The organism is Pseudomonas pharyngis, assembly GCF_021602345.1.
GTDB classification, from domain to species: domain Bacteria; phylum Pseudomonadota; class Gammaproteobacteria; order Pseudomonadales; family Pseudomonadaceae; genus Aquipseudomonas; species Aquipseudomonas pharyngis.
Map to the genome: position 1 here is coordinate 172,602 of NZ_BQID01000007.1, position 177,116 is coordinate 349,717.

165 protein-coding genes, 3 tRNA genes, 1 other RNA gene and 2 pseudogenes (1 of these 171 only partly in view) are annotated in these 177,116 nt (G+C 60.2%); 75 read left to right on the forward strand and 96 right to left on the reverse strand.

What is annotated here, in order from left to right; translation table 11 throughout:
- Positions 1-1,657, reverse strand: the 5' portion of a protein-coding gene (locus tag L6D74_RS16230) for a DUF1302 domain-containing protein (protein WP_221398734.1). 137 nt of this gene lie to the left of the window's left edge; 1,657 of the gene's 1,794 nt are visible here — the first part of the coding sequence; its start codon is at positions 1,655-1,657; its stop codon lies beyond the left edge, outside the window.
- Positions 1,658-2,376: 719 nt separating this feature from the next.
- Here L6D74_RS16230 and L6D74_RS16235 point away from each other — a divergent pair.
- Positions 2,377-4,437: an S-type pyocin domain-containing protein gene (locus L6D74_RS16235; RefSeq protein WP_236189793.1), complete on the forward strand. Its 2,061-nt coding sequence runs from the start codon at positions 2,377-2,379 to the stop codon at positions 4,435-4,437.
- Positions 4,434-4,691: a hypothetical protein gene (locus L6D74_RS16240; protein ID WP_064593445.1), complete on the forward strand. Its 258-nt coding sequence runs from the start codon at positions 4,434-4,436 to the stop codon at positions 4,689-4,691. Before L6D74_RS16235 ends, L6D74_RS16240 begins: the two co-directional genes overlap by 4 nt.
- A gap of 44 nt (positions 4,692-4,735) precedes the next feature.
- Here the strand turns inward: L6D74_RS16240 and L6D74_RS16245 are convergent, their stop codons facing one another.
- The 5 genes from L6D74_RS16245 to L6D74_RS16265 all read right to left on the reverse strand — a co-directional run bounded on the left by L6D74_RS16245 (position 4,736) and on the right by L6D74_RS16265 (position 8,678).
- On the reverse strand, positions 4,736-5,647 hold the full coding sequence (locus L6D74_RS16245; protein WP_011332507.1) for an SDR family oxidoreductase: 912 nt from the start codon (positions 5,645-5,647) through the stop codon (positions 4,736-4,738).
- Positions 5,648-5,798: 151 nt separating this feature from the next.
- Positions 5,799-6,701, reverse strand: coding sequence for an alpha/beta fold hydrolase (locus tag L6D74_RS16250; protein WP_236189794.1), 903 nt, complete (start codon positions 6,699-6,701; stop codon positions 5,799-5,801).
- Entirely contained in the window at positions 6,701-7,483 is a 783-nt protein-coding gene (locus tag L6D74_RS16255) for a class II aldolase/adducin family protein (RefSeq protein ID WP_039769359.1), read from the reverse strand. The genes L6D74_RS16250 and L6D74_RS16255 overlap by 1 nt, the downstream gene beginning before the upstream one ends.
- A gap of 132 nt (positions 7,484-7,615) precedes the next feature.
- On the reverse strand, positions 7,616-8,302 hold the full coding sequence (locus L6D74_RS16260; RefSeq protein ID WP_064593437.1) for an LrgB family protein: 687 nt from the start codon (positions 8,300-8,302) through the stop codon (positions 7,616-7,618).
- Positions 8,292-8,678, reverse strand: a complete 387-nt coding sequence (locus L6D74_RS16265) for a CidA/LrgA family protein (RefSeq protein WP_236189795.1) — start codon at positions 8,676-8,678, stop codon at positions 8,292-8,294. The genes L6D74_RS16260 and L6D74_RS16265 overlap by 11 nt, the downstream gene beginning before the upstream one ends.
- A 95-nt stretch (positions 8,679-8,773) precedes the next feature.
- On the opposite strand from L6D74_RS16265, the gene L6D74_RS16270 reads away from it, so the two are divergent.
- On the forward strand, positions 8,774-9,661 hold the full coding sequence (locus L6D74_RS16270) for a LysR family transcriptional regulator (protein WP_064593432.1): 888 nt from the start codon (positions 8,774-8,776) through the stop codon (positions 9,659-9,661).
- Here the strand turns inward: L6D74_RS16270 and L6D74_RS16275 are convergent.
- Positions 9,651-10,106: a flavodoxin gene (locus L6D74_RS16275; protein WP_064593430.1), complete on the reverse strand. Its 456-nt coding sequence runs from the start codon at positions 10,104-10,106 to the stop codon at positions 9,651-9,653. The two genes, L6D74_RS16270 and L6D74_RS16275, sit on opposite strands and share 11 nt — an antisense overlap.
- 153 nt (positions 10,107-10,259) lie before the next feature.
- On the opposite strand from L6D74_RS16275, the gene L6D74_RS16280 reads away from it, so the two are divergent.
- Positions 10,260-10,736, forward strand: coding sequence for a PAS domain-containing protein (locus L6D74_RS16280; protein ID WP_236189796.1), 477 nt, complete (start codon positions 10,260-10,262; stop codon positions 10,734-10,736).
- Positions 10,737-10,790: 54 nt separating this feature from the next.
- On the forward strand, positions 10,791-11,396 hold the full coding sequence (locus L6D74_RS16285) for a hypothetical protein (protein ID WP_039769347.1): 606 nt from the start codon (positions 10,791-10,793) through the stop codon (positions 11,394-11,396).
- Positions 11,397-11,399: 3 nt separating this feature from the next.
- On the opposite strand, the gene L6D74_RS16290 is transcribed toward L6D74_RS16285, so the two are convergent.
- Positions 11,400-12,359, reverse strand: a complete 960-nt coding sequence (locus L6D74_RS16290) for a MerR family transcriptional regulator (RefSeq protein ID WP_064593425.1) — start codon at positions 12,357-12,359, stop codon at positions 11,400-11,402.
- A gap of 224 nt (positions 12,360-12,583) precedes the next feature.
- On the opposite strand from L6D74_RS16290, the gene L6D74_RS16295 reads away from it, so the two are divergent.
- The 6 genes from L6D74_RS16295 (at position 12,584) to L6D74_RS16320 (ending at position 15,571) form a co-directional block, all read left to right on the forward strand.
- Complete coding sequence (locus L6D74_RS16295; RefSeq protein ID WP_064593423.1) at positions 12,584-13,153, forward strand: antibiotic biosynthesis monooxygenase; 570 nt, start codon at positions 12,584-12,586, stop codon at positions 13,151-13,153.
- 56 nt (positions 13,154-13,209) lie between these two features.
- On the forward strand, positions 13,210-13,920 hold the full coding sequence (gene folM, locus L6D74_RS16300) for a dihydromonapterin reductase (RefSeq protein WP_236189797.1): 711 nt from the start codon (positions 13,210-13,212) through the stop codon (positions 13,918-13,920).
- Positions 13,921-13,942: 22 nt separating this feature from the next.
- Entirely contained in the window at positions 13,943-14,503 is a 561-nt protein-coding gene (gene folE / locus L6D74_RS16305; protein ID WP_236189798.1) for a GTP cyclohydrolase I FolE, read from the forward strand.
- Positions 14,504-14,875, forward strand: a complete 372-nt coding sequence (gene folX, locus L6D74_RS16310; RefSeq protein ID WP_007957207.1) for a dihydroneopterin triphosphate 2'-epimerase — start codon at positions 14,504-14,506, stop codon at positions 14,873-14,875.
- A 68-nt stretch (positions 14,876-14,943) separates the two neighbouring features.
- The gene (locus tag L6D74_RS16315) at positions 14,944-15,240 is read left to right on the forward strand and encodes a DUF1244 domain-containing protein (RefSeq protein ID WP_236189799.1); all 297 of its coding nucleotides are present in this window, start codon (positions 14,944-14,946) and stop codon (positions 15,238-15,240) included.
- Entirely contained in the window at positions 15,233-15,571 is a 339-nt protein-coding gene (locus L6D74_RS16320; RefSeq protein ID WP_011332495.1) for a HopJ type III effector protein, read from the forward strand. The genes L6D74_RS16315 and L6D74_RS16320 overlap by 8 nt, the downstream gene beginning before the upstream one ends.
- Before the next feature lie 64 nt (positions 15,572-15,635).
- Here the strand turns inward: L6D74_RS16320 and trxB are convergent, their stop codons facing one another.
- Entirely contained in the window at positions 15,636-16,598 is a 963-nt protein-coding gene (gene trxB / locus L6D74_RS16325; RefSeq protein ID WP_039769336.1) for a thioredoxin-disulfide reductase, read from the reverse strand.
- A gap of 310 nt (positions 16,599-16,908) precedes the next feature.
- Between trxB and cysZ the strand changes: the two genes are divergently transcribed.
- Together cysZ and L6D74_RS16335 are read left to right on the forward strand one after the other, a co-directional pair.
- On the forward strand, positions 16,909-17,661 hold the full coding sequence (gene cysZ / locus L6D74_RS16330) for a sulfate transporter CysZ (protein ID WP_236189800.1): 753 nt from the start codon (positions 16,909-16,911) through the stop codon (positions 17,659-17,661).
- A 42-nt stretch (positions 17,662-17,703) separates the two neighbouring features.
- Positions 17,704-18,924, forward strand: a complete 1,221-nt coding sequence (locus L6D74_RS16335) for a glycosyltransferase family 4 protein (protein ID WP_236189801.1) — start codon at positions 17,704-17,706, stop codon at positions 18,922-18,924.
- On the opposite strand, the gene L6D74_RS16340 is transcribed toward L6D74_RS16335, so the two are convergent.
- The 3 genes from L6D74_RS16340 to L6D74_RS16350 all read right to left on the reverse strand — a co-directional run bounded on the left by L6D74_RS16340 (position 18,893) and on the right by L6D74_RS16350 (position 21,245).
- Entirely contained in the window at positions 18,893-19,996 is a 1,104-nt protein-coding gene (locus L6D74_RS16340; RefSeq protein ID WP_064600676.1) for an NADH:flavin oxidoreductase, read from the reverse strand. The genes L6D74_RS16335 and L6D74_RS16340 overlap by 32 nt on opposite strands.
- Before the next feature lie 157 nt (positions 19,997-20,153).
- Positions 20,154-20,636: a glutathione peroxidase gene (locus L6D74_RS16345; RefSeq protein WP_007959082.1), complete on the reverse strand. Its 483-nt coding sequence runs from the start codon at positions 20,634-20,636 to the stop codon at positions 20,154-20,156.
- 123 nt (positions 20,637-20,759) lie between these two features.
- Positions 20,760-21,245, reverse strand: coding sequence for an FKBP-type peptidyl-prolyl cis-trans isomerase (locus tag L6D74_RS16350; RefSeq protein WP_007959084.1), 486 nt, complete (start codon positions 21,243-21,245; stop codon positions 20,760-20,762).
- Here L6D74_RS16350 and L6D74_RS16355 point away from each other — a divergent pair.
- Genes L6D74_RS16355 through L6D74_RS16365 form a run of 3 tightly spaced genes read left to right on the forward strand, consistent with a single transcriptional unit; the run spans position 21,214 to position 24,622 of the window.
- On the forward strand, positions 21,214-21,552 hold the full coding sequence (locus L6D74_RS16355; protein ID WP_039769326.1) for a DUF3565 domain-containing protein: 339 nt from the start codon (positions 21,214-21,216) through the stop codon (positions 21,550-21,552). The genes L6D74_RS16350 and L6D74_RS16355 overlap by 32 nt on opposite strands.
- Positions 21,553-21,612: 60 nt before the next feature.
- Positions 21,613-23,712, forward strand: a complete 2,100-nt coding sequence (gene pta, locus L6D74_RS16360; protein ID WP_236189802.1) for a phosphate acetyltransferase — start codon at positions 21,613-21,615, stop codon at positions 23,710-23,712.
- Positions 23,713-23,716: 4 nt separating this feature from the next.
- Positions 23,717-24,622, forward strand: coding sequence for an acyltransferase (locus L6D74_RS16365; RefSeq protein ID WP_236189803.1), 906 nt, complete (start codon positions 23,717-23,719; stop codon positions 24,620-24,622).
- Between the two features lie 113 nt (positions 24,623-24,735).
- On the opposite strand, the gene cysN is transcribed toward L6D74_RS16365, so the two are convergent.
- The 3 genes from cysN to L6D74_RS16380 form a co-directional block, all read right to left on the reverse strand.
- Positions 24,736-26,634 carry a sulfate adenylyltransferase subunit CysN gene (cysN, locus tag L6D74_RS16370; protein WP_236189804.1) on the reverse strand — a complete coding sequence of 633 codons (1,899 nt, stop codon included), beginning with the start codon at positions 26,632-26,634 and terminating at the stop codon, positions 24,736-24,738.
- A gap of 9 nt (positions 26,635-26,643) precedes the next feature.
- Positions 26,644-27,561: a sulfate adenylyltransferase subunit CysD gene (gene cysD, locus L6D74_RS16375; protein WP_007912374.1), complete on the reverse strand. Its 918-nt coding sequence runs from the start codon at positions 27,559-27,561 to the stop codon at positions 26,644-26,646.
- Positions 27,562-27,696: 135 nt separating this feature from the next.
- Positions 27,697-28,455, reverse strand: coding sequence for a Nif3-like dinuclear metal center hexameric protein (locus L6D74_RS16380; protein ID WP_011332485.1), 759 nt, complete (start codon positions 28,453-28,455; stop codon positions 27,697-27,699).
- A gap of 103 nt (positions 28,456-28,558) precedes the next feature.
- On the opposite strand from L6D74_RS16380, the gene algW reads away from it, so the two are divergent.
- On the forward strand, positions 28,559-29,719 hold the full coding sequence (gene algW, locus L6D74_RS16385) for a Do family serine endopeptidase AlgW (RefSeq protein ID WP_236189806.1): 1,161 nt from the start codon (positions 28,559-28,561) through the stop codon (positions 29,717-29,719).
- 47 nt (positions 29,720-29,766) lie between these two features.
- On the opposite strand, the gene hisC is transcribed toward algW, so the two are convergent.
- The 10 genes from hisC to L6D74_RS16435 form a co-directional block, all read right to left on the reverse strand.
- Positions 29,767-30,819, reverse strand: coding sequence for a histidinol-phosphate transaminase (hisC, locus tag L6D74_RS16390; RefSeq protein ID WP_236189808.1), 1,053 nt, complete (start codon positions 30,817-30,819; stop codon positions 29,767-29,769).
- Positions 30,820-30,821: 2 nt separating this feature from the next.
- Positions 30,822-32,147, reverse strand: a complete 1,326-nt coding sequence (gene hisD / locus L6D74_RS16395; protein WP_064593403.1) for a histidinol dehydrogenase — start codon at positions 32,145-32,147, stop codon at positions 30,822-30,824.
- A 125-nt stretch (positions 32,148-32,272) separates the two neighbouring features.
- Positions 32,273-32,908: an ATP phosphoribosyltransferase gene (gene hisG, locus L6D74_RS16400; RefSeq protein WP_007953554.1), complete on the reverse strand. Its 636-nt coding sequence runs from the start codon at positions 32,906-32,908 to the stop codon at positions 32,273-32,275.
- 127 nt (positions 32,909-33,035) lie between these two features.
- Positions 33,036-34,301, reverse strand: a complete 1,266-nt coding sequence (murA, locus tag L6D74_RS16405) for a UDP-N-acetylglucosamine 1-carboxyvinyltransferase (protein WP_236189810.1) — start codon at positions 34,299-34,301, stop codon at positions 33,036-33,038.
- A gap of 22 nt (positions 34,302-34,323) precedes the next feature.
- Positions 34,324-34,563, reverse strand: a complete 240-nt coding sequence (locus L6D74_RS16410; RefSeq protein WP_039769303.1) for a BolA family protein — start codon at positions 34,561-34,563, stop codon at positions 34,324-34,326.
- Between the two features lie 115 nt (positions 34,564-34,678).
- Positions 34,679-34,984, reverse strand: a complete 306-nt coding sequence (locus tag L6D74_RS16415) for an STAS domain-containing protein (protein ID WP_039769302.1) — start codon at positions 34,982-34,984, stop codon at positions 34,679-34,681.
- Complete coding sequence (locus L6D74_RS16420) at positions 34,981-35,631, reverse strand: MlaC/ttg2D family ABC transporter substrate-binding protein (RefSeq protein ID WP_039769300.1); 651 nt, start codon at positions 35,629-35,631, stop codon at positions 34,981-34,983. Before L6D74_RS16420 ends, L6D74_RS16415 begins: the two co-directional genes overlap by 4 nt.
- Positions 35,632-35,642: 11 nt before the next feature.
- On the reverse strand, positions 35,643-36,110 hold the full coding sequence (mlaD, locus tag L6D74_RS16425; RefSeq protein ID WP_007953559.1) for an outer membrane lipid asymmetry maintenance protein MlaD: 468 nt from the start codon (positions 36,108-36,110) through the stop codon (positions 35,643-35,645).
- Positions 36,110-36,907: a lipid asymmetry maintenance ABC transporter permease subunit MlaE gene (gene mlaE, locus L6D74_RS16430; protein ID WP_007953561.1), complete on the reverse strand. Its 798-nt coding sequence runs from the start codon at positions 36,905-36,907 to the stop codon at positions 36,110-36,112. The genes mlaD and mlaE overlap by 1 nt, the downstream gene beginning before the upstream one ends.
- On the reverse strand, positions 36,907-37,719 hold the full coding sequence (locus tag L6D74_RS16435; RefSeq protein ID WP_064593401.1) for an ATP-binding cassette domain-containing protein: 813 nt from the start codon (positions 37,717-37,719) through the stop codon (positions 36,907-36,909). Before L6D74_RS16435 ends, mlaE begins: the two co-directional genes overlap by 1 nt.
- 274 nt (positions 37,720-37,993) lie before the next feature.
- Here L6D74_RS16435 and L6D74_RS16440 point away from each other — a divergent pair, with 274 nt between their 5' ends.
- The 10 genes from L6D74_RS16440 (at position 37,994) to L6D74_RS16485 (ending at position 45,020) form a co-directional block, all read left to right on the forward strand.
- The gene (locus L6D74_RS16440; protein WP_236189812.1) at positions 37,994-38,968 is read left to right on the forward strand and encodes a KpsF/GutQ family sugar-phosphate isomerase; all 975 of its coding nucleotides are present in this window, start codon (positions 37,994-37,996) and stop codon (positions 38,966-38,968) included.
- Positions 38,969-39,493 (forward strand): KdsC family phosphatase, encoded by a 525-nt coding sequence (locus tag L6D74_RS16445; RefSeq protein WP_236189814.1) that lies wholly within the window; start codon positions 38,969-38,971, stop codon positions 39,491-39,493.
- 8 nt (positions 39,494-39,501) lie between these two features.
- A complete protein-coding gene (gene lptC / locus L6D74_RS16450; RefSeq protein ID WP_007953568.1) occupies positions 39,502-40,074 on the forward strand; it encodes an LPS export ABC transporter periplasmic protein LptC in 573 nt (190 codons plus the stop codon).
- Positions 40,061-40,606, forward strand: a complete 546-nt coding sequence (lptA, locus tag L6D74_RS16455; RefSeq protein WP_085647693.1) for a lipopolysaccharide transport periplasmic protein LptA — start codon at positions 40,061-40,063, stop codon at positions 40,604-40,606. The genes lptC and lptA overlap by 14 nt, the downstream gene beginning before the upstream one ends.
- Positions 40,606-41,331, forward strand: coding sequence for an LPS export ABC transporter ATP-binding protein (lptB, locus tag L6D74_RS16460; RefSeq protein ID WP_007953572.1), 726 nt, complete (start codon positions 40,606-40,608; stop codon positions 41,329-41,331). The genes lptA and lptB overlap by 1 nt, the downstream gene beginning before the upstream one ends.
- Positions 41,332-41,517: 186 nt before the next feature.
- Positions 41,518-43,011, forward strand: a complete 1,494-nt coding sequence (locus tag L6D74_RS16465; RefSeq protein WP_011332472.1) for an RNA polymerase factor sigma-54 — start codon at positions 41,518-41,520, stop codon at positions 43,009-43,011.
- A 73-nt stretch (positions 43,012-43,084) separates the two neighbouring features.
- Positions 43,085-43,393, forward strand: a complete 309-nt coding sequence (hpf, locus tag L6D74_RS16470) for a ribosome hibernation-promoting factor, HPF/YfiA family (RefSeq protein ID WP_011332471.1) — start codon at positions 43,085-43,087, stop codon at positions 43,391-43,393.
- An 11-nt stretch (positions 43,394-43,404) separates the two neighbouring features.
- Positions 43,405-43,869, forward strand: a complete 465-nt coding sequence (ptsN, locus tag L6D74_RS16475; protein ID WP_007953580.1) for a PTS IIA-like nitrogen regulatory protein PtsN — start codon at positions 43,405-43,407, stop codon at positions 43,867-43,869.
- Between the two features lie 2 nt (positions 43,870-43,871).
- Complete coding sequence (gene rapZ, locus L6D74_RS16480) at positions 43,872-44,729, forward strand: RNase adapter RapZ (RefSeq protein WP_064593397.1); 858 nt, start codon at positions 43,872-43,874, stop codon at positions 44,727-44,729.
- 15 nt (positions 44,730-44,744) lie between these two features.
- Entirely contained in the window at positions 44,745-45,020 is a 276-nt protein-coding gene (locus L6D74_RS16485) for an HPr family phosphocarrier protein (RefSeq protein ID WP_039769289.1), read from the forward strand.
- Positions 45,021-45,059: 39 nt separating this feature from the next.
- Here the strand turns inward: L6D74_RS16485 and L6D74_RS16490 are convergent, their stop codons facing one another.
- From L6D74_RS16490 to pmbA, 6 genes are all read right to left on the reverse strand, one after another.
- Positions 45,060-45,953, reverse strand: a complete 894-nt coding sequence (locus L6D74_RS16490) for a ZIP family metal transporter (RefSeq protein WP_236189816.1) — start codon at positions 45,951-45,953, stop codon at positions 45,060-45,062.
- A gap of 31 nt (positions 45,954-45,984) precedes the next feature.
- Entirely contained in the window at positions 45,985-46,596 is a 612-nt protein-coding gene (locus tag L6D74_RS16495; RefSeq protein WP_236189817.1) for a superoxide dismutase, read from the reverse strand.
- A 1-nt stretch (position 46,597) separates the two neighbouring features.
- Positions 46,598-47,038, reverse strand: a complete 441-nt coding sequence (locus L6D74_RS16500) for a hypothetical protein (protein WP_236189818.1) — start codon at positions 47,036-47,038, stop codon at positions 46,598-46,600.
- 27 nt (positions 47,039-47,065) lie between these two features.
- Positions 47,066-48,442, reverse strand: a complete 1,377-nt coding sequence (locus L6D74_RS16505; protein ID WP_064593391.1) for a class II fumarate hydratase — start codon at positions 48,440-48,442, stop codon at positions 47,066-47,068.
- Positions 48,423-48,830, reverse strand: coding sequence for a FagA protein (locus L6D74_RS16510; protein WP_085647688.1), 408 nt, complete (start codon positions 48,828-48,830; stop codon positions 48,423-48,425). The genes L6D74_RS16505 and L6D74_RS16510 overlap by 20 nt, the downstream gene beginning before the upstream one ends.
- 162 nt (positions 48,831-48,992) lie before the next feature.
- Complete coding sequence (pmbA, locus tag L6D74_RS16515; RefSeq protein ID WP_373874475.1) at positions 48,993-50,339, reverse strand: metalloprotease PmbA; 1,347 nt, start codon at positions 50,337-50,339, stop codon at positions 48,993-48,995.
- A 108-nt stretch (positions 50,340-50,447) separates the two neighbouring features.
- Here pmbA and yjgA point away from each other — a divergent pair, with 108 nt between their 5' ends.
- Complete coding sequence (gene yjgA / locus L6D74_RS16520; protein WP_007953598.1) at positions 50,448-50,972, forward strand: ribosome biogenesis factor YjgA; 525 nt, start codon at positions 50,448-50,450, stop codon at positions 50,970-50,972.
- A gap of 51 nt (positions 50,973-51,023) precedes the next feature.
- Here yjgA and tldD read toward each other — a convergent pair whose 3' ends face one another.
- The 8 genes from tldD to mreB all read right to left on the reverse strand — a co-directional run bounded on the left by tldD (position 51,024) and on the right by mreB (position 62,386).
- Positions 51,024-52,466, reverse strand: a complete 1,443-nt coding sequence (gene tldD, locus L6D74_RS16525) for a metalloprotease TldD (protein ID WP_007953601.1) — start codon at positions 52,464-52,466, stop codon at positions 51,024-51,026.
- A 5-nt stretch (positions 52,467-52,471) separates the two neighbouring features.
- Positions 52,472-53,332, reverse strand: a complete 861-nt coding sequence (locus L6D74_RS16530; protein WP_236189820.1) for a carbon-nitrogen hydrolase family protein — start codon at positions 53,330-53,332, stop codon at positions 52,472-52,474.
- Between the two features lie 58 nt (positions 53,333-53,390).
- On the reverse strand, positions 53,391-57,194 hold the full coding sequence (locus L6D74_RS16535; RefSeq protein WP_236189821.1) for a YhdP family protein: 3,804 nt from the start codon (positions 57,192-57,194) through the stop codon (positions 53,391-53,393).
- 75 nt (positions 57,195-57,269) lie between these two features.
- Positions 57,270-58,727 (reverse strand): ribonuclease G, encoded by a 1,458-nt coding sequence (gene rng / locus L6D74_RS16540; protein ID WP_007953605.1) that lies wholly within the window; start codon positions 58,725-58,727, stop codon positions 57,270-57,272.
- A 57-nt stretch (positions 58,728-58,784) separates the two neighbouring features.
- Positions 58,785-59,381: a Maf family protein gene (locus L6D74_RS16545; RefSeq protein ID WP_236189822.1), complete on the reverse strand. Its 597-nt coding sequence runs from the start codon at positions 59,379-59,381 to the stop codon at positions 58,785-58,787.
- 202 nt (positions 59,382-59,583) lie between these two features.
- Positions 59,584-60,075 (reverse strand): rod shape-determining protein MreD, encoded by a 492-nt coding sequence (gene mreD, locus L6D74_RS16550; RefSeq protein ID WP_064593386.1) that lies wholly within the window; start codon positions 60,073-60,075, stop codon positions 59,584-59,586.
- On the reverse strand, positions 60,075-61,208 hold the full coding sequence (mreC, locus tag L6D74_RS16555; protein WP_276574951.1) for a rod shape-determining protein MreC: 1,134 nt from the start codon (positions 61,206-61,208) through the stop codon (positions 60,075-60,077). Before mreC ends, mreD begins: the two co-directional genes overlap by 1 nt.
- Positions 61,209-61,348: 140 nt before the next feature.
- Positions 61,349-62,386: a rod shape-determining protein MreB gene (mreB, locus tag L6D74_RS16560; protein WP_002555108.1), complete on the reverse strand. Its 1,038-nt coding sequence runs from the start codon at positions 62,384-62,386 to the stop codon at positions 61,349-61,351.
- A gap of 211 nt (positions 62,387-62,597) precedes the next feature.
- Here mreB and gatC point away from each other — a divergent pair, with 211 nt between their 5' ends.
- The 6 genes from gatC (at position 62,598) to L6D74_RS16590 (ending at position 67,817) form a co-directional block, all read left to right on the forward strand.
- Positions 62,598-62,885 carry an Asp-tRNA(Asn)/Glu-tRNA(Gln) amidotransferase subunit GatC gene (gene gatC / locus L6D74_RS16565; protein WP_085698446.1) on the forward strand — a complete coding sequence of 96 codons (288 nt, stop codon included), beginning with the start codon at positions 62,598-62,600 and terminating at the stop codon, positions 62,883-62,885.
- A 16-nt stretch (positions 62,886-62,901) separates the two neighbouring features.
- Entirely contained in the window at positions 62,902-64,353 is a 1,452-nt protein-coding gene (gatA, locus tag L6D74_RS16570) for an Asp-tRNA(Asn)/Glu-tRNA(Gln) amidotransferase subunit GatA (protein ID WP_236189825.1), read from the forward strand.
- 10 nt (positions 64,354-64,363) lie between these two features.
- Complete coding sequence (gene gatB / locus L6D74_RS16575; RefSeq protein ID WP_039769265.1) at positions 64,364-65,809, forward strand: Asp-tRNA(Asn)/Glu-tRNA(Gln) amidotransferase subunit GatB; 1,446 nt, start codon at positions 64,364-64,366, stop codon at positions 65,807-65,809.
- A 148-nt stretch (positions 65,810-65,957) separates the two neighbouring features.
- Positions 65,958-66,332: a septal ring lytic transglycosylase RlpA family protein gene (locus tag L6D74_RS16580; RefSeq protein WP_236189827.1), complete on the forward strand. Its 375-nt coding sequence runs from the start codon at positions 65,958-65,960 to the stop codon at positions 66,330-66,332.
- 46 nt (positions 66,333-66,378) lie between these two features.
- The gene (locus tag L6D74_RS16585; RefSeq protein ID WP_236189873.1) at positions 66,379-67,440 is read left to right on the forward strand and encodes a calcium/sodium antiporter; all 1,062 of its coding nucleotides are present in this window, start codon (positions 66,379-66,381) and stop codon (positions 67,438-67,440) included.
- Positions 67,437-67,817 carry a carboxymuconolactone decarboxylase family protein gene (locus L6D74_RS16590; protein ID WP_011332452.1) on the forward strand — a complete coding sequence of 127 codons (381 nt, stop codon included), beginning with the start codon at positions 67,437-67,439 and terminating at the stop codon, positions 67,815-67,817. The genes L6D74_RS16585 and L6D74_RS16590 overlap by 4 nt, the downstream gene beginning before the upstream one ends.
- Before the next feature lie 9 nt (positions 67,818-67,826).
- Here the strand turns inward: L6D74_RS16590 and L6D74_RS16595 are convergent, their stop codons facing one another.
- The 5 genes from L6D74_RS16595 to kdgD all read right to left on the reverse strand — a co-directional run bounded on the left by L6D74_RS16595 (position 67,827) and on the right by kdgD (position 74,498).
- On the reverse strand, positions 67,827-68,768 hold the full coding sequence (locus tag L6D74_RS16595; RefSeq protein ID WP_236189830.1) for an AEC family transporter: 942 nt from the start codon (positions 68,766-68,768) through the stop codon (positions 67,827-67,829).
- A 288-nt stretch (positions 68,769-69,056) separates the two neighbouring features.
- On the reverse strand, positions 69,057-70,610 hold the full coding sequence (gene garD / locus L6D74_RS16600) for a galactarate dehydratase (RefSeq protein ID WP_236189832.1): 1,554 nt from the start codon (positions 70,608-70,610) through the stop codon (positions 69,057-69,059).
- A gap of 11 nt (positions 70,611-70,621) precedes the next feature.
- Positions 70,622-71,986 carry an MFS transporter gene (locus L6D74_RS16605; RefSeq protein ID WP_039769701.1) on the reverse strand — a complete coding sequence of 455 codons (1,365 nt, stop codon included), beginning with the start codon at positions 71,984-71,986 and terminating at the stop codon, positions 70,622-70,624.
- A gap of 99 nt (positions 71,987-72,085) precedes the next feature.
- Positions 72,086-73,525: an aldehyde dehydrogenase family protein gene (locus tag L6D74_RS16610; protein WP_011332449.1), complete on the reverse strand. Its 1,440-nt coding sequence runs from the start codon at positions 73,523-73,525 to the stop codon at positions 72,086-72,088.
- A gap of 61 nt (positions 73,526-73,586) precedes the next feature.
- Positions 73,587-74,498 (reverse strand): 5-dehydro-4-deoxyglucarate dehydratase, encoded by a 912-nt coding sequence (gene kdgD, locus L6D74_RS16615; RefSeq protein WP_011332448.1) that lies wholly within the window; start codon positions 74,496-74,498, stop codon positions 73,587-73,589.
- A gap of 235 nt (positions 74,499-74,733) precedes the next feature.
- Here kdgD and L6D74_RS16620 point away from each other — a divergent pair, with 235 nt between their 5' ends.
- The 4 genes from L6D74_RS16620 (at position 74,734) to L6D74_RS16635 (ending at position 77,263) form a co-directional block, all read left to right on the forward strand.
- The gene (locus tag L6D74_RS16620; RefSeq protein WP_236189834.1) at positions 74,734-76,032 is read left to right on the forward strand and encodes a phospholipase; all 1,299 of its coding nucleotides are present in this window, start codon (positions 74,734-74,736) and stop codon (positions 76,030-76,032) included.
- 11 nt (positions 76,033-76,043) lie between these two features.
- Entirely contained in the window at positions 76,044-76,235 is a 192-nt protein-coding gene (locus tag L6D74_RS16625; protein WP_236189836.1) for a hypothetical protein, read from the forward strand.
- 102 nt (positions 76,236-76,337) lie between these two features.
- Positions 76,338-76,712 carry a hypothetical protein gene (locus tag L6D74_RS16630; protein WP_064593375.1) on the forward strand — a complete coding sequence of 125 codons (375 nt, stop codon included), beginning with the start codon at positions 76,338-76,340 and terminating at the stop codon, positions 76,710-76,712.
- A gap of 197 nt (positions 76,713-76,909) precedes the next feature.
- The gene (locus L6D74_RS16635; protein ID WP_064593374.1) at positions 76,910-77,263 is read left to right on the forward strand and encodes a hypothetical protein; all 354 of its coding nucleotides are present in this window, start codon (positions 76,910-76,912) and stop codon (positions 77,261-77,263) included.
- Positions 77,264-77,270: 7 nt separating this feature from the next.
- Here the strand turns inward: L6D74_RS16635 and L6D74_RS16640 are convergent.
- Positions 77,271-77,458, reverse strand: a pseudogene (locus L6D74_RS16640) (FCD domain-containing protein); the annotation flags it as partial.
- Between L6D74_RS16640 and L6D74_RS16645 the strand changes: the two are divergent.
- Positions 77,423-77,686: a hypothetical protein gene (locus L6D74_RS16645; RefSeq protein ID WP_236189876.1), complete on the forward strand. Its 264-nt coding sequence runs from the start codon at positions 77,423-77,425 to the stop codon at positions 77,684-77,686. The pseudogene L6D74_RS16640 and the gene L6D74_RS16645 overlap by 36 nt on opposite strands.
- A gap of 103 nt (positions 77,687-77,789) precedes the next feature.
- Positions 77,790-77,993, forward strand: a complete 204-nt coding sequence (locus L6D74_RS16650; protein WP_064593370.1) for a hypothetical protein — start codon at positions 77,790-77,792, stop codon at positions 77,991-77,993.
- Between the two features lie 31 nt (positions 77,994-78,024).
- Here L6D74_RS16650 and L6D74_RS16655 read toward each other — a convergent pair whose 3' ends face one another.
- The 5 genes from L6D74_RS16655 to L6D74_RS16675 all read right to left on the reverse strand — a co-directional run bounded on the left by L6D74_RS16655 (position 78,025) and on the right by L6D74_RS16675 (position 83,009).
- Positions 78,025-78,771: a FadR/GntR family transcriptional regulator gene (locus tag L6D74_RS16655; RefSeq protein ID WP_178076455.1), complete on the reverse strand. Its 747-nt coding sequence runs from the start codon at positions 78,769-78,771 to the stop codon at positions 78,025-78,027.
- 191 nt (positions 78,772-78,962) lie between these two features.
- The gene (locus tag L6D74_RS16660) at positions 78,963-80,690 is read right to left on the reverse strand and encodes an ABC transporter ATP-binding protein/permease (RefSeq protein WP_236189837.1); all 1,728 of its coding nucleotides are present in this window, start codon (positions 80,688-80,690) and stop codon (positions 78,963-78,965) included.
- Positions 80,691-80,786: 96 nt separating this feature from the next.
- On the reverse strand, positions 80,787-81,347 hold the full coding sequence (locus L6D74_RS16665; protein WP_003221630.1) for a response regulator transcription factor: 561 nt from the start codon (positions 81,345-81,347) through the stop codon (positions 80,787-80,789).
- Positions 81,340-82,602, reverse strand: a complete 1,263-nt coding sequence (locus L6D74_RS16670; RefSeq protein WP_011332442.1) for an ATP-binding protein — start codon at positions 82,600-82,602, stop codon at positions 81,340-81,342. Before L6D74_RS16670 ends, L6D74_RS16665 begins: the two co-directional genes overlap by 8 nt.
- 218 nt (positions 82,603-82,820) lie before the next feature.
- Complete coding sequence (locus L6D74_RS16675; RefSeq protein ID WP_236189839.1) at positions 82,821-83,009, reverse strand: hypothetical protein; 189 nt, start codon at positions 83,007-83,009, stop codon at positions 82,821-82,823.
- A 248-nt stretch (positions 83,010-83,257) separates the two neighbouring features.
- On the opposite strand from L6D74_RS16675, the gene L6D74_RS16680 reads away from it, so the two are divergent.
- Positions 83,258-83,974, forward strand: coding sequence for an SIMPL domain-containing protein (locus L6D74_RS16680; protein WP_039769238.1), 717 nt, complete (start codon positions 83,258-83,260; stop codon positions 83,972-83,974).
- A 186-nt stretch (positions 83,975-84,160) separates the two neighbouring features.
- Here L6D74_RS16680 and L6D74_RS16685 read toward each other — a convergent pair whose 3' ends face one another.
- A complete protein-coding gene (locus L6D74_RS16685) occupies positions 84,161-84,520 on the reverse strand; it encodes a DUF6124 family protein (RefSeq protein ID WP_064593360.1) in 360 nt (119 codons plus the stop codon).
- 935 nt (positions 84,521-85,455) lie between these two features.
- On the opposite strand from L6D74_RS16685, the gene L6D74_RS16690 reads away from it, so the two are divergent.
- The 9 genes from L6D74_RS16690 (at position 85,456) to L6D74_RS16730 (ending at position 98,092) form a co-directional block, all read left to right on the forward strand.
- Positions 85,456-87,057, forward strand: coding sequence for an ABC transporter substrate-binding protein (locus L6D74_RS16690; RefSeq protein WP_236189841.1), 1,602 nt, complete (start codon positions 85,456-85,458; stop codon positions 87,055-87,057).
- Between the two features lie 260 nt (positions 87,058-87,317).
- Entirely contained in the window at positions 87,318-88,943 is a 1,626-nt protein-coding gene (locus L6D74_RS16695) for an ABC transporter substrate-binding protein (RefSeq protein ID WP_064593358.1), read from the forward strand.
- Positions 88,944-89,244: 301 nt separating this feature from the next.
- Positions 89,245-90,843, forward strand: coding sequence for an ABC transporter substrate-binding protein (locus L6D74_RS16700; protein WP_064593357.1), 1,599 nt, complete (start codon positions 89,245-89,247; stop codon positions 90,841-90,843).
- A 177-nt stretch (positions 90,844-91,020) separates the two neighbouring features.
- Complete coding sequence (locus L6D74_RS16705) at positions 91,021-92,436, forward strand: OprD family porin (protein WP_064593356.1); 1,416 nt, start codon at positions 91,021-91,023, stop codon at positions 92,434-92,436.
- Between the two features lie 78 nt (positions 92,437-92,514).
- Positions 92,515-94,110, forward strand: coding sequence for an ABC transporter substrate-binding protein (locus L6D74_RS16710; RefSeq protein ID WP_236189843.1), 1,596 nt, complete (start codon positions 92,515-92,517; stop codon positions 94,108-94,110).
- Positions 94,111-94,184: 74 nt separating this feature from the next.
- Positions 94,185-95,195 carry an ABC transporter permease subunit gene (locus tag L6D74_RS16715; RefSeq protein ID WP_047597886.1) on the forward strand — a complete coding sequence of 337 codons (1,011 nt, stop codon included), beginning with the start codon at positions 94,185-94,187 and terminating at the stop codon, positions 95,193-95,195.
- 11 nt (positions 95,196-95,206) lie between these two features.
- Entirely contained in the window at positions 95,207-96,133 is a 927-nt protein-coding gene (locus L6D74_RS16720; RefSeq protein WP_039769224.1) for an ABC transporter permease subunit, read from the forward strand.
- Between the two features lie 10 nt (positions 96,134-96,143).
- Positions 96,144-97,112: an ABC transporter ATP-binding protein gene (locus tag L6D74_RS16725; protein ID WP_011332433.1), complete on the forward strand. Its 969-nt coding sequence runs from the start codon at positions 96,144-96,146 to the stop codon at positions 97,110-97,112.
- Positions 97,112-98,092, forward strand: a complete 981-nt coding sequence (locus L6D74_RS16730) for a peptide ABC transporter ATP-binding protein (RefSeq protein ID WP_007953682.1) — start codon at positions 97,112-97,114, stop codon at positions 98,090-98,092. Before L6D74_RS16725 ends, L6D74_RS16730 begins: the two co-directional genes overlap by 1 nt.
- Before the next feature lie 107 nt (positions 98,093-98,199).
- Here the strand turns inward: L6D74_RS16730 and L6D74_RS16735 are convergent, their stop codons facing one another.
- From L6D74_RS16735 to L6D74_RS16745, 3 genes are all read right to left on the reverse strand, one after another.
- Positions 98,200-98,460, reverse strand: a complete 261-nt coding sequence (locus L6D74_RS16735) for a hypothetical protein (protein ID WP_236189845.1) — start codon at positions 98,458-98,460, stop codon at positions 98,200-98,202.
- A 160-nt stretch (positions 98,461-98,620) separates the two neighbouring features.
- The gene (locus L6D74_RS16740) at positions 98,621-99,829 is read right to left on the reverse strand and encodes an MFS transporter (RefSeq protein ID WP_236189847.1); all 1,209 of its coding nucleotides are present in this window, start codon (positions 99,827-99,829) and stop codon (positions 98,621-98,623) included.
- Between the two features lie 127 nt (positions 99,830-99,956).
- A complete protein-coding gene (locus tag L6D74_RS16745) occupies positions 99,957-101,540 on the reverse strand; it encodes a peptide chain release factor 3 (RefSeq protein WP_011332431.1) in 1,584 nt (527 codons plus the stop codon).
- A 516-nt stretch (positions 101,541-102,056) separates the two neighbouring features.
- On the opposite strand from L6D74_RS16745, the gene L6D74_RS16750 reads away from it, so the two are divergent.
- From L6D74_RS16750 to L6D74_RS16770, 5 genes are all read left to right on the forward strand, one after another.
- Positions 102,057-102,746, forward strand: coding sequence for an ABC transporter permease (locus tag L6D74_RS16750; protein ID WP_172829515.1), 690 nt, complete (start codon positions 102,057-102,059; stop codon positions 102,744-102,746).
- A 20-nt stretch (positions 102,747-102,766) separates the two neighbouring features.
- Positions 102,767-103,660, forward strand: coding sequence for a glycine betaine ABC transporter substrate-binding protein (locus L6D74_RS16755; protein ID WP_064593352.1), 894 nt, complete (start codon positions 102,767-102,769; stop codon positions 103,658-103,660).
- 13 nt (positions 103,661-103,673) lie between these two features.
- Positions 103,674-104,327 (forward strand): ABC transporter permease, encoded by a 654-nt coding sequence (locus L6D74_RS16760; RefSeq protein WP_007953690.1) that lies wholly within the window; start codon positions 103,674-103,676, stop codon positions 104,325-104,327.
- Complete coding sequence (locus L6D74_RS16765; protein ID WP_039769215.1) at positions 104,324-105,478, forward strand: osmoprotectant ABC transporter ATP-binding protein OsmV; 1,155 nt, start codon at positions 104,324-104,326, stop codon at positions 105,476-105,478. Before L6D74_RS16760 ends, L6D74_RS16765 begins: the two co-directional genes overlap by 4 nt.
- A gap of 857 nt (positions 105,479-106,335) precedes the next feature.
- Positions 106,336-107,499: a type III PLP-dependent enzyme gene (locus L6D74_RS16770; protein WP_039769212.1), complete on the forward strand. Its 1,164-nt coding sequence runs from the start codon at positions 106,336-106,338 to the stop codon at positions 107,497-107,499.
- A 58-nt stretch (positions 107,500-107,557) separates the two neighbouring features.
- On the opposite strand, the gene L6D74_RS16775 is transcribed toward L6D74_RS16770, so the two are convergent.
- Together L6D74_RS16775 and L6D74_RS16780 are read right to left on the reverse strand one after the other, a co-directional pair.
- Positions 107,558-108,316, reverse strand: coding sequence for a tetratricopeptide repeat protein (locus L6D74_RS16775; RefSeq protein ID WP_236189848.1), 759 nt, complete (start codon positions 108,314-108,316; stop codon positions 107,558-107,560).
- Positions 108,317-108,997 (reverse strand): Fe2+-dependent dioxygenase, encoded by a 681-nt coding sequence (locus L6D74_RS16780; RefSeq protein ID WP_039769208.1) that lies wholly within the window; start codon positions 108,995-108,997, stop codon positions 108,317-108,319.
- A 207-nt stretch (positions 108,998-109,204) separates the two neighbouring features.
- Here L6D74_RS16780 and L6D74_RS16785 point away from each other — a divergent pair, with 207 nt between their 5' ends.
- A complete protein-coding gene (locus tag L6D74_RS16785) occupies positions 109,205-111,526 on the forward strand; it encodes a TonB-dependent receptor (RefSeq protein ID WP_236189849.1) in 2,322 nt (773 codons plus the stop codon).
- Positions 111,527-111,658: 132 nt separating this feature from the next.
- Positions 111,659-114,187: a PepSY domain-containing protein gene (locus tag L6D74_RS16790; protein WP_236189850.1), complete on the forward strand. Its 2,529-nt coding sequence runs from the start codon at positions 111,659-111,661 to the stop codon at positions 114,185-114,187.
- Positions 114,188-114,241: 54 nt separating this feature from the next.
- Here the strand turns inward: L6D74_RS16790 and L6D74_RS16795 are convergent, their stop codons facing one another.
- Genes L6D74_RS16795 through ptsP form a run of 4 tightly spaced genes read right to left on the reverse strand, consistent with a single transcriptional unit; the run spans position 114,242 to position 121,390 of the window.
- Complete coding sequence (locus tag L6D74_RS16795; protein WP_236189851.1) at positions 114,242-115,783, reverse strand: alkaline phosphatase D family protein; 1,542 nt, start codon at positions 115,781-115,783, stop codon at positions 114,242-114,244.
- 59 nt (positions 115,784-115,842) lie between these two features.
- On the reverse strand, positions 115,843-117,576 hold the full coding sequence (locus tag L6D74_RS16800; protein ID WP_085647665.1) for a PTS fructose-like transporter subunit IIB: 1,734 nt from the start codon (positions 117,574-117,576) through the stop codon (positions 115,843-115,845).
- 11 nt (positions 117,577-117,587) lie between these two features.
- A complete protein-coding gene (gene pfkB, locus L6D74_RS16805; protein ID WP_236189852.1) occupies positions 117,588-118,529 on the reverse strand; it encodes a 1-phosphofructokinase in 942 nt (313 codons plus the stop codon).
- Positions 118,529-121,390, reverse strand: coding sequence for a phosphoenolpyruvate--protein phosphotransferase (gene ptsP, locus L6D74_RS16810; protein WP_236189853.1), 2,862 nt, complete (start codon positions 121,388-121,390; stop codon positions 118,529-118,531). Before ptsP ends, pfkB begins: the two co-directional genes overlap by 1 nt.
- Positions 121,391-121,696: 306 nt before the next feature.
- On the opposite strand from ptsP, the gene cra reads away from it, so the two are divergent.
- Both cra and L6D74_RS16820 read left to right on the forward strand, forming a co-directional pair.
- Entirely contained in the window at positions 121,697-122,692 is a 996-nt protein-coding gene (cra, locus tag L6D74_RS16815; protein WP_236189854.1) for a catabolite repressor/activator, read from the forward strand.
- 3 nt (positions 122,693-122,695) lie between these two features.
- Positions 122,696-123,472, forward strand: a complete 777-nt coding sequence (locus L6D74_RS16820; RefSeq protein WP_236189855.1) for a TatD family hydrolase — start codon at positions 122,696-122,698, stop codon at positions 123,470-123,472.
- Here the strand turns inward: L6D74_RS16820 and L6D74_RS16825 are convergent, their stop codons facing one another.
- The 6 genes and pseudogenes from L6D74_RS16825 to L6D74_RS16845 form a co-directional block, all read right to left on the reverse strand.
- Positions 123,473-123,862: a hypothetical protein gene (locus tag L6D74_RS16825; protein WP_236189856.1), complete on the reverse strand. Its 390-nt coding sequence runs from the start codon at positions 123,860-123,862 to the stop codon at positions 123,473-123,475.
- Between the two features lie 154 nt (positions 123,863-124,016).
- Positions 124,017-124,730 carry a methyl-accepting chemotaxis protein gene (locus tag L6D74_RS30125; protein WP_371916405.1) on the reverse strand — a complete coding sequence of 238 codons (714 nt, stop codon included), beginning with the start codon at positions 124,728-124,730 and terminating at the stop codon, positions 124,017-124,019.
- A gap of 144 nt (positions 124,731-124,874) precedes the next feature.
- A pseudogene (locus L6D74_RS30130) lies at positions 124,875-126,014 on the reverse strand (HAMP domain-containing protein); the annotation flags it as partial.
- Between the two features lie 190 nt (positions 126,015-126,204).
- Complete coding sequence (gene ampE, locus L6D74_RS16835) at positions 126,205-127,038, reverse strand: regulatory signaling modulator protein AmpE (protein ID WP_039769185.1); 834 nt, start codon at positions 127,036-127,038, stop codon at positions 126,205-126,207.
- Complete coding sequence (gene ampD, locus L6D74_RS16840) at positions 127,035-127,595, reverse strand: 1,6-anhydro-N-acetylmuramyl-L-alanine amidase AmpD (RefSeq protein WP_011332414.1); 561 nt, start codon at positions 127,593-127,595, stop codon at positions 127,035-127,037. The genes ampE and ampD overlap by 4 nt, the downstream gene beginning before the upstream one ends.
- Positions 127,596-127,659: 64 nt before the next feature.
- Positions 127,660-129,849: a DUF1631 domain-containing protein gene (locus L6D74_RS16845; protein ID WP_236189858.1), complete on the reverse strand. Its 2,190-nt coding sequence runs from the start codon at positions 129,847-129,849 to the stop codon at positions 127,660-127,662.
- Between the two features lie 255 nt (positions 129,850-130,104).
- On the opposite strand from L6D74_RS16845, the gene nadC reads away from it, so the two are divergent.
- Entirely contained in the window at positions 130,105-130,953 is an 849-nt protein-coding gene (nadC, locus tag L6D74_RS16850) for a carboxylating nicotinate-nucleotide diphosphorylase (protein WP_007953729.1), read from the forward strand.
- 51 nt (positions 130,954-131,004) lie between these two features.
- Here the strand turns inward: nadC and L6D74_RS16855 are convergent, their stop codons facing one another.
- The 17 genes from L6D74_RS16855 to rlmE form a co-directional block, all read right to left on the reverse strand.
- Positions 131,005-131,304 carry a DUF6388 family protein gene (locus L6D74_RS16855; protein WP_039769697.1) on the reverse strand — a complete coding sequence of 100 codons (300 nt, stop codon included), beginning with the start codon at positions 131,302-131,304 and terminating at the stop codon, positions 131,005-131,007.
- Positions 131,305-131,538: 234 nt separating this feature from the next.
- Positions 131,539-131,614 (reverse strand) — tRNA-Thr (locus L6D74_RS16860).
- Positions 131,615-131,743: 129 nt separating this feature from the next.
- Positions 131,744-133,849, reverse strand: a complete 2,106-nt coding sequence (pnp, locus tag L6D74_RS16865) for a polyribonucleotide nucleotidyltransferase (protein ID WP_011332410.1) — start codon at positions 133,847-133,849, stop codon at positions 131,744-131,746.
- Between the two features lie 194 nt (positions 133,850-134,043).
- Positions 134,044-134,313: a 30S ribosomal protein S15 gene (gene rpsO / locus L6D74_RS16870; RefSeq protein ID WP_011332409.1), complete on the reverse strand. Its 270-nt coding sequence runs from the start codon at positions 134,311-134,313 to the stop codon at positions 134,044-134,046.
- 141 nt (positions 134,314-134,454) lie between these two features.
- Positions 134,455-135,372: a tRNA pseudouridine(55) synthase TruB gene (truB, locus tag L6D74_RS16875; protein ID WP_007953739.1), complete on the reverse strand. Its 918-nt coding sequence runs from the start codon at positions 135,370-135,372 to the stop codon at positions 134,455-134,457.
- A gap of 4 nt (positions 135,373-135,376) precedes the next feature.
- On the reverse strand, positions 135,377-135,778 hold the full coding sequence (rbfA, locus tag L6D74_RS16880) for a 30S ribosome-binding factor RbfA (protein ID WP_007953741.1): 402 nt from the start codon (positions 135,776-135,778) through the stop codon (positions 135,377-135,379).
- Positions 135,779-135,937: 159 nt separating this feature from the next.
- On the reverse strand, positions 135,938-138,454 hold the full coding sequence (infB, locus tag L6D74_RS16885) for a translation initiation factor IF-2 (RefSeq protein WP_064593340.1): 2,517 nt from the start codon (positions 138,452-138,454) through the stop codon (positions 135,938-135,940).
- A 27-nt stretch (positions 138,455-138,481) separates the two neighbouring features.
- On the reverse strand, positions 138,482-139,963 hold the full coding sequence (gene nusA / locus L6D74_RS16890; protein ID WP_003221546.1) for a transcription termination factor NusA: 1,482 nt from the start codon (positions 139,961-139,963) through the stop codon (positions 138,482-138,484).
- A 47-nt stretch (positions 139,964-140,010) separates the two neighbouring features.
- Positions 140,011-140,469, reverse strand: coding sequence for a ribosome maturation factor RimP (gene rimP / locus L6D74_RS16895; protein WP_039769696.1), 459 nt, complete (start codon positions 140,467-140,469; stop codon positions 140,011-140,013).
- Positions 140,470-140,607: 138 nt separating this feature from the next.
- A tRNA-Met gene (locus L6D74_RS16900) sits at positions 140,608-140,684 on the reverse strand.
- Positions 140,685-140,781: 97 nt separating this feature from the next.
- Positions 140,782-140,867 (reverse strand) — tRNA-Leu (locus tag L6D74_RS16905).
- A 22-nt stretch (positions 140,868-140,889) separates the two neighbouring features.
- Positions 140,890-141,273, reverse strand: coding sequence for a preprotein translocase subunit SecG (gene secG / locus L6D74_RS16910; RefSeq protein ID WP_011332406.1), 384 nt, complete (start codon positions 141,271-141,273; stop codon positions 140,890-140,892).
- A 4-nt stretch (positions 141,274-141,277) separates the two neighbouring features.
- Entirely contained in the window at positions 141,278-142,033 is a 756-nt protein-coding gene (gene tpiA / locus L6D74_RS16915; RefSeq protein WP_007953744.1) for a triose-phosphate isomerase, read from the reverse strand.
- Between the two features lie 65 nt (positions 142,034-142,098).
- Entirely contained in the window at positions 142,099-143,436 is a 1,338-nt protein-coding gene (glmM, locus tag L6D74_RS16920; RefSeq protein ID WP_236189859.1) for a phosphoglucosamine mutase, read from the reverse strand.
- Positions 143,437-143,452: 16 nt separating this feature from the next.
- Positions 143,453-144,304 (reverse strand): dihydropteroate synthase, encoded by an 852-nt coding sequence (folP, locus tag L6D74_RS16925; RefSeq protein WP_236189860.1) that lies wholly within the window; start codon positions 144,302-144,304, stop codon positions 143,453-143,455.
- 8 nt (positions 144,305-144,312) lie between these two features.
- On the reverse strand, positions 144,313-146,220 hold the full coding sequence (gene ftsH / locus L6D74_RS16930; RefSeq protein WP_011332403.1) for an ATP-dependent zinc metalloprotease FtsH: 1,908 nt from the start codon (positions 146,218-146,220) through the stop codon (positions 144,313-144,315).
- Positions 146,221-146,422: 202 nt separating this feature from the next.
- Positions 146,423-147,052 (reverse strand): 23S rRNA (uridine(2552)-2'-O)-methyltransferase RlmE, encoded by a 630-nt coding sequence (rlmE, locus tag L6D74_RS16935; protein ID WP_007953751.1) that lies wholly within the window; start codon positions 147,050-147,052, stop codon positions 146,423-146,425.
- A gap of 101 nt (positions 147,053-147,153) precedes the next feature.
- On the opposite strand from rlmE, the gene L6D74_RS16940 reads away from it, so the two are divergent.
- Complete coding sequence (locus L6D74_RS16940; RefSeq protein ID WP_007953753.1) at positions 147,154-147,462, forward strand: YhbY family RNA-binding protein; 309 nt, start codon at positions 147,154-147,156, stop codon at positions 147,460-147,462.
- A gap of 9 nt (positions 147,463-147,471) precedes the next feature.
- On the opposite strand, the gene L6D74_RS16945 is transcribed toward L6D74_RS16940, so the two are convergent.
- From L6D74_RS16945 to grpE, 8 genes are all read right to left on the reverse strand, one after another.
- On the reverse strand, positions 147,472-147,876 hold the full coding sequence (locus tag L6D74_RS16945; protein WP_236189874.1) for an MFS transporter: 405 nt from the start codon (positions 147,874-147,876) through the stop codon (positions 147,472-147,474).
- Between the two features lie 28 nt (positions 147,877-147,904).
- A complete protein-coding gene (greA, locus tag L6D74_RS16950; RefSeq protein WP_007953757.1) occupies positions 147,905-148,381 on the reverse strand; it encodes a transcription elongation factor GreA in 477 nt (158 codons plus the stop codon).
- A complete protein-coding gene (gene carB / locus L6D74_RS16955; RefSeq protein WP_039769162.1) occupies positions 148,378-151,599 on the reverse strand; it encodes a carbamoyl-phosphate synthase large subunit in 3,222 nt (1,073 codons plus the stop codon). Before carB ends, greA begins: the two co-directional genes overlap by 4 nt.
- Before the next feature lie 126 nt (positions 151,600-151,725).
- The gene (gene carA / locus L6D74_RS16960; protein WP_236189861.1) at positions 151,726-152,862 is read right to left on the reverse strand and encodes a glutamine-hydrolyzing carbamoyl-phosphate synthase small subunit; all 1,137 of its coding nucleotides are present in this window, start codon (positions 152,860-152,862) and stop codon (positions 151,726-151,728) included.
- A gap of 256 nt (positions 152,863-153,118) precedes the next feature.
- Positions 153,119-153,925, reverse strand: coding sequence for a 4-hydroxy-tetrahydrodipicolinate reductase (gene dapB / locus L6D74_RS16965; RefSeq protein WP_007953764.1), 807 nt, complete (start codon positions 153,923-153,925; stop codon positions 153,119-153,121).
- Positions 153,926-153,934: 9 nt separating this feature from the next.
- Entirely contained in the window at positions 153,935-155,059 is a 1,125-nt protein-coding gene (gene dnaJ, locus L6D74_RS16970) for a molecular chaperone DnaJ (RefSeq protein WP_039769159.1), read from the reverse strand.
- Between the two features lie 455 nt (positions 155,060-155,514).
- Entirely contained in the window at positions 155,515-157,428 is a 1,914-nt protein-coding gene (gene dnaK, locus L6D74_RS16975; RefSeq protein WP_064593336.1) for a molecular chaperone DnaK, read from the reverse strand.
- Positions 157,429-157,530: 102 nt separating this feature from the next.
- Positions 157,531-158,100, reverse strand: coding sequence for a nucleotide exchange factor GrpE (gene grpE, locus L6D74_RS16980; protein WP_039769154.1), 570 nt, complete (start codon positions 158,098-158,100; stop codon positions 157,531-157,533).
- 240 nt (positions 158,101-158,340) lie between these two features.
- Between grpE and recN the strand changes: the two genes are divergently transcribed.
- A complete protein-coding gene (gene recN, locus L6D74_RS16985; protein WP_236189862.1) occupies positions 158,341-160,014 on the forward strand; it encodes a DNA repair protein RecN in 1,674 nt (557 codons plus the stop codon).
- 75 nt (positions 160,015-160,089) lie between these two features.
- On the opposite strand, the gene fur is transcribed toward recN, so the two are convergent.
- The gene (gene fur, locus L6D74_RS16990; RefSeq protein WP_039769149.1) at positions 160,090-160,494 is read right to left on the reverse strand and encodes a ferric iron uptake transcriptional regulator; all 405 of its coding nucleotides are present in this window, start codon (positions 160,492-160,494) and stop codon (positions 160,090-160,092) included.
- A gap of 97 nt (positions 160,495-160,591) precedes the next feature.
- Between fur and L6D74_RS16995 the strand changes: the two genes are divergently transcribed.
- Positions 160,592-161,119 (forward strand): outer membrane protein assembly factor BamE, encoded by a 528-nt coding sequence (locus tag L6D74_RS16995; protein WP_011332391.1) that lies wholly within the window; start codon positions 160,592-160,594, stop codon positions 161,117-161,119.
- Between the two features lie 61 nt (positions 161,120-161,180).
- Here the strand turns inward: L6D74_RS16995 and L6D74_RS17000 are convergent, their stop codons facing one another.
- From L6D74_RS17000 to L6D74_RS17010, 3 genes are read right to left on the reverse strand one after another with little or no spacing between them, the layout of a single operon-like run.
- Positions 161,181-161,495 (reverse strand): RnfH family protein, encoded by a 315-nt coding sequence (locus tag L6D74_RS17000; protein WP_064593334.1) that lies wholly within the window; start codon positions 161,493-161,495, stop codon positions 161,181-161,183.
- Positions 161,488-161,922: a type II toxin-antitoxin system RatA family toxin gene (locus L6D74_RS17005; RefSeq protein ID WP_003221509.1), complete on the reverse strand. Its 435-nt coding sequence runs from the start codon at positions 161,920-161,922 to the stop codon at positions 161,488-161,490. Before L6D74_RS17005 ends, L6D74_RS17000 begins: the two co-directional genes overlap by 8 nt.
- 7 nt (positions 161,923-161,929) lie before the next feature.
- Positions 161,930-163,333: a sodium-dependent transporter gene (locus L6D74_RS17010; RefSeq protein WP_039769144.1), complete on the reverse strand. Its 1,404-nt coding sequence runs from the start codon at positions 163,331-163,333 to the stop codon at positions 161,930-161,932.
- A gap of 119 nt (positions 163,334-163,452) precedes the next feature.
- On the opposite strand from L6D74_RS17010, the gene smpB reads away from it, so the two are divergent.
- The gene (gene smpB, locus L6D74_RS17015; protein ID WP_007953781.1) at positions 163,453-163,935 is read left to right on the forward strand and encodes an SsrA-binding protein SmpB; all 483 of its coding nucleotides are present in this window, start codon (positions 163,453-163,455) and stop codon (positions 163,933-163,935) included.
- Between the two features lie 50 nt (positions 163,936-163,985).
- Here the strand turns inward: smpB and L6D74_RS17020 are convergent, their stop codons facing one another.
- Positions 163,986-164,753 (reverse strand): FCD domain-containing protein, encoded by a 768-nt coding sequence (locus L6D74_RS17020; RefSeq protein WP_039769141.1) that lies wholly within the window; start codon positions 164,751-164,753, stop codon positions 163,986-163,988.
- Between the two features lie 262 nt (positions 164,754-165,015).
- Here L6D74_RS17020 and L6D74_RS17025 point away from each other — a divergent pair, with 262 nt between their 5' ends.
- From L6D74_RS17025 to L6D74_RS17075, 11 genes are all read left to right on the forward strand, one after another.
- Positions 165,016-166,710 (forward strand): lactate permease LctP family transporter, encoded by a 1,695-nt coding sequence (locus L6D74_RS17025; RefSeq protein WP_236189864.1) that lies wholly within the window; start codon positions 165,016-165,018, stop codon positions 166,708-166,710.
- Positions 166,711-166,860: 150 nt separating this feature from the next.
- The gene (locus L6D74_RS17030; protein WP_064593332.1) at positions 166,861-167,685 is read left to right on the forward strand and encodes a (Fe-S)-binding protein; all 825 of its coding nucleotides are present in this window, start codon (positions 166,861-166,863) and stop codon (positions 167,683-167,685) included.
- On the forward strand, positions 167,682-169,136 hold the full coding sequence (locus tag L6D74_RS17035; protein WP_236189866.1) for a LutB/LldF family L-lactate oxidation iron-sulfur protein: 1,455 nt from the start codon (positions 167,682-167,684) through the stop codon (positions 169,134-169,136). Before L6D74_RS17030 ends, L6D74_RS17035 begins: the two co-directional genes overlap by 4 nt.
- The gene (locus L6D74_RS17040) at positions 169,136-169,807 is read left to right on the forward strand and encodes a LutC/YkgG family protein (RefSeq protein WP_236189867.1); all 672 of its coding nucleotides are present in this window, start codon (positions 169,136-169,138) and stop codon (positions 169,805-169,807) included. Before L6D74_RS17035 ends, L6D74_RS17040 begins: the two co-directional genes overlap by 1 nt.
- Entirely contained in the window at positions 169,804-172,626 is a 2,823-nt protein-coding gene (locus tag L6D74_RS17045) for an FAD-binding and (Fe-S)-binding domain-containing protein (RefSeq protein WP_236189868.1), read from the forward strand. Before L6D74_RS17040 ends, L6D74_RS17045 begins: the two co-directional genes overlap by 4 nt.
- A 130-nt stretch (positions 172,627-172,756) precedes the next feature.
- A complete protein-coding gene (locus L6D74_RS17050; protein ID WP_236189869.1) occupies positions 172,757-173,035 on the forward strand; it encodes a hypothetical protein in 279 nt (92 codons plus the stop codon).
- Positions 173,036-173,130: 95 nt separating this feature from the next.
- Positions 173,131-173,520, forward strand: a transfer-messenger RNA (tmRNA) gene (gene ssrA / locus L6D74_RS17055).
- 67 nt (positions 173,521-173,587) lie between these two features.
- Positions 173,588-174,070, forward strand: a complete 483-nt coding sequence (locus L6D74_RS17060; protein WP_236189870.1) for an isochorismatase family protein — start codon at positions 173,588-173,590, stop codon at positions 174,068-174,070.
- Positions 174,071-174,457: 387 nt separating this feature from the next.
- On the forward strand, positions 174,458-174,733 hold the full coding sequence (locus tag L6D74_RS30035) for a site-specific integrase (RefSeq protein WP_309295710.1): 276 nt from the start codon (positions 174,458-174,460) through the stop codon (positions 174,731-174,733).
- A gap of 341 nt (positions 174,734-175,074) precedes the next feature.
- On the forward strand, positions 175,075-176,142 hold the full coding sequence (locus L6D74_RS17070; protein WP_236189871.1) for a hypothetical protein: 1,068 nt from the start codon (positions 175,075-175,077) through the stop codon (positions 176,140-176,142).
- Positions 176,135-176,647: a hypothetical protein gene (locus tag L6D74_RS17075; RefSeq protein WP_236189872.1), complete on the forward strand. Its 513-nt coding sequence runs from the start codon at positions 176,135-176,137 to the stop codon at positions 176,645-176,647. Before L6D74_RS17070 ends, L6D74_RS17075 begins: the two co-directional genes overlap by 8 nt.
- The last annotated feature ends 469 nt before the right edge of the window (positions 176,648-177,116 follow it).

Below are 177,116 nucleotides of genomic sequence, written 5' to 3' on the forward strand. Positions count from 1 at the left end.
CCTTGGCGCCTTCGTTGAACAGGCCGTTAGGGCCATAACCGGCGACGTCGTGGGACCAGGACAGGTTGGGCTTGAGGTTGATCCCGCCGATCACGTTGGCGTAATCGAGGATCGCCCGGGCGCGATAGCCCCAGGAGGTGGAGGTGACGAAACCGTCGGTGTCGCCGCCGAAACCATACTGGCCGTACACCGAGTCGCGGCCGTAACGCAGCTTGCTGCGCGACTCCAGTCCGCCGACCCGCACCACGGCGGCCTCGCCCACCAGGGTCAGGCGCTCAGCGCCCCAGACCTGATCGAAAAAGTGCGTCAGCGTGCTCTGGATCTGCGTCACTTCCTTGCGTCGGTAGCCCTTGTTGTCGGCCCCCGGCGAGGTAACCAGCGGCGACGCCGTACCGCCGGCAATCGGATTGACCAGCGCCAGGGTCAGGTCGTTGGTGTTGACCTGCACCGGCGCATTGGGCCGATAGCTGATCTCGCCGGTCCAGGCGGTGCCGGTCGGCAACGTGGTGGAGAAACTCGCGCCGTACAGGCGAATGTCTTCCGGGTATTCGAGGTAGTACTGGCCGCGCCCGAGCATCACGCTTTGCGCCAGTCCCGAACCGCTGCCGGGGGCCAGGCGGTTGGCGATCCCGACCATGCCCGGCAGCGCCGCGAGGGTCGACAGACCGGCGGTACTGGTGCCGACGGTCGGCGTGCGGCTGTGGTAGTTCATGAAGTAAAGGCCGTACTCGGTGTCGTCGCCGAGCCAGCGCAACGCCGTGCCCCATTGCCCGGAATCCCGCGCATCGCGATCGCCGCCACGGGGCACGATCACGCCTTCGCGGGTCACCTGAATCGGCTGGCCGAAGGCTGCCGCCAGCGGTGCCAACGGGGCGATCGCCGGGCTGCCGACGGTGTAGCCGTTGTTGCAACCGTCCGCCGCCACGTCGACACCGAAGAAGGTGCCGCAGTTGTCGAGGACGGTCTGATCCCATTCCAGTTGATAGAAGCCCTCGACCGTCAGTTGGTCGGTGAGCCCCTGAGAGGCGAACAGCATGTTCACCGGAATCAGCCCCTCCTTGATCTCCGCACCCGGCCGGCGGAACGCCGAGACGTCGATCGGGTTGATGCTGTTGATCGAGTTGCCGATGAAAGTACTTTCGCCCCAGCTCACCACCTGTTTGCCGGCGCGCACGGTGCCCGGCAGGTCGGCGATGGAATAGTTGTGATAGACGAAGGCGTCGAGGATCTGCGCGCCGGAAGACTTCGCGCCTTCCTTGCGTCCCTTGTCGCTGATCGGTTTGAACTCGCGGTCTTCGTCCTTGAGTTCGAAGTCGTACCAGTACTTGCCGCGCACGAACACACCGGTGTCGCCGTACTTCAGTTCGAGGTCATGGATGCCCTTGAAGATCTTGGAAAAGGTCTCGCCTTTCTTGAAGTTCAAACGCCCGTCATCACCGGTGGAAGACTGGCCGGTTCCGCCGTTGACCGTACCGACCAGCGACTTGTCGGCATCGCGCATGCCCCAGCTCGCACCGACCGACAGCGACGAATCGAAGGTGCCTTCGATTTCCCCGATATTGAAAGCGACCGCGTGCGCCTGGGCACAGCAACCCAAGGCCACCGCAGCGGCAAGCGCCTGCGGCGTGAAGATGGCGCGCATTGTTGTTTTTGTCATGCGTCTTCCCCGGTGAGTGACAGAAGGCCCCACCCTACTGCCGCGCCACGGCGAGGATAAGCGCACCAAGGAGGTATTCGCGCTGTCGCTCGAAAGGATGAATCCCAGCCTGCGACAAGGCTTTGCGCCCGCCATGAACAGGCTGGATGGACCACTATCAATGCAACGGATAATGACCAGGCCAGTGCGCGCCACTGTTACATGCCCCGTAACAGTGCATGTCCGGAATCGCTATTTTTCCCTGAAGCGCCAGCCCTTATTCTGTGCGGGCTTTCACGGCAGACCGCCAGCAAGCACAAAGTCCGCGACCGAGTCGTCGGCAATCGATTTCTGATGGACCGAAGCGTTTTTCGATCCCTCGCCCCGGTGTTCACTGACGTTGATTTGTAGCTCCTTGATCCAACGTCTTACCTTGGCCGCTGCGTTTGCAGCGGCCTTTTTTATGGGCGCTTTTTGACCCCGATAAATGATTGCGTGGCGCTCGCGCTGCTCTGAAGTGCCGTTTCCCTTTTCAGCGCAGGAAAGTTCTTTTAATACGTAAGAAGTTTCCTGAGTCTTTGTATAAGCAATGAAAGTTCACGCTTAAACGCAAGTTACAACCTACACCCTTCTCAGATACCTCTGCGCAAACTCTCCTGTAACTTCAATGGGCAAATACCCATTAGTGATTCGTACGTTTATGTTCTGAAAAACCAACGCACATTCAAAAGGATATGAATATGCAAAGACCACCTCCATTTGAATTGACAGAGCCTGTGTGGACAACCGCTGAAGCACCGTCGCATTTCAACCCCGGCATTTCCACTGTTGATCACAATCGTTATAACGGTCCGTTCGGCACGCCGCGCAGCCCTGCCCGTTATCAGCAGGTGTTGCAGAACTTCATTACCCCGCTGACTCAGGAATACCAGGCGAAGGCTGCACAAATCCCGCAAGCCATTGAAGTCGATCTGGCCGCGACCCGCCTGGAAGAGTCGACCCAGCCGCTGCCGCCCGCTGCCGCGATCAGCCGAGAGCTGGGCGTGCGCAACCGGCTGATCCAGCGCAAGAACGCGCAACTGCAACAGCAGGCACAACTGTCCCACGGCTTCTACGGCAGCGATCCCACCGACAAGACGGTCTACCAGTTCCTGTCCCGGGCCTACGCCGTGGACAAGGTGCTGAGTCCCAACGGACCGGGGATGAACCTGTGGAAGCAATCCTATCGCGCGGCAATGGAAGTCAGATTGCTGACCCAGACGCTGGCGACGCTGCATCAACAACACGTCAACGTGCACAACTGGCTGGCGGCGGTACAGGCCAATGACGCCGCGCAGGCCCAGGCCGCAGAAACTGCACGCCGCGCCGCCGAACAGGCGCGGATCGCCGCAGAACAGCAACGCCAGAAAGCCTTGGCGGAGACGGCGCGGCGCCAACAGGAACAGCAAGAAGTCCAGGCCCGCGAGCAAGCGCGGTTGGCGGCGCTGGCCGAGGCACAACGCAAAGCCGCGGAACAGGCGCGGATTGCCGCCGAAGCCGCTGCGCGCCAGCTGGCTGCTGAACAGGCGCACTTGGAAGCCCTCGCCAAGCAGCAGCGCCATACAGAGGCTGCACGCCAGGCCCGTGACCAGGCACGAGCGGATGCGGGCCAGCGGGTTTATCCAGCGTCTGCCGCGGCGGCCAGCGCCGGGCCGGTGATCGCATTCGCCTCGAACGCAGCGCGCCTGACCCCGTCGACAGCCACAGCGATCCTCACGGTCCTGCGCTCGGCGGTTGTCGGCATCAACGCCTTGGGCGCCTCGCTGCTGGCACCGGTTGCGGTCGGGTTCGCGGCTTTGCTGGCGCCTTCACGTCTGGGCAACGGTGAGCGTTTCAGCGTCAGCGTGCCGCTGGTCGAGTTGTCTTCTGCCACGCCGCAGGCATTACGCGAGATCGCGCAGCGCCAGGGCACATTGCAGATACCGATCGGACTGGGGACAAGAAGGATGGGCGCCGGCGCCGAAGTCTTCGTGGTCAGCGCTGACGACTTTCAGGTACGCAGCGATGTTCCGGTGCTGCGTGCGACCTTCGATTCGCTCAACGGGGTTTACGAGACCGTCCTGCCCGATTTGCCCAACGACATTCTGACCTGGACCCCGGTCATCAGCCCGGGCGACAGCTCCACGCTGCTCCCGAGTGCCGATACCGATCCGCCGACATACAGCGGCGCGCCGATCATGCCGATCGAGGGAAGGCTCGACCTCCACCCGAGCCTGGAGGAGGAATGGGAGCGCTTCGTCATTATCTTTCCGGAGGACTCGGGGGTTGCGCCGCTGTATGTGGTGATCAGCAGTCCGTATGAGGGGGCTTCTGTTAGAGGAATATATAGCGGGCGACTTTTCAATCCAGCTCAAGCAGGTGGACCGATACTTCATCTTGACTGGCGTCAGGCAGTCATCACGGGCACCGGCATTTCCTCGGTTAAACTACACATCGCACGATTTGATCAATCAGATGCGAACAACATCATGATTCATCGACTTGAAAAAATACTGAACGGTCAAATGGCAGCCACCGACACTGATTTACGCTATTACACTCATGAGATTAGGGAACTAGAGAGATTTCGAGCGCTAGGATTGAGTGATGACTTCAAGCCAGACAAAGAATCCCCGATGTGGAACAACGCGCACAGCGCAACATTGGAGGATTTCCAACTGGCGGATCATGAGTCTTTGCTTTACACGGAAGATGCCATAGCGGCAGCAGACAAACAGGACGAAGTGTTTTTCAAAAACCTTTTAAAAGGAGGGCAGCAATGAGCATCGTTGAACAAATTGTCAAAAATGAGCCAGTAGAAGATGTTTTGACTGTGTTCGGCCTCGGCTCAGCTATTCCCTCCCTGGACAGAATGTTTGGCCGATATCGACGTGAAGTCATAGAAAGCGGAGAGTTGCTGGAAACCTACACAAGGCTTTTTGAACTCGGGGTGTTGGCAGTCGGCGAAGGGTCTGTCGCGATTAAAGGCCCCAACTGGTCCCCTCCAAAATTCATGATCGAAAACAGATACACCTGATCGGCAAATCGGCCACCAGGCTCTCACCTGGTGGCCTCTTCGGGTTACAACGAATACTTCTGCAGATTCCCCATCATTTCCTTCAGCGCCTCGATGTTGTCCTTCGGATGTGCCGCGCCTTCGAAATCACAGATCTGCTGCCAGTGCGCCGCGACATCTTCCGGGGAAAACCCGACGCGAGGATCGAACCCGGCACCAAGGCTGCGTTCCCAGCGCACCTTGCCCATCCAGCCGCCGCCGACTTCGAACAGGCCGGAAGTTTCCTGGCACTGTTCGCTGGCCAGGTACACCACCAGCGGGCTGACCAGTTCCGGTTTGAGTTGTTCGAACACTTGCGGCGGGATCAGGCCTTCAGTCATGCGCGTACCGCCGGTGGGGGCGATGGCGTTGACCAGGATGTTGTTCTTGCGGCCTTCGATTGCCAGGGTGCGGGTCAGGCCGTAGAGACCGAGTTTGGCCATGCCGTAGTTGGACTGGCCGAAGTTGCCGTAGATGCCCGAGGTCGACGCGGTAAAGATCACCCGGCCGTAGTTTTGCTCGCGCAGGTGCGGCCACGCGGCGCGAGTCACCTTGTAGGCGCCTTCGACGTGGACGCGGTAGACCAGATCCCAGTCGGCGTCTTCCATTTTGTGGAAGGTCTTGTCGCGCAGGATCCCGGCGTTGTTGACCACCACATCGACTCGGCCGAACACATCGAGCGCGTTCTGCACCAGTTTGTCGCCGTCGGTGACCGAGTCATGGTTGGCTTCGGCGATACCGCCGGCCTCGCGGATTTCCGCTACCACGCGGTCGGCGGCCGAAGCGTTGGCGCCTTCGCCCTGGGTCGAACCGCCGAGGTCGTTGACCAGCACTTTGGCGCCCTGTTTGGCGAACAGCAAAGCGTGAGCGCGTCCCAGGCCGCCACCGGCTCCGGTGACGATCACGACTTTATCTTCGAAACGCACAGACTCATTCATCGGGGCAACTCCAGCAGACCTGAGGGACAGTGTCCCTGAGTGTCAGGCACAGGGCGTGCGGTCACAACGAATACGGCAGGGGCTGAATGGTGCGCGATAAGGCTGGGGGATGATGAAACGTGCCGAGGCGTCAGGCGCCTCGCGCACTAAATCAGGAGCACGCCACCTTGCGCGGCGGCAACACGAAGTGATCGCGAAATTCGAGGTAGTGTTTGAGCACCTGCACCGGCGCTTCGCTTTGCGGGTAATGGCCGATGCCCGGCAACAGCACGGTGTCGGCGTCGGGGATCAGCTCGCGATAACGCTCGACCATGTGCGCCCCGGAAATCGGATCGACTTCGCCATCGATCACCCGCAGCGGTACCTCGCCGCGCTGCATCGCCGCGACCCAGCGATCACGCTGAACCCGGCGCTCGGGAATGTAGTGAATCAGCTTGTGCATGACGCGTTGCCCGCGATTGCATTCGATCAGGCTCCAGAAATCATCCATTTCGCTTTCGCTGGGCCGGGTGTCCGGGCCGAAAATCTGCTGGAAGCTCTTCACCAGCGCATCGCGGGTGAATGCCCGACCGATCATCCAGCCCAGAGGGCTGAGCAGCAGTTTTTGCGCCAGCAGCGGTCGATGGGTTTCCGGGAACAGACCTCCGTTGAGGAACACGCAACTGGCGACCTCGATCAGATCTTCGTAATGCCGGGCCAGCAACTCCTGGGCAACACTGTCACCGTAGTCGTGGGCCAGAATGTGCACCGGTTGTTCGACCGACAGATGCGCCAGCAAGGCCTGTTGCAGATCGGCCTGCTCCAGCAGGCTGTAAATGTGATTCAGCGGCTTTGCCGAGTCGCCGAAGCCGAGCATGTCGCAGGCAATCACCCGGTAGCGCTGGGACAGCGGCTGCCACAGGTAATGCCAGTCCCAACTGGCCGTCGGAAAGCCATGGATCAACAGCAGCGGTTCGCCCTGCCCGGCTGTCCAGTAGCGGATCGGCTGACCACGGAAGACAAACGACTGGCTGCGCTTGCGCCAGGCACTCAGCGGAATCTCGGCGAGAGGCATTAGAGTCTATACCCCGGGTCTTGTTTATCGAGTTTGCGCAGCAGCGCCGGCCAAGCCAGCGCGCCACCCATGCCTTGAGCACTTTTGGTGACGCCGGCGATCATCGCCTTGGCGCCAGCCAGAATCTGCGGTTCGATGGCGATCAGTTCGGCACCGCCGGTCTGCGCCATGACCTGGATGTCGCAGGCGCGCTGGAAGGTGAACATCATCAGGAACGTGTCGGCGATGGTGCCGCCACAGGTCAGCAGACCGTGGTTGTGCAGCATCAGGAAATTGTTGTCGCCCAGATCCGCCTGCAACCGCGCTTTCTCTTCATGGTTGAGCGCCACACCTTCATAGGCGTGAAAGGCCAGGCTCGACAGCACGAACAGCGATTGCTGGCTGATCGGCAACACGCCCTGCTTCTGCGCCGACACCGCGACACCGGAAGCGGTGTGGGTGTGCAGCACGCAAGCCACATCGTGCCGCACTTCGTGCACGGCGCTGTGAATCGTGTAGCCGGCGGGATTAATTTCGTAGGGGCTGTCCATGAGCTTGTTACCGGCCTGGTCGACCTTCACCAGACTGGACGCGGTGATCTCATGGAACATCAGACCGAACGGGTTGATCAGGAAATCTTCGGTGCCGGGCACCTTGGCGGAAATGTGAGTGAAGATCAGATCGTCCCAGCCATGCAGCGCGACCAGACGATAACAGGCGGCCAGATCGACCCGGGTCTGCCATTCCGCGGCACTGACCTGATCTTTGACGTTCACGGACGAAGGGACGGGGGCTACGCTCACTGTATGCACCTCTGCGTTCTTATTGTTTTTGCGTGTGTCAGCAGTCTAGTCAGCCCCGGACGGTCGCGTAGTTGCATTGGCAGCCAGCTTGATGACTGAACGAGTCAGCGACGCAATCTGCTTGGATCCATGTCAAAGCAACGACGCCAACAAAGGCGCGGCGAACAGATTGAGCAGTCCCGTCAGCACCATCACCAGCCCCGCGACCGAGCCCTCTTCGCCGCCCACTTCATGGGCGCGGCTGACGCCCGCACCATGAGCACCCACGCCGAACAATGCACCGCGCGCCAATGGGCTGCGCAGTGGCAGCCACTTGAGCAGCACACCGCCGAGCATGGCGCCGAACACCCCGGTGAACATCACGAACACCGCTGTCAGCTCAGGCACGCCACCGAGGTCCTGCGCCAGCGGCATGGCGAACGGCGTGGTGATCGAGCGCGGCACCAGCGACAGCGTCACCGAACTGTCCAGCGCCAGCGCTTTCGCGAGGCCGAACGACGTGGCAATCGATGCCGCACTGCCGGCCAGCATGCCCAGCAGCAACGCCGACCAATGCCGCACCAGCAATCGCCGCTGTTGCCAGATCGGCACCGCAAACGCCACGGTGACCGGCCCGAGTACCAGCATCAGCCAATGGGTGTTGCTCGAATACTCGGCGTAAGCGGTGTGCAACGGCACGGCAAGCGCGAGCAGCAACGCGGGAACCAGAATCAGTGGCGACAGCACGTAACGTCCGGTCCGCCGATACAGCCAGCGACTGAACAAATAGGCCAGCAAGGTGAACGCCAGCCAAAACATCGGCATCAGCTCAAGCTTCATGGGACCGCCTCAGGCGCACGGCCAGCTCCACGGTGAACGCGGTCACCAGCATCACCATCAGCGTACTGGCTGCGATCACCAACAAGATCCGCCAGCCGTCATCGCGCAGCAACGCGCCGTAATCCAGCAGGCTCATCAGCGCCGGAATGAAGAACAGCAGCATCTCGGCCATCAACAGGCCGGCGCCCATTTGCAGCGCCGCCGGTTTAATCCAGCCGAACGCAAAGCCCAGCAGCAATAACGCCATGCCGATCACGCCGCCGGGAATCGGCCAGGCCAGCCACGCTGCGATCTGGCAGCCGAGCAGGTAAAGAGCGAGCAGCACGGCCAGTTCGGCCAGCAGGCGAGAGAGGTATTTGAGGGTCGAGGCTTTCATCGATGGGCTCCTTTCAGGTGGCTATCTTACGAACCCGGCTACCATCTCCGAAGCGAATTGTTAGACTCAAAGCCATTCCAATCTGGAATCAGGCCATGGAATTCAAACAACTCAGAAGTTTCGTCGAAGTCATGCATCAGGGCGGTTTCACTCAAGCTGCAAAAAACCTGCACATCAGTCAGTCCGCCGTGAGCAAGCAGATCGCCCAGCTCGAACAGAGCCTCGGCACACCGTTGCTCGAACGACTGGGTTCACAGATACGCCTGACTGCCGCCGGCAGCGTGGTGCTGCACCGGGCCGAAGGCATGCTGCGGTTGCGCAATGAATTGCTCAGCGAACTGGATGACCTCAGCCAATTGGCACGCGGCGAGTTACGTCTCGGGTTGCCCTTGCTGGGCAGCGATGCATTGTTTGCCGGGCTGTTTGCCGAATACCGACGGCGCTATCCGAACATCAGCGTGCAGTTGCTTGAGGGTGGCAGCCGCAATATCGAACAGGCGGTGCTCAGCGGCGAGCTGGAGTTGGGTGGCAGTCTGCTGCCGAAGGATCCGCAATTCGACTTTCAGCCATTCTGCGATGAACCGCTGGATGCGCTGTTACCGGTGGATCACCCACTGGCGGCAAAAGGTGAAATCGGTCTGGAGGAGTTGGCCGATACGCCGTTCCTTTTGTATCAGCGCAGTTTCGTGCTCAACGATCGCTTGCTCCAGGCGTGCCAGCAGATGGGCTTCACCCCGAGGGAAGGCGGACGCAGTGGGCAGGCGGATTTTCTTGCGGCGCTGGTCGCCGCCGGACAAGGCGTGGTGCTGCTGCCCAGCGTGGTGGCACGCGGTCTGGTGCGGCCAGGCGTGGTGCGCCTGACCCTGAATGCGCCGGACTACTTGCGCTGGGACATCGCTTTCATCTGGCGCCGGGGCGCCTATCTGTCGAAGGCTGCGCAGGCCTGGCTGGCGCTGTTGCGTGAACGCGGGATCAGCCCTTGAGCGTGGCGATCAACTGTTCCAGCCAAGGCTCGGCGTCGGTTTCCGGGGTGACGCTTTCGCTGGCGTCGATGCGCAGCATGTCCTGCACTTCGCGCACGCCCAGCTCGCCGAACAATTCGCGCAGTTGCTCGCCGCCGCCGCAGAAGGTGTCGCCGTAGCTGGCGTCACCCAGTGCGATCACCCCGCCGGGCAAACCACGCCAGGCTGCCGGCAGTTGATCACGAATGGCCGAATACAACGGTTGCAGGTTGTCCGGCAGTTCGCCCATGCCGGTGGTCGAGGTCACGCCGAGCAAGGCTTCAGGGCCAAACGCCTGGAGATCGGCGAGGCTGGCGCGCGAGTTGTAGAAGGTTTCAAAACCGGCGGCGTTCAACAGGCTCTGAGCGTGGCGAGCGACTTCTTCGGCCGTGCCGTACACCGAGCCGGAGAGGATGGCGACTTTCATCAATCTGATCCTGAAACTGAAAAAAAGAGCGGCGATAGTAACAGCCAGCGGCGCTCTGTTGCGATTGGCTCTCGATAAGGGCTGGTGGCCAGTAGACAGCGCCGGTCGATCTTCTAGAATGCCTGCCATCGAACTCCTTGTAAGGCTTCATAGATGATCAATGCCAGTCTCCTGCAAATGGTGATCAACGCGTCGAACGATGGAATCGTGGTGGCAGAAAAAGAAGGTGATCAGGACAACATCCTGATCTACGTGAATCCGGCTTTCGAAAAACTGACCGGCTACACCAGCGAAGAAATTCTCTATCAGGACTGCCGTTTTCTGCAGGCCGGGGATCGCGACCAGGCCGGTTTAGGGGTGATTCGCGAGGCGCTGAAGAACGGTGGTTCCTGCCGCGAAATCCTGCGCAACTACCGCAAGGACGGCACGCCGTTCTGGAACGAACTGTCTCTTTCGACGGTAAAAAATGCCGACGACGGGCAGACCTACTTCGTAGGTGTGCAAAAGGACGTTACGGTTCAGGTCAAGGCGCAGCAGCGGGTGGCGCAACTGGAAGCCCAGGTTGCGGCACTGGAAGCAGAAATTGCTGCCTTGAAAGCGACGAACGGCGAAAACAAAACAACGAACTAATTGTCATTAACTACAATCACCAATGACTTTGTAATTATTCATTTCGAGTTAGCCATGCAGCGTGACGCCCTCCTGACCCAGGATGAGCTGGATTTCATCCAGACCATGCAACACAACCCGCAACTCAATGTACGGGATGCGACGTCGAGCCTGCTGGTCAATGGTGGTTCACAGATCCGTGATTTGCTCACGCGTCTGGCGGCCCATGAGCAAGTCACCATCCAGGCTAACTTCGAAAATCAGCAGATGACTTTCCCGCTGCATCTGGTGGAAGACGAATTCCACGCCCTGCATCTGCGTCTTGGGGTGCCGAGCATTTATGAAGACGGGCCGATGGTGCGTCCATGGCGCCTGACCCTGGAAGAGCCGGTGGCACTGGAAAACGCCAAGGGCCAGCCAGGTACGCTGTGGGTTCACGAGGTTTCGCACAAGGGTGTGCTGCTGGAAGTGCGCAACAAGACCAAGCCGCCGAAGCACTTTGCCTTGTGGTTCAGCCCGTCGGGCTATGAGCGGATTGCCCTGCGCGGGACGTTCGAACGGGAAACCGAAAGCGGCTTTTATGCTTACGAGCTAAGCCAGAGCGATGCCGATGAAACCGAGCGTCTGCGCCAGTTCATCCTGCAACAGCATCGCCTGACCCACCCTGCCCTGCACACCTGATTCTCAGGTATCCAGCGTCCCTGCGAGGAACTGATTCATGCGCTGGCGCATGGTCGAACCTTCATTGCCCAGACAGCCGACCGATGATCCCGCCAGGCTGTCCTGTGCCAGATCGGCCGCATCCCCCGCCAGCATCAACTGACAATCAAGACTCAGCGCCAGACGATTCAGCCGACGCGGCAGCTCGGGTGCCGGGGCGTGATTGGAAAACAGCACCAGCGCCTCGGGCTTGATCTTCTCGCACACCAGCGTCAGCTCATCGAACGGTTGACCGGTGGTGAGCACACGAACCCCCGCGTCATTGCCGCTGAGAAACAGCGCTGCCACCAACAACTCAAGCTCGCGACACTGACCGGCCAGCGCGCTGACGATCACCTTGCGCGGTTGCGAGCCCCGCAGCACGACGATGCGCTGCAGCACTTTCGCTCGCAAAAAACCATCGAAGAACAGCCACTCGCTGGTTTGTCCGAACGCATCCTGACGCTGGAGCATTTGCAGCCACAGCGGCATCAGAATGTCTTGAAACACGACAGGCAAGGCATAGGTGGAGAAAATCTGACCGTAGACCCGATCAAGCAACTGATCGTCAAACGAACTGACTGCCTGCCGAACCTGTTCCTGCCACTGGAGATAGTCCGCCTGCACCAGATCATCGGGAATGAAGTGGGCCAGCACTTTCATTGGCTCGGTCTTGGCCAGGATCTTGCCGACCTTGCTCACCGAAACGCCCCGATCAATCCAGTCGACGATGCTGCGAACGCGCTCGATATCGGTCATCGAGTACAGGCGATGCCCACTCTCGGTGCGCGTTGGCTGGATCAATCCGTATCGTCGCTCCCATGCGCGCAACGTCACCGGGTTCACGCCGGTCAGGCGCGCCACTTCACGTATAGGAAAAAGCTCCTCGCGATCCAGCGCTACGGATGCCTGCGAAGCAGGACGAACGTCTGTAATGACAGGCATTTGTGCGGACACGTCCTTGTTGGAAGAGTTTGTGGGCGAAGTTGGATCCATTCTACTCCTGATGCCCCCGAACGGTTCAAGCGATCAAATGGAACGAAAGTATCGGGTTCGTCACGAAAATAAGGAATAATCCTTGCTTGTCAAAGAACGCAGCCCTCTACCCCGGCGCTGCGTCAGGCGAAACTCCTACCCGGAGCGACGCACCTGCAATACGGAGATACACAATGTCTACTTCCCCCGTCACGCTGATGGTCGCGCGTCGTGTCGCCAATGGTCGTTATCAGGACCTGATCGCCTGGTTGCGAGAAGGCGAACAACTGGCCACCGACTTCCCCGGTTATCTCGGCTCCGGCGTACTGGCCCCGCCTCCCGGCGACGATGAATTCCAGATCATTTTCCGCTTCGTCGACGAACAGACCCTGCACGCTTGGGAACATTCGGCTTCGCGCACCGCATGGCTGGCCCGTGGCAGCGATCTGTTTGCCCACCCGACGGAACATCGGGTCAGCGGGATCGAAGGCTGGTTCGGTGCTGCCGGTCATCGCCCGCCGCGCTGGAAACAGGCCGTGGCGATCTGGCTGGCGTTCTTCCCGGTGTCGCTGCTGTTCAACTTCGTGCTGGGTCCGCTGCTCGCTGAAATGAGCCTGTTGCCGAGGGTCTTCATCAGCACGCTGTGCCTGACCCCGTTGATGGTTTACTTTTTCATTCCGCTGTCGACCCGCCTGCTGGCCGGCTGGCTCAACCCGGCGCCTGCTCGCCCATTGCCTGCCACGCCGTCCACACAAAATCGCTGAAGCCGTCGCTCGCGTCGCTGTTATAGTTTTTGCTCTGACTTCGACGCGAGCCGTACATGACTTCCTCCACAGCTCCCTTCCTCATCACCGGCGCCGGCCAGCGGGTCGGCCTGCATTGTGCGCAGCGTCTGCTGGAAGATGGCCATCGGGTGATCTTCACCTACCGCAGCGAACGCCCGGGGGTGAAGACGTTGCGGGATCTGGGCGCCCTCGGGTTGCATGCGGATTTTTCCAGCGAAGCCTCGATCCTCGCGTTCATCACCGAACTGAAGTCCCGCACCGACAGCCTGCGCGCCATCGTGCACAACGCCTCGGAATGGCTGGCGGAAACCGACGACGGCGAAGCCGAAGCCTTCAGCCGGATGTTCAACATTCATATGCTGGCGCCCTACCTGATCAACCTGCATTGCGCCGAACTGCTGCAACGTTCGAGCCCTGCCGACATCATCCACATCAGCGATGACGTCACGCGCAAGGGCAGCAGCAAACACATCGGCTATTGCGCCAGCAAGGCCGGGCTCGACAGTCTCACGTTGTCCTTCGCTGCGCGCTACGCGCCGACAATCAAGGTCAACGGCATCGCGCCAGCCCTGCTATTGTTCAATCCCGACGACGACGCGGCGTACCGCGCCAAGGCGCTGGCAAAGTCCGCGCTGGGCATCGAACCCGGCAGCGAAGTGATCTATCAGAGCCTGCGTTACCTGCTCGACAACCCGTATGTCACCGGCACGACCCTGACCGTCAACGGCGGGCGGCACGTCAAGTAATACGCCCCCGCGAGGATGCTCCATGACCCGTTCCCTGCCCGAGCATTACCGCGAGATCCTGATCGGTCTCGGTGAAAACCCTGACCGCGAAGGACTGCTAGACACACCGGCGCGGGCGGCCAAGGCCATGCAGTATCTGTGTCACGGCTACGAACAGAGCGTTGAAGAGATCGTCAATGGCGCGCTGTTTGCCTCCGACACCGACGAGATGATCATCGTCGCCGACATCGAGCTCTATTCGTTGTGCGAACATCACCTGCTGCCCTTCATCGGCAAGGCCCATGTGGCTTATATTCCGACGGGCAGGGTGCTGGGGCTGTCGAAGATCGCGCGACTGGTGGACATGTTCGCCCGCCGCCTGCAGATCCAGGAAAACCTCACCCGCCAGATCGCCGAGGTGGTCCAGCAAGTCACCGATGCCGCCGGTGTCGCGGTGGTCATCGAAGCCCGGCACATGTGCATGATGATGCGCGGTGTCGAGAAACAGAATTCGACCATGAACACCTCGGTCATGCTCGGCGCCTTCCGCGAGTCGAGCAACACCCGCCAGGAGTTCCTGCAATTGATTGGACGGAGCAAATAAATGCCACAACTTCAACCGGGAATGGCGCGCATCCGGGTCAAGGATCTGCGCCTGCGCACCTTTATCGGGATCAACGAGGACGAAATCCTCAACAAGCAGGATGTGCTGATCAACCTGACCATCCTGTACGCCGCGCAGGAAGCGGTGCGTGACAACGACATCGACCACGCGCTGAACTACCGCACCATCACCAAGGCGATCATCGCCCACGTGGAAGGCAACCGCTTCGCGCTGCTCGAACGCCTGACTCAGGAGCTGCTGGATCTGGTGATGGCCAACGAATCGGTGCTGTACGCGGAAGTCGAAGTCGACAAACCGCATGCCTTGCGTTTTGCCGAGTCGGTGTCGATCACCCTCGCCGCCAGCCGCTGAACGTGTCTGGCGCTCCGGGCGTCAGACTTTTATCATCCGCGCCACGATTTGACTGCACAGAGCCCATCATGACCGAGCAACAACGCCTCGAACTCGAAGCCGCCGCCTTCCGCCGGCTGGTCGCCCACCTGGACAGCCGCAAGGACGTGCAGAACATCGACCTGATGAACCTCGCCGGGTTCTGCCGCAACTGCCTGTCCAAGTGGTACAAGGCCGAAGCCGACCAACGCCAGATCGAGATCAGCCTCGACGATGCCCGTGAAGTGGTTTACGGCATGCCGTACGCCGAGTGGAAAGCCCAATATCAGCAAGAAGCCAGCGCCGAACAGCAAGCGGCGTTCGCCAAAGGAAAACCCCATGAGTGATCTGAACACCCTGCGCGCCAGCCTCAAGAGCGGCGAACACGTTTTTGCCGACACCCTGTCGTTCATCGCCGCCGGTTACGACTACCAGCCGCAGGCGTTCAACAACGGCGGCGTGGAGAACGCCGCCGGGCAGAACGAAGGTTCGTGCAAGACCCTGGGTCTGGCGTTGCTGGAAGGCTTGAGCGATGAAGAAGCACTGCTGGCGTTCGGCGAACACTACCGTTCGGTCGTGGCAACGCCTGAAGGCAGCGATCACGGCAATATCCGTGCGCTGATCCAGCACGGTCTGGCGGGCGTGAAATTCGAAGCGCAACCGCTGACCCGCCGCTGATTCCCGAGCGAATCGCAGGCATGAAAAAACCGGCCAATTGGCCGGTTTTTTCGTTTCTGCGATCTTAGAACGAAGCGTTCTGCAGACCGTCCAGGTAACGCTCGGTGTCCAGTGCCGCCATGCAACCGGCGCCGGCCGAGGTGATGGCCTGACGGTAAACGTGGTCGGCCACGTCGCCGGCAGCGAAGATGCCTTCGACGCTGGTCGCGGTGGCGTTGCCTTCACGGCCGCCCTGAACGACGAGGTAACCGTCCTTCAGCTCCAGCTGACCTTCGAACAGCGAGGTGTTCGGGGTGTGGCCGATCGCGATGAACACGCCGTCGACCTTGATTTCGTCGAAGCTGCCGTCGTTGTTCTTCAGACGCGCACCGGTCACGCCCATGTTGTCACCCAGCACTTCGTCCAGGGTCGCGTTCAGCTTTAGCTCGATCTTGCCTTCGGCCACACGGGCGTTGAGCTTGTCGATCAGGATCTTCTCGGCGCGGAAGGTTTCGCGACGGTGAATCAGGGTGACCTTGCTGGCGATGTTCGCCAGGTAAAGCGCTTCTTCCACAGCAGTGTTGCCGCCACCGACCACGGCCACCGGCTTGTTGCGATAGAAGAAACCGTCGCAGGTCGCGCAGGCCGAAACGCCTTTACCCATGAACGCTTCTTCCGAAGGCAGGCCCAGGTAACGAGCGCTGGCGCCGGTGGCGATGATCAGTGCATCGCAGGTGTAGGTGCCGCTGTCGCCGGTCAGGCTGTATGGCTTGGAAGCGAAGTCCACAGCATTGATGTGATCGAAGACGATCTCGGTTTCAAAACGCTCGGCGTGCTCACGCATGCGCTCCATCAGCACCGGGCCGGTCAGACCATGGACGTCGCCCGGCCAGTTGTCGACTTCGGTGGTGGTGGTCAGTTGACCGCCGGCCTGCATGCCGGTGATCAGCAGCGGCTTGAGGTTGGCGCGGGCAGCGTAGACGGCAGCGCTGTAACCGGCAGGGCCGGAACCGAGGATGATCACTCGCGAATGACGGACTTCAGACATGAACCTGCTCCTGTTGACCGGCCAAGACACCTGGCCGGACGCCGGACTGCCGGCGGGAATAAAAAAGGACTGTGGATAACCTTGGGGAAGGCATGAGCTCGACAGTCCTGTAAAAAGTTGGGTGCAGCGTATCGAGGGGGGCAAGATTAAGGAAATACGGTTTAACAATCCAGCTCATAGGTGGTCTCTATGCCGACACACTGACGAGATGGACGTCTTTGTTACAGTGAATGTCGATCCCCCTGCCGCGCTTTCACAGGTTATGCAAAGTCGGTAAGGTCGGCGCGTTTTCCCTTGCTCGGAGCACCTTATGCCCGCCCCTGTTCTGTCCGGCCCGCAATACCTGCGTGAGGGCCTCAAACTGGTCTTGAGCCCGGGCCTGCGCCTGTTCGTGCTGCTGCCGCTGGCCATCAATCTGGTGCTGTTCGTCGGATTGATCTATCTGGCCGGTCACCAGTTCAGCCTGTGGGTCGACACGCTGATGCCGTCGCTGCCCGAATGGCTGAGTTTCCTCAGCTACATCCTGTGGCCGCTGTTCGTGGTGCTGGTGGCGCTGATGGTGTTCTTCACCTTCACCATGCTGGCCAACGTGATCGCCGCCCCATTCAACGGTTTCCTCGCGGAAAAGGTTGAAGTGGTGGTGCGCGGCACCGACGACTTCCCGGCCTTCAGTTGGGGCGAACTGATCGCCATGATCCCGCGCACCCTCGCCCGGGAAATGCGCAAACTCGGTTACTTCCTGCCCCGCGCCATCGGCCTGTTCATTCTCTCGTTCATCCCGGTGGTGAACATCGTCGCCGCGCCGCTGTGGCTGCTGTTCGGGGTGTGGATGATGGCAATCCAGTACATCGACTACCCGGCGGACAACCACAAACTCGGCTGGAACGAGATGCTCGCCTGGCTGCGCCAGAAGCGCTGGCAGAGCATGAGCTTCGGCGGGATCGTCTATCTGGTGCTGCTGATTCCGATGGTCAACATCCTGATGATGCCGGCGGCTGTGGCTGGCGCGACACTGTTCTGGGTGCGTGAGCGCGGGGCCGAGAATCTGGTGACGCAACGCTGAGGCCGCGTCACAAATCCATCATCCGAACGTCACAACCACGACATGGCCTCAGCCGACACTGAGGCCATGACGACAGCTCTACATATCACCCTCATCAGCGAAACTTTCCCACCGGAAATCAACGGCGTGGCCAATACCCTTGGCCGCTTGTGCGACGGTTTGCGCGCACGCGGGCATCGGGTGGAACTGGTGCGACCGCGTCAGGCTGACGATCCGCAGCGAAGTGAAGATGACTCGCTGCTGCTGTGCCGAGGCTGGCCGTTGCCGGGTTATCCGGGGCTGCAATGGGGGCAGTCGTCGATGCACAAACTGCTGCGACGCTGGACGCGCCAGCGCCCGGACGTACTCTATATCGCAACCGAAGGCCCGCTCGGGCTGTCGGCACTGCGCGCGGCACGCCGACTCGGTATTGCCGTGGTCAGCGGCTTTCACACCAATTTCCAGCAATACACCCACCAGTACGGGCTGGGTTTGCTGACCCGCGTGCTCACCCACTATCTGCGCTGGTTTCACAATCGTTCGGCCCTGACCCTGGTGCCGAGCGTCAGCCAGCGCCTGGAGCTGGAGCGTCGCCACTTCGAACGCCTCGCGCTACTGTCCCGGGGTGTCGACAGTCAGTTGTTTCACCCGGCCAAGCGCCTGAATACCTTGCGTGAGCAATGGGGTCTTGGCGAGCAGGACATTGCGGTCATTCACGTAGGACGCCTGGCGCCGGAGAAGAACCTCGGTCTGCTCAAGCGCAGTTTCGAAAAGCTCGCCGGCACTTACCCACAACGTAATCTGAAGCTGATCGTGATCGGCGACGGGCCGCAACGAATGGCATTGGAAAAGGAACTGCCCGAGGCGATTTTCTGCGGCTCGCAACGTGGCGAAGCACTGGCGGCGCACTACGCATCGGGGGATGTGTTTCTGTTTCCGAGCCTGACCGAAACCTTTGGCAACGTCGTGCTGGAAGCGCTGGCCTCAGGCCTGGGGGTGGTGGCTTACGACCAGGCCGCGGCGGCCCAGCATATTCGCCATGGCTACAACGGTGTGCTGGCGATGCCCGGGGATGAAGAGGCGTTCTGCGAGGCAGCAGCGTGGCTGCTGGAAGAAGACGAAAGGTTGCGCTGCGTGCGCCTGAATGCACGCCAACACGCCAGCCGCCAGGGTTGGGCGGCCATCGTCGAACAGTTTGAAAACCATTTGCTGGGGGCTTGCCGCGACCTGCGCGACAAGCCTCCCACAACGATCAAACCAGCGTCATCAACGCCTCACGGCTGAACGGCAGAATGTCCTGCTCGCGGCCTTCGCGCACTTTCTGCGCCCAGTCCGGATCCACCAGCAGCGCACGCCCCACCGCCACCAGATCGAACTCGTCGTTGTTCAGACGCTCCAGCAGTTTTTCCAGACTGGCCGGTTGCGCGACCTTGTCGGTGTTGACCATGAACTGGAGGAACTCGCCGTCGAGGCCGACGCTGCCGACGGTGATGGTTGGTTTGCCGGTCAGCTTGCGTGTCCAGCCGGCCAGGTTCAGGTCGGAACCGTCGAATTCCGGCTCCCAGAAACGGCGCGTCGAGCAGTGGAAAATGTCCACGCCAGCGTCGGACAACGGCTTGAGGAACTCGCCCAGCGCTTCGGCTGTTTGCACCAGACGCGCGGTGTAGTCCTGCTGTTTCCACTGCGAGAAACGGAAGATGATCGGGAAGCCTTCACCCACCGCCGCGCGTACGGCCTGGATCAGCTCGATGGCGAAACGCGAACGGTTGGCCAGGCTGCCACCGTATTCGTCAGTGCGCTGGTTGCTGCCTTCCCAGAAGAACTGGTCGATCAGGTAACCGTGGGCGCCGTGGATTTCCACGCCGTCCATGCCAATGCTCTGGGCATCTTTCGCCGCTTGGGCGAAGGCTGCGATCACGTCCTGAATGTCCTGCTTGGTCATGCCGTGCACCACGACCTGACCGTCCTTGAGTTTTTCCGACGGGCCGTAACCCGGCACGCTCGCGTCCGGTTCGGTACCCAGACGGCGCACATTGCCGACGTGCCACAGTTGCGGAACGATCTTGCCGCCTTCGGCGTGAACCGCGTCCACGACTTTTTTCCAACCGGCCAGCGCGGCTTCACCGTAGAAGTGCGGCACGTTCGGGTAACCGTTGGAAGCCTGATGGCCGACGGTGGTGCCTTCGGTGATGATCAGGCCGACACCGGCCGCCGCACGACGACGGTAGTACTCGATCACTTTGGAATTGGGCACACCGCCAGGAGAAAACGAGCGGGTCATGGGCGCCATGACCACGCGGGTCGGCAGTTCGAGGGCACCGAGCTGGAACGGTTTGAACAGGGCTTGCACGGGCATGGGAGGCTCCACGAAAAATTGATCGACGGTCATGCGAATCATATGACGGCGATAATATGCGCAGTTCCAACCAGCCGATAGCACTATTGATCTGAATGATTAAGGGTCAAAAGGCAGGCGAAAAAAATCGCAGCTCGATGGCTGCGATTTTTGTGTTTCAGCTCAGGGCTTTTTCAATCGCCGTGATCACCGAAGGATCATCCGGCGCCGTGCGCGGCGAGAACCGGGCCAGTACCCGGCCGTCCTTTCCAAGCAGGAATTTCTCGAAATTCCAGGTGATGTCACCGGGAAACTCCGCGCCCTCGCCCGCCAGCAGACGGTAGAGCTGATGGCGGTCGTGACCGTTGACTTCGAGCTTTTTCGACAATGGAAAACTCACGCCATAGTTGAGGCTGCAGAATTCCTGGATCTCCTGCTCACTGCCCGGTTCCTGGCCGGCAAACTGGTTGCACGGCAGGCCCAGCACACTGAAGCCTTTGCCTTTGTATTGCTGATAAAGGTTTTCCAGCGCCGCGTACTGTGGGGTCAAGCCGCATTTGGAGGCGACGTTGACCACCAGCACGACTTGGCCCTTGAAGGGTGCCAGCGGTAGCTCCTGGCCATCCAGGGCTGTCAACTTAAGGTCGTGAAAAGCACTCATGACGAACTCCAGATTCCCGTTTTCTACTCGAAACAGCCACTTGGCGAGACCACCAAGGACAGCCGCGGACTAAAAAGGCGCCCTCGGGCGCCTCTCCAGTACTCGAAAGCTTAGCGCAGAAAATCAGTGGTGATGGCCACCTTCGCCATGGACGTGACCATGAGCGATTTCTTCCTGGCTGGCGTCACGGATGGCAACGACCTTCACCTTGAAGTTCAGGCGCTGACCGGCCAGCGGGTGGTTGCCGTCGACAGTGACGTCGTCGCCGTCCAGGTCACGAATGGTGACGATCTGCATCTGGCCGTCCGGCGCCGAAGCGTGGAACTGCATGCCGACTTCCAGCTCGTCAACGCCTTCGAACATGCTGCGGCTCAGGGTGCTGACCAGTTCAGCGGCGTATTCGCCGTAGGCATCTTCCGGCTCGACGGAAACGTCCAGCTCGTTGCCGACTTCTTTACCTTCCAGGGCTTTTTCCAGGCCCGGGATGATGTTGCCTGCGCCATGCAGGTAGACCAGCGGAGCGCCGCCGGCGGAGCTGTCGATGACCTCACCAGCGTCGTTGGTCAGGGTATAGTCGATGGAGACAGCCTTATTGGCGGCGATCAGCATGGGGCGAGACCTTTTGCATAAGAATGAAGAACGGACAAGTCTAAACAAGGATTTGCCCGAAAGCGAACAGAACCCGGACAGACGGGACGGATTGGCGCCCGTGACCGTCAGCGGATTCCATCAGGACGAGGACGGCCACTGGGTCGCCGAGCTGTCCTGCGGCCACACCCAGCACCTGCGCCACCTCCCGCCCTGGCAGTCCCGGGCGTGGGTGCTGGACGCCGCGCAACGTATTGAAAAAATAGGCCAACCCTTTGCTTGCGGTTGGTGCGCACAAGGCTCGGTTAGCGATAACCTTGGCGACTGAATTGCGGCAGATCGGCACACAGAGACGATCGCCATTGCCATGCACCCTTAGAGAATCCGCATGCAAACTTTTTTTATCGCGCCCACCGACTTTGGTGTGGGTCTGACCTCCATCAGCCTCGGGCTGGTGCGTACGCTGGAGCGTGCCGGGCTGAAAGTCGGCTTCTTCAAACCGATTGCCCAGCCGCATCCGGGCGACACCGGCCCTGAGCGTTCGACTGAACTGGTAGCGCGCACCCACGGCCTGAAACCGCCGCAGCCACTGGGCCTGGCCCACGTCGAGCGGATGCTCGGCGACGGTCAGCTCGACGAGTTGCTCGAAGAAATCATCACCCTCTACCAGCAGGCCGCCATCGGCAAAGACGTGCTGGTCGTCGAAGGCATGGTGCCAACCCGCAGCGCCAGCTACGCCGCGCGGGTCAACCTGCACTTGGCCAAGAGCCTGGATGCCGAGGTGATTCTGGTCTCGGCCCCGGAAAACGAAGTGCTGACCGAGCTGTCAGGCCGCGTCGAGTTGCAGGCGCAGTTGTTCGGCGGGCCGAAAGACCCGAAAGTCCTCGGCGTGATCCTCAACAAGGTCAAGACCGACGAGAGCATGGACGCCTTCGCCGCGCGTCTGAAAGAGCACTCGCCGTTGCTGCGCACAGGTGATTTCCGTCTGCTCGGCTGCATTCCGTTCCAGCCGGAACTCAACGCCCCGCGCACCCGCGACGTCGCCGACCTGATGGGCGCCCAGGTGCTCAACGCCGGCGACTACGAAACCCGGCGCATGACCAAGACCATCATTTGCGCGCGCACCATGCGCAACACCGTTGATCTGCTCAAGCCCGGCGTGCTGGTGGTGACCCCCGGCGATCGCGACGACATCATCCTCGCCGTCAGCCTCGCGGCTATCAACGGCGTACCGCTGGCCGGCCTGCTGCTGACCAGCGACACCCTGCCCGACCCGCGCATCATGGACCTGTGCCGTGGCGCGTTGCAGGCTGGCTTGCCGGTGCTGTCGGTGAGCACCGGGTCCTACGACACCGCCAACCTGCTGAACGGCCTGAACAAGGAAATCCCCGTCGATGACCGCGAACGCGCAGAGATCATCACCGATTTCGTCGCCAGTCACCTCGATGCCAACTGGCTGCACCAGCGCTGTGGCACGCCACGGGAAATGCGCCTGTCGCCGGCGGTGTTCCGTTATCAATTGATTCAACGCGCGCAGGCCGCCAACAAACGTATCGTCCTGCCCGAAGGCAGCGAGCCGCTCACCGTACAGGCAGCGGCAATCTGTCAGGAACGCGGGATTGCCCGTTGCGTGCTGCTGGCCAAACCGGCTGACGTCGAAGCCGTGGCCCGGGCCCAGGGCATCGCGCTGCCGCCAGGGCTGGAAATCCTCGATCCGGACCTGATCCGCGAGCGCTACGTCGAGCCGATGGTCGCCCTGCGCAAGAGCAAAAGCCTCAACGCGCCGATGGCCGAGCAGCAACTGGAAGACACCGTGGTGATCGGCACCATGATGCTGGCACTGGATGAAGTCGACGGCCTGGTCTCCGGCATCATCAACACCACGGCCAACACCATCCGCCCGGCGCTGCAACTGATCAAGACCGCTCCGGGCTGCACACTGGTGTCGTCGGTGTTCTTCATGCTGTTCCCGGAAGAGGTGCTGGTCTACGGCGACTGCGTGATGAACCCGCATCCGAGCGCCAGCGAACTGGCGGAGATCGCCCTGCAAAGCGCCGACTCGGCCGCCGCATTCGGTATCACGCCACGAGTGGCGATGATCAGCTACTCCAGCGGCGAATCGGCCACTGGCGAGGAAGTCGAGAAAGTCCGCGAAGCCACCCTGCTCGCCCACGAACAACAGCACTCGCTGCTGATCGACGGGCCGTTGCAGTACGACGCCGCCGCCAACGAAACCGTGGCCCGGCAACTGGCGCCGAACAGCCAGGTGGCCGGTCGCGCCACGGTGTTCGTATTCCCCGACCTGAACACCGGCAACACCACCCACAAGGCCGTTCAACGCAGTGCCGATTGCGTGAGCCTCGGCCCGATGCTGCAAGGCCTGCGCAAACCGGTGAACGATCTGCCGCGCGGCGCGCAGGTCGACGACATCGTCTACACCATCGCCCTGACCGCGATTCAGGCTGCCAACCGACCTCTGGATATCTGACCCGATGCTGGCTTTTCTCCCTGCCCCCCTGCGCGGCGTGATCGCCGCGCTGCTGCTGGCGCTGAACACGATCCTGTTGTGCTCGTTCCTGTTTCTTGTGGCGCTGATCAAAGTGCTGCCGTTCGGCCTCGCACGCCGCGCTTCGCGTTGGCTGATGAGCCACACCCACGAGGCCTGGATCAGCAACAACAAGGGCTGGATGAACCTGGTCCGCCGCACCCGCTGGCACCTCAGCGGCCTGCAAGGCCTGGACTATCAACACTCGTACCTGATCACCAGCAACCACCAGAGCTGGGTCGACATCCTGGTGCTGCAATACGTGCTCAACCGGCGCATCCAGCCGCTGAAGTTCTTCCTCAAGCAGGAACTGATCTGGGTCCCGGTCATCGGTCTGGCGTGGTGGACACTGGGCTTCCCGTTCATGAAACGCTATTCGAAAGCCTATCTGGAAAAACACCCGGAAAAGAAAGGCAAAGACCTCGAAACCACCCGCAAGACCTGCGCGAAATTCCGCGACAACCCGGTAGGCATCTTCAACTTCGTCGAGGGCACACGCTTTACCGAAGGCAAGCATGCGCAGCAGCAATCACCGTTCAAATACCTGCTCAAGCCCAAGGCCGGCGGCATCGCGTTCGTGCTGGATGCGATGGGCGAACAACTGGAATCGATCGTCAACGTCACCATCCACTACCCGGGCGGACGCCCTGGCTTCTGGGATCTGCTGTGCGGCAACGTCCGAGACGTAGTGGTGCACTTCGAAGAACTGAAAATCCCACCGCAGTTCATCGGCAGGAACTACGACCAGGACGGCGAATACCGCCTGCAATTCCAGGGCTGGATCAACCAGCTGTGGCAAGACAAGGATGCACTGCTTGCGCAGATGCACCGCGAGTATCCGGATCGCCGCTAATCGATCGTTCGCACCTCGAGGCACTGATCGTTCCCACGCTCTGCGTGGGAACGATCTATAAAAAAACCCGCAGACAATCACTTGTCTGCGGGTTTTCTTTTTGCAGCGAACGCTTAAATCGCGCCACGCTTGCGCAACAGATCCAGCACCAGCTTGACGCTTTCATCCAGCGACAGCGACTGGGTGTCGATCACCAGATCAGCATCCAGCGGCACGTCATACGGGAAGGATTCACCCGGAATGTTGTCGCCACCGGCAGCATACAGACCTTGCGGATCACGTTCGGCGCACACAGTCGGCGAAGCCTGAACATAAACCGTCAGCAGACGCTCCTTGCCGATTAGATCCTTCGCCTGTTCACGACCTTCGGCACTCGGCGCCACAAACGCCGCAAGCGTCAGCAGACCCGCTTCGTTGAACTGACGCGCCACATGCGCGGCACGACGCCAGTTCTCGGTGCGTCCGGCGCGATCCTGCGGCAGACCCTTGTTGAGGTCATGACGCAGGTTCTGGCCATCCAGCACAAACACCGCACGACCCAGATCAAACAGCTTGCGCTCGACCGCGTATGCCAAGGTGCTCTTGCCAGCGCCGGACAGGCCGCTGAACAGCACGGTAGCCGGTTGCTGACCGAAACGCTGAGCGCGTTCTTCGGTCGCAACATGGGCCAGTTTGCCGTGATTCGTAGCCGTACCGTGGGTCACCGGCTGAGCGACGATCATGCCGGCGCCGACGGTGCCGTTGGTCAAACGGTCGATGACGATGAACGCGCCGGTGGTGCGGTTGCTGTCGTAACCATCGAGGGCGATCGGCGCGTCGAGCGCGATCTTCACCTTGCCGATTTCGTTGAGCTGCAACGCGCTCGCCGGGCCTTCTTCGAGGGTGTTGACGTCGACCTTGTTGACGATGCTGGCGATGGAGCCCGGCACGTAACTGGTGGCGCGCTTGATGTCGTATTTCTTGCCCGGCAGCATCGGCTCTTCAGCCATCCACACCAGCATCGCTTCGAAGCTGTCGGTGACCGGCGGAACGTTGTCGGCGTGAACCAGCAGGTCGCCACGGGAGATGTCGATTTCGTCTTCCATGGTCAGCGTTACCGCCTGGCCAGGACCTGCGTGTTCCAGCTCACCTTCGAAAGTGACGATGGATTTCACGCGGCTGCTCTTGCCCGACGGCAGGACCACGACTTCGTCGCCCTTCTTGACGATGCCGCTGGCCAGGGTGCCGGCGAAACCGCGGAAGTTCAGGTTCGGACGGTTGACGTACTGCACCGGGAAACGCAGATCGGTGAAGTTGCGATCGCCCGCCACTTCCACGGTCTCGAGGATTTCCATCAGCGACTGGCCGGTGTACCACGGTGAGCGCTCGGACTTGTTCACCACGTTGTCGCCCTTCAGAGCGGACATCGGCACGAAGTGCATGCTGGTCGGCTTCATCTTCAAGCCTTCGGCGAACTTCAGGTAGTCGGCCTTGATCGACTCGAACACGCCCTGATCGAAGCCCTTGAGGTCCATCTTGTTGATGGCGACAACGATGTGCTTGATGCCCAGCAACGAGGCGATGAAGCTGTGGCGGCGGGTCTGGGTCTGCACGCCGTAACGGGCATCGACCAGGATGATCGCCAGGTCACAGGTGGATGCACCGGTGGCCATGTTGCGGGTGTACTGCTCATGGCCGGGGGTGTCGGCGATGATGAATTTGCGCTTGGCGGTGGAGAAATAGCGGTAGGCGACATCAATGGTGATGCCCTGCTCGCGCTCGGCCTGCAGGCCGTCGACCAGCAACGCCAGGTCGATGTCGTCACCGGTGGTGCCGACTTTCTTCGAGTCGCGGGTGATGGCTTCGAGGTGATCCTCGTAGATCATCTTCGAGTCGTGCAGCAGGCGCCCGATCAGGGTGCTCTTGCCGTCATCGACGTTACCGCAGGTCAAAAAGCGCAGCAGCTCTTTACGTTCGTGCTGGCCCAGGTAGGCGAGGATGTCCTCGCTGATCAAATCAGAAACATGCGACATGACAGCCCCTTAGAAATAGCCTTGACGTTTTTTGTCTTCCATCGAGCCTGCGCCATCGTGGTCGATGACCCGGCCCTGGCGCTCGGAAGTTCGCGTCAGGAGCATTTCCTGAATGATGTCCGTCAGGCTTTCGGCCTCGGACTCCACCGCGCCCGTCAACGGGTAGCAGCCAAGGGTACGGAAACGCACTTTCTTTTTGACGATGCGCGCCTTGTCCTCGTCGGACAGGTGCTCGAGGATGCGCTCGTCGTCGATCATGATCAGCGTGCCGTTCTTCTCGATCACTTCGCGTTCGGCGGCGAAGTACAGCGGTACGATCGGGATGCCTTCGAGGTAGATGTACTGCCAGATGTCCAGTTCGGTCCAGTTCGACAGCGGGAACACACGAATGGATTCGCCCTTGTTGACCTTGCCGTTGTAGACGTTCCACAGCTCGGGACGCTGGTTCTTCGGGTCCCAGCGATGTTTGCTGTCACGGAACGAGTAGACGCGCTCCTTGGCGCGGGACTTCTCTTCATCGCGACGGGCACCGCCGAAGGCGGCGTCGAAACCATGCTTGTCGAGTGCCTGCTTCAGGCCCTCGGTCTTCATGATGTCGGTGTGCTTGGCGCTGCCGTGGGTGAACGGGTTGATGTTCTGCGCCACGCCATCGGGGTTGATATGAGTGATGAGGTCCAGGCCAAGCTCTTCGACCATCTTGTCGCGGAACTTGTACATTTCCTGGAATTTCCAGCGGGTGTCGACGTGCATCACCGGAAACGGCAGTTTGCCCGGGAAGAACGCCTTGCGTGCCAGATGCAGCATCACGGCGGAGTCTTTACCGATGGAGTACAGCATCACCGGGTTGTCGAACTCGGCGGCCACCTCGCGGATGATGTGGATGCTTTCCGCCTCCAGCTGTTTCAGATGCGTCAGTTTGTCGACCATGGCTACTCACGAAAGCTTTCTTATGAACGGCCAGCGGGCCGTGTTCGAGCGGGGAATCCTAGCACAGCGCCCCCTTCTAATCAGGACGCCAACTAGATCGAAAGGGTATATGAATATGCCTGCCCGTTCGGGCGCTCAGATCGGATTCGGGCAGTCGATAAAGATGTGCTCCAAGGCAAAACGCTTCGCCAGATAGTCGCCCAGCGCCTGCACGCCGTAGCGCTCGGTGGCGTGGTGGCCGGCGGCGATGAAGCTGATGTCGTTTTCCCGGGCGCTGTGGAACGTCTGCTCGGAGGCTTCGCCGCTGAGGAACAGATCGACGCCGGCAGCGATGGCGTTGTCGATGTAGCCCTGACCGCCGCCGGTGCACCAGCCAACACGGCGGATCATCGCACTGCCTTCGACCAGCAGCGGTTCGCGGCCCATGACTTCCTGCACTTTGCGAGCGAAGTCACGCGGGGTCATCGGCTCGCTCAGTGAACCGACCAGACCGACGATTTTCAGATTGTCCGGATCCAGTGGCCCTTCGACGGTGATGTCCAGCTGACGGGCCAGTTGCACGTTATTGCCGACGTCCGGGTGCAGATCCAGCGGCAGGTGATAACCGAGCAGGCTGATGTCGTGCTTGAGCAGCGTCTTCAAACGGCGCTGCTTCATGCCGGTGATGCACGGGTTCTCGCCCTTCCAGAAATAACCGTGATGCACCAGCACCAGGTCGGCTTCGGCTTCGACGGCGGCATCGAGCAACGCCTGGCTGGCAGTGACGCCGCTGACAATACGCATCACTTGCGGGCGGCCCTCGACCTGCAGGCCATTGGGGCAATAATCGGCAATTTTCGCACTGCCAAGGTAACGGTCGGCTTCTTCGACCAGGGTGCTCAGGGCGACGGCCATGAAAGACTCCTAAATATCCCGTTCAGAGGCGCGCGCGGCCTCGTATAATGCGCGACATTATGGGCGGTCTGACCCCGCCTGCAACTTTTCCAGGACGTGCTTAATGCTCAAGGCGCTGCGTTTTTTCGGCTGGCCGCTGTTGGCCGGCGTGCTTATCGCTCTGTTGATTATTCAGCGTTACCCGCAGTGGGTCGGGCTTCCGAGCCTCGACGTCAACCTGCAACAGGCCCCGCAGACCACCAGCGTGCAGCAGGGGCCGGTGTCCTATGCGGACGCGGTGACCATCGCCGCGCCTTCGGTGGTCAACCTCTACACCACCAAAGTCATCAACAAGCCGAGCCATCCGCTGTTCGAGGATCCGCAGTTCCGCCGCTTCTTCGGTGACAATTCGCCGAAGCAGAAGCGCATGGAATCAAGCCTCGGCTCCGGCGTGATCATGAGCCCGGAAGGCTACATCCTGACCAACAACCACGTCACCAGCGGCGCCGACCAGATCGTCGTGGCGCTCAAGGACGGTCGCGAAACCCTGGCCCGAGTGATCGGCAGCGACCCGGAAACCGATCTTGCAGTGCTGAAAATCGACCTGAAAACCCTGCCGTCGATCACCGTCGGCCGCTCCGACAACATCCGCATCGGCGACGTCGCACTGGCCATCGGCAACCCGTTCGGCGTAGGCCAGACCGTGACCATGGGCATCATCAGCGCCACCGGCCGTAATCAGTTGGGCCTGAACAACTACGAAGACTTCATTCAGACCGACGCGGCGATCAACCCCGGCAACTCCGGCGGCGCGTTGGTCGACGCCAACGGCAACCTGACTGGCATCAACACCGCGATCTTCTCCAAGTCCGGCGGCTCGCAAGGCATCGGTTTTGCGATCCCGGTGAAACTGGCGATGGAAGTGATGAAGTCGATCATCGAGCACGGTCAGGTGATTCGCGGCTGGCTGGGCATTGAAGTGCAACCGCTGACCCAGGAACTGGCCGAGTCGTTCGGCCTGTCCGGGCGTCCGGGGATCGTGGTGGCGGGGATTTTCCGCGACGGCCCGGCACAGAAGGCCGGCCTGCAACTGGGTGATGTGATCCTCAGCATCGACGGAGAACCGGCCGGCGATGGCCGCAAGTCGATGAACCAGGTGGCGCGGATCAAACCGACCGACAAGGTCACGATTCAGGTGATGCGCAATGGCAAGGAGTTGAAGCTGACCGCCGAGATCGGTCTGCGTCCGCCGCCTGCTCCGGTCAAGGAAAAGGAAGAAAACTGAAGCACAAAAAAAGGGAGCGAATTCGCTCCCTTTTTTACGGCGGCTGATCAGAGTTCGCCAAGACCGTCGATCAACGCCTGATTCTGCTCCGGCGTGCCGATCGAGATCCGCAGGAACTGGGCAATCCGCTCCTGCTTGAAGTGGCGCACGATCACGCCCTGCTCACGCAGTTTGGCCGCCAGCCCCGCCGCATCGTGTTGCGGATGCCGGGCGAAGATGAAGTTCGCCGCTGACGGCAGCACTTCAAAGCCCTTGGCCTGCAACTGCGCAACCACCCACTCGCGACTCTCGATGACTAATGCGCAGGTCTTGTCGAAGTACTCGCGATCTTCGAACGCTGCCGCCGCACCGACATTCGCCATGCGATCGATCGGGTAAGAGTTGAAGCTGTTCTTGATCCGCTCCAGCGCCTCGATCAGGTCTGGATGCCCGACCGCCAGACCGACCCGCAGGCCCGCCAGCGAACGGGACTTGGACAGGGTCTGGGTCACCAGCAGGTTCGAGTAACGGTCGACCAGACTGATCGCGGTTTCACCGCCAAAGTCGATGTAGGCCTCGTCGACCACCACCACGGAATCCGGGTTGGCCTTGAGAATCTGCTCGACCGCTTCCAGTGCCAGCAGGCAACCGGTTGGTGCGTTCGGATTGGGGAAGATGATCCCGCCGTTCGGCTTGGCGTAGTCCGCCGGGTTGATCTGGAACTGCGCATCCAGCGGCACCGCGTCGAACGTGATGCCGTAAAGGCCGCAGTAAACCGGATAGAAGCTGTAGCTGATGTCCGGGAACAGGATCGGCTGATCGTGTTGCAGCAGACCGTGGAAGATGTGCGCCAGCACTTCGTCCGAACCGTTGCCGAGGAACACTTGATTGCTTTGTACGCCGTAGTAGTTGGCGACGGCGTTTTTCAGCAGATCGCTGTTCGGGTCCGGGTACAGGCGCAGGTTGTCGTTGAGTTCGGTCTGCATCGCCGCCAGGGCTTTTGGTGACGGGCCGTACGGGTTTTCGTTGGTGTTGAGCTTGACCAGACGGGTCAGCTTCGGCTGCTCGCCCGGCACGTAAGGCACCAGATTCTTGACGAACGGGCTCCAGAATTTACTCATGTTCAGTTCCCCTTCACTTCGTCTTTGATGCGGTATTCGGCGCTGCGCGCGTGGGCGCTCAGCGATTCGCCGCGGGCCAGGATCGATGCAGTCTTGCCAAGCTCGGAAGCGCCGGCCTCGGAGCAGAAGATGATCGACGAGCGTTTCTGAAAGTCGTACACGCCCAGCGGCGAGGAAAAACGCGCAGTGCCGGAGGTCGGCAGCACGTGATTCGGACCCGCGCAGTAGTCGCCCAGCGCTTCGGAGGTGTGACGGCCCATGAAGATCGCGCCGGCGTGGCGAATCTGCGGCAGCCAGGCCTGCGGGTCGGCGACCGACAGCTCAAGGTGTTCCGGGGCGATGCGGTTGGCGACTTCGATGGCCTGGGTCATGTCACGCACGTGGATCAGGGCACCACGGCCGTTGATCGAGGTTTCGATGATGGTCGCGCGATCCATGGTCGGCAGCAGTTTGTCGATGCTCGCGGCGACCTTGTCGAGGAACTCGGCGTCCGGGCTGACCAGAATCGCCTGAGCATCTTCGTCGTGCTCGGCTTGGGAGAACAGGTCCATGGCGATCCAGTCCGGATCTGTCTGGCCGTCGCACACCACGAGGATTTCCGACGGGCCGGCGATCATGTCGATGCCGACCTGACCGAACACGTGACGCTTGGCGGTCGCCACGTAGATGTTGCCCGGACCGACAACCTTGTCCACCTGCGGCACGCTTTCAGTGCCATAGGCCAACGCGGCAACGGCTTGTGCGCCACCGATGGTGAACACCCGGTCGACACCGGCGATGCACGCGGCCGCCAGCACCAGTTCGTTGACTTCGCCGCGCGGGGTCGGCACCACCATGACCACTTCGGTCACGCCGGCGACCTTGGCCGGAATCGCGTTCATCAACACCGACGACGGGTATGACGCCTTGCCGCCCGGCACGTACAGACCGGCGCGATCCAGTGGCGTGACCTTCTGACCCAGCACGGTGCCGTCGGCTTCGGTGTAGCTCCAGGAGTCCTGCTTCTGTTTTTCGTGATAGCTGCGCACGCGGGCGGCGGCTTTTTCCAGCGCTTCGCGTTGCGGCACGGTGATGCGGGTCAGGGCCAGTTCCAGACGCTCGCGCGGCAGGATCAAGTCCGCCATCGAGGCGACTTCGAGGCCGTCGAATTTCTGGGTGAACTCGACCAGCGCCGCGTCACCGCGCTCGCGCACAGCCTTGATGATGTCCAGCACCCGCTGATTGACCGAGTCGTCAGACACACTTTCCCAGCTCAGCAGATGATCCAGATGATGCGCGAAATCCGGGTCAGCAGCGTTGAGTCGGCGAATTGCAGTCGGTGCGGTCATAGCGAGAGCCTCATAGGAATGGCAAAAAACTCAGGCGCCCGAAATTACCATTCGATCCGCTTGGGCACCTGAGATTCTGGCTATGAGGCGGATAGACGGGCGCGACTTAACGTCGCGCAGGTACATCAGCCGCGGTGTCGAGACTCCACTGCCTTGCGCAGGGTGTCGATCAACGCCTGGATTCGGGCGTGTTGCATTTTCATCGAAGCTTTATTGACGACCAGACGCGAGCTGATCGTGGCGATCAGTTCCTGGGGTTCCAGGCCGTTGGCGCGCAGGGTGTTGCCGGTGTCGACCACGTCGATGATCTTGTCGGCCAGACCGATCAGCGGTGCCAGCTCCATCGAGCCGTACAGCTTGATGATGTCGACCTGACGGCCCTGCTCGGCGTAGTAACGCTTGGCGACGTTGACGAATTTGGTGGCGACGCGCAGGCGGCCCTTGGGCTCGACCGCGCCGACCTTGCCGGCGGTCATCAGCTTGCACTGGGCAATCTGCAGATCCAGCGGCTCGTACAGGCCCTGGCCGGTGTATTCCATCAGCACGTCTTTACCGGCAACGCCGAGGTCGGCCGCGCCATGCTCGACATAGGTCGGCACGTCGGTGGCCCGCACGATCAACAGGCGAACGTCTTCCTGGGTCGTGGGGATGATCAGCTTGCGGCTCTTGTCCGGATTCTCGGTCGGCACGATGCCCGCTTCGGCCAGAAGCGGCAGGGTGTCGTCAAGGATGCGGCCCTTGGACAGTGCGATGGTCAACATGGGAAACGTCAGTCCTTATCAAGGTACTCATGTCCGGTCGCAATCGGCGCCGGACATACATCGAGGGCGTTGCCACCCCCGATCAAAAAGAATTCAACGGACACTTCCCTGTGTCCAGATGCAGCGACTAGCCCGGAACGCGACGGATCCTGGCGCCCAGCATCTGCAGTTTTTCCTCGATGCACTCGTAACCACGGTCGATGTGGTAGATGCGGTCGATCAGGGTATCGCCTTCAGCCATCAGGGCCGAGATCACGAGGCTGGCCGAAGCCCGCAGGTCGGTAGCCATGACTGGCGCGCCCTTGAGGATTTCAGTACCGGTCACGATGGCCGTGTTGCCCTCGACCTGGATCTTGGCGCCCATGCGATGCAGTTCGTAGACGTGCATGAAGCGGTTTTCGAAGATCGTCTCGATCACGGCACCGGTGCCTTCGGCAATGGCGTTGAGCGAGATGAACTGCGCCTGCATGTCGGTCGGGAACGCCGGGTACGGCGCGGTGCGCACGTTGACCGCTTTCGGGCGTTTGCCATGCATGTTCAGCTCGATCCAGTCTTCACCACAGGTGATTTCTGCGCCGGCTTCACGGAGTTTTTCCAGAACGGCTTCGAGGATGGTCGGATCAGTGTCCTTGACCTTCACACGGCCACCGGTAACCGCAGCGGCCACCAGGTAGGTGCCGGTTTCGATACGGTCAGGCATGACCTTGTAGAAAGCCGAACCCAGACGCTCGACGCCGTCGATGGTGATGGTGTCGGTGCCGGCACCGGACACCTTGGCGCCCATGGCGTTGAGGAAGTTCGCCAGGTCGACCACTTCCGGCTCACGGGCGGCGTTCTGCAACACGCTACGGCCCTTGGCCAGAGCGGCGGCCATCATGATGTTCTCGGTACCGGTCACGCTGACGGTATCAAAGAAGAAGTGAGCGCCACGCAGGCCGCCTTCAGGCGCCTTGGCCTTGATGTAGCCGCCTTCGACGTCGATGATCGCGCCCATGGCTTCCAGGCCACGGATGTGCAGGTCGACCGGACGCGAACCGATGGCGCAACCGCCAGGCAGTGCGACTTCGGCTTCACCGAAACGCGCAACCATCGGGCCCAGCACCAGGATCGACGCGCGCATGGTTTTCACCAGCTCGTACGGGGCGATCAGGGTCTTGATGGTGCGCGGGTCGATTTCGACGCTGAGCTTCTCGTCGATCACAGGCTCGATGCCCATGCGACCGAACAGCTCGATCATGGTGGTGATGTCGTGCAGGTGCGGCAGGTTGCCAACGGTAACCGGGCCATCGCACAGCAGGGTGGCGGCCAGGATCGGCAGGGCGGAGTTCTTCGCCCCGGAGATGCGGATCTCGCCATCAAGACGAGCGCCACCGGTAATAATCAATTTATCCATAAGAATCTCGACGCCCTAGGGCTCAGGTGCGCTCGGCCCAGGCCGCGCTGCTGAAAAATTTCATAGTGACCGCGTGGATGCTGCCATCGGCGATCCAAGGGTTCAAATGGGCATAGATGCTTTGCTGACGCTTGACCGGGCTCAACGCCGCCAGTTCATCACTAATCACGTTCAGCTGAAAGTTGCAGCCTTCGCCTTCAACTTCCACCAGCGTTCCTGGCAGCTTTCCTTCAAGGAAGCTCTTCACTTCTACGGCCTGCATGCTCAACCTCAATCGGCGCCCTGTGCGCACGGGTCGGACATCATACAAAAAAGCCCCGCGCCTGCGAACCCCGCTGCGCAGGACTCTGACGGGGGGCTTCTCTATTGATGCGGGTTCAGGGTTGCGCCAACAGCTCGGTCAGTTCGCTGACCTGAGCAATTTCGCGCATGTCTTCGGGCATCCCGCGGATGCTGACCGCCTTGCCGGCGGCCTTTGCATCGCGAATGAAGCACAGCAGCAGCGACAGACCGACGCTGCTGGACTTCTCCACCGCCGAGCAATCGATCACCAATGCCGGGGCGGTGCACGACTTGATCAGCGCCCGGCCCTGTTCCCGAAGATCCGGGCCGGTGCGGTAATCCAGCACGCCGCTGAGCTGCAGCTCACTGGCTTCGTCCAGACGAATGGCCGACTCGGTCATTGGGCTGGCTTCTCGTTCTGCTCGGCCGACTGCTTGGCCTTGGCGACTTCACCGGCCCAGCCGTTGATGGTCTTGTCCAGATCATTGCCATTGCGTTGCATCGCGTCGGCGAACTGGTCACGGAACAGCTTGCCGATGTTGATGCCGTTGATGATCACATTGCGCAGCTTCCACTCGCCGTTGATCTTCTCCAGGGTGTACTGCACAGGGTAGATCGCGCCATTGTTGCCTTTGACGGTCATGCCGACACTGGTGCGGTCGCCCGATTCATCCTTGGGCGCATCGACAGTGATGCCCTGGTTGTTGTACTCGAGCAAGGCGTTGCCGTAGAACTGGAACAGACCGCGCTTGAAGTTTTCCTCGAAGGTCTTCATCTGCGCCGGGGTTGCCTTGCGCGAATACTTGACCGTCATGATGCTCTTGGAAATACCTTCGGCATCGACCACAGGGCCGACGATGGTGTTCAGCGCCGTATAGAAATCCTGCGGATCCTGCTTGTACTTCTCTTTATTGGCCGCCAGGTCGGCGAGCATCCGGTTCGTGGTGTCCTGAACCAGATCGTGCGCCGATTGTGCCGCCACGGCGTTAGCCACCAGCGGCAGCGCCGCAAGCAACACCAACAGGCCACGTCGCAAGGTAGAGATCATTCAAAAGCTCCTCATTTGGCGTCTTTGCTAACGGTATTGAGCAGGAATTTACCGATCAGGTCTTCCAGTACCAGAGACGACTGCGTGTCGTGGATGGTTCCACCATCCTTGAGGCGGGTGTCTTCGCCGCCCACGCTGATACCGATGTATTTCTCGCCCAGCAAACCCGCTGTCAGGATAGATGCTGTGGAGTCGGTCGGCAGATTGTCGACGCTTTTGTCCACTTGCAGGGTTACCCGACCGGTGAAGCTGTCGCGATCCAGATCGATTGCGGTGACCTTGCCGATGGTCACGCCCGCCATGGTCACTTTGGCTCTGACCGTCAAACCGGCGATATTGTCGAAATACGCGTAAAGCTTGTAGGTATCGGTGGTCGAAGTCGGAGACAGGCCACTGACCCGCAGGGCCAGCAGCAACAAAGCCAGGATCCCTGCCAGCAGGAACAGGCCGACACCGATTTCCAGGGTGCGGTTTTGCATCAGAAATCTCCAAACATCAAAGCGGTCAGAATAAAGTCCAGGCCGAGTACTGCCAGCGAGGCGTAAACCACGGTCTTGGTGGTGGCACGGCTGATCCCCTCGGAAGTGGGTTCGCAGTCATAGCCTTGAAATACGGCGATCCAGGTGACGACAAAAGCGAACACTGCACTTTTGATGATGCCGTTGAGCACATCGTCACCGAAGCTCACGCTGTTCTGCATGTTCGACCAGTAGGAACCTTCGTAGACACCCAGCCAGTCGACGGCGACCCATGAACCGCCCCAGATGCCGACCACGCTGAAGATCATCGCCAGCACCGGCAGGGAAATGAAGCCTGCCCACAGACGCGGGGCAATGATGTACTTGAGCGGGTCGACCCCGATCATTTCCAGACTGGACAACTGTTCGGTGGATTTCATGTTGCCGATTTCCGCCGTCAGCGCCGAGCCGGCACGACCGGCAAACAACAGCGCGGTCACCACCGGTCCCAGCTCACGCAGCAGGGTCAGCGCCACCATCTGGCCGACGGCCTGTTCCGAGCCGTAACTGGACAGGATATTGAAGCCCTGCAGCGCCAGCACCATGCCGATGAAAATCCCGGACACCACGATGATCACCAGCGACATCACGCCGACGGAGTGCAGCTGCTTGACCAGCAGGCCAAACCCGCCACCGATGCCGCCTCGCCCGAGCAGGGCATGAAACAGGAACAGGGTCGAACGCCCGAACACTGCGACGCTGTCGATTCCGGCGAGGCCGAAACGACGCACACGCTCCATTAATGTAATTCTGCGCATCAGCGGCGCTTCCCCAGAAGATCTGCGCGGTAATCCGGCGCTGGAAAGTGATACGGCACCGGGCCGTCGGGTTCACCGGTCATGAACTGGCGGATACGCGGATCGTCCGAGCCCATCAGTTCGTCCGGCGTGCCCTGCCCCAATACCTGGCCATCACCGACCACATAGATGTAGTCAGCAATGCTCGCGGTTTCGGCGAGGTCGTGGGACACCACGATGCTGGTGATGCCCAAGGCATCGTTGAGCAGACGGATCAGGCGAACCAGCACACCCATGGCGATCGGATCCTGGCCGACGAACGGTTCGTCGTACATGAGGATCTGCGGATCGAGGGCAATGGCCCGGGCCAGGGCGACCCGGCGCTTCATGCCGCCGGACAGCTCGTCAGGCATCAGCTCGATCGCACCGCGCAACCCCACTGCCTGCAATTTGAGCAGGACGATGTCACGGATCATCTCCTCCGGCAGGTCGGTATGAACACGCAGCGGGAAGGCGACGTTCTCGAACACGTCGAGATCGGTGAACAGCGCACCGCTCTGAAACAGCACGCCCATGTGCTTGCGCGCATCGAACAGATCGCTGCGCGACAGCTTCGGCAGGTTCTGGCCGTTGACCCAGACCTCGCCCTTGGATGGCCGCAACTGGGCGCCCATCAGGCGCAACAGTGTGGTCTTGCCGCACCCGGAAGGCCCCATGATGCCGGTGACCTTGCCGCGCGGGATGCGGATATCGACGTTATTGAAAATGCTCCGCGCACCGCGCTTGAAGGAGACTCCCTTCAGCTCGACCGCGTAGGCGTTATCGGCACTCATCTAAACTCCTTGCGATGCAGCCTCTCACTCGGACGCCTGGCTTTCTGAGGAAAGCCCCTACATCCCGGGCAGGCCGAACTGGCGGCGAACTATATCACTGCAAAGGGCAAGCGCCCAAGGCCTGCACCGGCCCGGATCTGCGAGCTGAGGGGCTTGAAGGTATATTTGGAGCGTTTTGGTAACGAGGAATGACAAAGCACGACGAACTTGCGTGAGGCTTTTCAACATAACCGCTATAATCGCCGCCTTTTCATCGGGCTATACGATTTCTGACATGAGCCAAACCAGCGACCTGATTCAATCGGCACAACGCACCATTCGCCTCGAAGTGGAAGCCGTACAAGGCTTGTTGCCCCATATCGACGCCGATTTCGTACGCGCTTGCGAGATGATTCTGGCCAGCAAGGGCCGTGTTGTCGTGGTCGGCATGGGCAAGTCCGGGCACGTCGGCAACAAGATTGCCGCGACCCTGGCCAGCACCGGCACCCCGGCGTTTTTCGTGCACCCGGCCGAGGCCAGCCACGGCGACATGGGCATGATCACTCGCGATGACGTCATTCTGGCCCTGTCGAACTCCGGTTCCACCAACGAAATCGTCACTCTGCTGCCACTGATCAAGCGCCTGGGCATTCAGCTGATCAGCGTCACCGGCAACCCGCAATCGCCGCTGGCCAAGGCCGCCGAGGTCAACCTCAACGTTCACGTCGAGCACGAAGCCTGCCCGCTGAACCTGGCGCCGACCTCCTCGACCACCGCCGCACTGGTCATGGGCGACGCCCTGGCCGTGGCGCTGCTGGAAGCGCGCGGCTTCACTGCCGAAGACTTCGCCTTTTCCCACCCCGGCGGCGCACTGGGCCGACGCCTGCTGCTGAAAGTGGAAAACGTCATGCACGCCGGCCAGGAACTGCCGCAGGTACAGCGCGGCACCCTGCTCAAGGACGCGTTGATGGAAATGACCCGCAAGGGCCTGGGCATGACCGTCATCCTGGAAACCGACGGCAAGCTGGCCGGGATCTTCACTGACGGCGACCTGCGTCGCACCCTGGATCGCAGCATTGATATCCACAGCGCCACCATCGACCAGGTGATGACCGTGCACGGCAAGACCGCCCGCGCCGAGATGCTTGCCGCCGAAGCCCTGAAAATCATGGAAGACCACCGAATCAACGCGCTGGTTGTCGTGGATGAAGAGGATCGCCCGATCGGCGCCTTCAACCTCTCCGACCTGCTGCGCGCAGGAGTGATGTAAATGAGCACCGATCTGCTGCAACGCGGCAAGGCCATCAAACTGGCGGTTTTCGACGTCGACGGTGTCCTCACCGACGGGCGCCTGTACTTCCTTGAAGACGGCAGCGAGTTCAAGACTTTCAATACACTGGATGGCCAGGGCATCAAGATGCTGATGAACGCCGGCGTACAGACCGCCATCATCAGCGGTCGCAAGACTCCGGTGGTCGAGCGTCGGGCGAAGAACCTGGGGATCCCGCACCTGTTTCAGGGCCGTGAAGACAAACTGGTCGTTCTCGACAGTCTTCTGGAGCAACTGGGCCTAAGCTATGAACAAGTGGCTTACCTCGGCGACGACCTGCCGGATCTGCCGGTGATCCGCCGTGTAGGCCTGGGCATGGCCGTGGCCAACGCCGCACCTTTTGTTCGCGAACACGCTCATGGCGTCACCCAGGCTCGTGGCGGCGAAGGTGCCGCCCGCGAATTCTGCGAACTGATCCTGCGCGCCCAAGGCAGCCTCGACGCCGCCAACAATGCGTATCTGTGAGTCCAACCATGTTTAGCAAAAAGTTTCGCAACATCCTGCTGTTCGGTTGCATCGCGGCGATTTTCGGTGCGGTCGGCTACTGGAACATCAGCCCGGAACGCTTCCTCGACAAACCGCCGGTTTCGGCAGAGGAAAGCCCGATCGACTGGTACGCGACCAATACGCACACGATCCAGTACCTCGAAGACGGCAAAGTGCAGTACGAAATGACGTCCGACAAGGCCGAGCACGTCAAGGCGACCGACATTACACTGGTCACCAAGCCTGATCTGAACATGTTCCGTGGCACCGACTTCCCCTGGCACGTGACCAGCGAACGCGGTGAAGTGAATTCCGGTGGCACCGAGGTCGAGCTGATCGACTCGGTACGCGTCAAGCGCACCGACGAAAAGAACCGCGACACCCTGATTACCAGCACACGCATGACCGTGTTCCCTCAGCAGCAATATGCGCAGACCCAGCAACCCGTTAGAATCGACGGCGCTGGCGGTGTATCGACTGGCGTAGGAATGAAAGCGTATTTGAAGGAAAGCAGGATACACCTGCTATCGAACGTAAGAGGACAGTATGAGGCTCGTTAAAACCCTCCCTATTTTGCTCAGTCTGGGCGCAGCACTGGGAAGCGTGAGCGCCTGGGCTCTGCCGAACGATCAAGAGCAGCCAATCCGCATTCAGGCCGACGATGCCCAACTGGACGACAAGAACGGCGTTGCCACCTACAAAGGCGACGTGATCATCACCCAGGGTTCGATGATCGTCAAAGGCAACACCGTGACCATGACCCGTGCGCCTAACGGCGACATCGACGTCGTGACCTCGGTCGGCAACCTCGCCTACTTCGAACAGTTGCAGACTGCCGGTGATGCCAAACCCGTCCAGGGTTGGGGTGTGACCATTCAGTACCACGCCGCGCAGAATCGCGTCGTGCTGATCGACAAGGCAAAAGTCGTCGACAAGGACAACAACACCACTCAGGGCGAGAAAATCGTCTATGACACGGTGAAGAAACTGGCCAGCGCCGGTCGAGCCACTGGCAGCAAGGTCACCGAAGCGCGTCCGCGCATCGACATGGTGATCCAGCCGAAGAAGAAAACCGACGAGAAAACCCAGTAATGGCAACTCTGAAAGCTCAGCACCTGGCCAAGGCCTATAAAAGCCGCCAGGTCGTGCGCGACGTCAGCCTGTCGATCGACAGCGGCCAGATCGTCGGCCTGCTCGGCCCGAACGGCGCCGGCAAGACCACGTGCTTCTACATGATCGTCGGCCTGGTTCAGGCCGATCAGGGTCGCGTACTGATCGACGACCTGGACGTCAGCCACCAGCCGATGCATGGCCGTGCGAAGGCCGGTATCGGCTATCTGCCGCAAGAAGCGTCGATCTTCCGCAAACTGTCGGTGGCCGACAACATCATGGCCATCCTCGAGACCCGTCAGGAGCTCGACAAGGCAGGTCGTCGCAAGGAGCTGGAAAGCCTGCTGCAGGAATTCCACATCAGCCACATCCGCGACAACCTCGGCATGAGCCTGTCCGGTGGTGAGCGCCGCCGGGTAGAAATCGCCCGCGCACTGGCCACGGCACCGAAATTCATCCTGCTCGACGAACCGTTCGCCGGTGTCGACCCGATCTCGGTCGGCGACATCAAGCAGATCATCCATCACCTCAAGGCCAAGGGGATCGGCGTACTGATCACCGACCACAACGTCCGTGAGACGCTGGATATCTGCGAAACCGCCTATATCGTCAACGACGGCCAGTTGATCGCCGAAGGCGACTCCGCGACCATCCTCGCCAACGATCTGGTGAAGGAAGTCTATCTGGGTCACGAGTTCCGCCTGTAAGCGCGACAGCATCCGACCAGCCGTCCGGGTGCTGTAACGTTGAAACGCCTTTTTATACGCTTTTATTGTTACAGCGCTCTAGGCAAACACGACAGTTTCAGGCATATAATTTGCTTAAGTTTGGCGCTCCGGCGCCCTGTAGTGGATGGCGCATAGCGCCGGCGAATAAGGTGTTAAGCCCCTGCCATGAAACCATCGCTAGTCTTGAGAATGGGCCAGCAGCTGACGATGACACCGCAGCTGCAACAGGCCATCCGCCTGCTCCAATTGTCGACCCTGGATCTGCAACAGGAAATCCAGGAGGCTCTGGAATCCAATCCGATGCTCGAACGCCAGGAGGACGGAGACGACTTCGACAACTCCGACCCCATGGCCGACAACGCCGAACAGAAGCCCAACACCGAGATCCAGGAACCCTCCTATCAGGAGACCGCGCCGACAGTCGACAACCTCGAAGACGGCGAATGGAACGAGCGAATCCCCAACGAATTGCCGGTAGACACCGCCTGGGAAGACGTCTACCAGACCAGCGCCAGCAGCTTGCCGAGCAGCGACGATGACGAGTGGGACTTCACCACCCGCACCTCCGCCGGCGAGAGCCTGCAAAGCCACCTGCTGTGGCAGTTGAACCTGGCACCGATGTCCGACACCGATCGCCTGATCGCCGTCACCCTGATCGATTGCATCAACAATCAGGGCTACCTGGACGAAACCCTCGAAGAAATCCTCGACGCCTTTGATCCGGAACTCGACATCGAGCTGGACGAGATCGAAGCCGTCCTGCACCGCATCCAGCAGTTCGAACCGGCCGGCATCGGCGCACGTAACCTGGGCGAATGCCTGCTGCTGCAATTGCGCCAGCTGTCGGCCAAGACCCCTTGGCTGGCCGAAGCCAAGCGCCTGGTCACCGATTACATCGACTTGCTCGGCAGCCGCGACTACAGCCAGTTGATGCGGCGCATGAAGCTCAAGGAAGACGAGCTGCGGCAGGTCATCGAACTGGTGCAGAGCCTGAACCCGCGCCCCGGTTCGCAGATCGAATCCACCGAAGCCGAATACGTGGTGCCTGACGTCATCGTGCGCAAGGACAACGAGCGCTGGCTGGTCGAGCTGAATCAGGAATCGGTGCCACGCCTGCGGGTCAACGCCCAATACGCCGGTTTCGTGCGCCGCGCCGACACCAGCGCCGACAACACCTTCATGCGCAATCAGTTGCAGGAAGCCCGCTGGTTCATCAAGAGCCTGCAGAGCCGCAACGAAACTCTGATGAAAGTGGCCACCCAGATCGTCGAACACCAGCGCGGGTTTCTGGAGTACGGCGACGAAGCCATGAAGCCGCTGGTCCTGCACGACATTGCAGAAGCGGTTGGCATGCACGAGTCGACGATTTCCCGCGTAACCACGCAAAAATTCATGCATACCCCACGGGGCATATATGAACTGAAATACTTTTTCTCCAGTCACGTCAGTACCTCCGAAGGCGGCGAATGCTCGTCCACGGCGATCCGCGCGATCATCAAAAAACTGGTTGCCGCGGAAAATCAGAAAAAGCCGTTGAGTGACAGCAAGATCGCTGGTTTACTGGAGGCACAAGGCATTCAGGTGGCTCGCCGCACCGTCGCCAAGTACCGCGAATCCCTCGGAATCGCGCCTTCGAGCGAACGCAAGCGGTTGATGTAAGCCACGTTACAGCGTTCCAGTGGCAGGCTCTTCGGCCTGCCGCTTTATGCACTGGCAACGAAGGAGAAGCTGTATGCAAGTCAACATCAGTGGACACCAACTGGAAGTTACCCAGCCTCTGCGCGAGTACATCGAGCTCAAGCTCAAGAAGCTCGAAGGGCATTTCGACAAGATCACCAACGTGCAAGTTACGATGTGCGTCGAAAAACTGAAGCAGAAAATCGAAGCCACGCTGCATATTCCCGGCAATGAGGTCGTCGCAAACGCGGAACATACCGATATGTACGCTGCGATCGACGCGCTGACCGACAAGCTTGATAAACAACTCAAAAAGCATAAGGAAAAGACCCAGAGCCTGCTTCAGGGCGCTACCGGTCGATAACCCCCACCCCCATGATCCGACTTGAAAGTATCCTGACCCCCGGCCGTTCCCTGGTGAACGTGCCGGGCGGCAGTAAAAAGAAAGCCCTCGAACAAATTGCCAACCTGATCGCCCGGGAAGTCCCGGATCTGGAGATGCAAGATGTCTTCGAGGCATTGATTGCCCGTGAAAAACTGGGTTCCACCGGTTTTGGCAACGGCATCGCCATTCCCCACTGCCGCCTCAAGGGCTGCGAAGCGCCGATCAGTGCGCTGATGCACCTTGATGCCCCTATCGATTTCGACGCTATCGACGGCGCGCCCGTGGACTTGCTCTTCGTCCTGCTGGTGCCGGAAGCCGCCACCGATGCGCACCTGGAGCTGTTACGCCAGATCGCCAGCATGCTCGACCGCAAGGACGTGCGCGACAGACTGCGCAGCGCGCCAAGCAACGAAGCCTTGTACCAGGTTGTACTGGAAGAACAGAACAGGCCGTAACCATGCGCTTGATCATTGTCAGTGGCCGTTCCGGCTCGGGTAAAAGTACTGCCCTGGATGTCCTTGAGGACAACGGCTACTACTGCATCGATAACCTGCCGGCCGGTCTACTGCCGGAACTGGCCGAACGCGCCCTGATTCACACCGAGCTGGCGCAGCCACTGGTGGCGGTATCGATCGATGCACGCAATTTGCCGAGCCATCTGACCCGATTTCCGGAATTGCTCGAGGACGTACGCGCCAAGCACATTCAATGCGATGTCCTGTATCTGGATGCCGACGAAGAAACCCTGCTCAAGCGCTTCTCCGAAACTCGCCGCCGTCACCCGCTGAGCAACGCCAATCGTTCGCTGGCAGAAGCCATTCAGGATGAAAGCGCCCTGCTCGGCCCGATTGCCGATCTCGCCGACCTGAAAATCAACACCACCAACCTCAATCTCTACCAACTGCGCGACACCATCAAGCTGCGCCTGTTGAACCAGCCGGAGCCGGGTACCGCGTTTCTGGTGGAGTCGTTCGGTTTCAAACGCGGCATGCCGGTGGATGCGGATCTGGTGTTCGATGTACGCTGCCTGCCGAACCCGTACTGGAAACCGGAACTGCGCGCGCAATCCGGTCTCGATCAGCCGGTCGCCGAGTATCTGGCGGCGCAGCCTGAGGTCGAGGAGATGTACCAGGATATTTACACGTACCTGCACAAATGGTTGCCGCGCTTTGCCGCGAGTAACCGCGCTTACGTCACCATTGCCATCGGCTGCACCGGCGGGCATCACCGTTCCGTTTACCTGACCGAACGTCTTGGCCAGGCGCTGCAGAAGACCCTGAAGAACGTCCAGGTTCGCCACCGCGACCTCAGCTAAAGGATTCACACCGCGATGCCTGCTCGGGAAATCGAAATCATCAACAAGCTGGGCCTGCACGCCCGCGCATCGGCAAAATTCGTCGGAGTGGCGGGCCAGTTTCCCGATTGCACGATCAGAGTGGGCCGCACCCCGGACACCACGGTTGACGGTAAGAGCATCATGGCGATGATGATGCTCGCTGCGGGCAAGGGCACCAAAATCCACCTGAGTACCGAAGGCCACCAGGAACAGGAAGCCATGGACGCGCTGGTGACCCTGATCAACAACTACTTCGACGAAGGCGGTTGAAACGCCTGAGGCGAAAGTAGCCCGCTCCCTCCTCCCGGTTCAGCCCAACGCGGTATCCATCACCATCATCAGACAGAAGCCGATCAGCAATCCCAGACTGGCCAGCTTCTCGTGACCATTGCGTCGCGACTCGGGGATGACCTCGTGCGTCACCACCAGCAGCATGGCGCCAGCCGCCAGCGCCAACCCCAAGGGCAGCAACAGTTCGGCAAGACTCACCAGCCACGCACAGAGCAGCGCAAATACCGGTTCGACCAGACCTGATGATGCGCCAATCAAAAACGCCTTGACCCGCGACATCCCGGCGCCTGCCAGTACCAGTGCAATCACCAGCCCTTCCGGCACATCCTGTAAGGCGATGCCCATCGCCAGACTGTCTGCGTCCGGCATTCCACCGCCCGCCGAGACACCGACCGCCATGCCTTCCGGGATGTTATGGGCAATGATGGCGAACACGAACAACCAGATCCGTGGCGGAATCACCGGATGTTCGACGGTGCCGATGAGCATTTCCGGCGAGACCCCCGACACACGGCGATCAACCAGATACAGACCGAACGCCCCGAGCATGATGCCGAAGCAAATCAGGCCGCTGGCGCCCCATGGGCTCAGTCCCAGACTTTCGGCGGCGGCGATTCCCGGTACGATCAACGAAAACGCGGTTGCCGCCAGCATCACGCCAGCGCCAAAACCCAACAGCGTATCGCCCAGCGCCTGGGGCATGTTGCGGATCACCAGCACCGGAACTGCCCCGAGTGCGGTGCCGAGGGCGCAAATCGCGCCGCCTTGCAACGCCCGCAACAACCTCGGCTCCAGATTCAGCCATTCGAGTCCGTGGGCGACCAGCAAGGTCATGCCCGCCAACAGCAGCAGCGATCCGATTGCGTAACGAAACATGCGCCCACTTCCGATCGCCAGTGTCTCAGTGCCCATACTCCGCCTTGGAATTGTTTTTATAGAAGACTTAAACCAGCGCCGCCTGATAGCGTGCAGCGACTTCCGGCCAGTTGATCACGTTATAGAACGCGCTGATGTATTCCGGCCGACGGTTCTGATAACGCAGGTAGTAAGCGTGCTCCCACACGTCGAGCCCGAGAATCGGCGTGTTGCCGTTCATCAGCGGGCTGTCCTGGTTGCCGCTGCTTTCCACCACCAGTTTCTTTTCGGGCGTGACGCTGAGCCACGCCCAGCCACTGCCGAAACGGGTCAACGCGGCTTTGGTGAAGGCTTCCTTGAAGCTGTCGAGGCCACCCAGTTGCTCATCGATCGCCCTGGCCAGCGCACCGTCCGGTTTGCCACCGCCGTTAGGCACCATGACTTCCCAGAACAGCGAATGGTTGGCATGACCGCCCCCCTGGTTGATCACCGCCGCGCGCAGTTTTTCCGGCAGTAGCTGGACGCTGGCGACCAGTTTTTCCACCGGCCATTCCGCGAATTCGGTGCCCTCGACCGCAGCGTTCAGGTTGTTGATGTAGGTCTGATGATGCTTGGTGTAGTGGATCTCCATGGTTTGCGCATCGATGTGCGGCTCCAGTGCGTCGTAGGCGTAAGGCAAGGCTGGCAGGGTAAAAGCCATTTCAATGGACTCCATGGTGATGTGGGGCAGGCGCGCGGCGCGCGTTGCCGGTATCCGGGTGCAGCAAACGCTGTGTGCGCGGGTATTCGCCGTGTTCGCTGATGAAATTGAGCAGCTCGATATAGGTCTTGCTGCTCTGGCGCAGCGCCGCTTCACGCAGGGCCGGGCGCAGGCGCTCGTCCTGCATGGTCTGCAACAGCCGTTGATGAATCGCGCACAGGTACTCGGCGCTCTCCTCCGGCTGATTCAGGCGCAGATGCAGATCCGCCAGGTTGTGGTGGGAGATGACGCAGGCCGCCACCGCTTCGTCGGCATCGGCCCAGCGCTCGAACAACACCTGCGCCAAAGCCAGGGCTTGCAGGTAGGCCTCTCGGGCATCGATCAGCTCGCCCAGCATGAAGCAGCGATTGGCCCGTTCGATCGTGCGTTTCCAGTGCTCCATGGTGAACCTCCAAAGCGGTTGCGGTGCTTACACGCCGCCGGCGGTGAGTTTCTCGGGATTGAGCAACTCTTCCAGCTGGCTGCGCGACAGGTCGGTGTGCTCCAGCGCAACGTCGATCACCGGGCGACCCTGCTTGTAGGCCTGCTTGGCGATCTCGGCAGCTTTCTGGTAACCGATGATCGGGTTGAGCGCGGTCACCAGAATCGGGTTGCGCGACAGCGCTTCCTTGAGGCGCGACTCGTTGACCTTGAAGGTGGCGATGGCCTTGTCACCCAGCAAACGGCTGGAGTTGGTCAGCAACTCAATGCTGCTCAGCAGATTCTGGGCAATGATCGGCAGCATCACGTTCAGCTCGAAATTGCCTGATTGACCGGCGATGGTGATCACCGAGTCATTGCCGATCACTTGCGCAGCTACCATGGCGGTGGCTTCCGGGATCACCGGGTTGACCTTGCCTGGCATGATCGATGAGCCCGGCTGCAGGCCCTCAAGCTCGATTTCACCGAGCCCGGCGAGCGGGCCGGAGTTCATCCAGCGCAGGTCGTTGGCAATTTTCATCAGTGAAACGGCGGTGGCCTTGAGCTGGCCCGATACGGCCACAGCGGTGTCTTGCGAGCCGATCAGGGCGAACAGATCCTTGCCCGGCGTGAACTGGACGTTGGTCAACTGGCTCAATTGGCGGCTGAAACGCGCAGCAAATTCCGGATGCGCGTTGATTCCGGTGCCGACCGCCGTGCCGCCCTGGGCCAGGGATTGCAGGCTTGGGAGCAAATCCTGCAGGTGACCGATATTGGCCTTGAGCTGCTGCGCCCAGCCGTTGAGCACTTGGCTCAGGCGTACCGGCATGGCGTCCATCAAGTGGGTGCGACCGGTCTTGACGTGATGATGGACCTGTTCGGCCTTTCGCTCGATCACCTGCACCAGGTGCAGCAGCGCCGGCAGCAGTTGTTCGTGCAGGGCCAATGCGGCGCTGACGTGGATAGTGGTCGGAATGATGTCGTTGCTGCTCTGCCCACAGTTGACGTGGTCGTTGGCGTTCACCGGTTCGTCGAGCAAGCGGCTGGCCAGGGTGGCGATCACTTCATTGGCGTTCATGTTGGAGCTGGTGCCGGAACCGGTCTGGAAGATGTCCACCGGGAAATGCCGCATGAAGTCGCCTTCCAACAACCCTTGGGCGGCATCGCTGATGGCTTTGCCTTGCGCTGCGCTGAGCTGGTTGAGTTCAACGTTGGCGCGCGCGGCGGCCGCTTTGGCCAGAATCAGGGCGCGGATGAACTGGGTCGGCATCGGCTTGCCGCTGATCGGGAAGTTATCCACTGCGCGCTGGGTCTGCGCGCCGTAGAGAGCGTCCACTGGCACCTGCAGTTCGCCCATGCTGTCGCGCTCAATACGTGTCTTGGTCATCGGTAAATCCTTGGACTAATTCAATGAGAGGAATCGAGGGTTGCAACTCGCAGGTGGCGAGCTGCCAGGTGTAGCTTTGCCAGCGTTTGAGCCGGCACTTGCATAGCGACAGGCGCTCCATTTCACGCAAGGGGCGCCAGGCTTGATCGAGACACAGGCTGCGCCAGTGCCACGGCAACGCGATATCGGTGGCCGTGTCGAGCAGCAGACGGAAGGAGGTTTCAGCGATCATCCAGGGCGAGGTCGCCGTGCAGCAGGCCAGATACCGGCCTTCGGCCAGGTAATGTTCGATCAGTCGTGGTTCGTCGGGATCCATCGCGCAACGGATCTGGCGACTCATCCAGCGCCAACTTTCGAGGTACGGCTGCTCGTGCAAGGCAGAACTCATGATCCTGGGCTCATCCGATAATGAGATTTATTATTAGATGATAATGAGAACCAAAACAAGGGTGGCTTTTCAGCTGCCCTGAGCAGCCCAAAAAATTTGCAGACATGAAAAAGGCGCGCCACCCAATCGGGTGACGCGCCTTTTTGTGTACCGTGTCTGGGCTTAGCTGCCAGCGACAGTCATCTTTTCGATCAACACCGAACCGGTGCGAATGTTGCTGCGCAGTTCCAGATCGTTACCCACCGCGACGATCTGCTTGAACATGTCGCGCATGTTGCCGGCGATGGTCACTTCCTGCACTGCGAACTGGATTTCACCGTTCTCGACCCAGAAACCTGCCGCACCACGCGAGTAATCCCCGGTCACCATGTTCAGACCATGACCCATCAATTCGGTGACCAACAGGCCACGACCCATGCGTCGCAGCAAGGCGGCCTGGTCTTCATCGCCATGGGTGACGAACAGGTTATGCACACCGCCCGCGTTGGCGGTGCTCGGCATGCCGAGTTTGCGACCGGAATAGGTGCCGAGGATGTACGAGACCAGCTCGCCTTTCTCGACGAACGGTTTGGCATAGGTCGCCAGGCCGTCGCCGTCATACGACGCACTGCCCATGGCGCGCATCAGATGCGGACGCTCGTCGATGGTCAGCCATTCCGGGAACAGCCTCTGCCCCAAAGTGCCTTCGAGGAACGACGATTTGCGGTACAGGCTGCCGCCGGATATCGCCGACAGGAAGCTGCCGAACAACCCGCCCGCCAGTTCCGCCGAAAACAATACAGGCACTTCGCAGGTCGGCACCGGACGCGCGCCCAGACGGCTCGCCGCGCGCTGTGCCGCACGCTGGCCAATGCTCACCGGATCCGCCAGCAAACTGCCCTGGCGGTTCACGTCATACCAGTAGTCGCGTTGCATCTGGCCATCAGCCTCGGCGATCATCACGCAGCTCAGGCTGTGCCGGGTCGAGGCGTAACCGCCGATGAAACCATGGCTGTTGCCATACACGCGGCAGCCCTGATGAGTGCTCAACGTGGTGCCATCGGCATTCTTGATGCGCGCATCGGCGTCGAACGCGGCAGCTTCACAGAGCAATGCCTTCTCGATGGCCTGCTCCGGCGTGATGTCCCATTCGTGGAACAGGTCGAAATCCTGAATATCCCTGGCCATCAGCGCGGCATCGGCCAGCCCCGAGGCTTCGTCTTCCGAAGTGTGCTTGGCAATCGCCAGCGCGGCGGCGACTGTCTCACGAATCGCATCCGGTCCGGTGGCGGACGTGCTGGCCGAGCCCTTGCGCTGGCCGACATACAAGGTAATGCCAAAGCCCTGATCGCGGTTGAACTCGACCGTTTCGACCTCACGCTGACGCACCGACGTCGACAGGCCCTGCTCCAGCGACACCGCGACTTCGCAGGCACTGGCACCCTGACGCTTGGCTTCGGCGATGATCTGCTCGACCTGTTCCTGCAGTGCCGGCAATGCCTGTGGGCCGACGCTTTCAACTGCACTCATGCTCATCTCCACTCAAATTCTGCTTTCGGCTGGGGCCTTCGAGCGACCGGGCCGGACAAGCGGCCCCCGACTGGTTATCATGGCGGCGTTTCTTTGCGGACTGCCACCATGGTTGATTCTTACGACGACTCCCTCGATACGGGAGAAAAAAGCAAATCCCAGGTCAAACGCGAGCTGCATGCTCTGGTTGACCTTGGCGAGCGCCTTACAACGCTCAAGCCCGACTTGCAGGCAAAACTGCCATTGACCGACGCTTTGCGCCGGGCCCTGGCCGATGCGCCCAAGCACACCGCGAACATCGCGCGTAAACGGCACTTGCAGTTCATCGGCAAACTGATGCGCGATCAGGACACTGACGCGATTCTCACCCTGCTCGATCAACTCGATGCCTCTACCCGTCAGTACAACGAGCGTTTCCACAATCTCGAACGCTGGCGTGACCGCCTGATCGCCGGTGACGATGCCGTACTGGAGAAATTCGTCGTCGATTACCCGGACGCCGACCGCCAGCAACTGCGTTCCCTGATCCGTCAGGCCCAGCACGAGGTTGCGCAAAACAAACCTCCTGCGTCGAGCCGCAAGATCTTCAAGTACATCCGTGAGCTGGACGAGACTCAACGCGGTCTGCGCTGATATTCGCCACCGGGTGGCCGCACCGCGCGCCACCCGAAGCTCCATCCCTTCTTATGCGCCCGTGCCACCCACGGTGATCGCATCAATTTTCAGGGTCGGCTGACCCACACCCACCGGCACCGACTGCCCGTCCTTGCCACACGTGCCCACACCGCTGTCCAGCGCCAGATCGTTACCGACCATCGACACCCGGCTCATCGCTTCCGGACCGTTGCCGATCAACGTTGCGCCTTTGACCGGTGCGGTGATCTTGCCGTCCTCGATCAGATAAGCCTCGCTGGTGGAGAACACGAATTTGCCGCTGGTGATGTCGACCTGACCGCCGCCGAGGTTGGCGCAGTAGATGCCCTTTTTCACCGAGGCGATGATTTCCGCCGGATCGCTCTGGCCGCCGAGCATGTAAGTGTTGGTCATCCTTGGCATCGGCAGGTGCGCATAGGATTCGCGCCGACCGTTGCCGGTGCGGGCCACGCCCATCAGCCGCGCGTTGAGCTTGTCCTGCATGTAGCCTTTGAGCACGCCGTTTTCGATCAGCGTGGTGCACTCGGTCGGGGTGCCTTCGTCGTCGACGCTCAGGGAGCCGCGACGACCGCTCAGAGTGCCGTCATCGACGATGGTGCAAAGTTTCGAGGCAACCATTTCGCCCATGCGTCCGCTGTAGGCTGAACTGCCCTTGCGGTTGAAATCGCCTTCCAGGCCGTGGCCGACCGCTTCGTGCAGCAGCACGCCGGACCATCCCGAGCCCAGAACCACCGGCAAGGTCCCGGCCGGTGCCGGAATCGCTTCCAGATTCACCAGCGCCTGACGCAACGCCTCACGGGCATAACCCATGGCACGGTCTTCGGCGAGGAAATAACGGTAGTCGGTACGCCCGCCGCCGCCATGTCCGCCGCGCTCGCGACGGCCGTTCTGCTCGACGATCACACTGACATTGAAACGCACCAGCGGACGCACATCGGCCGCCAGGCCGCCGTCGGTCGAGGCCACCAGAATCCGCTCCCAGACCCCGGCCATGCTCACGCTGACCTGCTGGATTCGCGGATCGAGGGCGCGGGTCGCCACGTCGATACGCTTGAGCAGTTCGACTTTTTCAGCGCGGCTCAAGACTTCCAGCGGGTTATCCGGCGCGTACAACTGGGCGACGTCCTGGGTGCTGAACGCCTGCACCGTGCCGTTCTGCCCGGCGCGGGAAATCGAACGGGCCGCACGGGCTGCCGCGCCGAGGGCTTCGAGGGTGATCGCGTTGCTGTAGGCGAAACCGGTTTTCTCACCGGACTGCGCGCGCACGCCAACACCCTGGTCGAGGTTGAAACTGCCTTCCTTGACGATGCCGTCTTCCAGCGACCAGGACTCGGAAATCTGCCCCTGGAAATACAGGTCGGCCGCATCGATGCCTGGACCCGCCAGATCACCGAGCACGCCTTGCAGGCTCTCGATCGTCACGCCGCCGGGCGCCAACAGGTGATCACTGACTGAGGACAACAACTCGCTCATAGGTTTTACGCCTTAAATTCGTGTTCTGAAGCAGGTCGCTGTGCGCCCTGCGAAAAAAACCGCCGATGACCGGTCACCGGCATTCGCGCCCGGATGGACGCTTGTTCATTGCTGTCGCGCTCGGCCAGCAACACGGCTTCGCCTTGTTCCTGCTGCGCCAGCACGCGGCCCCACGGGTCGACAATCGCCCCGTGGCCAAAGGTTTCCCGCGGCCCCGGATGCGTTCCGCCCTGGGCTGCCGCCAGCACGTAGCACTGGGTTTCAATGGCCCGCGCGCGGATCAGTACATCCCAGTGCGCCGCCCCTGTCACTGCGGTGAAGGCCGACGGTGCGGTAATCAGTTCAGCCCCGGCAGCGCGCAGTTCGCTGTACAGCTCCGGGAAGCGCAGGTCGTAGCACACCGTCAGGCCCAATCGCCCGACCGGCGTGTCCGCGACCACCACGCCACTGCCATAAGCATAGTCATCGGATTCGCGGTAACGGCCGCGATTGTCCGCTACGTCGACATCGAACAGGTGCAACTTGTCATAGCGTGCAACGATTTCGCCCTGATCGTTCACCAGCAGCGAGCAGGCATGGGACTTGGCCTCAGGCTGACCCACCGGCGGCAACGGCAAGGTGCCGGCCACAATCCATAACCTGAGGTCGCGGGCGGTCTGTTTCAACCACGGCAGGATCGGGCCTTCGCCGATCGCTTCGGCGCGGCCGATGTCGGCGATGTCGCGACGGCCCATGGCCGCGAAGTTTTCCGGCAACACCGCCAGCTTCGCGCCGGCGCTGGCTGCCTGTTCGAGCAAACGTCGGGCATCGCGCAGATTGGCCAGCACATCGCTCTGGCTGACCATTTGAATCACCGCTAAAGACATGGCGCACTCCGCAAGAGGTATGCGGCCATGCTACTCCATCGGTTCAGGGGCTGGCTGTTCAAAAAGGCTTGTCGAAGGTGATTTTCGGCTCTTTCCACGGGCCTTTGACGGTGTATTTGACGCTGGCGAACCGCGCCACGCGATCGCCGATCAGCTTGTCGATCAGGAACAACGCACCGCCGACGGCCGGCGCGCCGACAATCAGCGCGGCAATCGGCAGGTTGTTGGTCACCGGCAAAGTCACCAGCAATTTGGCATCCACCTTGTCGCCCACCAGATCCAGCGTGCCGTCCAGTTCCAGGTTGCTCGAGGGGCCGGTCAACTTGATTGGCTCTTTCGTCACATAAACGCCATTGGTCGCCACCAGCAAACCCTTGACCCGGTCATAGCTCAAGCCTTTGCCGAACAGGTCGGAGAAGTCGAGACGCAAACGCCGGCCAATCGAGTTGAAGTTGAGCAGGCCGAACACCCGCAACGCCTGAGCGCCGCCCTCGACTTCGACGAACTGGCCTTTGTTAAGGGACGCGTCGAGTGTGCCGGAGAAGCGCTTGGTCGCCAGCCACGCCGGCGAGCCCGGCCAGCGGCCATCGACATCCATGTGGAATTCTTCGCTGGTCACGCTCGGCGCAAAACCCCAGCCCTTGAGCACATCGGCGAGGTTCTTGCCGCCGATCCGCCCCTTGTACCAACTGGTCGTGGCACCGGGCGCTCCCTCCCAGCCACCGCTGCCCTGCAAGAGGATGCCCTTGAGGCCCAGATCGAGGTTGTTCAGGGCAATGCCCTTGCCGGTCGGTCGAACCTTGAGCGACCAGCCACCGACCAGATCCTGGCCCTGGAACAATTGATTGATGGTGATATCCAGCGCCGGAATCTTGCTGGGATCGACCGAGGCCAGTGGATCCGGCGCGTTCTCGTCGGCCTGCACCGTCGGGTCCGGCGCTGGCAATCGCACGTATTGCAGGTTCACCGCAATCGGCGCGCCCTTGGCGTCAGGAATGCCCGCCGTGCCTTTGGCCTGCTGGCTGTCGAGGGCCAGCGCCCAGGCACCGGGCTTGCGATTCACCTGCACGGCTGCCTGATCCAGCGTGGTGCCGAAGGCCGTGAGTTTGCCGATCTTGAAGTCCGCGCTGCTGAGCAACTGCTTGGCGTTGCCGCCTGGATCCTGGCCGGCGTATTTGTCCAGCAGATCCTGCCACGGCTTTACGTCCAGCTCCGACAACACGCCACGCACCCGCAGGCCTTTGTTGCCCGGCAACACCGCTTCGCCAGCGCCGAGGAACAACTCGCCACGACCATCGGCGAAACTGCTCGGTGGCGCTGCGAAAGTGAAATTGGCCAGTTGATCGTAATTGACCCAGTAACGCCGTTCCTGCCCCTGCAATGTCATCCGGAACACCGTGTCACGCCCGACATCGGCGGCCATGCCGAACGGCGCCGGCAGATCCACCGCCACACCCTTCATGCTGGAACTGACCATGAATTGGCTGTCGGCGCCGGCCAGATTCACTTGTAACTGGTAAGGAATCGTCCCGGACACCGGCAACGGTTGAGTCACGCCCAGCCAGTCAGTGAGTTTCTTGACCTCGACCTGCCCTGACGCCGCGACCCGGGTCTTGAGCTGGCCGGGAGCACCGTCGGCGAAGATCTGCGCCGAGACCGGTTTATCGAAGGCCCTGGCGCTGATGTTCTGACCGCTCAGGCCCTTGTCGCTGTCGAAGCGGAAATCACCCTTGAGCTGGCTCAGTTCCAGCTTCGGCTCGGCCAGCTTCAATCGCGCATTGGCGGTTTTGAAGTCGACGAGGATTTTCGGCTGATCGCCCTTGGCCAACGGCACATCGAGCTTGAGCTTGCCCTGCAGATCACCCTCGCCTTCCCAGCCGGCAAAAGTATCGGCGGTGCCGATCGGCGCCTCCTGAAGAATCTTCAGGCCATCGCCCAGCCCGCCGGCAAAGCTGCCGTCGAGGAACATATGGCTGTGCTCGCCGCTCGGCACGTGGGGAATATTGACGAAGACATCGCTGACCTGGGTGTCGAGCAACTGGCCCTTGCTGGCCAGAATCCGCACGCCGCTGTCTTCGATGAACACATCACCGTTGACCTTGCTCACGTGCGGCCAGCCTGGCTGGAACGCCAGTTCGGCGTCGTGCACCTTGAAGAACAGACTGATGCTGCGATCCGCTTCCCCGGCGTTCTTGTTCAGCGAACCCTGATACTGGAAGAAACCCTGATCCACCGCGCCCTTGAGAATCGCCGTACGCAGCCATTCATCGAGGGCCGGGCTCAGGACTTGCGGCAGGTACTTGGCGGTGTAGCGACCGTCACCATCCACCAGACCGACCCGCAGATCCATGTAGTCTTCCTGGCTGTGGTCGAAGTGCAGGCGGATCAGGAAGTCGCCGGCGATCTTGCCTTCCTCGCCGAGCACCTTCAGGTACGGCGCGATCAGGGTGAAACCTTCTTTATCGAGCTTCCAGGTCAACCGGGCGTTGGCCTGAATGTATTGCCATGGCTTGGCGAAGATCGGATCGAGGTGCAGGACGAAGTCCTTGCTGTCCATGCGCAGCTCGCCGCCACCGAGATTGCCGGTAAGACTGCCGCTGACATTCCGTGCCGCCGGCGCGCCGTGGTAGGCGTCGAAGCCGACTTGATCGAGGTTGGCGGCGAAGCTGAATTTGCTGTCGTCGGTGGCGTTCGGCCGGAAATCCAGCAGCACGTTACGCAGACCGCCGGTTACTTTCAGGCGCTCGACCACGGTGGCGACGCCTTGGGGCAAAGGTCCGAGGGCATTGAGCAAAGGTGTGATCGGCGTCAGGTCGAGCCGGTCAGCCTGCAGATGCCAGAGTTCTTCGTTCTTGTCGGTGGCGGCAGTCTGTTTGATCTGGACATGGGATTCCCAACGGGTTTCGCCGAAATTCATCGCCAGCGAATCAAGTGTGACAATGGCTCCCTCGGAACCGCGCTGGAAATAGCCATTGAGCGCCAGATTGTTGATCTGGATCGGCTTGCGTTCAGCGTAGGCGCCGGTCAGTTGCGGCGCATTGAGACGGATCGCCGCGCTCTGCAAAGCCCCCTCTCGCCAGTTGACCCACAGCTCGCCACCGGCCTTGATCTCGGAGAAATTCCATTGTTGGGTCAGGCGCTCAGGCAGCCACTTCGACCAGTCGCTCTGCGGCAGGCTGGCATAACCGTCCACTTCGCTGTTCTGCCACTGATTCGGACGAAGTCGTGTGCGCAGGCTCAGCGCCACAGGCTGACCGTCGGGCAGGGTCAGGCGCGCATCGAGGCGTTGGCGGCTGGACCCGGTTTTCAGATTGAGACCGACATAAGTGAGGGTCAGCGGCGCCTGCTCCAGCGGCTGCAACGTCACCTGACTGTCGAGCACCGACAGTTGCTGAATCATTTGCATGCGGTTGAACAGTTGCTCGGGATCCATGGGCTGGTCCTGCTGCACCGGCAAGCCTTCCAGCGCCCACTTTCCGTCTTCGCCTTCCTTGAGGCTGATCTTCAGACCATTGAGTTCCAAATGGGCGATGCGCACTTCGCGGGCCAGCAGACTGGCCCAAAGATCCGGCACCGCACGCACCCGATCCAGGCGCAGGGCATTGGCGCCGCTGCCGACCATCACGTCGTGGGCCAGCAGGATCGGCGCGAATCCACTCCAGTTGCCTTCCAGCTCGCCGATCTGCAGCGGCATGCCCAGGGCGGCACTGGCCTTGTCTTCGATATCGGTGCGGTATTCGGCCACCAGTGGCGTGAGTTCCCGGCCGAGACTGACGTACAACGCCATCAATACCAGAACCAACGCGCACAGGCCCAGACCCCAGCGGGTCAGTGCGGCCAAAATGCGTGTCAGACGTTCCATGTCAGTTGGCTCCCATGGCAAAAATACTGCAAAAAGCTGAGGCCAGCCGTTTCAGGAAAAAGGTGATGCAGGGGTTCAGAGCAGCACCACGTCATATTGTTCCTGGGAATACATGGTTTCGACCTGGAAGCGTATGGTGCGCCCGATGAAACCTTCAAGTTCGGCCACGTTACCGGACTCTTCATCGAGCAGCCGGTCGACGACTTTCTGGTTCGCCAGCACCCGATAACCCTCGGCCTGATAGGCCCGGGCTTCGCGCAGGATCTCGCGGAAAATCTCGTAGCAAATGGTTTCCGGAGTTTTCAGCTTGCCCCGGCCCTGACAGCTGCTGCACGGTTCGCACAACACTTGCTCAAGGCTTTCACGGGTGCGCTTGCGCGTCATCTGCACCAGGCCCAACTCGGTAATGCCGATGATGTTGGTCTTGGCGTGATCGCGCTCCAGCTGTTTCTCCAGGGTACGCAGCACCTGACGTTGGTGTTCTTCGTCTTCCATGTCGATGAAGTCGATGATGATGATCCCGCCCAGGTTGCGCAGACGCATCTGCCGGGCAATCGCGGTCGCGGCTTCGAGGTTGGTCTTGAAAATGGTTTCTTCAAGATTGCGATGACCGACGAACGCCCCGGTGTTCACGTCAATGGTGGTCATCGCTTCCGCCGGATCGATCACCAGATAACCGCCGGACTTCAGCGGCACCTTCCGTTCCAGGGCTTTCTGGATTTCGTCTTCGACGCCGTACAGGTCGAAGATCGGCCGCTCACCCGGGTAGTGCTCCAGACGATCGGCGATTTCCGGCATCAGTTCGGCGACGAACTGCGTGGTTTTCTGAAAGGTTTCCCGGGAGTCGATGCGGATCTTCTCGATCTTCGGGCTGACCAGGTCGCGCAGGGTGCGCAGCGCCAGGCCGAGATCTTCGTAGATCACGCTCGGTGCGCCGATGGTCTTGATCTGCTCGTTGATCTGATCCCACAGGCGGCGCAGGTAGCGGATGTCCATCAGGATCTCATCGGCCCCGGCACCTTCGGCGGCGGTACGCAAAATGAAGCCGCCGGCCTCTTTGATGCCTTCTTTGGCCACGCAATCGCTGACCACCTGCTTGAGGCGTTCGCGCTCGGCTTCGTCTTCGATCTTCAGGGAAATGCCGACGTGGGCCGTGCGCGGCATGTACACCAGATAACGCGACGGGATCGACAGTTGCGTGGTCAGCCGCGCACCTTTGGAACCGATCGGATCCTTGGTGACTTGCACCACCAGGCTCTGGCCTTCGTGTACAAGCGCACTGATGCTTTCCACCGCAGGACCTTCGCGCAGGGAGATTTCCGAGGCGTGAATGAAGGCCGCGCGATCCAGGCCGATGTCGACGAAAGCCGCCTGCATGCCCGGCAGAACCCGCACCACCTTGCCTTTATAGATGTTGCCGACGATCCCGCGCTTTTGCGTACGCTCGACGTGCACTTCTTGCAGCACACCGTTTTCGACCACCGCCACGCGCGATTCCATCGGCGTGATGTTGATCAGAATCTCTTCACTCATGGCAGGGTCTCGTTCAGGCATGTTCACGATAATGGCCGCATCTGGTCCGTTCGACGCTTATTGCGCGTTCAGGGTTTGCCAACAGGGTATGCCGAAATGGCCAAGCAGTTCTGCGCTTTCGCACACCGGCAAGCCGACGACCGCCGAGTAACTGCCATTGAGGCCGGCGACGAACACCGCGCCAAGCCCCTGAATGCCGTAGCCACCCGCCTTGTCCCGGGGTTCGCCACTGGCCCAGTAGGCGGCGGCTTCTTCGCGACTGATCGAACGGAACCGCACCCGACTGCGCACCACCCGCGACTCGCAGTGCTCGCCATCGAGCACGGCAATTGCCGTCAGCACTTCATGCTCCTTGCCGGACAACATCATCAGCATGGCGCATGCGTCGGCTTCGTCCACCGGTTTGCCAAGAATTTTGCCGTCCAGCACCACGGCGGTGTCGGCGCCCAGTACGCAAAATGGTCCAGCGCAGACGACGGTGCGCCGTCCGGCCTCGGCCTTGCCGCGCGCCAGGCGCTCGACGTAGGCCGATGGGGATTCATTGGCGAGAGGGGTTTCATCGATGTCCGCGCTGATGGCGGTAAACGGGATGCCGATCTGCGTGAGCAACTCACGCCGACGCGGCGATCCTGAGGCGAGGTAAAGCTTTTTCATCAAGACATCTCCCTGTTTGGTGCCCTGCCTCACAAATGCTGTTCCCTTTGGTCGGCGTCTGTTGTTGCCATACTGCGTTGCCGTTCCTCGCCATAGCACGCTATGACTCGTCACGGCGCCTTGTCTGGCAACAACAGCCGCTCGCCCAAAAAGAACTTCATTTGCGAGGCAAGGCACTGGTACGGGCAAATGCCTGACCGAATCAGTTGATTTTGTAGCGCCGGCGCAATCCACGCAAAGCGAAGCTGACCCATGGCCAGAGCAAGGCACTGACCAGTGCCGGCAGGACCAGCGCAAGGGTCGGCTGACGGTTGCCGGTCAAGGCACTGAGCCAAAGCTGTACGAGCTGGGCGAGGCCGAAGATCACCAGGATCACCAGACTCTGCTGCCACATCGGGAACATCCGCAGGCGTTGCTGCAACGACAGCACCAGGAACGTGATCAGGGTCAGGATCAATGCATTCTGACCGAGCAGATCGCCTTGCAGCACGTCTTCGGCCAGCCCCAGGCAGAACGCCGTGACCATGCCGACCGTATGCGGCAGGTACAAAGCCCAGAAAGTCAGGAGCAAGGCCAGCCACAGCGGGCGCAGGATTTCCATGAAAATCGGCAATGGCGACACGCTGAGCAGTATGCCGACGATAAACGTAAGCCAGACGATCCAGCCGTTACGCGATGCGGTAGCTCCGACCATTATTCTTGCCTCCCGGTGGTCGCCGGCGCAGTGACAGGCGGCTTGGCCGCTGGTCGAGCAGCGGGCTGATTGGCCGGTGGCTTGCTGGCCGCTGGTGTGGCTGCAGGCGGTTTGCTTGCAGCGGGTTTGGCCGGCGCGGAGCTGGCGGCAGGCGCGGCAGGCGCAGCCGGCGCTGTCGTCGTGGCAGGAGTTGCTGCTGCGGCAGGCGGAGTGACGATTTTCGGCACCGTGGCCGGAATCACCGGACCGCCACCAAAGGCATCGAGGTTTTCCTGAGCCTGCGCGGCATCGTTGGCACGTTCTTCGGCGGTGCGGTTGTCACTGAATACCAGCAGCAGGTAGCGGCTGCGGTTCAATGCGGCGGTCGGCACGGCGCGAACAATGGCGAATGGCTGGCCGGAATCGTGGATCACTTCCTTGACCGTCGCCACCGGATAACCGGCCGGGAAACGCTGACCGAGGCCCGAACTGACCAGCAGATCACCTTCCTTGATATCGGCGGTGTCCGCCACGTGGCGCAACTCCAGACGCTCAGGGTTACCGGTGCCGCTGGCAATCGCCCGCAGACCGTTACGGTTCACTTGCACAGGAATGCTGTGGGTCGAGTCGGTCAGCAGCAGCACACGGGAGGTGTACGGCATCAGTTCGACCACCTGCCCCATCAGGCCGCGAGCATCGAGCACCGGCTGGCCAAGCACCACGCCATCACGCTCACCTTTGTTGATGATGATGCGATGGGTGAAGGGGTTGGGGTCCATGCCGATCAGCTCGGCCACTTCGACCTTCTCGTTGACCAGCGCGGAGGAATTTAGCAACTCGCGCAAACGGACGTTCTGCTCGGTGAGGGCGGCAAGCTTCTGCATGCGACCCTGCAACAGCAGGTTCTCCGACTTGAGTTTTTCATTTTCGGCGACGAGCTCGGTGCGACTGCCGAACTGGCTGGCGATACCTTCCCACAACCGTCCGGGCAGGTCAGTAATCCAGTAGGCGTCCATCAGCACCAGCGAGGCCTGGCTGCGTACGGGTTTAAGCAGACTGAAGCGCGCATCAACGACCATCAGCGCGACCGACAGTACGGCCAGCACCAACAAGCGCACGCCCAGTGAGGGGCCCTTGGCGAAAAGCGGTTTAATAAGCCGCTCCTCCCAGGCAAATGTTCTGTTTATTCATACGGCATCAAACCGGCCTGGATGAAGACTGACAGAAGATAAACGCCAACAGGCAGCACTGCAAAGTGCTGCCTGTGCGCTCACCCACGTATTGCACCCGGCGATTATTCGCTGGAGAGCAGGTCCATGGTGTGCTTGTCCATCATTTCCAGTGCACGGCCACCACCGCGAGCGACGCAGGTCAGTGGATCTTCGGCAACGATCACCGGCAGACCGGTTTCCTGGGCCAGCAGCTTGTCGAGGTCACGCAGCAGCGCGCCACCACCGGTCAGCACCAGGCCTCGCTCGGCGATGTCGGAAGCCAGTTCCGGCGGCGATTGCTCCAGGGCACTTTTCACGGCCTGAACGATGGTTGCCAGGGACTCTTGCAGAGCTTCCAGCACTTCGTTGGAGTTCAGGGTGAATGCGCGTGGAACGCCTTCGGCCAGGTTGCGACCGCGAACGTCGACTTCGCGAACTTCGCCGCCCGGGTAGGCCGTACCGATTTCCTGCTTGATGCGCTCGGCGGTGGATTCGCCGATCAGGCTGCCGTAGTTGCGGCGCACGTAGGTGATGATCGCTTCGTCGAAGCGGTCGCCGCCAACGCGTACGGATTCGGCATAGACCACACCGTTCAGGGAGATCAGCGCGATTTCGGTAGTACCACCACCGATATCCACGACCATCGAACCGCGAGCTTCTTCAACCGGCAGGCCGGCACCGATCGCAGCGGCCATCGGCTCTTCGATCAGGAACACTTCACGGGCACCGGCACCAAGGGCCGATTCACGGATGGCACGACGCTCAACCTGGGTGGACTTGCATGGAACGCAGATCAGCACACGAGGGCTGGGCTGCAGAAAGCTGTTTTCGTGAACCTTGTTGATAAAGTATTGCAGCATCTTTTCGCAGACGCTGAAGTCGGCGATCACGCCGTCCTTCATCGGACGAATGGCAGCAATATTGCCCGGCGTACGGCCGAGCATGCGCTTGGCCTCGGTGCCGACAGCGACGACACTTTTCTGGTTACCGTGTGTCCGAATGGCCACAACCGATGGCTCATTCAGGACGATACCGCGCTCGCGCACGTAAATAAGGGTGTTGGCAGTGCCCAGGTCAATGGAAAGATCGCTGGAAAACATGCCACGCAGTTTCTTGAACATGGGAAAGGGACCCTAGGCAACGCGTGGGTAAAAAAGTGCGGCAAACTCTAACAACGACAGGGATTTTGGGCAAGGCGCCAATATGTTAAATTGGCCGCTTTTCTGTGCACCAAGCCCCACAATCGCGGCCTTATGACCGTAGAAGTGCGGTAGTGTTCCGACAATCTAACACACGGACGCCGTCCGTCCTGTTTTCCACTGGAGAAACCCGATGGCGCTAGAACGCTCCGACGTGGAAAAAATCGCTCATCTGGCCAGCCTTGGCCTTAATGACGCCGATCTTCCACACATCACTTCGGCCCTCAACAGCATTCTCGGGCTGGTCGACGAAATGCAGGCGGTCGATACCGACGGTATCGAACCGCTGGCCCACCCGCTGGAAGCCAGTCAGCGCCTGCGCGCCGACGTCGTGACCGAAAGCAATAACCGCGAGGCTTATCAGTCCATCGCACCAGCGGTCGAAAACGGCCTGTACCTGGTTCCGAAAGTCATCGACTAAAGGGAAAGAGCCTGCAATGCATCAATTGACTCTGGCCGAGATCGCCCGCGGTCTCGCCGATAAAAAGTTTTCTTCCGAAGAGCTGACCAAAGTCCTGCTGGCACGCATTACCCAGCTCGATCCGCAGCTCAACAGTTTCATCAGCCTCACCGAAGAACTGGCCCTCGAGCAGGCGAAAGCCGCCGACGTGCGCCGGGCCAATGGTGAGAGCGGCGCCCTGCTCGGCGCGCCGATCGCCCATAAAGACCTGTTCTGCACCCAGGGCATCCGCACCAGCTGCGGCTCGAAGATGCTCGACAACTTCAAGGCCCCATACGACGCCACCGTGGTGTCGAAGCTGGCCGCCGCCGGCACCGTGACCCTTGGCAAGACCAACATGGACGAATTCGCCATGGGTTCGGCCAACGAGTCGAGCTGGTACGGCGCGGTGAAAAACCCGTGGAACCTGGAACACGTGCCGGGCGGTTCGTCCGGTGGTTCAGCGGCGGCGGTTGCCGCTCGTCTGTTGCCCGCCGCAACGGCCACCGACACTGGCGGTTCGATCCGTCAGCCAGCCGCGTTCACCAACCTCACCGGCCTGAAACCGACCTACGGTCGCGTTTCGCGCTGGGGCATGATCGCTTACGCCTCCAGCCTCGATCAGGGCGGCCCTCTGGCTCGCACCGCCGAAGACTGCGCGATTTTGTTGCAAGGTATGGCCGGCTTCGATCCGAACGACTCCACCAGCATCGATGAGCCAGTGCCAGACTACGCCGCTGGTCTTAACGGTTCGCTGCAAGGCCTGCGCATCGGTGTGCCGAAGGAATACTTCGGTGCAGGTCTCGACCCGCGCATCGCCGACCTGATCCAGAACAGCATCAAAGAGCTGCAGAAGCTCGGTGCCGTGATCAAGGAAATCAGCCTGCCGAACATGCAGCACGCGATTCCTGCGTACTACGTGATCGCCCCGGCAGAAGCCTCCTCCAACCTGTCGCGTTTCGACGGCGTGCGCTTCGGCCACCGCTGCGCAGACCCGAAGAACCTGGAAGACCTGTACAAGCGCTCCCGTGGCGAAGGTTTCGGGCCTGAAGTACAGCGCCGGATCATGGTCGGTGCCTACGCGCTGTCCGCCGGTTACTACGATGCCTACTACCTCAAAGCCCAGAAGATCCGTCGCCTGGTGAAGAACGACTTCATGACCGCATTTAATGAAGTCGACGTCATCCTCGGCCCGACCACGCCAAACCCGGCCTGGAAACTCGGCGCCAAGAACAGCGACCCGGTCGCTGCCTACCTGGAAGACGTCTACACCATCACCGCCAACCTCGCGGGCCTGCCGGGCCTGTCGATGCCGGCCGGTTTCGTCGACGGCCTGCCGGTCGGCGTACAGCTGCTCGCGCCGTATTTCCAGGAAGGCCGTTTGCTCAACGTTGCGCACCAGTATCAGTTGAACACTGACTGGCACACTCGCACCCCAACCGGCTTCTGAGGAGACACACATGCAATGGGAAGTCGTGATCGGGCTGGAGATTCACACCCAGCTCACCACCCGGTCGAAAATCTTTTCCGGTAGTTCCACCCAGTTCGGTTCCGAGCCGAACACCCAGGCCAGCCTGATCGACCTGGGCATGCCCGGCGTGCTGCCGGTGCTCAACCAGGAAGCGGTGCGCATGGCGGTGATGTTCGGTCTGGCGATTGACGCCGAGATCGGCCAGCACAACGTGTTCGCCCGTAAAAACTACTTCTACCCGGACCTGCCGAAGGGCTACCAGATCAGCCAGATGGAATTGCCGATCGTCGGCAAGGGCCACCTGGACATTGCCCTGGAAGACGGCACGGTCAAACGCGTCGGTATCACCCGTGCGCACCTGGAAGAAGACGCCGGCAAGAGCCTGCACGAAGAATTCAGCGGTGCCACCGGCATTGACCTGAACCGTGCCGGCACGCCGCTGCTGGAAATCGTGTCCGAGCCGGACATGCGTAGCGCCAAGGAAGCGGTGGCCTACGTCAAGGCGATCCACGCGCTGGTGCGTTACCTGGGCATCTGCGACGGCAACATGGCCGAGGGCTCGCTGCGTTGCGACTGCAACGTGTCGGTACGTCCGAAAGGCCAGGTCGAGTTCGGCACCCGCTGCGAGATCAAGAACGTCAACTCGTTCCGCTTCATCGAGAAGGCGATCAACTCCGAGATCCAGCGTCAGATCGACCTGATCGAAGACGGCGGCAAAGTGATCCAGCAGACCCGCCTGTACGATCCGAACAAGGACGAAACCCGTCCGATGCGCAGCAAAGAGGAAGCCAACGACTACCGTTACTTCCCCGATCCGGACCTGCTGCCGGTGGTCATCGAGGATTCGTTCCTCAACGACGTGCGCGCCACCCTGCCGGAGCTGCCACCGCAGAAACGCGAGCGCTTCCAGAGTGCCTTCGGTCTGTCGGCCTACGACGCCAACGTGTTGGCCACCAGCCGTGAGCAGGCGGACTACTTCGAGAAAGTCGCGAGCATCGGCGGCGACGCCAAACTGGCGGCGAACTGGGTGATGGTCGAGTTGGGCAGCCTGCTCAACAAGCAGAACCTGGACATCGAGGATTCGCCAGTTTCCGCCGAGCAACTGGGCGGCATGCTGCAGCGCATCAAGGACAACACCATCTCCGGCAAGATCGCCAAGGTGGTGTTCGAAGCGATGGCCAACGGCGAAGGCAGCGCAGACGAGATCATCGAAAAGCGCGGCCTGAAGCAGGTTACCGACACCGGCGCGATCTCGGCGGTGCTGGACGAAATGCTCGCGGCCAACGCCGAGCAGGTCGAACAATACCGCGCGGCAGACGAAGCAAAGCGCGGCAAGATGTTCGGCTTCTTCGTCGGTCAGGCCATGAAAGCCTCCAAGGGCAAGGCCAACCCGCAGCAAGTGAACGAACTGCTGAAAAGCAAGCTCGAAGGCTGACCACAATGGAGCCAGATCCAAAGCCTGGCTCCAATCCCTGTGGGAGCGAGCCCGCTCGCGATGGCGGTCTGTCAGTCACTTTTGCAGTGTCTGAAATTGCGCTATCGCGAGCAGGCTCGCTCCCACATTGTTATTTGGGAGCTTTCGAATGAAACGTCTGCTCGGCGCCTGCGCCCTGCTCTCCTTGCTGGCCGGTTGCGCCAGCACCGACACCATCGACCCGCACGGTTACGACCAGACCGGCGTCGCCTCCTATTACGGAACCAAACACCACGGTAAACGTACCGCCAGCGGCGAAGCGTTCAACCAGAATTCCCTGACCGCCGCCCACCGCCAGTTGCCGTTCGGCACTCGGGTGAAGGTCACCAACCTGAAAAACGATGAATCCGTCGTGGTCCGCATCAACGACCGTGGCCCGCACACCCGTGGCCGCCTGATCGATGTTTCACGTGCGGCGGCCGAACAGCTCGGTATGCTGCGCAGTGGAACCGCCCGGGTTCGGGTGCAGGCCCTCGACGACTGATGGAGCGTCCACCATTTTCGGACTGACCGACTTGCCGCTGATCAGCGTGATCGAATTACTCAGCGGGCTGTTCCTGCTGATCGCCGGCGCCGAGCTGATGGTGCGCGCCGCCGTGCGCCTGGCCGCGCGCCTGCATGTACGACCGCTGATCATCGGCCTGACCATCGTCGCCCTCGGCAGCAGCGCCCCGCAAATGGCCGTCAGCCTGCAAGCCGTGCAGGCGCACACGCCGGATATCGCGGTCAGCAGCGTGATCGGCAGCAGCATTTTCAACATTCTTGTCACCCTCGGCCTGTCGGCGCTGATCATTCCGCTGCGGGTGTCGCGGCAACTGGTACGCCTCGACATCCCGTTGATGATCGGCGCCAGCCTGCTGGTATTCGTGCTGGCGTGGAATGAAGAACTCGGGCGCCTCGACGGCATTCTGCTGCTGGGCGCCCTGGCCCTGTACCTCGGATTATTGCTGCGCCAGTCGCGGCACTCGACCCGCCCGCATTCCGATCAACCCCACGATCCGCAGGCCCCGTGGTTTACCAGCCTGCTGATGATTGTCGGCGGTCTGGGCATGCTGGTGTTCGCCGGGCACTTGCTGCTGGGTGCAGCCGTGGTCGTCGCCACTGACCTGGGATTCTCCGAGCGGGTGATTGGCCTGACCGTGGTCGCGGTCGGCACCTCGCTGCCGGAACTGGCTACATCGTTGATCGCCGCGCTGCGCGGTCAGCGGGACATTGCAGTCGGCAACGTGATCGGTGCCAACCTGTTCAACCTGCTTGGGGTGCTGGGTTTCACCGCTTTGATCGCGCCGATACCGCTGTCGGTCTCGCCCAATGCGCTGGATTTCGACCTGCCGGTAATGCTCGGCGTCGCGTTGCTGTGCCTGCCGGTGTTCTATTCCGGTTACCGTGTGACCCGGGCCGAAGGCCTGTTGCTGCTGGGTTTGTACCTGGCGTACGGGCTGCACGTGGTGTCGTTCACCACCGGCATGCCACTGGCCGGCAAGCTCGAGCGATTGATGCTGTTTTATGTGCTGCCGACGCTGCTGACGTTTCTGTTTTTCACGTCCGTGCGCGCCTGGCGCCGCCAACACCACAAGAGGGATGTGCCATGACCGAATCGAAGAAATCCGGGGTTGAAGTCCGCCGTCAGGTAATGGGCGACGCGTTTGTCGACCGCGCGTTGGGCAACGCCACCGAGTTCACCCAACCGCTGCAGGATTTCGTCAACGAACACGCCTGGGGCGGCGTGTGGAATCGCGAAGGTTTGCCGCTGAAAACCCGCAGCCTGATCACCCTTGCCGCGCTGACCGCATTGAAGTGCCCGCAGGAATTGAAGGGTCACGTGCGCGGCGCGTTGAACAATGGCTGCACGGTCGATGAAATCCGTGAAGCGCTGCTGCATTGCGCGGTGTACGCGGGCGTACCGGCGGCGATCGATGCGTTTCGCGCGGCGCAGGAAGTGATCGACAGTTACCAGAAGCCCGAGTAACCGCCGGCCTCAGATCCACCCGCCCCACTGCAAGAAGAAGATCCCGATGTTGGTGGTGATCGCCGCCATCAACGTGGTCAGCACAATGATCGCCGCCGCCAGTTCATGATTGCCCTGGGCCGCACGGGCCATGACAAAACTGGCAGCGGCAGTCGGGCTGCCGAAGTACAGAAACAGAATCCCAAGTTCCGCCCCGCGAAAGCCCCACAGCCATGCACCCAGCGTGGCGATCACCGGCAGGCCGGCCATCTTCACCAGACTCGAACTGAGCGCCATGTTGCCGCTCTTGCGCAGCGCCGCCAGCGACAGCGTGCCGCCAATACAGATCAGTGCCAGCGGCAGCGTGGTCTGTGCCAGGTACTGGCCGGAGGTTTCCAGCCACCCCGGCAGACCGATCTTGAAATAAGCGAACGGCGCCGCCGCGATCACGCTGATGATCAACGGATTGCTGACCACGCTTTTGCAGATGCTCCACGGGTCCGACTTGATCACCGGGCTGTAGACCGCCAGCACGATGGTCGACAGGGTGTTGTAGAACAGGATGACCAGCGCCGCGAGAATCGCGCCGAGGGAAATCCCGTAGTCACCGTACATGCTCGCCGCCAGCGCCAGGCCGATCACCCCGTTGTTGCCGCGAAACGCACCTTGCGTGTAGATGCCGCGATCTTCACGCGGGCAGCGGAAAATCGCCCAGCCCCAGGCCACGGCAAAACTGACCAGCGTGGCCAGTGCGAAATAGATCAGCAGCGCCGGTTGCAACGCGGCGTGCAGGTCGGCATGCAGGATGCCGAGAAACAGCAGCGCCGGCATGGTGACGTTGAACACCAGCGACGAAGCGGTGTGGATAAAGTTGTCGTTGATCCAGTCGATGCGCTTGAGCAGCACACCGAGAAACAGCATGGCAAACACCGGCGCGGTGATGTTCAGGGTTTCGAGGAAGATTGCCAGCATGCCGGGGAGCCTTGGAGGTGAGCGTCGTTAGGGGGCTAATGATAAGCCAAAACCTTCAAAAGCCCCTCATCGGAGCGGCGCCCGCCTAACCCTCTCCCGGAGGGAGAGGGGACTGATCCGGGGATGCTCCAGAAAATTATCGACCTGAAACTACGTCGCCGAATCCATAATCAATTCGATTTTTCAGGTCGATGTAAAACGAAAGACAACTCGGTCAGCCCCCTCTCCCCCCGGGAGAGGGTTGGGGTGAGGGCATGGCCAGTACAGGCACCACACCCCTCAAGCAGATCAAGTAATCGGCGCCGGATTGAACAACGTAATGTCGTTATGCAGCTTGTGCTTCTCCGCCCACGTCTGCTGCTTGCCGCTCGCCACATCCAGGTAGTAGTGGAACAACTCCCAGCCCAACTCCTCGATAGACGCGCGACCAGTAGCAATCCGCCCGGCATCGATATCGATCAGATCCGGCCAGCGCTGCGCCAGTTCGGTACGGGTCGAAACCTTCACCACCGGCGCCATGGCCAGACCATAAGGCGTACCACGACCGGTGGTGAACACGTGCAGGTTCATCCCCGCCGCCAGTTGCAACGTACCGCAGACAAAGTCACTTGCCGGCGTCGCACAGAAAATCAAACCCTTCTGCTTGAAGCGCTCCCCCGGGCCGAGCACACCGCTGATCGCGCTGCTGCCGGACTTCACGATCGAGCCCAACGACTTCTCGACGATATTCGACAACCCGCCCTTCTTGTTGCCCGGCGTGGTATTGGCGCTGCGATCCGCCTCGCCCTTGGCCAAGTAACGGTCGTACCAGTCCATCTCGCGCACCAGTTCTTCGGCAACGGTTTTGCTCTGCGCCCGTGAGGTCAGCAGGTAGATCGCATCGCGCACTTCGGTGACTTCGGAAAACATCACCGTCGCCCCCGCCCGCAGCAGCAAGTCTGAGGCGTAACCCAGCGCCGGGTTGGCGGTGATGCCGGAAAACGCATCGCTGCCGCCGCACTGCATACCGAGGATCAGCTCGGACGCCGGCACGGTTTCCCGGCGGCGCTGGTCGAGTTTCCTCAGGCGAACTTCGGCCAGTTCCATGATCTGCTCGATCATCTCGGTGAAACCGTGACTGGAATCCTGCAAGCGATACAGCCACGGCTCGCTCAGATCCACCGAGGCATCGTCCTCGTGCATCACCTGCCCGGCCTGCAATTTCTCGCAGCCCAGGCTGATCACCAACGCCTCGCCACCGAGGTTCGGGTTGCGCGCCAGATTGCGCACGGTGCGGATCGGGATGTAAGCGTCGGTCGCCGTGATGGCCACGCCGCAACCGTAACTGTGGGTCAGCGCCACCACGTCATCGACGTGCGGGTACTTGGGCAACAGTTCGTCCTTGATCCGTTTCACCGCGTGATCGAGCACCCCGGTGACGCATTGCACGGTGGTGGTGATCCCGAGGATGTTGCGCGTGCCGACGGTGCCGTCGGCGTTGCGATACCCCTCGAACGTGAAGCCTTCCAGGGGCGCCTGGGCGTCCGGCACTTCGGTGGACAGCGGCAGGCTGTCCAGCGGTGGCGCGGTCGGCATGCGCAGTTGATCTTCCCTGACCCAACTGCCACGGGGAATCGGCTGCAACGCGTAGCCAATGATCTGGCCGTAGCGAATCACCGTGCCGCCCTCGGGGATATCCACGAGGCTGACCTTGTGACTCTGCGGCACGAAATCCACCGTCACCAGGCCATCGGCAAATGCGGTGCCGGCCGGCACGCCCTGGTCGTTGACCACTACCACTACGTTGTCCCGCTCGTGCAGGCGGATGTAGCGCGGCGAGTCGGAATGTTCAATCAACTGCATGACGCCGCTCCTCAGGAATGCGCTTGAGACAATTTGCCGGTGGCTTCGGAACCGCCCTGGGTTGGCGGCTCTTTAAGGACCACACGTTTGATCGGGCCGACGATCACCAGGTAGCTGAACACCGCCACGAGCGCGTTGGCACCGACGAACACCAGCGCCCATTTGAACGAGCCGGTGGAGCTGATGATGTAGCCGATGACAATCGGGGTGGTGATCGAGGCGATGTTGCCGAAGGTGTTGAACAGGCCGCCACTCAGACCGGCGATCTGTTTCGGCGAGGTGTCGGACACCACCGCCCAGCCCAGCGCGCCCACGCCTTTGCCGAAGAACGCCAGGGCCATGAAGCCGACCACCATCCATTCAACGTCGACATAGTTGCACGCCACGATGCTGCTCGAAACCAGCAGGCCGGCAATGATCGGCGCCTTGCGGGCGAAGGTCAGCGAATGGCCCTTGCGCAGCAGGTAATCGGAAATCACCCCGCCGAGCACGCCGCCGATAAAGCCGCAGATCGCCGGCAACGAGGCGATGAAACCGGCCTTGAGGATGGTCATGCCGCGTTCCTGCACCAGGTACACCGGGAACCAGGTCAGGAAGAAATAGGTGATGCCGTTGATGCAGTACTGGCCCAGGTAAACGCCGAGCATCATGCGATTGGTCAGCAACTGGCGGATGTAATCCCACTTCGGACCGTCAGCCTTTTTGCCTTGTTTCTGGTCCATGTCGACCATGCCGCCGTTGTCGGCGATGAACTTCACTTCCGCTTCGTTGGCCATCGGGTGTTGGCGCGGGCTGTGGATAACCTTGAGCCAGACCAGCGAGAACACGATGCCGAGCAGGCCCATGACGATGAACACGTGCTCCCAGCCAAAGGAGAACACGATCCAGCCCATCAGCGGCGCGAACAACACGGTGGCGAAGTATTGCGCCGAGTTGAAGATCGCCGAAGCGGTGCCGCGCTCGGCGGTCGGGAACCAGGCCGCCACAATGCGTGCGTTGCCGGGGAACGATGGCGCCTCGGCCAGACCCACCAGGAAGCGCAGCATGAACAGCGCGACGATGGCCGTGGACATGCCGAATTCACCGACGAAGCCTTGCAGCACGGTGAACAGCGACCAGGTGAAAATGCTCAGGGCATAGACTTTTTTCGAGCCGAAGCGATCGAGCAGCCAGCCGCCGGGAATTTGCCCGGCCACGTAGGCCCAACCGAAAGCAGAGAAGATGTAGCCGAGGGTGACCGCGTCGATGCCGAGGTCTTTTTGCAAACTGGAACCGGCGATCGCGATGGTGGCGCGGTCGGCGTAGTTGATCGTGGTCACCAGAAACAGCATGAGCAGGATCAAATAGCGGACGTGAGTCGGCTTGGACGATTGCATGTAGATGTACTCCCACTGATTATTTTTATGCGGGTAAAACATTCTTTGGTCTTGTGCCGCGCAGGGCCTCAGGCGAAGGCCCGGCGCGGGTGCAGCGATTTACGAACCGATGTAGCTGGTCTTCACGACCGTGTAGAACTCTTGCGCATAGCGGCCTTGCTCACGTGAGCCATAGGATGAACCCTTACGGCCACCGAACGGAACGTGGTAATCGACACCGGCGGTCGGCAGGTTGACCATCACCATCCCGGCCTGGGAATGACGCTTGAAGTGGTTGGCGTACTTCAGCGACGTGGTGGCGATACCCGCCGACAGGCCGAATTCGGTGTCGTTGGCCATGGCCAGTGCAGCCTCGTAATCGGCCACGCGAACGATGTTGGCCACCGGGCCGAAGATCTCTTCGCGGCTGATGCGCATCGACGCTTCACTGTCGGCAAACAGGGTCGGCGCAAGGAAGTAACCCTCGGTGTCGCAGGTCACCAGACCACCGCCGCTGACCAGACGCGCACCTTCGGACTGACCGATGTCGATGTACTTCATGTCCTGTTCAAGCTGCGCTTGCGAAACCACCGGACCGATATCGGTGCCGGCCTTCAGCGCGTGACCGACCTTGATCGACTTCATGCGCTCGGCCATGGCTTCGACGAACTTGTCATGAATCCCGGCAGTGACGATCAGTCGGCTGGAGGCCGTGCAACGCTGGCCAGTGGAGTAGAACGCGCTCTGCACCGACAGCTCGACCGCCTGCTTGAGGTCGGCGTCGTCGAGAATGATCTGCGGGTTCTTGCCGCCCATCTCCAACTGAACCTTGGCCTGGCGCGACACGCAATTGACCGCGATCTGCCGACCCACACCGACAGAGCCGGTGAAGCTGATGCCGTCGACTTTCGGGCTGTTGACCAAAGCTTCGCCAACCACGCGGCCGCTGCCCATCACCAGGTTGAACACGCCGGCAGGGAAACCTGCGCGGGAGATGATTTCGGCCAGGGCCCAGGCGCAACCCGGCACCAGATCCGCTGGCTTCAACACCACGCAGTTGCCGTAGGCCAGGGCCGGGGCGATTTTCCACGACGGGATGGCAATCGGGAAGTTCCACGGGGTGATCAGGCCGACCACACCCAGGGCTTCGCGGGTGACTTCGACGTTGACGCCCGGACGCACCGACGGCACGTAGTCGCCGGACAGGCGCAGGCACTCGCCAGCGAAGAACTTGAAGATGTTGCCGGCGCGGGTCACTTCGCCGATGGCTTCGGGCAAGGTCTTGCCCTCTTCCCGGGCCAGCAGGGTGCCGAGCTCTTCGCGGCGGGCGAGGATTTCGGTGCCGACTTTGTCCAGCGAATCGTGACGGGCCTGAATGCCCGAGGTCGACCACGCCGGGAACGCGGCGCGCGCGGCGTCGATGGCGGCGTTGACCTGAGCCAGGTCAGCCTTGGCGTAATCGCCGATGGTGTCGCTCAGTTCGGACGGGTTGATGTTCGCCGAGTAATCGTTACCGGCGACCCATTCACCGTTGATGTAGTTGTCATAGCGCTTGGTCACGAATCATTCTCCTGACGCAAAAGGCCGCTGATTGCTCAGCGGCCTTGTTTATAGAGGTGTGTTACTGCGCACCTTGCTTGTCGATCAGCGCAGCGAGCATTTCGTACTCTTCGCCGGTCAGGTCGGTCAGCGGCGCCCGCACCGGGCCTGCGTCATAGCCGGCGATCTTGGCGCCTGCCTTGACGATGCTCACGGCGTAACCGGCCTTGCGGTTGCGGATGTCGAGGTACGGCAGGAAGAAGTCGTCGATGATCTTGCCGACGGTGGCGTGATCTTCGCGGGCAATCGCGTGGTAGAAGTCCATCGCGGTTTTCGGGATGAAGTTGAACACCGCCGACGAGTAGACCGGCACGCCCAGGGCCTTGTAGGCAGCAGCGTAGACTTCGGCGGTCGGCAGACCACCGAGGTAGCTGAAGCGATCGCCGAGACGACGACGGATCGACACCATCAGCTCGATATCACCCAGACCGTCCTTGTAACCGATCAGGTTCGGGCAGCGTTCGGCCAGACGTTCCAGCAGCGGCGCGGTCAGGCGGCAGACGTTGCGGTTGTACACCACCACACCGATGTTGACCGATTTGCACACCGCCTCAACGTGGGCGGCGACACCGTCCTGACTCGCTTCAGTCAGGTAGTGCGGCAGCAGCAACAGACCTTTGGCGCCCAGACGCTCGGCTTCCTGAGCGTATTCGATGGCCTGGCGGGTCGAACCACCGACACCGGCGAGGATCGGGACGCTGCTGGCGCAGGTGTCGACGGCAGTCTTGATGATTTCCGAGTATTCGCTGGCAGCCAGGGAGAAGAATTCACCGGTGCCACCGGCGGCGAACAGGGCTGAAGCACCGTACGGGGCCAGCCATTCCAGGCGTTTGATGTAGCCAGCGCGGTTGAAATCGCCCTGGGCATTGAAATCGGTCACCGGGAACGAGAGCAGGCCGGCGGAGAGGATGGACTTCAGTTCTTGTGGATTCATTATTCGAACACCCTGGTAGCAACGTTTTTTTGTGAGTGGACCGTTCAGCCTTCGCCGAAGTTGTAGGTCATCGTACAACTTAAAATATAACCGTCAACTGCATTTCATCGTTGGAGGGCATTTTTTGTCGGACAGGATTTCTTTTTGACGTAGGAAATTTCTCGACTAGGCTGAACTTAACTGTATATACGTACAGTTAAATACAACCTGCCGAAGACATATCAAGGAGAAAGAAATGTCCGGTCTACAAACAAAATGCTTCGAAAAACCTGCACCGGTCATCGCTCGTTTTGATGACTTGTTTACCCCTGGCGGCATCGCCTTCAATGCCGAAAACCCGCACTTGCTGTTGCACATCGCCGACGCGCACAGCGATGTCGAACCCGTGACCGCCCTGCCCGCTCAAGCCTTCAAAGGCAAGCCGCAACTGCGCTTCGAAGGTGCGGAACACACGGCTATCGGCGATAACACCCGACTGCGCTTCGTTGAAAATGCCGAGCCGCTACTCGCGCAAAACGTGCCCCTGCATCTGCCGAACGGGTTGGCGCTGACCTACGGCCAGGTGCTGGCACTGGGTGGTGATTTCTATGGAATCGTCGACCGCCCGATCAATGAAGGATCGACCCCGGCTGATCGCCTTCAGCGCTTCACGGCAGCCTTCGACAGCCTCGCAGCGCTGCCCGCTTCTAAAGTTGAAGCGACGCAAATTCTCGCGATCATGCAAAAGGAGATCGACGCGGTTAAACAGGCAATCAAGGACGGCAAGCAGCCTCATGAGGCCTACGACGCGTTAGGAGATACGTTGTCGGAAGAGTGGAACAAAATCACCGGCGGCGGCAGTTTCGTCTCGGCGCTGTTTCCGCTCGGTCGCTATCTGAAACTGGCGGCGAACAACGCCGACCATTTCGGCGAATGGGCCCGACAAGCCTACATCGCCGGGCACACCGTTGCCCTGCAAAACGCCGCTGCCGCCCACGCCAGCCAAGACGAACTGCAACTGGAACGGGCCTACGCGATGAACGCTTTTGCCGATCACTACCTCACCGACCTGTTCTCCTCCGGACATTTGCGAGTGCCGCGCAAGGCCATGGCCGCCGCGGTGACGCCGAGTGACCTGGGCTCGCTGATCACTCGCTTCATGCACGACGAAGACAGCAAGTTCGGCCTCAAGGTACGCAACGGCCATGGCGAGCAATGGCGGGCATTCGGTGACAAGCGCTACTTCGATGCCACGGACGCCGACAACCGCAATCAGGTGAATCAAGCCGTACAGGATTCGGCGGACGAGGTGTATGCCGCTTATTCAAGCGGCAACGTGCCGACCACCTTCAACGCGCTGCAACGGTTGCCGGATCTGACAGCCGTGCTGAATCCGGCCAACAACTTCTCGCCACTGTTCCGCGTCGAGGGCAACAAAGTCCTGCGGCGCAAGGACGTCAACAACCTCAACGACACCGCCACCGTCGACGACTGGTGGGGCTGGAGCACTTACCTGCTGCTCAAGGACTATCACCCAACCGGCAACACGAATTAAGGAGCGATTCGATGACCCTCAAATTGAAACTGGAACTGGCCTCGGGCCAATCATTGAAAGGTGCGCCGCTGCAATTGCTGCGCGATGGCGTGGCTATCGCCCGCGCGTCGGTGGATGCTCATGGCCAGGCGACGTTCGACGTCAGGCCCGGCCCGGGAAAACTGGCGGTCAGGGTGGATCGTTCGATTCTGCCCCACAGCTGAAATGCCCGGACAAGATTGCTCCGGCGCGCCTCACCGATTCGCCGGGTAAAGTGCGACGACTGCCGCGAAGGATCGCGGCAGATCTTTCAAGGAGAGCGAAACATGACGTTTGCCGCTGCACACCTTCCACAATTCCCCGATCACGCCAGCGACTCGATCATCCTGCGGTTATCTAGCCTGGATGACGACCTGATCGTTCGTGTACCCGATGGCCAGAACACACCGCCGAACTGGGATGTGTACCCGATCCTCGGTGACGACCCGGAAGAGCCCGAATGGCAAGGCTTGTCGGAGCAGACCGGCGTCTGGGATGACGCACTCGATGACATGGTCGGCCTGACCGGGATCGAACTGAGCATCCCGAGATTCGAGCTGGAAAAGTACCTGAACAGCACCGTTGAACTGCGCTACAAGTTTGCTGATGAGGCCAGTCTGGAGCCTTCCTCCGAACCGTTGACGCTACATATAGAGACCTGAAGCCAGCCGTTTTCCCGCAGACCAGGCATACCTTTCCGAAGGCATCGACCGTTCGTCGAAACTGTTATTTCTAACAGGTGCCGTGCACATCCATTCCCGGCTTCAATCGCTGAGGAGTTAACGAACCGGCTCCGTCAGCCCAACAAAATGGCTGCGTTCTGAACAGGGTTCAAATGGATGTGAAAAGGAGTTTGATCATGACTGCACAAGTCAAAGCCTTGGCGGCACCGGATCTCGAAGAAGCCGTGAATGGTGTGCTCCACGTTGGCAAACTGAAGGGAGACGCTCACAGTGTTGTGCCGCCTTTCTCCCAGGCCTCTGTTGGCGACGTGATTAACATGCACGTAAGGACCTCGACCGGTAACGAATGGCAAGGGACCCGTGTACTGACCGCAGCCGAGGTGGGAAGGCCAGTGATCTTCGCCATCCCCAAAGATGTCTTTGAGAAAAAACTTGTTCCCGGTGCCAAGGCCGAATTGCATTACACCGTCACCAGATTCAACGGTAATGCTGAGTCATCCCCATTGCTGACAGTTCAACTCGAACGATAAGCAACAATCACCCCTGCGCCTGCGCCTCTTCGTGCGCCTGACGCAGCCGTTCGCGGCTGTTGGTCAGGTGCAGGCGCATGGCCGCACCGGCGGCATCGAATCCTGACGGGCGATGGCGTCGTAGATTTCCTCGTGCTCGCGACTCAGGCGATTCATGTAGTGCTGCTGATCGTCATTAGCCAGTCGCGCCGAGTTATAGGTGACGCCCCGGAAGAGCCCGAATGGCAGGGTTTGTCGAAACTGACCGGCACTTGGGATGATGCCCTCGATGACATGGTCGGCCTGACCGGGATCGAACTGAGCATCCCCAGATTCGAACTGGAAAAGTACCTGAACAGCACCGTTGAACTGCGCTACAAGTTTGCTGATGAGGCCAGTCTGGAGCCTTCCTTCGAACCGTTGAAGCTCTACGTTGAAGCCTGAGACCAGCCAGCACCGCTCGTCGAAACTGTTAGTTTTTACAGGTGCGCCGACAGAATGACTGCTCCTAGGCTGAGACTCAATTCTCAGTCCAGGAGCTGCAATCATGAAAGTGACCTACACGCTTAAGAACCCCGTGGGCAATCGGCGGTATTTTATGTTCGAGGGGATTGTCAATTTGTCCGACATTCTGAAGTTCGCGGGTGTCGACCAGCAGTACATCGTCACCAAAAAAATCCTGTCTGTGCCCTTCGATATCGAAGAGCCCATCACCGATGTCATGCTCGAGACCGAGGTTTATAAACCTTGAAACAATCGACAACTCGAACGATAGGCAACAATCAACCCTGCGCCTGCGCCTCTTCATGAGCCTGACGCAGTCTTTCCCGGCTGTTGGTCAAATGCAGGCGCATGGCCGCGCGGGCGGCATCGGAATCCTGACGGGCGATGGCGTCGTAGATTTCCTCGTGCTCGCGACTCAGGCGATTCATGTAGTGCTGCTGATCGTCATGGGCCAGTCGCGCCGAGTTCAGGCGAGTGCGCGGAATGATGCTGGTGCCCAGGTGGGTCATGATGTCGGTGAAGTACCGGTTGCCGGTGGACAGCGCGATTTGCAGGTGAAACTGAAAGTCCGAGGCCACCGCATCGCTGGCGTGGGCCACGCTTTCATTCAACGCATCGAGGGCGGCGCGCATCGCGGCCAGTTGTTCGGCGCTGCGACGTTGCGCGGCGAGGCCGGCGGATTCGACTTCGAGGCTGATACGCAATTCGAGAATGGCCAGCACGTCACGCAGGGTGACCACTGTAGCCGGATCGATCCGGAAACCGCTCGGGCTCGGCGTATCGAGCACGAAGGTGCCGATGCCATGGCGGGTTTCCACCTGCCCTGCGGCCTGTAGCCGGGAAATCGCCTCGCGCACCACGGTGCGGCTGACGCCATGGGCCTCCATGATCGCCGACTCGGTGGGCAACTTGTCGCCGCGCTTGAGCAGACCGTCGCGGATCTGCTCGGTCAGCACCGTCACCAGTTCCTGAGCCAGGCTGCGGCGCTTGCGAGGGAGTCGCGGGGTGTCGATCAGGTTTTCCATGGTCTGCATCTTGTCTCGAAAATTCGGCTTGTGGGCATCATAGCTCAAGCGGGTTGTACGATCACTTTCCGTTTCCACACAAATACTGTGGGAGCTGGCTTGCCAGCGATGAGGCCATACCCGTCGATGAAGATGTCGACTGAACCGACGCCATCGCTGGCAAGCCAGCTCCCACATGGGCTGTGTATCGATCAGGCAGTCACGGTTTGCTCTACCAGATGACCGCTGTCGATCCGTACATGCCGTGGGTGGAAACGCTTCAGACTGCTGCGATGGCCGACGCTGACAATGCTCAGCCCCGGTATCTGATCGATCAGCGCCTGATACAGCGTCGCTTCGTCTTCCTCATCCATCGCTGAAGTCGCCTCATCCATGTACAACCACTGCGGTGCGTAAAGGAGCGCGCGGGCGAAAGCCAGTCGTTGCTGTTCACCCGGCGACAACATGCGCTGCCAGTGGTTGGCCTCGTCCAGTCGCGCGACAAGATGCGGCAAACGGCAAGTCTCCAACACCTGTGCATAACGCTCGGGCGCGTAGGTGTCGCCCGGTTGTGGATAACTCAAGGCATCGCGTAGCGTGCCAATTGGTAGATACGGCTTTTGCGGCAGGAACAGATAACGCGAAGCCGGCAGGCGAATGCTGCCGTGCCCGGCCGGCCACAAATGGCCCATCGCCCGCAGCAGCGTGGATTTACCACTGCCGGAACGACCGCTGAGCATCACCCGATCGCCCTGCTCCACAATCATGTCGGCGCTGGTCAGTAGATGACGACCGTCGGCCAGATCGAGGCCGAGGTTATGAACCTTCAGCTCATTGCCCTGATTCTGCACGTCGATGGCCGGTGCACGTTCTTCGTTGTCGGTCATGGCCTGGCGGAAGCTCAGCAGACGATCACAGGTGGCGCGCCACGCGGCGAGGTCCGCATAGGCATTGATGAACCAACTGAAGTTCTCCTGCACGTTGCCGAATGCCGAGTTGATCTGCATCAGCTCACCCAGCTCGATCTTGCCGGTCAGGTAACGCGGGGCCGCGACGATGAACGGGAAGATGATTGCGATCTGGCCGTAACCCGAGGTGAAGAACGTCAGGCGCTTGGACACCCGCATGATGTCCCAGAAGTTGTGCCAGACCAGACCGAAGCGGTTGCTCAGACGACGATTCTCGTTCGGCTCGCCGTTGTACAACGCAATGCTCTCGGCGTTCTCACGTACCCGCACCATGGAGAAACGCAAGTCGGCTTCGAAACGTTGTTGTTGGTTGTTCAGGCCGATCAGGCGGCGACCGATCAGGTGCGTCAGCCAGCTGCCGACCGCCGCATACAGCAGCGCACACCAGAACATGTAGCCGGGAATCTCGATGCCGAACACTTCGATGCTGCCGGAGACGCCCCACAGAATGATCGAAAACGACACCAGGCTGACCACCGTGCGGATCAGGCCCAACGCGAGATTCAAGGTGTTGGTGGTAAAGGTATTGAGATCTTCGGAAATCCGCTGGTCAGGGTTGTCGGTGTAGCCGCCCTGCTCCAACTGGTAGTAGTTCTTGTGCCCGAGCCAGCGTTTGAAATGGTTCTCGGTGAGCCATGCACGCCAGCGGATGGTCAGCATCTGCGTCAGGTACAGGCGATACACCGCGCCAAGAATCGCCACCGCCGCAATGCCGCAGAAATACAGGATCAACTGCCAGAACGCCGCCTCATCCTTCTTCTGCAGGGCGTTATAGAAATCCTTGTACCAACTGTTGATCCACACCGAGATCGCCACGCTGAACAACGTCAGCGCAATCACGGCGATCAGCAACGTCCAGGCCTTGCCCTTCTCTTCGCTGCGCCAGTAAGGCGTGATCATGGCCCACACCTTGCGAAAAAACTGCCCGCGCACAGTATCGTTGACCGCGGAATATTCAGCGTTCTGATTCATGGAAAAGGCTCGATAAAGAAAAGAACAGACACGCACCGATCATAGATGATCGGTGCGTTTTATCGCGAGGGCTGACGATGGTCGTTCAGCGCAGGTTCAGCGACGAACCGGGCGCTTCTGCAGTTTGCGCTGCAGGGTGCGGCGGTGCATGCCCAAGGCGCGGGCAGTGGCGGAAATGTTGCCTTCGTGCTCGGTCAGCACGCGCTGGATGTGCTCCCACTGCAGGCGATCCACCGACATCGGGTTTTCCGGCACCAGGCTGTCGAGGTCGGCGTGCTCGGACAGCAACGCTGCCAGCACATCGTCGGCGTCGGCCGGTTTGCACAGGTAATTGCAGGCGCCGCGCTTGATCGCCTCGACCGCAGTGGCAATGCTCGAGTAACCGGTGAGGATCACCACGCGCATTTCCGGGTCCAGCTCCAGCAGCTTCGGCAACAACACCAGGCCGGAGTCGCCGTCCATCTTCAGGTCCAGCGCGGCATAGTCCGGCAGATCGGCCTGGGCGATGGTCAGGCCTTCTTCGGCGGAACCGGCGGTGCTGACGCGGAAACCACGGCGGGCCATGGCACGGGCCATCACTCGGGTGAAGGTCGCGTCGTCATCGACCAGCAGCAAATGCGGCAGTTCTTCGCCTTCGACTTGGATTTCGTCACTCATGTTGCTCTCCTCGGGCGCCGTGGGGCAGGCGCAGCTCGGTGAGCGTGCCGCCTTCCTCATGACTATAGAGTTTCACTGAGCCGCCGGCGCGTGTCACGCTGGCCTTGCTCAAAAACAGGCCCAGGCCGAAACCTTTGCCCTTGGTGGTAAAAAACGGTTTGCCGATCTGCTCGGCGATGGCCAGCGGCACACCGGCGCCATGATCGCGGATGCTGATGGTCAGGTCTTCGGCGGTCCAGTCCAGGGTCACCTGAAGGTTTTCCGGGCAGGCATCGGCGGCGTTGTTCAACAGATTCAACAAGGCCTGGGTCAGATCCGGCGGCGGCGCCACACGCGGCAACGGGCCCTGGCCCAGACGCTGGAATCGATAACTGGCTTCCGGGCGCATCAGATGCCAGCGGTTGAGCGCCTCGTCAAGCCACTCGGTAACGTCCTGCATCTCCACCGCCATCCGGCGATTGGCTTCGGCAGCACGCACCAGTTGTTGCAGAGTCTCCTTGCAGAGCTTCACCTGATCCTTCAACACCTTCAGGTCTTCCTGAAGCATCGGGTCGTGATGATCCTGCTGCATTTCGTTGAGCAACACACTCATGGTCGCCAGCGGTGTGCCCAGTTCATGGGCGGCACCGGCGGCCTGAGTCGCGACGGCCAGCAATTGCTGGTCGCGCAGGCCTTCTTCACGGCGGATCGCGCGCAACTCTTCCTGGCGGCGCAGCTCTTCAGCCATGCGCGCGGCGAAGAACGTAATCACTGCCGCCGCCAGGGCAAAGCTCAGCCACATGCCGTAGATCTGCAGGTTTTCCCGCGCGACCGGCAGGGTTTCCAGCGGATAGAAGTGCGTCAGCATTAGGGTGTACAAGGCCAACGCAATGCCCGACAGCACTACCGAATAACGCCACGGCAGCGTCACCGCAGCGATGGTCAGCGGCACCAGATAATACGAAACGAACGGGTTGGTCGAACCACCGGAGAAATACAGCAAGGCACTGTGGATAACCAGATCGCAGGCCAGTTGCAGCGCGTATTCGAGCTCGGTCACCGGCCACGAAGTGCGCAAGCGCACGGCGGTGAACACACACAGCAGAATCGAACAGCCGAGGGTCATCACCAGTTGCACCCACGGCAACGGCAACAGATCCAGCCAGTAAGCCAGGCCCACGGAACCGGCCTGTGCGGCGAGCACCAGGGTGCGGATGAAAGTCAGCCGCCAGAGGTTCTGGCGAGTGGCGGAAGTCAATTGTACGGGGGCGAGCATGAGCTCTCCTGATGAGCGCTCCAGGCGGATCGCACGGAGTATAACCAAGGCGCGAGCTCGAGAGGCGAAAGTGCGGCAAACGACCACATGGCGCAAAGATTTTCTGCGGCTATAAGGGCGACTTCACCAAGGGTGGTCACCGGCATTGCACACGGCGACCTGATACTCAAAAAACCGGCGATCTGTTCCCGATTACCGGTTTTCAGGATCAGTCGATTTCACATCCCGTATGTTTGTTGATTGATCAGTCCCTGCACGCAATTCCACCCTTCACTCTCTGAGCCAAAGGGGCCACCCACCTGATTGCTATTGAAGTAAACCCAATACGACCAACTGCCGGGACCCCGTTCCTGGAGTTGAACTGAATAACCTCGATTTTTTGCATCGGCTTGTTCTTGTGCGTTCATCTCAGATTTCCTTATTCGCAATTGTCGTGTTTGAAGCCGAGTGCAATGACGGCTCACAAACATGCTCAATCTGCCGGCGAAATCCGTCTACTGTCAGAACTAACAGGTACACCGCTATATACGACGGACGGCGTGCGCACGTATCTGTATAGAAGTTGTAACTGGGCGAACCGGATCATAAAAGCTAGAGTCTGATGGTTTCACGCAGGCCCCCGAACCATCACCTGCGCCCTCATCAAGGAGCTTTCATGCACACATTTCGCCGCAGCGCCGCCCTTCTCGCCCTGACCGTCGGCAGCATCGCCAGCCTTCCGGCCCTGGCCGCCGATGAGCTGCACTACAACCAGATTTCCCTGCGCGCCGAAGTCAGCCAGGAAGTGGCCCGCGACCTGATGATCGTGACCCTCTACACCGAAGAACAGAACACTGACCCGGCCAAACTCGCCGCCGACGTCAGCACCACCATGAACAAGGCACTGGCCCAGGCCAAGCAGGTCAAAGACATCACCCTGCGCCAGGGCAGCCGCAACAGCTACCCGATCTACGACACCAAAGGCCAGAAAATCACCGGCTGGCGCGAACGCGCCGAACTGCGCCTGGAAAGCGCCGACTTCGCCGCCCTGTCCAAACTCACTGGCGAGTTGCTGACCGACCTGAAAATGGGCGGCATGGACTTCGCCATCGCCGACCCGACCCGCAAGGCCAGCGAAGACCAACTGCTGAAAGAAGCCGTCACCGCCTTCAAGGCCCGCGCCCAACTGGCCACCGACGCCCTGGGCGGCAAGGGCTACAAAATCGTCAACCTGAACCTCAACAGCAACGGCTTCCCGCAACCCTACATGCGCGCCCCGATGATGATGAAAGCCGCGGGCATGGATTCGGCGCCTGTAACGCCTGAAGTCGAAGCCGGCACCAGCCAGGTCAGCCTGACCGCTGATGGTTCGATTGAAGTGTTGATGCAGTGATTGAATGACAGCTGAATGAAAAACCGGCGATCAGTGATGATCGCCGGTTTTTTTTGTGCCCGGGATTTGTGTTGTCAGCTCTGCCGTCATCGCTGGCAAGCCAGCTCCCACCAGTTCTGCGCATTTATTGAAATCGCGCACGACCCTGTGGGAGCGGGCTTGCCCGCGATGAACGATGACGCGGTCTCAAGCACGCGGATCAACCCGGTCCAGCGCGCGGTTCACCGCCAGCTCGGCCAGCATGATGATCTGCTGGATCCCGAGCGCCGTACTGCGCTGCGAACCGCTGAGCTCATTGGCGAAATTGCTCGCGATGGTACTGGCCGACGCCAGGGACTCGCAGGCGTTGGCCAGCAGGCTTTCGGTGTCGACGTTGGGAGTGACCATGTACATCGTGCTCGGGCGCGGTTTGGAAGGATTGGGGCACAGGTAATAGTCGAGGGCGCGTTTGATGGCTTCGCGGTTGCGGGCGAGGTCTTCGGCGCGCATGGCTTCTTCGAGGGGTGTGGGTGATTCGAGGGGTGGGTCGGGGACAACCTTGTTCATTGATTAACTCCTTGCTGACTTGAAGCCACCCAATGCCGTTCTCACGCGGCGAAGAGGTGGCAGCTATGTGCGGGGTGAGAAACCGGGCAAGGAGATTCCGGCCAGACCAAAGTCTGCCCGCACACAGCCGCCATAAATCAATTACAGGCAGCAAAAGCTGGCGGCAATTATGGTCGGACTGACGTTTTAATAACACTCACTTGCCAGGGTTCTCACACCCAATCACAGAGTTTTCTGCGACAACCAAAGACTAGGGATCGTGCTTCCGACGGACAACCTGAAAACCTTGTGGGAAGGATCCTGGGTTGTTGTTGAAATTTAAACAGCTTCAAAAGCTGCCCTCACCCTAGCCCTCTCCCGGAGGGAGAGGGGACTGACCGCGTTGTTTAAATGGAATACGCAGACGTGAGATACCGAGGTGAACTCGGGGTTTTAAAACGCAAACAACTCCGCTCCGGCTTTGGCTTTGGCTTTGGCTTTGGCTTTGGCTTTGGCTTCCACCACTCAACACGATGAGCGTTAGCTCGAGTACCGCTTTTGATCTTCGGACGACGTCGGAAGGCTGAGTGGAGGGATTTATCCGGGGGTGGGAGCGCAGCGACCGTTTGGCGAAGCCAAACACATCGAGAGGAGGTGCAGCGAAGCAAACCGTAGGCGATGCCCCCGGATGAATCCCGGAACGAAGGAACCCCGAGCCCCAGCGAGGGGCCGAACGCAGGAGCAAAGCGTTTTTGGTTACTTTTTAGGCGTTTGTAAAAAGTGACCCGCCGTCAGGGCGGAACCATAAGCCGCAGCACCCGAAGAAACGGATATGTTCACGACCTCCCCAGATATACCGAGATAGACACCTCACCTAGAAAAACGATATTTCCGCGCCCACCGAAACCCCGGCTACCCTCCTCCCCACAACTACCTCCAGTGCACCCGGGGACTCCATGGATCGATTCACCTTCAAACCACTTCTAATAACCCTGGCCCTGACCGCCATAACCCCAATCGCCAACGCAGCAACAACCCTGGTCTACTGCTCCGAAGCCAGCCCCGCCGGCTTCGACCCCAGCCAATACACCAGCGGCACCGACTTCGACGCCTCCGCCGAAACCGTCTTCAACCGCCTCACCCAATTCAAACGCGGCGGCACCGAAGTCGAACCCGGTCTGGCGACCAACTGGGACGTAAGCCCGGACGGCCTCCAGTACACCTTCCACCTGCGCCAAAACGTAAAATTCCACACTACCGACTACTTCACCCCGACCCGGACCTTCAACGCTGACGACGTCCTGTTCACCTTCCAGCGCCTTCTCGACCCGGACAACGCCTTTCGCAAGGCCTACCCCGCCGAGTCCCCGTACTTCACCGACATGGGCCTGAACACCACGATCAAATCCGTGGAAAAACTCGACGACAACACCGTGCGCTTCAACCTGAACAACGTCGACGCCGCGTTCGTGCAAAACCTCGCCATGAGCTTCGCCTCGGTGCAATCGGCCGAATACGCCGCCCAATTGCTGAAGGAAGGCAAAGCAGCAGACCTCAACCAGAAACCGGTCGGCACCGGCCCGTTCGTGTTCAAGCGCTACCAGAAGGACGCGCAGATCCGCTACGCCGCGAACAAGGACTACTGGAAACCCGAGGACGTGAAGCTCGACAACCTGGTGTTCTCGATCACCCCGGACGCCGCCGTCCGCCTGCAAAAGCTCAAGACCGGCGAATGCCAGGTCAGCGGCTACCCGCGCCCCGCCGACATCGAAGTGATGGAAAAAGACCCGAATCTGCGGGTGTTGAAGCAGCCCGGTTTCAACCTCGGCTTCCTCGCCTACAACACCACTCATCCACCGCTGGATCAGCTCAAAGTGCGCCAGGCGCTGGACATGGCCATCGACAAACCGGCAATCATCAAAGCGGTTTACCAGAGTGCAGGGCAGTTGGCGCAGAACGCCTTGCCGCCAGCGCAATGGTCGTTCGATCCGAACATAAAAGACGCGCCGCACGACCCTGTGAAAGCCAAAGCGCTACTCAAGGAAGCCGGGGTTGCACCGGGTACAACCATCAACCTCTGGGCCATGACCGTGCAGCGCGCCTCGAACCCGAATGCGCGGATGTCGGCACAGATGATCCAGCAGGATTGGGAGAAGATCGGTATCAAGGCCAACATCGTCAGCTATGAATGGGGCGAGTACATCAAGCGCGCCAAGAATGGCGAACACGACGCGATGATCTACGGCTGGACCGGTGACAACGGCGACCCCGACAACTGGTTGGGCGTGCTTTACAGCTGCGCGGCGGTGAAGGGCAGCAACTACGCCAAATGGTGCGACCCGGCCTACGACAAGCTGGTGCAGCAGGCCAAGGTGTCCACCGATAAATCGCAGCGGGTAAAACTGTATCAACAGGCGCAACTGATCCTTAAACAGCAGGTGCCGATCACGCCGATCGCCAACTCCACGGTGTTCCAGCCACTGCGCAAGGAAGTCAGCGACTTCAAGATCAGCCCGTTCGGTCTAACCCCCTTCTATGGCGTGGGTATAAATAAGTAACACCCGGCCCCAATCCGGCGCGCACAGCGTGACCAACGCACCGTTTTGGGGCTCCATTTGCACCGTAAAAACCGGTCGCAAACGGTCAAATGCGTCAGAAGTTATACGGATGCGACATTAAGGTACGTTCGTGCCACGCTTTGAGGCCGCCGAGCGCTCTGGATCTTGCATTGGGTATGGGCCCTGCATAAGTATCCGCAGGCACGACTCACGAGGTCGTACCTCACTACTAAAAAATGACAACAAATCATGAGGCCAACATGCTTAAACACGCGGTCATTCCGTTTTTAGTCGGCGCAGGCTTGTTAGCCTCCGCACCTTTCGCCACCGCTGCGACTAACCTGGTGTTCTGCTCCGAAGGCAGCCCGGCCGGTTTCGATCCAGGCCAATACACCACCGGAACCGACTTCGACGCCTCAGCCGAAACCATGTTCAACCGTCTGACCCAGTTCGAGCGTGGCGGTACCGCCGTGATTCCTGGTCTGGCGACCAAGTGGGACATCTCGGATGACGGCCTGACTTACACCTTCCACCTGCGTGAAGGCGTCAAGTTCCACACCACCCCGTATTTCAAGCCGACTCGTGAGTTCAACGCCGACGACGTGCTGTTCACCTTCAATCGCATGATTAACAAGGATGACCCGTTCCGTAAGGCGTACCCGACCGAATTCCCGTACTTCACCGACATGGGGATGGACACCAACATCACCAAGATCGATAAAGTCGACGACCACACCGTCAAGTTCACTCTGAAAGAAGTCGACGCCGCGTTCATCCAGAACATGGCCATGAGCTTCGCGTCGATCCAGTCCGCCGAGTACGCAGCCCAGCTGCTGAAAGAAGGCAAGGCTGCCGACATCAACCAGAAGCCGATCGGCACTGGTCCTTTCGTGTTCAAGAGCTACCAGAAAGACTCCAACATCCGCTACACCGGCAACAAGGAGTACTGGAAGCCTGAAGACGTGAAGATCGACAACCTGATCTTCGCCATCACCACCGACCCGTCGGTGCGTATCCAGAAGCTGAAGAAGAACGAGTGCCAGGTCACCCTGTTCCCGCGTCCGGCCGACCTCGCGGCACTGAAAGCCGATCCTGCGCTGAAGATGCCTGACCAGGCCGGCTTCAACCTGGGCTACATCGCCTACAACGTGATGGACAAGGTCAAGGGCAGCAACGAGCCTAACCCGCTGGCCGACCTGCGCGTTCGCCAGGCGCTGGACATGTCGGTCAACAAGCCACAGATCATCGATTCGGTTTACCAGGGCGCCGGACAACTGGCCGTCAACGCCATGCCTCCGACCCAGTGGTCCTACGACACCACCATCAAGGACGCCAAGTACGATCCCGAGAAAGCCAAACAGCTGCTCAAGGAAGCCGGCGTCAAGGAAGGTACCGAGATCGTCCTGTGGGCGATGCCGGTTCAGCGTCCGTACAACCCGAACGCCAAGCTGATGGCCGAAATGCTCCAGTCCGACTGGAAGAAAATCGGTCTGAACGTGAAGATTCAGAGCTACGAGTGGGGCGAGTACATCAAGCGCTCCAAGGGTGGCGAGAACCAGGGCATGCTGATTGGCTGGAGCGGTGACAATGGTGATCCGGACAACTGGCTAAACGTGCTGTTTGGTTGCGACTCCCTGAGCGGCAACAACTTCTCCAAATGGTGCGACAAGAAATTCGACGGCCTCGTGAAAGAAGCCAAGCGCACCACTGACCAGGCCAAGCGCACCGAACTCTACAAAGAGGCGCAGCACGTCCTCAAAGATGCAGTCCCTATGACACCTATCGCTCACTCGACGGTGTATCAACCCATGCGCGCCAACGTGCAGGACTTCAAGATCAGCCCGTTCGGCTTGAACTCCTTCTACGGCGTCAGCGTCAGCAAATAAAAGAGGCAGCGGCGACGTTTTCAGCGTCGCCGCTGTTTTTTTTGCCGAGAAGTAAGGAATTTGCCTACAACCTTTTCCAGCCCGTCTGACCGGGATGGTTTAGGACGTGTCGCCTTTTCCTACGAGTCTTTAGGACTCAGCGCATTTACTGCCAGACCCACGGCCCCTACCGTCGGGTTCTGACCAGTGACTGCGTGGGCTTTCGGTTTTTGCTGTTCGTTTCGGTTTGAGCTCAATGCAGCTACAACGTCCCTGGACGGGATCGCGGCGCATTGAAAAACACTAAAAAAGAGGGAGCGTCATGCGCCATACCTTGGTTTTTTCCGCATTGCTGGGCGCCGGCCTGTTGGCCGCCACGTCCGCCAGTCATGCCGCCAGCGACAGCCTGGTGTTTTGCTCCGAAGGCAGTCCGGCCGGTTTCGATACCGCGCAGTACACAACGGCGACCGATAACGACGCCGCCGAACCGCTGTACAACCGACTGGCCGAGTTCGAAAAAGGCGCGACCGGTGTAGTACCGGGCCTCGCAACCAGCTGGGATATTTCCGAGGACGGCCTCAAGTACACCTTTCACCTGCGTGAAGGGGTGAAATTTCATACAACGCCGTACTTCAAACCTACACGCGATTTCAACGCCGACGACGTGCTGTTCACGTTTAACCGCATGCTCGATCCGCAACAGCCTTTCCGTAAGGCTTATCCGACCGAGTTCCCGTATTTCAACGGGATGAGCCTCAACAAGAACATCGCCAAGGTCGAGAAGACCGGGCCACTGACCGTGCAGTTCACGCTCAACAGCGTCGACGCCGCGTTCATCCAGAATATCGCCATGAGCTTCGCCGCCATCCTGTCCGCCGAGTACGCCGACAAACTGCTGGCCGAAGGCAAGCCGAGCGACATCAACCAGAAGCCAATCGGCACTGGCCCGTTCGTGTTCAAGAGCTACCAGAAAGACTCGAACATTCGCTACACCGGCAACCCGCACTACTGGGATCCGAGCCGGGTGAAGCTGAAGAACCTGATTTTCGCGATCAATACCGACGCCTCGGTACGTGTGCAAAAGCTCAAGGCCGGCGAATGCCAGGTCACCCTGCACCCGCGTCCGGCCGATGTGCCGGCACTGAAGAACGACCCGAAACTGCAATTGATCGAGAAGCCGGGCTTCAACCTCGGCTATATCGCCTACAACGTGCGCCACAAGCCGTTCGACCAGCTCGAAGTGCGTCAGGCGCTGGACATGGCGGTGAATAAACAGGGCATTCTCAACGCTGTTTATCAAGGCGCCGGTCAACTGGCCGTCAACGCCATGCCGCCGACCCAGTGGTCCTACGACGACACGATCAAGGACGCCGCCTATAACCCGGAGAAAGCCAAAGAGCTGCTCAAGGCTGCCGGCGTCAAGGAAGGCACCGAGATCACCCTGTGGGCGATGCCGGTACAACGTCCATACAACCCGAACGCCAAACTGATGGCTGAGATGCTCCAGGCGGACTGGGCCAAGATCGGTCTGAAAGTGAAGATCGTCAGCTACGAATGGGGCGAGTACATCAAGCGCACCAAGAATGGCGAGCACGACGTGAGCCTGATCGGCTGGACCGGTGACAACGGGGATCCGGACAACTGGCTCGGCACGCTCTACAGCTGCGATGCCATCGGCGGCAACAACTACTCCATGTGGTGCGATCCGGCTTACGACAAGCTGATCAAACAGGCCAAGGTCGTCACCGACCGTGACCAGCGCACCGTGCTCTACAAACAGGCCCAGCAACTGCTCAAGCAGCAAGTGCCGATCACGCCTGTCGCCCACTCGACGGTCAACCAGCCGCTGAGCGCCAAAGTCGAAGGGTTCAAGGTGAGCCCGTTCGGTCGCAACGTGTTTTCGGGTGTCAGCATCGATTAAACAAACAACCGATTAGCCGCAATGCTGAGGGGGCCGTCTACCTCCTCACGCAAGCGCTTTGCCGAAATTCGCCAATCAGGCCTTTTGCAAACGTTTGCGATGTGTGAATGAGTTCTAAACCAATAACCGGCCAACCCAAAAAAGCCGGCATAAAAAGAAAGTAAAGGAGCTTCACCCATGAAACTGAGCAATACCGCGATACTGGCCTTGGCCATCAGCAGCATCACCGCCACGGCTTATGCGGAAACCCAAAGCCAGGCGTTCACCCCGGTGACCGTCAACGAGAAGAGCGCCCAGGCTGAAGCCACCGGCTTTCTCGAAGGCTCCACAATCAGCGGCACGACCCGAAACTGGTACGCCAACGAACAACTGAAACGCGGCGGCAAGTTCACCTATCGCAAGGATGGTGTGGCCACCCCGACCGACCGCCGTATCAACTGGGTGCAAGGCACTATCGTCAAGTACAACTCGGGCTTCACCGAAGGCACCGTCGGTTTCAGCACCGAAGTGGCGGCGTACAACGCCATCGCGCTGGAGCGTGACCGCGAGAACCTGGCGGCCAACAACGGCGGCGCACCGGGAACCCGTCCAGGCGCGGGCAACAACCGTACCCTGACCCGTGAAGGCGGCGAAGCCCAGGGCCAGTGGAGCAAAGTCGGCCTGGCCAACGTCAAGGCGCGGATCTCCAACACCACCCTGACCGCCGGTCGCATGAACTTCAGCAGCCCGCAGGTCGATGTGATCGGCAACCGTCCACTGCCATCGAGCTTCGAAGGTCTCGCGATCCACAGCGAAGAACTGAACAACCTGTCCTTCGACCTGGCTTCGTTCGACCGCGTGTCGCCGCGTACCGAAGAAAGCCTGAGCAAATTCCGCTCCGAATACGGCGCGATCGATGCCGAAGCCGACCACGTTCACACCGGCGGTATCTCGTACCAGCCGTTCGCCAGCCTGACCACCAGCCTGTGGGGCACCCAGGCCGAAGACCTGTGGAACCAGTACTACTTCGGCGCCACTCACGTGCTGGGTGACAGCTCGGTTCTGGCCCTGACCACCGGTCTGAACTACTACAAGACCGTGGACGAAGGTAAGAAGAAACTCGGTGAAATCGACAACGACACCTACTCCCTGTCGTTCGGTCTGACCCACCAGGCGCATACCCTGACCTTCTCCTACCAGGAAGTGAACGGTAACGAGTACTTCGACTACCTGCACGAAACAAACGGCATCTACCTGGCCAACTCCCTGCTGTCGGACTTCAACGGCCCGAACGAGAAATCCTTCCAGGTGGCCTACGGTCTGAACATGGCCGAATACGGCGTGCCAGGCCTGAAGTTCAACATCTACCAGGCCCGCGGCTGGGGCATCGACGGCACTCACTACAAGGGTGGCGGCTACGATGGCGTGCAGTCGATGGACGGCGAGCATCACTATGAATATGGCATCGGTGCCGCTTATGCGGTACAGAGCGGTCCTCTGAAAGCCACCACCGTTCGCGCGACCTACACCGCGCACCGTGCGAGCGAAAACCAGGCTGACGGCAGCATCAACGAGTTCCGTCTGGTGACCACCGTTCCATTCAACATCCTGTAAAACCGCCAGCCGACGGCTGACTCAGTGACGAGTCGGCCGTTCGGCTTTTTGTCTTCAACCGATTGCAGAGGGTTCTTGATGAAAATGCTTCCCCTACGTGCGGCCATCGCGGCTGCGTTGCTGAGTGTCGCTGTCGGCGTCTCGGCCAAACCCTTGGTGGTCTGCACCGAAGCCAGTCCGGAAGGCTTCGATATGGTCCAGTACACGACTGCAGTCACTGCCGACGCGGTGGCCGAAACCATCTTCAACCGTCTGGCGGACTTTAAGCCCGGTACCACCGAAGTGATTCCGGCGCTGGCCGAGTCGTGGGACATCAGCGAAGACGGCCTGACCTACACGTTCCACCTGCACAAAGGCGTCAAGTTTCACACCACCGAATATTTCAAGCCGACCCGCGACATGAACGCCGACGACGTGGTCTGGAGTTTCCAGCGTCAGCTGGACCCGAATCACCCGTGGCACAAGCTGTCGAGCGTGGGCTTCCCGTACTTTGAAAGCATGGGCTTCAAGGAACTGCTCAAAAGCGTCGAGAAAGTCGACGACAACACCGTCAAGTTCACCCTGACCCGCCGCGAAGCGCCGTTCCTGGCCGACATCGCCATGGCGTTCTCCTCGATCTACCCGGCCGAATACGCCGACCAGTTGCTCAAGGCCAACAAGACCGGCGATCTGAACAACAAACCGGTCGGCACCGGGCCGTTCATCTTCCAGCGCTATAACAAGGACGCCCAGGTACGCTTCAAGGCCAACCCGGACTATTTCCGTGGCAAGCCGCCGGCTGACGCGCTGATCCTGGCGATCGCCACCGACAACAACGTGCGCTTGCAGAAACTCAAGGCCAACGAGTGCCAGATCGCGCTGTACCCGAAACCGGATGACATCCCGAGCATCAAGAAAGACAGCAACCTGAAAGTCGATGAAATGGACGCGATGACCGTCTCGTACATCGCCATGAACACCCAGCACAAGTACATCAGCGACGTGCGGGTGCGCAAAGCGATCGACATCGCCTTCGACAAGGAAGCCTACGTCAACGCCCTGTTCGGCAAAGGCAACGCCAGCGTGGCGGTCAACCCGTACCCGCCGACCCTGCTGGGCTACAACCACGAGCTGAAAAACCCGCCACGTGACCTCGACAAGGCTCGTGCCCTGCTCAAGGAAGCCGGTGTACCGGAAGGCACCACGTTCACCCTGTTCACCCGCAACGGTGGCGGCCCGACCAACCCGAACCCGATGCTCGGCGCGCAGATGATGCAGGCCGACCTGGCGAAAGTCGGGATCAAGATCGACATCCGCGTGATGGAATGGGGCGAGATGCTCAAACGCGCCAAGGCCGGCGAGCACGACATGGTCTCGGCCGGATGGGCGGGCGACAACGGCGACCCGGATAACTTCCTGACGCCTATGCTCAGTTGCGAAGCCGCCAAGAACGGCGAAAACTACGCGCGCTGGTGCAACGAGAAATTCCAGGCCCTGCTCGACGAAGCACGGGCTAAAGTAGATCCGGCCGAACGCGCCAGGCTGTATGAACAGGCTCAAGTGCTGTTCAATCAGGACCAACCGTGGATCAGCATGGCCCACACCCGCATGTTCACCGCAATGCGCAACAACGTAGAGGGTTATCACATCAGCCCTCTGACAACCAATAACTTCGCCACCACCCAGGTGAAGTAGATAAGAAAACTCCCGGTTTCCCTGACCCCAGGGAAACCGGGCACGCCTAACCGGCTGATGAGGTACCACACACGATGTTTAGTTTTATTGCCCGCCGACTGGGGTTATTGATCCCCACGTTTTTCGGCATCACCTTGCTGACTTTCGCGTTGATTCGCATGATTCCCGGCGACCCCGTGGAAGTGATGATGGGCGAACGTCGGGTCGACCCCGAAATGCACGCTCAGGCAATGGAACGCCTCGGTCTGAACAAACCGCTGTACGCCCAGTACCTGGACTACATCGGCAAACTGGCCCACGGCGACCTCGGCGAATCCCTGCGCACCCGTGAGAGCGTATGGACCGAGTTCACCTCCCTCTTCCCGGCGACCCTGGAACTGTCCATGGCCGCCCTGCTGTTCGCTGGCATCCTGGGCCTGTTGGCCGGGGTGATCGCGGCTCTCAAGCGAGGATCCCTGTTCGACCACGGGGTGATGGGCATCTCCCTCGCGGGTTACTCGATGCCGATCTTCTGGTGGGGCCTGATCCTCATCATGTTCTTCTCGGTGAGCCTGGGCTGGACCCCGGTGTCCGGGCGGATCGACCTGCTCTACGACATCGAGCCGCGCACCGGCTTCATGCTGATTGACACCCTGCTGGCCGATGACATGGGCGCGTTCCTCGATGCCCTGCACCACCTGATCCTGCCGGCCATCGTGCTGGGCACCATTCCGCTGGCGGTGATCGCGCGGATGACCCGTTCGTCGATGCTCGAAGTGCTGCGTGAAGACTACATCCGTACCGCCAGGGCCAAAGGCCTGTCGCCGTCGCGCGTGGTGTTCGTCCACGGCCTGCGCAACGCGCTGATTCCGGTGCTGACCGTGGTCGGCCTGCAGGTCGGCACTCTGCTGGCCGGTGCGGTCCTGACCGAAACCATCTTCTCCTGGCCCGGCATCGGTAAATGGCTGATCGAAGCCATCGGCGCCCGGGACTACCCGGTTGTGCAAAACGGCATCCTGTTAATCGCCTGCCTGGTGATTCTGGTCAACTTCGTGGTGGACATCCTCTACGGCTTTGCCAACCCACGCATCCGTCATCAGCGCTGAGGTCAATACCCATGAGCACTCCAACTTCCTCAGTAGTCACCGCCGCCACCGCCGTGGATCAAAGTCTGCTGTACCCGTCACCGTACAAAGAGTTCTGGCAGGCTTTCGCCAAGAACAAGGGCGCCGTCGCCGGCCTGCTGTTCATGCTGCTGGTGATTTTCTGCGCGATCTTCGCGCCGTGGGTCGCCCCGCATAACCCGAGCGAGCAATACCGTGACTTCCTGCTGACGCCGCCGGCGTGGCTCGAAGGCGGTCAGATGCAATTCCTGCTCGGCACCGATGAACTGGGTCGCGACCTGCTGTCGCGTCTGATCCAGGGTTCGCGCCTGTCGCTGCTGATCGGTCTGTCGTCGGTGGTGATGTCGCTGATCCCGGGGATCCTGCTGGGTCTGTTCGCCGGTTTCTTCCCGAAAGTGGTCGGCCCGACCATCATGCGTCTGATGGACATCATGCTGGCCCTGCCGTCGCTGCTGCTGGCCGTGGCCATCGTCGCCATCCTCGGCCCTGGCCTGATCAACACCGTGATCGCGATTGCCGTGGTGTCCTTGCCGTCCTACGTGCGTCTGACCCGTGCCGCCGTGATGGGTGAGCTGAACCGCGACTACGTGACCGCCGCGCGCCTGGCCGGTGCCGGTCTGCCACGCCTGATGTTCATCACCGTGCTGCCGAACTGCATGGCACCGCTGATCGTTCAGGCGACCCTGAGCTTCTCCTCGGCGATCCTCGATGCCGCCGCCCTGGGCTTCCTCGGCCTCGGCGTCCAGCCGCCAACCCCTGAGTGGGGCACCATGCTGGCTTCGGCCCGCGACTACATCGAACGCGCCTGGTGGGTGGTGAGTCTGCCTGGTTTGACCATTTTGCTCAGCGTGCTGGCAATCAACTTGATGGGCGACGGCCTGCGCGATGCGCTGGACCCGAAACTCAAGAACGCCGCCTGAGGAGATTCCCATGTCACTGTTAGAAATCAAGAATCTCAACGTTCGCTTCGGCGACAAGAACGCCACCCCGGTCGTCGACGGCCTCGACCTGAAAGTCGACAAGGGCGAAGTCCTGGCGATCGTGGGCGAGTCGGGTTCCGGCAAGTCCGTGACCATGATGGCGCTGATGGGCCTGATCGAGCACCCGGGGATCGTCACCGCCGATTCGCTGAGCTTCGACGGCAAGAACATGCTCAAGCTGAACAACCGCCAGCGTCGGCAGATCGTCGGCAAAGACCTGGCGATGGTGTTCCAGGACCCGATGACCGCGCTGAACCCGAGCTACACCGTCGGTTTCCAGATCGAAGAAGTGCTGCGCCTGCACCTGAAAATGTCCGGCAAGCAAGCGCGCAAGCGTGCGATCGAACTGCTGGAAAAAGTCGAAATCCCGGGTGCCGCCAGCCGTATGGATGCCTACCCGCATCAACTGTCCGGCGGCATGAGCCAGCGTGTGGCAATTGCCATGGCGATTGCCGGCGAGCCGAAACTGCTGATCGCCGACGAGCCGACCACCGCACTCGACGTAACGATTCAGGCGCAGATCATGGACCTGCTGCTGGCGTTGCAGAAAGAGCAGAACATGGGCCTGGTGCTGATCACCCACGACCTCGCCGTGGTGGCCGAAACCGCTCAGCGCGTGTGCGTGATGTACGCCGGCCAGGCCGTTGAAGTCGGGCAGGTGCCGCAACTGTTCGACATCCCGGCCCACCCGTACAGCGAAGCGCTGCTCAAGGCGATTCCGGAACACAGCCAGGGTGCCGAGCGTCTCGCGACGCTGCCGGGCATCGTTCCCGGCCGTTACGACCGCCCGCAAGGCTGCCTGCTGTCGCCGCGCTGCCCGTACGTGCAGGACAGCTGCCGCGCGCAGCGTCCGACCCTTGACCCGAAAAGCCACAGCCTCGCCCGCTGCTTCTATCCGCTGAACCAGGAGGTGGCGTAATGGCCGTCGTACTTACCGCCCGCGACCTGACCCGTCACTACGAAGTCTCCCGTGGCCTGTTCAAGGGCCACGCCACCGTGCGCGCCCTCAACGGCGTGTCGTTCGAGCTGGAAGCGGGCAAGACCCTCGCCGTCGTCGGTGAATCGGGCTGCGGCAAATCCACACTCGCCCGCGCCCTGACCCTGATCGAGGAGCCGTCATCCGGCTCCCTGAAAATCGCCGGGCAAGAAGTGGCCGGCGCCGACAAGGCTCAGCGCAAGCAACTGCGCAAAGACGTGCAGATGGTGTTCCAGAGCCCGTACGCATCGTTGAACCCACGGCAGAAAATCGGTGATCAGCTGGCCGAGCCGCTGCTGATCAACACCAACCTGTCGGCCGCCGAACGTCGCGAGAAAGTCCAGGCGATGATGAAGCAGGTCGGCTTGCGTCCCGAGCACTACCAGCGTTATCCGCACATGTTCTCCGGCGGTCAGCGTCAGCGTATCGCGCTGGCCCGCGCCATGATGCTGCAACCGAAAGTGCTGGTGGCGGACGAACCGACCTCGGCGCTGGACGTGTCGATCCAGGCGCAGGTGCTGAACCTGTTCATGGACATGCAGCAGGAGTTCAACACCGGCTACGTGTTCATCTCGCACAACCTGGCGGTGGTGCAGCACGTGGCCGATGACGTGATGGTGATGTACCTCGGTCGCCCGGTGGAAATCGGTCCGAAGCACGACATCTATGCCCGCCCTCTGCACCCGTACACCCAGGCGCTGTTGTCGGCGACCCCAACCATCCATCCGGATCCGGACAAGCCGAAAATCAAGATCGTCGGCGAGTTGCCCAACCCGCTGAACCCGCCGCCTGGCTGCGCGTTCCACAAGCGCTGCCCATACGCCACCGCGCGTTGCAGCAGCGAAGAGCCGGCCCTGCGCCAGCTCGACACGCGTCAGGTCGCGTGCCACTACGCCGAGCAGTTCCTCGACGGCGCGGCCTGAAAAAACCCGCCCCGTTTCCCGGGGCGGGTTGTTGATGAGTTGACCAAACCCCTTCTGCCTCGATTGCGCATCAGTCGAGAAAGAAGGGGTTTTCTTTTGTCCGGAATCTACGTCTGGCTGTCGCCCTCATCCGGATCATCGGAGTCCGGCTCGTCGGTGGTCGAGTCGTCATCGTCGGCGCTGCCACCCTGGCCCTGATCGCCCGGCTCGGACTCGGACTTGGCCAGCATCAGCGCGCTGTGCCCCACCTGACCGCTGGAGGCCTGGGTCTCGTGATCCTCGCACTCGGCCCAGGCCGTCGCGGTGCCGAGGGACAGCATCACCATCACTTTCAACAGCAGCAAAACCCGTAGCAACCTGTTTTTCATAGCCGAGTCCATCCTGTTCCAGGTGAGAAATTCATGCTGACCTGACGCTGATTGAAATCTAGTTCCGATCCGCCGGGTTCACCAGATAGGACGCTGACCCATGCCCGGAAATGCCATGCGTGGACAGACCGCTTTCGAATAACGCTCATAACCGGATCGGCTAAGCGTCTGCACCTTGCTTGGCTCGAATGCGCGTTGCCTGATAAATCAGCGGCACTGACAGCAAGGCCAGCACGGCACTCGCCAGCCAGACACTGTGACCGCCGAACTGGCCATAGAGCTGCCCACCCAGCACCGGCGACAGCAGCGAACTCGCACTCCAGGCCATGAAAAACAGACCAAAATAGCGACCGCTTTTTCCGGTTTGCGCATGCTGCATCACCAGCACGTTCAACGGTGGCATGAACAACGCCTCCCCCAGCGTCCAGATCACGGTCGAGAGGCAGGCATAAAACAACCCGGAACCCAGCGGCAACATGCCGAGTCCGACCGCCAGCAGCACACAACCGGCGATCAATGGCCGACGCGCGCCCCAGCGCTCCCCCCAGTGCGACATGGGAATCTGCAGCGCCACCACCAGAATCGCATTGATCGCGAACTGCCAGCCGATGGCCTCGGTGCTCAAACGGTAATAGTCGCGAAGATAGTTGCCCAAGGTGCTGTAGACCGTGTCGAACGCCATGCCAAGAAGGACGGTCGCCGCCAGCAGCCAGAGGAAGGGTTTGTCGCGATAGGGAAGGCCCGAACTCGATTGCGCCTGTGGCGCCTCGTCAGCGATCAGCACCGGCCGGCGCCAGGTCGTGCGGACAAACCAGAGCAACGCCAGCAGCGTGAGCCCGGCGCTGATGAAAAACACCCAGCGAAAATCCACCTGTGCCAGAACACCGCCCGCCACACCGGCAGCGGCCATCCCGAGGTTCCGGGCAATGCGACTCAAGGCCTGCGCCCGTGGGCGCTGCGCAACCTCGCAATACTCCATGATCAGTCGCTGATGCAGGGTGCGGATCGCCCCATCGAGAGTGCCGCTGAGCAACAGCAACCCGGCCAGGAATGGCACTTGCGTGACCAGCCCCAGCAAGACCAGAACCCAAGCAGAGACAAAGAACAGCGCCGCCGTCAGTCGCGCCGTGCGGACGTGGTCACTGAGCCATCCGCCGAGCATCGAGCCGATCAGCAGACCACCGCCATACGCCGACAGCAGCCAGCCGACCGTTTCGATCGCCAGCCCCAACTCTTGCCGCAAGTACAACGCCATGAACAGCTTGACCATGCTGCTCAGGCGATTGATGAAAAGCAGCGCCGCCAGCACCCAGGCCATCAGGCTGAAATAGCCGTTGGGCCGAAGCAGATGAGCGAGCCTCCCTGTCATTCGATTGCTCCCTTGGTGATCGGACCAGACGCCTGCGCCCGACTTGAATGAGTTCGCATACTTGATCAACACGCAAAAAAAAGCCCACTGTTTTATCAGTGGGCTTTCGGGTGTCGCCAATCAGCGCTTAGTGGTGTTCGCGCGTCGCACGGAATTTCACGTCCGGCCAGCGCTCTTCCATCAGGGCCAGGTTGACCCGCGTCGGCGCGAGGTAGGTCAGGTGACCGCCGCCGTCCAGTGCCAGGTTTTCCACCGCCTTGTTGGAGAATTCCTCGAGCTTCTTCTTGTCGCTGCATTCGATCCAGCGCGCGGAGTACACGGTGATCGGCTCGTAGGAGCACTCGACCTTGTATTCCTCTTTCAGGCGGCTGGCGACCACATCGAACTGCAGCACACCGACGGCGCCGAGGATGATGTCGTTGCTGCGCTCCGGGAAGAACACCTGGGTCGCGCCTTCTTCGGCCAGCTGCTGCAGGCCCTGGCGCAGTTGCTTGGATTTCAGCGGGTCGCGCAGGCGTACGCGACGGAACAGTTCCGGGGCGAAGTGCGGGATACCGGTGAAGCCCAGGGTTTCGCCTTCGCTGAAGGTGTCGCCGATCTGGATCGTGCCGTGGTTGTGCAGACCGATGATGTCGCCGGCATACGCTTCTTCCAGCTGTTCACGCTCGGAGGAGAAGAACGTCAGGGCGTCGCCGATGCGCACGTCCTTGCCGGTACGCACGTGGCGCATCTTCATGCCTTTCTCGTACTTGCCGGAGCAGATACGCATGAAGGCGATTCGGTCGCGGTGTTTCGGGTCCATGTTCGCCTGGATCTTGAAGATGAAGCCCGAGAACTTCTCTTCCACCGGCTCCACGGTGCGCTCATTGGCCACGCGCGGCAGCGGACGTGGGGCCCAGTCGACCACAGCGTCGAGCACATGGTCGACCCCGAAGTTGCCCAATGCAGTACCGAAGAACACCGGGGTCAGTTGACCGTCGAGGAACTCCTGCTGGTTGAACTCGTGGCAGGCGCCCTGCACCAGTTCCAGCTGTTCGAGGAAACGCTCGTACTCGTCGCCCAGATGCGCGCGTGCTTCGTCGGAATCGAGCTTCTCGATGATCTTGGTTTCGGTGCGTTCGTGACCGTGACCGGCGGTGTAGACAATGATGTAGTCGTCGGCCAGGTGGTACACGCCTTTGAAGTCGCGGTAGCAACCGATCGGCCAGGTGATCGGCGCGGCCTTGATCTTCAGGACGGCTTCGATTTCGTCGAGCAGTTCGATCGGGTCGCGGATGTCACGGTCGAGTTTGTTGATGAAGCTGACGATCGGCGTGTCACGCAGACGGCAGACGTCCATCAGCGCGATGGTACGTGGCTCTACACCTTTACCGCCGTCGAGAACCATCAATGCCGAGTCCACCGCAGTCAGGGTGCGGTAGGTGTCTTCGGAGAAGTCTTCGTGGCCCGGGGTGTCGAGCAGGTTGATCATGTGTTCGCGATACGGGAACTGCATGACCGACGTGGTGATCGAGATGCCCCGCTGCTTTTCCATCTCCATCCAGTCGGATGTCGCGTGGCGGTCGGATTTACGGGATTTCACCGTACCGGCCACGGCAATCGCCTTGCCCATCAGCAAGAGCTTTTCGGTGATGGTGGTTTTACCGGCATCGGGGTGGGAAATAATGGCGAAAGTGCGGCGTTTCGCGACTTCGGCGGCCTGTCTGGTCATGGGAAATCGCCTGGCGGTGATTCAAAAAAGGGCGGCGATTATAGCCCAACTCGATTCAATAACCGAACCGTTGAGCATATTAAGGGTGGCCAAATGCTGCCTCGGATGGGAACCTTTTAAAGCACGGAGACGTCCATCCCCTGTTACGACAATTCGTCAGGGGCTGAAAAATCAGCAAGTTAGCCTGACGAGGCTGCGCTCATGGCTCGCTTTCAGACCGCTTTTGCCGGGCTGAAAAAAAGCTGCTTCTCGCGAACGACTCTCCCGGCAGCCAAGGCTTGGCAGGTGGCCGGGGTGGTCAATTTTGTTGGCTCAAATTTGGATGCCAGCAGTTCATAGCCAAGGCGCTGTGACGAGTCATAGCTCGCTATGGCGAGGAACAGCAACGCAGGATATGAACTTCTGGCGCCGAAGTTGGGCTAACAAAATTGACCACCCCGGCCACTGAACACGGGACTGCGTTCGCCGACTAAAAAAAGGAGTCCGCCTGTGGCTATCCGCTATGGCAAAGGGCTGATGGGAGGTGCGGTGGTGATCGCGCTCCTGGCCCTGCTGGTCCACTGGATCGGCATCAACACGATCGAACACTACCGCGACGATTTGTTGTTTTACCTGCAAGCTCATCTGATTCTCGTCCTCGCCTCAATGCTGGCCGCCCTTGTCGTGGGCCTCCCCGCCGGTATCTTCCTGAGCCGCCCGACCATGGTCGGCCGCGCTGAACGCTTCATGCAGATCTTCAACATCGGCAACACCGTGCCGCCGCTGGCCGTGCTGGCGATTGCCCTGGGGATTCTCGGCATCGGCAGCGGTCCGGCGATCTTCGCCCTGTTCCTCGCCTCGCTGTTGCCGATTGTGCGCAACACCTATGAAGGCCTGAAAAACGTCCAGGGCTCGCTGAAAGAGGCCGCTGTCGGCATCGGCATGACCCCGCGCCAGGTGCTGTGGAAAGTCGAGTTGCCCAACGCCGTGCCGATCATCGTCGGCGGTGTGCGGGTGGCGCTGGCGATCAATGTCGGTACCGCGCCGCTGGCCTTCCTGATCGGCGCCAACAGCCTCGGCAGCCTGATCTTCCCCGGCATCGCCCTGAACAATCAGCCGCAACTGCTGCTCGGCGCCGCGTGCACTGCGCTGCTGGCCCTGCTGCTCGATGGCGTGGTCACCCTCGCCAGCCGTCTCTGGCTCGAACGCGGTTTGCGCCCGTCTTGAGGCTTTGCGAAGGAATATTTATGAAAAGACTTAGTTTGATTCTGGGCTGCGTGCTGCTCTTCGCAGGGATCGCCCAAGCCGCCGACAAACCGGTGATTCGCCTCGGCGCCCGAGTATTTACCGAGCAGACCCTGCTCGCGGAAATCACCGCGCAATACCTGCGCAGCAAAGGCTACGACGCGCAGATCACCGGTGGCCTGGGCAGTAACCTGGCCCGCAGCGCCCACGAAACCGGACAACTGGACATGCTCTGGGAGTACACCGGCGTGTCGCTGGTGGCCTACAACCATGTCACCGAGAAACTCGACAGCGCACAGTCCTACGCCCGGGTGAAAGAACTCGACGCGAAAAAAGGCCTGGTCTGGCTGACACCGTCGAAATTCAGCAACACCTACGCCCTCGCCCTGCCGAAGACCGTGGCCGAGGAATATCCGCAGATCCACACCATCAGCCAGTTGAACGAAGTGCTGCGCGCTGAAGCCAAAACTAATCATCTGGTGGCGCTGGACACCGAGTTCGCCAACCGCTCCGACGGTCTGGACGGCATGGTCAAGCTCTACGACATGAACCTGACCCGCAAGAACATCCGGCAGATGGACGCGGGGCTGGTCTACACCGCGCTGCGTAACGGTCAGGTGTTTGCCGGTCTGGTCTACACCACCGACGGTCGCCTCAACGCCTTCGGCCTGAAGCTTTTGGAAGACGACAAGCATTACTTCCCGGACTACACCGCCGCACCGGTCGTGCGTCAGGCCTACCTCGACGCACACCCGCAACTGGCGGAGCAACTCAAGCCGCTGGCCGAGCTGTTCGACGACGAAACCATGCGCCAGCTCAACGCGCGGGTCGATGTCGATCACGAGAGCCCGTCGAAAGTCGCTGCCGACTTCCTGCGCCAGCATCCACTGAACTAAAGGAGGAAAAGCCATGGAATTCCTGAACGCCTTTTCCCACCTCGACTGGCAGCAGGTGATGCACCTGACCTGGCAGCACATCACCCTGGTCGGCATTGCCGTCAGCCTGGCAATCCTCATCGGCGTGCCGCTGGGCATCCTGATGACGCGTTTCCCAAGCCTCGCCGGCCCCTTGCAGGCCAGCGCCACGGTGCTGCTGACCGTGCCGTCGATTGCCCTGTTCGGCCTGCTGCTGCCGTTCTACTCGAAATTCGGCCAGGGCCTCGGCCCCATGCCGGCGATCACCGCCGTGTTCCTTTATTCACTGCTGCCGATCATGCGCAACACCTACCTCGCCCTGACCGGCGTCGAGCCGGGCATTCGCGAAGCCGCGCGCGGCATCGGCATGACCTTCGGCCAGCGCCTGCGCATGGTCGAGTTGCCGATCGCCGTGCCGGTGATCCTCGCCGGCGTACGCACCGCCGTGGTGATGAACATCGGCGTGATGACCATCGCCGCGACTATCGGCGCCGGCGGCCTCGGTGTACTGATCCTCGCTTCCATCAGCCGCAGTGACATGTCGATGCTCATCGTCGGCGCGCTGCTGGTCAGTCTTCTGGCGATCTTCGCCGACCTCATTTTGCAGTGGCTGCAACGTTCGCTGACTCCAAAAGGACTCCTCAAATGATCGAACTTCAAAACCTCAGCAAGACCTTCCAAAGCAACGGCAAAGATGTGAAAGCCGTGGACTCGGTAAGCCTGACCGTCAATGAAGGCGAAATCTGTGTGTTCCTCGGGCCATCGGGCTGCGGCAAAAGCACCACGCTGAAAATGATCAACCGCCTGATCAAACCGACCTCGGGCAAGATCCTGATCAACGGCGAAGACACCACCGACCTCGACGAGGTGACGTTGCGCCGCAACATCGGCTACGTGATCCAGCAGATCGGTCTGTTCCCGAACATGACCATCGAAGAGAACATCGTCGTCGTGCCAAAACTGCTGGGCTGGGACAAACAGAAATGCCATGACCGCGCCCGCGAACTGATGAGCATGATCAAGCTTGAGCCCAAGCAGTATCTGCATCGTTACCCGCGTGAGCTGTCCGGCGGCCAGCAGCAACGGATCGGCGTGATCCGTGCGCTGGCGGCGGATGCACCGCTGCTGCTGATGGACGAACCGTTCGGCGCGGTCGACCCGATCAACCGCGAGATGATCCAGAACGAGTTCTTCGAGATGCAACGCGCACTGAACAAGACCGTGATCATGGTCAGCCATGACATCGACGAAGCGATCAAGCTCGGCGACAAGATCGCGATCTTCCGCGCCGGCAAGCTGTTGCAGATCGACCATCCGGACACCCTGCTCGCCCACCCGGCGGATGATTTCGTCAGCAACTTCGTCGGTCAGGACAGCACCCTCAAACGTCTGCTGCTGGTGAAAGCCGAAGACGCGGCGGACAACGCGCCGTCGGTGAGCCCGGAAACCCCGGTGGCCGATGCGCTGGAGTTGATGGACGAACATGACCGTCGCTATGTCGTCGTCACTGACGCTGAGAACAAGGCACTGGGGTATGTGCGCCGTCGTGACCTGCATCGTCAGACCGGCACCTGTGCGCAGTTCCTGCGCGAGTTCAACGCCACGGCTGCCTACGACGAGCATTTGCGCATCCTGTTGTCGCGCATGTACGAGTTCAATCGCTCATGGCTGCCGGTGATGGATGCCGAGCGTGTGTTCCTCGGCGAAGTTACGCAAGAGTCGATTGCGGCGTACCTGAGTTCCGGTCGATCGCGCGGAATGAAGACCAATATTGTGTCGCCAGCCGAGGCGGTGGCCTGATCAAACGCAAAAGGGCTGTTCGACAGCCCTTTTTTTCGACCACCGGAACCTGAGAGCCGTGATTTTTTGCCGACGATTAGCCGGCAAGAAATATCAACACGCCAGAGGGCTCAACCCGGCCGACGATGTCAGCGTTAACCCGCAACTTCCCCCTCACCTCCCCTTCTCGCCGCCAACGTCGCCGATGTTGAAGTGATCGTACTTATCTGAGACTTGGCACACATCACCGTCGAACGTGCAGGTATTTTTAACACCTGAAAATTATTGCGGAACATCTGCCCGTCATCTCGGTCGGGTACAAAGAGTGATATCCGCGACGTACGTCAGAAGCGTGCAAAAACGCGACATTTTTAGTTGATCTCAGGCCCCTCACGCCCTAAAGTTCGCGCCGAACGTCCATGCTGGAAACGATCCATCCGGCTCAAGTACTGACGACGAGACAGCAAGGCCAAGGGAAAGAAAGCTTCATTTCCCATGGCCTTTTTGCTTTCGGCGACATGCCTTGGGAAGTAGGCGAACCAAAGTGGGGATACGGAGGACGTTCAGGAGGGTGTGTCATCAATGAATTCACGAGTGCGCCGGGCATGCTTTTGCGCAGGGCAAGGCGCGAGGCCCGCAGTTTGGTTGTTCCAAATAAGGGACGAGCAACGCAGCCCTGCGCAAAAGCAGGCCCGGCCCTTCGGGTTGTGCCTGAGCGCGCGCCATGCTGCGTTGCAGGCCTTGCGAAGGGAGCAACCATTAGCTGCGGCCTGCGCCTTGCCTGGCACGCGCTCAGGCACAACGCACTCGCGAATTCATTGATGACACACCCTCGCACCCATTGATTAACTTTGTTTGCCAGTAGGAGAGTTCCCAGCATGTCGATCCAGGTCGAAGACTATTTCGCGCGCGAAACCTTTCAGAAAATGAAGGCGTTCGCCGACAAACAGGAAACCCCGTTCGTAGTGATCGACACCGCGATGATCGCCCAGGCCTACGATGACCTGCGCGCCGGTTTCGAATTCGCCAAGGTCTACTACGCGGTCAAGGCCAACCCGGCCGTCGAGATCATCGACCTGCTCAAAGAGAAAGGTTCGAGCTTCGACATCGCCTCGATCTATGAGCTGGACAAAGTGCTGAGCCGTGGCGTCAGCCCGGACCAGATCAGCTACGGCAACACCATCAAGAAGTCCAAGGACATTCGCTACTTCTATGAGAAGGGCGTGCGCCTGTTCGCCACCGACTCGGAAGCCGACCTGCGCAACATCGCCAAGGCCGCACCGGGCGCCAAAGTCTATGTGCGCATCCTGACCGAAGGCTCGACCACCGCCGACTGGCCTCTGTCGCGCAAATTCGGCTGCCAGACCGACATGGCCATGGACCTGCTGATCCTTGCTCGCGACCTGGGCCTGGTGCCATACGGCATCTCCTTCCACGTCGGTTCGCAACAGCGTGACATCAGCGTCTGGGACGCCGCCATCGCCAAGGTCAAAGTGATCTTCGAGCGCCTGAAAGAAGAAGACGGCATTCACCTGAAGCTGATCAACATGGGCGGTGGCTTCCCGGCCAACTACATCACCCGCACCAACAGTCTGGAAACCTATGCCGAAGAAATCATCCGCTTCCTCAAGGAAGACTTCGGTGATGACCTGCCGGAAATCATTCTGGAGCCGGGCCGTTCGCTGATCGCCAACGCCGGCATTCTGGTCAGCGAAGTAGTGCTGGTCGCGCGTAAATCCCGCACCGCCGTCGAGCGTTGGGTGTATACCGATGTGGGCAAGTTCTCCGGCCTGATCGAAACCATGGACGAAGCGATCAAGTTCCCGATCTGGACCGAGAAGAAAGGCGAGATGGAAGAAGTCGTGATCGCCGGCCCGACCTGCGACAGCGCCGACATCATGTACGAGAACTACAAGTACGGTCTGCCGCTGAACCTGGCGATCGGTGATCGCCTGTACTGGCTGTCGACCGGTGCGTACACCACCAGTTACAGCGCGGTAGAGTTCAACGGCTTCCCGCCGCTGAAATCGTTCTACGTGTAAATATTGCTGCGGTAAGCAAAAGCCCATGACGTGTCATGGGCTTTTTTGTAGCTGCGATTCAGGTGTCCTGTAACTCGGCGCAACGGTGAGTGTAGGCCTGCGCCAGCGCCTGGATTCTCGGATCGGTTGCGCTCGCCAGCGTCTGGCTGGCCACTCGCAGAAAATTCAGGTTGCCGCCGGCCAGCGCTTTCTCCAGCCAGACCAACGCCTCATCAACGCGCCCCTCAGCCGCCAACACCGCCGCGTAGCTGAACTGCCCACGAAAATCCCCGCCTTCGGCCGAACGTCGATACCAGTCACGGGCCGCTGCCGGATTCGCCGGGCACACTTGCCCCTCTTCCAGATAACGCCCGAGCAGGTTCATCGACTTGGCATGCCCGGACTCTGCCGCGCGCTGATACAGCGCCATGGCCTGAAGATGATCGACCGCAACACCGCGCCCGGTTGCCAGCAGGTTGGCCAGGTTATACATCGCCCAATCCAGCCCGGCATCCGCTGCAACGCGATATTGCTGGGCGGCAATCGCTGCGTCGGCCACACAACCCCATCCGTGCTCATGGCAGCGACCGAGCATGTTACGCGCCATCAGATGACCTTGCCCTGCGGCGATTTCAAACCAGCGCAAGGCCAGCGGCTGATCCTGAGCAATCCCGTGACCATCGAGCAGGATCTGCCCAAGCAGCGCCTGCGCTTCCAGCACGCCCTCACCCGCCGCCAGCAGAATCGCCTGAGCCGCGCGGGCCGGACTTTCTTCGAGCATGGCCGTGAGGCGTTCGCCGTCGAGGACTTCCTTGCGGCGCAACCGAAAGTCCGCCACTTACACCTCGACCCAGCGACGCAGCAGGTTGTGATAGGTGCCGGTGAGGCGGATCAGCGAAGGGTGATCGGGCATGTCCTGGGTAAGCTGCTGGATCGCACCGTCCATCTCGAACAGCAACGCGCGTTGGCTGTCTTCGCGCACCAGGCTTTGAGTCCAGAAGAACGAGGCATAGCGCGCACCGCGAGTCACCGCGTTGACCTTGTGCAGGCTGGTGCCGGGGTACAGCACCATATCGCCAGCGGGCAGTTTTACCCGCTGGGTGCCGAAGGTGTCCTGGATTTCCAGTTCGCCGCCGTCGTAGTCCTCGGGTTCGCTGAAGAACAGCGTGGCCGACAGATCAGTGCGTACCCGTTCGATGCTGCCCTTGGGCTGACGTACGGCATTGTCGATGTGAAAATCGAAACTGCCACCCGCCGTGTAGCAGTTGAGTAACGGCGGAAATACTTTGTGCGGCAGCGCGGCAGACATGAACAACGGATTTTTCCACAGCCGTTCAAGCATCGCGGCGCCGATTTCCTTGGCCAGCGGATGGCCTTCCGGAAGCTGCAGATTGTGCTTGGCCTTGGCCGATTGATAGCCGGCGGTGATCTTGCCATCGGCCCAGTCCGCCTGTTCCAGCGCCTCGCGAATGCGCTGCACTTCGTCTTTCTCGAACAGCGCGGGAATGTGCAGGAGCATGGCGACGTCACCAGATGGCAAAAGGATGCCAATGGTATTGATTCTTATTGACTGTGTAAAACCCGCTAGACGAATGAACTGGTAAAAACCGTAAGGTTAAATTGTAAAGAATGTAAATTTGTCGCGAATAGTAATGTTTCGCAATTGATACGAATACCTGTTTACCCTATATTCCGCCGCCTCAAATCCTTGGGGAGGGGAATAAAAATGGCACGTCAACCAGCACAAGTACCGGTCAGTTCACCACGTCTGCTCGCTTCCGCCATCGGCGTGGCGATCACCGCCGGCTCCGCAGGCCACATGGTGTTCGCCGCCGAAAAAACCGACAGCAAAGCCACCGGCAATGCCATCGCCCTGGACGCCACCGCCATCACCGGCGAAGCCCAGGACTCGACCTCCTACCAGGTCGAGAAAGCCTCCTCGCCCAAGTACACCGCGCCGCTGGTTGATACCCCGCGCTCGGTCACCGTTATCCCGCAACAAGTCCTGAAGGACACCGGCGCCCTGAACATGCAGGACGCGCTGCGCACCGTGCCGGGCATCACTTTCGGTGCCGGTGAAGGCGGCAACCCGCAGGGCGACCGTCCGTTCATCCGTGGTTTCGACGCCCAGGGCGACACCTACCTCGACGGCGTGCGCGATACCGGCTCCCAGAGCCGCGAAATCTTCGCCGTGGAAAACATTGAAGTCAGCAAGGGCCCGAACTCCGCCATCGGCGGTCGTGGCGCGGCGGGCGGCAGCATCAACCTGGTGAGCAAGAAAGCCCACTTGGGCAACTCGTTCGACGGTGGCTTCACCTGGGGCTCCGACCAGACTCAGCGCTACACGATGGATGGCAACTACCAGTTCAGCGACACCGCTGCCGGCCGTCTGAACCTGATGAGCCACGAGAGCAACGTCGCCGGTCGCGACAAGGTCGACTACGACCGCTGGGGCATCGCGCCATCCCTGGCCTTCGGCCTGGGCACCGACACCCGCGTCAACCTCGATTATTACCATCTCGAAAGCAACGACACGCCGGATTCGGGCATCCCTTACACCATTCCGGCAGGCGGCTCGGCGGCGCGCACCAAGTCCAACCCGGACAAGCCGTACGCCGGCGGCGATCACAGCAATTTCTACGGTCTGGACCGCGACTTCCGCAAGGGCCGCACCGACACCGCGACCTTCGCCATCGAGCATGACCTGAGCGACTCGCTGACGATCAAGAACACCCTGCGTCACGGCACCAGCATGCAGGATTACATCCTGACCCAGCCGGACGACAGCAAGGGCAACGTCAACAACGGCAGCGTCTGGCGTCGTGCGAACACTCGTGTGAGCAACACCGAGACCACCACCAACCAGACCGATCTGTTCGGCAACTTCTACGTTGCCGGCTTCAAGAACAGCTTCTCCACCGGTGTCGAGTACACCCGTGAGGAAAGCAGCAAATCCTCGTACAACGTCAACACCGACACCACGCCGCGCACCTCGGCCGTGACCACCAACTGCAACCCGGGCCTGATCGGCGCCGCCAGCGGCTACAACTGCACCTCGCTGTCGAACCCGACCCCGAACGATCCGTGGAACGGCGCAATCTCGCGCAACTACGCCGGCACCGACACCCAGTCCGATACCTACGCGCTGTATGCGTTCGACACCCTGGAGCTGTCCGAGCAATGGCTGGTGAACATGGGCCTGCGTTACGACCACTTCGAAACCGGCTACAAGACTTACAACAACGCTGGCCGCACCACCTCCAAGGGTGCTGACACCAGCGAGTTCGTCACCGGTCAGTTCGGCATCGTCTACAAACCGGCAGAGAACGGCAGCATCTACGCGTCCTACGCCACCTCCGCCACTCCGCCGGGCAACACCCTGGGTGAAGGTCAGGAAGGCAACCCGCTGGGCGGCACGCCGGATCGCAATGGCAACCTGCTCAAGAGCGACATGGAGCCGGAAACCACCAAGAACTACGAAATCGGTACCAAGTGGGATCTGCTGAACGATCGCCTGTCGCTGACCGCCGACATCTTCCGCACCGAGAAAGAAAACGCGCGTGTCCAGGTGGATACCACCTCGTACGAAAACGCCGGCAAGACCCGTGTACAAGGTATCGAGTTGTCCGCCAGCGGCAAGATCACCGACAAGTGGCAAGTGTTCGCCGGCTACGCCTACATGGACAGCGAACAGGTGGACGGTGGTGACCTGCCGGCCAACAAGCCCAACAACGGTAACGAGTTGCCCAACACGCCGAAGAACAGCGCCAGCCTGTGGACCACTTACCAGGTCACGCCGAAGCTGACCATCGGTGGCGGTGCGTTCTATGTGGATGACGTATTCGGCAACGTGGCCAACACCACCATGGTCGATTCCTACGTTCGCTACGACGCGATGGCGGCGTACAAGCTGAGCAAGAACGTCGACCTGCAACTGAACGTGCAGAACCTGACCAACGAGACCTACTACGACAAGGCCTTCTCGACCCACTTCGCCAACCAGGCGGCGGGCCGTACGGCATTGCTGAGTACCAACTTCCACTTCTGATCGAAGAGGGAAGTACCGAGCCCCGTTCATTCATTTGAGCGGGGCTTTTGTGCGTAATAAAGAACGTTTCTCGATAGGCCACGGCATAATGCACGCCGTGAACACAACCTCCGAACGGACAAGGCAAGCAACGTGTTGAAGAAAACCCTGTTCCAGTTGCACTGGTTTTTTGGCATCACTGCCGGGCTGGTGCTGGCCCTGATGGGCATCACCGGCGCTGCCTATTCGTTTCAGGACGAAATTCTCAAAGCCCTCAACCCTTCGGTGTTGCAGGTCGAGAAGCAGGTCGCCGGCGTGCTGCCGCCCGCCGATCTGGTGGCGCAGATCGAAGCGGCCTCGGGCAAGAAAGTCTCGATGCTGTCGGTCGAGACCGAAAGCGGCAGCGCCGGCCGCGTCTGGTTCACCCCGCCCAAAGGCGAGCGCCGGGGCGAGATGCGCTACTTCGATCCCTACACCGCCGAGTTCAAGGGCGAGGCCACCGGCCAGGATTTCTTCGGCCTGATGCTGCAATTGCACCGGTTCCTCGCCATGGGCGATACCGGTCGCAACATCACCGGCGCCTGCACCCTGATGTTGGTGTTCTTCTGCCTGTCCGGCCTGTACCTGCGCTGGCCACGACAGTGGAACAGCTGGCGTGTCTGGCTGACCCTCGACTGGAAGAAAAAGGGCCGCAGCTTCAACTGGGATCTGCACTCGGTGTTCGGCACCTGGTGCATGTTGGTGTATCTGCTGCTGGCACTGACCGGACTGTCCTGGTCCTACGAGTGGTACAACAAGGGCCTGACCCGACTGCTTTCCGATGCACCGCAAAACGAGCGCGTGCGCGGCGGTCGTGGCCCGGCCCCTGAAGGTCCGGCGCCGACTGCCGATTACGCCGCCATGTGGCTCAGCATCTACAGCACCGCCGGCCCGGGCCTCGCCGCCTACAACATCCGCATGCCGCCAGTGGCCGGTCAACCGGCGACCGTGTTCTACCTGCTCGACAGCTCGCCCCATGACCGCGCGCTGAACCAGATCACGCTCGACCCGGCCACCGGCGTGGTCAAGCGCGTCGACCGCTACGCCGACAAAAGCTTCAAGGCGCAATTGCTGACCAGCATTTACGCGCTGCACGTCGGCAGCTATTTCGGTCTGGTCGGGCGGATCATCGTCACCGTCGCGGCCGTCTTGATGCCGCTGTTCTTCATCACCGGCTGGCTGTTGTACCTGGATCGCCGGCGCAAGAAAAAACAGATCAAGGATGCCCGCAAAGGCCTCGACCAACCGGCCGGTGATACACCGGCGTGGCTGATCGGTTTCGCCAGCCAGAGCGGTTTTGCCGAGCAACTGGCATGGCAGACCGCCGGCCAGTTGCAGGCCGCCGGATTGCCGGTGAAAGTGCAGCCGCTGGCGAATGTCAGCGAGCAGGATCTGCGCGAATCGAACAACGCGCTGTTCGTGGTCAGTACCTTCGGCGACGGCGAAGCGCCGGACAGCGCGCGCGGTTTCGAACGCAAAGTGCTGAACAACGCCTCGACCCTCGACAGCCTCAACTACGCCGTACTCGGCCTCGGCGATCGGCAGTATCAACACTTCTGCGGTTTTGCCCGACGCTTGCATCATTGGCTCGGCGAACACGGCGGCAAGACCCTGTTCGCCCCGGTCGAAGTCGACAGCGGCGACCCTTACGCCCTGCGTCACTGGCAGACCCAGCTCGGCCTGCTCACCGGGCAAGCACCGGTCGACACCTGGCAGGCACCGAGCTACGAGAACTGGACACTGGTGCGCCGCGAGCTGATGAACCCGGACAGCGCCGGCGCACCGGTCTATCTGCTGGGTCTGACCGCACCGACCTCCCGCAGCTGGCTGGCCGGCGATCTGGTGGAAGTGCTGCCGCGCAATTGCCCGTGGGCAATCGAGCATTTCCTCGACGGCCTCGGCATCCGTGGCGAAACCAGCGTCAAGGTCAACGGCCTGCAAGAGTCGCTGGAAGTGGCCCTCGCCAGCCGCCAGTTGCCCGAGCACCGCGCCCATCTGGTGGGCCTGCACGCCCAGGCGCTGGTCGATGCGATGGTGCCGTTGGCAATGCGCGAATACTCGATCGCCTCGATTGCCGCCGACGGCGTACTGGAGCTGATCGTGCGGCAGGAACAGCATGCCGATGGCAGCCTCGGCATCGGCTCCGGCTGGCTGACCGAGCATGCGCAGATCGGCGGCAGCATCAGCCTGCGGGTCCGCCGCAACAGCGGTTTCCATCTGCCGAACGCTCCGGTGCCGATGATCCTGCTGGGCAACGGCACCGGCCTCGCCGGGCTACGCAGCTTGCTCAAGGCGCGGATCGCCGACAACCAACAGCGTCACTGGCTGCTGTTTGGCGAACGCAATCGCGAGCACGACTTCCTCTGCCGCGCAGAGCTGGAAGAGTGGTTGATCAACGGTGATCTGGAACGCCTCGATCTGGCGTTCTCGCGTGATCAGGCCGAGAAGATTTACGTGCAGGATCGCCTGCGCGAATCGGCCGGCGAGCTGAAGAAATGGCTGGCGGACGGTGCAGTGATCTACATCTGCGGCAGCCTTCAAGGCATGGCTTCGGGGGTGGATCAGGTGCTCAATGAAGTGCTGGGCGCCGCTGAAGTCGAACGTCTGATCGAACAGGGTCGTTATCGTCGCGACGTTTACTGATTCGCCTTGGGTAACTGTGGGAGCAACCGTGCTCCCACAGGTTCAGCACTGGATTCAGACTGGCTGCAGTTTCTGCTCAAACACCGCCACCCCCTCCAGATCCCGCAACACCACGCTCATCTCCCCGCTCTGCCCCTCGATGTTCACCTCGCCGAAAAACTGAAACCCGGCAAACGGTGAAGCGTTTTGCGTCGGGGGCGCTTTCTGAAACACCACTTGCGGGCCGAAGGTCTTGTCCAGCGGATTGGGGCCGAAACTGCCGGCGTTCAACGGCCCTGCGACAAACTCCCAGAACGGTTCGAAATCCTGGAACGCCGCGCGATCAGGGTGATAGTGATGCGCCGCGCAGTAATGCACGTCCGCCGTCAGGAACACGAAATTGCGCACCTGATGTGCCCGCAGGAACCCGAGCAATTCGGCCACTTCCAGTTCGCGCCCCTGGGCCGGACCGGGATCGCCGTTGGCCACCGCTTCCCAGCGCGCAACACCGGGACTGACTTCGCCGTCGGGCACGCCGAGACCGATCGGCATGTCGGCGGCAATCACTTTCCACTGGGCTTTCGAGGCCTTCAATCCACGCTTGAGCCAGTTCAGTTGCTCGCGCCCGAGGAACGGTTTTTCCGCCCCGAGATTGTCGTCGTTGGCGCCGCGATAACTGCGCATGTCGAGCACGAACACATCGAGCATCGGCCCATAACTGAGCTTGCGATAAATCCGCCCGCCGCCATCGGCCGCCTGCAAACGCATCGGCGCATATTCGAGCCAGGCCTGACGCGCACGGCCGACCAGGGTGTGGATATTTTTTTCCTGATAACGCTCGTCGAGCTGCTTGCCCGGCGACCAGTTGTTGACCACTTCATGGTCGTCCCACTGCCAGATCTGCGGCACTTCGGCGTTGAAGCGACGGACGTTTTCGTCCATCAGGTTGTAGCGGTAATTGCCGCGATAATCGTCGAGGGTCTGGGCGACCTTGCTCTTGGCTTCCGTGGTGAGGTTACGCCAGATCCGGCCACCCTCGGTGGTCAGCTGCGCCGGCACCGGGCCGTCGGCATAGATCGTGTCGCCGCTGTGGATAAAGAAGTCCGGCAGGCGCATGCGCATGGCTTCATAGATGCGCATGCCGCCGATATCGGGGTTGATGCCGAAGCCCTGGCCGACGGTGTCGCCGCTCCAGACGAAGCGGATATTGCGCCGCGCCGTCGGTGCACTGCGCAAGTGGCCGAGCCACGGCTCGCTGGCGACGCCGGTGCGGGCGTCCTTGAAATACACGCGGTAGAAAATCGCCTGATCAGCGGGCAACCCGGTGAGTTCGACGCGGGCGGTGAAATCGCTGCGGGCATCGGCCAGCGCCGAGACGACTCGGCGCGGATGACGGAACTGGCTGCGGGTGTCCCACTCCACCACCATCTGTGCCGGGCGGTCGGCGCGGCTCCAGATCATCGCGCGGTCACCCTGCAGGTCGCCGGATTGCACGCCGTCAGTGAGTAGCGGTCGATCCTTGACCGACGCGATCACGGCCGGCGCCAGCCCCGGCATCAGCAGTCCGGCGCCGACGGCTTGCATCACGCGCCGGCGACCGGGATTGAAATCGCTCATGGTGTTCTCCCTGAAAAAAGGAAAACTTAAGCACTGCTAGATGAAAAGGGTGTGACACGTCACGCCTTCGCGGGCTCCAGCGCCAGTTCCACGGCTTCCGGGCGCTTGACCAGCGCATACACCACCGCCGTCAGCAGACTGCCCGCGACAATCGCCAGCAGGTACAACAGCGCATGGTTGATCGCATTCGGAATCGCCAGCACGAACAGCCCACCGTGGGGCGCCATCAGTTTGCAGCCGAAGTACATCGACAGCGCACCGGTCAGCGCACCGCCGGCAATGCTCGCCGGGATCACCCGCAAAGGGTCTTTCGCGGCAAACGGAATCGCCCCTTCGGAGATGAAGCACAACCCGAGCACCAGCGCCGCTTTACCGGCCTCGCGTTCGGTCTGGGCAAACTTGCGTCGGGCGATGAAGGTGGCGATACCCAGACCGATCGGCGGCACCATGCCGGCGGCCATGGTCGCGGCCATCGGTGCATAACTCTGCGAGGCGAGCAGCCCCACCGAGAACGCATACGCGGCCTTGTTGATCGGCCCGCCGAGGTCGACGCACATCATGCCGCCCAGCAGCACACCGAGCAGGATCGCGTTGGTGGTGCCCATGCTGTCGAGGAAATGGGTCAGCGCCGCAAGCATCCCGGCCACCGGTTTGCCGACCACGTAAATCATCACCAGTCCGGTGAACAGACTGGCGAACAACGGGATGATCAGAATCGGTTTCAGCGCTTCGAGACTTTGCGGCAGCGCCACATAGCGACTGATTGCTTTGGCGGCATAGCCTGCGATAAACCCGGCAACGATCCCGCCGATGAATCCGGCCCCCAGGGTGCTCGCCAGCAAACCGCCGATCATCCCCGGCGCGAGTCCGGGACGGTCGGCAATCGACCAGGCGATGTAACCGGCCAGCAGCGGCACCATCAATTTGAACGCGGTCTCGCCACCGATCTGCATCAGCGCCGCCGCCAGCGTGCCTTCTTCCTTGAACGCGGTGATGCCGAACACGAACGACAAGGCGATCATCAGCCCGCCCGCTACCACCATCGGCAGCATGAACGACACACCGGTCAGCAGGTGTTTGTAGACGCCGCTTTTCTCTTGTTTGGCCGGGGCCTTGCCGTCGCCGGCAGCGTTTTCAACGACACCTTCGGCCAGGGCTTTTTTCAGCGTGGCTTCGGATTGCTTCAACGCAATGCCGGTGCCGCAGCGGTAGATTTTCTTGCCGGCGAAACGCTCGGTGGCGACTTCAATGTCGGCCGCCAGCAGCACCACGTCAGCCTCGGCAATCGCTGCCGCGCTCAGCGGATTTCGCGCGCCGACCGAGCCCTGGGTTTCGACTTGCAGGTCGTAGCCCAGACGCTTGGCGGCTTGCTGCAAGGCTTCGGCAGCCATGAATGTATGAGCGACGCCGGTCGGGCATGCAGTGACCGCGACCAGACGCGGCGCTTGCGCGCTGGCAACCACGGGCGGCGTTTCGTCAGCGACGTAAACCTGCGCCTCGACGGCGCCACGCCGCAGCACGTCTTCAACATCCTGCAGGGCTTGCGCCGGCGCAATCCGAAAGACTTTCTTGCCGATGAACCGGGTCATGTCCACCGGTCCCGTGGTCACCAGCAACACCCACTCGGCGGCTTCGATGGTGGCCGCTGACAACTCGCGTTCCGGGTGCGCCGCATCCACCACTTCGACGCTGGTGCTCCAGCCCTGACGCTGGGCCGCGGCATCCAGCAGCCGGGCGCACAGCACACTGGTGACCATGCCGTTAGGGCAGGCCGTGACAATGGCTAACTTCATGACAAACCCTCTTATTGTTCTGTCAGGGGGCGCACGCGCACACCCTGTTCGAGCTGCACCAGTTGCGCAGCATCGTGAATACCGAATCCGATCTGGGTCACTGCCTGCGCCGCAATCGCCGTGGCCGTGCGCAGGGTCTGTTCCGGCGTGTCGGCGCTGAGCAGACCGTGGAGCATGCCGGCCAGCAACGAATCGCCGGCACCGACCGTACTGGCGACGCTGACCTTCGGCGGCGTCGCATGCAACGCCGAGCCGACGCTGAACCAGTTCACACCTTCGGCACCGTGGGAAATCACCACGTGCTCGATGCCCTGAGCGTGCAGCCGATTGGCCGCTTCAGCCTGAGACGCGTGGGACACCACTTCACAACCCAGCGCATCGGCCAGCTCTTCGGTGTTCGGCTTGATCAGCCACGGGCCGGCCTTGAGCGCCGCGCGCAAGGCGTCGCCGCTGGTGTCCAGGGCGACTTTCAGGCCCAACGTTTTCAAGCGTTCGACCAGTTCGCGCAACCACTGTGCAGTGACTCCGCGCGGCAAGCTGCCCGCAACTACAACCGCGTCATGCCCCGGCGCGATCTGCACCAGTCGATCCAGCAACGCCTGTTGCGCCACCACGCCGACCACCGGCCCCGGGCCGTTGATGTCGGTAATGCGGCCATCCTGTTCCGCGACCTTGATGTTGCTGCGGGTCTCGCCGGGCACCCGGATAAACGCATCGGTGAAACCGCGCTTGGCGAACAGGGTTTCGAACGCTTGCAGATTGTCTTCGCCGAGAAAGCCGCTGACCGTCAGTTGATGACCGAGGTCGGCCAGCACTTGCGCAACGTTGACACCCTTGCCGGCGGCGTGGGTGTGCATCTCGTCGCTGCGGTTGACCTGACCGGCCTCAAGACGTGGCAACTGCACCGTAAGGTCCAGCGCCGGGTTGAGGGTCAGGGTGAGAATCTTGGCCATTACAGGGCCTCCACTAATGCGCGCACTTCGTTGGCGCTGCCCACGGCCAGGGCTTGTTGAGCAAGGGTTTGCGTTTGCGTCAGGCTGAGTTCGCGGATGCGTGCCTTGACCTCGGCGATGCTGCGCCCGGAGACGCTCAGTTCATCCACACCGAGGCCGACCAGCACCGGCACCGCCAGCGGATCCGCCGCCAGCTCGCCGCACACGCCGACCCATTTGCCATGGGCATGGGCCGCGCGCACGGTGATGTCGATCAGTTGCAGGACCGCCGGGTGCAGGCCGTCAGCCTGGGCGGACAGGGTCGGATGACCACGGTCGATCGCCAGCGTGTACTGGGTCAGGTCGTTGGTGCCGACGCTAAAGAAATCCACCTCTTTGGCCAGCACCGGCGCCAGCAAGGCGGCGGACGGCACTTCGATCATGATCCCCAGTTGCAGGTCGGCAACCGGGATTTCCAGACGCAGGCGTTCGGTCATGTCGCGGGCCTGACGCCACTCTTCGACGCTGCCGACCATCGGGAACATGATCCGCAAAGGACGGTTGTCCGCCGAACGCAGCAAGGCGCGCAACTGCGCTTCCATGATCTGCGGACGCTGCAAGGTCAGGCGAATCCCGCGCACGCCGAGGAACGGGTTTTCTTCCTTGGCGATCGGCCAATACGGCAGCGGTTTGTCGCCGCCGACATCGAGGGTGCGCACCACCAGCGGCCGACCGGCTAGGCCATCGAGGACGCGGCGGTATTCGGCTTCCTGAGTCGCTTCGTCCGGCGCTTGCGGATGGGCCATGAAAATCAACTCGGTGCGCAGCAGGCCGATGCCTTCGGCGCCCTGCTCCACCGCGCTGATCACACCGGCGCTTTCGCCGATGTTGGCGAACACTTCCACGGCGTGGCCATCGGTGGTGTGCGCCGGTTGATGACGTTGTTCGGCGGCGGCTTTCAAGCGTTGTTCGCGGGTGTCGCGCTCTTCGCTGGCGCGCTGCAGGGTCGCGGCATCCGCGTCCACATGCAGGCGACCGCGCTGACCATCGAGCAGCAATGGCGTACCCGGTTCCAGCAGTAACACGGCAGCGCCCGCACCGACCAGCGCCGGAATCCCCAGCGCGCGAGCCACGATGGCGCTGTGAGCGGTGGCGCCGCCACGGGCAGTGAGAATCCCCGCGACCCGCGCCGGATCCAGCCGCGCAACGTCGGACGGGCCGACCTCATCCATCACCAGAATGTACGGTTGCTCAGGCTCGGCGGGCGTCTGCACGCCACACAGTTGCGCCAGTACCCGGCGGCCAATGTCGCGCAGGTCTGCGGCACGTTCGGCGAGCAACGCGTCCTGCAACGCTTCCTGTTGTTTCGCGGCGGCCTCGATCACGGCCATCCACGCTGCTTCAGCGCTTTCGCCCTGCTTGAGGCGGGTGTCGACTTCGTCGGTGAGTTCCGGGTCGTCGAGCATTTCCTGGTGGGTGATGAAAATCTCGCGGATCGCCTTGGCCTTGCTGCGCTCGATCAGGCCCTGAATGTCCTGACGCACGTCGGCCAGCGCTTGCTTGAGACGTTCGCGCTCGATGGCGGCAGACTCGCCGCGCAACGGGTAATCGATGGTTTGCTGGACCTGAATGTGCGCCGGGCCGATAGCGATGCCAGGGGCGGCAGGGATCGCTTGCAGCAGACTGCCGGAGGCCGGGGCGGTCAGCACTTCTGCGATGTCCGTAATCACTTCGCGCTGTTGACTGACTGCGGGCAACGGTTCGACTTCTTCGCCGAGGCCTTCTTCGATGGCGGCGAGCAAGGCCGGCAAGGCATCGGCGGCAATGCTCGGCTCGGCGATGATTTCCAGCACCTGGCCACGACGGGCGCCGAGGCTCAGCAGTTTGCTCAGGCTTTTCACCGATACGGCGCTGTCCTGACTGTCGACGATGCGCACACGAATCTCGCCGTCAAAACTTTTCGCCAATTGCGCGAGGATTTTCGCCGGCCGCGCGTGCAGACCATGGGCGTTGGCCAGTGCGATACGTGCGCTCGGCCAGTCGGCCGGCAACTCACCGCCAAGCACTTCGAGGACTTTACGGCTGCTGGTGGCGCGGCCCAGTTCATGGCCGCGACCTTCGATCAGCAACGCGCACAAACGCTCGAGCAACGCCTGATGCGCTTCACCGAGGCTGGCCAGACAGAACAGACCGCTGAGCGGCTGGCCGAGGTAACGCATCGGTTTGTCCGGGGTGACGAAGGCCAGGCCCGGACGCTTCACGGTCTGCTCGCTGTGCAGCCACCACAGGCCATCGCCCAGCGGCAGCGCTTCGACTTGCTGCAGCACGCCGGCGAAACCGTTGCTCACGCAATCGGCCTGGCGCAGCAAACGCGCACCGCGCCAGACCAGTTCTTCGAAATCGTCGGCGGATACGCCGAGGCCGATCATCTGCGCATCCAGCGCCAGTTCCTGCGGCGCGCCTTGCAGCAGTTTCAGCAGCGCTTCCGGCGAACTTGAGCGGCGCAGGGCCTGGCCCAGATCGGTCTCGCCGAGGGCGCGGGTCAGCAGTTGCAGCAGGCGCAGGTGTTCGTCGGATTTGGCGGCGATGCCGATGGCCAGATAGACGATCTGGCCATCGCCCCAGTCCACGCCGTCGGGGAACTGCATCAGGCGCACGCCGGTGGCGAACACCTGATCACGGGTTTCAGGGGTGCCGTGGGGAATCGCAATACCTTGGCCGAGGAAGGTCGAGCCCTGAGCCTCCCGGGCCTGCAGGCCGGCGAGGTAGCCGTCGGCGACAAGTCCATCGGCGACCAGATGACTGGCCAGCAATTGCAAAGCGGCGGGTTTATCCACAGCCGACTGGCCCATGGATATCTGCTCTACAGTGAGCTCGAGCATGCGATCTCCTTTTTGGCGTCGTTTGACGCCAGGTATTGTTTTGAATGGTTGCAGCTTAGGCGCTGTAGGCCATCCTTTTCAGGAGGCAGTTTTGGCGGTTTCACGGCAGAACCGGCCAAAGGCGTCTAAAACGTAGAAAATACGCTTGCTGAAACGTTTAATCTAGATTGATCGGCACGTTACTCGATAATGTCCCATCCTTGAAGTCCAACTTGTCGGATGCGCTGAGACAATGGTCGCCTGCCTGAATCGGGTAGGATTGGCGAAAATGTCGCGGCAAGCTCGAAAAAACAAGGAAATCCCGGGTTGAAACTCAGTGATATCGCGCGGTTGGCCGGAGTGTCCGTGACCACCGCCAGCTACGTCATCAACGGCAAGGCCGAACAGCAACGCATCAGCAACGCCACCGTCGAGCGGGTGCGGGCGGTGGTCGAGCTGCACGGCTTTACCCCCAATCCACAGGCAGCCGGGCTGCGCAGTCGGCACACCCGGACCCTGGGTTTTATCCTGCCGGATCTGGAAAACCCCAGTTACGCGCGGATCGCCAAACTGCTGGAGCAAGGCGCCCGGGCGCAGGGTTATCAGCTGCTGATCGCCAGCTCCGACGACGCGCCGGACAGCGAGCGACAACTGCTGCAACTGTTCCGCGCCCGGCGCTGCGATGCATTGATCGTCGCCAGTTGCCTGCCGGCCGGTGACGACAGTTATCGTCAGTTGCAGGCCAAGGGCTTGCCGATCATCGCCATCGACCGGGTGATGGATGCCGAACATTTCTGTTCGGTGGTCAGCGATGACCGCGAAGCCAGCCTGCACCTGACCGAAAGCCTGCTCGACCCGCATCCGAAGCAGATCGTGCTGCTGGGCGCCCGCCCGGAACTGAGCATCAGCCAGGAACGTGCGGCCGGGTTCAAGCAAGCCCTGGCCGGGTTCAAGGGCGAAGTGCTGATCGAGCACGCCGAATCCTTCAGCCGCGAGTGCGGCAAGCAATTGATGGAAGAACTTCTGCAACGTCTCGGGCATTTGCCGGATGCGCTGGTGACCACGTCCTACGTGCTGCTGCAGGGCGTGTTCGACGCGCTGCATGACTTCCCGCTCAAATCGCGCCCACTGCGTCTCGGCACATTCGGTGACACCCAGTTGCTCGACTTCCTGCCTCTGCCGGTCAACGCCATGGCCCAGCAGCACCAGTTGATCGCCGACAAGGCGCTGGAACTGGCGCTGGCGGCGGTCGAACAATCGGACTACCAGCCCGGCGTGCAGGCCATCGCCCGTACCTTCAAGCAGCGTATTCACCGGGACTGAGCCGTGGAGCTGATCGACAGCCACACCCATCTGGACTTCCCTGACTTCGACGCCGACCGCGCGGCGCTGCTCACCGAAAGCCGCGCCCTCGGGGTGCGGCGAATGGTGGTGCTCGGGGTCTACGAGGGTAACTGGCAACGGGTGTGGGATCTGGTGCAAAGCGATGCCGATCTGTACGCGGCCTTCGGTTTGCACCCGGTCTATCTCGATCAGCATCGGCCGCAAGACTTGCTGGCACTGGGCGACTGGCTGACACGGCTAAAGGGTCATAGGCAGCTGTGCGCGGTCGGTGAAATCGGCCTGGATTACTTCATCGAAACCCTCGATCGCGAACGCCAGCAGGCGCTGTTCGAAGCGCAGCTGCAACTGGCGGCGGATTTCGAATTACCGGCGCTGATCCACGTACGGCGCAGCCATGCGGCGGTGATCGCCACGCTCAAGCGTTTCAAACTCAAACGCGCCGGCATCATCCACGCCTTTGCTGGCAGCCGTGAAGAGGCGCGGGAATACATCAAGCTTGGTTTCAAACTTGGCCTCGGGGGTGCACCGACCTGGCCGCAGGCGTTGCGCATGCACCGGGTGCTGGTCGACTTGCCGCTGGATTCGGTGGTGCTGGAAACCGACTCACCGGACATGGCGCCCGCCATGTACCCCGGCGTACGCAATACGCCGGCGCATCTGCCGGCGATCTGCGACTCACTGGCCACTTTGATGAACATCAGTGCGCAACAACTCGCCGCCGCCAGTACCGCCAACAGCTGCGACGTGTTCGGCTGGTAGTCAGTCGGCGTGAGCCTTGGCCGCGTCGAGAATCAGCGTCAGGTGCTGGCGCTGCCGGGCATAACGAATCACCGCGAAGTACACGAAAATCGCGATCAGCGATCCGTTCAGCTGCTCGGTGACGCTGAGCAGACCCACCCATTCCATCACCAGGGCCACCAGCAGCGCGGTGCACACCGTCACCAGCGCACTGGCGCGCAGCAGGCCAAGTGAATCGAGCGAACGAAAGCGTTTGATCTGCTTCGGGCAGCGCAGCTCCAGGCTTTTTTGGCAGTGGGCGCAGGTGAACGCTTCGTGGATCGAAATGGCATTCAGTTGCCAGGGCTTGAGCAGCAGCGTGGTCTGGCAGTGGGCGCAGCGGCCCTGGACGCCCAGGGTTGCGACGGACATGTGCGATCTCCTCCAAGTGGTCAATGAATTGATCTTGGTTCATTGAAGCCGAAAAACCAGCGCCTGGAGGAAAACAGGATTGGGCTTACAGATGTAGGCAAAAAAGTACTACAAGCCATTCCGAAAAAACCTGCCTCACAGGAGGCAGGTCGCTTCAAACCCGGAACGCGCTGATCAACTGCTTCAACTCGACCACCTGCGCCGACAACGCACGGCTGGCGTCTTCGGTCTGATGCGCACCTTCTGCGGTGCGCTCGCCGGCACGGTTGATCTCGACGATATTCTGGTCGATGTCGTGGGCCACGGCGGTCTGCTGCTCGACAGCGGCGGCGATCTGCTGGTTTTGATCGACGATCATGCCGACAGCACCGAGGATGTTTTCCAGCGCCTGCTGGACTTTCTCCGACTGCCCTACCGTGCCGTTGGCCATCTGATGGCTGACGCCCATGGCCTTCACCGCCGCGCCGACGCCGCCATGGAGCTTGGCGATCATCTGCTCGATTTCTTCGGTCGATTGCTGAGTGCGCTTGGCCAGCGTGCGGACTTCGTCCGCGACCACGGCAAAACCGCGCCCCTGCTCACCGGCCCGTGCGGCTTCAATCGCGGCGTTGAGCGCCAGCAGGTTGGTCTGTTCGGCGATGCTCTTGATCACTTCCAGAACGCGGCTGATCGCCTGGCTGTCGCTGGCCAACTGGTTGATCACCAGCACCGATTGATCGATCTCGCTCGCCAGTGCCGCGATGCTGCCCTGCTGCGATTCCACCAGTCCGCGCCCATTGATGGTTTCATCGTTCACGCTGTGGGCGCTGCTGACCGCTGCCGCCGCACTGCGTGCCACCTCCAGCGACGTTGCCGACATCTGGTTCATCGCCGTCGCCACTTGTTCGATCTGTGTGCGTTGCCCGGCGACCGCCTGATTGCTTCGCGCCGAGACGTTTTCCACCTGCCCCGCCTGCCGCTCGACCTCGCCAACGGTGTGGCCGACCCGTTCGATCAGGTCATGGATTTTCCTCACCGTACCGTTGAACACTTCGCCCAACTCGCCGAGTTCATCGCGGCTGTTGGCGTGGAAATTCACCGTCATGTCGCCCGCCGCGACTTTATCCATCATGGCGCCGAGGTTTTTCAGGGTGGCGCGGGTCGAGGCATAGAAGCCACCGTAGAGATAGAAAATCAGCACGAACACCAGCGACAACGCCACGGCTTGCAGCACCATGTGCGTACGGTTTTGCCCCAGGCGCTGTTGCAATTGGGTGTCGAGGAATTTCAGGGTGGCGTCGTTGAGCTGATAGGTCTGGTCCATCAGCCCGGTGAGCTGGTCATAAAAACCCTGCCATGGGGCGTCGAGGGTTTCGGCCATCACCACTTGTTCTTCGATCAGGGTGCCGGCCTGTTTCAGCGACGCCTTGCTGGCATCGGCCGGGGCGCTCAGGGAGTCACGGGCGGCTTTGCTCGAACCCAGCGCATCCTGCAATTTCAGGCCATATTCGGCCTGAAGCTTTTCGATCTGCACCAGCAACTCGTCGAAACGGGTGCTCGACGAACTGTTGAGAAAGCCCTGGCCCAATGAATACGAGCCCATCGCCCGACCTTCGCCCAAGGCCTGGGTGACGGCCGGCGTGATCGCGGTGATCAGCTCGCTGAGCTGGCGTATGTCGCTCTGGTTGTCGCGACTCAATCCGGCCTGACTGGCCACGATCTGGCTGAAAATCTGCGCATTGCCGAGCAATTTGCCAATCAGCGCACTTTTGCTTTGCAGAGAGTTTTCCGCCTGCTGGGCCTTGAAAGCGGCGATCATTTCATCGCGCTTGGCCTCGAAGAATTTGATCTGCTCCGGATCCTCGGTCATGGGCGTCAGCCCTTGCAGGCGCGCCAGAACGTTTTGCTCAAGACTGGTGATCTGCGCCTCGACATTGCCGGCCTTGCCGGACTGGCCGAGGGTGACGTTGATCTGCACCAGATTGTTGAGGGTTTCCAGATCCCGGCGCAGGGTCAGGCTGCTGCCCAGCAGGTCGAGGCTCTGCAGCTCGACCCGGGTGCCCTGGAATTCGCGGTAGGAATCGCGCACCAGATAGAAATTGGTCACCAGCATCGGCACCAGGAACAGCACGCTGATCAGGCTGAACTTCATGCCGAAGCTCAAGCGGTTCATCAGCGAGACGGCGGGATAGAGCAAGCTCTTCACTGGAAGTCTCCCTTGGTTTTTTCTTGTTTTTATTGGCAGGCGCGGGGCGACAGCAGATAGCCACTATCGGGCGCTATCTCTGTATAGCTCAAATCGAAGGGAGGTTTTGTAACTTAAGGTTAACGAGGGGGATTGCCCCCCTCATTACTCGAACGGCCTACGCCAGCACTGTCCACAGGGCAAATCCGGCATACCACAGCACCGCCGCCCGCAGCAGCAACTCCCACAGGCAGTCGAGGGTGTTGATGCCTTCGGGGCCGACAGCGGCCGGCGGGATTTCCCCGGCCGCGAGCCCGACCCTGTTGATCAGTTGCGCGGCGCTGATGTTCCAGTTCAGCAGCTCGTGCAGCATCACCCGACTGACCGCGACGAAATTGCCGACCAGGGCGAGGCTCGCCGCCAGCAGGCGCACCGGCACCCAGTCGAAGGCATGACGCAGTTGCCCTGCCCGTTCGGCCACTGCCGGGTTCTGGGCGTTTTCCTCCGCCAGCGCCAGCAAGCGGTAACTCAGTGCCGCCACCGGACCGAGCAGGAAGTACCAGAAAATCACCGCAAAAAAGCTCTGGTAGGCCTGCCACAACAGATGCCGCTGCACTTGCTCCAGCAATTGTTCTCCGCTTTCGGCGCAGATGTTCAGATCACGCTTGGCCACATGGGCGGCGGCCTGCAGGTCCTCACGGCGCCAGGCGTCGCGAAACGGCCCGAGTTCGCCGAGCAGGTCACCCCGCCCCAGGCTGTAAATCACCACCAGCAAATGCACCGGCAATGCCAGCAGACCATAGGCCACCGGCTCCAGCACCAGCAGCAACAAGCCCAGCAATGCCACCGGCAGCAGCACCAGAACAATCAGCACCAGCCACGGCTGTTTCGCCAGCCCACCGGTTTCAAGCTTGTGCAGTTCGCGGATCCATCCGCCATCGCGTTGCACCCGTTGGCGCAGAGCCGAGAACTTCTCGATCCATACCGCCAGCAGTAACACCAGAAAACTCATTGTCCTTCCTCTTGTGCCAGGGCGGCGCGGTAGCGTGCCCAGTCGAATGCGGGTCCGGGGTCGGTCTTGCGTCCGGGGGCGATGTCGCTGTGCCCGCAGATGCGCTCGACGGTGATCGCCGGGAACGCCGCCTGTATCTGCCGGGTCAGCACGGTCAACGCCTGGTACTGCGCGTCAGTGAACGGCAGATCATCGGTGCCTTCCAGCTCGATGCCTACGGAAAAATCGTTACAGGTTTCCCGTCCCTCGAACACCGAAACGCCGGCATGCCAGGCGCGCTCAAGACAGGAGACAAACTGGGTGACCTTGCCGTCACGTTCGATCAGAAAATGCGCCGACACGCGCAGGTCGGCGATCCCCGCAAAGTAGGGATGTTCCGTGACATCCAGACGATTCTGGAAAAATTCCTGGACCTTGCCGGTGGCGAACTGTGCCGGCGGCAGGCTGATGTTGTGGATGACCAACAGGGAGACTTCGCCCGCCGGGCGTTCATTGAAGTTGGGCGAAGGGCAGACCTGCACCCCGTGACACCACCCGCTTGCGGGATCCAACTGCATACCGATTCCTTCAACGCCGACTGTGTTGGCGACCAGTATGCCGTGATCGGCCCCCGGCGCGCGATCACTTGCCGCGATTGAGCCGCCGCAGATTGCCGAGCACCGACTCCAGCGCCCGGTCGAACAGCAAGGTGTCGTCCAGCGCCCGCACCGCGCCGCGACGAAACGCCAGGGCCAGTTCCGTGCGGTCGCGCTCCAGCACTTTCATGCCGGTGCGGTCGACGAACACGTACTTGCCGGTAGCCTCGATGATCGCCGCCAGCTTGCAGCGCAGAGTGTGTTCTTCGTCCTCCTCGAACGCCACCCAACTGCCCAGACGCAACTGTTCGACCTGGCGCAGACCGACATCGTCGGCTGGCAAACGCGCTGGCGTGCGTGGTTTGAGACCGTCGTCAGCCATCTGCAGGACAATCGTCTGCGACACTTCGATCATTTCCGGCAGCACGGACTGATCCGGTGCGCTGGACGGTTCGAGCAGCCGCACATGCAGCGCTTCCAGCTCACTGAAAAAACCGCTGGTGGCAAACGGATCGAAGGCCGAAGTGCTCAGGCCGTCGCGCAATGACTTGAGCAATCCCGGCACCAGCGCCAGCAGACGCAGACCGGCTTCGGCGTCGTCGTGACGCTGCACGCTCCAGATCAATTGCTCCATGGTCTGCACGTCGGCCTGCCATTCGGCGGACTGATCGCCGTGCTTGAGGCAGGTCAGCAGCAACACCTTGCTCCAGGCGTCCTGCACGAACGTCACCACCGACGGTGGCAGGACCTTGCCCAGCAAAGCCTGATTGAGCGCCTGCTCGACCCGCTGGCGAGCCAGTTCGGTTTTCGCCCGGCCCTCTTCGGCATCGCGCAAACGCTGTTCAAGCAATTCGCTGCGACGGCGCTCGTCACTGGTGAAGGCGAGGAAGTCCGCCAGCAACTCGGAAAAAATCGCCGGGTCATCGACGAAATCCGTCAGCAGGCGCTGCACCACTTGCTCGATGCGCAGGTACAGGCTGTCGCGCGCATTACCGTCGCACTCGCCCCAGCCCATCGCCGCCTCGGCGATTTCGTTGAGCAGGCGGCGCGCCGGATGGCTGCTGCGGCTGAAGAAGCTTTTGTCGATCACCGCGACCTTCAACATCGGGATCTGCAACCGGGCAATCAGCGCCTTGAGGGAATCCGGCAGGTTGCGATCATCGAGAATGCAGTCGAAGACCATGGCCACCAGATTGATCACGTCCTCGTCAGCCCCGCCGACAATTCGCGACTTGCCGCTGCGCACGCTGACCCGGGTCAGCAGTTGTTCAAGTTGATGACGCAGATCGAAGTCGTCCTGCACCGCCAGCGCCGGCACGTATTGCTGCAGGTGCGAGAGCAGGCGCAGCAGGTCGCGGGTGGAAATTGGTTGGGCGGGAGCGCTGGGTTCCAGGGTCGGCGCAACGGTACCGCGCACATGCAGCAGCAACTCCTGCAACGCGGCGAAGACGTCCTGCACGCCCGCATCCGTCTGAGGTTTGTCGACGCCCTTGAATTCACTCTGCACGCTGGCCACGGCCTGATCGATGGCACGACGGGCCGGTGCCGGCTTGAGTTCGGGCAACACGCCCGTGGCGATCAGCAGTTGGTTGGCTTCGGCGTAGAGTTGATCGGTATCGGCCAGCACATAGCGCTCGAACAATTTGAGCAGGATCAGCTTGACCTTGATCTCCACCCCCAGATTGCGCCCGGCCTGCAGGAAGTACTCGCAAAGCATCGCCGGGCCCAGCGGGTTGTAATGATCGCCCAGAGTCTTGCCCAACAACGCATTGAACCGCGCGGTCAGTTGATCGAGGGCGAACCCGTCGCGATTGAGTACGCGGCCGACCATGGTTTCGACCGCGACGCTGCGCTCCATGTCATCAGTGCGCGCCGAGGTGTCCCCATATTGCAAGGCGTGAGACAGGACGGTGGGGACGGGATCGAATTGAGTGAGGCCGACAAAGGCTTCGAAGAACTGCTCGAGAAAACCGCGCTCGATGTTCTTGCGCTTGAGGCGCAGGTCGCGCATGGCTTCGAAAAAGATGTTCTGTTCGACGTCGTTACGCGCCCGATCGGCCATTTCGAACAGGGTGTCGTCGGCGTTATCGAACAGCTCCTGCAAACCGTTGCGCAGGCGCTGGGCAGCCTTGTCGCGAACCTGAAGCAGAATCACAGGCAGGCGGGCGAGCGGCGAGTGAGGCGCCTGATCGGTAGTGGCCTTGTGCAGAGGCACTACATTCCCGTCGTTGTGCATCCAAGCCTCCTGAAACGGTGATTTGCCGACGTCAAACTCATGGCGTCAAATGCAAGGCGGATTATCTTGCAAAAGATGTCCCCGGCGCCAGAGCCGTCAGGGTTTCCCCTATGCGCCGGCACCTTGAAGTGACCACGACAGAATCGGGTTTGCTCAAAGAAAATCGACCGGATGCAGCGCTGCGTGGCTGTTCTCGCCTTGGGTTGGCCGACGCCATGCCCCTATAATCGGACCACTTAGTTTGTGGAGCCCGTTATGCCGAATCTACGTCTCGCCGATTTGACCGCCGAAATCGAAGCCAACGTGCGCCGTGCGTTGCTCGAAGACATCGGCAGCGGCGACATCACCGCGCAACTGATCCCGGCCGAACGCCTGGCCAAAGCCACCATCATCACCCGTGACGCCGCCGTCATCAGTGGCACGGCCTGGGTCGATGCGGTGTTCCGCCAGCTCGATCCGCGGGTGGCGGTGCATTGGCAGGTGCGCGATGGCGAACGGGTTTCGCCGAATCAGCCGTTGTTTCATCTGGAAGGCCCTGCCCGGTCGCTACTGACCGGCGAGCGCAGCGCCCTGAACTTCCTGCAATTGCTGTCGGGCGTGGCGACCCGCGCGCAGTACCTGGCGGACTTCGTCGCCGAGACCTCGGTAAAACTGCTCGACACCCGCAAGACCCTGCCGGGCCTGCGTCTGGCGCAGAAATACGCGGTCACCTGCGGCGGTTGCCATAACCATCGCATCGGTCTCTACGACGCGTTCCTGATCAAGGAAAACCACATCGCTGCCAGCGGCGGCATCCCGCAGGCCATTGCCGCTGCGCACAAGATCGCCCCGGGCAAGCCGGTGGAAATCGAAGTGGAAAGTCTGGAAGAGCTGAAGGAGGCGCTGGCCGCCGGTGCCGACATCATCATGCTCGATGAGCTGAGCCTCGACGACATGCGCGAAGCCGTGCGCCTGAACGGCGGCAAGGCAAAACTGGAAGCCAGTGGCGGCATCAACGAAAGCACGCTGCTGCCGATCGCACAGACCGGGGTGGATTACATCTCGATCGGCGCGATGACCAAGGACGTGAAGGCCGTGGATCTGTCGATGCGCCTGAGCATCTGAGTCGATCACGCAATAAAAAACGCCAGCCCTTTCGAGGCTGGCGTTTTTGTTTCAGACCACCAGATTGTTCATCTCGCAGTACTCTTCCCACTCGACGCCCAACACTTCGGCCGCTTCCTTGTGCAGCTCCAGGCGCTTGGCCTCGAACTCCTCAGGCGTGCTGGTGTACTTGAGGGTCAATTCCCACGGCTGCAGGCCCTGGGCTTCGGCTTCATCTTCGAACGCCCACTGGATCTGGTCTTTCTGATCATCGGGACTCAGGTCCTTGATCTCTTCCTTCAGATCCGGGACATCCAGAATGTATTTTCTAAGCGCTTCTTCGTGACGTTGCTCTTGAGTTAATTCGGTCATGGCGTTCTCGCTGATCATAGGAATGGAGGATGGATCTGGATCATCAAGGATCTCTCTGACGCGGACTGTCCGGCCTTCGGAACCATTCGGGATCATCTGAAAACTGCTGGGCGATGCTCATGCAGGCACCGAATATAGGACGTTTGCATGACGAATTACACGGCTCTTTACATCTCTCCCACAAAAAGTTGACCTGTGGAACATAAATGCCGGTTCAAAAGGATAAGGGAGAGGTGGTGCCCGAGACAGGAATCGAACCTGCGACCTTCGCGTTACGAGTGCGCTGCTCTACCGGCTGAGCTACACGGGCGGTGGGCTAAACCTAGCACCGGTCTTGCAGGTCGGCAACTTCGCCGAATGACTCGATATTTCACGGACAAAAAAATACCCCGCCGTTTTCACGGCGGGGCATTTTCATTGCGCTGGAGCTGCGGGGTGATTAAACGCCCGAAGCCTTCGCAGCGGCCACGTCTTTGATGGACAGCTTGATACGGCCGCGGTTGTCCACGTCCAGTACCAGCACTTCCACTTCCTGGCCTTCTTTCAGGATGTCGGTCACTTTCTCTACGCGAGCGTCGCTCAGCATCGAGATGTGAACCAGACCGTCCTTGCCCGGCAGGATGTTGACGAATGCGCCGAAGTCGACGATGCGCTCAACCTTGCCGACGTAGATCTTGCCGATCTCGGCCTCTGCGGTGATACCCAGAACGCGCTGACGTGCTGCTTCAGCCGCTTCCTTGGTTTCGCCGAAGATCTTGATCGAGCCGTCGTCTTCGATGTCGATCGAAGCCTTGGTTTCTTCGCAGATCGCACGGATGGTCGCGCCACCCTTACCGATAACGTCACGGATCTTGTCGGTGTCGATCTTCATCGCGATCATGGTCGGAGCGTTGGCCGACAGTTCGGTACGCGACTGGCCGATGATCTGGTTCATCTGGCCGAGGATGTTCAGGCGCGCTTCCAGGGCTTGGCCCAGAGCGATTTCCATGATCTCTTCGGTGATGCCCTTGATCTTGATGTCCATCTGCAGCGCGGTCACACCTTTGGCGGTACCGGCTACTTTGAAGTCCATGTCGCCCAGGTGGTCTTCGTCACCCAGGATGTCGGTCAGGACGGCGAACTTCTCGCCTTCTTTAACCAGACCCATGGCGATACCGGCAACCGGTGCCTTCATCGGAACACCAGCGTCCATCAGGGCCAGGGAAGCGCCGCAAACGGAAGCCATCGAGCTCGAACCGTTGGATTCGGTGATTTCCGATACCACACGGATGGTGTACGGGAACACGTCAGCGGCAGGCAGCATGGCCGAAACCGAACGACGGGCCAGACGGCCGTGACCGATTTCGCGACGACCGGCGCCACCCATGCGACCACACTCGCCCACCGAGAACGGAGGGAAGTTGTAGTGCAGCATGAACGGGTCTTTTTTCTCGCCTTCCAGGGTATCCAGCAGTTGCGCGTCACGGGCGGTGCCCAGCGTCGCGACAACCAGAGCCTGGGTTTCGCCACGGGTGAACAGTGCCGAACCGTGAGTCTTCGGCAGAACGCCGACTTCGATGTTCAGCGGACGTACGGTGCGGGTGTCGCGACCGTCGATACGTGGCTTGCCGTTAACGATGTTTTCGCGAACGGTGCGGTATTCGATTTCACCGAAAGCGGCTTTGACGTCGGCAGCCGAAGGCTGGCCTTCTTCACCGGAAAGCTTGGCCACAACCTGGTCACGCAGCTCGCCCAGACGCGCGTAACGGTCGGCCTTGATGGTGATGGTGTAAGCCTGGGAGATCGCTTCGCCGAACTCGGAACGGATAGCGGCCAGCAGCTCGGTGGCTTCTGGAGCAGGTGCCCAGGTCCAGGTTGGCTTGGCAGCTTCGGCAGCCAGTTCCTTAACGGCGTTGATCACGACCTGGAATTCGTCGTGAGCAAACAGTACTGCGCCCAGCATCTGGTCTTCGGTCAGCTCTTTGGCTTCCGATTCAACCATCAGTACGGCGTCCGAAGTACCGGCAACGACCATGTCCAGGCTCGAGGCAGCCTGCTGCTCGTAGGTCGGGTTCAGCAGGTAGCCGGTGCTTTCGTGGAAAGCAACGCGAGCGGCGCCGATCGGGCCGTCGAACGGAATGCCGGAGATCGCCAGGGCAGCCGAGGTACCGATCATCGCAGCGATGTCCGGATCGGTCTTCTTGCTGGTGGAAACGACGGTGCAGACAACCTGCACTTCGTTCATGAAACCTTCCGGGAACAGTGGACGGATCGGACGGTCGATCAGTCGGGAAGTCAGGGTTTCTTTCTCGGAAGGACGGCCTTCACGCTTGAAGAAACCGCCAGGGATCTTACCGGCAGCGTAAGTCTTTTCCTGGTAGTGAACGGACAGAGGGAAGAAGCCCTTGCCCGGATCGGCTTGTTTGGCACCGACTACGGTCACCAATACGCTGACGTCGTCGTCAACGGTGACCAATACTGCGCCGGAGGCCTGACGGGCGATACGGCCAGTCTCGAGGGTAACGGTCGACTGACCGAACTGGAATTTTTTGATTACCGGGTTCACGGTGTCCTACCTTCTTTGTGGCTCTTGGGGGAACTGGTTTCTTGCGAAATTCTTGGGCAATGCCGGGAATCGGCCCGACGCCTGTCCAGGGTAAAACGTGTATCCAGATAAAACTTGAGGCTGGGAGCCTGCCGGACGCCGGCGGAAACCCGCTGACGTCTGACAGACAACCAACCTCATAGCGCAATCGCTGATTAGCGACGCAGACCCAGGCGAGCGATCAGAGCGCTGTAACGGCTCACGTCCTTGCCTTTCAGGTAGTCCAGCAGCTTGCGACGCTGGTTAACCATGCGGATCAGACCACGACGGGAGTGGTGGTCTTTACCGTTGGCCTTGAAGTGACCTTGCAGTTTGTTGATGTTGGCGGTCAGCAGTGCAACTTGCACTTCTGGCGAACCAGTGTCACCAACAGCTTGCTGGTAGTCGGCAACGATTTGAGCTTTTTCTTGAACGTCGAGAGCCATGAGGCAATCCTTTTATCAGGAAACTGTTTCAAAAACAGTTTCAACAGGCCAGGGACAAATCCCTGTATCTATAAATGAGTAGTGACCGTGCCTGTTGACAGCCACACTCGCCGGCCTGCTGTTACACAGACCGGTTTCCGGTCATTCTGACCGAATCAGTCGACGCGGCGCGATGCGCCCGTCTTCGCTCACTTCACCGATACCGATGAAGCGACCGTTGTGATCCTGTACCCGCACCATGCCGAACTTCGGAGCATCCGGGGCACGTACCGGCTGGCCATTGAGCCAGTAGAACGCGCTCGCTTCCGAGAACTGCAGCAGCGGCCAATCCTGCAGACCGCTGTCCGATGGCATCAGGAAGCGGTCGACCGCTTCGTTGCCGCCTTCGGCATGTACCGCTTCCAGCTCTTCGAGGGTCACGGTCTGCGCCAGGGTGAAAGGCCCGGCCTGGGTACGACGCAATTCAGCGACGTACGCACCACAACCGAGTTGCTCACCGATATCCTCCACCAGGGTGCGAATATAGGTGCCCTTGCTGCAATCCACCGCGAGTCGCGCAGTATCGCCTTCGAAGGCCAGCAATTCCAAGCGCGCAATAGTAACAGAACGCGGTTCGCGCTCCACTACTTCGCCTGCACGGGCCAACTTGTACAGCGGCTGGCCATCACGCTTGAGAGCGGAGTACATCGGCGGTATCTGACTGATTTGGCCGCGAAATTTCGGCAGAACCGCTTCAATGTCGGCCTGACCAACGGTCACCGGGCGCTCCTGCAAAACCTCACCCTCGGCGTCCGCCGTGGTGGTGGTCTTGCCCAGTTGCGCCAGGGTTTCGTAACCCTTGTCGGAATCGAGCAGGTACTGCGAGAACTTGGTCGCCTCGCCAAAGCACAGCGGCAGAACGCCGGTGGCCAGAGGATCGAGACTGCCGGTATGACCGGCCTTCTCGGCGTTGAGCAGCCAGCGAACCTTCTGCAACGCGGCGTTGGAGGTGAACCCCAACGGCTTGTCGAGCAGGATGATGCCGCTGACGTTACGACGGATACGTTTGACCTGAGCCACCGAGTTACTCCTTGGTGTCTTCGGGTTCTGCCGCAGCCACGTGCTGATTGTCCTCAGCCACAGCGCGCTCGATCAGGGCCGACAGGTGCGCACCCCGCACGACGCTTTCGTCGTAGTGGAAGTGCAATTGCGGCACGCTGCGCAGCTTCATTTCGCGGGCCAGCTGCATGCGCAGGAAACCGGCGGCAGCGTTGAGCACCTTGATGCTTTGCGCGATGTCTTCGGCGTTGTCCTGCCCCATCACGGTAATGAAGATCTTCGCGTGACCGACGTCACGGCTGACTTCCACAGCGGTAATGGTGACCAGGCCGACGCGCGGGTCTTTGACTTCACGACGGATCAGCTGGGCCAGCTCACGCTGCATCTGATCGCCGATACGTTGGGTACGGCTGTATTCTTTTGCCATGATTTGTTACCTGTTACTGCCCTGCGGTGAAACCCGCAAGGTCTGAAAGCGGCAAACGCCCGGCCTGACAAAAGCCAGACCGGGCGTTGCGTTTAGAGTCCTGACGCCGTGCCGCGCACTTGCATGCGGCGGCCCGACGTGGCCCTTGAAGTGCGCGAGTCAGAGGCTGCGAGCAACCTGAACCTTCTCGAAGACTTCGATCTTGTCGCCGACTTTGACGTCGTTGTAGCTCTTCACGCCGATACCGCATTCCATGCCGGCACGTACTTCGGAAGCGTCATCCTTGAAGCGGCGCAGGGATTCCAGCTCGCCTTCGAAGATCACGATGTCTTCACGCAGTACACGGATCGGACGGTTACGGTGCACAACACCTTCAATCACCATGCAACCAGCGATCGCGCCAAACTTCGGCGAACGGAACACGTCACGGACTTCGGCCACACCGAGGATGTTCTCGCGAACGTCGCTGCCAAGCATACCGGTCAGGGCTTTCTTGACGTCTTCGATGATGTCGTAGATCACGTTGTAGTAACGCATGTCCAGACCTTCCTGCTCGACGATCTTCCGTGCGCCGGCATCGGCACGCACGTTGAAGCCGAACAGTACAGCGTTGGAAGCCAGTGCCAGGTTGGCGTCGGATTCTGTGATACCACCGACACCGCCACCGACCACGCGCACTTGCACTTCGTCGTTGCCCAGGCCGTTGAGAGCGCCCTGCAAGGCTTCCAGCGAACCACGGACGTCGGATTTGAGGACGATGTTGAGCGTCTTCTTCTCTTCCTGGCCCATGCTTTCGAAGATGTTTTCCAGCTTGCCGGCGTGAGCGCGAGCCAGTTTGACTTCGCGGAACTTGCCTTGACGGAACAGAGCCACTTCACGGGCTTTCTTCTCGTCGGCAACCACGCTCATTTCGTCGCCGGCGTCAGGCGTACCGTCCAGGCCGAGGATCTCGACCGGAATGGCCGGACCCGCTTCCTTGATCGGCTTGCCGTTCTCGTCGAGCATGGCGCGCACGCGGCCATAGTTCGAGCCGACCAGCACCATGTCGCCTTGACGCAGCGTACCGTCCTGAACCAGAACGGTCGCCACCGGGCCACGGCCCTTGTCGAGACGCGATTCAACCACGACACCGCGGCCAGGAGCCGAAGGAGTGGCGGTCAGCTCGAGAACTTCAGCCTGCAGCAATACAGCTTCAAGCAGCTCGTCGACGCCGGTACCCATCTTCGCGGAGACCGGAACGAATGGAGTGTCACCACCCCAGTCTTCAGAGGTCACGCCGTGAGCCGACAGTTCGCTGCGGATGCGATCGAGATCAGCACCCGGCTTGTCGATCTTGTTCACCGCAACCACCAACGGAACGCCAGCAGCAACAGCGTGCTGAACGGCTTCGATGGTTTGTGGCATCACGCCGTCGTCCGCCGCAACCACCAGGATCACGATGTCGGTCGCCTTGGCACCACGGGCACGCATGGCGGTAAACGCGGCGTGACCAGGGGTGTCGAGGAAGGTGACCATGCCGCGTTCGGTTTCAACGTGGTATGCACCGATGTGCTGGGTGATACCGCCGGCTTCGCCAGCAGCTACCTTGGCACGACGGATGTAGTCGAGCAGCGAGGTCTTACCGTGGTCAACGTGACCCATTACGGTCACGACCGGCGCACGAGGAACCGCTTCACCTTCGAACTTCAGGGACTCGGCCAGGGAATCTTCCAGGGCGGTGTCGCTGACCAGGGTCACTTTGTGGCCCAGTTCTTCTGCGACCAGCTGGGCAGTTTCCTGATCCAGTACCTGGTTGATGGTGGCCGGGGTGCCCAGCTTGAACATGAACTTGATGATTTCGGCAGCCTTGACCGACATCTGCTGGGCGAGATCGCCAACAGTGATGGTTTCGCCGATCTTCACTTCACGCACGACAGGGCCGGTCGGGCTCTGGAAACCGTGGGCGTTGCGTTTCTTCAGCTTGGCCTTGCCGCGACCGCCGCGACGGAAGCCATCGCTCTCTTCGTCGGTAGTGCGTGGCGCCACACGTGGAGCCGGAGCCTTTTCCTTGACCGATGCGCGATGCGGAGCGTTTTTGCGCTCGCCATCACCACCGCCACGACGGTTGTTGTCGTCAGCACGTGGTTTGTCCGGACGGCGCTGTTCGTCACGCTTGCGAGTGTCGGCAGCTGGCGCAGCAGCCACAACCGGCGCAGCTTCGCGCACTGGTTCGGCCACTGGCGCAGGGGCAGCGACGGCTTCGGCAGGAGCGGACGGCGCAGCAGGCTGGCGACGCGCTTCTTCTTCGGCGCGCACGCGGGCTTCTTCTTCAGCCTTCTGACGGGCAGCATTTTCTACTGCGCGACGTTCATCCAGTTCACGCTTGCGCTCGGCTTCGATTTCTTCCGGGCTACGCTGTACGAAAACTTTCTTCTTGCGGACTTCAACGCTGATGCTTTTGCTGCCAGCCACACGCAGGGTGCTGGTGGTTTTACGCTGCAGCGTGATCTTGCGTGGCTCTTCCACTTTCGCCTTGTGGCTGCTTTTCAAGTGGGTCAGCAGGGATTGCTTCTCACTGTCAGTCACATTTTCTTCGGCGGCGGTGTGCGGCAGACCTGCCTCACGCATCTGCTGCAACAGGCGCTCTACCGGTGTTTTGACCTCATCGGCCAGTTGTTTCACCGTGACTTGCGTCATGCACTTCTCTCCTCAGGCCGCGCCTAATTACTCGAACCAGTGGGCTCGGGCGGCCATGATCAACTTGCCGGCACGATCATCGTCAATGCCGTCGATGTCGAGCAGATCGTCAATAGACTGCTCGGCCAGGTCTTCGCGGGTAATTACGCCGCGCACCGCCAGTTCCATCGCCAAATCCTTGTCCATACCCTCAAGCGAGAGCAGGTCTTCGGCCGGATGGGCGTCTGCCAGCTTTTCCTCAGTAGCGATGGCTTTGGTCAACAAGCGATCCTTGGCACGAGCGCGAAGCTCGTTGACGATGTCCTCGTCAAAGCCGTCGATGTTGAGCATTTCTTCCAACGGTACGTAGGCAATCTCTTCCAGGCTGGTGAAGCCTTCGTCTACCAGCACCTGAGCCAGTTCTTCGTCGACTTCCAGCTCGTCGATGAAGTTGCGCAGGATGTCGCCGGTTTCCGCTTGTTGCTTAGCCTGGATGTCCGATTCAGTCATCACGTTCAGGGTCCAGCCAGTCAGCTGGCTCGCCAGACGCACGTTCTGACCACCACGACCGATGGCCTGAGCCAGATTGTCTGCGCCAACGGCGATGTCCATGGCATGGGCATCTTCGTCAACGATGATGGCCGCCACTTCTGCCGGCGACATGGCATTGATCACGAACTGTGCCGGGTTGTCGTCCCACAGGACGATATCGACACGCTCGCCACCCAACTCGCCCGACACGGCCTGGACGCGCGAACCGCGCATACCGATGCACGCGCCTTGCGGGTCGATGCGTTTGTCCTTGGAGCGGACAGCGATCTTGGCACGCGAACCCGGATCACGGGAGGCGGCCATGACTTCGATCAGACCTTCAGCGATTTCCGGCACTTCGATACGGAACAGCTCGATCAGCATTTCCGGCGCGGTACGCGACAGGATCAACTGAGGGCCGCGGTTCTCGGTGCGGATTTCCTTGAGCAGCGCACGCAGACGCACGCCAACACGGAAGGTTTCGCGAGAGATGATGTCTTCACGGGCCAGCAACGCTTCAGCGTTATTACCCAGGTCGACGATCACGTTGTCGCGGGTCACTTTCTTCACGGTGCCGGAGATGATTTCTCCCAGGCGCTCGCGATAAGCGTCAACCACTTGAGCGCGCTCGGCTTCGCGCACTTTCTGCACGATGACCTGTTTGGCGGTCTGCGCAGCGATGCGGCCGAACTCGATGGACTCGATCTTTTCTTCAACGACGTCGCCAACCTTGGCGCCAGGGTGCGTTTCAGCAACCTTGCTCGGCCAGGTTTCGATGGCCGGATCATCGAGATCATTCTCTTCGACGACCGTCCAGCGACGGAAAGTTTCGTAAGAACCGGTGTGGCGGTTGATTTCCACACGCAGATCAACTTCGTCTTCAAAACGCTTTTTGGTAGCAGTGGCCAGAGCCAGCTCCAGCGCTTCAAAAATTACGCTTGCCGGTACACCCTTTTCATTGGATACCGACTCAACAACCAGCAGTACTTCTTTGCTCATCGTACGCCTCGCCTTTCGCAAGCCATTGGATCCGCGGGATCCGCGTCTCAGTCAAAACTGGGAATAATGTTGGCCTTGTCGATCATATCGATCGGCAACAGGAACTCATGGTCATCTACCTGCACCACGACGTCCTGTTCTTCTACACCGCGCAGAAGGCCCTGAAAGTTGCGTCGACCTTCAAAAGGCGAGCGCAGCTTGATCTTCACTTGTTCACCGACATATTTGGCAAACTGCTCAAGAGTGAACAGTGGGCGTTCCATGCCTGGCGAGGAAACTTCAAGGGTGTATTCAACGGAGATCGGATCTTCAACATCCAGCACACCGCTGATCTGACGGCTGACGATGGCACAATCGTCCACCAGTACGCCGCCTTCCTTATCGATATAAACGCGCAACATTGAGTGGCGACCTTGAGCCGAAAACTCAATACCCCAGCATTCATAGCCTAGGGCCACGACCACCGGGGCCAGCAAGGCCTGCAACTCTTCTAGCTTGCTCGACACCTGAACCCCCTCGTGCATGTATGTGCATGCTATGCAAAATAAAAAAATGGGCGAAACGCCCATCCTTGAAACGCCGTCGAACAGCGGCGTTGAAAGTGTCCAGCTAACAAAAAGCCCCTTAAAAGGGGCTCCTTAAACTGGTTGCGGGGGCCGGATTTGAACCGACGACCTTCGGGTTATGAGCCCGACGAGCTACCAGACTGCTCCACCCCGCGACAAAGCTGGGGCGGAAGTATACGACCGATCCCTTTTAGGGTCAATGTAACCTTCCACCTGCAAGAAAGCCCGCAACAGCGGGCTCTCCTGACTAATTGGTACCGAGAAGGGGACTCGAACCCCTACACCCTATGGGCACAACCACCTCAAGGTTGCGTGTCTACCAATTCCACCACCTCGGCAATACTACGTTTGAAACCCTTCTTACTTCTGCTCTTGAGCTGGAGGTACGTCAGTCGCTGGAGTAGCCGACTTTTGCTCTTGAAGCACCGGGACATCATCAGAAGCCGGTTGTTGCTTTGGAACTTCCAACACTGCCGGGTTTGGCAAACCTGCTTGAGTCAGCTGATGAGCCTTCTCTTTAGCAAAGTATCCTAACCCCAAGCTGGTTATGAAGAAACCGGCGGCAAGTATAGCAGTAAACTTACTAAGAAAGGTAGAGGAACCTTGGCTTCCGAACACAGTATTTGAAGCACCTGCTCCGAAAGACGCGCCAGCGTCCGCACCTTTACCCTGCTGCAGCAAAACCAGAGCAACTACGCCCAATGCACCCAGCAGATGAAAAACGACTACGACTGTTTCCAGCATTTTTTCAGTTTCCCGCGGCGCGACAAATCGCACCGAACTCATCTGCATTCAGGGAAGCTCCACCAATGAGCCCCCCATCGATATCCGGCATGCCGAACAGTTCGACCGCATTGGCCGCCTTCACGCTGCCGCCGTATAGAAGCCGCACACCTCGTGCCACTTCAGAATTCTCTGCCGCCAACTGCTCGCGAATGGCTTTATGCACATCCTGAGCCTGTTGCGGCGTTGCAGTCAGCCCGGTACCAATCGCCCAGACCGGCTCGTAAGCGATCACTGCGTTGGCAAAAGCACCGACACCCAGCTCCTCGATGATACTGCCCAGCTGACGCCCGACAACCTCAAGAGTCTTTCCGGCTTCGCGCTGCTCCAGGGTCTCCCCTACACACAACACCGGAATCAAGCCACATGCCTGTGCCGCTGCGAACTTGCGATTCAGCATTCCGTCTCGCTCACCCATGATCTGGCGGCGTTCGGAGTGCCCGACAAGCACCAGGGAACAACCTGCATCCACCAACTGACTCGGCGCAATCTCGCCCGTCAATGCACCTTGCATGGATTCCACCGCAGAATTCTGCGCACCGACCGAAATCGATTTGCCTTTCAAGCCATCAATCACTTGATTGATATACAAGCAAGGCGGGAATACCGCGACATCAACACCGCTTGGCAAGGCCAGATGACGAAGGCCGTTGATCAGCTCAGCGACGCTGGCGCGGGTACCGTGCATCTTCCAGTTACCAGCTACCATAGGGCGACGCATGCTGTACCTCGTCGGTCAAAGTGGGCGCAGATGTTACCCAACACAATCATGGCTGGCAAGCCGAATCAGGCAGAAACTTCAGTTACCAGTTTTGCCAGTTCTTCGGCATAGCCACGAACCTGGATTTCGTCCTCGCCTTCGACCATCACACGTACCAGAGGCTCTGTCCCGGACTTGCGCAAAAGCACACGCCCGCGCCCCGCCATAGCCTGGGTTACGCGTGCGCTCGCCTCCTTGACAGCCGGGTGCTCCAGCGGGCTGTCGCCACCGCCGAAGCGCACGTTGATCAGCACTTGAGGACACTTACGCAGGGCCTGACGAGTTTGCGCCAGACCTTCGTTGCGTGTTTTCAATGCCATCAGCACCTGCAACGCCGCAATGATCGCATCGCCAGTCGTCGTGTGGTTGAAGCAAACGACATGTCCGGAGTTCTCGCCCCCGACCAGCCAATCGCGCTCCAGCAATTCAGCAATCACATAGCGGTCGCCGACATTTGCACGCACAAAAGGAATACCCAGATCCGCCAGAGCCAACTCCAGGCCCAGATTGCTCATCAGCGTACCGACCACACCGCCCTGCAATTTGCCTCGCTCATACAGATCGCGCGCGATGATGAAAATCAGCTCGTCACCATCGACTATCGCCCCGGTGTGGTCGACCATCAGCACCCGATCACCATCACCATCGAAGGCGATACCCAGATCCGCATGCTCGGACAACACCGCCGCCTGCAATTGCCCCATGTGCGTGGAGCCACAGTTGTCGTTGATATTCAGACCATTGGGCTGCGCGGACAGAACCACAACTTCGGCACCCAACTCACGGAATACGCTCGGCGCGACCTTGTAGGTAGCTCCGTGCGCGCAGTCGATGACAATCTTCAGTCCGGAAAAACTGGTGCCGGTCGGCACAGAGCTCTTGCAAAACTCGATATAGCGACCGGACGCATCATTGATTCGCGACACCTTGCCAATCTTGCTCGACTCCACAACAGTCATTGGCGTATCGAGCAATTCCTCGATCATCAGTTCCAACTCATCGGGCAGCTTGGTGCCCTTGCCGGAGAAAAACTTGATGCCGTTATCGTCATGCGGATTGTGCGATGCACTGATCACGATTCCGGCCTCAGCCTGGAATGTACGCGACAGGTAGGCGATGGCCGGAGTCGGCATCGGACCGAGCAGCATTACATCGGCGCCCGCCGATGTCAGGCCAGCCTCAAGTGCCGATTCGAACATGTAGCCGGAAATTCGCGTGTCCTTGCCGACCAGCACCTTGCAGGCACCCATCTTGCGAAAGGCCATACCGGCAGCCCAGCCGAGCTTGAGCATGAAGTCCGGAGTGATCGGGTATTCCCCGACGCGACCACGAATCCCGTCGGTACCAAAATATTTCTTGCTCATAAGTGCTCCATCATTCTTATTCGGCTGATTCCACGGCTGCGAGCATTCGCACCACGTCCACCGTTTCCGCCACATCATGGACGCGCAATATACGCGCGCCTTTCACCGATGCCAGTGCAGCCAGTGCCAAACCGCCATACAGACGCTCACCCACGGGGCGATTCAATGCATGGCCGATCATGCTTTTGCGCGAAACGCCCACCAATAGCGGCCGCCCCAACGCATGCAGGGCTTCCATATGCTTGAACAAGCTTAGATTGTGCTGCAGGGTTTTGGCGAAGCCGAAGCCCGGATCAAGAATGATCCGCTCGGCCGGAATGCCTGCCTCCTCGCACTGAACCATGCGTTCGGCAAGAAACTCACCCACTTCCCGGGTGACATCCTGATAACGCGGATCATCCTGCATATCGCCAGGCTCGCCGAGCATGTGCATCAGGCACACGGGCAATCCCGTGGCCGCCGCCGCATCAAGCGCGCCATCCCGCCGTAGCGAACGAACGTCGTTGATCAAGCCAGCACCCAAACGCGCTGTTTCGCGCATGACCGCCGGAGTGGACGTATCGACCGATATGACCACATCCAGTTCGCGATTGATAAGCTCGACGACGGGAGCGACACGTTCCAGCTCCTCCAACGGAGAAACCGCCCGCGCGCCCGGGCGGGTCGACTCGCCGCCCACATCGATCAGCGTTGCACCCGCCGCAACCATGGCTTCGGCATGACGCAAGGCCGCGTCGAGCTGGCTGTATCGGCCACCGTCGGAAAAAGAATCAGGAGTGACATTGAGAATGCCCATGACATGCGTCCGGGCCAAATCAAGAACCCGGTTGCCGCAAGGCAACCGGGTCAGGGACTGTACAGAAGTCATTTCAAACCTTAAACGTCGGCAGCCGGACCGCCAATCGGTGTTTCCGGACGCTCGCCCTGAATGACAGGCGGTGTGCCAGTACCGGTGCCGCCCGACCAATCGCGAGGCTCGCGAGGTGTACGACCAGCCATGATGTCGTCGATCTGCTCGGCATCGATCGTCTCGTACTTCATCAGTGCATCCGCCATGGCATCGAGCTTGTCGCGGTTGTCCGTGAGGATCTGTTTGGCCGTGCCGTAGCACTGATCGATGATGCTGCGTACTTCAGAGTCGATCAGCTTGGCTGTCTCACCGGAGAAGCTGGCATTCTGACCGCCACCGCCGCGACCGAGGAATACTTCCCCCTCTTCTTCGGCGTACATCAACGGACCGAGTTTTTCCGACAGACCCCACTTGGTCACCATGTTCCGCGCAATCTGACTCGCACGCATGATGTCGTTGGAAGCACCAGTCGTCACACCGTCAAAGCCCAAAGTCATCTCTTCAGCAATACGGCCGCCGTACAGCGAGCAGATCTGACTGATCAGCGCACGCTTGGACAGGCTGTAACGATCCTCTTCCGGCAGAAACATGGTCACACCCAACGCACGACCGCGAGGGATGATCGACACCTTGTAGACCGGATCATGCTCGGGCACGACGCGACCGACAATGGCGTGGCCTGCTTCGTGATAAGCGGTGTTCTGCTTTTCCTTCTCGGACATGACCATGGATTTGCGCTCGGCGCCCATCATGATCTTGTCTTTGGCCAGTTCGAATTCTTTCATTTCGACGATGCGCTTACCGGCACGGGCAGCGAACAGCGAAGCCTCGTTGACCAGGTTCGCCAGGTCGGCGCCGGAGAAACCCGGAGTACCACGTGCGATAACAGCCGGAGCAACATCATCACCCATTGGCACTTTACGCATGTGAACCTTGAGGATCTGCTCGCGACCACGGATGTCCGGCAAGCCGACCACCACCTGACGGTCGAAACGACCCGGACGCAGCAAAGCAGGGTCCAGCACGTCAGGACGGTTAGTCGCGGCGATGACGATGATGCCGTCGTTCATTTCGAAACCGTCCATCTCCACCAGTAACTGGTTGAGAGTCTGCTCGCGCTCGTCGTGACCGCCGCCCATACCGGCGCCACGATGGCGACCAACGGCGTCAATCTCGTCGATGAAGATGATGCATGGTGCGTGTTTCTTGGCCTGTTCGAACATGTCACGAACGCGGCTGGCACCGACACCGACGAACATTTCGACGAAGTCGGAACCGGAAATGGTGAAGAACGGAACCTTGGCTTCGCCGGCAATCGCCTTGGCCAGCAAGGTTTTACCGGTACCCGGAGGACCAACCATCAGCACGCCGCGAGGAATGCGGCCGCCCAGGCGCTGGAACTTGCCCGGATCACGGAGGAACTCGACCAGTTCGCCCACTTCTTCCTTGGCTTCGTCGCAACCGGCAACGTCAGCCAGTGTGGTTTTCACCTGATCTTCGGACAGCAGACGCGCCTTGCTCTTGCCGAAGCTCATCGGCCCGCCCTTGCCGCCAGCGCCGCCCTGCATCTGGCGCATGAAGAACATGAACACCGCGATGATCACCAGGATCGGGAAGCTGGCTACCAGAAGCTGGGTCCAGATACTTTGCTGCTCAGGCTGCTTGCCTTCGACCACAACGTGGTTGTCGACCAGGTCGCCGATCAAGCCATTGTCCTGGATTGCCGGACGAATGGTCTTGAAGCTGTCGCCATCGTTGCGCTTGCCGGTAATCACGTAGCCGTCGACGGCCACGCGCTCGACCTTGCCATCCTTGACCTGCTGGATGAAGTCGGAATAGTTGAGGGTCTGCGGCTCGTTAGGGCTGGAGAAGTTGTTCATCACCGTCACCAGGACTGCCGCGATGATCAACCACAGGATCAGATTCTTTGCCATATCGTTCAATTAACTACCCTCTGAAGCAAGCTCCGCTACTGGCGCGCGCTTCGCATGATATTCACCGGCCTAACTTACTACATTACCTACAGCTCTGGCAGGCGCCGTCTGTAACCCTTTGTGAAACACTTTCTACACAATATTCGCTTATGCGCGCGGGGCGAAATACGAAAAACCTATCACCCCGCCAAAAAACCTCGTTTTACTCGCTACGACCGCGGTAGCCCCATGCCAGCATATATTGCTCACGAGAGCTGCCACGAGAGGAGTCCGGCTTGATCATCTGGATCTTGTCGAACTTCTTGCGAGCATCCTTCAGGTAGACATCGAACCCTTCGCCCTGAAAAATCTTGATCACAAAATTGCCACCCGGCTTGAGTATCCGTTCCGCCAGATCAAGCGCCAGCTCGCAAAGGAACATGGCTTTTGGCATGTCCACTTCAGGCGTACCACTCATATTGGGGGCCATATCGGAAATCACAAGGTCCACCTGCGAATTACCCACAGCCTCAAGGATTTGAGCGAGCACTGCATCCTCGGTGAAGTCACCCTGGATGAAAGTCACGTCCGGGATGCTGTCCATTTCCAGGATGTCCGAGGCGATCAGTCGCCCCTGACCACCGATCAGCCGGCTGGTGACCTGCGACCAGCCGCCAGGCGCCGCGCCCAGGTCGACGACGTTCATGCCCGGACGGATCAGTTTGTATTTCTCCTGGATCTCCAGAAGCTTGTAACTCGCACGCGAGCGGTAGCCATCCTTCTGCGCTTGCTTCACATAGGGATCATTGACATGTCTTTTCAGCCAACCAAGGCTTGTCTTGGAACGCGCCATTGGGCACCTCGTTGATTAGGGTCGTGATTAATTGGGCGGATCCACGAGCCCTCGGGTAAAATGGCCGCCATTTTACAGAATCCAGACGAAAGGGTCAGATTATGCCGCTCACTCCAGAGCAGAAGAAACAGTACAAATCCATTGGTCACCACCTGAAACCAGTTCTGACTGTGGCTGACAACGGTTTGACTGAGGGTGTTTTAGCCGAACTCGAACGCGCATTGGCAGATCACGAGCTGATCAAGATCAAGCTCAACATCCTCGATCGCGAGGCGCGCCTGGCGTCCGTTGCAGAGCTGTGCAAGACCGGCAAGGCCGATCTGGTTCAAGTCATCGGCAAGATGGCACTGATTTACCGCAAGAACTTCAGCGTCAACAAGCAGCTGTCGAACGTCCATCGCTTCAAGTGATGGCAAGGGTCAAGGGTGTGCTTCGCGCACCCTGCCACTCCATCCCGGCACCGGCTGCAATACCAGCACCAACCCGGAAAAACCCAACACAAGAAAGCTGAACACCTGCCAGCGCTGCGCATCCGGCCAGCCGACACGCACTGCGACAAACATCGCACACGCATACAACGCCATCAGCAATACCTGCCCGCGAAAATCCCGCCATAGACTGGCAATGCCCTCGGCCTGTACCAGCACCAAAGCCTGAAATATCACGCACGCGACGGCAAAACCCACTACCGCCACTTCAAACGTACTTGCAACCTCATCGATCAGCAGCGGAGCCAGGCCAATCTGACCCAGCACCGGCCGCAGACCGAGGTGTACCAGCCACAGGCCACCGACCCACAACATCTGGGCCAGTTGCCAGAGCATCGCGCCCGCACGCAACGGGCGCCCACCCTCAGATGTGACGGACTTCGACAATCTCGTACTCGATATCGCCACCTGGCGTTTTCACGACGACCGTATCGCCCTCTTCCTTGGCAATCAAGGCGCGGGCGATTGGCGAACCTACCGAAATCTTGCCGAGCTTGATGTCCGCTTCGTCCTCACCCACGATCTGGTAAGTGACGCTTTCATCAGTCTCGACGTTGGCGATTTCGACGGTGGTGCCGAAAATCACTTTGCCGGTGTGCGGAATGGTCGTCACATCAATGATCACCGCGTTCTGCAGACGACCTTCGATATCACGGATCCGTGCCTCGACCATGCCTTGCTGTTCGCGGGCGGCATGGTATTCAGCGTTTTCCTTCAAGTCACCCAACTCGCGGGCCGTACCGATGTCCTGGCTGAGCTTCGGACGGACGACCTTGGTCAGGTGAGCATGCTCTTCTTCCAGGGCCTTGGAGCCCTGGACGGTCATTGGGTATTTATTCATGCCTTCAATCCTGCGTGTAGATCCTGCAAGCGGCGTACAGTCTTCTCGGGACCGAACTTCAGCGCTTCACAGATAGCTTCGCCAGCAGCAATGGTGGTGGTGCAGTAAATCTTGTGCTGCAAGGCGTTACGGCGAATGGAATAGGAATCGGCGATCGACTGGCGACCTTCGGTGGTGTTGATGATCAGAGTGACTTCGTCATTCTTGATCATGTCGACCACATGCGGACGACCCTCGGTCACCTTGTTCACGCGACGCACTTTCAGACCTGCGGCTTCGATCAGCTTGGCAGTGCCGGCAGTGGCGACGACTTCGAAGCCCAAGTTGATCAGATCACGAGCCACGCCTGCAACCAGCGGCTTGTCATCGTCACGCACGCTGATGAATGCGGTACCGCCGGTCGGCAGCACTTCGCTGGCGCCCATCTGGGCTTTGGCAAAGGCTTCGCCGAAGGTGTCGCCGACGCCCATCACTTCACCAGTGGACTTCATCTCAGGGCCGAGGATCGGGTCAACGCCAGGGAATTTGGCGAACGGGAACACCGCCTCTTTCACGCTGTAGAAGTTCGGAATGATTTCCTTGGTGAAGCCGATTTCCTTCAGGGTTTTACCGGCCATCACACGAGCCGCGACCATGGCCAGGGAAATCCCGATGCACTTGGACACGAAAGGCACGGTACGGGAAGCGCGCGGGTTGACTTCGATGACGTAGATGTCTTCGCCTTGCAGCGCCAACTGAACGTTCATCAGGCCGACTACACCCAGTTCCAGGGCCATTTTTTTGACCTGTTCGCGCATTTCGTCCTGGATGTGCGCCGGCAGCGAATACGGCGGCAGCGAGCACGCGGAGTCACCGGAGTGAACGCCCGCCTGTTCGATGTGCTGCATGATCGCGCCGATCACGACGTCCTTGCCGTCGCAGACCGCATCCACGTCCATCTCGATGGCGCAGTTGAGGAAGTGGTCGAGCAGCACCGGGCTGTCGTTCGACACTTGAACCGCGTCACGCAGGTAACGCTTGAGTTCTTCTTCCTTGTAGACGATTTCCATCGCCCGACCGCCCAGTACGTAGGACGGACGCACCACCAGCGGGTAACCGATCTTCGCGGCAGCGCGAACAGCTTCGTCTTCGCTGCGCACGGTGGCGTTTGGCGGCTGACGCAGGTTCAGGCGCTCGACCATTTGCTGGAAGCGCTCACGGTCTTCGGCGCGGTCGATGGCATCAGGGCTGGTGCCGATGATCGGCACGCCGGCTGCTTCCAGGGCGCGAGCCAGCTTCAGAGGCGTCTGGCCGCCGTACTGGACGATCACGCCTTTCGGCTTCTCGACGCGGCAGATTTCCAGGACGTCTTCCAGGGTCACCGGCTCGAAGTACAGACGGTCGGAAGTGTCGTAGTCAGTGGAAACGGTTTCCGGGTTGCAGTTGACCATGATGGTCTCGTAACCGTCATCGCGCAGCGCCAGTGCCGCGTGAACGCAGCAGTAGTCGAACTCGATGCCCTGACCGATACGGTTCGGGCCACCGCCGAGGATGATGATCTTGTCGCGACCGGACGGCGCGGCTTCACATTCTTCCTCGTAGGTCGAATACAGGTAGGCGGTGTCGGTGGCGAACTCGGCCGCGCAGGTGTCGACGCGCTTGTAGACCGGGAACACTTCCAACTTGTGGCGGTGAGTGCGCAGGTTCTTCTCGGTGACGCCCAGCAGCTTGGCCAGACGCTGGTCGGAGAAACCTTTGCGCTTGAGCTTATACATCAGATCGCGGTCGATAGCGGACAGACCGAGGGTCTTGACCTTCTCTTCGTCCTTGATCAGATCTTCGATCTGCACCAGGAACCACGGATCGATCATGTTCATGCCGAAGATTTCTTCGACGGTCATGCCGGCGCGGAAGGCGTCCGCCACGTACCAGATACGCTCGGCGCCCGGCACGGTCAGCTCGCGCTTGAGCACGCTCATGCTTTCCGGGTTGCTCAGGTCGACTTTCTCGTCCAGACCGCAAACACCCACTTCCAGACCGCGCAGGGCTTTCTGCAGGGATTCCTGGAACGTACGGCCGATGGCCATGACTTCACCGACCGACTTCATCTGAGTGGTCAGGCGCGCGTCAGCGTTGGCGAACTTCTCGAACGCGAAGCGCGGCAGCTTGGTCACGACGTAGTCGATGGACGGCTCGAAGGACGCCGGGGTACGGCCGCCGGTGATGTCGTTCTGCAGTTCGTCGAGGGTGTAACCGACGGCCAGCTTGGCCGCGATCTTGGCGATCGGGAAACCGGTGGCTTTCGAGGCCAGAGCCGACGAGCGGGATACACGCGGGTTCATCTCGATCACGACCATGCGGCCGGTGTCCGGGCAGATACCGAACTGAACGTTGGAACCACCGGTCTCGACGCCGATCTCGCGCAGTACCGCCAGCGAGGCGTTACGCAGGATCTGGTATTCCTTGTCGGTCAGGGTCTGAGCTGGAGCAACGGTGATCGAGTCACCGGTGTGCACGCCCATCGGGTCGAAGTTTTCGATCGAGCAGACGATGATGCAGTTGTCCTTTTTGTCGCGAACAACTTCCATTTCATATTCTTTCCAGCCGATCAGGGATTCGTCGATCAGCAGCTCTTTGGTTGGCGACAGGTCCAGACCACGGGCGCAGATTTCTTCGAACTCTTCACGGTTGTAAGCGATACCGCCACCAGTGCCGCCCATGGTGAAGGACGGACGGATGATGCACGGGAAGCCCAGGCGCTCGAGCACCGCGTTGGCTTCTTCCATGCTGTGGGCGATACCCGAACGCGGGCATTCCAGGCCGATGGCTTTCATCGCCTTGTCGAAACGCGAGCGGTCTTCAGCCTTGTCGATGGTGTCGGCGTTGGCACCGATCATCTCTACGCCGAACTTTTCCAGAACACCTTCGCGCTCCAGGTCCAGGGCGCAGTTCAGAGCAGTCTGGCCGCCCATGGTTGGCAGCACTGCATCCGGACGCTCTTTTTCGATGATCTTGGCAACGGTTTGCCATTTGATCGGCTCGATGTAGGTGGCGTCGGCCATGTCCGGGTCGGTCATGATGGTGGCCGGGTTGGAGTTCACCAGGATGACGCGGTAACCCTCTTCGCGCAGGGCTTTACAGGCCTGGGCGCCGGAGTAGTCGAATTCGCAGGCCTGGCCGATAACGATCGGGCCAGCGCCGAGAATCAGGATGCTTTTAATGTCTGTACGTTTTGGCATGGGTTTGTCACTCAAATCCGCAGGTCAGTCGGCAAGCCGTCTTGATCGATTTCTGAAGTCCCGAGGGGGCCGCCGGTTCCGGGGCCGCCCTCGAGGGGCTTCTCGCTACAGTCTCAAGGCGAGCGCTTAGCGTCGCTTGGCCATCTCGTTGATGAAGCGGTCAAACAGGGGGGCCACATCGTTCGGGCCCGGGCTCGCTTCAGGGTGACCCTGGAAGCTGAACGCGCTCTTGTCGGTACGCTCGATGCCTTGCAGGGTGCCGTCGAACAGCGATTTATGGATCGCGCGGACGTTGGCTGGCAGGGTCGCTTCGTCAACCGCGAAACCGTGGTTCTGGCTGGTGATCATCACGACGCCAGTGTCCAGATCCTGAACCGGGTGGTTGGCACCGTGGTGGCCGTGGCCCATTTTCAGGGTCTTGGCGCCAGAGGCCAGAGCCAGCAGCTGGTGACCGAGGCAGATGCCGAAGACCGGAATTTCGGTTTCCAGCACTTCCTTGATGGCCTTGATCGCGTAGTCGCAAGGCTCCGGGTCACCAGGGCCGTTGGACAGGAACACGCCGTCCGGCTTCAGTGCGAGCACGTCGGCAGCCGGGGTTTGCGCCGGAACCACGGTCACGCGGCAACCGCGCTCGACCAGCATGCGCAGGATGTTGACCTTGACGCCGTAGTCGTAGGCAACCACGTGATATGGCAGCTCGGAGGCTTCGATGGTCGCATGGCTGTCGGTTTTCAGATCCCAGACAGTGGAGCGCCATTCGTATTGGGTCTTGGTGCTGACGACTTTCGCCAGGTCCATGCCCTTCAGGCCCGGGAAGCCTTGCGCAGCGGCGATGGCCGCCTCTTCGGAAATGTTGTCGCCGGCCATGATGCAGCCGTTCTGTGCGCCTTTTTCACGCAGGATGCGGGTCAGGCGGCGGGTGTCGATACCGGCGATCGCCACAACATTATTGGCTTTCAGGTAATCGGACAGGGACATCGTGTTACGCCAGTTGCTCGCTACCAGCGGCAGGTCACGGATGACCAGACCAGCGGACCAGACGCGGTCGGACTCGGCGTCTTCCGGCGTCGTGCCGGTGTTGCCGATGTGCGGGTAAGTCAGGGTAACGATCTGTTGGGCGTAGGAAGGATCGGTAAGGATTTCCTGATAGCCGGTCATTGCGGTGTTGAACACCACCTCACCAACGGCCTGACCGTCGGCTCCAATGGCTTCGCCGCGAAAAATGCTGCCATCAGCAAGGGCGAGTATGGCTGGCTTAGTCAAGAAGACCTCCCGTAAATAACGCATGAAAGGGCAATCGCAGGTTGTAAAAAAGCGGAGTGACGTATGGACACGTCACCCCGCTTCTTCACTGAATTATTCTGCGCGCTTTTAGTGGACACACTAAAGCTGTAGCTTACAGAAAAAGGGATTTTTGGTCTACCGCCAATGAGGCCGAAAGGCCGGAGAATGCGACAGGGCGTCGCTCAGCGGATTGAAACCGGCACAAACAGGGCGTTTGCGCCGGATTCAGAACATCTCAATGCAGGTCGAGCACGTCCTGCATGTCGTACAAACCAGGCTCGCGAGCATCCAGCCACAACGCCGCACGCACCGCGCCCTTGGCAAACGTCATGCGGCTCGAAGCCTTGTGTGTGATCTCCAGGCGCTCACCTTCGCAGGCAAACAACACCGTGTGATCGCCCACTACATCACCACCGCGAACAGTGGCGAAGCCGATGGTCTCACGCTCACGGGCACCGGTGTGGCCTTCACGACCATAGACCGCAACCTTCTGCAGATCACGATCCAGCGCATTGGCGATCACTTCACCCATGCGCAGGGCCGTGCCCGATGGCGCATCGATCTTGTGGCGGTGATGGGCCTCAATGATTTCGATGTCCGCATCTTCCGCCAACACCCGTGCCGCCATGTCGAGCAGCTTCAGCGAAAGGTTGACGCCAACACTGAAGTTGGCGGCGAACACGATCGGAATATCCTTGCCCGCCTCGGCCAGCAACTGCTTCTGCGCAGCATCCAGCCCGGTCGTGCCGATCACCATCGCCTTGCCGGCCTTGCGGCAGAAGGCCAGGTTTTTCAGCATCACTTCCGGCAAGGTGAAGTCGATCAACACATCGAACTCTTCCGCCACCGACTCCAGATTCCCGGACAGCGGCACGCCGATTCGACCGAGCGAAGCCAACTCACCGGCATCCACACCGATCAGCGTACTGCCAGGGCGGACAATCGCAGCCGTCAAACCGGTCAGCGGCGCGCGCTGCTGCACCGCCTCGACCAGAATCTTGCCCATGCGCCCGGCAGCGCCCATCACAGCTATACGTCGCATGCCGACTCCTTACAGATCGCCGAAGAAGCGTTTCACACCGTCGAACCAACCGGTGGTTTTCGGGGAGTGGCTGTTGTCGTCCGCCAGGGAACTGCGGAACTCTTCCAGCAATTCACGCTGACGACGGTTCAGATTGACCGGCGTCTCGACGGCCACACGACACATCAGGTCGCCCGCACCACCGCCACGCACTGGCGCAACACCTTTACCGCGTACGCGGAACTGCTTGCCGGTCTGTGTCCCTTCCGGAATCTTCAATTTGACGCGACCGTCGAGGGTCGGAATTTCCAGCTCGCCACCCAGGGCCGCGTCGACAAAGCTGATCGGCACTTCGCAGAACAGGTGCTTGCCGTCACGCTGGAAGATGTCGTGTTCGCGGACGTTGATCACCACGTACAGGTCGCCGGTCGGACCACCCTGAGTGCCCGCTTCGCCTTCGCCGGACAGACGAATGCGGTCACCAGTGTCGACACCGGCCGGCACTTTGACGGAGAGGGTTTTGTACTCTTCGACGCGACCGTCGCCGTGGCAGGAATCGCACGGATCGGAAATGATCTTGCCCTGGCCATGGCAGCGCGGGCAGGTCTGCTGCACCGAGAAGAAGCCTTGCTGCATACGCACCTGACCGATGCCGCCGCAAGTCGGGCAAGTCGATGGCGACGAGCCTTTCTTGGCGCCCGAACCGTCGCATGGTTTGCAATTGACCAGCGTCGGAACGCGGATATTCACGGTCGTACCGCGTACCGCTTCTTCCAGGTTCAGCTCGAGGGTGTAACGCAAATCGCTGCCGCGCTGAGCGCCGCCACGGGAACCGCCGCGACCGCCACCGAAGAAGTCACTGAAGACATCACCGAAGATGTCGGAGAAGTTCTGACCGCCGAAGCCTGCACCGCCGCCGCCCATGCTCGGGTCGACGCCGGCATGACCGTACTGATCGTACGCTGCACGCTTGCTGGAATCGGACAGCACTTCGTAGGCTTCGTTGGCCTCCTTGAACAGATCTTCCGACGCCTTGTCACCGGGATTACGGTCCGGGTGGTGCTTCATCGCCAGACGGCGATAGGCCTTTTTCAGGTCTGCTTCGCTTGAGCCGCGCTCAACACCCAACACTTCGTAATAGTCACGCTTAGCCATAAGTTCTTCATACTCTTGAGGACGTTCGGCAAATCCCTCCTGAGCTTCGCCAAACTCGTTGAGCCCCAATACAGGCCCGGACCCAACTCACGTCAATTCAACGATCCTGGTCTTTGGTTCATGCGGTATTTGCGGCGCGAAAAGCAGGAGCATTCCCGGCCATACCGCCAGCACCCTGGGGCGGACTGAATGACTTGTTCGTTAGGCAATTTCGATGCCTGAGCACCATACCCTGCGTTGCTGCTCCCCCCCATAGCGCGCTATGAGTCGTCGCAGCGCCTTGGTTATGGAGCCCAGTCATCTGAACTTGCTCTAACGAACAAGTCACTCAATCCGCCGTTGTCGCATGCTGTAAAAATTCGCGTATTCCAGATACGCCAACGCGGGAGCAAGCTCCCGCGCGGCGACATCCTACCAGTCACCGCCGCAAGGCAGTCAACCGGGCGACCAACAACTTACTTGTGGTCTTTGACTTCTTCGAACTCGGCATCGACAACATCGTCAGCCTTTTCAGCTTTCTCGTCGTGCGGTGCCGCGCCTTCAGGCTGAGCCTGTTCGGCGTACATCTTCTGAGCAACCGGCGCAGAGACTTTCGACAGCTCTTCAACCTTGGCGTCGATGGCAGCCTTGTCGTCGCCTTTGACGGCAGCTTCCAGGGCAACCACGGCCGCTTCGATTGCAGTCTTCTCTTCTGCAGTCACTTTGTCGCCAGCGTCAGCGATCATCTTGCGAGTCGAGTGAACCAGTGCATCACCCTGGTTACGGGCAGCGGCCAGCTCTTCGAACTTGCGGTCTTCCTCGGCGTTCAGCTCGGCGTCGCGCACCATTTTCTGGATTTCTTCATCCGACAGACCAGAGTTGGCCTTGATGGTGATCTTCTGCTCTTTGCCGGTTGCCTTGTCCTTCGCACCTACGTGCAGGATGCCGTTGGCGTCGATGTCGAAGGTCACTTCGATCTGCGGAACGCCACGTGGAGCTGGTGGAATGTCGGCCAGATCGAACTTGCCCAGGGACTTGTTCTGTGCGGCTTGCTTGCGCTCGCCTTGCAGGACGTGAATGGTCACGGCGCCCTGGTTGTCGTCGGCGGTCGAGAACACTTGCGATTTCTTGGTAGGAATCGTGGTGTTTTTCTCGATCAGCGCGGTCATCACGCCACCCATGGTTTCGATACCCAGGGTCAGCGGGCTGACGTCAAGCAGCAGAACGTCTTTCACGTCACCGGCCAGAACGGCGCCCTGGATCGCAGCACCCATGGCAACAGCTTCGTCCGGGTTCACGTCTTTACGTGCTTCTTTACCGAAGAAATCGGTAACTGCCTTCTGCACCAGTGGCATACGAGTCTGACCACCAACCAGAATGACGTCGTCAATTTTGCTGACGTCGATACCGGCGTCCTTCAGAGCAATACGGCATGGCTCGATGGTACGGTTCACCAGATCTTCGACCAGCGACTCGAGCTTGGCACGAGAGATCTTCACGTTCAGGTGCTTAGGACCAGTCGCGTCTGCTGTGATGTACGGCAGGTTGACGTCGGTCGACTGCGAAGAAGACAGCTCGATCTTGGCTTTCTCAGCGGCTTCTTTCAGACGCTGCAAGGCCAGAGGATCGTTCTTCAGGTCCATGCCGGACTCTTTCTTGAACTCGTCGACGAGGTAGTCGATCAGGCGCATGTCGAAGTCTTCACCACCCAGGAAGGTGTCACCGTTGGTGGCCAGCACTTCGAACTGGTGCTCGCCGTCAACTTCAGCGATTTCAATCACGGAAACGTCGAAAGTACCACCACCCAGGTCGTAAACGATCACGGTGTGATCGCCCTTGGCCTTGTCCATGCCATAAGCCAGAGCGGCTGCGGTTGGTTCGTTGATGATACGTTTTACGTCCAGACCGGCGATGCGACCAGCATCTTTAGTCGCCTGACGCTGACTGTCGTTGAAGTAGGCCGGAACGGTGATCACCGCTTCGGTCACCGCTTCGCCGAGGTAGTCTTCGGCGGTCTTCTTCATCTTTTTCAGGACTTCGGCGCTGATTTGCGGCGGAGCCATCTGCTTGCCGGAAGCCTCGACCCAGGCGTCACCGTTGTTGGCCTTGACGATCTTGTAAGGCACCAGCTTGATGTCTTTCTGTACAACTTCTTCGTCGAAGCGGCGGCCAATCAGGCGCTTCACTGCGAACAGTGTGTTGTGCGGGTTGGTCACAGCCTGACGCTTGGCGGACTGACCTACCAGAATTTCACCATCATTGGCGTAAGCGATGATCGACGGCGTTGTACGCGCGCCTTCGGCGTTCTCAATAACTTTGGCCACGCCGTTTTCCAGCACGGAGACGCAGGAGTTGGTAGTCCCCAGGTCGATACCGATAATTTTGCCCATGTTCACTCTCCCGAAACTTTGGATTTTTTTGCCGCAGCAGTGGTGGCTAACTGCGGTAATACTTAAACGCTTGACTTCTAAATGGGGGCCTTGCGGCTAATTTCAAGCCTTCTCGTCAATCGAAGGCGAAACTGGCGCCGGCGCCTTGCTGACCACGACCATCGCCGGACGCAGCAGGCGACCGTTGAGCTGGTAGCCCTTCTGGAACACCTTCAGAATGCTGTTCGGCTCCAGGACATCACTTTCCTGCATGGCCATTGCCTGATGTTCCACGGCGTTGAACGGTTCGCCTTCCTGCGGGCTGACAGCTACAAGCTGATAACGCGTGAGGGTGTCGTGAAACATTTTCAGGGTCAGCTCGATGCCTTCGCGCATCGGACGGATGCTTTCGTCATCCGGGCTCGACAGCTCGAGGCCGCGCTCCAGGCTGTCGACGATCGGCAGCAGGTCGCCGGCGAATTTTTCCAGCGCAAACTTGTGCGCCTTTTCGACATCCTGCTCGGCACGGCGGCGGACGTTCTGCAGATCGGCAGCTACGCGCAGCGATTGATCCTGCGCGGCGGCCAATTGCTCTTCGAGCACTTGTACACGGGTCGCCAGGTCATCACCCGAAGTCTCGGGCGCCTGATTGGCTTCTGGGTTTTGCGTATCTACTGTCTGTTCGTCAGCCATAGAATTCTCCTTTCAATATCGTCCGCGAGTTCGATTCGCGCTTCTGCCCCGGTATATGGGGCCGCAAAATCAGGCTTCAAGGGCTGACAACGATTAACCCTACAAAAAAGTGCTGCATTGGCATTCCTGCGCGCGACAAGCATTTGATCGGATCTTCTCCATTGAGCTGAGCGAGGGCATTGTCAGCCCGAAACAAAACACTGTATAAATAACCAGACCTGAAGCCTGGGAGCGGCCTTTATGCTGGTGCACCTGTCCGTACACAACTACGCCATCGTTGAACATCTCGATCTCGAACTCGATCGCGGCATGAGCGTGATTACCGGGGAAACCGGCGCCGGCAAATCGATCATGCTCGACGCCCTGGGCCTGACGCTCGGTGATCGCGCCGACAGCGGCGTGGTGCGACCGGGCGCCGACAAGGCCGATATCCTGGCGACCTTCGATCTGGCGGATATTCCCGAGGCCAGTGCCTGGCTGGCGGAACGCGACCTGGAAACCGACGGTCCGTGCATCCTGCGCCGGGTCATCACGTCCGAAGGTCGCTCACGCGGCTATATAAATGGCACACCCTGCCCGCTCGGTGACCTCAAGGCACTCGGCGAGCTGCTGATCGATATCCACAGCCAGCACGAACACCAATCCCTGCTCAAGACCGACACCCACCGGCGCCTGCTCGACGAATACGCCGGAGCCACCGATCTGGCACGCCAGGTTCACCTGGCCGCCCAGCGCTGGCGCCAGACCCGTCAGGAGCTGGAACGCTTGTCCAACTCCGGCGACGAACAGCGTGCACGCCATCAATTGCTCAGCTACCAGCTCGAAGAACTGGAAAACCTCGGCCTCGGGGAAAACGAGCTGGAAGAACTGGAGCAGGAACACAAGAACCTGACCAACGCAGAAACCCTGCTCGGCATCTGCCGACAAGTGGTCGAGCAATGCAGCGAAAGCGATTCCGGCAACGTTTTGAATGCCCTTACGGCCAGCCTCAATAGACTGTCGAGCGTGAACAACTCCGTCGGCGCGCTAGGTGAAGCGAGCAGCCTGCTGACCAGTGCGCAGATTCAGGTTGAAGAAGCCGTCGGCGAGCTCAATCGCTTTCTCGACAACTTCGACGCCGACCCAGCGCGCCTGCAATATCTGGAAGAGCGTCTGGATTCCATTTACACACTGGCACGCAAACACCGCATTCAGCCGACAGAAGTGGCGGAGATGCAGCAGAAGCTGCTCGACGAAATCGAAGCCCTCGACGCCAACGATGAATCCATCGAGCGCCTCGCCGAAGAGCTCGCTTCCTATGCCCGCCACTATCAGGAAAAGGCCCGGGAGCTGAGCGAGCTGCGTCATCAGGCAGCCGGCAGCCTGGCGAGCGCGGTGGAGCAGGAGATTCAGCGCCTGGGCATGCCCGGCGGTCGCTTCACCATCGAATTGCGCGCCAACAGCAGCAGCGAGCTGCAACCCAACGGCCTCGAACAAGTCGAGCTGCTGGTGAGTGCCAACCCGGGCCAACCCTTGAAAGCCTTGGCCAAAGTGGCGTCCGGCGGTGAATTGTCACGGATCAGCCTTGCCATCCAGGTGATTACCGCCCAGACCTCTCGCGTACCGACATTGGTATTCGACGAAGTGGACGTGGGGATTGGCGGTCCAACGGCTGAAATCGTCGGTCAACTGTTGCGCCGCCTCGGGGATCGCGGACAGGTACTGACGGTTACGCACTTGCCGCAAGTCGCGGCTCAGGGGCATCAGCATCTGTTCGTGCACAAGGTGCGAGGCGAGCAGGCCACTCACACGGCTGTTTCGAAGCTGAGCAAGAATGACCGTATAGAAGAAGTCGCACGCATGCTTGGCGGCATCGATCTGACCAAAGAGTCTTTGGCGCACGCGAAAAAGATGGTCGTCACCGCAAAGGTTTAAGCACGCCAGAAAGCACGAAGGCGACCCTTGGGTCGCCTTCGCTCGTTTCGCGAACCTGAAATTCGCGCGACATGCTTACTTTTTGTTGCGTACGTACAGTACGAGATTGTGATCAACCATCTCGTAACCGTGCTTCTCGACGATCGCCTTCTGAAGCTTTTCGATTTCTTCGTCGAAGAATTCGATGACTTCGCCCGACTCCACGTTAACCATATGGTCGTGGTGGCCACCGTCGGCCAATTCGAATACCGCGTGGCCGCCGTCGAAGTTGTGACGGACCACGAGGCCAGCCGCTTCGAACTGGGTCAGAACACGGTAGACCGTGGCCAGACCGACGTCCTCGCCAGCTTCCATCAACGCCTTGTAGACGTCCTCGGCACTCATGTGACGCTGCTCTGTAGAGTCGAGCATTTGCAGGATCTTGACCCGTGGCAGGGTCACTTTGAGGCCGGCTTTGCGTAGTTCGCTATTTTCAACCATGGTCAGCTTTCTCGCGATGCTGCTTCGCAGCTTCTCTTAATGCGGGTATGATCGGCGTTTACGTTGTCCCAGCCAAGATAGTGGAAGTCGCCCACCGATGCAAAACACCAAGCTCTTGCTAACCAGTTTCACCTTTGTGGGACTGCTCGCACTCGCCGGTTGTTCATTCCCCGGGGTTTACAAAATCGACATCCAGCAGGGCAATGTCGTCACGCAGGACATGATAGACCAGTTACGCCCGGGAATGACCCGGCCGCAAGTACGGTTTATCATGGGCAACCCTCTGCTTGCCGACACGTTCCACGCCAACCGCTGGGATTATCTGTACAGCCTGCAACCTGGTGGCGGTGAACGCCAGCAGGAACGCATGAGTGTCATTTTCGACTCGAATGACCGCCTTGTCAGTCTGTCCGGTGACTTCATGCCGGGCGTGAGCCGTGACGAAGCCATTCTCGGCAAGGACAGCGGCACCAGCGTGACCGCTCCTGCTGAAAACACCGAGCAGCCGAAACCGGAAAAACCGGCCAAGCCTGGCTCCTTGCTGGATCAGATCCAGAAGGACGTCGATGGTGTGGAAACCGTTCCGGTTCCAACGCCAGAACCGCTGGACACCTCGCCGCAATAATTTGCGACGCAATAAAAAACCCGGAAATTCCGGGTTTTTTATTGCCTGGCGTTCGACCACCCTACTGGTTTCGCGCCTTGGCTTCGGCAGCCTTGGCGGCACGCAGACGGCGCACCTCTTTCGGATCAGCCAACAACGGTCGATAGATCTCGATGCGATCGCCTTCCTGAACCTGTCGAGTATCCGGATCAGCGATCACTTTGCCGAAAATCCCCAAGGGACAACTGCTCAGATCCAGCCCCGGAAATTCAGCATCAATCTCCGACGCCATCAGCGCCGCACGCACCGTCGTACCCTCAGCAACACTGATTACACGCAAAACCTGACGATCAACCGCCGCATACACCACTTCGACTTCGATCACCGGCTCAACCATGCATCTGCTTGGCGCGCTGGCAGAACGCGTCCACCAGCGTATTGGCCGCCTGATTGAACAAAGGACCGAGCGTCGCGCGGACCAGCGGCCCGGCGTAGTCGAAGGACAGATCCAGACTGATCTTGCAGGCCTTCTCGTTCAGCGCCTTGAACACCCAGACGCCGTGCAGCTGATTGAACGGCCCCTCCTCCAGATTCATCTCGATCGACTGCCCCGGCACCAGCGTATTGCGTGTCACGAAGTGCTGACTAAGCCCCCCCTTGGCCACGCCGACACTGGCGCGCATGTGCTCAGGCGAGCTTTCCAGGACTTCAGCAGACGAGCACCACGGCAGAAATTCCGGGTACCGTGCCACGTCATTGACGAGGTCGTAGAGAAATTGCGCCGGATAAGGCAGCAGCGCCGATCGTTGAATATGTGTCGTCATGTAAGGGTCACTTCCAGAGCTGGGCGGCAAACACTACAAGAATGCCGATGGGCGCCACATAGCGCATCAAAAACAGAGACAGGGCGAACAGCGCCGGGCTGCGAATCGACAATTCATCACGTACCGCCTCACGCCCCATCACCCAACCGGCAAACAGCACAAAGCACAGCCCACCGAGCGGCAACATGATGCGCGAGGTGAAGAAGTCGATCACGCCAAAGAAGTCCAGGCCACCGGCCGCACCCCACTGGTAGAGATGGAACACCCCACCATCGTTCACGAAAAATTTGGCTTCCTTCCAGATATTGAAGGAAAACACCGTGCCCAGGCCAACGAACCAGCAGGTGAACGCCAACCAGAATGTCACCCAGGCACGGCTGATTTTAGTCCGCTCGACCAGATAGGCGACCATTGGCTCCAGCAGGGAAATCGCCGAGCTCCAGGCCGCAATAGCCACCAGAACAAAGAACACCACGCCCATCAACTGGCCGAACAGCACGTTACCGAAAGCAAATGGCAGGCTGACGAACATCAGCCCCGGGCCTTCACTCGGGTTCAAACCACCGGCGAACACAATCGGAAACAAGGCCAGACCGGCCACCAGCGAAACAAAGGTATCGAGCAGCGCCACACCGACGACCGTGCCCGACAGCGAGGCTTCCTTGGTCATGTAGGCGCCGTAGATCATGATCGAGCCCACGCCCACGCTCAGGGAGAAGAACGCGTGGCCCATGGCCGGCAGCAAGCCGTCGAGGACTTTTTCCGGGTGGAAGTCGAACATGAAATGTACGCCTTCCATGAAATGCCCGGTGGTCATGCTGTAACCCAGCAGCACCAGCACCATCACGAACAGCAGCGGCATCATGATCCGCAGGCTGCGCTCGAGCCCGGCGACCACACCCTTGGCAATCACCACCGCCGACAACAGCATGAAAACCGTGTGCCACAGCGTGATACGCCACGGGTCGGCGATGACATTACCGAAGTAGGCTCCGACCTGATCAGCCGTCGCGCCCTGGAAGTCTCCGCGCCCCATATCAATGATGTAATCCAGCGACCAGCCGCCGACCACACTGTAGAAAGACAGGATCAGCAGCGCCGTGATCATCCCGGCGAACGCGCCCCACGACCACTTGCCCGAGTGCCCGGCTTCCCGCGCCAGCACCTTCAGGGCATTCGCCGGACTCTGGCGGGCACGGCGGCCGATCAGGGTTTCGGCGAGCATTACCGGGATGCCGATCAGCGCGATACACGCCAGAAACATCAGCACGAAGGCGCCGCCACCGTAGACCCCGACCATGTAGGGGAATTTCCAGATGCTGCCCAATCCCACGGCCGAACCGGTCGCGGCGAATATGAAAACCCAGCGGCTAGCCCAACTGCCGTGGACAGAAACCTTGTCTGTCGACATCGTTTATCACGCCCAAGCGTTAGAAAAAGAGGCCGCATTGTCCGGGATTCACTCAACCTGCTCAAGCACGCAGCATCACCGTAGCCGACAGCCGTTTATCTCCATATAATGCCGCCCCTATGGCTAAACAGAAGAAACACCCAACAGGGACCATCGCGCAAAACAAAAAGGCGCGACACGATTACTTCATCGAGCACAAGTTCGAGGCTGGCCTGGTCCTGGCCGGCTGGGAAGTAAAAAGTCTGCGGGCAAGCAAGCTGCAACTGGTCGACAGTTACGTGTTGCTCAAGGATGGCGAGGCCTGGTTGCTCGGCAGCCACATCACGCCTCTGATGACCGCCAGCACCCACGTCATTGCCGACCCGGTGCGTACCCGCAAGTTGCTGCTCAACCGCCGCGAGCTGGACAAGCTCGCCGCCGCCGTGCAGCAGAAGGGTTACGCCTGCGTGTGCCTGTCCTGGTACTGGAGCAAGCACATGGTCAAGTGCGAGATCGCGCTGGGCAAGGGCAAGAAGGAATACGACAAGCGTGATACCGAACGCGAACGCGACGCCGGTCGCGAGTTGCAGCGTGCGGTGCGCAACAAGGGCAAGGAAGACTGATTCTTCTGCCTGAATGACCGTTCCCGCGCCCGGCGCGGGAGCGGTCATGCCTACATCCCTTTGCGTCGCTCGGCGCGAGCCATGCGCTGCACTTCCTGCCGCACTTCTTCCAGCACTTCCTGCACATACAGAATGTGTCGGCTGGACACCTCACGCGCCTGTTCCGCGCGCCCCTCGATAATCGCCAGATACAGCTCCCGATGCTGGGTGATCAGCATGTCGCGAGTTTCCGTGCGCTGCTTGTACATGCCACCGATGTTGGTCACCACGTTGCGCTTGAGCAGATCGAACAGCCCGCGAATGGTGTGCAGCAACACCGCGTTATGACTGGCTTCGGCAATCGCCAGGTGGAATTTCGCATCCGCCGCGCCCTCTTCCGCCCGGCTCACTTCGTCATGACGCGAATAGCAGTCCTGTAACTCTTCAAACGCAGCCGTCAGCCGTTCACGATCCACATCCGTGGCGCGCAATGCTGCGTAATAGGCACACGATGCCTCCAGCGTGTGGCGAAATTCCAGCAGATCGCGCTGCGCCTCGGGATTGCTTTCCAGCAATTGCAGCAGCGGATCGCTGAACGTCGAACCGAGACTTTCCACGACATAATTGCCACCGCCCTGCTTGCTGACCAGCAAGCCCTTGGCCGCAAGCTTCTGAATCGCCTCGCGCAACGAGGGCCGGGAAACGCCGAACTGTTCCGCCAGTGTCCGCTCGGCTGGCAGGCGCTCGCCGGACTTCAGCGTGCCCTCGAGAATCATCCCTTCCAGTCGCTCGACAATGTCGTCAGACAAACGGCGCTGACGTATCTGATCAAACCCCATCACTCAACTCTCCACCATCCCGACCGCTCGCCGGGCTCTCTATTCTGGCCTATCGACGCTGCGCCGACACCTGCCAGATGACGCCAATTCAACCGGTGCAATCCGACTCGCCGTCCGGTTGTTCGACAAAAGTTTTAGGGCGGCAAATTGACACACCGACATCAAGGCTTTTACCCTAGCCGACAGCACTTGTAAATTGGTCTTACCAATTAACCAAGAACGCTGACAGTGCCTGACCAACAACAATTAGGGGCCACCCCATATGCAAACCTGGCAACAGCTCTACAGCCCGCTCGGCAGTCTCGGCGTGTCCGCACTCGCGGCCGTCATCCCCATCGTTTTCTTCTTCCTCGCCCTTGCGGTGTTCCGCCTCAAAGGTCATGTGGCCGGCAGCATCACGCTCGCCCTGGCCATCGCCGTGGCGATCTTTGCGTTCCAGATGCCGGTCGACATGGCGTTCGCCGCTGCCGGATATGGCTTCGCCTATGGTCTGTGGCCGATTGCCTGGATCATTGTGGCAGCGGTGTTCCTGTACAAACTGACGGTCAAGAGCGGTCAGTTCGAGGTCATCCGCAGCTCGGTGCTGTCGATCACTGACGACCAGCGTCTGCAGGTGCTGCTGATCGGTTTCTGCTTCGGTGCATTCCTGGAAGGCGCCGCCGGTTTCGGCGCGCCGGTGGCGATTACCGCTGCGCTGCTGGTTGGCCTGGGTTTCAACCCGCTGTACGCCGCCGGCCTGTGCCTGATTGCCAACACCGCACCGGTTGCGTTCGGCGCACTGGGGATTCCGATCATCGTGGCCGGGCAAGTCACCGGCATCGATGCGTTCAAGATCGGCGCCATGACTGGCCGCCAACTGCCGCTACTGTCGCTGTTCGTGCCGTTCTGGCTGGTGTTCATGATGGATGGCCTGCGCGGTGTACGTGAAACCTGGCCGGCGGCGCTGGTCGCAGGCTTGAGCTTTGCCGTCACCCAATACTTCACGTCGAACTTCATCGGCCCGGAACTGCCGGACATCACGTCAGCCCTGGCCAGCCTGATTTCCCTGACACTGTTCCTGAAGGTCTGGCAGCCGAAACGTGCCGCCGGCCAGCACATTGCCGGTGCTGTTTCCGCTTCGGTGGTGACTGCCAGCGTCGGCGGTTTCGGCCAGAAGCGCACCACCGTCGCTTCGCCTTACAGCCTTGGGGAAATTTTCAAAGCCTGGTCGCCGTTCCTGATCCTCACCGTGCTGGTGACCATCTGGACCCTCAAGCCCTTCAAGGCCATGTTCGCCGCCGGCGGTTCGATGTACGCCTGGGTGTTCAACTTCGCGATTCCGCACCTCGATCAACTGGTGATCAAGACTGCACCGATCGTGGCCGCCCCGACCGCGATCCCGGCCGTGTTCAAACTCGATCCGATTTCCGCGACCGGCACGGCGATTTTCTTCTCCGCGCTGATCTCGATGCTGGTGCTGAAGATCAACTTAAAAATTGGTCTGACCATTTTGAAAGAGACCTTCTACGAACTGCGCTGGCCGATCCTGTCGATCGGCATGGTGCTGGCGTTTGCCTTCGTCACCAACTATTCCGGCATGTCCTCGACCATGGCTCTGGTGCTTGCCGGAACTGGCGCAGCGTTCCCGTTTTTCTCGCCATTCCTCGGCTGGCTCGGCGTGTTCCTGACCGGTTCCGATACCTCGTCCAACGCCCTGTTCAGTTCGCTGCAAGCGACCACCGCGCACCAGATCGGGGTCAACGACACCTTGCTGGTGGCCGCCAATACCAGCGGCGGCGTGACCGGCAAAATGATCTCGCCACAATCGATCGCCGTGGCCTGCGCAGCAACCGGCCTGGTGGGCAAGGAATCCGATCTGTTCCGCTTCACCCTCAAGCACAGCCTATTCTTTGCAACGATTGTCGGTCTGATCACTTTGGCTCAGGCCTACTGGTTCACCGGCATGCTGGTGCATTAAGCCGACAAGCAACATGGAAAAAACCGACACCGGTTCGTGATTCCGGTGTCAGCAATTCACAACCCGGTCTGTAAGGCTGCTGAAAGCAACGCGCTCTATATTCGGCAGCCTCAACAGACGGATAACCGGGCCCACCCGGAGACACGCCTGATGAGCGAGCTTTTTTACAACGCTGTGCCCAACGCCACTCGCGTCGCACCGCCACTGCCCGAACCCCGGCAATACCCCGGCGAGAAACCATCGCGGGTCTACCTGTTCGGCACGTGCGTGGTCGACCTGTTCTACCCGGAAGCCGGGATGGACGCGATCCACTTGCTGGAACGCGAAGGCATCCGGGTCGATTACCCGCAAGGGCAGAGCTGCTGCGGACAACCGGCCTACACCTCGGGTTACACCGAGCAGGCACGGACGGTGGCGCGCTCGCAACTGGCGCTGTTTGCCGGGGACTATCCGGTGGTGGTGCCGTCGGGTTCGTGCGCCGGGATGATCCGCGAGCATTACGCCGACTTGTTCAAGGACGAGCCGGAAACGCTGAAACAGGTTCAGGCCCTCGCAGCCCGTACCTATGAGCTGGCCGAGTTTCTGCTGTTCGTCTGCAAGGTGCAGCTCAAGGACAGCGGCGAGCCGGTGAAAGTGGCGCTGCACACCTCGTGTTCGGCGCGACGGGAAATGAACACCCACCTGCACGGCCGCGAGTTGTTGGCGCAGTTGAGCAACGTGGAACGGGTCAACCACGATCACGAAAGCGAATGCTGTGGCTTCGGTGGGACATTCAGCGTCCGTATGCCAGACATTTCCGGCGCGATGGTGGCTGACAAGACCCGCGCGTTGAAGGAATCCGGCGCGCATCAGGTACTCAGTGCCGACTGCGGCTGCCTGATGAACATCAACGGCTCGCTGGAAAAACAGCAGGAAGCACTGCGCGGGCAACACCTGGCGAGCTTCCTCTGGCAACGAACCGGAGGTGCGCGATGAGCACTTCCACGATTATTCCTACGGTTGCCGTAGAAGAAGATTTCCGCACCCGGGCACACAATGCCCTGGGCGACTCGCAGTTACGGAACAACTTCCGCACCGCGATGGATTCATTGATGACCAAGCGGGCAGCGGCTTTCAGCGATGCCCACGAAAGAGAACACTTGCGTGCCCTGGGCAACTCGATCAGGGCGCGTGCGCTCTCCAAGTTGCCCGACCTACTCGAGCAACTGGAACAGAACCTGACCCGCAACGGTGTGACAGTGCACTGGGCGGAAACGGTGGACGAGGCCAATGGCATCGTCCTTTCGATCATCCGCGCTCACGAGGCGCGGCAAGTGATCAAGGGCAAATCGATGGTCAGCGAAGAGATGGAGATGAACCATTTCCTCGAGGCTCGGGACATTGAATGTCTGGAGTCCGACATGGGGGAGTACATCGTCCAGCTCGACCACGAGAAGCCTTCACACATAATCATGCCGGCAATCCACAAGAATGCCGGTCAGGTCGCGTCCTTGTTCCACGACAAACTTGGCGTGGAATACACCAAGGACGTTGACCAACTCATTCAGATCGGTCGCAGGGTTCTGCGGCAGAAATTCTTCGAAGCGGACATCGGCGTCTCCGGCGTCAACTTCGCCGTGGCCGAAACCGGCACCCTGCTGCTGGTGGAAAACGAAGGCAACGGCCGCATGACCACCACCGTGCCACCGGTGCACATCGCCGTCACCGGCATCGAAAAAGTCGTGGAAAACCTGCGCGACGTGGTGCCGCTGCTGTCATTGCTGACCCGCTCGGCGCTGGGCATTCCGATCACCACTTACGTCAACATGATCTCCGGCCCGCGCAAGGAACATGAACTCGACGGCCCGCAGGAAGTGCATCTGGTGCTGCTCGACAACGGTCGCAGCCAGGCCTTCGCCGACAGCGAACTGCGCCAGACGCTGAACTGCATCCGCTGCGGCGCCTGCATGAACCATTGCCCGGTTTACACCCGCGTCGGCGGCCACACCTACGGCGAGGTTTACCCCGGCCCGATCGGCAAAATCATTACTCCGCACATGGTCGGCCTGGCGAAAGTCCCGGATCACCCGAGCGCGTCTTCTTTGTGCGGCGCCTGCGGTGAAGTGTGTCCCGTGAAGATTCCCATCCCCGCACTGTTGCGCCGCCTACGCGAAGAGAACGTCAAAGCCCCCGACAGTCCTCATCAAGTGATGCGCGGCCAAGGCAGCAAGTATTCGCGCAAGGAACGCTTCATCTGGAACGCCTGGGCGAAGCTCAACAGCTCGCCGCCCCTGTATCGACTGTTTGCGTTTTTCGCCACACGCCTGCGCGCGCTGGCGCCGAACAACGTCGGCCCGTGGACGCAGAATCACAGCGCACCGAAACCCGCCGCCCGCTCATTGCATGACATGGCTCGCGAACACCTGGCCAAACAAGGAGACCGTTGATGAGCGCCAAGCAAAATATCCTCGGCAAGTTAAAGAAAAGTCTGACCGGCACCACGCCGATTGCCGACAACTTTGATGTCAATCTGGTGACCCAGCCCTACACCTACAGCGCCGAACAACGGATCCCGCAACTGCGCAAACTGATGGAAGCGGTGCACACCGAAATCCACCTGACTTCCGCTGATGGCTGGCCGGCGCTGCTGGCGCAATTGCTGCGCGACCGTCAGTTGCCGAGCCTGCTGATCGCACCGACTACGCCTCACGGGCAACGGATCACACAACACTGGGCGAACAATCCTGATCTGCCGGCGCTGAAATCCTACGACCGGCCGATGGAGGAATGGAAAGCCGAGTTGTTCAACGACACCCCGGCCAGCCTCACCGGCACCCTCGGCGCCATCGCCGCCACCGGCAGCCTGATTCTCTGGCCGACCCGCGAAGAACCGCGGCTGATGAGCCTGGTACCGCCAGTGCATTTCGCCCTGCTCAAGGCCAGCCAGATCCGCGACAACTTCTATCAGGTGCAGCAGGAATTCGAGTGGGCCCAAGGCATGCCGACCAACGCGCTGCTGGTGTCCGGCCCGTCGAAAACCGCCGACATCGAACAAGTCCTGGCTTACGGCGCCCACGGCCCGAAAGATCTGGTGGTGTTGATCCTGGAGGACCAATGACCTTACCGGCGACTTTCCTGCGCGATGCGCAGCAATTGATTCCTGCCGAACGGCGTTTCGACGATCCGCTGTCGACCCTGGCTTTCGGCACCGATGCCAGCTTCTACCGGTTGATTCCGCAACTGGTGATACGCGTCGAATCCGAAGATGAAGTGGTAGCGCTGCTGAAACTGGCCCAGCGCGATCAGGTCCCGGTGACCTTCCGCGCCGCCGGCACGAGCCTGTCCGGACAGGCGATCAGCGATTCGGTGCTGATCGTGCTTGGGGATAACTGGAACGCCCGGGAGATCCGAGGGCAAGGCACACAAATTCGCCTGCAACCGGGGGTAATCGGCGCCCAGGCCAACGCATGGCTCGCGCCATTCGGGCGCAAGATCGGCCCGGATCCGGCGTCGATCAACGCCTGCAAGATCGGCGGCATCGTCGCCAACAACGCCAGCGGGATGTGCTGCGGCACTGCGCAAAACACCTATCACACGCTGGCCGGGATTCGTCTGGTGCTGGCCGACGGCACGCGACTCGACACCGAAGATGCCGCCAACGTCGAGGCGTTTCGCGCCAGCCATGGTGAATTATTGGAACGTCTGGCGACCTTGGGCCGTGAGACCCGCGCCAATGCCGAACTGGCCGCGCGAATCCGCCACAAATACCGTCTGAAAAATACCACCGGCCTGTCGCTCAACGCCCTGGTGGATTTCGATGAGCCTGTGGATATCTTGAGCCACTTGCTGGTCGGTTCCGAAGGCACTCTCGGTTTCATCAGCGCCGTGACTTACGACACGGTGATCGACCATCCGAACAAGGCCTCGGCGCTGATCGTATTCCCGGATGTGGAAACCTGCTGCAACGCCGTCACCGTGCTGAAAAGCCAACCGGTGTCCGCCGTGGAACTGCTCGACCGCCGCAGCCTGCGCTCGGTGCAGGACAAACCCGGCATGCCGACTTTCGTACAGCAGCTGTCGAACAATGCCTGCGCGCTGTTGATCGAATCCCGCGCCGCCTCTTCCACTTTGCTGCAGGAACAACTGGCGCAGATCATGGCGTCGCTCAGCGGCTTCCCGGTGGAGAAACAGGTCGACTTCACCGAAGACCCGGTCGAAAACGCCCGCCTCTGGGCGATCCGCAAAGACACCTTCCCTGCCGTTGGCGCGGTGCGCAAGACCGGCACCACGGTGATCATCGAAGACGTCACCTTCCCGGTGGAACAACTGGCCATCGGCGTGAACCGTCTGATCGAGCTGTTCGACAAACATCACTACGACGAAGCGATCCTTTTCGGACACGCGCTGGAAGGTAATCTGCACTTCGTCTTCACCCAAGGCTTCAACAGCGCGGAAGAAGTCGCACGCTATCAGGCGTTCATGGACGACGTGGCGCAACTGGTGGCCGTGGAGTTCGGCGGCTCGCTGAAGGCGGAGCACGGCACCGGGCGCAACATGGCGCCCTTCGTCGAACTGGAATGGGGCAGTGACGCCTATCAATTGATGTGGCAGCTCAAACGCCTGCTCGACCCCAACGGCATTCTCAATCCGGACGTGGTGCTCAGCGAAGACCCGCAGATCCACCTCAAGCACCTAAAACCGCTGCCGGCGGCCGACGAGATTGTCGATAAATGCATCGAGTGCGGTTTCTGCGAGCCGGTCTGCCCTTCGAAAGGCCTGACCTTGAGCCCGCGCCAGCGCATCGTGATCTGGCGCGATATCCAGGCAAGAAAACGCGCCGGAATCGACACCACCGAACTGGAAAAAGCCTACGACTACCAAGGCATCGATACCTGCGCCGCGACCGGTTTGTGTGCGCAACGTTGCCCTGTAGGCATCAACACCGGCGAGCTGGTGAAAAAGCTGCGCGGCCGTCACGCCACACATACGAAAACCGCCAACCTGATCGAAGGAAATTTCGCCACCACCCTGCAAGGTGCGCGTTTCACCCTGCATGTGGCCAACGGTGCGCGGATGTTGCTGGGGGCACCGCGCCTGGCGAAGCTTTCGGCCACCCTGACGCGGCTGTCCAAAGGTCAGGTGCCGCTGTGGACCAGCGCGATGCCGCAACCGGAAAAAGCCATTCGCTTCAGCCCGGCCGTGTCGGACGAACGCCCGCGCGTTGTGTATCTGGCGGCCTGCGTCTCGCGGGTGATGGGGCCGGCGGCGGGCGACAAGGAGCAGATGTCTCTGTACGACAAAACCCGTGGCCTGCTGGAAAAGGCCGGGTATCAAGTGGTGTTTCCGGACAATCTGGACAACCTCTGCTGCGGTCAGCCCTTTGCGTCCAAGGGCTACGCCGAACAGGCCGAACACAAGCGTCAGGAGCTGATCGGCGCACTGCTCCAGGCTAGTCGCGGCGGGCTCGATCCGATCTATTGCGACACCAGCCCTTGCACCTTGCGGCTGGTGCAGGATGTGGGAAATGTTCGCCTGGATCTGTACGACCCTGTGCGATTCATCCGTACGCACCTGATGGATCGGCTCGACTTCACCCCGCAGGAAGCACCGATTGCCGTTCACGTGACCTGCAGCACTCAGCATCTGGGGGAAAGCCAGGCGCTGATCGACCTGGCACGCAAATGCAGCAAGACGGTAGTGATCCCGGAAGGCATTCACTGCTGCGGTTTCGCCGGCGACAAGGGTTTCACCACGCCGGAGCTCAACAGCCATTCCCTGCGAACGCTCAAGGATGCGGTGCAACAGTGCAGCGAGGGAATTTCCACCAGCCGCACCTGTGAGATCGGTCTGACGCAACACGGCGGCATCGACTACCACGGTCTGGTGTATCTGGTGGATCGGGTAACCCGGGCCAAAGCCCCCGCAACCGCCGTCTGAAGAAAAATAGAACCCTTGCGAGCGACCGCAGTCCACAGAACAGGCCCCGAACAATCGGGGCTTGTCCTCCATTCGGTTGCCCGTCCTGACGGCCAGCGAAGTCTGGATCCCTCAGTTCAAGGAGATTCATATGAAACGTTCTGTACTGTTAGGTCTGTTCGTTACTGCCTCGATGATGGCGTCGGCTTCGTTCGCTGCCGACAAGCCCGCTGACCTGTGTGATGCCAATCTGCAAACCATCAACAACGCCAAGGCGCAGGCAATGGCCTCACCCGACCTGAATCAACGGGTAGAAGCCAGTGTGCAAAAAGCCCAAGCACTCAAGGACCAGGGCAAGATTGACGAATGCGTGGCTGAAACCCAGCAAACCATTCTGGAAATCCGCAAAACCAGCGGAACCAACAACTGATCGAAGCTCAGGCCAACCTTCGGGTTGGCCTTGTGAGCCGTTTGGCGTACACTGCGCAGGCTTGTTGCTCATAAGCCACACAGAGCGCCAGGCTCGGGGCCGTTTAGGATTCGACGCCGGTTGCGAAACTCTAGGTGCATGCCGACTTGGTAACAGAAGTCGTAAATCCACTGTTGCAACTACTTATAGTTGCCAATGACGACCAATACGGTGCTGCTCTCGCTGCTTAATTGCAGCTGACATGCACTCCTGGTACCTTCGGGTCCAGCAATCATCAGGGGATGTCTGTAAACCCAAAATGATTGTCATATAGAACAGAATCGCCGTGCAGTACGTTGTGGACGAAGCGGCTAAAACTTACACAACTCGCCCAAAGCACCCTGCCCGTCGGGTCGCTGAGGGTTAACTTAATAGACACGGCTACGCATGTAGTACCGACAGCGGAGTACTGGCGGACGGGGGTTCAAATCCCCCCGGCTCCACCAACTCTCAACGACAAGGCCCGCCCAGTGCGGGCCTTGTCGCATCTGGAGATTCATCCCGGGAGACCTCATGCGCCAGGCACTGCTGATCATCGACGTCCAACCCTGCTTCTCCCCGCCGCAATGGCTGATCGACGGCATTCAATCGCTCATCGGGAAACTGCCGAGCGTCGCCACGGTCGAGCGCCATGACGAGAGCCGCACACCGTTCCAGCGTCAGCTCGGCTGGCATCCGGCGGCGGACGATGACAGCCTGATCGCAGCAGACCGCATCTTCATCAAATACGGCTACGCGCCCTCCCCGGACACAATCGAATACCTGAAAAGCCTGAACCTGGATCGCGTGCTGGTCTGCGGCCTGCAAACTGAAACCTGCTGCCTCGCTGCCGGGTTTGCGCTGTTCGATACCGGATTGCAGCCGACGTTGCTTACGGATCTGACGGCGAGCTCGTCGCTGGATCGTTCAGGTGGTCTGGGTGTGCGGATATGGGAACATCACTTCAAGCACACGCTGACGTCGAGTGAACTTCGCTCCTGTCTGCAGGCGTCCTAGGAAATTTCCCGCAGCACGCGTCGATTTTCACGTACTGGTTCAAGATGCTTCCGGGCGCTAGTCTTCGCGCTCCGCTGCAACCTGGCAGATGGGTTTACCAAAGGAATTCGCCGGGAGCCTGAAACCATAGAGCCTCGTCATGAAGAAAGACATCCGAAGCCAAATGAAAAAGGGGACAAATTGATTCCCTTCAAAATAAATCCATCCCCCTTTCCCCCGCACTCAACGACCCACGCGAAGAAGAGCTGATTGAGGTGAAGCCGCTGTCGGGTTGGACCTACTTGAGGAGAAAAGCGCCGCCGAATGAGAATGACATCGATCCGTTCAGTCCGTAGGAACAGCAGGCGGTGCTGGGCACCATTTCCGACCAAGCCCGCAACTTGGTGCATGACTGGCCTTCGCACCAGCGAGCTGGTCGTGCTTGATTGGGGCGACTTTGACTGGTTGCGTGAAGTGTTCGTGGTGACCCTGGGTATGACGCAGGCTGACAGAGGAAGGGCCGAGACAACGAAGACCGCGGCAGGTGGGCGCAGCGTGAAACTGCTTCGTCCGGCGATGGAAGCGTTGAAGGCGCACACGTTCCTCGCAAATACCGAGGTGTTTCAGAATCCGCGCACGCTTGAACGATGGGCGGGCGATGGGCCGATCAGCAACACGATGTAGGTCCCGGCGATGAAAAAAGCAGGGATGCGGTATCGCCGTCCTTGCCAAACCAGACACACTAAGCGCCGATGATGCTGTCCGCCGGCGAGCATCCGATGTGGGTTGCCAAGCAGATGGGACATACAGGCTAGACTATGATTGCAAGGGTCAATGGCAGATGAATACCTGCCCCCGAAGCGAGTTCTGTGAAAAAGGCTGAAGCGCCCTTTTCCGATCCTGTATCCCATAGGAAAAGCCAACGCGTCACGTAGCAGTTGGCCAGCACAAGATGGTAACGTGCTGCGCTCCGCACGTTTCAATGGGTGAAGCGATGACAGGAGTTACCATCAGAGGGATCGATAATGCTTCAAAGCGGTTATATGAATTTTTTTAATGTAAACAAATGCGGACTTTACAGATCTTTGGGTAAAGAACCCAAGGGGCTCTCTCTCGCCGAGACTTTCGAAAAGCTTTCGGAATGGAAAAAAGGCCGCAATTTTGAAGCAACAAACCCTTGGGATCCAAGGAGAAATCGTAACAAGACTCCGTGCTATTGGCACGAGGTCCATAAAGATTCCGATAATGGTGATTATCTATTGGTTTTATGGAAGGGGGACAGCGATAGACATGGCCCACTATTCGGCATAACCATTAACCCCGACGGCTCGACTGAGAAAGCGATAAAACAGACGGAAACCAACAGCAAAAAGCCCATGGTATGGGGTCGTCCTTGTTACTACTGGATTATCCCAGAGCTGAACATCGTTGCTTCTATCAAATTCGAAAACTCCAGAACTGACTCAAAAATGTTTCAGGAATGGATCGCGGGGTGCATTGACCTCCGTGTGGATCTACCTGGAATGAAGAAGGTCACCACCGAAAAAAACTTTGTAAAGATTGAGTTCCCGGAAGACGCAGAAGACAACTACCGTTATTCATTTCAATTTGATATGTCAATGAAATCATTAGCTACCTCTTCGGCAGAATTGCACGAACTTGCGGGAAAAATCACACACATCATCAAAAGAGAAACTGTTTCAATTAAATCTGTAGATAAGCGGCGCGGATTTGCAAAGTACTTCCAACGCTTTGAAGTCCCATATATTTCGGCAGAAGACAATTCCACTAGACAAGTTGAAATCAAGATCGCGGCCAAGCCCACAGCAGCAGAAATAAAAGAAATAATTGAAAACCACGCAGAAGAACACGAAGCAGGCACATGGGAAAATACTGGATTCACGGTGGAAGGTTCGAGCCGAATCGTATGGGCTAGTAAATATAGGTTATCAGAAAGTATATCTGTAGAAGATCGTGGCGAAGCAATTCTCACCGCTAGTAGCTTATATAATAGAATTCTAGCAGACAGGGACAGATATTTAGATCCTATCCGCAAAGACCTCATTGCGCAAAAGGAGGCGGCGAATGCCTAAATTAATTGCCATGGCCATTTTTTCAATAGCCATCGGCATCTTGAGCTTCAAATTTGAGCTAAATGTTTCATACGTCGACTATAAAAATTACTGCACAGTATTACTTGCAGTTTCCGGGATGGTTTTCACCATAATGGGTATATGGATTGCATTTGTATACCCAAACGCCATTAAACGGCTACAAGATCCCGACAAGATTAAAATCGCTGACTTTACGAGTACGCTGCAGGACACCCGAAGACTGGAAAGTATAGTTGGAAGCGTACTTGAGTCAGCAACTGTGGCGACCGGTATCACTCTCGTATTTTTTGCGAAACTCATAATTGGAGGAACGGCTTTATACAAAGGGAACCACCTCGTATTCGAGTCGACTGGCGTAGCTTTCATTGTCTTTCTGAGTCTGATACAAAGCTCCGCTATCTTTGGAGTAATTTGGTCAAACTACCTATTCATCGACGATCTTCACACCCGCCGCGAGACCCAAGAGCGACATAACGACTTTTGAAATGACAGCTTTACGCCATCCTCTTGGCTGAACACCGTGGAATGTCTGGCTAAGACGGGGGGTTCAAATCTCCCAGCTCCATCAAATAGACAAGAAGACGTCCAAGGGCGTCTTTTTTTGCGCCTGCGATTCGGTGCTGATTTGAAAGGGGCAATGGGCGATCAATGTGAGGGCCAGTTTATCTAGCGCCCACTAGTCAGATGAACATGGGCCTCTTTCCCTCGTAAAGCGCCTCTGAAATGAATGCGCCGGTGCCGACATACCGCCCGCGATCACCTTTGTGCTTGCTGAAATGGTCAATAACTTCCGGCGACTGCTCTCCTCATACGGCCAGCAAACTGGCGGCAAATAGACAGCGGCAACTGCCACTGAAAAGCGCTGTTGTTCGATGTGAAAACAACCGAGCATGGTTAAGACAAGTAAAGGACGTGAAGGTCGCCTCGAAAAAAGCTACGCCTCCCCCCCCCCG

Excerpts from the sequence above, each read along its gene's own strand:
- L6D74_RS16235 (WP_236189793.1), top strand. The coding sequence starts at position 2,377 with ATGCAAAGACCACCTCCATTTGAATTGACAGAGCCTGTGTGGACAACC.
- L6D74_RS16240 (WP_064593445.1), top strand. The coding sequence starts at position 4,434 with ATGAGCATCGTTGAACAAATTGTCAAAAATGAGCCAGTAGAAGATGTT.
- L6D74_RS16245 (WP_011332507.1), bottom strand. The coding sequence starts at position 5,647 with ATGAATGAGTCTGTGCGTTTCGAAGATAAAGTCGTGATCGTCACCGGA.
- L6D74_RS16250 (WP_236189794.1), bottom strand. The coding sequence starts at position 6,701 with ATGCCTCTCGCCGAGATTCCGCTGAGTGCCTGGCGCAAGCGCAGCCAG.
- L6D74_RS16260 (WP_064593437.1), bottom strand. The coding sequence starts at position 8,302 with ATGAAGCTTGAGCTGATGCCGATGTTTTGGCTGGCGTTCACCTTGCTG.
- L6D74_RS16265 (WP_236189795.1), bottom strand. The coding sequence starts at position 8,678 with ATGAAAGCCTCGACCCTCAAATACCTCTCTCGCCTGCTGGCCGAACTG.
- L6D74_RS16270 (WP_064593432.1), top strand. The coding sequence starts at position 8,774 with ATGGAATTCAAACAACTCAGAAGTTTCGTCGAAGTCATGCATCAGGGC.
- L6D74_RS16275 (WP_064593430.1), bottom strand. The coding sequence starts at position 10,106 with ATGAAAGTCGCCATCCTCTCCGGCTCGGTGTACGGCACGGCCGAAGAA.
- L6D74_RS16280 (WP_236189796.1), top strand. The coding sequence starts at position 10,260 with ATGATCAATGCCAGTCTCCTGCAAATGGTGATCAACGCGTCGAACGAT.
- L6D74_RS16285 (WP_039769347.1), top strand. The coding sequence starts at position 10,791 with ATGCAGCGTGACGCCCTCCTGACCCAGGATGAGCTGGATTTCATCCAG.
- L6D74_RS16290 (WP_064593425.1), bottom strand. The coding sequence starts at position 12,359 with ATGCCTGTCATTACAGACGTTCGTCCTGCTTCGCAGGCATCCGTAGCG.
- L6D74_RS16295 (WP_064593423.1), top strand. The coding sequence starts at position 12,584 with ATGTCTACTTCCCCCGTCACGCTGATGGTCGCGCGTCGTGTCGCCAAT.
- folM (WP_236189797.1), top strand. The coding sequence starts at position 13,210 with ATGACTTCCTCCACAGCTCCCTTCCTCATCACCGGCGCCGGCCAGCGG.
- folE (WP_236189798.1), top strand. The coding sequence starts at position 13,943 with ATGACCCGTTCCCTGCCCGAGCATTACCGCGAGATCCTGATCGGTCTC.
- folX (WP_007957207.1), top strand. The coding sequence starts at position 14,504 with ATGCCACAACTTCAACCGGGAATGGCGCGCATCCGGGTCAAGGATCTG.
- L6D74_RS16315 (WP_236189799.1), top strand. The coding sequence starts at position 14,944 with ATGACCGAGCAACAACGCCTCGAACTCGAAGCCGCCGCCTTCCGCCGG.
- L6D74_RS16320 (WP_011332495.1), top strand. The coding sequence starts at position 15,233 with ATGAGTGATCTGAACACCCTGCGCGCCAGCCTCAAGAGCGGCGAACAC.
- trxB (WP_039769336.1), bottom strand. The coding sequence starts at position 16,598 with ATGTCTGAAGTCCGTCATTCGCGAGTGATCATCCTCGGTTCCGGCCCT.
- cysZ (WP_236189800.1), top strand. The coding sequence starts at position 16,909 with ATGCCCGCCCCTGTTCTGTCCGGCCCGCAATACCTGCGTGAGGGCCTC.
- L6D74_RS16335 (WP_236189801.1), top strand. The coding sequence starts at position 17,704 with ATGGCCTCAGCCGACACTGAGGCCATGACGACAGCTCTACATATCACC.
- L6D74_RS16340 (WP_064600676.1), bottom strand. The coding sequence starts at position 19,996 with ATGCCCGTGCAAGCCCTGTTCAAACCGTTCCAGCTCGGTGCCCTCGAA.
- L6D74_RS16345 (WP_007959082.1), bottom strand. The coding sequence starts at position 20,636 with ATGAGTGCTTTTCACGACCTTAAGTTGACAGCCCTGGATGGCCAGGAG.
- L6D74_RS16355 (WP_039769326.1), top strand. The coding sequence starts at position 21,214 with ATGGAGACAGCCTTATTGGCGGCGATCAGCATGGGGCGAGACCTTTTG.
- L6D74_RS16350 (WP_007959084.1), bottom strand. The coding sequence starts at position 21,245 with ATGCTGATCGCCGCCAATAAGGCTGTCTCCATCGACTATACCCTGACC.
- pta (WP_236189802.1), top strand. The coding sequence starts at position 21,613 with ATGCAAACTTTTTTTATCGCGCCCACCGACTTTGGTGTGGGTCTGACC.
- L6D74_RS16365 (WP_236189803.1), top strand. The coding sequence starts at position 23,717 with ATGCTGGCTTTTCTCCCTGCCCCCCTGCGCGGCGTGATCGCCGCGCTG.
- cysN (WP_236189804.1), bottom strand. The coding sequence starts at position 26,634 with ATGTCGCATGTTTCTGATTTGATCAGCGAGGACATCCTCGCCTACCTG.
- cysD (WP_007912374.1), bottom strand. The coding sequence starts at position 27,561 with ATGGTCGACAAACTGACGCATCTGAAACAGCTGGAGGCGGAAAGCATC.
- L6D74_RS16380 (WP_011332485.1), bottom strand. The coding sequence starts at position 28,455 with ATGGCCGTCGCCCTGAGCACCCTGGTCGAAGAAGCCGACCGTTACCTT.
- algW (WP_236189806.1), top strand. The coding sequence starts at position 28,559 with ATGCTCAAGGCGCTGCGTTTTTTCGGCTGGCCGCTGTTGGCCGGCGTG.
- hisC (WP_236189808.1), bottom strand. The coding sequence starts at position 30,819 with ATGAGTAAATTCTGGAGCCCGTTCGTCAAGAATCTGGTGCCTTACGTG.
- hisD (WP_064593403.1), bottom strand. The coding sequence starts at position 32,147 with ATGACCGCACCGACTGCAATTCGCCGACTCAACGCTGCTGACCCGGAT.
- hisG (WP_007953554.1), bottom strand. The coding sequence starts at position 32,908 with ATGTTGACCATCGCACTGTCCAAGGGCCGCATCCTTGACGACACCCTG.
- murA (WP_236189810.1), bottom strand. The coding sequence starts at position 34,301 with ATGGATAAATTGATTATTACCGGTGGCGCTCGTCTTGATGGCGAGATC.
- L6D74_RS16410 (WP_039769303.1), bottom strand. The coding sequence starts at position 34,563 with ATGCAGGCCGTAGAAGTGAAGAGCTTCCTTGAAGGAAAGCTGCCAGGA.
- L6D74_RS16415 (WP_039769302.1), bottom strand. The coding sequence starts at position 34,984 with ATGACCGAGTCGGCCATTCGTCTGGACGAAGCCAGTGAGCTGCAGCTC.
- L6D74_RS16420 (WP_039769300.1), bottom strand. The coding sequence starts at position 35,631 with ATGATCTCTACCTTGCGACGTGGCCTGTTGGTGTTGCTTGCGGCGCTG.
- mlaD (WP_007953559.1), bottom strand. The coding sequence starts at position 36,110 with ATGCAAAACCGCACCCTGGAAATCGGTGTCGGCCTGTTCCTGCTGGCA.
- mlaE (WP_007953561.1), bottom strand. The coding sequence starts at position 36,907 with ATGCGCAGAATTACATTAATGGAGCGTGTGCGTCGTTTCGGCCTCGCC.
- L6D74_RS16435 (WP_064593401.1), bottom strand. The coding sequence starts at position 37,719 with ATGAGTGCCGATAACGCCTACGCGGTCGAGCTGAAGGGAGTCTCCTTC.
- L6D74_RS16440 (WP_236189812.1), top strand. The coding sequence starts at position 37,994 with ATGAGCCAAACCAGCGACCTGATTCAATCGGCACAACGCACCATTCGC.
- L6D74_RS16445 (WP_236189814.1), top strand. The coding sequence starts at position 38,969 with ATGAGCACCGATCTGCTGCAACGCGGCAAGGCCATCAAACTGGCGGTT.
- lptC (WP_007953568.1), top strand. The coding sequence starts at position 39,502 with ATGTTTAGCAAAAAGTTTCGCAACATCCTGCTGTTCGGTTGCATCGCG.
- lptA (WP_085647693.1), top strand. The coding sequence starts at position 40,061 with ATGAGGCTCGTTAAAACCCTCCCTATTTTGCTCAGTCTGGGCGCAGCA.
- lptB (WP_007953572.1), top strand. The coding sequence starts at position 40,606 with ATGGCAACTCTGAAAGCTCAGCACCTGGCCAAGGCCTATAAAAGCCGC.
- L6D74_RS16465 (WP_011332472.1), top strand. The coding sequence starts at position 41,518 with ATGAAACCATCGCTAGTCTTGAGAATGGGCCAGCAGCTGACGATGACA.
- hpf (WP_011332471.1), top strand. The coding sequence starts at position 43,085 with ATGCAAGTCAACATCAGTGGACACCAACTGGAAGTTACCCAGCCTCTG.
- ptsN (WP_007953580.1), top strand. The coding sequence starts at position 43,405 with ATGATCCGACTTGAAAGTATCCTGACCCCCGGCCGTTCCCTGGTGAAC.
- rapZ (WP_064593397.1), top strand. The coding sequence starts at position 43,872 with ATGCGCTTGATCATTGTCAGTGGCCGTTCCGGCTCGGGTAAAAGTACT.
- L6D74_RS16485 (WP_039769289.1), top strand. The coding sequence starts at position 44,745 with ATGCCTGCTCGGGAAATCGAAATCATCAACAAGCTGGGCCTGCACGCC.
- L6D74_RS16490 (WP_236189816.1), bottom strand. The coding sequence starts at position 45,953 with ATGGGCACTGAGACACTGGCGATCGGAAGTGGGCGCATGTTTCGTTAC.
- L6D74_RS16495 (WP_236189817.1), bottom strand. The coding sequence starts at position 46,596 with ATGGCTTTTACCCTGCCAGCCTTGCCTTACGCCTACGACGCACTGGAG.
- L6D74_RS16500 (WP_236189818.1), bottom strand. The coding sequence starts at position 47,038 with ATGGAGCACTGGAAACGCACGATCGAACGGGCCAATCGCTGCTTCATG.
- L6D74_RS16505 (WP_064593391.1), bottom strand. The coding sequence starts at position 48,442 with ATGACCAAGACACGTATTGAGCGCGACAGCATGGGCGAACTGCAGGTG.
- L6D74_RS16510 (WP_085647688.1), bottom strand. The coding sequence starts at position 48,830 with ATGAGTTCTGCCTTGCACGAGCAGCCGTACCTCGAAAGTTGGCGCTGG.
- pmbA (WP_373874475.1), bottom strand. The coding sequence starts at position 50,339 with ATGAGTGCAGTTGAAAGCGTCGGCCCACAGGCATTGCCGGCACTGCAG.
- yjgA (WP_007953598.1), top strand. The coding sequence starts at position 50,448 with ATGGTTGATTCTTACGACGACTCCCTCGATACGGGAGAAAAAAGCAAA.
- tldD (WP_007953601.1), bottom strand. The coding sequence starts at position 52,466 with ATGAGCGAGTTGTTGTCCTCAGTCAGTGATCACCTGTTGGCGCCCGGC.
- L6D74_RS16530 (WP_236189820.1), bottom strand. The coding sequence starts at position 53,332 with ATGTCTTTAGCGGTGATTCAAATGGTCAGCCAGAGCGATGTGCTGGCC.
- L6D74_RS16535 (WP_236189821.1), bottom strand. The coding sequence starts at position 57,194 with ATGGAACGTCTGACACGCATTTTGGCCGCACTGACCCGCTGGGGTCTG.
- rng (WP_007953605.1), bottom strand. The coding sequence starts at position 58,727 with ATGAGTGAAGAGATTCTGATCAACATCACGCCGATGGAATCGCGCGTG.
- L6D74_RS16545 (WP_236189822.1), bottom strand. The coding sequence starts at position 59,381 with ATGAAAAAGCTTTACCTCGCCTCAGGATCGCCGCGTCGGCGTGAGTTG.
- mreD (WP_064593386.1), bottom strand. The coding sequence starts at position 60,075 with ATGGTCGGAGCTACCGCATCGCGTAACGGCTGGATCGTCTGGCTTACG.
- mreB (WP_002555108.1), bottom strand. The coding sequence starts at position 62,386 with ATGTTCAAGAAACTGCGTGGCATGTTTTCCAGCGATCTTTCCATTGAC.
- gatC (WP_085698446.1), top strand. The coding sequence starts at position 62,598 with ATGGCGCTAGAACGCTCCGACGTGGAAAAAATCGCTCATCTGGCCAGC.
- gatA (WP_236189825.1), top strand. The coding sequence starts at position 62,902 with ATGCATCAATTGACTCTGGCCGAGATCGCCCGCGGTCTCGCCGATAAA.
- gatB (WP_039769265.1), top strand. The coding sequence starts at position 64,364 with ATGCAATGGGAAGTCGTGATCGGGCTGGAGATTCACACCCAGCTCACC.
- L6D74_RS16580 (WP_236189827.1), top strand. The coding sequence starts at position 65,958 with ATGAAACGTCTGCTCGGCGCCTGCGCCCTGCTCTCCTTGCTGGCCGGT.
- L6D74_RS16590 (WP_011332452.1), top strand. The coding sequence starts at position 67,437 with ATGACCGAATCGAAGAAATCCGGGGTTGAAGTCCGCCGTCAGGTAATG.
- L6D74_RS16595 (WP_236189830.1), bottom strand. The coding sequence starts at position 68,768 with ATGCTGGCAATCTTCCTCGAAACCCTGAACATCACCGCGCCGGTGTTT.
- garD (WP_236189832.1), bottom strand. The coding sequence starts at position 70,610 with ATGCAGTTGATTGAACATTCCGACTCGCCGCGCTACATCCGCCTGCAC.
- L6D74_RS16605 (WP_039769701.1), bottom strand. The coding sequence starts at position 71,986 with ATGCAATCGTCCAAGCCGACTCACGTCCGCTATTTGATCCTGCTCATG.
- kdgD (WP_011332448.1), bottom strand. The coding sequence starts at position 74,498 with ATGAATCCACAAGAACTGAAGTCCATCCTCTCCGCCGGCCTGCTCTCG.
- L6D74_RS16620 (WP_236189834.1), top strand. The coding sequence starts at position 74,734 with ATGTCCGGTCTACAAACAAAATGCTTCGAAAAACCTGCACCGGTCATC.
- L6D74_RS16625 (WP_236189836.1), top strand. The coding sequence starts at position 76,044 with ATGACCCTCAAATTGAAACTGGAACTGGCCTCGGGCCAATCATTGAAA.
- L6D74_RS16630 (WP_064593375.1), top strand. The coding sequence starts at position 76,338 with ATGACGTTTGCCGCTGCACACCTTCCACAATTCCCCGATCACGCCAGC.
- L6D74_RS16635 (WP_064593374.1), top strand. The coding sequence starts at position 76,910 with ATGACTGCACAAGTCAAAGCCTTGGCGGCACCGGATCTCGAAGAAGCC.
- L6D74_RS16650 (WP_064593370.1), top strand. The coding sequence starts at position 77,790 with ATGAAAGTGACCTACACGCTTAAGAACCCCGTGGGCAATCGGCGGTAT.
- L6D74_RS16655 (WP_178076455.1), bottom strand. The coding sequence starts at position 78,771 with ATGGAAAACCTGATCGACACCCCGCGACTCCCTCGCAAGCGCCGCAGC.
- L6D74_RS16660 (WP_236189837.1), bottom strand. The coding sequence starts at position 80,690 with ATGAATCAGAACGCTGAATATTCCGCGGTCAACGATACTGTGCGCGGG.
- L6D74_RS16665 (WP_003221630.1), bottom strand. The coding sequence starts at position 81,347 with ATGAGTGACGAAATCCAAGTCGAAGGCGAAGAACTGCCGCATTTGCTG.
- L6D74_RS16670 (WP_011332442.1), bottom strand. The coding sequence starts at position 82,602 with ATGCTCGCCCCCGTACAATTGACTTCCGCCACTCGCCAGAACCTCTGG.
- L6D74_RS16675 (WP_236189839.1), bottom strand. The coding sequence starts at position 83,009 with ATGAACGCACAAGAACAAGCCGATGCAAAAAATCGAGGTTATTCAGTT.
- L6D74_RS16680 (WP_039769238.1), top strand. The coding sequence starts at position 83,258 with ATGCACACATTTCGCCGCAGCGCCGCCCTTCTCGCCCTGACCGTCGGC.
- L6D74_RS16685 (WP_064593360.1), bottom strand. The coding sequence starts at position 84,520 with ATGAACAAGGTTGTCCCCGACCCACCCCTCGAATCACCCACACCCCTC.
- L6D74_RS16690 (WP_236189841.1), top strand. The coding sequence starts at position 85,456 with ATGGATCGATTCACCTTCAAACCACTTCTAATAACCCTGGCCCTGACC.
- L6D74_RS16695 (WP_064593358.1), top strand. The coding sequence starts at position 87,318 with ATGCTTAAACACGCGGTCATTCCGTTTTTAGTCGGCGCAGGCTTGTTA.
- L6D74_RS16700 (WP_064593357.1), top strand. The coding sequence starts at position 89,245 with ATGCGCCATACCTTGGTTTTTTCCGCATTGCTGGGCGCCGGCCTGTTG.
- L6D74_RS16705 (WP_064593356.1), top strand. The coding sequence starts at position 91,021 with ATGAAACTGAGCAATACCGCGATACTGGCCTTGGCCATCAGCAGCATC.
- L6D74_RS16710 (WP_236189843.1), top strand. The coding sequence starts at position 92,515 with ATGAAAATGCTTCCCCTACGTGCGGCCATCGCGGCTGCGTTGCTGAGT.
- L6D74_RS16715 (WP_047597886.1), top strand. The coding sequence starts at position 94,185 with ATGTTTAGTTTTATTGCCCGCCGACTGGGGTTATTGATCCCCACGTTT.
- L6D74_RS16720 (WP_039769224.1), top strand. The coding sequence starts at position 95,207 with ATGAGCACTCCAACTTCCTCAGTAGTCACCGCCGCCACCGCCGTGGAT.
- L6D74_RS16725 (WP_011332433.1), top strand. The coding sequence starts at position 96,144 with ATGTCACTGTTAGAAATCAAGAATCTCAACGTTCGCTTCGGCGACAAG.
- L6D74_RS16730 (WP_007953682.1), top strand. The coding sequence starts at position 97,112 with ATGGCCGTCGTACTTACCGCCCGCGACCTGACCCGTCACTACGAAGTC.
- L6D74_RS16735 (WP_236189845.1), bottom strand. The coding sequence starts at position 98,460 with ATGAAAAACAGGTTGCTACGGGTTTTGCTGCTGTTGAAAGTGATGGTG.
- L6D74_RS16740 (WP_236189847.1), bottom strand. The coding sequence starts at position 99,829 with ATGACAGGGAGGCTCGCTCATCTGCTTCGGCCCAACGGCTATTTCAGC.
- L6D74_RS16745 (WP_011332431.1), bottom strand. The coding sequence starts at position 101,540 with ATGACCAGACAGGCCGCCGAAGTCGCGAAACGCCGCACTTTCGCCATT.
- L6D74_RS16750 (WP_172829515.1), top strand. The coding sequence starts at position 102,057 with ATGGGAGGTGCGGTGGTGATCGCGCTCCTGGCCCTGCTGGTCCACTGG.
- L6D74_RS16755 (WP_064593352.1), top strand. The coding sequence starts at position 102,767 with ATGAAAAGACTTAGTTTGATTCTGGGCTGCGTGCTGCTCTTCGCAGGG.
- L6D74_RS16760 (WP_007953690.1), top strand. The coding sequence starts at position 103,674 with ATGGAATTCCTGAACGCCTTTTCCCACCTCGACTGGCAGCAGGTGATG.
- L6D74_RS16765 (WP_039769215.1), top strand. The coding sequence starts at position 104,324 with ATGATCGAACTTCAAAACCTCAGCAAGACCTTCCAAAGCAACGGCAAA.
- L6D74_RS16770 (WP_039769212.1), top strand. The coding sequence starts at position 106,336 with ATGTCGATCCAGGTCGAAGACTATTTCGCGCGCGAAACCTTTCAGAAA.
- L6D74_RS16780 (WP_039769208.1), bottom strand. The coding sequence starts at position 108,997 with ATGCTCCTGCACATTCCCGCGCTGTTCGAGAAAGACGAAGTGCAGCGC.
- L6D74_RS16785 (WP_236189849.1), top strand. The coding sequence starts at position 109,205 with ATGGCACGTCAACCAGCACAAGTACCGGTCAGTTCACCACGTCTGCTC.
- L6D74_RS16795 (WP_236189851.1), bottom strand. The coding sequence starts at position 115,783 with ATGAGCGATTTCAATCCCGGTCGCCGGCGCGTGATGCAAGCCGTCGGC.
- L6D74_RS16800 (WP_085647665.1), bottom strand. The coding sequence starts at position 117,576 with ATGAAGTTAGCCATTGTCACGGCCTGCCCTAACGGCATGGTCACCAGT.
- pfkB (WP_236189852.1), bottom strand. The coding sequence starts at position 118,529 with ATGGCCAAGATTCTCACCCTGACCCTCAACCCGGCGCTGGACCTTACG.
- ptsP (WP_236189853.1), bottom strand. The coding sequence starts at position 121,390 with ATGCTCGAGCTCACTGTAGAGCAGATATCCATGGGCCAGTCGGCTGTG.
- L6D74_RS16825 (WP_236189856.1), bottom strand. The coding sequence starts at position 123,862 with ATGTCCGTCGCAACCCTGGGCGTCCAGGGCCGCTGCGCCCACTGCCAG.
- L6D74_RS30125 (WP_371916405.1), bottom strand. The coding sequence starts at position 124,730 with ATGAACCAGATGTCGGCAACGTCGCTGGAGGTGGCACGCAGTGCGGCG.
- ampE (WP_039769185.1), bottom strand. The coding sequence starts at position 127,038 with ATGAGTTTTCTGGTGTTACTGCTGGCGGTATGGATCGAGAAGTTCTCG.
- ampD (WP_011332414.1), bottom strand. The coding sequence starts at position 127,595 with ATGCAGTTGGATCCCGCAAGCGGGTGGTGTCACGGGGTGCAGGTCTGC.
- L6D74_RS16845 (WP_236189858.1), bottom strand. The coding sequence starts at position 129,849 with ATGCACAACGACGGGAATGTAGTGCCTCTGCACAAGGCCACTACCGAT.
- nadC (WP_007953729.1), top strand. The coding sequence starts at position 130,105 with ATGCCGAATCTACGTCTCGCCGATTTGACCGCCGAAATCGAAGCCAAC.
- L6D74_RS16855 (WP_039769697.1), bottom strand. The coding sequence starts at position 131,304 with ATGACCGAATTAACTCAAGAGCAACGTCACGAAGAAGCGCTTAGAAAA.
- rpsO (WP_011332409.1), bottom strand. The coding sequence starts at position 134,313 with ATGGCTCTCGACGTTCAAGAAAAAGCTCAAATCGTTGCCGACTACCAG.
- rbfA (WP_007953741.1), bottom strand. The coding sequence starts at position 135,778 with ATGGCAAAAGAATACAGCCGTACCCAACGTATCGGCGATCAGATGCAG.
- infB (WP_064593340.1), bottom strand. The coding sequence starts at position 138,454 with ATGACGCAAGTCACGGTGAAACAACTGGCCGATGAGGTCAAAACACCG.
- nusA (WP_003221546.1), bottom strand. The coding sequence starts at position 139,963 with ATGAGCAAAGAAGTACTGCTGGTTGTTGAGTCGGTATCCAATGAAAAG.
- secG (WP_011332406.1), bottom strand. The coding sequence starts at position 141,273 with ATGCTGGAAACAGTCGTAGTCGTTTTTCATCTGCTGGGTGCATTGGGC.
- tpiA (WP_007953744.1), bottom strand. The coding sequence starts at position 142,033 with ATGCGTCGCCCTATGGTAGCTGGTAACTGGAAGATGCACGGTACCCGC.
- glmM (WP_236189859.1), bottom strand. The coding sequence starts at position 143,436 with ATGAGCAAGAAATATTTTGGTACCGACGGGATTCGTGGTCGCGTCGGG.
- folP (WP_236189860.1), bottom strand. The coding sequence starts at position 144,304 with ATGACTTCTGTACAGTCCCTGACCCGGTTGCCTTGCGGCAACCGGGTT.
- ftsH (WP_011332403.1), bottom strand. The coding sequence starts at position 146,220 with ATGGCAAAGAATCTGATCCTGTGGTTGATCATCGCGGCAGTCCTGGTG.
- rlmE (WP_007953751.1), bottom strand. The coding sequence starts at position 147,052 with ATGGCGCGTTCCAAGACAAGCCTTGGTTGGCTGAAAAGACATGTCAAT.
- L6D74_RS16940 (WP_007953753.1), top strand. The coding sequence starts at position 147,154 with ATGCCGCTCACTCCAGAGCAGAAGAAACAGTACAAATCCATTGGTCAC.
- L6D74_RS16945 (WP_236189874.1), bottom strand. The coding sequence starts at position 147,876 with ATGCTCTGGCAACTGGCCCAGATGTTGTGGGTCGGTGGCCTGTGGCTG.
- greA (WP_007953757.1), bottom strand. The coding sequence starts at position 148,381 with ATGAATAAATACCCAATGACCGTCCAGGGCTCCAAGGCCCTGGAAGAA.
- carB (WP_039769162.1), bottom strand. The coding sequence starts at position 151,599 with ATGCCAAAACGTACAGACATTAAAAGCATCCTGATTCTCGGCGCTGGC.
- dapB (WP_007953764.1), bottom strand. The coding sequence starts at position 153,925 with ATGCGACGTATAGCTGTGATGGGCGCTGCCGGGCGCATGGGCAAGATT.
- dnaJ (WP_039769159.1), bottom strand. The coding sequence starts at position 155,059 with ATGGCTAAGCGTGACTATTACGAAGTGTTGGGTGTTGAGCGCGGCTCA.
- dnaK (WP_064593336.1), bottom strand. The coding sequence starts at position 157,428 with ATGGGCAAAATTATCGGTATCGACCTGGGGACTACCAACTCCTGCGTC.
- grpE (WP_039769154.1), bottom strand. The coding sequence starts at position 158,100 with ATGGCTGACGAACAGACAGTAGATACGCAAAACCCAGAAGCCAATCAG.
- recN (WP_236189862.1), top strand. The coding sequence starts at position 158,341 with ATGCTGGTGCACCTGTCCGTACACAACTACGCCATCGTTGAACATCTC.
- fur (WP_039769149.1), bottom strand. The coding sequence starts at position 160,494 with ATGGTTGAAAATAGCGAACTACGCAAAGCCGGCCTCAAAGTGACCCTG.
- L6D74_RS16995 (WP_011332391.1), top strand. The coding sequence starts at position 160,592 with ATGCAAAACACCAAGCTCTTGCTAACCAGTTTCACCTTTGTGGGACTG.
- L6D74_RS17000 (WP_064593334.1), bottom strand. The coding sequence starts at position 161,495 with ATGGTTGAGCCGGTGATCGAAGTCGAAGTGGTGTATGCGGCGGTTGAT.
- L6D74_RS17005 (WP_003221509.1), bottom strand. The coding sequence starts at position 161,922 with ATGACGACACATATTCAACGATCGGCGCTGCTGCCTTATCCGGCGCAA.
- L6D74_RS17010 (WP_039769144.1), bottom strand. The coding sequence starts at position 163,333 with ATGTCGACAGACAAGGTTTCTGTCCACGGCAGTTGGGCTAGCCGCTGG.
- smpB (WP_007953781.1), top strand. The coding sequence starts at position 163,453 with ATGGCTAAACAGAAGAAACACCCAACAGGGACCATCGCGCAAAACAAA.
- L6D74_RS17020 (WP_039769141.1), bottom strand. The coding sequence starts at position 164,753 with ATGGGGTTTGATCAGATACGTCAGCGCCGTTTGTCTGACGACATTGTC.
- L6D74_RS17025 (WP_236189864.1), top strand. The coding sequence starts at position 165,016 with ATGCAAACCTGGCAACAGCTCTACAGCCCGCTCGGCAGTCTCGGCGTG.
- L6D74_RS17030 (WP_064593332.1), top strand. The coding sequence starts at position 166,861 with ATGAGCGAGCTTTTTTACAACGCTGTGCCCAACGCCACTCGCGTCGCA.
- L6D74_RS17035 (WP_236189866.1), top strand. The coding sequence starts at position 167,682 with ATGAGCACTTCCACGATTATTCCTACGGTTGCCGTAGAAGAAGATTTC.
- L6D74_RS17040 (WP_236189867.1), top strand. The coding sequence starts at position 169,136 with ATGAGCGCCAAGCAAAATATCCTCGGCAAGTTAAAGAAAAGTCTGACC.
- L6D74_RS17045 (WP_236189868.1), top strand. The coding sequence starts at position 169,804 with ATGACCTTACCGGCGACTTTCCTGCGCGATGCGCAGCAATTGATTCCT.
- L6D74_RS17050 (WP_236189869.1), top strand. The coding sequence starts at position 172,757 with ATGAAACGTTCTGTACTGTTAGGTCTGTTCGTTACTGCCTCGATGATG.
- L6D74_RS17060 (WP_236189870.1), top strand. The coding sequence starts at position 173,588 with ATGCGCCAGGCACTGCTGATCATCGACGTCCAACCCTGCTTCTCCCCG.
- L6D74_RS30035 (WP_309295710.1), top strand. The coding sequence starts at position 174,458 with ATGACTGGCCTTCGCACCAGCGAGCTGGTCGTGCTTGATTGGGGCGAC.
- L6D74_RS17070 (WP_236189871.1), top strand. The coding sequence starts at position 175,075 with ATGCTTCAAAGCGGTTATATGAATTTTTTTAATGTAAACAAATGCGGA.
- L6D74_RS17075 (WP_236189872.1), top strand. The coding sequence starts at position 176,135 with ATGCCTAAATTAATTGCCATGGCCATTTTTTCAATAGCCATCGGCATC.